This window comes from Spiribacter roseus, from assembly GCF_002813635.1.
Classification (GTDB): domain Bacteria; phylum Pseudomonadota; class Gammaproteobacteria; order Nitrococcales; family Nitrococcaceae; genus Spiribacter; species Spiribacter roseus.
In genome coordinates this window covers 619,868-848,061 of record NZ_CP016382.1, presented here as the reverse complement: position 1 = coordinate 848,061, position 228,194 = coordinate 619,868, and the positions used below count along the sequence as shown (strand labels likewise).

The 228,194-nt window shown below is 64.7% G+C and carries 215 protein-coding genes, 7 tRNA genes and 3 pseudogenes (2 of these 225 running past the window's edge); 121 read left to right on the top strand and 104 right to left on the bottom strand.

The features are described 5' to 3' along the window. The 5 genes in view from alaC to recJ are tightly spaced (at most 19 nt apart) and all read left to right on the top strand, a layout consistent with a single transcriptional unit that may run on beyond the window. On the top strand, positions 1-927 hold the 3' portion of the coding sequence (alaC, locus tag BBH56_RS04205) for an alanine transaminase (RefSeq protein ID WP_110882795.1). 264 nt of this gene lie to the left of the window's left edge; the window shows 927 of its 1,191 coding nt (coding positions 265-1,191); its start codon lies beyond the left edge, outside the window; it ends in the stop codon at positions 925-927. Positions 928-946: 19 nt separating this feature from the next. Beyond that, entirely contained in the window at positions 947-2,257 is a 1,311-nt protein-coding gene (locus BBH56_RS04200) for a homoserine dehydrogenase (protein WP_144348294.1), read from the top strand. Beyond that, positions 2,257-3,393: a threonine synthase gene (gene thrC / locus BBH56_RS04195; protein WP_148122046.1), complete on the top strand. Its 1,137-nt coding sequence runs from the start codon at positions 2,257-2,259 to the stop codon at positions 3,391-3,393. The genes BBH56_RS04200 and thrC overlap by 1 nt, the downstream gene beginning before the upstream one ends. Positions 3,394-3,396: 3 nt before the next feature. After that, positions 3,397-4,413, top strand: a complete 1,017-nt coding sequence (locus BBH56_RS04190; protein ID WP_157809088.1) for a hypothetical protein — start codon at positions 3,397-3,399, stop codon at positions 4,411-4,413. Continuing rightward, on the top strand, positions 4,410-6,155 hold the full coding sequence (gene recJ / locus BBH56_RS04185) for a single-stranded-DNA-specific exonuclease RecJ (protein WP_318262609.1): 1,746 nt from the start codon (positions 4,410-4,412) through the stop codon (positions 6,153-6,155). Before BBH56_RS04190 ends, recJ begins: the two co-directional genes overlap by 4 nt. Positions 6,156-6,161: 6 nt before the next feature. Here the strand turns inward: recJ and BBH56_RS04180 are convergent, their stop codons facing one another. Further along, positions 6,162-8,231, bottom strand: a complete 2,070-nt coding sequence (locus tag BBH56_RS04180; RefSeq protein WP_148122043.1) for a carboxy terminal-processing peptidase — start codon at positions 8,229-8,231, stop codon at positions 6,162-6,164. A gap of 107 nt (positions 8,232-8,338) precedes the next feature. Between BBH56_RS04180 and BBH56_RS04175 the strand changes: the two genes are divergently transcribed. Further along, positions 8,339-9,190, top strand: a complete 852-nt coding sequence (locus tag BBH56_RS04175) for an alpha/beta hydrolase (protein ID WP_148122042.1) — start codon at positions 8,339-8,341, stop codon at positions 9,188-9,190. A gap of 4 nt (positions 9,191-9,194) precedes the next feature. Here the strand turns inward: BBH56_RS04175 and BBH56_RS04170 are convergent, their stop codons facing one another. Then, positions 9,195-9,677 carry a DUF6231 family protein gene (locus BBH56_RS04170; RefSeq protein WP_148122041.1) on the bottom strand — a complete coding sequence of 161 codons (483 nt, stop codon included), beginning with the start codon at positions 9,675-9,677 and terminating at the stop codon, positions 9,195-9,197. After that, positions 9,674-10,441: a ParA family protein gene (locus BBH56_RS04165; RefSeq protein WP_148122040.1), complete on the bottom strand. Its 768-nt coding sequence runs from the start codon at positions 10,439-10,441 to the stop codon at positions 9,674-9,676. The genes BBH56_RS04170 and BBH56_RS04165 overlap by 4 nt, the downstream gene beginning before the upstream one ends. An 86-nt stretch (positions 10,442-10,527) precedes the next feature. Here BBH56_RS04165 and BBH56_RS04160 point away from each other — a divergent pair, with 86 nt between their 5' ends. Both BBH56_RS04160 and BBH56_RS04155 read left to right on the top strand, forming a co-directional pair. Then, a complete protein-coding gene (locus tag BBH56_RS04160) occupies positions 10,528-11,547 on the top strand; it encodes a quinone-dependent dihydroorotate dehydrogenase (RefSeq protein WP_404828060.1) in 1,020 nt (339 codons plus the stop codon). Between the two features lie 43 nt (positions 11,548-11,590). Next, a tRNA-Ser gene (locus BBH56_RS04155) sits at positions 11,591-11,680 on the top strand. A gap of 105 nt (positions 11,681-11,785) precedes the next feature. Here BBH56_RS04155 and BBH56_RS04150 read toward each other — a convergent pair. Further along, positions 11,786-12,325 carry a hypothetical protein gene (locus BBH56_RS04150; protein WP_157809087.1) on the bottom strand — a complete coding sequence of 180 codons (540 nt, stop codon included), beginning with the start codon at positions 12,323-12,325 and terminating at the stop codon, positions 11,786-11,788. A 132-nt stretch (positions 12,326-12,457) separates the two neighbouring features. Here BBH56_RS04150 and BBH56_RS04145 point away from each other — a divergent pair, with 132 nt between their 5' ends. Then, positions 12,458-13,441: a L,D-transpeptidase family protein gene (locus tag BBH56_RS04145; protein WP_318262608.1), complete on the top strand. Its 984-nt coding sequence runs from the start codon at positions 12,458-12,460 to the stop codon at positions 13,439-13,441. A 47-nt stretch (positions 13,442-13,488) separates the two neighbouring features. Here BBH56_RS04145 and BBH56_RS04140 read toward each other — a convergent pair whose 3' ends face one another. The 3 genes from BBH56_RS04140 to BBH56_RS04130 form a co-directional block, all read right to left on the bottom strand. Beyond that, complete coding sequence (locus BBH56_RS04140) at positions 13,489-13,758, bottom strand: Lpp/OprI family alanine-zipper lipoprotein (protein ID WP_157809086.1); 270 nt, start codon at positions 13,756-13,758, stop codon at positions 13,489-13,491. Positions 13,759-13,878: 120 nt separating this feature from the next. After that, positions 13,879-14,460, bottom strand: coding sequence for a L,D-transpeptidase family protein (locus BBH56_RS04135; protein ID WP_318262606.1), 582 nt, complete (start codon positions 14,458-14,460; stop codon positions 13,879-13,881). Further along, the gene (locus BBH56_RS04130; RefSeq protein ID WP_246085264.1) at positions 14,457-14,684 is read right to left on the bottom strand and encodes a glutaredoxin family protein; all 228 of its coding nucleotides are present in this window, start codon (positions 14,682-14,684) and stop codon (positions 14,457-14,459) included. The genes BBH56_RS04135 and BBH56_RS04130 overlap by 4 nt, the downstream gene beginning before the upstream one ends. Positions 14,685-14,785: 101 nt before the next feature. On the opposite strand from BBH56_RS04130, the gene dusA reads away from it, so the two are divergent. After that, positions 14,786-15,754, top strand: a complete 969-nt coding sequence (dusA, locus tag BBH56_RS04125; RefSeq protein WP_318262605.1) for a tRNA dihydrouridine(20/20a) synthase DusA — start codon at positions 14,786-14,788, stop codon at positions 15,752-15,754. Here the strand turns inward: dusA and BBH56_RS04120 are convergent. Next, positions 15,690-16,538 carry a TatD family hydrolase gene (locus BBH56_RS04120; RefSeq protein ID WP_198515260.1) on the bottom strand — a complete coding sequence of 283 codons (849 nt, stop codon included), beginning with the start codon at positions 16,536-16,538 and terminating at the stop codon, positions 15,690-15,692. The genes dusA and BBH56_RS04120 overlap by 65 nt on opposite strands. On the opposite strand from BBH56_RS04120, the gene BBH56_RS04115 reads away from it, so the two are divergent. Genes BBH56_RS04115 through fdxA form a run of 4 tightly spaced genes read left to right on the top strand, consistent with a single transcriptional unit; the run spans position 16,494 to position 19,783 of the window. Continuing rightward, entirely contained in the window at positions 16,494-18,146 is a 1,653-nt protein-coding gene (locus tag BBH56_RS04115) for a class I adenylate-forming enzyme family protein (protein WP_318262604.1), read from the top strand. The genes BBH56_RS04120 and BBH56_RS04115 overlap by 45 nt on opposite strands. Continuing rightward, positions 18,143-18,964, top strand: coding sequence for a bifunctional hydroxymethylpyrimidine kinase/phosphomethylpyrimidine kinase (gene thiD / locus BBH56_RS04110; protein WP_148122035.1), 822 nt, complete (start codon positions 18,143-18,145; stop codon positions 18,962-18,964). The genes BBH56_RS04115 and thiD overlap by 4 nt, the downstream gene beginning before the upstream one ends. Positions 18,965-18,980: 16 nt before the next feature. Beyond that, positions 18,981-19,463: an Rrf2 family transcriptional regulator gene (locus tag BBH56_RS04105; protein WP_110882827.1), complete on the top strand. Its 483-nt coding sequence runs from the start codon at positions 18,981-18,983 to the stop codon at positions 19,461-19,463. Next, complete coding sequence (gene fdxA, locus BBH56_RS04100; RefSeq protein ID WP_148122034.1) at positions 19,460-19,783, top strand: ferredoxin FdxA; 324 nt, start codon at positions 19,460-19,462, stop codon at positions 19,781-19,783. The genes BBH56_RS04105 and fdxA overlap by 4 nt, the downstream gene beginning before the upstream one ends. Before the next feature lie 14 nt (positions 19,784-19,797). On the opposite strand, the gene ispG is transcribed toward fdxA, so the two are convergent. Further along, positions 19,798-21,039, bottom strand: a complete 1,242-nt coding sequence (ispG, locus tag BBH56_RS04095; protein ID WP_144347298.1) for a flavodoxin-dependent (E)-4-hydroxy-3-methylbut-2-enyl-diphosphate synthase — start codon at positions 21,037-21,039, stop codon at positions 19,798-19,800. A gap of 27 nt (positions 21,040-21,066) precedes the next feature. On the opposite strand from ispG, the gene BBH56_RS04090 reads away from it, so the two are divergent. From BBH56_RS04090 to BBH56_RS04080, 3 genes are all read left to right on the top strand, one after another. Further along, positions 21,067-21,759 carry a glutathione binding-like protein gene (locus BBH56_RS04090; RefSeq protein ID WP_148122033.1) on the top strand — a complete coding sequence of 231 codons (693 nt, stop codon included), beginning with the start codon at positions 21,067-21,069 and terminating at the stop codon, positions 21,757-21,759. After that, on the top strand, positions 21,756-22,580 hold the full coding sequence (mazG, locus tag BBH56_RS04085; RefSeq protein WP_148122032.1) for a nucleoside triphosphate pyrophosphohydrolase: 825 nt from the start codon (positions 21,756-21,758) through the stop codon (positions 22,578-22,580). The genes BBH56_RS04090 and mazG overlap by 4 nt, the downstream gene beginning before the upstream one ends. An 84-nt stretch (positions 22,581-22,664) precedes the next feature. Continuing rightward, the gene (locus BBH56_RS04080; protein WP_110882834.1) at positions 22,665-22,997 is read left to right on the top strand and encodes a 4a-hydroxytetrahydrobiopterin dehydratase; all 333 of its coding nucleotides are present in this window, start codon (positions 22,665-22,667) and stop codon (positions 22,995-22,997) included. On the opposite strand, the gene moaC is transcribed toward BBH56_RS04080, so the two are convergent. Both moaC and gpmA read right to left on the bottom strand, forming a co-directional pair. Continuing rightward, positions 22,994-23,467 (bottom strand): cyclic pyranopterin monophosphate synthase MoaC, encoded by a 474-nt coding sequence (gene moaC / locus BBH56_RS04075; protein WP_148122031.1) that lies wholly within the window; start codon positions 23,465-23,467, stop codon positions 22,994-22,996. The genes BBH56_RS04080 and moaC overlap by 4 nt on opposite strands. Then, complete coding sequence (gpmA, locus tag BBH56_RS04070; RefSeq protein WP_148122030.1) at positions 23,464-24,162, bottom strand: 2,3-diphosphoglycerate-dependent phosphoglycerate mutase; 699 nt, start codon at positions 24,160-24,162, stop codon at positions 23,464-23,466. Before gpmA ends, moaC begins: the two co-directional genes overlap by 4 nt. 76 nt (positions 24,163-24,238) lie before the next feature. On the opposite strand from gpmA, the gene BBH56_RS04065 reads away from it, so the two are divergent. The 3 genes from BBH56_RS04065 to BBH56_RS04055 are packed head-to-tail and all read left to right on the top strand — an operon-like array spanning position 24,239 to position 26,352. Beyond that, entirely contained in the window at positions 24,239-24,724 is a 486-nt protein-coding gene (locus BBH56_RS04065; RefSeq protein ID WP_110882837.1) for a L,D-transpeptidase, read from the top strand. Continuing rightward, a complete protein-coding gene (nagZ, locus tag BBH56_RS04060; RefSeq protein ID WP_148122029.1) occupies positions 24,724-25,731 on the top strand; it encodes a beta-N-acetylhexosaminidase in 1,008 nt (335 codons plus the stop codon). The genes BBH56_RS04065 and nagZ overlap by 1 nt, the downstream gene beginning before the upstream one ends. Before the next feature lie 45 nt (positions 25,732-25,776). After that, positions 25,777-26,352: a hypoxanthine-guanine phosphoribosyltransferase gene (locus BBH56_RS04055; RefSeq protein WP_198515259.1), complete on the top strand. Its 576-nt coding sequence runs from the start codon at positions 25,777-25,779 to the stop codon at positions 26,350-26,352. Here BBH56_RS04055 and BBH56_RS04050 read toward each other — a convergent pair. Both BBH56_RS04050 and mfd read right to left on the bottom strand, forming a co-directional pair. Beyond that, positions 26,349-26,948 carry a CsiV family protein gene (locus BBH56_RS04050; protein WP_148122028.1) on the bottom strand — a complete coding sequence of 200 codons (600 nt, stop codon included), beginning with the start codon at positions 26,946-26,948 and terminating at the stop codon, positions 26,349-26,351. The genes BBH56_RS04055 and BBH56_RS04050 overlap by 4 nt on opposite strands. After that, positions 26,945-30,415, bottom strand: a complete 3,471-nt coding sequence (mfd, locus tag BBH56_RS04045; protein WP_148122738.1) for a transcription-repair coupling factor — start codon at positions 30,413-30,415, stop codon at positions 26,945-26,947. The genes BBH56_RS04050 and mfd overlap by 4 nt, the downstream gene beginning before the upstream one ends. Positions 30,416-30,514: 99 nt before the next feature. Between mfd and sfsA the strand changes: the two genes are divergently transcribed. The 10 genes from sfsA to BBH56_RS03995 are packed head-to-tail and all read left to right on the top strand — an operon-like array spanning position 30,515 to position 40,582. After that, entirely contained in the window at positions 30,515-31,216 is a 702-nt protein-coding gene (sfsA, locus tag BBH56_RS04040) for a DNA/RNA nuclease SfsA (protein WP_144347318.1), read from the top strand. After that, positions 31,213-32,460 carry a lipoprotein-releasing ABC transporter permease subunit gene (locus tag BBH56_RS04035; protein WP_148122027.1) on the top strand — a complete coding sequence of 416 codons (1,248 nt, stop codon included), beginning with the start codon at positions 31,213-31,215 and terminating at the stop codon, positions 32,458-32,460. The genes sfsA and BBH56_RS04035 overlap by 4 nt, the downstream gene beginning before the upstream one ends. Further along, positions 32,453-33,139, top strand: coding sequence for a lipoprotein-releasing ABC transporter ATP-binding protein LolD (gene lolD, locus BBH56_RS04030; protein WP_110882842.1), 687 nt, complete (start codon positions 32,453-32,455; stop codon positions 33,137-33,139). The genes BBH56_RS04035 and lolD overlap by 8 nt, the downstream gene beginning before the upstream one ends. A 46-nt stretch (positions 33,140-33,185) precedes the next feature. Further along, positions 33,186-35,546, top strand: coding sequence for a DNA internalization-related competence protein ComEC/Rec2 (locus BBH56_RS04025; RefSeq protein WP_148122026.1), 2,361 nt, complete (start codon positions 33,186-33,188; stop codon positions 35,544-35,546). Next, on the top strand, positions 35,534-36,157 hold the full coding sequence (locus BBH56_RS04020) for a MotA/TolQ/ExbB proton channel family protein (protein WP_148122025.1): 624 nt from the start codon (positions 35,534-35,536) through the stop codon (positions 36,155-36,157). The genes BBH56_RS04025 and BBH56_RS04020 overlap by 13 nt, the downstream gene beginning before the upstream one ends. Further along, the gene (locus tag BBH56_RS04015; RefSeq protein WP_148122024.1) at positions 36,154-36,576 is read left to right on the top strand and encodes an ExbD/TolR family protein; all 423 of its coding nucleotides are present in this window, start codon (positions 36,154-36,156) and stop codon (positions 36,574-36,576) included. Before BBH56_RS04020 ends, BBH56_RS04015 begins: the two co-directional genes overlap by 4 nt. After that, positions 36,573-38,357 (top strand): lipid A export permease/ATP-binding protein MsbA, encoded by a 1,785-nt coding sequence (msbA, locus tag BBH56_RS04010; RefSeq protein ID WP_148122023.1) that lies wholly within the window; start codon positions 36,573-36,575, stop codon positions 38,355-38,357. Before BBH56_RS04015 ends, msbA begins: the two co-directional genes overlap by 4 nt. Next, entirely contained in the window at positions 38,350-39,342 is a 993-nt protein-coding gene (lpxK, locus tag BBH56_RS04005) for a tetraacyldisaccharide 4'-kinase (protein ID WP_148122022.1), read from the top strand. The genes msbA and lpxK overlap by 8 nt, the downstream gene beginning before the upstream one ends. Then, complete coding sequence (gene kdsB / locus BBH56_RS04000; RefSeq protein ID WP_148122021.1) at positions 39,339-40,106, top strand: 3-deoxy-manno-octulosonate cytidylyltransferase; 768 nt, start codon at positions 39,339-39,341, stop codon at positions 40,104-40,106. Before lpxK ends, kdsB begins: the two co-directional genes overlap by 4 nt. After that, on the top strand, positions 40,103-40,582 hold the full coding sequence (locus BBH56_RS03995) for a low molecular weight protein-tyrosine-phosphatase (protein WP_148122020.1): 480 nt from the start codon (positions 40,103-40,105) through the stop codon (positions 40,580-40,582). Before kdsB ends, BBH56_RS03995 begins: the two co-directional genes overlap by 4 nt. Here the strand turns inward: BBH56_RS03995 and rne are convergent. Further along, complete coding sequence (rne, locus tag BBH56_RS03990; protein WP_318262603.1) at positions 40,579-43,194, bottom strand: ribonuclease E; 2,616 nt, start codon at positions 43,192-43,194, stop codon at positions 40,579-40,581. The genes BBH56_RS03995 and rne overlap by 4 nt on opposite strands. 369 nt (positions 43,195-43,563) lie before the next feature. On the opposite strand from rne, the gene BBH56_RS03985 reads away from it, so the two are divergent. Then, positions 43,564-44,496 (top strand): RluA family pseudouridine synthase, encoded by a 933-nt coding sequence (locus BBH56_RS03985; RefSeq protein ID WP_148122018.1) that lies wholly within the window; start codon positions 43,564-43,566, stop codon positions 44,494-44,496. Between the two features lie 35 nt (positions 44,497-44,531). Beyond that, a complete protein-coding gene (locus BBH56_RS03980) occupies positions 44,532-45,476 on the top strand; it encodes a S49 family peptidase (RefSeq protein ID WP_148122737.1) in 945 nt (314 codons plus the stop codon). Position 45,477: 1 nt separating this feature from the next. Here the strand turns inward: BBH56_RS03980 and BBH56_RS03975 are convergent, their stop codons facing one another. Beyond that, complete coding sequence (locus BBH56_RS03975) at positions 45,478-46,056, bottom strand: Maf family protein (RefSeq protein ID WP_148122017.1); 579 nt, start codon at positions 46,054-46,056, stop codon at positions 45,478-45,480. Between the two features lie 125 nt (positions 46,057-46,181). Between BBH56_RS03975 and BBH56_RS03970 the strand changes: the two genes are divergently transcribed. The 13 genes from BBH56_RS03970 to BBH56_RS03910 all read left to right on the top strand — a co-directional run bounded on the left by BBH56_RS03970 (position 46,182) and on the right by BBH56_RS03910 (position 56,533). Next, positions 46,182-46,709: a YceD family protein gene (locus tag BBH56_RS03970; protein WP_148122016.1), complete on the top strand. Its 528-nt coding sequence runs from the start codon at positions 46,182-46,184 to the stop codon at positions 46,707-46,709. A 27-nt stretch (positions 46,710-46,736) separates the two neighbouring features. Beyond that, the gene (gene rpmF / locus BBH56_RS03965; protein WP_148122015.1) at positions 46,737-46,916 is read left to right on the top strand and encodes a 50S ribosomal protein L32; all 180 of its coding nucleotides are present in this window, start codon (positions 46,737-46,739) and stop codon (positions 46,914-46,916) included. Positions 46,917-46,997: 81 nt separating this feature from the next. Then, positions 46,998-48,026 (top strand): phosphate acyltransferase PlsX, encoded by a 1,029-nt coding sequence (plsX, locus tag BBH56_RS03960; RefSeq protein WP_148122014.1) that lies wholly within the window; start codon positions 46,998-47,000, stop codon positions 48,024-48,026. Beyond that, positions 48,023-48,994 carry a beta-ketoacyl-ACP synthase III gene (locus tag BBH56_RS03955; protein ID WP_110882856.1) on the top strand — a complete coding sequence of 324 codons (972 nt, stop codon included), beginning with the start codon at positions 48,023-48,025 and terminating at the stop codon, positions 48,992-48,994. The genes plsX and BBH56_RS03955 overlap by 4 nt, the downstream gene beginning before the upstream one ends. A gap of 12 nt (positions 48,995-49,006) precedes the next feature. After that, a complete protein-coding gene (gene fabD / locus BBH56_RS03950; protein WP_148122013.1) occupies positions 49,007-49,954 on the top strand; it encodes an ACP S-malonyltransferase in 948 nt (315 codons plus the stop codon). A gap of 2 nt (positions 49,955-49,956) precedes the next feature. Then, on the top strand, positions 49,957-50,700 hold the full coding sequence (gene fabG, locus BBH56_RS03945; protein WP_148122736.1) for a 3-oxoacyl-ACP reductase FabG: 744 nt from the start codon (positions 49,957-49,959) through the stop codon (positions 50,698-50,700). Between the two features lie 91 nt (positions 50,701-50,791). Next, positions 50,792-51,031, top strand: coding sequence for an acyl carrier protein (gene acpP / locus BBH56_RS03940; protein ID WP_023366518.1), 240 nt, complete (start codon positions 50,792-50,794; stop codon positions 51,029-51,031). A 17-nt stretch (positions 51,032-51,048) separates the two neighbouring features. Beyond that, positions 51,049-52,293: a beta-ketoacyl-ACP synthase II gene (fabF, locus tag BBH56_RS03935; protein WP_148122012.1), complete on the top strand. Its 1,245-nt coding sequence runs from the start codon at positions 51,049-51,051 to the stop codon at positions 52,291-52,293. Further along, positions 52,290-53,144: an aminodeoxychorismate lyase gene (gene pabC, locus BBH56_RS03930; RefSeq protein ID WP_148122011.1), complete on the top strand. Its 855-nt coding sequence runs from the start codon at positions 52,290-52,292 to the stop codon at positions 53,142-53,144. The genes fabF and pabC overlap by 4 nt, the downstream gene beginning before the upstream one ends. Next, positions 53,141-54,160: an endolytic transglycosylase MltG gene (gene mltG / locus BBH56_RS03925; protein WP_148122010.1), complete on the top strand. Its 1,020-nt coding sequence runs from the start codon at positions 53,141-53,143 to the stop codon at positions 54,158-54,160. The genes pabC and mltG overlap by 4 nt, the downstream gene beginning before the upstream one ends. Positions 54,161-54,163: 3 nt before the next feature. Beyond that, positions 54,164-54,790 carry a dTMP kinase gene (gene tmk, locus BBH56_RS03920; RefSeq protein WP_148122009.1) on the top strand — a complete coding sequence of 209 codons (627 nt, stop codon included), beginning with the start codon at positions 54,164-54,166 and terminating at the stop codon, positions 54,788-54,790. Further along, positions 54,780-55,769 carry a DNA polymerase III subunit delta' gene (holB, locus tag BBH56_RS03915; RefSeq protein ID WP_157809085.1) on the top strand — a complete coding sequence of 330 codons (990 nt, stop codon included), beginning with the start codon at positions 54,780-54,782 and terminating at the stop codon, positions 55,767-55,769. Before tmk ends, holB begins: the two co-directional genes overlap by 11 nt. Next, on the top strand, positions 55,766-56,533 hold the full coding sequence (locus BBH56_RS03910) for a TatD family hydrolase (RefSeq protein WP_148122007.1): 768 nt from the start codon (positions 55,766-55,768) through the stop codon (positions 56,531-56,533). The genes holB and BBH56_RS03910 overlap by 4 nt, the downstream gene beginning before the upstream one ends. Here the strand turns inward: BBH56_RS03910 and BBH56_RS03905 are convergent. Next, positions 56,514-57,716: a TraB/GumN family protein gene (locus tag BBH56_RS03905; protein WP_148122735.1), complete on the bottom strand. Its 1,203-nt coding sequence runs from the start codon at positions 57,714-57,716 to the stop codon at positions 56,514-56,516. The two genes, BBH56_RS03910 and BBH56_RS03905, sit on opposite strands and share 20 nt — an antisense overlap. A 153-nt stretch (positions 57,717-57,869) precedes the next feature. Between BBH56_RS03905 and arsB the strand changes: the two genes are divergently transcribed. Both arsB and BBH56_RS03895 read left to right on the top strand, forming a co-directional pair. Continuing rightward, positions 57,870-58,967 (top strand): ACR3 family arsenite efflux transporter, encoded by a 1,098-nt coding sequence (arsB, locus tag BBH56_RS03900; protein ID WP_198515258.1) that lies wholly within the window; start codon positions 57,870-57,872, stop codon positions 58,965-58,967. 3 nt (positions 58,968-58,970) lie between these two features. Beyond that, entirely contained in the window at positions 58,971-59,300 is a 330-nt protein-coding gene (locus tag BBH56_RS03895; RefSeq protein ID WP_318262601.1) for a CC/Se motif family (seleno)protein, read from the top strand. Here BBH56_RS03895 and BBH56_RS03890 read toward each other — a convergent pair. From BBH56_RS03890 to BBH56_RS03870, 5 genes are all read right to left on the bottom strand, one after another. Continuing rightward, on the bottom strand, positions 59,288-60,664 hold the full coding sequence (locus tag BBH56_RS03890; protein WP_148122006.1) for a GTPase/DUF3482 domain-containing protein: 1,377 nt from the start codon (positions 60,662-60,664) through the stop codon (positions 59,288-59,290). The genes BBH56_RS03895 and BBH56_RS03890 overlap by 13 nt on opposite strands. Beyond that, complete coding sequence (locus tag BBH56_RS03885) at positions 60,661-61,926, bottom strand: DUF2868 domain-containing protein (protein ID WP_157809084.1); 1,266 nt, start codon at positions 61,924-61,926, stop codon at positions 60,661-60,663. The genes BBH56_RS03890 and BBH56_RS03885 overlap by 4 nt, the downstream gene beginning before the upstream one ends. A 140-nt stretch (positions 61,927-62,066) precedes the next feature. Beyond that, entirely contained in the window at positions 62,067-62,831 is a 765-nt protein-coding gene (locus tag BBH56_RS03880; RefSeq protein WP_318262600.1) for an SDR family NAD(P)-dependent oxidoreductase, read from the bottom strand. Continuing rightward, the gene (locus BBH56_RS03875) at positions 62,828-63,787 is read right to left on the bottom strand and encodes a D-2-hydroxyacid dehydrogenase (protein ID WP_148122003.1); all 960 of its coding nucleotides are present in this window, start codon (positions 63,785-63,787) and stop codon (positions 62,828-62,830) included. Before BBH56_RS03875 ends, BBH56_RS03880 begins: the two co-directional genes overlap by 4 nt. Before the next feature lie 268 nt (positions 63,788-64,055). Next, positions 64,056-64,718: a rhomboid family intramembrane serine protease gene (locus tag BBH56_RS03870; RefSeq protein WP_148122002.1), complete on the bottom strand. Its 663-nt coding sequence runs from the start codon at positions 64,716-64,718 to the stop codon at positions 64,056-64,058. Positions 64,719-64,816: 98 nt separating this feature from the next. Between BBH56_RS03870 and BBH56_RS03865 the strand changes: the two genes are divergently transcribed. From BBH56_RS03865 to BBH56_RS03855, 3 genes are read left to right on the top strand one after another with little or no spacing between them, the layout of a single operon-like run. After that, positions 64,817-66,121, top strand: a complete 1,305-nt coding sequence (locus BBH56_RS03865; protein WP_148122001.1) for a DUF3422 family protein — start codon at positions 64,817-64,819, stop codon at positions 66,119-66,121. Continuing rightward, the gene (locus BBH56_RS03860; protein ID WP_148122000.1) at positions 66,102-66,833 is read left to right on the top strand and encodes a TVP38/TMEM64 family protein; all 732 of its coding nucleotides are present in this window, start codon (positions 66,102-66,104) and stop codon (positions 66,831-66,833) included. Before BBH56_RS03865 ends, BBH56_RS03860 begins: the two co-directional genes overlap by 20 nt. A gap of 27 nt (positions 66,834-66,860) precedes the next feature. Beyond that, positions 66,861-67,886, top strand: a complete 1,026-nt coding sequence (locus BBH56_RS03855) for a class I fructose-bisphosphate aldolase (protein WP_148121999.1) — start codon at positions 66,861-66,863, stop codon at positions 67,884-67,886. A gap of 81 nt (positions 67,887-67,967) precedes the next feature. Here the strand turns inward: BBH56_RS03855 and BBH56_RS03850 are convergent, their stop codons facing one another. The 3 genes from BBH56_RS03850 to BBH56_RS03840 form a co-directional block, all read right to left on the bottom strand. Continuing rightward, positions 67,968-69,317, bottom strand: a complete 1,350-nt coding sequence (locus tag BBH56_RS03850) for a DegQ family serine endoprotease (RefSeq protein WP_148122732.1) — start codon at positions 69,315-69,317, stop codon at positions 67,968-67,970. A 64-nt stretch (positions 69,318-69,381) separates the two neighbouring features. Beyond that, complete coding sequence (locus BBH56_RS03845) at positions 69,382-70,968, bottom strand: peptide chain release factor 3 (protein WP_148121998.1); 1,587 nt, start codon at positions 70,966-70,968, stop codon at positions 69,382-69,384. Between the two features lie 81 nt (positions 70,969-71,049). Further along, the gene (locus tag BBH56_RS03840; protein ID WP_157809083.1) at positions 71,050-72,162 is read right to left on the bottom strand and encodes a hypothetical protein; all 1,113 of its coding nucleotides are present in this window, start codon (positions 72,160-72,162) and stop codon (positions 71,050-71,052) included. 158 nt (positions 72,163-72,320) lie between these two features. Here BBH56_RS03840 and BBH56_RS03835 point away from each other — a divergent pair, with 158 nt between their 5' ends. The 4 genes from BBH56_RS03835 (at position 72,321) to fabB (ending at position 76,498) form a co-directional block, all read left to right on the top strand. Further along, positions 72,321-72,770 carry a YcgN family cysteine cluster protein gene (locus BBH56_RS03835; RefSeq protein ID WP_148121997.1) on the top strand — a complete coding sequence of 150 codons (450 nt, stop codon included), beginning with the start codon at positions 72,321-72,323 and terminating at the stop codon, positions 72,768-72,770. Continuing rightward, the gene (gene dxs, locus BBH56_RS03830) at positions 72,761-74,650 is read left to right on the top strand and encodes a 1-deoxy-D-xylulose-5-phosphate synthase (RefSeq protein WP_198515255.1); all 1,890 of its coding nucleotides are present in this window, start codon (positions 72,761-72,763) and stop codon (positions 74,648-74,650) included. Before BBH56_RS03835 ends, dxs begins: the two co-directional genes overlap by 10 nt. A 90-nt stretch (positions 74,651-74,740) precedes the next feature. After that, entirely contained in the window at positions 74,741-75,259 is a 519-nt protein-coding gene (gene fabA, locus BBH56_RS03825) for a bifunctional 3-hydroxydecanoyl-ACP dehydratase/trans-2-decenoyl-ACP isomerase (protein ID WP_148121996.1), read from the top strand. Positions 75,260-75,271: 12 nt separating this feature from the next. Beyond that, complete coding sequence (gene fabB, locus BBH56_RS03820) at positions 75,272-76,498, top strand: beta-ketoacyl-ACP synthase I (protein WP_148121995.1); 1,227 nt, start codon at positions 75,272-75,274, stop codon at positions 76,496-76,498. Here the strand turns inward: fabB and prpR are convergent. Then, positions 76,493-78,400, bottom strand: a complete 1,908-nt coding sequence (gene prpR / locus BBH56_RS03815) for a propionate catabolism operon regulatory protein PrpR (protein ID WP_148121994.1) — start codon at positions 78,398-78,400, stop codon at positions 76,493-76,495. The two genes, fabB and prpR, sit on opposite strands and share 6 nt — an antisense overlap. 215 nt (positions 78,401-78,615) lie before the next feature. On the opposite strand from prpR, the gene prpB reads away from it, so the two are divergent. From prpB to BBH56_RS03795, 4 genes are read left to right on the top strand one after another with little or no spacing between them, the layout of a single operon-like run. Continuing rightward, positions 78,616-79,509: a methylisocitrate lyase gene (gene prpB, locus BBH56_RS03810; protein WP_069134431.1), complete on the top strand. Its 894-nt coding sequence runs from the start codon at positions 78,616-78,618 to the stop codon at positions 79,507-79,509. Further along, entirely contained in the window at positions 79,506-80,657 is a 1,152-nt protein-coding gene (gene prpC / locus BBH56_RS03805; RefSeq protein ID WP_148121993.1) for a bifunctional 2-methylcitrate synthase/citrate synthase, read from the top strand. The genes prpB and prpC overlap by 4 nt, the downstream gene beginning before the upstream one ends. A 24-nt stretch (positions 80,658-80,681) precedes the next feature. Next, on the top strand, positions 80,682-82,109 hold the full coding sequence (locus BBH56_RS03800; RefSeq protein WP_069134429.1) for a bifunctional 2-methylcitrate dehydratase/aconitate hydratase: 1,428 nt from the start codon (positions 80,682-80,684) through the stop codon (positions 82,107-82,109). Between the two features lie 49 nt (positions 82,110-82,158). Beyond that, positions 82,159-84,069: a propionyl-CoA synthetase gene (locus tag BBH56_RS03795; protein WP_148121992.1), complete on the top strand. Its 1,911-nt coding sequence runs from the start codon at positions 82,159-82,161 to the stop codon at positions 84,067-84,069. Between the two features lie 40 nt (positions 84,070-84,109). Here BBH56_RS03795 and folM read toward each other — a convergent pair whose 3' ends face one another. From folM to uvrC, 6 genes are all read right to left on the bottom strand, one after another. Next, on the bottom strand, positions 84,110-84,817 hold the full coding sequence (gene folM / locus BBH56_RS03790) for a dihydromonapterin reductase (RefSeq protein WP_148121991.1): 708 nt from the start codon (positions 84,815-84,817) through the stop codon (positions 84,110-84,112). 22 nt (positions 84,818-84,839) lie between these two features. Further along, positions 84,840-84,924: transfer RNA gene (locus tag BBH56_RS03785), tRNA-Leu, on the bottom strand. Between the two features lie 7 nt (positions 84,925-84,931). Continuing rightward, positions 84,932-85,005, bottom strand: a tRNA-Cys gene (locus BBH56_RS03780). Positions 85,006-85,044: 39 nt separating this feature from the next. After that, positions 85,045-85,120, bottom strand: a tRNA-Gly gene (locus BBH56_RS03775). 37 nt (positions 85,121-85,157) lie between these two features. After that, the gene (pgsA, locus tag BBH56_RS03770) at positions 85,158-85,724 is read right to left on the bottom strand and encodes a CDP-diacylglycerol--glycerol-3-phosphate 3-phosphatidyltransferase (protein WP_069134426.1); all 567 of its coding nucleotides are present in this window, start codon (positions 85,722-85,724) and stop codon (positions 85,158-85,160) included. Between the two features lie 27 nt (positions 85,725-85,751). After that, on the bottom strand, positions 85,752-87,572 hold the full coding sequence (uvrC, locus tag BBH56_RS03765; RefSeq protein WP_148121990.1) for an excinuclease ABC subunit UvrC: 1,821 nt from the start codon (positions 87,570-87,572) through the stop codon (positions 85,752-85,754). A gap of 48 nt (positions 87,573-87,620) precedes the next feature. On the opposite strand from uvrC, the gene BBH56_RS03760 reads away from it, so the two are divergent. Continuing rightward, on the top strand, positions 87,621-88,454 hold the full coding sequence (locus tag BBH56_RS03760; RefSeq protein ID WP_148121989.1) for a RibD family protein: 834 nt from the start codon (positions 87,621-87,623) through the stop codon (positions 88,452-88,454). Here the strand turns inward: BBH56_RS03760 and BBH56_RS03755 are convergent. Next, complete coding sequence (locus BBH56_RS03755; RefSeq protein ID WP_148122730.1) at positions 88,451-89,845, bottom strand: class II fumarate hydratase; 1,395 nt, start codon at positions 89,843-89,845, stop codon at positions 88,451-88,453. The genes BBH56_RS03760 and BBH56_RS03755 overlap by 4 nt on opposite strands. A gap of 56 nt (positions 89,846-89,901) precedes the next feature. Between BBH56_RS03755 and purB the strand changes: the two genes are divergently transcribed. After that, entirely contained in the window at positions 89,902-91,284 is a 1,383-nt protein-coding gene (gene purB / locus BBH56_RS03750; protein ID WP_148121988.1) for an adenylosuccinate lyase, read from the top strand. Here the strand turns inward: purB and BBH56_RS03745 are convergent. The 4 genes from BBH56_RS03745 to cysM are packed head-to-tail and all read right to left on the bottom strand — an operon-like array spanning position 91,208 to position 94,869. Beyond that, a complete protein-coding gene (locus BBH56_RS03745; RefSeq protein ID WP_148121987.1) occupies positions 91,208-91,849 on the bottom strand; it encodes an NUDIX domain-containing protein in 642 nt (213 codons plus the stop codon). The two genes, purB and BBH56_RS03745, sit on opposite strands and share 77 nt — an antisense overlap. Positions 91,850-91,871: 22 nt before the next feature. Beyond that, positions 91,872-93,203: a 23S rRNA (uracil(1939)-C(5))-methyltransferase RlmD gene (gene rlmD, locus BBH56_RS03740; protein ID WP_148122729.1), complete on the bottom strand. Its 1,332-nt coding sequence runs from the start codon at positions 93,201-93,203 to the stop codon at positions 91,872-91,874. Positions 93,204-93,208: 5 nt separating this feature from the next. Beyond that, entirely contained in the window at positions 93,209-93,979 is a 771-nt protein-coding gene (locus BBH56_RS03735; protein WP_144347424.1) for a 3'-5' exonuclease, read from the bottom strand. Continuing rightward, positions 93,976-94,869, bottom strand: a complete 894-nt coding sequence (cysM, locus tag BBH56_RS03730) for a cysteine synthase CysM (RefSeq protein ID WP_110883451.1) — start codon at positions 94,867-94,869, stop codon at positions 93,976-93,978. Before cysM ends, BBH56_RS03735 begins: the two co-directional genes overlap by 4 nt. Positions 94,870-94,899: 30 nt before the next feature. Here cysM and tsaA point away from each other — a divergent pair, with 30 nt between their 5' ends. Further along, complete coding sequence (gene tsaA, locus BBH56_RS03725; RefSeq protein WP_148121986.1) at positions 94,900-95,601, top strand: tRNA (N6-threonylcarbamoyladenosine(37)-N6)-methyltransferase TrmO; 702 nt, start codon at positions 94,900-94,902, stop codon at positions 95,599-95,601. On the opposite strand, the gene BBH56_RS03720 is transcribed toward tsaA, so the two are convergent. Together BBH56_RS03720 and BBH56_RS03715 are read right to left on the bottom strand one after the other, a co-directional pair. Further along, complete coding sequence (locus BBH56_RS03720; RefSeq protein ID WP_148121985.1) at positions 95,598-97,598, bottom strand: CocE/NonD family hydrolase; 2,001 nt, start codon at positions 97,596-97,598, stop codon at positions 95,598-95,600. The genes tsaA and BBH56_RS03720 overlap by 4 nt on opposite strands. Continuing rightward, entirely contained in the window at positions 97,595-99,514 is a 1,920-nt protein-coding gene (locus BBH56_RS03715) for a mechanosensitive ion channel domain-containing protein (RefSeq protein ID WP_148121984.1), read from the bottom strand. The genes BBH56_RS03720 and BBH56_RS03715 overlap by 4 nt, the downstream gene beginning before the upstream one ends. Positions 99,515-99,659: 145 nt before the next feature. Here BBH56_RS03715 and BBH56_RS03710 point away from each other — a divergent pair, with 145 nt between their 5' ends. From BBH56_RS03710 to BBH56_RS03700, 3 genes are all read left to right on the top strand, one after another. After that, positions 99,660-100,028 (top strand): phasin family protein, encoded by a 369-nt coding sequence (locus tag BBH56_RS03710; RefSeq protein WP_110883447.1) that lies wholly within the window; start codon positions 99,660-99,662, stop codon positions 100,026-100,028. Between the two features lie 107 nt (positions 100,029-100,135). Next, positions 100,136-101,206 (top strand): efflux RND transporter periplasmic adaptor subunit, encoded by a 1,071-nt coding sequence (locus BBH56_RS03705; protein WP_148121983.1) that lies wholly within the window; start codon positions 100,136-100,138, stop codon positions 101,204-101,206. Next, on the top strand, positions 101,203-104,346 hold the full coding sequence (locus tag BBH56_RS03700; RefSeq protein ID WP_148121982.1) for an efflux RND transporter permease subunit: 3,144 nt from the start codon (positions 101,203-101,205) through the stop codon (positions 104,344-104,346). The genes BBH56_RS03705 and BBH56_RS03700 overlap by 4 nt, the downstream gene beginning before the upstream one ends. On the opposite strand, the gene BBH56_RS03695 is transcribed toward BBH56_RS03700, so the two are convergent. Together BBH56_RS03695 and BBH56_RS03690 are read right to left on the bottom strand one after the other, a co-directional pair. Next, on the bottom strand, positions 104,295-105,197 hold the full coding sequence (locus BBH56_RS03695) for an AEC family transporter (RefSeq protein ID WP_148121981.1): 903 nt from the start codon (positions 105,195-105,197) through the stop codon (positions 104,295-104,297). The genes BBH56_RS03700 and BBH56_RS03695 overlap by 52 nt on opposite strands. 48 nt (positions 105,198-105,245) lie before the next feature. Then, positions 105,246-105,713, bottom strand: coding sequence for an FxsA family protein (locus tag BBH56_RS03690; RefSeq protein WP_186295090.1), 468 nt, complete (start codon positions 105,711-105,713; stop codon positions 105,246-105,248). Positions 105,714-105,791: 78 nt separating this feature from the next. On the opposite strand from BBH56_RS03690, the gene BBH56_RS03685 reads away from it, so the two are divergent. The 3 genes from BBH56_RS03685 to BBH56_RS03675 all read left to right on the top strand — a co-directional run bounded on the left by BBH56_RS03685 (position 105,792) and on the right by BBH56_RS03675 (position 108,174). Then, positions 105,792-107,003 carry a lytic murein transglycosylase gene (locus BBH56_RS03685; protein WP_148121979.1) on the top strand — a complete coding sequence of 404 codons (1,212 nt, stop codon included), beginning with the start codon at positions 105,792-105,794 and terminating at the stop codon, positions 107,001-107,003. A 4-nt stretch (positions 107,004-107,007) separates the two neighbouring features. After that, positions 107,008-107,361 carry a helix-hairpin-helix domain-containing protein gene (locus tag BBH56_RS03680; protein WP_157809082.1) on the top strand — a complete coding sequence of 118 codons (354 nt, stop codon included), beginning with the start codon at positions 107,008-107,010 and terminating at the stop codon, positions 107,359-107,361. 87 nt (positions 107,362-107,448) lie between these two features. Next, entirely contained in the window at positions 107,449-108,174 is a 726-nt protein-coding gene (locus tag BBH56_RS03675) for a DUF3581 family protein (protein WP_148121977.1), read from the top strand. Here BBH56_RS03675 and BBH56_RS03670 read toward each other — a convergent pair. Then, positions 108,140-108,907: an FkbM family methyltransferase gene (locus tag BBH56_RS03670; RefSeq protein ID WP_148121976.1), complete on the bottom strand. Its 768-nt coding sequence runs from the start codon at positions 108,905-108,907 to the stop codon at positions 108,140-108,142. The genes BBH56_RS03675 and BBH56_RS03670 overlap by 35 nt on opposite strands. After that, positions 108,904-110,169 (bottom strand): MgtC/SapB family protein, encoded by a 1,266-nt coding sequence (locus BBH56_RS03665; protein ID WP_148121975.1) that lies wholly within the window; start codon positions 110,167-110,169, stop codon positions 108,904-108,906. Before BBH56_RS03665 ends, BBH56_RS03670 begins: the two co-directional genes overlap by 4 nt. 40 nt (positions 110,170-110,209) lie before the next feature. Between BBH56_RS03665 and BBH56_RS03660 the strand changes: the two genes are divergently transcribed. Next, positions 110,210-110,833, top strand: coding sequence for an NYN domain-containing protein (locus tag BBH56_RS03660; protein WP_148122728.1), 624 nt, complete (start codon positions 110,210-110,212; stop codon positions 110,831-110,833). Here BBH56_RS03660 and BBH56_RS03655 read toward each other — a convergent pair. Next, the gene (locus BBH56_RS03655) at positions 110,830-112,071 is read right to left on the bottom strand and encodes a M28 family peptidase (RefSeq protein ID WP_148121974.1); all 1,242 of its coding nucleotides are present in this window, start codon (positions 112,069-112,071) and stop codon (positions 110,830-110,832) included. The two genes, BBH56_RS03660 and BBH56_RS03655, sit on opposite strands and share 4 nt — an antisense overlap. Before the next feature lie 78 nt (positions 112,072-112,149). Here BBH56_RS03655 and BBH56_RS03650 point away from each other — a divergent pair, with 78 nt between their 5' ends. Genes BBH56_RS03650 through aceK form a run of 4 tightly spaced genes read left to right on the top strand, consistent with a single transcriptional unit; the run spans position 112,150 to position 117,002 of the window. Then, on the top strand, positions 112,150-112,653 hold the full coding sequence (locus tag BBH56_RS03650; protein ID WP_198515253.1) for a methylated-DNA--[protein]-cysteine S-methyltransferase: 504 nt from the start codon (positions 112,150-112,152) through the stop codon (positions 112,651-112,653). Further along, the gene (locus BBH56_RS03645; protein WP_148121972.1) at positions 112,634-113,878 is read left to right on the top strand and encodes an FAD-binding domain-containing protein; all 1,245 of its coding nucleotides are present in this window, start codon (positions 112,634-112,636) and stop codon (positions 113,876-113,878) included. The genes BBH56_RS03650 and BBH56_RS03645 overlap by 20 nt, the downstream gene beginning before the upstream one ends. A gap of 56 nt (positions 113,879-113,934) precedes the next feature. Then, positions 113,935-115,233, top strand: coding sequence for an NADP-dependent isocitrate dehydrogenase (gene icd / locus BBH56_RS03640; protein ID WP_144347455.1), 1,299 nt, complete (start codon positions 113,935-113,937; stop codon positions 115,231-115,233). A 35-nt stretch (positions 115,234-115,268) separates the two neighbouring features. Next, the gene (aceK, locus tag BBH56_RS03635) at positions 115,269-117,002 is read left to right on the top strand and encodes a bifunctional isocitrate dehydrogenase kinase/phosphatase (RefSeq protein WP_148121971.1); all 1,734 of its coding nucleotides are present in this window, start codon (positions 115,269-115,271) and stop codon (positions 117,000-117,002) included. Here aceK and BBH56_RS03630 read toward each other — a convergent pair. After that, complete coding sequence (locus BBH56_RS03630; RefSeq protein ID WP_148121970.1) at positions 116,999-118,021, bottom strand: type IV pilus twitching motility protein PilT; 1,023 nt, start codon at positions 118,019-118,021, stop codon at positions 116,999-117,001. The genes aceK and BBH56_RS03630 overlap by 4 nt on opposite strands. An 84-nt stretch (positions 118,022-118,105) precedes the next feature. Between BBH56_RS03630 and BBH56_RS03625 the strand changes: the two genes are divergently transcribed. The 19 genes from BBH56_RS03625 (at position 118,106) to BBH56_RS09590 (ending at position 137,766) form a co-directional block, all read left to right on the top strand. Beyond that, positions 118,106-118,555: a pilus assembly FimT family protein gene (locus BBH56_RS03625; RefSeq protein WP_148121969.1), complete on the top strand. Its 450-nt coding sequence runs from the start codon at positions 118,106-118,108 to the stop codon at positions 118,553-118,555. A gap of 80 nt (positions 118,556-118,635) precedes the next feature. Beyond that, positions 118,636-120,591, top strand: a complete 1,956-nt coding sequence (locus BBH56_RS03620; RefSeq protein ID WP_148121968.1) for an O-antigen ligase family protein — start codon at positions 118,636-118,638, stop codon at positions 120,589-120,591. 152 nt (positions 120,592-120,743) lie between these two features. Next, complete coding sequence (locus BBH56_RS03615; protein ID WP_148121967.1) at positions 120,744-121,187, top strand: type II secretion system protein; 444 nt, start codon at positions 120,744-120,746, stop codon at positions 121,185-121,187. A 79-nt stretch (positions 121,188-121,266) separates the two neighbouring features. Then, positions 121,267-122,883: a hypothetical protein gene (locus BBH56_RS03610; protein WP_157809081.1), complete on the top strand. Its 1,617-nt coding sequence runs from the start codon at positions 121,267-121,269 to the stop codon at positions 122,881-122,883. A gap of 26 nt (positions 122,884-122,909) precedes the next feature. Continuing rightward, positions 122,910-123,590 (top strand): type II secretion system protein GspM, encoded by a 681-nt coding sequence (gene gspM, locus BBH56_RS03605; RefSeq protein ID WP_157809080.1) that lies wholly within the window; start codon positions 122,910-122,912, stop codon positions 123,588-123,590. Continuing rightward, complete coding sequence (locus tag BBH56_RS03600) at positions 123,556-124,029, top strand: hypothetical protein (protein ID WP_148121964.1); 474 nt, start codon at positions 123,556-123,558, stop codon at positions 124,027-124,029. The genes gspM and BBH56_RS03600 overlap by 35 nt, the downstream gene beginning before the upstream one ends. After that, positions 124,019-125,746: a pilus (MSHA type) biogenesis protein MshL gene (mshL, locus tag BBH56_RS03595; RefSeq protein ID WP_157809079.1), complete on the top strand. Its 1,728-nt coding sequence runs from the start codon at positions 124,019-124,021 to the stop codon at positions 125,744-125,746. Before BBH56_RS03600 ends, mshL begins: the two co-directional genes overlap by 11 nt. Next, entirely contained in the window at positions 125,743-126,453 is a 711-nt protein-coding gene (locus tag BBH56_RS03590) for a tetratricopeptide repeat protein (protein ID WP_148121962.1), read from the top strand. The genes mshL and BBH56_RS03590 overlap by 4 nt, the downstream gene beginning before the upstream one ends. 5 nt (positions 126,454-126,458) lie before the next feature. Next, positions 126,459-128,183, top strand: a complete 1,725-nt coding sequence (locus BBH56_RS03585; RefSeq protein WP_148121961.1) for a GspE/PulE family protein — start codon at positions 126,459-126,461, stop codon at positions 128,181-128,183. Between the two features lie 2 nt (positions 128,184-128,185). Beyond that, a complete protein-coding gene (locus BBH56_RS03580) occupies positions 128,186-129,415 on the top strand; it encodes a type II secretion system F family protein (RefSeq protein WP_148121960.1) in 1,230 nt (409 codons plus the stop codon). Further along, positions 129,415-129,816, top strand: a complete 402-nt coding sequence (locus tag BBH56_RS03575) for a pilus assembly FimT family protein (protein WP_148121959.1) — start codon at positions 129,415-129,417, stop codon at positions 129,814-129,816. Before BBH56_RS03580 ends, BBH56_RS03575 begins: the two co-directional genes overlap by 1 nt. Next, positions 129,813-130,439 carry a prepilin-type N-terminal cleavage/methylation domain-containing protein gene (locus tag BBH56_RS03570; RefSeq protein ID WP_148121958.1) on the top strand — a complete coding sequence of 209 codons (627 nt, stop codon included), beginning with the start codon at positions 129,813-129,815 and terminating at the stop codon, positions 130,437-130,439. The genes BBH56_RS03575 and BBH56_RS03570 overlap by 4 nt, the downstream gene beginning before the upstream one ends. A 78-nt stretch (positions 130,440-130,517) precedes the next feature. After that, positions 130,518-130,970, top strand: a complete 453-nt coding sequence (locus BBH56_RS03565) for a PulJ/GspJ family protein (RefSeq protein ID WP_148121957.1) — start codon at positions 130,518-130,520, stop codon at positions 130,968-130,970. Between the two features lie 6 nt (positions 130,971-130,976). Next, complete coding sequence (locus BBH56_RS03560) at positions 130,977-131,696, top strand: hypothetical protein (protein ID WP_148121956.1); 720 nt, start codon at positions 130,977-130,979, stop codon at positions 131,694-131,696. Between the two features lie 12 nt (positions 131,697-131,708). Then, positions 131,709-132,539, top strand: coding sequence for a prepilin peptidase (locus BBH56_RS03555; protein ID WP_148121955.1), 831 nt, complete (start codon positions 131,709-131,711; stop codon positions 132,537-132,539). Positions 132,540-132,770: 231 nt separating this feature from the next. Beyond that, entirely contained in the window at positions 132,771-134,522 is a 1,752-nt protein-coding gene (locus tag BBH56_RS03550; protein WP_148121954.1) for a bifunctional diguanylate cyclase/phosphodiesterase, read from the top strand. A 217-nt stretch (positions 134,523-134,739) separates the two neighbouring features. Next, entirely contained in the window at positions 134,740-135,486 is a 747-nt protein-coding gene (locus BBH56_RS09690) for a tyrosine-type recombinase/integrase (protein WP_318262596.1), read from the top strand. Beyond that, positions 135,426-135,929, top strand: coding sequence for a tyrosine-type recombinase/integrase (locus BBH56_RS09685; RefSeq protein WP_318262595.1), 504 nt, complete (start codon positions 135,426-135,428; stop codon positions 135,927-135,929). The genes BBH56_RS09690 and BBH56_RS09685 overlap by 61 nt, the downstream gene beginning before the upstream one ends. Positions 135,930-136,632: 703 nt before the next feature. Next, positions 136,633-137,766: a ligand-gated ion channel gene (locus tag BBH56_RS09590; RefSeq protein WP_157809078.1), complete on the top strand. Its 1,134-nt coding sequence runs from the start codon at positions 136,633-136,635 to the stop codon at positions 137,764-137,766. A 183-nt stretch (positions 137,767-137,949) separates the two neighbouring features. On the opposite strand, the gene BBH56_RS09585 is transcribed toward BBH56_RS09590, so the two are convergent. Then, the gene (locus BBH56_RS09585; RefSeq protein ID WP_157809077.1) at positions 137,950-138,699 is read right to left on the bottom strand and encodes a hypothetical protein; all 750 of its coding nucleotides are present in this window, start codon (positions 138,697-138,699) and stop codon (positions 137,950-137,952) included. 926 nt (positions 138,700-139,625) lie between these two features. On the opposite strand from BBH56_RS09585, the gene istA reads away from it, so the two are divergent. From istA to BBH56_RS03525, 4 genes and pseudogenes are all read left to right on the top strand, one after another. Then, on the top strand, positions 139,626-140,798 hold the full coding sequence (gene istA, locus BBH56_RS03535; RefSeq protein WP_148121952.1) for an IS21 family transposase: 1,173 nt from the start codon (positions 139,626-139,628) through the stop codon (positions 140,796-140,798). Then, complete coding sequence (istB, locus tag BBH56_RS03530) at positions 140,795-141,607, top strand: IS21-like element helper ATPase IstB (RefSeq protein ID WP_148121951.1); 813 nt, start codon at positions 140,795-140,797, stop codon at positions 141,605-141,607. The genes istA and istB overlap by 4 nt, the downstream gene beginning before the upstream one ends. Positions 141,608-142,137: 530 nt before the next feature. Beyond that, positions 142,138-142,284, top strand: coding sequence for a hypothetical protein (locus tag BBH56_RS09580; RefSeq protein WP_157809075.1), 147 nt, complete (start codon positions 142,138-142,140; stop codon positions 142,282-142,284). Between the two features lie 127 nt (positions 142,285-142,411). Beyond that, positions 142,412-143,577, top strand: a pseudogene (locus tag BBH56_RS03525) (IS3 family transposase). A 42-nt stretch (positions 143,578-143,619) separates the two neighbouring features. On the opposite strand, the gene BBH56_RS09695 reads toward BBH56_RS03525, so the two are convergent. Next, a complete protein-coding gene (locus BBH56_RS09695) occupies positions 143,620-143,808 on the bottom strand; it encodes a transposase (RefSeq protein ID WP_157809074.1) in 189 nt (62 codons plus the stop codon). Positions 143,809-144,011: 203 nt separating this feature from the next. Between BBH56_RS09695 and BBH56_RS03515 the strand changes: the two genes are divergently transcribed. After that, entirely contained in the window at positions 144,012-145,736 is a 1,725-nt protein-coding gene (locus BBH56_RS03515) for a RyR domain-containing protein (protein ID WP_148121949.1), read from the top strand. Between the two features lie 585 nt (positions 145,737-146,321). Here BBH56_RS03515 and BBH56_RS03510 read toward each other — a convergent pair. From BBH56_RS03510 to BBH56_RS09575, 7 genes are all read right to left on the bottom strand, one after another. Further along, positions 146,322-147,854, bottom strand: a complete 1,533-nt coding sequence (locus BBH56_RS03510; RefSeq protein ID WP_148121948.1) for an IS3 family transposase — start codon at positions 147,852-147,854, stop codon at positions 146,322-146,324. A 114-nt stretch (positions 147,855-147,968) separates the two neighbouring features. Further along, on the bottom strand, positions 147,969-151,418 hold the full coding sequence (locus BBH56_RS03505; RefSeq protein WP_148121947.1) for a tetratricopeptide repeat protein: 3,450 nt from the start codon (positions 151,416-151,418) through the stop codon (positions 147,969-147,971). 1,437 nt (positions 151,419-152,855) lie between these two features. Further along, positions 152,856-153,392 carry an outer membrane beta-barrel protein gene (locus BBH56_RS03500; RefSeq protein WP_157809073.1) on the bottom strand — a complete coding sequence of 179 codons (537 nt, stop codon included), beginning with the start codon at positions 153,390-153,392 and terminating at the stop codon, positions 152,856-152,858. A gap of 333 nt (positions 153,393-153,725) precedes the next feature. Beyond that, positions 153,726-155,030: a CsgG/HfaB family protein gene (locus tag BBH56_RS03495; RefSeq protein ID WP_148121945.1), complete on the bottom strand. Its 1,305-nt coding sequence runs from the start codon at positions 155,028-155,030 to the stop codon at positions 153,726-153,728. Between the two features lie 5 nt (positions 155,031-155,035). After that, the gene (locus tag BBH56_RS03490) at positions 155,036-156,445 is read right to left on the bottom strand and encodes a DUF6844 domain-containing protein (RefSeq protein ID WP_148121944.1); all 1,410 of its coding nucleotides are present in this window, start codon (positions 156,443-156,445) and stop codon (positions 155,036-155,038) included. A gap of 22 nt (positions 156,446-156,467) precedes the next feature. Continuing rightward, entirely contained in the window at positions 156,468-157,100 is a 633-nt protein-coding gene (gene lpoB / locus BBH56_RS03485) for a penicillin-binding protein activator LpoB (RefSeq protein ID WP_148122727.1), read from the bottom strand. Positions 157,101-157,514: 414 nt separating this feature from the next. After that, entirely contained in the window at positions 157,515-158,909 is a 1,395-nt protein-coding gene (locus tag BBH56_RS09575; RefSeq protein ID WP_157809072.1) for a hypothetical protein, read from the bottom strand. 449 nt (positions 158,910-159,358) lie between these two features. Between BBH56_RS09575 and BBH56_RS03480 the strand changes: the two are divergent. Beyond that, a pseudogene (locus tag BBH56_RS03480) lies at positions 159,359-160,925 on the top strand (IS3 family transposase). A 118-nt stretch (positions 160,926-161,043) separates the two neighbouring features. Next, positions 161,044-161,319: a hypothetical protein gene (locus BBH56_RS03475; RefSeq protein WP_148121943.1), complete on the top strand. Its 276-nt coding sequence runs from the start codon at positions 161,044-161,046 to the stop codon at positions 161,317-161,319. A 667-nt stretch (positions 161,320-161,986) separates the two neighbouring features. On the opposite strand, the gene BBH56_RS09570 is transcribed toward BBH56_RS03475, so the two are convergent. The 4 genes from BBH56_RS09570 to BBH56_RS03460 all read right to left on the bottom strand — a co-directional run bounded on the left by BBH56_RS09570 (position 161,987) and on the right by BBH56_RS03460 (position 165,543). Next, a complete protein-coding gene (locus BBH56_RS09570; protein ID WP_157809071.1) occupies positions 161,987-162,130 on the bottom strand; it encodes a hypothetical protein in 144 nt (47 codons plus the stop codon). Positions 162,131-162,337: 207 nt separating this feature from the next. Continuing rightward, complete coding sequence (locus BBH56_RS03470; protein WP_198515251.1) at positions 162,338-162,931, bottom strand: hypothetical protein; 594 nt, start codon at positions 162,929-162,931, stop codon at positions 162,338-162,340. 649 nt (positions 162,932-163,580) lie between these two features. After that, positions 163,581-164,195 (bottom strand): hypothetical protein, encoded by a 615-nt coding sequence (locus BBH56_RS03465; protein WP_148121941.1) that lies wholly within the window; start codon positions 164,193-164,195, stop codon positions 163,581-163,583. Positions 164,196-164,364: 169 nt separating this feature from the next. Beyond that, entirely contained in the window at positions 164,365-165,543 is a 1,179-nt protein-coding gene (locus tag BBH56_RS03460) for an AAA family ATPase (RefSeq protein WP_148121940.1), read from the bottom strand. A gap of 566 nt (positions 165,544-166,109) precedes the next feature. Here BBH56_RS03460 and BBH56_RS03455 point away from each other — a divergent pair. Beyond that, complete coding sequence (locus BBH56_RS03455) at positions 166,110-166,973, top strand: hypothetical protein (protein WP_157809070.1); 864 nt, start codon at positions 166,110-166,112, stop codon at positions 166,971-166,973. Positions 166,974-167,477: 504 nt separating this feature from the next. Here BBH56_RS03455 and BBH56_RS03450 read toward each other — a convergent pair. From BBH56_RS03450 to BBH56_RS09560, 11 genes are all read right to left on the bottom strand, one after another. Further along, positions 167,478-167,569: transfer RNA gene (locus BBH56_RS03450), tRNA-Ser, on the bottom strand. 59 nt (positions 167,570-167,628) lie between these two features. Further along, the gene (csrA, locus tag BBH56_RS03445; RefSeq protein ID WP_110883276.1) at positions 167,629-167,835 is read right to left on the bottom strand and encodes a carbon storage regulator CsrA; all 207 of its coding nucleotides are present in this window, start codon (positions 167,833-167,835) and stop codon (positions 167,629-167,631) included. A gap of 135 nt (positions 167,836-167,970) precedes the next feature. Then, positions 167,971-169,245, bottom strand: a complete 1,275-nt coding sequence (locus BBH56_RS03440; protein WP_110883277.1) for an aspartate kinase — start codon at positions 169,243-169,245, stop codon at positions 167,971-167,973. Between the two features lie 12 nt (positions 169,246-169,257). Further along, positions 169,258-171,864 (bottom strand): alanine--tRNA ligase, encoded by a 2,607-nt coding sequence (alaS, locus tag BBH56_RS03435; RefSeq protein WP_148121938.1) that lies wholly within the window; start codon positions 171,862-171,864, stop codon positions 169,258-169,260. A gap of 12 nt (positions 171,865-171,876) precedes the next feature. Next, complete coding sequence (locus BBH56_RS03430; protein WP_110883279.1) at positions 171,877-172,359, bottom strand: regulatory protein RecX; 483 nt, start codon at positions 172,357-172,359, stop codon at positions 171,877-171,879. Between the two features lie 5 nt (positions 172,360-172,364). Further along, complete coding sequence (recA, locus tag BBH56_RS03425) at positions 172,365-173,408, bottom strand: recombinase RecA (protein WP_144347487.1); 1,044 nt, start codon at positions 173,406-173,408, stop codon at positions 172,365-172,367. Between the two features lie 94 nt (positions 173,409-173,502). Continuing rightward, the gene (locus BBH56_RS03420; RefSeq protein WP_235011938.1) at positions 173,503-174,006 is read right to left on the bottom strand and encodes a CinA family protein; all 504 of its coding nucleotides are present in this window, start codon (positions 174,004-174,006) and stop codon (positions 173,503-173,505) included. A 6-nt stretch (positions 174,007-174,012) separates the two neighbouring features. Further along, positions 174,013-174,480, bottom strand: coding sequence for a universal stress protein (locus tag BBH56_RS03415; RefSeq protein ID WP_148121937.1), 468 nt, complete (start codon positions 174,478-174,480; stop codon positions 174,013-174,015). A 20-nt stretch (positions 174,481-174,500) separates the two neighbouring features. After that, positions 174,501-175,259: a VIT1/CCC1 transporter family protein gene (locus BBH56_RS03410; RefSeq protein WP_148121936.1), complete on the bottom strand. Its 759-nt coding sequence runs from the start codon at positions 175,257-175,259 to the stop codon at positions 174,501-174,503. Position 175,260: 1 nt separating this feature from the next. Next, positions 175,261-175,512, bottom strand: coding sequence for a DUF2249 domain-containing protein (locus BBH56_RS09565; protein WP_157809069.1), 252 nt, complete (start codon positions 175,510-175,512; stop codon positions 175,261-175,263). Positions 175,513-175,516: 4 nt separating this feature from the next. Next, positions 175,517-175,765: a hypothetical protein gene (locus BBH56_RS09560; RefSeq protein ID WP_157809068.1), complete on the bottom strand. Its 249-nt coding sequence runs from the start codon at positions 175,763-175,765 to the stop codon at positions 175,517-175,519. Positions 175,766-175,816: 51 nt separating this feature from the next. On the opposite strand from BBH56_RS09560, the gene BBH56_RS03400 reads away from it, so the two are divergent. Beyond that, a complete protein-coding gene (locus BBH56_RS03400) occupies positions 175,817-176,995 on the top strand; it encodes an MFS transporter (RefSeq protein WP_198515250.1) in 1,179 nt (392 codons plus the stop codon). On the opposite strand, the gene BBH56_RS03395 is transcribed toward BBH56_RS03400, so the two are convergent. Further along, positions 176,929-177,531, bottom strand: coding sequence for a class I SAM-dependent methyltransferase (locus BBH56_RS03395; protein ID WP_235012800.1), 603 nt, complete (start codon positions 177,529-177,531; stop codon positions 176,929-176,931). The genes BBH56_RS03400 and BBH56_RS03395 overlap by 67 nt on opposite strands. 59 nt (positions 177,532-177,590) lie before the next feature. On the opposite strand from BBH56_RS03395, the gene BBH56_RS03390 reads away from it, so the two are divergent. After that, positions 177,591-177,887, top strand: coding sequence for an HlyU family transcriptional regulator (locus BBH56_RS03390; protein ID WP_148121934.1), 297 nt, complete (start codon positions 177,591-177,593; stop codon positions 177,885-177,887). Positions 177,888-177,892: 5 nt separating this feature from the next. Here the strand turns inward: BBH56_RS03390 and phbB are convergent, their stop codons facing one another. Next, entirely contained in the window at positions 177,893-178,615 is a 723-nt protein-coding gene (phbB, locus tag BBH56_RS03385; RefSeq protein ID WP_144347497.1) for an acetoacetyl-CoA reductase, read from the bottom strand. Between the two features lie 146 nt (positions 178,616-178,761). On the opposite strand from phbB, the gene gshA reads away from it, so the two are divergent. From gshA to BBH56_RS03320, 14 genes are read left to right on the top strand one after another with little or no spacing between them, the layout of a single operon-like run. After that, on the top strand, positions 178,762-180,348 hold the full coding sequence (gshA, locus tag BBH56_RS03380; RefSeq protein ID WP_148121933.1) for a glutamate--cysteine ligase: 1,587 nt from the start codon (positions 178,762-178,764) through the stop codon (positions 180,346-180,348). A gap of 32 nt (positions 180,349-180,380) precedes the next feature. Beyond that, positions 180,381-181,232: a type II secretion system F family protein gene (locus tag BBH56_RS03375; RefSeq protein WP_148121932.1), complete on the top strand. Its 852-nt coding sequence runs from the start codon at positions 180,381-180,383 to the stop codon at positions 181,230-181,232. Beyond that, entirely contained in the window at positions 181,222-182,115 is an 894-nt protein-coding gene (locus BBH56_RS03370; RefSeq protein ID WP_148121931.1) for a type II secretion system F family protein, read from the top strand. Before BBH56_RS03375 ends, BBH56_RS03370 begins: the two co-directional genes overlap by 11 nt. Beyond that, on the top strand, positions 182,112-182,486 hold the full coding sequence (locus tag BBH56_RS03365; protein ID WP_198515249.1) for a DUF192 domain-containing protein: 375 nt from the start codon (positions 182,112-182,114) through the stop codon (positions 182,484-182,486). The genes BBH56_RS03370 and BBH56_RS03365 overlap by 4 nt, the downstream gene beginning before the upstream one ends. Continuing rightward, positions 182,483-182,938 carry a tetratricopeptide repeat protein gene (locus BBH56_RS03360; protein WP_148121930.1) on the top strand — a complete coding sequence of 152 codons (456 nt, stop codon included), beginning with the start codon at positions 182,483-182,485 and terminating at the stop codon, positions 182,936-182,938. Before BBH56_RS03365 ends, BBH56_RS03360 begins: the two co-directional genes overlap by 4 nt. A gap of 7 nt (positions 182,939-182,945) precedes the next feature. After that, a complete protein-coding gene (locus BBH56_RS03355) occupies positions 182,946-184,562 on the top strand; it encodes a hypothetical protein (protein ID WP_148121929.1) in 1,617 nt (538 codons plus the stop codon). A 55-nt stretch (positions 184,563-184,617) separates the two neighbouring features. Next, positions 184,618-184,911, top strand: coding sequence for a Flp family type IVb pilin (locus tag BBH56_RS03350; protein ID WP_148121928.1), 294 nt, complete (start codon positions 184,618-184,620; stop codon positions 184,909-184,911). Beyond that, positions 184,898-186,124: a hypothetical protein gene (locus tag BBH56_RS03345; RefSeq protein WP_148121927.1), complete on the top strand. Its 1,227-nt coding sequence runs from the start codon at positions 184,898-184,900 to the stop codon at positions 186,122-186,124. The genes BBH56_RS03350 and BBH56_RS03345 overlap by 14 nt, the downstream gene beginning before the upstream one ends. Continuing rightward, on the top strand, positions 186,121-186,873 hold the full coding sequence (locus BBH56_RS03340; RefSeq protein WP_157809067.1) for a hypothetical protein: 753 nt from the start codon (positions 186,121-186,123) through the stop codon (positions 186,871-186,873). Before BBH56_RS03345 ends, BBH56_RS03340 begins: the two co-directional genes overlap by 4 nt. Continuing rightward, entirely contained in the window at positions 186,818-187,588 is a 771-nt protein-coding gene (locus tag BBH56_RS03335) for a hypothetical protein (protein ID WP_157809066.1), read from the top strand. The genes BBH56_RS03340 and BBH56_RS03335 overlap by 56 nt, the downstream gene beginning before the upstream one ends. Further along, positions 187,585-187,713 (top strand): hypothetical protein, encoded by a 129-nt coding sequence (locus BBH56_RS09680; protein WP_255425104.1) that lies wholly within the window; start codon positions 187,585-187,587, stop codon positions 187,711-187,713. The genes BBH56_RS03335 and BBH56_RS09680 overlap by 4 nt, the downstream gene beginning before the upstream one ends. A 19-nt stretch (positions 187,714-187,732) precedes the next feature. Beyond that, positions 187,733-188,515 (top strand): Flp pilus assembly protein CpaB, encoded by a 783-nt coding sequence (cpaB, locus tag BBH56_RS03330; RefSeq protein WP_148121924.1) that lies wholly within the window; start codon positions 187,733-187,735, stop codon positions 188,513-188,515. 32 nt (positions 188,516-188,547) lie between these two features. Then, on the top strand, positions 188,548-189,798 hold the full coding sequence (locus BBH56_RS03325; RefSeq protein ID WP_148121923.1) for a type II and III secretion system protein family protein: 1,251 nt from the start codon (positions 188,548-188,550) through the stop codon (positions 189,796-189,798). Further along, positions 189,791-191,482 carry an ATPase, T2SS/T4P/T4SS family gene (locus tag BBH56_RS03320; RefSeq protein WP_148121922.1) on the top strand — a complete coding sequence of 564 codons (1,692 nt, stop codon included), beginning with the start codon at positions 189,791-189,793 and terminating at the stop codon, positions 191,480-191,482. The genes BBH56_RS03325 and BBH56_RS03320 overlap by 8 nt, the downstream gene beginning before the upstream one ends. Here the strand turns inward: BBH56_RS03320 and BBH56_RS03315 are convergent. The 9 genes from BBH56_RS03315 to edd form a co-directional block, all read right to left on the bottom strand. Then, positions 191,475-191,798, bottom strand: coding sequence for an SUF system Fe-S cluster assembly protein (locus tag BBH56_RS03315; protein WP_144347516.1), 324 nt, complete (start codon positions 191,796-191,798; stop codon positions 191,475-191,477). The genes BBH56_RS03320 and BBH56_RS03315 overlap by 8 nt on opposite strands. 3 nt (positions 191,799-191,801) lie before the next feature. Beyond that, on the bottom strand, positions 191,802-192,260 hold the full coding sequence (gene sufU, locus BBH56_RS03310) for a Fe-S cluster assembly sulfur transfer protein SufU (RefSeq protein WP_148121921.1): 459 nt from the start codon (positions 192,258-192,260) through the stop codon (positions 191,802-191,804). A 2-nt stretch (positions 192,261-192,262) separates the two neighbouring features. Beyond that, positions 192,263-193,498 (bottom strand): aminotransferase class V-fold PLP-dependent enzyme, encoded by a 1,236-nt coding sequence (locus BBH56_RS03305; RefSeq protein WP_148121920.1) that lies wholly within the window; start codon positions 193,496-193,498, stop codon positions 192,263-192,265. An 11-nt stretch (positions 193,499-193,509) separates the two neighbouring features. Then, entirely contained in the window at positions 193,510-194,838 is a 1,329-nt protein-coding gene (sufD, locus tag BBH56_RS03300; RefSeq protein WP_110883302.1) for a Fe-S cluster assembly protein SufD, read from the bottom strand. 20 nt (positions 194,839-194,858) lie between these two features. Beyond that, positions 194,859-195,614, bottom strand: a complete 756-nt coding sequence (gene sufC / locus BBH56_RS03295; RefSeq protein ID WP_144347519.1) for a Fe-S cluster assembly ATPase SufC — start codon at positions 195,612-195,614, stop codon at positions 194,859-194,861. Between the two features lie 62 nt (positions 195,615-195,676). Further along, the gene (sufB, locus tag BBH56_RS03290; protein WP_110883304.1) at positions 195,677-197,134 is read right to left on the bottom strand and encodes a Fe-S cluster assembly protein SufB; all 1,458 of its coding nucleotides are present in this window, start codon (positions 197,132-197,134) and stop codon (positions 195,677-195,679) included. After that, positions 197,118-197,591, bottom strand: a complete 474-nt coding sequence (locus BBH56_RS03285) for an SUF system Fe-S cluster assembly regulator (protein ID WP_144347520.1) — start codon at positions 197,589-197,591, stop codon at positions 197,118-197,120. The genes sufB and BBH56_RS03285 overlap by 17 nt, the downstream gene beginning before the upstream one ends. Positions 197,592-197,646: 55 nt before the next feature. Then, positions 197,647-198,366, bottom strand: coding sequence for a bifunctional 4-hydroxy-2-oxoglutarate aldolase/2-dehydro-3-deoxy-phosphogluconate aldolase (gene eda, locus BBH56_RS03280; protein ID WP_148121919.1), 720 nt, complete (start codon positions 198,364-198,366; stop codon positions 197,647-197,649). Further along, complete coding sequence (edd, locus tag BBH56_RS03275) at positions 198,363-200,204, bottom strand: phosphogluconate dehydratase (RefSeq protein WP_148121918.1); 1,842 nt, start codon at positions 200,202-200,204, stop codon at positions 198,363-198,365. The genes eda and edd overlap by 4 nt, the downstream gene beginning before the upstream one ends. A 129-nt stretch (positions 200,205-200,333) precedes the next feature. Here edd and zwf point away from each other — a divergent pair, with 129 nt between their 5' ends. Genes zwf through BBH56_RS03260 form a run of 3 tightly spaced genes read left to right on the top strand, consistent with a single transcriptional unit; the run spans position 200,334 to position 203,464 of the window. After that, positions 200,334-201,797, top strand: coding sequence for a glucose-6-phosphate dehydrogenase (gene zwf / locus BBH56_RS03270; RefSeq protein ID WP_148121917.1), 1,464 nt, complete (start codon positions 200,334-200,336; stop codon positions 201,795-201,797). Then, entirely contained in the window at positions 201,784-202,509 is a 726-nt protein-coding gene (gene pgl, locus BBH56_RS03265; protein WP_157809065.1) for a 6-phosphogluconolactonase, read from the top strand. Before zwf ends, pgl begins: the two co-directional genes overlap by 14 nt. After that, complete coding sequence (locus tag BBH56_RS03260) at positions 202,490-203,464, top strand: glucokinase (RefSeq protein WP_148121915.1); 975 nt, start codon at positions 202,490-202,492, stop codon at positions 203,462-203,464. The genes pgl and BBH56_RS03260 overlap by 20 nt, the downstream gene beginning before the upstream one ends. On the opposite strand, the gene BBH56_RS03255 is transcribed toward BBH56_RS03260, so the two are convergent. From BBH56_RS03255 to BBH56_RS03170, 18 genes are all read right to left on the bottom strand, one after another. Further along, complete coding sequence (locus tag BBH56_RS03255) at positions 203,461-204,174, bottom strand: type 1 glutamine amidotransferase (protein ID WP_148121914.1); 714 nt, start codon at positions 204,172-204,174, stop codon at positions 203,461-203,463. The two genes, BBH56_RS03260 and BBH56_RS03255, sit on opposite strands and share 4 nt — an antisense overlap. Before the next feature lie 43 nt (positions 204,175-204,217). Continuing rightward, positions 204,218-205,570 (bottom strand): SLC13 family permease, encoded by a 1,353-nt coding sequence (locus tag BBH56_RS03250; RefSeq protein ID WP_148121913.1) that lies wholly within the window; start codon positions 205,568-205,570, stop codon positions 204,218-204,220. Positions 205,571-205,602: 32 nt separating this feature from the next. Continuing rightward, positions 205,603-206,511 (bottom strand): histone deacetylase family protein, encoded by a 909-nt coding sequence (locus BBH56_RS03245; RefSeq protein ID WP_148121912.1) that lies wholly within the window; start codon positions 206,509-206,511, stop codon positions 205,603-205,605. Between the two features lie 16 nt (positions 206,512-206,527). Beyond that, complete coding sequence (locus BBH56_RS03240) at positions 206,528-207,886, bottom strand: diguanylate cyclase domain-containing protein (protein WP_148121911.1); 1,359 nt, start codon at positions 207,884-207,886, stop codon at positions 206,528-206,530. Between the two features lie 35 nt (positions 207,887-207,921). Continuing rightward, on the bottom strand, positions 207,922-208,968 hold the full coding sequence (locus BBH56_RS03235; protein WP_144347530.1) for a homocysteine S-methyltransferase family protein: 1,047 nt from the start codon (positions 208,966-208,968) through the stop codon (positions 207,922-207,924). Between the two features lie 72 nt (positions 208,969-209,040). Then, a tRNA-Pro gene (locus BBH56_RS03230) sits at positions 209,041-209,117 on the bottom strand. A gap of 68 nt (positions 209,118-209,185) precedes the next feature. Continuing rightward, positions 209,186-209,542, bottom strand: a complete 357-nt coding sequence (locus tag BBH56_RS03225; protein WP_110883315.1) for a MerR family transcriptional regulator — start codon at positions 209,540-209,542, stop codon at positions 209,186-209,188. Next, positions 209,523-209,822: an integration host factor subunit alpha gene (gene ihfA / locus BBH56_RS03220; protein WP_110883316.1), complete on the bottom strand. Its 300-nt coding sequence runs from the start codon at positions 209,820-209,822 to the stop codon at positions 209,523-209,525. The genes BBH56_RS03225 and ihfA overlap by 20 nt, the downstream gene beginning before the upstream one ends. Positions 209,823-209,828: 6 nt before the next feature. Further along, on the bottom strand, positions 209,829-212,207 hold the full coding sequence (gene pheT, locus BBH56_RS03215; RefSeq protein ID WP_148121910.1) for a phenylalanine--tRNA ligase subunit beta: 2,379 nt from the start codon (positions 212,205-212,207) through the stop codon (positions 209,829-209,831). A gap of 9 nt (positions 212,208-212,216) precedes the next feature. Then, positions 212,217-213,236 (bottom strand): phenylalanine--tRNA ligase subunit alpha, encoded by a 1,020-nt coding sequence (gene pheS / locus BBH56_RS03210; protein ID WP_148121909.1) that lies wholly within the window; start codon positions 213,234-213,236, stop codon positions 212,217-212,219. Positions 213,237-213,313: 77 nt separating this feature from the next. Next, positions 213,314-213,670 carry a 50S ribosomal protein L20 gene (gene rplT, locus BBH56_RS03205; RefSeq protein ID WP_110883319.1) on the bottom strand — a complete coding sequence of 119 codons (357 nt, stop codon included), beginning with the start codon at positions 213,668-213,670 and terminating at the stop codon, positions 213,314-213,316. Positions 213,671-213,699: 29 nt separating this feature from the next. Continuing rightward, on the bottom strand, positions 213,700-213,897 hold the full coding sequence (gene rpmI, locus BBH56_RS03200; protein ID WP_110883380.1) for a 50S ribosomal protein L35: 198 nt from the start codon (positions 213,895-213,897) through the stop codon (positions 213,700-213,702). 76 nt (positions 213,898-213,973) lie between these two features. Then, positions 213,974-214,471 (bottom strand): translation initiation factor IF-3, encoded by a 498-nt coding sequence (gene infC / locus BBH56_RS03195; protein WP_304625083.1) that lies wholly within the window; start codon positions 214,469-214,471, stop codon positions 213,974-213,976. Positions 214,472-214,537: 66 nt separating this feature from the next. Beyond that, entirely contained in the window at positions 214,538-216,463 is a 1,926-nt protein-coding gene (thrS, locus tag BBH56_RS03190; RefSeq protein ID WP_148121908.1) for a threonine--tRNA ligase, read from the bottom strand. A 61-nt stretch (positions 216,464-216,524) separates the two neighbouring features. Next, positions 216,525-216,601, bottom strand: a tRNA-Val gene (locus tag BBH56_RS03185). Positions 216,602-216,954: 353 nt separating this feature from the next. Next, the gene (locus tag BBH56_RS03180) at positions 216,955-217,368 is read right to left on the bottom strand and encodes a DUF6998 domain-containing protein (RefSeq protein WP_404828062.1); all 414 of its coding nucleotides are present in this window, start codon (positions 217,366-217,368) and stop codon (positions 216,955-216,957) included. 146 nt (positions 217,369-217,514) lie between these two features. Then, positions 217,515-218,078 (bottom strand): PIN domain-containing protein, encoded by a 564-nt coding sequence (locus BBH56_RS03175; protein WP_235012684.1) that lies wholly within the window; start codon positions 218,076-218,078, stop codon positions 217,515-217,517. A gap of 1 nt (position 218,079) precedes the next feature. After that, the gene (locus tag BBH56_RS03170) at positions 218,080-218,532 is read right to left on the bottom strand and encodes a helix-turn-helix domain-containing protein (RefSeq protein ID WP_144347536.1); all 453 of its coding nucleotides are present in this window, start codon (positions 218,530-218,532) and stop codon (positions 218,080-218,082) included. Between the two features lie 154 nt (positions 218,533-218,686). Here BBH56_RS03170 and BBH56_RS03165 point away from each other — a divergent pair. Beyond that, positions 218,687-219,852: pseudogene (locus BBH56_RS03165) on the top strand (IS256 family transposase). A 432-nt stretch (positions 219,853-220,284) separates the two neighbouring features. Here the strand turns inward: BBH56_RS03165 and BBH56_RS03160 are convergent. From BBH56_RS03160 to BBH56_RS03145, 4 genes are read right to left on the bottom strand one after another with little or no spacing between them, the layout of a single operon-like run. Beyond that, complete coding sequence (locus tag BBH56_RS03160; RefSeq protein ID WP_148121906.1) at positions 220,285-220,833, bottom strand: OsmC family protein; 549 nt, start codon at positions 220,831-220,833, stop codon at positions 220,285-220,287. 26 nt (positions 220,834-220,859) lie between these two features. Further along, entirely contained in the window at positions 220,860-221,663 is an 804-nt protein-coding gene (locus BBH56_RS03155) for an ABC transporter permease (protein WP_148121905.1), read from the bottom strand. Beyond that, on the bottom strand, positions 221,663-222,919 hold the full coding sequence (locus BBH56_RS03150) for an ABC transporter substrate-binding protein (RefSeq protein ID WP_148121904.1): 1,257 nt from the start codon (positions 222,917-222,919) through the stop codon (positions 221,663-221,665). The genes BBH56_RS03155 and BBH56_RS03150 overlap by 1 nt, the downstream gene beginning before the upstream one ends. Next, entirely contained in the window at positions 222,916-223,725 is an 810-nt protein-coding gene (locus tag BBH56_RS03145) for an ABC transporter ATP-binding protein (RefSeq protein WP_148121903.1), read from the bottom strand. Before BBH56_RS03145 ends, BBH56_RS03150 begins: the two co-directional genes overlap by 4 nt. A 184-nt stretch (positions 223,726-223,909) precedes the next feature. Here BBH56_RS03145 and BBH56_RS03140 point away from each other — a divergent pair, with 184 nt between their 5' ends. Next, positions 223,910-225,007, top strand: a complete 1,098-nt coding sequence (locus tag BBH56_RS03140; protein ID WP_148121902.1) for an acyl-CoA dehydrogenase family protein — start codon at positions 223,910-223,912, stop codon at positions 225,005-225,007. Positions 225,008-225,012: 5 nt separating this feature from the next. Next, positions 225,013-226,380 (top strand): FAD-dependent oxidoreductase, encoded by a 1,368-nt coding sequence (locus BBH56_RS03135; protein WP_148121901.1) that lies wholly within the window; start codon positions 225,013-225,015, stop codon positions 226,378-226,380. A 193-nt stretch (positions 226,381-226,573) separates the two neighbouring features. Here the strand turns inward: BBH56_RS03135 and BBH56_RS03130 are convergent, their stop codons facing one another. The 3 genes in view from BBH56_RS03130 to BBH56_RS03120 are tightly spaced (at most 18 nt apart) and all read right to left on the bottom strand, a layout consistent with a single transcriptional unit that may run on beyond the window. Further along, the gene (locus tag BBH56_RS03130) at positions 226,574-227,134 is read right to left on the bottom strand and encodes a TlpA family protein disulfide reductase (protein ID WP_148121900.1); all 561 of its coding nucleotides are present in this window, start codon (positions 227,132-227,134) and stop codon (positions 226,574-226,576) included. Next, positions 227,131-227,625 carry a copper chaperone PCu(A)C gene (locus tag BBH56_RS03125; RefSeq protein WP_148121899.1) on the bottom strand — a complete coding sequence of 165 codons (495 nt, stop codon included), beginning with the start codon at positions 227,623-227,625 and terminating at the stop codon, positions 227,131-227,133. The genes BBH56_RS03130 and BBH56_RS03125 overlap by 4 nt, the downstream gene beginning before the upstream one ends. 18 nt (positions 227,626-227,643) lie before the next feature. Further along, on the bottom strand, positions 227,644-228,194 hold the 3' end of the coding sequence (locus BBH56_RS03120; RefSeq protein ID WP_148121898.1) for an FtsX-like permease family protein. The gene runs 769 nt beyond the window's last position; 551 of the gene's 1,320 nt are visible here — the last part of the coding sequence; its start codon lies off the right edge, out of view — the gene reads right to left on this strand; the stop codon is at positions 227,644-227,646.

Genomic DNA, 228,194 nt, shown 5'->3' with positions numbered 1-228,194 from the left:
TCGCTCGACCCCGAGAGCGAGGCCATCGTGACCATCGGCTCCAAGGAGGGGCTGGCGCATCTGGCGCTGGCCACCCTCGGGCCGGGCGACGCGGTGCTGGTCCCGAACCCGGCCTATCCGATCCATCCCTACGGCGTGGTGATCGCGGGCGCCGACATCCGTCATGTGCCGCTGGTTGAGGACGGTGACTTTTTCACCGAGCTTGAGAAGGCCATCAAGGACACCTGGCCGAAGCCGAAGATGCTGATCCTCAACTTTCCCGCCAACCCCACGGCGCAGTGCGTCGATCTGGCGTTCTTTGAACGGGTGGTGGAGATCTGCCGCGAGCACCGGATCTGGATCGTCCACGATCTGGCCTATGCCGACCTGGTCTACGACGGCTATCAGGCGCCATCGATCCTGCAGGTGCCGGGGGCCCGCGAGGTGGCGGTGGAGTCGTTTTCACTGTCGAAGAGCTACAACATGCCCGGCTGGCGGGTCGGATTCATGTGCGGCAGCGAGAAACTGATCGCCGCACTGGCGCGGATGAAGTCCTATCTCGACTACGGCATGTTCACGCCCATCCAGGTGGCCGCCATCCATGCGCTGGAAGGGCCGCAGGACTGCGTCACGGAAATCCGCGACACCTACCAGGGGCGTCGTGACGTGCTCTGCGATGGGCTGGAGGCCGCGGGCTGGCCCATCAAGCGCCCCCAGGCGACGATGTTCGCCTGGGCGCGCATCCCCGAGCCCTATCAGTCCATGGGCTCGCTGGAGTTCGCGAAAAAGCTGATCAGCGATGCCGGCGTGGCGGTTTCACCCGGGGTCGGGTTTGGTGAATACGGCGACACGCATGTGCGCTTCGGGCTGATCGAGAATCAACACAGAACACGCCAGGCGGTACGGGGCATCAAGCAGATGTTCCGACGCGATGGGCTTGGGCAGTAACAGGAAGGGAGAAACGAACTTGGATCCGGTAAAGGTCGGAGTACTCGGGCTGGGCACGGTGGGCGGCGGAACCGTCAACCTGCTGGAGCGCAATCGTGACGAGATCACGCGACGGGCGGGGCGCCCCGTGGATGTCGTCCGGGCCGCGGCGAGGCATCCCGATCGCCCGCGGACCTGCAGCACCGAGCATATCCAGCTCGACTATGATGCGCATGCCGTCGTCGACGATCCCGAAATCGAGATCATCGTCGAGCTGATCGGTGGCGAGACACTGTCCAAGTCGCTGATCCTCCGGGCCCTGGATAACGGCAAACATGTCGTCACCGCCAATAAGGCGCTGATCGCGCTGCATGGTAACGAGATCTTTGCCCGGGCCCGGGCCAATGGCGTGACGGTGGGTTTTGAGGCCGCCGTCGCGGGAGGGATTCCCATCATCAAGGCGGTCCGCGAGGGCCTGGTCGGCAACCGCATCGAGTGGCTCGCCGGGATCATCAACGGCACCGGCAACTTCATCCTCACCGAGATGTGCTACGCCGGCCGTGAATTCGGCGACGTCCTCGCCGAAGCCCAGCGCCTGGGGTATGCCGAGGCCGACCCCACGTTTGACGTCGACGGCATCGATGCCGCCCACAAGCTGACCATTCTGGCCTCGATCGCCTTTGGCATCCCGCTGCAGTTTGACAAGGTTTATACCGAGGGCATCGGCCAGGTCAGCACCGACGATGTCAACTACGCCGCCGAGCTGGGTTTTCGGATCAAGCACCTGGGCATCTGCCGCCGAGAGGGCGACGGCATCGCGCTGCGCGTGCACCCCACGCTGCTGCCCGAGCGCCAGCTGCTGGCCAATGTCGATGGGGTCATGAACGCGGTCATGGTCAATGCCGATCCGCTGGGGCCAACGCTCTACTACGGGGCCGGTGCCGGCGCCGAGCCGACGGCATCGGCGGTGGTGGCCGATCTGGTGGATGTGGTGCGAGAGTTCACGCTCGAGCCCGAAAACCGGGTGCCCTACCTCGCGTTCCAGGCCCACTCGCTGTCCGACGAGCCGGTGCTCGGCATGCAGTCGGTGGAAACGGCCTATTACCTGCGCGTTGAAGCCCAGGATCAGCCTGGCGTGCTGGCCGATCTGACCGGCATTCTCAGTAACGCCGGCATCAGCATCGAGGCGGTCATCCAGAAACAACCCGCCCCCGGGGCCGAGACAGTGCCGGTCATCCTGTTGACGCATCGGGTGCAGGAGTTCCGCATGGATGAAGCCTGCAGCCGTATTGAGGCGATGGAGGCCATTCACGGCAAGGTGACCCGCATTCGCGTGGAGGCGCTACTGTGATGCAAGGCAATCGCTATACCGGATTGATCGGTGCCTACGGGGATCGCCTGCCGCTGACACCGGGCGCCCGGCCGATCAGCCTGGGCGAGGGGAATACGCCGCTGATCCGGCTCGAAAACCTGCCGGTCGCGCGCGACCGCGATATCGAGCTCTACGTCAAGTATGAGGGGCTCAACCCCACGGCCTCGTTCAAGGACCGCGGCATGACCGTGGCGGTCACCCAGGCCGTGGCGGAGGGCAGTGAAGCGATCATCTGTGCCTCCACCGGCAATACCTCGGCGTCGGCGGCGGCCTATGCCGCGCGTGCCGGGATCAAGGCGTTCGTGCTCATTCCCGATGGCAAGATCGCCATGGGCAAGCTCGCCCAGGCCATCATGCACGGTGCCGAGGTGCTGCAGATCCGCGGCAATTTCGACGATGGCATGCGCATCGTCAAGGAAATGGCTGAACAGGCACCGGTGAGCCTGGTCAATTCGGTCAACCCCTACCGTCTGCAGGGGCAGAAGACCGCCGCGTTCGAGATCTGCGAGGCATTGGGTGCGGCCCCGGATTATCACTGTCTGCCGGTGGGCAACGCCGGCAACATCACTGCCTACTGGATGGGTTACAGCGAGATGGTGCTGAGCCCCGGGCAGGCAGGCACCCAGGCCTGCGGATTCTGTGGCGGCGACTGCCAGTTCCATCAGGGGGCCGGGGGCAAGCGCCCTGTCATGCTGGGCTATCAGGCGAGTGGCTCGGCGCCGTTTCTGCGCGGCGGACCGGTCAGCCACCCGGAGACCCTCGCCACGGCCATCCGCATCGGCGCGCCCCAGAGCTGGGATTATGCGCTCACCGCCTCACGCGAGTCGGGCGGCTGGTTTGACGAGTTCAGCGACGAGGCCATCCTTGATGCCCAGTGGCAGCTTGCCAGTCACGAGGGGATTTTCTGCGAGCCGGCCTCGGTGGTCTCGGTGGCGGGGGCGCTGCGCGACATCGACAACGGCCAGATCCCGGCCGGCAGTCGCGTGGTCTGTACCCTCACTGGCCACGGTCTGAAAGATCCGGATGTGGCCCAGCGCCATGCCGAGTCCGCCGTCAGCACGGTGGATGCCAGCGGGGCCGCCGTCCGCGAGGCCATCCTCGGTAAGATGGGTTAGGGCGTGTCAACGACGCCCAGGATCCGTTGTCTTGCGCCCGCCTTACTCGGCCTGGTGCCGGCGACGCTGGCCGACGCGACCGCCTCAGCGGGGCCGTTTCCCGCACTGGAGTATCTGCTGGGCAAGGCCCGGCGGCGTCGCGACGGGGCGGCGGACGGCGAAGCGCTGATTCGGGGGCTCGTCACGCCGTCGCCGGCGCCCGGGGCGTTGCTGGCCCGGGCGTTCGCGGCGCCGGCAGGGCGTCGGGGCTACCGGGCGGCGCCCGTTCATCTGCGCCCCGATCGAGATCGCCTGCTGCTCTTCGCCGGCGATGCGCTGCGCCTGAGCGATGACGAGTCGTCGTCGATCTGTACCGACTTCAACCGCCTGTTCGGCGCCGATGGACTGGCGCTCGAGAGTCGGGACGGTGAATGGCTGCTGACTGCCGAACAGCCCCCCGGGCCCGAGCTGCCGGCATTGCGGGCGGTCGCTGGGCAGTATCTTGATACCGTCATCCCCGACGACGCCGCCAGCCGACCGTGGCGGCAACTGCTCAACGAAGTGCAGATGTTCCTGTTCGATCATCCCGTCAACAGTGCCCGCGAGGCGCGGGGTGACCTGTCAGTCAATGGTCTGTGGTTCTGGGGCGGTGGCCCCGGCGATGCGGCCGCGGCAGATGCCGATGTGGACTGGATCGTCACGGATGATCCGTTCGCCCGCGCGGTGGGGACAGCGCTGGGCCTCCCCGTCAGCCCCTGCGATGCGGTCACGCGTGCGGAGCTCGCGGCCGCGGGGAATGTCGTCATTGTCTGGACCGATGCCGAGCGGGCGTTGCTGGGCGGCGATGTCGAGGGCTGGTTGGCGGCGTTGCAGCGTTTCGAGGCAGGCTGGGCGCCCTGCCTGCGGGATCTCGCCCTCAGCGACGGGCGCCGGGTCGCGCTTCGCACCGGGGGCAGCGGCGAATTTGGCCTCGATCCGGGGGCGCGGCGCCGGTTCTGGCGCCGTCTACGACCACTCGGTGAATGGGTGGCACGCGAGTGACGCGGCCGCCGGGCGGGCAGATCCGCCACCGTCAGCCGGCGCCGGGTGTCGGGGCGCTACCGGATGACTGGCCCGCGCTGCTGCGAAGGCTCTATGCGGCCCGCGGTGTCACCACCGCCGAAGCGCTGGATTACCGCCTTGCGGCTCTGCCACCCCCAGCCGGCCTCGCCGGCCTCGAGCCGGCGGCGCAGGCCCTCGCCGAGGCCGTCGTCAGCAACGCCCGGGTGCTGGTCGTGGGCGATTTTGACGCCGATGGCGCGACCAGCACTGCAGTGGCGGTCAGCGCGTTACGGGCCATGGGCGCGGGGTCAGTCGACTATCTGGTGCCCAACCGGTTCGACTTTGGCTATGGCCTGTCGCCGGCGCTGGTCGAGGTGGCCCAAGAGTACACTCCCGACCTGATACTGACGGTGGACAATGGCATCAGTGCCAATGACGGTGTCGAGGCCGCCAACGCCGCCGGCATCGAGGTGGTGGTCACGGATCATCACCTGCCCGGGTCCGCGCTGCCGCCCGCCCGGGCCATCGTCAACCCGCAGGTCGACTCGCCGGCGTTCGGCGCACCGCATCTGGCCGGCGTGGGGGTCTGTTTCTATGCGATGCTCGCCACGCGGGCGGCACTCCGCGAGCGGGACTGGTTTGGCGATAAACGCCCGGAGCCGGCGCTGGTGGATCAGCTCGACCGCGTGGCACTGGGGACCATTGCCGATGTGGTCCCCCTGGATCACGTCAATCGCCTGCTGGTGGATCAGGGCCTGCGGCGTATCCGCGGCGGTCGGGCCAACCCGGGCACGCTGGCGCTGTTGGAGGCCGCGGGCCGTGATCCGGCCATCACCACGGCCACCGATCTCGGGTTCGGCGCGGCACCGCGACTCAACGCCGCGGGCCGGCTGGACGACATGAGCATCGGCATCGAGACACTGCTGGCCGCGGATGCCGCCGCGGCGCAGCGTCACGCCGGCCGGCTCGAGCAGCTCAATCGCGAACGTCGGTCCCTCGAGCAGCAGATGCGGGACACCGCGGTCGCCGATATCGAAGCCGAGGCGGCCGCGGCGGAGGGCGACATGGCGCCGATCCTGTGCCTGTTCAACCCCGACTGGCACCAGGGCGTCGTCGGGATCGTGGCCTCGCGTCTGCTGGCCCGCTTTCGCCGACCGGTCATCGCCTTCGCCCCGGGAGACGCCGATACCCTGAAAGGCTCGGCGCGGTCGGTGCCCGGTCTGCACATGCGCGACCTGCTCGATGCCGTGAACACCCGCAGCGACGGCCAGCTGGTGGACCGGTTTGGTGGCCATGCGATGGCGGCCGGGCTCACGCTGGCGCGTCGTCACTTCGAGCCGTTCAAGACACTCCTGATCGAACAGGTGCGCCTGCGGTTGGGCGATGAGCCGGTGAGCGAAGTGATCTGGACCGACGGTGCGCTGCCGGCGGATGCCTATACCCTTGAAACCGCGGCAATGCTGCGCGATGCCGGCCCCTGGGGTGCCGAGTTCCCGGAGCCGCGGTTCAATGATGCCTTTCGGGTGCTCGATCAACGTGTGGTGGGAGACCATCACCTGAAACTGGCGCTGAGCCCCGAGATCGCGCCTTCAGTGCGCATTGACGCCATTGCCTTCAATGCCGCACCGGATGTTGCCGTCGCCCCCGGCGATCGCGTTGAGGCGGTGTTCCGGTTGGAGGTCAATCGCTTTCGCGGCGTTGATCGCCCCCAGCTGGTGGTGGATCACCTGATTGCGAGCTGACCGCGGTCAGTTACCGGCAATCCGTGCCCCCTCATCGGCCCGCAATTCGGCCAGATCGGCGATGATCTCGGCGCTTTCATCGAGCAGCACGTCCGGCACGGCCTCCGGGTCAAGCTCAGAGAGATCGTCCAGCGGCTCCTGGCCGTAGGCCTTGCGCTGGGTGTTGATCGCCGTGAGGCGCGTTTGGGCCTGTCGGTCCATGGCAGCCTGTCGCTCCGCCTCATTGAGCGAGACCCGGGTCTCCTCGCGGGCAGTGCGCATCCGCTGCGCCTCGTCCGAGACGGCCCGTAAGGCGGGCGCTTCGCGCAGGCGACGTTCATGGCGCCGCTGCAGTTCACCGAGCATCCCATTGAGTCGGTTCATGCGCCGGTAGTCGGCGGTCTGGATGGTGTCCCAGGGCAAGGCATTGTCGGCTGCGCGCTCGCTCATGGCATCGTTGCCATGCGGGTAGGGCATTTCGAGATCCGGCGTGACACCCTGCATCTGCGTGCTGTTGCCGTTGATGCGGTAGAACTTGGCGATCGTCAGCTTCAGCCGACCACTGCGGGTGTCCTCATTCCCGACACCGAACCGGTCGAGATTGATGAGGGTCTGCACCGTGCCCTTGCCGAAGGTCTGATCCCCCATGATCACGCCGCGGCCGTAGTCCTGCATGGCGGCGGCGAAAATCTCCGAAGCCGACGCACTGCGACCATCCACCAGCACGCCGAGTGGGCCGTCGTAAGCCGGCGCATCGCCCGTTTCATCGTCAAGCACCCGTCGTTCGCCATTGCGCCGATGCACCTGCACGACCGGACCGTCATCGATAAACAGCCCACTCAGGCGCACCGCCTCGTCCAGTGATCCCCCGGCGTTGCCGCGCAGATCGATGATCAGCCCGTCGATGCCCTCGAGCTGCTTGCTGTCGATGAGGTCGCGCACATCACGGGTCGTGCTGCGGTAGTCGTTATCCCCGGCGTTGGCCGCGGCGATGTCGGCATAGAAGGTCGGGATCTCGATAACGCCGATGCGGCGGGTGCCGGCGTCACGCTCAACGGTGCGCACCTCTGCCTGAGCCGCCTGTTCCTCGAGCTCAATGGTGCTCCGGGTCAGGGTGATCGTATCCTGTGTGCTGCCGGCGGCCTCTGATGGCGGAAGGATCTGCAGATGGACCCGCGAATCCTTCGGCCCCCGGATCATGTCCACGACTTCGCCGAGGCGCAGGCCGACCACATCCTCAATGTCGTCAGCGCTCTGACCCACACCGACGATGCGGTCGCCAGCGCTCAACTCACCACTACGAGCGGCCGGTCCGCCGGGGATGAGCTCGACGATCTCGACAAAGTCCCCTTCGCTGCCAAGCAGCGCCCCGATGCCCTCGAGGGAGAGGCGCATGTTGATGTCAAAATTCTCGGAGCGGCGGGGCGACATGTAGCTGCTGTGCGGGTCGTACTCGCCGGCCCAGGCGCTCATGAAGGTCTGGAAGACGTCCTCGGCTTCGTACTGGTCCAGAGTGCGTGCCACCCGTTCGTAGCGACCGCGCAGCGACTCTTTGATCGCGTCCATGTCACGGCCACTGAGTTTCTGTTTGAGCGCGTCGTGGGTCACGCGGCGTTTCCAGAGGCGGTCGAGGGCCTGTTCCGAGGCCGCCCAGTCTGCCTCGGAGCGATCGGTCTGGAAGGTGGCATCGCCCTCAAAGCCAAGCCCCTGATCGAGCAGCTGCAGTGCATAGTCGCTGCGCGCCTGGACACGTTCGCGGTAGCGCTCGAAGATCGCGTAGGCGGTTTCAAGCCGGCCGGTACTGACCTCGTCGTCGAGGCGGGTGCGGCGACCCGCAAAGGCGTCGATGTCCTCGCGGGTGAAGTAATAACGCTGTGGGTCGAGGGCATCGAAGTACGCCTCGTAGGCCGCCCGGGACAGGTCATCACCGCTGGCGCGGTCGTTATAGTGGTAACGGGAAAGCAGCTGATTGACGACCTGGGCGGATTCCTGCTGGATCGCGCCCGGCTCGATTGGCTCAGCCGCCAGTAGTCCGGCGGGGGCGGCGGACAGGATCAGTCCGGCGAACACGCCTGTCAGTCGATTGGCATATCTCAATGGTTCACCTTGATCGGGTCGATGGCGATTATTGTCTGACAGGTGAGCCTGCACGAAAATTCAACGATTTCTGGTAGCGTATCGACTCCGTGACAAAGGGGGAACCGATGTACGCCGATTTTCGCTGGCCCAACTGGGCCCAGACCGCCGAACTGCAGCTCGAAGTCCTCAGCCAGCGGCCGCCCGCCGGCGTCGCTGCGCGGAAAACGCCCATCGTGTTCGCCCATGGCGCGTTCATGGGCGCCTGGTCCTGGCAGGCGCATTTCCTCGATTATTTTGCCCGTCACGGCTTTCATGCGGTCGCTCCGAGCTTCCGTGGACACGGCGGGAGTGAGGGATTCGAGCGCCTCGACAGCGCTGGTATCAATGATTACGTCAATGACCTCAGTACGGTGATTGATGGACTGGACGGCCCGCCACCCATTCTGGTCGGCCATTCCATGGGGGCCCTGGTGGCACAGCGGTACATGGAGCGTGCGCCGGTCGCGGCGGCCGTGCTGATGGCACCGGTCCCGCCCCACGGCCTGATGCCCTCGACGCTGCGCATGCTGGTGAGCGATCCGATGCTGTATCTGCAGTTCGGCATGATGCAGTTCTTCGGCCCTGACAGCATGGACACCGAGGTAGCCCAGCGCGCCGTGTTCTCCAAATCCGCCGCAGAGCAGGACCTGAGCGGCTATGCCGAGCGGGTACAGCGCGAGTCCCAGCGCGCCCTGTGGGACATGAACGTCCACGCTAGCGGTCGGCCGACGCTGTGTCGGGCGGACTGTCCGATGCATGTCATCGCCGGCGGGGAGGATGCACTGTTCAATGAGTCTGAAACCCGCGCCGTGGCCCATGTCTGGGACGCCAGCTGGGAAACCGTCCCGGGCCTTGCCCACGCCCTGATGATCGAGCCGGGCTGGCAGCGGGCGGCGGATGCCGTCATCGGCTGGCTGGATCGTCAGGCGCTGGCTTAGGCGGTTACCAGCGGTACCGGTCCCACAGCTCCGGATTGGCCCAGTGGCGGGCATTGAGCCAGTCCGGCGTGACCTTGTAATCGGCCAGGCTGAACTCGTACCAGCGCCGCCGTTCGTCGCCCTCGCCGGTGGTGGCCCAGCGCCGGAACCCCAGACCGATCAGCTGCTGGCGGCCCATCAGCGTGGGTGACTGCCGTGGGCCGATGACGAGCACCTGCACGGCCTGCACGTCACGCAGTCGGCTGATCAGCTGAACGGCACTGGCCTCGTCGGTGAAGCCCGCCTCGGCATCGACCAGCGCCAGGTCGACCTGTGGCAGGTGATCCCGGCGCTCGTCCGCCCGGCGCGCGCTCAGGACAAGCATGTCGGTGCCGGTGGCGAGCGATGCCATTGCGTCATCGTCAGTGATCACCAGTGCGCCATTGGAGAAACCGCCGTCCAACGTTGAGCGGACCTGCTCGAGGGTGGCGTCGAGGGGAGCGTTCACTGCGCCTCCAGTTGGTCGTGGAGTTCGGCGAATGCCGTCGTCAGCTTATGGCGCGGCGCCAGATCCGTCAGTGGGCGCCGGGCCTGATGGGATTCGCGCACCTTGACCGAGGCGGGCAGGAAGGGCTCGACCACTGGATAACCCTGCGCGCGTAGCTCGTCCACCAGTTCCCTCGGCAGTCGGGCCCGCGCCTGAAACTGGTTGATGATGATCGCCTCGATCGTCAGCTCCGGATTGTGGTCCATCCTCAGCTCATCCACCGTTGCCGAGAGTTCATCCAGGGCCTGCCGGGCAAACGCATCGCAGTCGAATGGCACCAGGCACCGGTCGGCGGCGATCAGCGCCGAGCGTGTATAGAAATTGAGTGCCGGCGGGGTGTCGATGTAGATGCGGTCGTAATCCGCCAATGCCGCCAGCGACTCCCGCAGCTTGTAGATCTTGTAGCGGGACTCCAGCCGACCCTGCAGGGTCTCGAGGCTGGGATGGGCGGCCACCACAGCCAGATTCTTGTAGGGAGTAGGGTGGGAAACGCTCTCAATATCGCGGGGATAGATCCGAAAGCTCAACGTATCTTCGAAATAACCGGCAATGGTGTCGTCGGCGTCTGCGGGCTGTTCGCCCAGCAGATAGTGCGTGGCATTCGCCTGGGTATCGAGATCGATCACCAGTGTCCGCAACCCGCGGCGAGCGGCCATGGCGGCGAGATTGCAGGTAATGGTCGATTTCCCGACCCCGCCTTTCTGGTTGAAGATCACCCGACGCATGCAAGCACTCCTGCTATGATTGACGCTCCGTTGTGCCAGTCTAGGCACCTCCATCACCCGGGTCGAGGGCCATTATGTTCAGTGCCGTGAGACGTCTGCTTTTCATGCTACCCCCCGAACGGGCGCATGACCTGACTTTTGGCTCACTGGATCAGCTGTTTCGTCTGGGTGGCGGGCGACTGTTTCCGGCGCGTGTCGAGGCGCCGCAGTCGCTGATGGGGCTGGAATTCGCCAATGCCGTCGGACTGTCCGCCGGGTTGGACAAAAACGGCGATCATATCCGCAGCCTTGCGGGGCTCGGATTCGGCTTCATTGAGCTGGGCACGGTGACACCGGTGGCGCAGCCCGGCAATCCGGCGCCCCGGGTGTTCCGTCTCCCGGCTCACCAGGCACTGATCAACCGGCTGGGGTTCAATAACGAGGGATTGGCCGCGCTGATCCGCCACCTCGAGGATGCGGCCCCCGAGGTCGATGTGCCGATCGGGGTAAACATCGGCAAAAACCGGGACACGCCCCTCGAGCGCGCCACCGATGACTACCTGGCCTGTCTGGAAGCGGTGCATGGCCTCGCCGACTACGTCGTCGTCAACCTGTCGTCACCCAATACGCCCGGGCTGCGATCGCTTCAGGCCGGCGAAAACCTGACCGGACTGGTTCAGATATTGCGCGAGCGCGCCGATGCCCTGAACGCCACCACTGGGCGTCGGGTGCCTCTGGTGGTCAAGATTGCCCCGGATCTGGACGACGATGCCCTGCGCTGGCTGGTTGACGCGCTGCTCGCCGCGGGGGTTGATGGGCTGACCGCCACCAACACCACCGTTGACCACAGCGCCGTTGCCGGCGCCCGGCATGCGGCGGAAACCGGTGGTCTGAGTGGCAGCCCGCTGCGGCAGCGCGCCACCGAGGTCATCGCCACCGTGCGCGCGCATGCCGGCCCGGATCTGCCGATCATCGGAGTCGGAGGGATCATGTCCGGTGAGGATGCGGTGGAGAAGATCCAGGCGGGAGCCAATCTTGTCCAGGTCTACACGGGGCTGATCTATCAGGGCCCCGCACTGATCCGGAACGCCGCCCGAGCAATCCGCGACGCGGAGCCAGGTGCTTAGGGGCTTGCCCTCGGTCGCTCGCCAATGGACAATTCGAGCCGCTGGAGAGGTGGCAGAGTGGTCGATTGCGGCGGACTTGAAATCCGCTGAGTCCTAACGGGCTCCGGGGGTTCGAATCCCTCCCTCTCCGCCAGATACGTAAGCGGGCCCGAGAGGGCCCGTTTTCGTATCTGACTGGACCTGGGGTTCGAACCCCCGGAGCCAAGCAGACGGGGTTCGACCAATCGCTGCCGCTGGATCAGAAGCGGTATTCGAGTCCCGCCGATACGCTCGGGGTGTAGCGAAGGCTCTCGAACATGCTGCCCAGTCCGGTCTGATCGGAAAGATTCCGGGGCGTGTCGCCCTCCACCGTGTCGGTGCCACGGACACTTTCAAAGGCAAGCCCCATGTCCAGCGATAATCCGAAACGCTCGTCGTCGGTGAAGTTGCTGTCCCAGCCAACCCCCAGATAAGTCTGGATGTTTTCCCGCTCGATCGCGGAGAACTGCCAGCTATCCTTTGCCGGATCCTGGTCGCCGTAGCGAGCGCCGCCGCGCATGCGCAGGCCCTCGTCGCTGAATGACCAGTCCACCAGTGCCGAGAAGGCGAACTCGTCGCTGAGGGCACCGAACCCGGATGAGGCGGGGCGCTCTGATGGCGTGCCGGAGTGGGTCACGCCAAACTGGATATCGAGTCGCTCATTGAGATGCGCAGTCAGCTCCTGACCGGCCGATGGCGCCAACTGCCAGTCGACGGGTTGCGCATAGGCTGGAGCCGCCATGGCAATGCATAGTGCCAATGCTCCGAATCCCCGCATTGTCATGGACTTGCCCGTCATGTCTCCATTATCACTCAATCGTCGGGCAAAGCGAACCCCTGTAGGCCTTCTTCCTACGGTAGACTGCCACTGAATTAACTGAGGATGACCGCAATGAGGCGTGTGCGCTCAATCGTCAAGGCAGGCTGCATGCTGGGATGCCTGGTGCTTTCCCCGGCGGTCACCGGCTTGACCTTCCCGCTGCCACCGGCCGGTACCGACGTCGTTGGACAGGTCCAGCGCATCGAAGCCGAAGCCGGCGATACGCTGCTGTCGCTTGGGCGGGAACACGGCATCGGGTATGAGGAGATGCGCCGTGCCAACCCCTCGGTGGATGTCTGGCTGCCCGGTGAGGGCACCGAGGTGGTCATCCCCAGTCGCTATATTCTTCCCCGCGGTGAGCGCGACGGGGTGGTGGTGAATGTCGCCGAGATGCGTCTCTACTACTATCCTGATGCCGAAGAGGTGGAGCAGGCGGTGGTGGAAACCTATCCCATCAGTGTCGGGCGGATGGACTGGAGCACACCGCTCGGCGAATCCCGGATCACCGAGAAAACCGAAGACCCGTACTGGTTTCCGCCGCAGTCGATTCTCACCGAGCGCCGGGAGCAGGGACGTCCTCTGCCGGATGCCGTGCCGCCAGGCCCGGATAATCCGCTGGGTCGGCACAAGATGCGCCTCGACATCCCCGGTGGCGCGTATCTCATCCATGGCACCAATGAGCCGCGCGGCATCGGCATGCGTGTGACCCATGGCTGCATTCGGATGTTTCCCGAGGACGTGGAGTCGCTGTTCAATCGACTGCCGTCGGGTGCCTCGGTGCGCATCGTCAATCAACCGGTGAAAGCGGGCTGGGCGGCCGACGGGTTGCTCATCGAGGCCCATCCGGTCCTGCCGGCGGAGGCCGAAAACGCCTACGACCCCATGAAACCCCCGCCGATGGAAAAGGCCGTGGAGGCGATTGCCCCGGTGCTCGATCGGCGGGCCGACCGCGTTGACCATCAGCGGCTGGCGCGCGCCATTGAAACGGCCGACGGAATGCCGGCACGGATTTCGCGCCGTGACGAAGTGGCTGGCTTTAATCTGAAGCGGCCATAAAAAAACCCCGCATTAGCGGGGTTTGGTTCAGTCCGTTGCAAACGGGCTTACTTGTACATCGACTCCTCGAACATGCGATCGATCTTCTCGCTGTTCTCGTCGGCCTTGCGGTTGGCGTTGGCGGCGGAGGTCTCGGCACCCTCGGCGGTCATCATAGCCGTGCTGGCCTCATCCATCGCCGTGTCGGCGAGGCCGCGGACGTCGTCGATTTCGGCCTGCAGGTCGTCAATCGAGGTCTGCGACGCACAGCCCACCAGCAGCCCCATCGATGCGGCGGCGGCACTGAGTTTGAGCATGGTCTTCAGGGTCTGGCTCATTGGAAAACTCCTTCGTTTTTGTACAGTCATCATTCCGGTCGCGACATCACCAGCGATTTCGCGCCTCGAATGTCATCCGCATGATTGCGCGCCGTTCATCGACTTTCAACCCCCGGCGATTCACTCAATGATGACGGGGGTGCCGACGCGCACCCAATCCATGAGCGTTTCGATCTGCGCATTGGTCATGGCAACGCAGCCCTGGGTCCAATTGAATGCCTGGTGCACGCGGTGATCGCCGTTACCGATTCCGTGAAAACCGATGTGCCCCCCGAGCGGCCCGTCCTGGGGGAACCGCCCCATCCGCAGACCGGCATCCAGGGTGTCCCAATAGGCCTCATCGCTGATCCTGCCCCGGGCGCGGGCCCGGTCGAGATGGCGCAGTGTCGGATAGTTGATGCCGATGAAACGGTGGAAACGGCTTTCCTGATTGAAGTGCGTGATGCGGTATTCGCCGCGGGGTGTCGTCCCATCGCCATTCAGATGCAGGTCGGATATCCCACCGCGGCCGAACGCGATCTCCTCGAGTCGCAGGATGGATTCGTCGCCGCGCCGGATCTCGGTGATCCCGTCGCGGGTATCCACGTGCACCCAGATCCCCGAATGGGGTGCGGACGAGGCACCGGCAGCGCCGCACACCACAAGACCGAAAACCAGCAACAGGGTCATGGCGCGCCGCCGCAGCCCGGGTAATGCGATCATGGGAGATACCGGTAGAGCGAGGCGGTATCGAAGGGCCACCGGAGCACACCCTCGCGGGCATCGCATGCCACCACCGGGATGGCCGTTGCGTAGGCGGCCTCGGCGGCGGGGTCGTCCATGATGTCGATGCACTCGATGCGCAGGCCACGGCGCCGGGCCACTGGATCGAGTAGCGCCAGAGCCTGGTCGCAGAGATGACAGCCGGAAGTCGTGTAAAATCGCACCAATGACATCGCGTATCCGCAATCCTGAAGTCAGTGTCGATCATAGCGCGTCGCGCCCGTCGATGCGCACTACGCCGGGTCGAGCGCTCAGTGTGGCGCCAATGATGGACTGGACTGACCCCGCCTGTCGCTACCTGCTGCGGTTGATCACGCGGCGGACGCTTCTGTACACCGAGATGGTCCCCGCCCAGGCCCTCTGGTACGGGCGTGCCGAGCGCTTTCTCAAGGGTCATCCGGCCGAGGCGCCGGTCGCGCTGCAGCTCGGTGGCAGCGATCCCGCCCAGCTCGCTTACGGCGCGGCACTGGCCAGCGAGTGGGGCTATGACGAGGTCAACCTGAACGTCGGCTGCCCGAGCGACCGCGTCCAGTCAGGGCGCTTTGGCGCCTGTCTGATGCGCGAGCCGCAGTTGGTCGGTGAGCTGGTCGCCGCCATGCGCGAGGCCACGCAGCTACCCGTGACCGTCAAATCGCGGATCGGCGTCGATGACATGGATGACTACGCGGCCCTGCAGGGGTTCGTCGCCGCGATCGTCGCGGCGGGCTGTGATGGACTCACGGTGCATGCCCGAAAGGCCTGGCTGCAGGGCCTGTCGCCCAAACAGAACCGCGAAGTGCCGCCGCTGCGCTATGCCCGGGTGAGTGCGCTCAAAGACGATTTCCCGGCGCTGCCGATTGTGCTCAACGGCGGCATCCGTGACCTGGATACGGCGGTTTCGTGGCTGGACCGGCTGGATGGGGTCATGATCGGGCGCGAGGCTTACCATAATCCCTGGCTGCTGGCGGCGGCCGATGCCCGGGTTTTCGGCGAGGCGGGGACCCCACCGCCCGAACGCGAAGCGGTGGCGCGTGCTTACCGGGACTACGTCGCCCGACATTGGCGCGACGGGGTGCCGGTCACGCGCTTCACCCGTCACCTGTCGGGGCTGTTCCAGGGGCTGCCGGGGGCGCGGATCTGGCGACGGGCGCTGAGTGAGGGGAGCGCGGTGACGGGTGCCGGCCCCGAGGTCATCGATCAGGCGCTGGCGGCGCGGCATCAGGCGGTGGGTGAGACGCCGGTGTCGGCAGGCTGAAAAACCGCCGGGCGTTGGCGCTGGCCCAGGCCGCGAGGCAGGCGGGCGACTCATCGCGAAGCGCGGCGACCGCGTCCACCACATGGGGCAGATAAGCCGGTTCATTGCGTCGTTTGACCGCCGGCTGGCGCACCGGCTTCGGCAGGAGGAAGGGCGCGTCGGTCTCGACCATCAGGCGATTGGCGGGGATCTCTGCCACCCCCTCGCGCAGGGCCGCGCCGCGTCGCTCGTCGCTGACCCAGCCGGTGATGCCGAAATGCAGATCCAGCGCGCAGCAGGCTTCGATCATGGCAACGTCACCGGTAAAGCAGTGCAGCACCGCGCCCGGCAGGGCGGCACGGTGGTCCCTGAGGATGGCGAGAAAGTCGTCCTCGGCATCGCGCTGGTGCAGAAACACCGGGCGCTGGTGATCCACCGCCAGGCGCAGCTGTGCTTCAAAGGCGGCGCGCTGATCCGTGCGGGGTGAAAAGTCGCGGTTATAATCCAGCCCGGTCTCACCGACCGCGACCGTGGACGGGGCATCCAGCAGCGTCGCCAGCGCCTGACTGCTGGCATGGGACCAGTCCCGGGCATGATGGGGGTGAACACCGGCGGTCGCGGCCATGAAGCCCGGGTGGCGGGCGGCCAGCGCCATCGCGGCGCGGGACTCATCAAGGCTGACGCCGGTGAGGACCATGCCGTTCACGCCGGCGCCGATGGCGCGCTCGATCACTGCAGCGCGATCGGTATCAAAGCGGGCGTGGGTGAGGTTGACGCCAATATCAATCAGGTCACTGTACTGCATGGCCGCATTCTGCTGGAATTTCGGGTGATGATGAACATGGATGAAGGGATGGACCATCGGCCGATGAGCTGGGTCGGCGACTGGAGTGGACGCCGCCGCGCCCTGACGCCGGAACGGACTGCGCTGATCGACCCCGGCAGTGGCCGTCGGTTGACCTATCAGCAGCTCGACGATCGCGCCCGCCTGTGGGCACGCTGGATGCGGGATGAAGCTGGGCTGGATGGCCGTGACACCATCGTGCTGATCACCCGCAATCGGCTCGAAGCCGTAGAACTGTTTCTGGCGGCGGGCAAGATCGGAGTGATCATTGCCCCGGTCAGTCATCGTCTGACCGCCGGCGAGGCCACCGCGCTGGTCGACCGGCTCGACCCGGCGTGGCTGGTGGTGGACGAGGCGCTGGCCGACTTCGCCGCTACGCTGGAAGGACGGGCCCAGCAGCGTCCCTGGCTGCGCTTTGGGGCCGCCAGCGGCCCAGCCGAGCAGGCCCTGGCCCGGCAGCGCTCGGAACCCGTCAATCGCCCCCTGGCACTGGCCGACCCCTGCCTGCGCGTGCACACCGGCGGCAGCACCGGGCTGCCGAAGATCTGCGAGGTCAGTCATCGGCAGATGGTCTGGAACGCCGTGGAACTGATGGTGGCTGCGGATGGCGCGCTGGCGCAGCGCCGCGAGCTGGTGCTGTTCCCGCTTTTCCATATTGGTGGCTGGAATACGGTTCTACCCATTCTCTATGCCGGCGGCTGCGTCGTGATGCCGGATGCCTTCGATCCGCCGGCGGTCCTGCGCGCCATCGACGAGCAGCGCATCAACCATTTCGGTGCCGTCGAGGCCATGCTCCAGGCACTCGCGGCCAGTCCCGGTTTTGCCGACCACCCGCTCACTTCGCTGGAGGCCATCACCACGGCGGGCGCCGCCTGTTCGGAATCCAGCATGACGCCGTTTCTCGAGCGTGGCATCACCGTGCGCCAGTCCTACGGCCTGACCGAGGCGGGGCCCTCCAATTTCGTCAATTCCGATGGCCGCGCCGACGAGATGACCGCCACTGACCGCGCCAGTATCGGGACCGCTTTCTTTCACACCGACTACCGCATCGTCGACCCCGAGCGTCTGACGCCGGTGGCGGTGGATACACCGGGCGAGCTGCAGTTGCGCAGTCCCCACGATTTCGATGGCTACCTCGACGACCCGGCCGCCACGGCAGCGCGCTGGACCCCGGATGGCTGGATCCGCAGCGGCGATCTGGCCCGCGAGGATGCCGCGGGGCGTGTGTTCATCGTCGGTCGGATGGACAACGTCATCGTCAGTGGCGGCGAGAACATCGCGGCCGAGGAGGTCGAGAGCACTCTGCTGCAGCACCCCGCGGTCACCGCTGCGCTGGTGTTCGGCGTGCCCGATCCGCACTGGGGCGCACGGCCGGTGGCGTGGGTGACCGGTCCCGGTCGCGTGCCCACCGATGAAGTCGGTGAATGGCTGCACGGCCGGCTTGCCCGGTTCAAGCACCCGGCCCTCATCGAGGCCGTCGGTGAGCTGCCGCGGACTGGCGCCGGCAAACTCGATCGTCAGGCCGCTCGACACCAATACGACCAGCAGACCCCGGGGGCCCTTTCATGAATCCATCGCGCATCCTGATCATCGCCGGCTCGGACGCCGGTGGAGGGGCGGGCATCCAGGCCGATATCAAGACCGTCACGGCGTTGGGCGGTTATGCGATGACCGCCGTCACGGCACTGACGGCGCAGAACACCTGCGGCGTTCAGGGTGTGGTCGGTGTCGAGCCGGCCTTCATCCGCGAGCAGATCCGCTCGGTGGTATCGGATCTGGGGGTGGATTGTGTGAAAACCGGGATGCTCCACGATGACGCCGTCATTGATGCGGTGGCCGACGAGCTGCAGCGCGGCGCGGCGCATGTCCCATGGGTCGTCGATCCGGTGATGGTGGCGCAGAGCGGTGCGCGGCTGGTGGGCGAGGGAGCCATGGCCCGTCTGCGCAGCGCGATCATGCCGCAGGCGCGGCTCATCACCCCAAATCTGCCGGAGGCGGCGGCGTTGCTGGGCAGGCCCATCGATCACGTCGGCGAGATGGAAGATGCCGCGCGGGCGCTGCTGGCGTTTGGGCCCGAGGCCGTGCTGCTCAAAGGGGGGCATCTTGGCGGCGGGCAGCTGACCGATGTGCTGGCCACCGCCGATGGCTGCGAGCGCCTCGAGCATGCCCGCATCGACACCCGCAGCGACCACGGCACCGGTTGCACGCTGGCGTCGGCCATCGCCGAAGGCCTGGGTCGGGAACTCCCGCTGGCCCATGCCGTCCATCGAGGCAGGGATTATCTACAGCGGGCCCTGGCCACTGCCCACCCGCTGGGAGCAGGGCATGGACCGGTCAACCACGCCCACACCGTGGCGGCCTTCGGGCTGACTCCAACAGGACGATAGCGGTTACCATGGCATCATGATCAGACTCTCCGCAAAAAGCCGTTATGCCGTCAGTGCCCTGTTGCACCTGGCGGTGCACAACCAGGCCGGGGCGGTTCCGCTGGCTGAGATCTCGGTCTGCCAGGGCATTTCCATGTCCTACATTGATCAGATCTTCTGGAAACTGCGCCGGGCCGGGTTGGTTCGCGGGACACCCGGGCCCGGGGGCGGTTATCGCTTGGGTCGGTCGCCCGAGTCGATCGCCATGGGCGAGGTCATCACGCTGATGGACGGGCAGGGCGGCCCCCGGCGGGCTACCTCCGCGCTCGATCAGCGTCTCTGGGCGGGACTGGCCGAGCGCATCGAGACCTTCCTCAATGGCATCACCCTGGCGGACTTTGCGGCCCGCCCGGACGTCCGTGAGGCGCTGCTTGACCAGTATGCGGGTGGCAGCTGGCGCTGTGACGTCTGCGGTGCGCTCTCCACGCGCCAGCAGCCCATCGGGGGTTCGCAGGCATGACCTACGTGGTCACCGAATCCTGTGTGCGTTGCCGCTACACCGACTGTGTCGAGGTCTGTCCGGTGGATTGCTTTCATGGCGGGCCGACGATGCTGGTCATCGACCCGCAGGAGTGTATCGACTGCGCGGTCTGTGTCGCGGAGTGCCCGGTGGATGCCATCTATCCGGATGATGAGGTACCCGCCGATCAGGAGGACTTCATCGCCCTCAATGCCCGCCTGGCCCAGCAGTGGCCGGTCATCAACCGTCGTGAGGAGGCGCCCGCCGACGCCGCAGACTGGGAGTCGGTGACCGACAAGCGCGACCAGATCGAGGAGTAGGCCGCCGGGCGGGCCTAGCGATCCTCCGTCGTCAGGCCGTAGCGCCGTTCGACGTAGTCCTCGACGATCTTCTTGAACTCATCGGCGATGGCGTCGCCCTTGAGCGTGACCGTCTTCTCGCCATCGATATAGACGGGCGCCACCGGTTTTTCGCCGGTGCCCGGCAGGCTGATACCGATGTCCGCCTGACGGCTTTCGCCGGGCCCATTCACCACGCAGCCCATCACCGCCAGGCTCATCGACTCGACGCCCGGATAGCGATCGCGCCACTCGGGCATGCGATCGCGGACATGGGTCTGGATTTCGTCGGCCAGTTCCTGGAAGTAAGTACTGGTGGTGCGGCCACAGCCGGGGCATGCCGCAACCAGCGGGGTGAAGCTGCGCAGCCCCATGGTCTGGAGGATCTCCTGGGCGACCACCACCTCCTGGGTCCGGTCGCCACCCGGCTCGGGGGTGAGCGAAATGCGGATCGTATCGCCAATGCCCTGCTGCAGGAGGACGGACAGCGCGGCGGTGGATGCGACGATGCCCTTGGAGCCCATTCCCGCTTCGGTGAGACCCAGATGCAGCGGGTAGTCGCAGCGCGCGCCCAGGTCCTGATAAACGCTGATCAGGTCCTGCACCCGACTCATCTTGCAGGAGATGATGATGGCGTCGTGGGGCAGGCCAATGGCCTCGGCCCGCTCAGCACTCTCCAGCGACGAGACCACGACTGCGTCGCGGGTGACCGTCTCCGGGGGCTTGGGCTCGGCGCGGCGGGCGTTTTCGTCCATCAGCCGCGAGAGCAGGTCCTGGTCGAGGCTGCCCCAGTTCACACCGATCCGCACCGGCCGATTCATGTCGCGCGCCAGCTCTATGATCTCTGTGAACTGCGGGTCGCGACGGCTGCCCTTGCCGACGTTGCCGGGGTTGATGCGCCACTTGCCCAGCGCTTCGCCGCAGGCGGGCACGGCGCGCAGCAGACGATGACCATTGAAGTGGAAATCGCCCACCAGGGGCACGTCGATGCCCATGTCGTCGAGCCGCTCGCGGATCCGCGGGACGGCGCGCGCGGCGTCCTCGTTGTTCACGGTGATGCGCACCAGCTCGGAACCCGCGCGTGCCAGATCCGCCACCTGGATGGCCGTACGGATCTCGTCCACCGTGTCGGTATTGGTCATGGACTGCACCACCACCGGGGCATCGCCGCCGACCGTGACGTTGCCGACCTTGACCGGCACACTGTAGCGCCTGTGATATCCGGGTATCTCGTTCATATCGCCATCATAAAGGAAGGAAACCGCATGATCGACGTCTATAGCTGGCCGACACCGAATGGTCACAAAGTCCATATCGCCCTCGAGGAGCTGGGGCTCGATTACACGGTCCACGGGATCAATATCGGTCAGGGTGACCAGTTCACCGAGGACTTCTTGGCCATCAGCCCCAACAACAAGATCCCGGCCATCGTCGACGCGCAGGGCCCGGACGGCGATCCGATCTCCGTGTTTGAGTCGGGAGCGATCCTGATGTATCTGGCCGAAAAGACCGGCATGCTTTTACCGACCGAGCCAAGAGCCCGCTATAACACACTGGAGTGGCTGATGTTTCAGATGGGCGGGCTGGGGCCGATGCTGGGCCAGGCCCATCACTTCCGGCAGTACGCACCGGAGCGGATCGATTACGGCATCAACCGGTACACCCAGGAAGCCAGCCGCCTGTACGCGGTCATGGACCGCCGTCTCGCCGACCACGAGTGGCTGGCGGCGGACACCTACACCATTGCCGATATCGCGAGCTATCCGTGGATCCGCCCGCACGACAACCAGGGCCAGTCGCTGACTGACTATCCCCACCTCAAGCGCTGGTATGACGCCATCAGCGAACGCCCGGCGGTACAGCGGGGGGTGGCGGTGCTCGCCGATTCCCGGCCTGCCCAACTGGATGATGCCGCCAAAGAGCAGCTCTTCGGCGCCAGCCAGTACCAGCGACGGTGAGGGGGATCGACGCACTGCTGGCGGTCATGGCGCAGCTGCGCGACCCGGTGGCCGGCTGCCCCTGGGATCGTGAGCAGGATCTGCGCAGCCTCGTGCCGCATACCCTGGAGGAGGCCTACGAGGTGGCCGACGCCATCGAACGGGACGATCCGGCGGCGATCCCCGATGAACTGGGGGATCTGTTGTTCCAGGTGGTGTTCTATGCCGAGATCGGCCGCGAGACGGGACGGTTCGACTTCGACTCGATTGCCCGGGGCATGACCGACAAGCTGGTCCGCCGGCACCCGCATGTCTTTGCCGGACGCGAGGAGACCACCGCCAGCGGCCAGCGTGCCACCTGGGAGGCGATCAAGGCCGATGAGCGATCCGCCCGCGCCGCGGGTGAGGCGCCTCCCGGCGCTCTGGACGATGTCCCACTGGCCCTGCCGGCGCTCACGCGCAGTCGCAAGCTCCAGTCCCGGGCGGCTCGGGTGGGCTTCGACTGGCCCGAGCCGCACCAGGTCATCGACAAGCTGCGCGAGGAGCTCGCCGAGCTGGAGGAGGCACTTGACCACCAACCCCCGGATCAGCGCCATATCCACGAGGAAATGGGTGATCTGCTCCTCGCCTGCGTCAATCTCTCGCGGCGTATCGGTGTCGATGCCGAGCAGGCCTTGCGGGATGGCAACGCCAAGTTCGAGCGCCGCTTCCGCGGGCTTGAGGCGATCCTGGCGGCGGCGGACGAGCGGCCCGAGACCGTCGGGTTTGATCGACTGGAATCGGCCTATCAGCAGGCGAAGGCGCAGGACGGGCCCGGCCCGGGTGTCGCGGACGCCGACTGAACAGGGCCCAAGCGGTTGTTGTCAGGGTTGATAGCCGGGTCGGATCCCTGATCCGCTAAACATGAGCGAAACAAAGGAGTCATCATGAGTTTGACCGAAAAACACTGCACGCCCTGCCAGGGGGGAATCGATCCCATGACCCGTGAGGCCGCCGAGCGTTATCTGGCGGATGTGCCGGGCTGGACGCTCAACGACGATGCCACCCGTATCACCCGGTTGTTCAAGACCGGTGATTTCGCCAAGGCCCAGGCGGTGGCCAATAAGGCGGGTGACGTGGCCGAGCAGGAGGACCACCACCCCGACATCCGATTCGGCTATGGCTGGTGTGAGGTCGAAATCCACACCCACGCCATCGGCGGGCTGCATGAAAACGACTTCATCTATGCCGCCAAGGTCAACGAGGCCGTCGACGGCTAACGCGACCAGTCGCCGGACCGTCCACCGCGTTTGTGGATGAGTCGGACGCCCTCGATCGTCATGCCGCGATCGAGGGCCTTGCACATGTCGTAGACCGCCAGCAGTGCGACCTGCACCGCGGTCAGTGCCTCCATTTCGACGCCGGTCGCGCCCCGCGTGGCGGTTGTGGCCTCGGCCCGGACCGCACCTGCCTCGGTGTCCACGTCGAGCGCGACTTCGACGCGCGAGAGTGACAGCGGATGGCACAGCGGAATCAGCTCCGCCGTGCGCTTGGCCGCCATGATCCCGGCGATTCGTGCGGTGGCCAGTGCATCCCCCTTGGCCAGTTCGCCCCGCTGCAGCGCGGCGAGCGCCGGAGCGGCCATCCGGATCCAACCCTCGGCGATGGCCACCCGGTCGCTGGCGGCCTTCTCGCCGATATCCACCATGTGCGCCTCACCGTGGGCGTTGAGATGAGGCAGCTCGCTCACGCCGGCGCTCTCAGCGAGTACTTGCGCGAGACGCCCAGGTCATCGTCCAGCTCGTAGACCAGCGGATCGCCGGTGGCGATTTCGACGCCGGTGATGGCCTCGTCGGAGATCCCCTCCAGGTGCTTGACCAGGGCGCGCAGGCTGTTGCCATGCGCGGCGATCAGCAGCGTCGGGTACTGCTGCAGTGCGGGTACCAGATCGCTGCGCCAGTACGGCAGCACCCGGGCGAGCGTGTCCTTGAGCGACTCGGTGGCGGGCAGTCGACTCGGATCCAGATCGGCATAGCGGGGATCGTGGCGGGGATGGCGCTCGTCGTCGGCCGCCAGTGCCGGCGGTGGCGTGGCAAAGCTGCGCCGCCAGACATGCACCTGCTCATCGCCGTACTGCTCGGCGGTCTCCGCCTTGTCGAGGCCGGTGAGCGCGCCGTAGTGGCGCTCATTGAGACGCCAGTCCTTGACCATCGGGATCCACAGCCGCCCGAGCACATCCAGGCTCATGAAGCCGGTGCGGATGGCGCGGGTGAGCACCGAGGTATACACGGCATCAGGCAGGATCCCGGCGTCGCGCATCAAGCTGCCGGCGGCGGTGGCCTCGTCGCGGCCTTTATCGCTCAGGTCGACATCATGCCAGCCGGTGAAGCGGTTCTCGAGATTCCAGACACTCTGGCCGTGGCGCAGCAGAATGAGACGTCGCATGGTCGGTTTGCCCCCGTTCGTCGTTGTCGTTGGCCGGGTAGGGTAGCATTGCAGACAGGGCAGAGAGGGATCCGCGATGCGTGAAGGGATAGCGATTTCGTTGCCGCAGCAGCAGCTCGTGGTACAGCGTGATGGCCGTACCCGACTGACGCTGCCGGTTTCCACGGCGGCGGCCGGCGCCGATGAGCGTGAGGGCAGCGGCGGCACACCGCGGGGCTGGCATCGCATCCGGGCCATGATCGGCGCCGACGCGGCCCCGGGAAGCGTATTCGTCGGGCGGCGGCCCACCGGCGAGTGTTATAGCGAGGCGCTGCGCCGCGCCCATCCCCGGCGTGACTGGATCCTGACCCGCATCCTCTGGCTGTGCGGCGAGGAGCCCGGCCGCAATCGCGGGGGCAACGTCGACACCCAGCGCCGCCTGATCTACATCCATGGCACGCCGGATTCCGAGCCCATGGGCGTGCCGCGCTCGCACGGTTGCATCCGGCTGCACAGCGCCGCCGTGATGACCCTGTTCGATCTCTGCCGGCCCGGCATGCCGGTGTGGATCGGGGCGCAGTGATGCGCGGGCCACTGATGCTCGGCGTTGAAGGCCTGGAGTTGCTCGGTGAGGAGCGCGAGCGACTCCGCCACCCGGCGGTGGGGGGCGTCCTACTGTTCAGCCGTAACTTTGATAACCCCGCTCAAGTTACTGAACTGACGCGCTCCATCCGTGCGCTCCGCAGCCCCCCGCTGGTCATCGCCGTTGATCAGGAGGGCGGTCGGGTACAGCGCTTTCGGGAGGGCTTGACGCCGTTGCCCGCCATCGGCCGCCTCGGTCGCGCCGCCGCGGACGCCCCGGCTTTGGCGCGCGAGACCGCCCGCGCCGCTGGCTGGGTGATGGCGGCCGAGCTCCGCGCGCTGGGTGTCGATTTCAGCTTTGCCCCGGTGCTCGATCTGGACCGCGGCGTCAGTCAGGTCATTGGCGACCGGGCGTTTGGCGCGGATCCGGCGACGGTGGCGGCCCTCGGGCTTGCCTGGCAGCGCGGTGTGCGCGCGGCGGGATCGGTGTGTGTGGGCAAGCACTTCCCCGGTCATGGTGGTACCGCGCCGGACTCCCACGAACAGACCGTCGATGACCCGCGCCCGCTGCCGGACCTGGTGCATGCCGACCTGCTGCCGTTTCGCCGCCTGATCGACAACGGACTGGCGGCGGTCATGATGGCGCATGTGCGGTTTCCGGCCTTCGACGCCGAGCCGGCGGGGTTTTCGGCGGCCTGGATCGATTATCTGCGGCGTTCGCTGGGTTTTCAGGGGGCCATTTTCACCGATGATCTCGAAATGGCGGCGGCAGCGGCCGTCGGCGACCGGCTCGAGCGGGCGCGGCGCGCCATGGCGGCCGGGTGTGACATGGTGATGTTCGGCAACGCCGGCCGGGCGATCGACCCGATCCTCGAGCGTCTGCCGCGCCCCGATCCGCTCACGGCCCTTCGCCTGGCGCGTCTGCAGGGGCGCGATGGCCCCGATCTGGCGGGTTTTCATGCCAGCGCCGAGTACCGTCAGGCACGATCGTTGCTGGCGGCCCTGTAGGGGGCCCGCTATACTGGCGGGTTATCAATCACTGGAGCGATGACGATGACGCAGGGCGTGGAACTGACAGCGGAACAGTTGGCCGGGGTGCTCGAGCGGGCGGAATGCCTGCATGATGCCGCCGCCATCGAGACGGCACTGGACCATCTGGGTGAGCGGATCAGTGCCGATCTGGCCGACGCCCGGCCGCTGGTGCTGGGCGTGATGACGGGCGCTATCGTGCCCATGGGGCGTCTGCTCAACCGCCTCGACTTCCCGCTGGAGATCGACTATATCCACGCGACGCGCTATCACAAGACCACCACCGGGCGGGAACTGGTCTGGCTCGCGCGGCCGCAGACGCCATTGCGCGATCGGCACGTCCTGCTGGTGGACGACATCCTCGACGAAGGTCACACCTTCCGCGGCCTGATCGACGAATGCCGCGAGCATGGCGCGGCATCGGTTCACACGGCCGTTCTCGCCGACAAACCGAACGCCGCCCGGGTGCCGGGACTGGCCGCGGATTATGTCGGACTCACCGTGCCCGAGCGCTACGTGTTCGGCTCGGGAATGGACTACAAGGGTTATCTGCGCAACGTCGACGCAATCTATGCCGCCCATCCCGAGGATGAGGATTAATCCGCTTCGATGCGCTCGACGCGGACGATCACCCCAAGCGCCGGATGATCGAAGTAGTGGGGGTTGTCGCCGCGCAAGCGCCGACTCTGGCTGAGTGTCCAGTGCGTCTCGGGGTCGGGCGTCTGACGCAGCTCAACCCGGGCATGGAGAAAGCGCTCGCGATAGACTTGGATAATGCCATCGAATCCGGGCATTGACTCTATCCGCGGCAGGGCCACCCATTGGGCCGAATCCTCGCCGACTCCGGGCTGATCCCAGCCGCCATGCCAGAGGACCTTGTAGCCCGGCGTCCCATCAATGCGCCGCGCGGCGGCGCCGAGGGTCTCATCCGCGACGGGCAGGCGTGGATACCCCAGCTGCCCGACATCGGGATCGCGCAGCGGCCACGCCATTGCCGGGGGCAGGGGCGTCGGGTCACTGGCGGGCGCCTCGACCCGCTCCCCGTCCACCGGCGGCTGACTGAATACGACGACCTCCACCGCGTAGCGTGGCGGCTCGTCAGCGGCCTCCGCCGGGGCCTGTGACTGCGCCAGCACGGTGGGACCGGGCAGCGCCAGGGCGGCTGCCAGGGTCAGTGCACGCAGTGATCGATTCATGCCGCTTCCTTCATGGCCATGGCCTCCAGCAGCCAGTCCACCAGCTCGATCCGTGCCGCGGCGGTTTCGGTTTCGCGCTTGAAGCGCAGCCGCTCCTGGCCCTCCAGCCGGTAGATGGCGGGCTGCTCCTGGACCAACCGCACCAGGGCGCCGGCATCCACCTGCGGCGCATCGCCGAACTGCACCACACCGCCGCCGGGGCCCACTTCAAAGCGGGTGATGCCCATCGCCTGTACCTGCTGGCGGATTCGGGCGATCTCCATCAGGTTGCGCGCGGGTTCGGGCAGCAGCCCGAAACGATCGATCATTTCCACCTGCAGTTCGCGCAGCGCCTCGCCGGTCTCGGCATTGGCAATGCGTTTGTACATCACCAGCCGGGTATGCACATCCGGGAGGTAGTCCTCGGGGAGCAGGGCGGGGATATGCAGCTCCACATCGGCACTCTGCTCCAGGGGGGCCTCCAGGGCCGGTTCTTTGCCGGCCTTGAGGGACTTCACGGCGCGGTCGAGCAGATCACTGTAGAGGTTGAAGCCCACCTCGTGGATCTGTCCGCTCTGGCCTTCGCCGAGCAGTTCACCGGCGCCGCGGATTTCCAGATCGTGGCTGGCGAGGGCAAAGCCGATGCCCAGGTCTTCGAGCGACGCAATCGCGTCGAGGCGCTTCACCGCATCGGCGGTCTGACTGCGTCGGGGCGGCGCGATCAGATAGGCGTAGGCCCGATGGTGGGATCGACCCACCCGGCCACGCAGCTGATGCAACTGAGCCAGACCCAGGCGATCGGCGCGATTGATGATGATGGTGTTGGCGGTGGGCACATCGATGCCGCTTTCGATGATTGTGCTGCACACCAGGATATTGAAGCGCTGGTGGTAGAAGTCGAGCATCACCCGCTCGAGGTCACGCTCGGGCATCTGTCCGTGGGCGATCGCGACGCGCGCTTCGGGCAGGAGCTCGCCGAGGGTCTCGGCCGCCCGTTGAATGCTCTCGACATCGTTGTGCAGGAAGTACACCTGCCCCCCACGATGCAGCTCGCGCAGGCAGGCCTCCCGGATCGTGGTGTCATCCCATTCGTTGACGAAGGTCTTGACCGCCAGCCGCCGCGCCGGCGGTGTCGCGATGATCGACAGATCCCGCAGCCCCGCCAACGACATGTTCAGAGTGCGGGGAATGGGCGTGGCGGTGAGGGTGAGGACGTCCACGTTGGCGCGCAGCCGCTTGAGTGCCTCCTTCTGACGCACCCCGAAGCGATGTTCCTCGTCAATGATCATCAGCCCCAGGCGCTTGAAGCGCACGGACTGCTGGAGCAGTTTATGGGTGCCAATGACCACATCGACCCGACCCTCGTTGAGCGCTTCAAGGGTCTTCGCCTGCGCCTTGGCGGACTGAAACCGCGAGAGCTGCTCGATGCGGACCGGCCAGTCCGCGAATCGATCGATGAAGTTCTGATAATGCTGCTGGCAGAGCAGCGTCGTGGGCACCAGCACGGCCACCTGGCGGCCTGACTGGATGCCCGCGAACGCCGCGCGCATGGCGACTTCAGTCTTGCCAAAGCCCACATCACCACAGACCACGCGGTCCATCGGCCGGGACTGCTGGAGATCCTGCAGGACAGCATGAATCGCGGTCTGCTGATCAGGGGTCTCTTCAAAGGGAAACTGCGCGGCGAACTGCGCGTAATCGTCCGCTGGCACGACATGCGGCTCGCCCTGCTGCGCCTCACGCCGGGCATAGATGTCGAGCAGTTCGGCGGCCACATCACGGGCCTTCTGGGCGGCGCGCCGGCGGGCCTTCTCCCACTGCCCGCTGCCGAGTCGGTGGACGGGCGCCGCCTCGTCATCCGCGCCGGTGTAGCGGCTGATCAGATGCAGCGACGCCACCGGGACATAGAGCTTGTCGCCCCCCGAGTACTCAAGGGTGAGGAATTCGGTCTGCACGCCATCCACCGCCAGTGTCTGGAGCCCTTGGTAGCGGCCAATGCCATGCTGTTCGTGGACTACCGGTGCGCCGATCGACAGATCGGTGAGGTCGCGGATGATGGCGTCGGGGTCGCGGTCCGGGGAATGCTTGCGCCGTCGGCGCTGTTCCGCACGCTCACCGAGCAGGGCGGATTCGGGGACGACGGCGAGGCCCGCATCGGGCAGGCTGAAGCCCTCATCCAGCGGCGCGACGGTCAACGCCAGGCCGGGCTGCTCGGCGACAAAGTTGGACCAGTCACCGACTTCCCGGGGCTGCAGCCCAGCGGCCTGCAGACGCTCGCGAAAGGCCTCGCGCCGGCCGGCGGTCTCGGCGGTCAGCAGCACGCCACCTTCGAACCGCTCGATGAACGCCCGCAGTGCGGCTATCCCGCTGTCATCCCCGGGCGTGCTGCGCAGATCCGGCAACGCCCGGGCCGCCAGCGCACGATCGCGGCCATGCGTGGCCGTCCGCCCGGTCTCCACCGGCAGCGCCACCTGCGCGCGGTGATTCAGCCCCTCGCGCACGGCGTCCGGGGACAGATAGAGCTCGTCCGGGGTGAGCAGCGGGCGCTCGCGATCATGCCGGCGCTGCTCGTAGCGCTCGCCAATCTGCGACCATTCCGACTCGAGCTGGTCATCCACCGAGCCCACGCGCATGGCCAGCGTGCCGGCCGGCAGGTAGTCAAACAGCGTCGCCGTCGACTCGAAGAAAAGCGGCAGGTAGGCCTCAATGCCGTTGGGGATGTGGCCGTCACTGACCGACTGGTAGATGGGACTCGCTGTCGGGTCGCCCTCGAAGCGGGCCCGATATTCGCGCCGGAAGTGCCGGATACCCGCCTCATCGGTGGGGAATTCATGGGCGGGCAGCAGCTCGACATTTTCGAGCCGGTCGATGCTGCGCTGCGTCTCCGGATCGAAGCGGCGGATTGTGTCGATTTCGTCATCGAACAGATCGACGCGATAGGGGGCTTCGGCCCCCATCGGATAGAGGTCGAGAATCGCCCCGCGAACGGCGAACTCACCATGCTCGAGCACCTCGGAGACACAGCGGTAGCCACTTGCCTGCAGCGATGTGCGCATCGCCTCGAGGTTGAGGGACTGGCCGGTGGCGAGCCGGATCACGGTCGCCTCGAGGAAGGTCGGCGGCGCGATGCGCTGCATGAGCGTCGCCGCCGGCACGATCACCACACCCTGAGTTTTGCGGGGCAGACGGTGCAGGGCCCGCAGGCGCTCGGAGGTAATGTCCTGATGGGGCGAGAAGATGTCGTAGGGGAGGACTTCCCAGTCGGGCATCAGCTCAATGTCATCGACACCGAAAAACCGCAGTCCGCGGCGCAGTTCCTCGGCCTCGACCATGCCGGGCGTGATCAGCAGCAGGGCGCTGTCATGCCGCTGGGCGGTCTCGGCGATGGCGAGTGCCCGCGCATCACCGGCCAGACCCAGCCAGTCCTGGCGGTCGCCGGCGCGCACGGGTCGGTCGTTGTGGATGAGCAGCGGATCGGTTAGGGCCATGAATATGCGGGTCACTGACGGTCGAACGCGAAGTCTACCCAATGCGGCGATCGCGGGAAACGGGATGATCGCCGGGCAGGCAGGGGTTAGACTGCCAACATGGAGTATCAAGCGCCGCTTATCGCCGGCACCCTGCAGCGTCGCTACAAGCGCTTCCTGGCGGATATCAGCCTCGACAGCGGCGAGTCGATCACCGCCCATTGTCCGAACACGGGGTCGATGCTCGGCTGCGCCGAGCCCGGCATGCGGGTGTGGGTGTCGCATACCGATCGGCGTGGCCGTAAGTACGCGCACACCTGGGAGCAGGTGGAACTGGGCGGGGGACTGCGGGTTGGCATCCACACCGGACGGACCAATCGCCTGGTGGCCGAGGCGCTGCTCGACCCGGCACTGATCCCAGAAGTGGCCGATGGCGGATCCCTACGGGCCGAGGTGAATGTGCCGGACGAGCCCATGCGCGCCGATTTCCAGCTCGAGGGCGACGGCCGGTTCATTGAAGTGAAGAACGTCACCGCCGCCGTTGAGGCCGGCGTGGCGGTGTTCCCGGATGCACCCAGCAGCCGGGGCGTGCGCCATCTCGAAGTGCTGCAACGTCTGGCTGAACGCGGCACCGGCGGCATGCTGGTGTTCTGCGCGCAGCGCAGCGATGTCAGCGAGATCCGTCCCGCCGATGCCATTGATCCGGCCTACGGCCGCGCCCTGCGATCCGCACAGCACGCCGGTGTCGCGGTCATCGGTGTCGGCGCGAGTCCCGATGCCACGGGCATTCGCGTCAACCGGCGTATTCCGGTGGTGACATGATCCGGCCGCTGCCGCTGTTCATCGGCGTTCGCTACACCCGCGCCCGGCGGCGTAACGGCTTCGTCTCGTTCATTTCGGCCAGCTCCATGCTGGGTATTGCCGTTGGGGTGATGGCCCTGATCACGGTGCTATCGGTCATGAACGGCTTCGAAAAAGAGCTGCGCGAGCGCATCCTTGGCATGGTGTCGCATGCCACCGTGCAGGGCGGCGCCGATGGTCTCGAGGACTGGCAGTCGCTGCTGCCCACGCTGGATGAGCGCCCGGCGGTGATCGGTGCGGCGCCGTTCGTCAACGGCGAGGTCATGCTCACCCGGGGCTCGGCGGTGACCGGTGCGCTGGTGCGCGGTATCGACCCAGAGCGCGAGCCGGCCGTCTCGCGGATCGCCAACAACCTGGTCAGCGGCCAGCTGAGTGATCTCACCGACGGGGCGTATCAGATCATCCTGGGCAGTCGGCTGGCGGATGAGCTGGGTGTTGGGCGCGGCGATGCCGTCAACCTGATCACCCCCGAGGTGCGGGTCTCCGCGGCGGGGATCCTGCCGCGACTGCGGCGTTTTGAGGTCGCGGGGACCTTTGAGGTCGACATGGCGCAGTACGACAGCTCGCTGGCGCTGATCCATCTGGCCGATGCGCAGCGACTCCAGCGTCTCGGCGACGCGGTCACCGGGATCCGGCTCGAGTTCGACGACCTCATGACCGCGCCCAAGCGCGTGCGCACGATCGCCGGGGAGCTGCCGGGGCGCTATCGGGTCAGCGACTGGACCATGCAGCATCGCAATTTCTTCCGCGCCGTGGCGATGGAGAAAACCGTCATGTTCATCATCCTGATGCTGATCGTCGGGGTGGCCGCATTCAATATCGTCTCGACACTGGTCATGGCGGTCCAGGACAAGCGCTCGGACATCGCGATCCTGCGCACCCTGGGCGCGCGGCCGGCGACGGTGATGGGCATTTTCATCATCCAGGGCAGCCTGCTGGGCATTGTCGGCACGCTGATCGGCACCGGCGCGGGCGTCGCCCTGGCGCTGAATGTCGAGACGATCGTCCCCGCCATCGAGCAGCTCTTCAACGTCCAGTTCCTGTCCGGCGATATCTATCTGATCAGTGATCTGCCATCGGATCTGCGCGCTGGCGATGTCTGGCGGATCAGCCTCTCGGCGATCGGGCTGAGCCTGCTTGCCACGTTGTACCCGGCCTGGCGTGCCGCGCGCACCGCGCCGGCGGAGGCGCTGCGGCATGAGTGAGCGCGAAGCGGTGCTGGAATGCCGCGCGGTCGGCAAGGGATTCCACGAAGGGGGCCTGGATGTCGAGGTATTGCGGGGCCTCGACTTCCGCGTCGCCGCCGGCGAACAGATCGCCATCCTGGGGCGTTCGGGATCGGGCAAGAGCACACTGCTGCAGCTGCTCGGTGGGCTCGAGGACCCGGATGCCGGCGAGGTACGCATCGGCGGGCAGCCCGTGCACCGGCTGCGGGCCGCGGCGCGCGGGCGGCTGCGCAATCGGATGCTGGGCTTTGTCTATCAGTTTCATCACCTGCTCGGTGAGTTCACGGCACTCGAGAACGTGGCCATGCCGCTGCTCATCCGTGGCAGCGCGCTGGGTGAAGCGCGTGATTCGGCGGCGGCCATGCTCGAGTCAGTCGGCCTTGGTCATCGTCTGGGTCATAAACCGGGCGAACTCTCCGGGGGCGAGCGTCAGCGGGTCGCCATCGCCCGGGCGCTGGTGACCCGACCGGCCTGTCTGCTTGCCGACGAGCCCACCGGCAACCTCGACAATCAGACCGCCGAGTCGGTCCTGGCGCTGTTCCAGTCCCTCAACCGCGCCCATGGCACCAGCGTCGTGCTGGTCACTCACGATCAGGACGTGGCGGCGCGGATGGATCGGCGGATGAACCTCGCCGACGGGCGGCTCCAGCAGGTCTGAGCGGCGCTGATAATCTGGCGTCTGACCCTCATCGGGAGACAGGCGCATGCCGCGCAGCGTGGGCGATGGGCTGGGAGCGCTGCTCGCGGGATTGATTCTGGCCGTGATGCTGCCGGTGGGCATTGCCCCCGCGCTGGCGATGGCGATCGTCCTGCTGCCCTGTCTGGCTTTACCGGGTCGGGGCCAGCTGCCCGGCTGGCTGGCGCTTGGCGTACTGGTGGCACTGCTCAGTCAAGCCGCAGCCCTTGAGCGCCGCCCGGCGGTGGATCGCGCCGAGACCGTGAATACGGTGGGTCGCGTCGTGAGCCTGCCGCAGGCCAGCGACGGGCGCCAGCGTTTTCTCCTGCAGCCTGAATCCATCGCCGGCGTATCCCGGGGACTGCCGCGGCGCATCCGCATCAGCCTCTACGCCGATGAGCCGGCAATCGGGGCCGGTGAGCGCTGGGAGCTGCCGCTTCGTCTGCGGCGACCCCGCGGGTTCATGAACCCGGTGCGTTTCGATTACGAACAGTGGCTCGCCAGCGAGCATATCGACGCCACCGCCTACGTGACCGAGCCGGATCAGGCGCGGCGCCTTGCTCCCGGGCGCGGACTGGTGGCCTGGCGGGCCTGGATGGCCGCGCATCTGAGCGAGCTGGCCGCCACCCCGGGGCCCGGCGGGGCGCTGCTGCGTGGGCTTGTCGTGGGCGATCGGCGCGGATTCAGCGAGACCACCTGGGATGTCCTCCAGGCGACGGGGACCAGTCACCTGATGGCCATTTCCGGCCTGCACATCGGCCTGGTGGCGGGCTTTGGCTACTGGCTGGGCCGCTGGCTCTGGGCGTTGGCCCGGCTGCCCGGCGAGCGCCGCCTCACCGCCTCGCTGATCGGGGTGGGCGCGGCCCTCGGTTATGCCGCCATGGCAGGCTTCGCCCTGCCCACCCAGCGCGCCCTGATGATGCTCGCGGTGCTGGCGCTGGCGGCACTGCTCGGCCGCCGCGTCGGCGCGGGACGGCTGCTATTGATCGCCGCCACCGGTGTGGTGCTGATGGATCCGTCGGCGTTGCTGGGCGCGGGCTTCTGGCTGTCGTTCGTGGCGGTCGCGGTGATCATCCTCGTGGTCCGGGGACGACGCACCGGGGCGGTGAGTGGGCTGTGGCGCATCCAGCTGGCGCTGCTGATCGGCCTGGCGCCCCTGTCTGGGCTTTTCTTTGGCAGCTGGAGTCCCGCCGGGCTGCTCGTCAACCTGATGGTACTGCCGCTTTTCTCGCTGCTGATCGTCCCGCTCGCACTGCCCGCGGCGGTGATCAGTATTGGACTGCCTGGTCCGGGCGGTGCTGTGCTGCACGGGCTGGCGCGACTGCTGGATGCCCTGGTCGGGGCCGGCGAGTGGCTGCTGGACGCCGGCCTCGGCCCATGGCCCCTCAATCCGGTTGATCCGCTGACCGGGCTCGGCCTGGCCACTGGCCTTGCCCTGTGGATGGTCCCCGCGGGCCGGGCGCTGCGATTGCTGGGGGCCTGCCTGATCGGGGGCTTTTTCCTTGCGGGTCCCGAGCCGCCCGCTCCGGGGGCGGTGACGGTGACCTGGCTGGAGGTGGGGCAGGGCAATGCCGCGGTAATCCACACCCGGCGCCATACCCTGGTGGTGGACACCGGACCCGCCTGGTCCGGGGGCAGCAATGCCGCGGCGTTTTCGCTGATTCCGTATCTCGAACAAAGGGGCATCGAGCGGATCGACCGGCTGATCGTCACGCATGCGGATCGCGACCACCGCGGCGGGGTCCCCGCGCTCAGACAGGCGGTGCGCATCGACCGGGTGGATGCCGGCGAGCCACTGGCCGAGTTCGCTGAGGTGCGGCGCTGCCGGCGCGGGCAGTCCTGGGCGCTCGATGGCGTGCGGTTCGAATACCTCTGGCCGGATGCGCCGCGTGATGCGAGCGGGAATGCCGCCTCCTGCGTCCTGCACATGCGCTCGGCCGGCGGCGATGTCCTGTTCACCGGCGACATCGATCAGGCCATTGAGCGGCGCATTGCGTCGCGCATCGATGCTCCGGTGGTCGCGCTCGAGGCGCCCCACCACGGCAGTCGCACCGGCAGCAGTGCGGCACTGCTCGAGCGGGCGTCGCCGCGGCTCGCGGTCCTTGCCGCCGGCTACCGCAATGCCTACGGCATGCCTCACCCGGCGGTCATCCGCCGCCTGCGCTGTCGCGGCATACCGTTGCATGATACCGGTCGCCACGGCGCATTGACGCTCGAACTGCACCCGCAGCGCGCGCCCCGCTGGCGGGCGGCGCGGGGCCCCGGGCGGCGCCTGCTTCACGACTCGCCCCGGCGGCGTCGCTTTCCGGATGACCCGTCAATCCATTACCATCCATTGCCTTATCCCTTGTTACCGATGGAGTCGCGCCAACCAACGTGTGGGAACTGATGCGTATCGGTGGTTGGGTGATGGTGCCCATCGTGGGCTGCTCCATCCTGGCCATCGCCATTATGCTCGAGCGGGCGTGGATCCTGCGCGAGCCCCGGGTCGCGCCCGCGGATCTGGTCCCCGAGGTCTGGCGGCTGGTGGTTACTGACGCGCTGGGGCCGGTCAATCTGCGTCGACTGCGCGCCGGCTCGCCCCTCGGCCGGGTCATCGCCGCGGGGCTCACGCATGCCGGGCTTTCGCGGGCCGACCGGCTGGAGCGGATCGAGGAAACCGGGCGCGTCGAGGCCCTGCAGCTCGAACGCCACCTCACCACCCTTGGCACCATCGCCGCCGTCACGCCGCTGCTCGGTCTGCTGGGTACTGTGATCGGCATGATCGACGTTTTCGCCGGCATTGACGCCGAAGGGCTGAGTGACCACCGGGCGCTTGCCGGCGGTATCGGCGAGGCCCTGATCACCACCGGGGCAGGGTTGACCGTGGCCATCCCCACGGTGGCTGCCCATCGCTATCTGCGTGGCCGCGCCAACCGCCTGATCGTCGCCATCGAGCGGGAAGCCCTCAAACTGGCCGATGTCCTCGACCGCAACCCGATGCCGGCGGGTGAGGCATGAAGCTGCCCACCCGCGAGCCCGAGGCGCCCGAGATCAACCTCACGCCATTGATTGACGTGGTTTTTCTCATGCTGGTGTTTTTCATCATCACCACCACATTCAGCGAGCGCGACGCGCTGGACGTGACGCTCCCCACTGCGGAGACCGCCGAGCCCATGGAGACCGCCCCCGTTGAGATCGTCATCGACGCCGCGGGCGCCATCCAGGTCGACGGGGAGACCGTGGCCGGCGGCGCGGCGGCACTGCGCCGGGTACTGACCGAGGCGCGCCGCGGGCGCCCCGCCGATGCCCGGCAGGTGCTGATCCGGGCCGATCATCGCGTTCCCCATGGGCAGGTGCTGACCGTGATGGACCAGGCCGGGCGGAACGGCTTTACCGAGGTGGGGATCGCCACCACCGGCACGGATGACGGGTCATGAGCGCGACAGGACCCGGCACTCATTCGGCGAGCGGTCTGCAGATTTACCGCCGGCTGATCAGTTATGTGCTCATCCACTGGCGTGTCGCGGCACTGGCCGTTGTCGGCATGCTGATTACCGGCGCCAGCGAGGCGGGTTTTGCGTGGCTGATCAAGCCCATGCTCGACTCCGGCTTCGTCGAGCGTGATCCGGCGACGCTGCGGCTGATTCCGCTGGGGGTGCTGGGCATCTTCCTCGTGCGGGGCATCAGCAGTTTTGCCGCCCAGTACGGCACCGCCTGGGTGAGTCGACGGGTCATCGCGCAGTTGCGCGGCGAGGTGTTCGCCCGGCTGCTGACCCTGCCGCGCCGGTATTTCGATGATGTGTCCTCGGGGATGCTGCTGTCGCGGCTCACCTACAACGTCGAGCAGGTGGCCCAGGCCGGGACCAATGCCATGGTGATCATCATCCGTGACACCGCCACCGTGGTGTTCCTGCTCGCCTATATGGCCTGGCTCAGCGTCTCGTTGACCCTCACGTTCATGCTGCTCGGGCCGGTGGTTATCGGGGTGGTGCTCTACGTCAGCAAGCGCTTCCGACGCCTCAGCCATACCATCCAGCAATCGGTGGGGAGCATCGCCTATGTGGCCGAGGAGGCCATCGAGGGCAGTGACGAGGTCCGCATGCACGGGGCGCAGGCGGTGGAGCGTGAGCGCTTCGAGGCGGCCAACCGCCGCAACACCGAGCAGTTCATGAAATTCGCCAGCACGCAGGCGTTGAGCACTCCGGTGGTCCAGTTCTGCGCGGCATTGGCGCTGTCCATCGTCGTCTGGCTGGCGACCCTCCAGGGCAGTGTGACCACCGTCAGTGTCGGGACATTCGTGTCCTTCATCACCGCCATGATGCTTTTGCTCCAGCCGCTCAAGCGGCTGACCCGCGTTCATGCCGAGATCCAGCGTGGCATCGCCGCCGGCGAGAGCATTTTCGAGATCATCGATGAACCCCCGGAGCCGGATACCGGCGGCTATGCGCCGGCCCGCGTTGAAGGCAGCCTGTGCTTTGACGATGTGAGCTTTCGTTATGCGAGCGGCGCTGACAGTGTCCTGGACGGCATCAACCTGGATATCCCGGCCGGTGAGACGGTGGCGATCGTCGGCCGATCGGGTAGCGGAAAGACCACGCTGGTCAATCTGCTGCCGCGTTTCTATCAGCCATCGGCCGGCGAGATCCGCCTGGATGGTGTATCCCTGAGCGATTATCGACTGGATGCGCTGCGCCGGCAGCTGGCGCTGGTCGGTCAGCAGGTGGTGCTGTTCAACACCAGTGTCGCCGAGAATATCGCCTACGGTCAGGATCCCATGCCGTCGCGCGAATCCATCATGGCGGCGGCCGAGGCGGCCAATGCGCGGACGTTCATCGAAGCACTGCCGGCGGGATTCGATACGCTGATCGGCGCCGATGGCGTACAGCTCTCCGGGGGACAGCGTCAGCGTCTGGCCATCGCCCGGGCGCTGCTCAAGGATGCCCCGGTGCTGATCCTCGACGAGGCCACCTCGGCGCTCGATTCGGAGTCGGAGCAGCATATCCAGTCGGCGCTGGAGCGCCTCATCCGTGGCCGCACCACGCTGGTGATCGCCCATCGCCTGTCGACCATCGAGCGCGCCGATCGGATCGTGGTGCTCGATGCAGGACGCGTCGTCGAGCAGGGGACCCATCGCGAGCTGATCGCCCGGGGCGGGCACTATGCCGCCCTGCATCGGCTGCAGTTCCGCCGCGAGACACCGCCGGCGGCCGATGACTAGGCAATGGCCGGCGTTCTGGTCGCGGACCGGGGGGCTGGCCACGCTGCTCCTTCCACTGGAGTGGCTGTTCCGTCAGGCGGCGGCCTGGCGGCGCCGGCGGCTGCAGCGCAACCCACCGTCCATCGCTGCGCCGGTGGTGGTGGTGGGCAACCTGATTGTGGGCGGTAGCGGCAAGACGCCGCTGGTGATCTGGCTGGTGGATCGGGCAGCGGCCCGTGGCTGGCGGCCCGGTGTGGTGATGCGCGGCTATGGGGGACACGTCAAGGGCATCGAGCGGGTCGGCCCCGAGACGGATCCCGAGCGGGTCGGGGATGAGGCCGTCCTCATCGCCCGGCGCACGAGTGTGCCGGTGATGGTGGGTCGCGATCGCCCCGCCGCCGCCCGGGCGCTGGTGAGCGGGGAGGGCGTCGATCTGGTCATCAGCGATGATGGCCTGCAGCACTACCGGCTGGTGCGCGATGCCGAAGTGGCGGTGGTGGATGTCCGACGGGGGCAGGGCAATGGGCATTGCCTGCCGGCGGGGCCCTTACGCGAACCGCTCAGCCGGCTGCGCGAGGTGGACTGTGTCATCGGCCGGGGCGGCGCGGCCGGCCCCCACGGGGACCGCTTTGACCTGCTCGCCGATCCGCTGGAGCCGCTGGGCGAGACGGCCGGTGTGGCGCCGGTTGCCGGAGATCGCGTCCATGCGGTCGCGGGGATTGGCGAGCCTGAGCGGTTTTTCGAGAGCCTGCGCGAATCGGGGCTCGAGGTGATCCCTCATGCGTTTGGCGACCACCATCACTACCGTGCCGGGGATCTGCCTGACAGTCGCGGCTATCCCCTTGTGGTCACGCAGAAGGATGCGGTGAAACTGAGCGGCCTCGCGCCGGTCGGTAGCTGGCAGCTGCCGGTGAGCGCCCGGCCCGACGCCGCCAGTGCGGAACGTCTGGAAGGCCTGCTCGAGATTGCCCGGCGCCGGTTTGAGCAACGCAGGAGAACGCCATGAACGCTTTTACGGTCGTCATTCCGGCGCGCTATTCGTCCACGCGGCTGCCCGGTAAGCCATTGCTGCCGCTGGGCGGGCGGCCGGTCATCGAGCATGTCTGGCAGCGCGCCACGGAAAGCGGTGCGCGCCGCGTGATCATCGCCACTGACCACGCCGATATCGCCGGATGTGCCCGCGCACTGGGCGCGGAGTGCTGCCTGACGGACCCCGGCCATGCCAGCGGCACTGAGCGGATTGCCGAGGTGGTGGCGACCTGCGCACTGGACCCCGCGGAGATCGTGGTCAATCTGCAGGGCGACGAGCCTTTGATGCCGCCCGCGCTGCTGGCACAGGTCGCCCACACCCTGGCAGGCAACCCGGCGGCGTCCATGGCCACACTGGCAACGGCCCTCCACGACAGCGACGAACTGCATGACCCGCATGCGGTCAAGCTCGTGGCGGATCACAGCGGGCGGGCGCTTTACTTCAGCCGGGCGGCCATTCCCTGGGACCGCGAGGGCCAGGGGGACCGGCTGCGCCGAGTGGCGCGCCGGCATCTGGGGATCTATGCCTACCGCGCGGGGTTTCTGCGCGAGTATGCCGCACTGCCGGTCAGTGCCCTGGAGGGCATTGAGCAGCTCGAACAACTGCGGGCGCTCGAGGCGGGCGTCCACATTCAGGTGGCCGACGCCGATGAGCCGCCGGGGCCGGGAATCGATACCGCCGCGGATCTGGCAATGGCCGAGGCCGTGATCGGTTCAACAGCAACAGGAGATCGCCAATGACGCGCCTGCTTTTTGTGTGCATGGGCAATATCTGCCGCTCACCGATCGCCGAGGGGATTGTCCGCGAACGCCTCCGCACGCGGGGACTGGCGGCGCACATCAGCACCGATTCCGCCGGCACCCACGACTATCACGTTGGCAGGGCACCGGACCGGCGCGCCCAGCGGCTGATGGCCGGGGAGGGGATCGACATCAGTGACTTGCGTGCCCGGCAGGTGGACGGATTCGATTTCGAGTTCTTTGACCACATCCTCGCCATGGACGAGGGCAACTACGCCTGGCTGCGGGCTGAGGCGCCCAGCGCCCATCGGGATAAGATCCAGCCAATGCTGAGCCATGCCGCGGCCCCGGGCGTGGACTGGGTGCCCGATCCCTATTATGGCGGCGAATCAGGCTTTCGCCGCGTCCATTCACTGATCGATGACGCGGCGAATGGCCTGATTGACGCGATCGCGGCGCGACCGGCCGACGACTAGTCGCCGGCGTTGTCGCCAGGCGAGGCCGCATCGGCCTCATTGGCGGGAAGCCGCGGACGCCCGGACCAGCGGCGCGGATCGTGCGTGCGCCCGGCGCCACCGGTTTCGGCAGACGCGCCATTGCTCGGAGCCGATTCAGTTTCCTGCGCTTTGGTCTTGGCCTCGCCCTTGTCGGCCTTCCTGGATCGGGAGGCCGCCTTGGCCTTGGGCGCAGGCTTCTCCCCATCGCCCGGCGCGGCGGAGTCCGCTGATTCGGTATCGGCACCATTCTCGGCGCCCGAACCCGTATCCTCAGCGGCTCCGCCGTTGCCGCCGTTACGACGCCGGCGGCGGCCGCCGCGGCGTCCCCGGCGGCTACGGGTGCTGCCACTGGCCGCCTCATTGGCGTCGCTGCCTTCCTCGCCATTGCCGTCGTTGCGCGCTTCAGTCTGCTCGGCACCGCCGGTCGCGGTGGATTCTGCCGCCGGCGTTTCATCCTTCGCGGCGGGTTTCGCCGCCGGCTTCGACGCGGACTTTTTCGCGGCCGGCTTGTCTTCGGCAGCCTTTTTCTTGCGCGTGTTGCGGGCAGGCTCCGAGGCGTCTGACTCAGTGCTTGCCGCACTTGTCCCGGCGCCGCGCGGGGTGGCGTCGTCGTCATTGCCGTTGCCCCCGCTGCGGCTGCGTCGCTGACCGCCCCGACGGTTGCCGGAGGATGACTGACCCCCGCCGCCGCTGCGACGGCGTCGGCCATTGCCACTGCGGTTACGCTGCCCCGTCCCCTCGCTGGTTTCGGTCTCGTCCGACTCCGTGCTCCGGGTGCCCGCCTCGCTCCGGTTCGAGTCGGTCATCGGTGAGTGTCGTGTGCCGTCATCATCGCCACTGACCAGGCGTTTCAGCCAGCCGATCAGTCCGGGCGCACGCGGTGTGCCGGGCTCGGGCGTGGGGGCAACGGCGGCCGGTGTCGACTCGGCCGCCGGGCTCGCCGCCGGTGATGCTTCAGCCGCGGGCTGCTGCGGGGTGGGTGCCGGCCGCCCGGCGCTGACCCCGCTGACGACGGGGCGTTCGGTGCGGGGCCGCTCGGCGGTGAGCAGCTCTTCGGCCCGGCTCGGGGCGGTGTCTTCGCTGCTCAGGTCGTAGCTGTTCTCCGCCGGCAGATCCTCGTCGGTGCGCACGCGCTGGAGTTCGTAATGCGGCGTTTCGAGCGCCCGGTTGGGAATGAGGATGACGCCGATCCCGTTGCGGGTCTCGATGGTCTCGAGGATGCCGCGCTTTTCATTGAGCAGGAAGGTCGCCACGTCCACCGGAAGCTGGGCGACCACCTTGCCCGTCTTGTCCTTCATCGCCTCTTCTTCGATGATCCGCAGCACCGACAGGGCGAGGGATTCGACGCTGCGCACGGTGCCCTGGCCGCTGCAGCGACTGCAGACCTCGAGCGCCGCCTCACCCAGCGACGAGCGCAGTCGCTGGCGCGACATTTCCAGCAGGCCAAACCGCGAAATGCGCCCCAGCTGGACGCGGGCGCGGTCCTGCTTGACCGAATCACGGACCCGGTTTTCGACCTCGCGCTGGTTGCGGTTGGGGCCCATGTCGATGAAATCGATGACGATCAGACCGCCGAGATCCCGCAGCCGCAGCTGTCGGGCGATCTCGTCGGCGGCCTCCAGATTGGTCTTGAGCGCTGTTTCCTCGATGTCCGCACCCTTCGTGGCGCGCGCCGAGTTGATGTCGATGGAGATCAGCGCCTCGGTGTGGTCGATGACGATCACGCCCCCGCTGGGCAGGCGCACCTCGCGCTGGAAGGCCGACTCGATCTGGCTTTCGATCTGATAGCGGCTGAACAGCGGCACACGGTCGTCGTAGAACTTGAGCTTCTGCAGGTTGTGGGGCATGACCTGCTCGACGAACTCGCGGGCCCGCTCGTAGACATCCCGATCGTCGATGAGGATCTCGCCGATGTCGGCGCGCAGATAGTCGCGCAGGGCACGGATGATGACGTTGCTTTCCTGATAGATCAGGAAAGGCGCCGCCCGGGTCTCCGCGGCCTTGCCCACCGCCGACCAGAGGTTACGCAGATAGTCCAGATCCCATTGCAGTTCTTCGGCGCTGCGGCCGACACCGGCGGTGCGCACGATCACCCCCATGCCGTCAGGGACTTCGAGCGCTTTCAAAGCATCCCGGATCTCGTTGCGCTCATTGCCCTCGATGCGCCGGGATACACCGCCCGCGCGGGGATTGTTGGGCATCAGGACCAGGTAGCGGCCGGCGAGGCTGACGAAGGTGGTCAGCGCGGCGCCCTTGGTGCCACGCTCCTCCTTTTCGACCTGCACCACGACTTCAAGGCCTTCGGCGATGACATCGGCGATGGAGACTTTGGCGGGATCAACGTCGCTGTCGCCAGAGAAGTACTCGCGTGCGATCTCCTTGAATGGCAGAAAGCCGTGGCGCTCGGCACCATATTGAACAAAGGCGGCCTCGAGGCTGGGCTCGACCCGGGTGATCCGGCCTTTGTAAATGTTGGCTTTTTTACGCTCCCGTGCAGGGGTCTCGATGTCGAGGTCGTAGAGGGACTGGCCGTCCACCAGCGCAACCCGCAGCTCTTCGGGCTGGGTTGCATTGACGAGCATTCTTTTCATGCGTTCTTAGTCTCCGGCGCCGGTCCGTGGCGTCCGCACACGCGTTACGCTGGCCGGCGCACCGCCAGAAAAATCTGGCGAGCGTCAACGGCAGGCAGCGGATTCGCAGGATCAAGAGACCCATCATGGGGCATCCATTATTGCGGGCGCCCGGGCAGGCGCGTTGTCAGTATTGATTGTTGGTTCCATCGGGCGCCAGTCCACGACTCGCGCCCACTCAGCATTCGTTTCCGGCTGGCGGGGAGCGCACCGATTCGCGCCTCTCTCACCCGTGTCAGCTTTCGCACTATAGCAACCGGGCGGCAGGGCGTCCAAAAACCGGCGGGATCTGTGGCAATCTTGGGGTCTTTTCCACAGCGGAGACGCGGATTGCCCGGAGCGACGATTCACACGGTGGCGGCGGAACTGGCCGGCCAGCGCATCGATAATTTCCTGCTGCGTGAGCTCAAGGGCGTCCCGCGCACCCGCGTCTACCGGCTGCTGCGGCGGGGTGAAGTGCGCGTCAACGGCGGTCGCATCCGGCCCACTTATCGGCTCGCGGAAGGCGATCGGGTGCGACTGCCCCCGGTGCGCCAGGCAGCGGCGGGCGAGGCCATGGCGCCGTCGTCCGCCGTCATGGCGCGGCTGGAGTCGGCAATCATTCATGAAGACGACCGCCTGCTGATCATCGATAAACCGTCAGGTATGGCCGTGCATGGCGGCTCGGGCATCGCCTACGGCGTGGTCGAGGCACTGCGCCTGATGCGCCCGCGGGCGCCTTTCCTGGATCTCGCCCATCGGCTTGACCGGGATACCAGTGGCTGTCTGGTCCTGGCAAAACGACGTTCCGCGCTGCGGGCCCTGCACAGCGAGTTCCGCGACAACCGCGTCGACAAGCACTACCTGGCCCTGCTGCGGGGTCCATTGTCGCCGCCGCAACAGCGCATCGACGCCCCGCTGCGGGCGGAGGCCGGCAAGGGGGGTGAACGGGTGATGCGCGTCCACCCAGCGGGTCAATCGGCGCGAACTGACGTCGCCCTGCTCGAGTCGTATGACGGGTGGAGCCTGGTTCGGGCCACGCTCCACACCGGGCGTACCCATCAGATCCGCGCCCACGCGGCCTCCATCGGTCATCCGGTGGCGATGGATGCGCGCTACGGCGACGATCGGGCCGATCGGGGGCTCCGCACCGTCGGGCTCAGGCGGCTGTTTCTACACGCCGAGCACCTGGGCTTCGAGCTGCCCGGTCATGGCCGGATCGATGTGACGGCGCCGTTACCCGACGATCTACAGGCGCTGCTATCGCGCCTCGAGCACCAATAACCGGCCGGAAGGCCGTGATGAACGGGAGTGAACCGATGAGTGATGATGAGTCCTGGGCGCGTGAAACCCTTCGCGAGGTTGCCCTTGAAAGCGTCCGGGAGCGTCGGCGTACCCGCCGCTGGGGGATCTTCCTGCGAATCGTATTCCTGTTGATCATCGGCACGGCGGTTTTCTCGACTCTGGGCCCGCTGCTGGCGCTGGGAGAGTCCCAGCCCACCGGGCCCCATACCGCCGTGGTGCAGGTCAACGGACCGATCCTGGCCAGTCGCCCGGCGAATGCCGAGCGCCTCATCGAGGGTCTGGAGCGCGCCTTCGAGGCGGAGAACGCCGAGGGCGTCCTGCTGCAGATCAACAGCCCCGGCGGCTCGCCGGTGGCCTCGAGCCGCGTCTACCAGGCCATTGAACGGCTCCGCTCGGCTCACCCGGAGACACCGGTGCATGCGGTGGCCGGCGACATCATGGCCTCCGGTGCCTACTACATCGCCGCCGCGGCGGACGAGATCCATGTCAATGGCGCGTCACTGATCGGCTCCATCGGGGTGATCAATCGAGGGTTCGGTTTCTCAGAAGCCATCAATCGGCTGGGTATCGAGCGCCGTGTCTACACCGCTGGCGACGAGAAGGCCGGGCTGGATCCGTTCATGCCACCGGACTCTGATCAGATAGAGGAAATGCAGGGCATGCTCGACGCCATTCACGAGCAGTTCATCGAGGCGGTCGAGGCCGGCCGCGGCGATCGGCTGACCGGCGACCCGTCGTCCCTCTACTCGGGACGTATCTGGACCGGCGGCGAGGGCATCGAGATCGGCCTGGCGGACGCCTATGGCAGCCCCGAGAGTGTGGCCCGCTCGGTGATCGGTGCGCCCCGACGGGTCGACTACACGCCGCGCCGGCGGCTGCTCGACCGGGCGCTTGAGCAGGTCGGCAGCGCCATGGCCACCACCCTGAATCGCATGCAGGGCCCGACGCTGCGCCCCTGAATCAGGGGCGGATGATGCCGATTCGCCCGAGCAGCTGATTCAGCGCGATCAGCGGCAGGCCGATCAGGGCGTTGGGGTCGTCGGTGCGAATTGACTCGAACAGGCTGATTCCGAGCCCTTCGGCGCGGAATGCCCCGGCGCAGTCGAGCGGCTGATCGGTGTGCACGTAGCGCTCGATGGCGGCGCGCGCCAGGCGGCGGAAGCGGACATCCGTCGTCACGGCGTCGACTTCAATATGGCCGCTGGCGGGGTCATGGACCGCGACGGCGGTGGTCAGTGTCACGGGCTGGCCGGATGCGGCCAGCAGCTGATCGATGGCCCGCTCCACCGTGCCCGGCTTGCCGAGGATCTCCCCCCGGCATTCGCTGCACTGATCCGAGCCGATGACCACGGCCCGGGGATGATCAGCAGCAACGGCCGCGGCCTTTTCCCGGGCCAGACGGCGGACGTAGGTCTCGGGGGTTTCCCCCGGGCGACGGGTCTCGTCGATATTCGGGGCAATCGTCGTGAAATCGATCTGCAGACGGCGCAGCAGCTCGGCGCGATAGGGGGAGCTTGAGGCGAGGATGATGGAGGCCATGCGCGGATCCCGGGTTGAAGGTCGATGGAATATGGTCGACGACGGCGCGGGCGGACGCAAACTGTTGTGGGCCGGTGTCAGCGCTTTTTGACAGCTTCCCCATGGCCCCCTAACATTCAACGGTTATGCACGGGAATGGCTTACCGCATCGCGTCGACATCGCCCGTCTGGGCGAGGGCGAGCACTCGTGGGCCGGGGCGCTGGCGGGCTGTCCGCTGCCACGCATGGATGCCCTGGATGCCCGGGTGGGCGATGTCAGCGCCACGCTGACGCTGACCATCGATCGCGGGCGGCCCCGGCTTCAGGGCAACTGCTCGGCCGTGGTCACACTGGTCTGCGAGCGTTGTCTGGCGCCGGTCGCGCTGGACACGGCGGGGGCGTTCGATCTGGTCGTCGTCGATCGGATTGAAGAGGCGGATGGCTACGGGGCCGATCAGCCCGTGGTGGTGGCGCCCAAGGGGCAGCTCGACATCGCCGCGCTGATCGAAGACGAGCTGATACTGGCGCTGCCGGTGATTCCGACCCATGACGATACGGACTGCGACGGCGGACAACGGCAGTTCGGACCGGCGGGCGAGGCCGCCCCCGCGCGCGACAACCCATTTCAGGCACTCGAATCACTCAAGCGGGACGATTCGGGTGAGGTACACTGACCGACTCAGCAACAGGCAGGATCAACAATGGCCGTACAGAAATCGAAAAAATCCCCTTCGCGCCGTGGCATGCGCCGCAGCCACCACGCCCTTGAACACCCCACGCTCAGTGTGGAGCCGACGACCGGGGAAACCCATCGCCGTCATCACATCTCCGCCGACGGCTACTATCGTGGACGCAAGGTGACCACCGGCAAGGACGACTAGCCGGGTGAGCAGTGAACCCATCGGCCGCGTCGGCGCTGCGCTGACGCGGCCATTTCGTTGTGGCGATGTGAAGCGGCACCCATGAGTGATACCTGTACCCTGGCCATCGACGCCATGGGCGGCGATCACGGCCCGGCGGTCACCCTGCCGGCGGCCGCCGCCATGCTGGGCCGTCACCCGTCGCTGTCGCTGATCCTGGTCGGGGATCAGGAGCGCCTTGAGTCCGCCGCCGCCTCGCTCGATCCGCCGGTCCGCCAGCGCCTGACCATCCAACCCGCCAGCCAGGTCGTCGACATGGACGAGTCGCCCTCCCAGGCACTGCGCTTCAAGCGCGACTCATCGATGCGGGTCGCCATTGATCTGGTGCGCAGCGGCGAAGCCGATGCCTGCGTCAGCGCCGGAAATACCGGCGCATTGATGGCCACCGCGCGTTATCGGCTGAAGACCCTGCCGGGCATCGACCGGCCGGCGATCTGCACGACCATTCCCTGCCGCGGGGGGCGGTTCCGGATGCTCGATCTGGGCGCCAACGTCGACTGCACCGCCGAGCACCTGTTCCAGTTCGCCGTCATGGGGTCGGTGCTTGTCGAAGCGGCCGGTGACAGCGACCATCCCCGCATCGGGTTGCTCAACCTGGGCGAGGAGGAGATCAAGGGCAATGATCAGGTCAAGCAGGCGGCCCAGCTGCTGCAGTCCAGCGGCCTCAACTACATCGGTTACGTCGAGGGCGACCGCATGTTCCACAATGTCGCCGACCTGGTGGTCTGCGACGGGTTCACCGGCAACGTGGCGCTCAAGAGCAGCGAAGGGGTGGCGGCGATGATTTCGCAGTACCTGCGCGATGAGTTCCGGCGCAACGGCTTCACCCGCCTGGCGGGGCTTGTGGCGCTCCCGGTGCTCAAGGCCCTGCGCCGGCGTCTCGACCATCGCCAGTACAATGGCGCCAGTCTCCTGGGGCTGCGCGGCGTGGTGGTCAAAAGCCACGGCAGCGCCGATGCCTGGGCGTTCGAGCAGGCCATCGAGACCGGATTCATCGAGGCCTCCGAGGCCATCCCTCAGCGCATCGACGCGCGTCTCGGTGAGATCTTCGGCGCGGGTCCGACGCAATGAGCCATTCCCGGATCAGTGGTACCGGCGGTTACCTGCCCGAGCGGGTGGTGACCAATGCCGAACTCGAGACCCTGGTTGAGACCTCCGATCGCTGGATCGTCGAGCGCACGGGCATCGCCCAGCGCCACGTCGCCGCCCCCGATCAGATCTGCTCGGACCTGGCCGAGGCGGCCGCCCTCGAGGCGCTTGCCAATGCCGGTATCGGCGCCGACGCCATCGACCTGGTGCTGGTCGCCACCTCGACGCCGGATCATGTCTTCCCCAGCACCGCCTGCCGACTGATCGAGCGCCTCGGCATCGCCCCCGGCGCCATCGCCTTCGATCTGGGGGCCGCCTGCTCCGGGTTCGTCTACGGTCTGGATGTGGCCGACCGGTTCATCCGCACAGGCGGTGCCCGTCGCGCGCTGGTGATCGGTGCCGAGGTGTTCTCGCGCATCCTCGACTGGTCCGACCGAAGCACCTGTGTGCTGTTCGGCGATGGCGCCGGAGCGGTGGTGCTCGAGGCCGGCGAGGCGCCGGGCATCCTCTCCACCCACCTGCATGCCGACGGACGGCAGACACCACTGCTCAATGTGCCCTGGGGCGTTGCCCAGGGTTACGAGTCACTGCAGGGCAGTCATGGCAAGGTCAGTATGCGCGGCAATGAGGTGTTCCGCGTGGCGGTGCGCACCCTCGGCGCGCTGGTTGATGAAACGCTTGAGGCCAACGGGCTGGCCCGTGGCGACGTCGACTGGCTGGTGCCGCACCAGGCAAACATCCGCATCATGACAGCGACGGCGCGCAAGCTCGGACTGTCCACCGACCGGATGGTGAGCACCGTCGCCGAGCAGGGCAACACATCGGCGGCGTCGATCCCGCTCGCCCTGCACACGGCGGTGAGCGATGGCCGTATCCAGCGCGGTGATCTGCTGCTGCTTGAAGCCTTCGGGGCCGGTTTCACCTGGGGCTCCGCCCTGATCCGCTACTGAACGGAAATGACTATGCCGACGCGTACCGATCTTGCCTTCGTGTTTCCCGGTCAGGGCTCCCAATCACTGGGGATGCTCGCGGACCTGGCCGAGCGCCATGCCGTGGTCCAGAAAACCTTCATCGAAGCCTCATCCGCCATGGGCGAAGACCTGTGGGCACTGGCCAGCGAGGGGCCCGAGACGCTGCTCAACCGCACCGACCATACCCAGCCGCTGATGCTCACGGCCGGCGTCGCGGTCTGGCGGGCGTGGCGTGAGGGCGGCGGGGCGCTGCCGGCGCTGATGGCCGGGCACAGCCTGGGCGAATACACCGCGCTGGTCGCCGCCGGGGCGTTGGACTTTCCCGTCGCCGTTGAACTGGTGCGCGATCGTGGCCGCTACATGCAGGACGCCGTACCGGAGGGCGAGGGGGCAATGGCGGCGGTCCTGGGACTGGATGAGTCCACCCTCGCTGAGCTGTGTGAGCAGGCGGGCGATGGGGTGGTCGAGCCGGTCAACTACAACGCCCCGGGGCAGATCGTGATAGCCGGGCACCGCGCCACGGTCGACCGCACCCTCGAGGCGGCCCGCGAGGCCGGGGCCAAACGGGCAGTGATGCTGCCGATGAGCGTGCCGGCACACTGCTCGCTGATGGCGCCCGCGGCTGAGCGACTCGCCCGGCGTCTGGCGGATGTGCCGGTCCATGCGCCGGCCATCCCGGTGGTTCACAATGTTGATCTGAGTCTGGGGACGGCGCCCGAGGCCATCCGCGAGCGCCTGGTCGAGCAGGTGCGCTCGCCGGTGCGCTGGACCGAGTGCATCGAGACGCTCGCCGGCCAGGGTATCGAGCAGGTGGTCGAGTGCGGGCCGGGACGGGTCCTCGCCGGGCTCAACCGCCGAATCGACCGCCGGATGGGCATTCAGGCGATCCACGATCCGGATTCGCTGGCCAAGGCACTGAACACACTGGAGCTGACATGAATCTGCAACTCGACGGCGAGATCGCCCTGGTGACCGGCGCCAGCCGCGGCATTGGGGCGGCGATCGCCGAACAGCTCGGCCGCAGCGGGGCGACGGTGATCGGCACCGCGACCCGCGAGGTGGGGGCCGACCGCATCAGCGCCCATCTCGAGACGTTGGGCATCGCCGGTCGCGGAGTGGCGCTTGACGTCCAGGACCGCGCGGCCATTGATGCCTGCGTGCGCGATATCGCCGCCAACGAGGGCACGCCCGGGATTCTGGTCAACAATGCCGGCATCACCCGCGACAACCTCGCCATGCGCCTGAGTGACGAGGACTGGGATCAGGTCATCGACACGAACCTCAGTGCGGTGTTCCGCGTCTCGCGGGCGGTGCTCCGCGGGATGATGAAGGCCCGCCACGGGCGCATCATCAATATCGGCTCGGTGGTGGGGCTGATGGGCAATGCCGGTCAGACCAACTACGCCGCGGCCAAGGCCGGGCTGCTGGGCATGACCCGTTCGCTGGCCCGCGAGGTCGGGGCCCGCAATATCACGGTCAACGCCATCGCCCCCGGGTTCATCGAAACCGACATGACCGACGCGCTGGACGATGATCAGCGTGCGGCGCTGACCGCGCAGACACCCCTGCAGCGGCTGGGCCACCCCGCGGATATCGCGGCGGCGGCCTGCTTTCTGGCATCCCCCGCCGGTGGCTATATCACCGGTGAAACCCTTAACGTCAACGGCGGGCTGCTGATGCCTTAGCCGGTTGCTGGCGCATTGTCACCGTATTCCATAGAATACGCCCCGGTTCGGGCCATAGCCCCACAATTGCAATCCGAGAGGTAGGAGCGAGATGAGTAGCATCGAGGAAAGAGTCAAGAAAATCGTGGTCGAGCAGCTCGGCGTCAAGGAAGACGAAGTGACCGCCGAGGCGTCGTTCGTCGACGACCTGGGCGCGGATTCGCTCGACACCGTTGAGCTGGTGATGGCGCTCGAGGAAGAGTTCGAGTGCGAGATCCCGGACGAGGAAGCCGAGAAGATCACCACGGTCCGGCACGCGTTCGACTACATCAACCGTCACCTCGAAGAGTAACGGCAGGGGGTTCGCGGGTGATCGGACGCAGGGTCGTAGTCACCGGGCTGGGTATCGTGTCGCCGGTGGGCAACACCACTGACAGCGCCTGGCAGAGCATTCGTGAGGGGCGCAGCGGCATTCAGCCGATCCAGCGCTTTGATACGACGCCGTTCGCGGTTCGCTTCGGGGGCGAGGTGCGTGACTTTGACGTCACGCAGTACCTCAGTCGCAAGGAAGCCCGCAAGATGGACCCCTTCATCCATTACGGAATCGCTGCGGCGGTGGATGCGCTGCGGGATTCCGGGCTTACAATCGACTCGGAGAACGCCGACCGGGTGGGCGTCTCCGTGGGCTCCGGCATCGGTGGCATTCACTCCATCGAGGAAGGTCACAAGACCTATCTTGAATCCGGCCCGCGCCGGATATCGCCGTTTTTCATCCCCAGTGCGATCATCAACATGGTCTCGGGCAATCTGTCGATCCTGCTCGGCGCCAAGGGGCCCAACGTCGCGACAGTGACCGCCTGCACCAGTGCCACCCACAACATCGGCCAGAGCGCGCGCATGATCGCCTACGGGGATGCCGATGCGATGATCGCCGGTGGGGCCGAGTTCTCCACCACGCCCACCGGGCTGGGCGGTTTCGCGGCGGCCCGGGCACTGTCCACCCGCAATGACGATCCCCAGGGCGCCAGTCGGCCCTGGGATCAGGGCCGGGACGGCTTTGTGCTGGGCGACGGGGCGGCGGTGCTGATTCTCGAGGAATACGAGCAGGCACGCCGGCGAGGGGCGCCCATTTATGCCGAAATCGCCGGCTTTGGGATGAGCGGGGACGCCCATCACATGACCCTGCCCGCCGAGACGGGCGAGGGGGCGCAGCGCTGCATGGACCGGGCGCTGGAAGACGCCGGCATGAACCCGGATGAGATCGACTACGTCAACGCCCACGGCACCTCCACCCAGGCCGGCGACCGCGCCGAGCTGCGGGCGGTGCAGGGCACCTTCGGCGAGCACGCGCGGCGCCTGCCGGTGAGCTCCACCAAATCGATGACCGGGCATCTGCTGGGCGCCGCGGGTGGGGTCGAGGCGGTCTTCACGCTGCTCGCCATGCGCGACGGCATCCTGCCGCCCACCATCAATCTCGAAACACCGGACGAGGATCTCGACATGGACCTTGTCCCCAATGTCGCGCGTGACCAACCGATCCAGGCCGCCCTGTCCAATTCATTCGGTTTTGGTGGCACCAACGGGACGGTGATCTTTCGCGCGCTTGACGCGTGAACGCCGCCCGCGACGCCTGTCGGGTCAACGGCGAGCCGGGCACCGTTGCCGGCATCGATGATCGCGGTCTGCGTTACGGGGATGGCGTCTTCGAGACTCTCGCCATCGTCGGGCATCAGCCACAGCTTTGGACACGGCATCTTGACCGGCTCGAGACCGGCTGCCGCCGACTCGGTCTGCCAGTTCCGTCCCGCGGGCGTTGGCAGGCCGATCTGGCAGCGCTGGCCCTGCCACGATTCGGCACGCTCCGACTGACCGTTACCCGGGGTGAAGGGGGGCGCGGCTATGCGCCGCCGACGGCGCCACAGACGACGACGATCACTCAATGCGGCGCGGTGCCCGAGCGCCCCGATGACTGGTGGCAGACGGGCGTCGCCGTGCGATTCTGTGAGACCCGGCTCGCGGTCCAGCCGGCGCTGGCCGGGATCAAGCATCTCAATCGGCTTGAGCAGGTCCTCGCGCGGGGCGAGTGGAGCGATCCGGGCACTGCCGAGGGCGTCATGGAGGCAATGGATGGACGCATCATCGAGGCGACCAGCAGCAATCTCATCATCGATCAGGGGGATCACCTCTGCGCGCCCGCTACCGATGATTGCGGCGTGGACGGTGTGATGCAGGGCTGGCTGCTCGATCGGGCGGCGGCCAGCGGCGCGTCGGTCAAGCGGACCGCCGTGCGGCGGGCGGATCTCTGGCAGGCGCGGGGCGTCATGCTGGTGAACAGCCTCATCGGCCTGTGGCCCGTACGGACACTGGCCGGTCACCCCCTCCCGCGCAGTCCCTGGGCGGATCGACTCCAGGATGAGCTGGTCCGCGCAGGCACGGCGCTGCTGCCGGCGGTGGTCAGATCATGAGCCGGCGGCGTGTGGGCTTGATCGCGGCGGCACTGATGGCGACGCTGGCGGTGGTCGTCGTGGTTGTGGTGACCAGTAGCGTTCGACACCTCGAGACCGCCCCCATGGTCCGCAGCGATGCGGCGCCGCTCACCGTTGAACGGGGCACCAGCTTTGCCCGGGTGGCCGATGAGCTGGCCGAGCGGGACCTCATCGACCATCCGCTGGCGCTGCGGCTTTACGCGCGCTGGCAGGATCTGGCCAATCGCATCCAGGCCGGGGAGTACGCCATCAGCGCCGGCCTGACCGCAGCCGGACTGGTCCAGCGCATGGTCCAGGGCAGGGTCATCGAGTACGAAATCACACTGGTTGAGGGCTGGCGCGTGGACGAAGCGCTCGCCGCCATCCGCCGCCACCCGCAGATCCGCCAGACACTGCCCGCCGGTGTCACCCATGCGGCGCTGATGAGCGCCATCGGTCGCCCCGGCGAGGCCGCGGAAGGCCGCTTCCTGCCCGAGACCTACCGCTTTCCGCGCGGCGAGACCGATGTCGAGATATTGCGACGCGCCAATCGGGATCTGGAATCGACCCTCGCATCGATCTGGGCGCAACGCGCGCAGCCAACGCCCCTGGACAGCCCCGATGAGCTGCTGACGCTTGCCTCGATCATTGAAAAGGAGACCGGACAGGCCGCGGAGCGTCGCCGCATTGCCGGTGTCTTCGTGCGTCGGCTGCGCCAGGGCATGCGCCTGCAGACGGATCCAACCGTGATCTACGGACTGGGCGAGCGATTCGACGGCGATCTCCTGCGGCGTCATCTGCGCACCGACAATCCGTATAACACCTACACCCGTCACGGTCTGCCGCCCACACCGATCGCCCTCGCCGGACGCGCGGCCATCGAGGCGGCGGCGGATCCGGCCGCCGGCGACAGCCTGTATTTCGTCAGCCGCGGCGACGGCAGCCACGTCTTCTCGGACACCCTCAAGGCGCATAATCGGGCGGTGCGCCGCTACCAGCTCGGGGAGGGCGACTGACCCATGGACACGGGCCGCCTGATCACCGTCGAGGGGACCGAAGGTGCCGGCAAGAGCTCGGCACTGGCGGTCATCCGTGATTGGGTGACCGCGCACGGGGGGGAGCCGGTGGTCACGCGGGAGCCCGGCGGGACCGCGCTGGGCGAGGAGCTGCGCGAGGTGCTGCTGGGCCATCGGGAGGCCGGGATGAGTGCCGAGGCGGAGGTGCTGTTGATGTTCGCCGCCCGTGCCGAGCATGTACGGACCATCATCCAGCCGGCTCTGCAGGCCGGGCAGTGGGTGATCTGTGATCGATTCACCGATGCCAGTCTGGCCTATCAGGGCGGCGGGCGTGGTCTGGGCATCGAGCGGGTGAGGGCGCTGGCCGACTGGCTGCTCGGCGACCTGCAACCGGGACTGACCCTGTGGCTGGACCTGCCTGTGGCGACCGGGCTGGCACGGGCGGCGGGGCGCAGCGCGCCCGACCGGTTCGAGTCCGAACGGGCGCGTTTTTTTGAGGCGGTGCGGGCGGCCTATGCCGAGCTCGCGAACGCCAATCCCGCCCGCATCGCTCGTGTGGATGCCACGCAATCGCTGGCCCGGGTGGGCGCGGCCATCGAGACCCTCCTCGACGAGCACTATGATGACTGAGCCCGCTGGCGTTGATGCCCACACAACCCGCCCCATGCCCTGGCAGCAGCGCGCCTGGGAGCGATTCGCGGCGAGCATCGAGGCCAATCGCGTGCCCCATGCCGTGCTGCTCGGTGGGCCGGCGGGGACCGGCAAACGGGCGCTGGCCGAAGCCATGGCGGCGCGGCTGCTCTGCAGTCAGCCGGTGGACACCCGCGCCTGTGATGACTGCCGGGACTGCCGGCTGCGGCGGGCCGGCAGTCATCCCGACTATCAGATTGTCGAGCCCGCCGAGGGGGGCAGCGGCATCCTCAAGATCGAAGCCACCCGGGCGCTGACCGAATTCAGTCATCACACCAGTCAGCACAACCGCCGCCGGGTGGTGGTCCTGACCCAGGCCGAGGCGATGAACCGCCACGCGGCCAACGCGCTGCTCAAGACCCTCGAGGAACCGCCGGATGGCATGGTGCTCATCCTGGTCAGCCATCAACCCGGGCGCCTGAGTGCGACCATCCGCAGCCGCTGCCAGTACGAGCGCCTCGGCATTCCGCCACAGGCAAGCGCCCGGGCGTGGCTGCAGGCGCAGGGCGTGAACGCGCCGGAGGCATTGCTCGCATTGGCGGGGGGCAGTCCGCTCACCGCCCGCCAGCTGGCGGCCGAGAAGGGCATGCAGCGCTTCGAGGCGCTGGCCGCTGCGCTGGCTGCCGTCATCCAGGGGCACCAGAGTGCGGTGGCGGCCGCCACTGACTGGCGTCCGGTGGGCGCGCTCGAGACCACACGGCTCATGCAGCAGCTCGCCATTCAATTGATGCGTGGCGCGACCGATCCCCGTCAGCGGCTGAGTGGTCACCCGGCGCTCGAGGGGCTTCAAACGCTGCTCGACAGCGCGCGTCTCGCCCGCATCCAGGGGGATCTCCTGCCACTGCGTGAAGCCGCCGAACAACCGCTCAGCCGCGAACTGTCCATCGAGGCCCTGTTCCTGACCTGGAGGCGACCATGATTGTGGATTCACATTGCCACTTCCATCTGCTCGAGCGACCGGGGAGCGCCGATGCCGCGCTGGCCGAGGCCCGGGCAGCGGGCGTGGATGCGTTCCTGAATGTGGCGGTCGCGGTGGAGGAACGCGACCGATTGACGGCCTTCAGCGAGCGCCATAATGACTTCTACACCTCGGTAGGGGTGCATCCCTGCGGCCGCGGCGAGGATCCGGATGCCCCGGCACTGGCCGCCATGGCCGATCACCCACGGGTGGTGGCGATCGGCGAGACGGGGCTCGATTATGGCGATGGCCCGGGGGACTACACCTGGCAGCAGGACCGGTTTCGCCGGCATATCGAGGCGGCGCGCCTCTCAGGCCGACCGATCATCGTCCACAGCCGCCAGGCGCCCGCGGATACGCTGGCCATTCTGCGCGAGAGCGGGGCGGAGACGGTGGGTGGCGTCATTCACTGCTTTGTCGAGGATGAAGCCACGGCCCGCGGGCTGCTTGATCTGGGGTTCTATCTCTCGCTATCGGGGATTCTGACCTTCCGGCGCGCGGAGTCGCTGCGCGCCACCGCGCGGGGATTGCCCATGGACCGACTGCTGGTGGAAACCGACTGCCCCTACCTGGCCCCGGTGCCGCACCGCGGCCAGGAGAACCGGCCCGCTTGGGTGCACTCAGTGATCGAATGCCTGGCCGAGCTCAAGGGCCTGTCGCCGGCGGCAGTGGCCGATCAGACCGCCGAGAACTTCTTCGCGTGCTTCACACGAGCTGCCCGATGATCCGAAAGCCCGCCAGATAGGTGCCCGCCGCCGAGCCGAGCGTCGCGAACAGGAACACCAGCAGCGTGCGCGCGACCCGGTTGCGCCACCAGCCGCGCCAGTCCGCCACCGCTTCGCGCAGCCCGCGAAAGTCCTCCACCCGCGGTCGGCGGCTCATCAGTTCAATCGCCGCGGCTACGAAACCCGCCCCGATGGTGGGGTTGAGCGATGTCAGCGGCGCGGCGACAAACGAGCCGATCACCGTAAACGGATGACCCCGTGCGAGGGCGGTGCCCAACGCGCAGAGGCTGCCATTGATCAGCACCCAGTCGCCGACCAGTTGCCAGCCCAGTTCGCTGCTGCGGCCAAAGCCGATGGCGAAGCCGGTGAGAATGATCGCCACCACCACCCAGGGCAGGACCTTGGGCCAGCGTGACCGGGGCGGGACCTGTTCGAGACGTCGGGATTCCGCGGCCGGATCGTCGATGCCGTCACTGAGCGCCTGCTCGAGCCCGCTCAGATGGCCCGCGCCCACCACCACCAGGACCGAGCGGGGTGTCGTCTCCGCGGCCTGGATGTTGGCCAGCAGCTGCGCGGCCATGTACCGGTCGCGCTCGCTGATCAGCGGCTCGAACAGGCGCGCCGAGCCGGCCGCGAACTCGCTGAAGGTCGACTCCAGCATGTCGCCCTGTTTGAGTCGCTCGATGTCATCCGCGCTCACCTGATCGCGCGAGAGCAGGCTGCCGATCAGACCCATGAACAGCGACGGCCGCTGCCACCAGGGGACGTTGCGGTAAACCCGCTTGAGGGTCGTCCCGATGTCGCGATCGATGCGCCAGACCGGCAGGCGGCGACGGCGGCCACCGTGAATGGCGGCCTCGAGTTCAGCGCCGGGGCGGATATCAAACTGATCGGCGAGACGCTGCTGATAGGCCCCCAACGCCAGACTCGCGATCACCATACCGGCCTTGCCGCTGCGCAGGATCTCAAACAGATCCATCTGCTCGACGGCCTGTGGGTCCATGAGGTTCTGATAGCGACTGTCGCAGAGTTCGACGGCGATCGTATCGTAGTCACCGCGGTCCACCTCGCGGCGCACATCCGCGATACTCTGTGGCGAGACATGGGCGGTCCCGAGCAGGGTGAAAGTCGTGCCGCCGATCCGGACGGTGCGGATCAGCGTGGTGTCGTCATTACTGGCCATTGGCGTCTCGGGCTGCATCGGCGGTGCATTATCGCGGGGTCGGCGGCCATTGGCCAGTCACGTCGGTCGGTCCGACGGGGTTTGCGATGACAGCGGCCCAGCGCTTAGACTTATCTGGACATACGCATACCGGCATATAAGGATACTTCCCGCATGAGTGCTGATCCGCAGGCGACGCCGTCGGCGCCGGATATCCGCGAGGGCATGGGTTTTTTCGAGCGCTACCTGTCGGTCTGGGTGGCGCTCGCGATCGCCGCGGGCGTGGCCCTCGGCCAGCTCGCACCCGCGGTGCCGGCCACGCTGTCGCAGTTCGAATACGCCCAGGTCTCGATCCCCATCGCGGTACTGATCTGGGCGATGATCTTTCCCATGATGGTGCAGATCGATTTCTCGTCGATCCTGGGCGTGCGACGCCAACCGCGCGGGTTGATCATCACCACCACCGTCAACTGGCTGATCAAACCGTTCAGCATGTTCCTGATTGCCGGTCTTTTTCTGCTGATCCTGTTCGAGCCGTTCATTGCCGCGGAGCGCGCCCGGGAGTATCTGGCGGGAGCCATCCTGCTGGGCGCCGCACCGTGTACGGCGATGGTGTTCGTCTGGAGCTACCTGACCCGCGGGGACCCGGCCTATACGCTCGTGCAGGTCTCGCTCAACGATCTGATCATGCTGGTGGCGTTCGCACCCATCGTGATGCTGCTGCTGGGCCTTTCAAGCATCGAGGTGCCCTGGGCGACGATGCTGCTCTCGGTGCTGATGTACATCGTCATCCCGCTGGCCGCCGGCTACCTGACCCGGGTGATGGTGATCCGGCGGCGGGGCCAGGCCTGGTTTGACGAGACATTCATGCGCCGGCTCGCGCCGGTCACACCCATCGGTCTGATCGCCACGCTGGTGCTGCTGTTCGCCTTCCAGGGTGAAGTCATCCTCCAGAACCCCCTGCATATCGCCCTGATCGCCGTCCCGCTGATCGTCCAGACCGTGCTGATCTTCGCCATCGCCTATCTGTGGGCGCAGCGCTGGGGTGTGCCGCATGCCATCGCCGCACCGGGGGCGATGATCGGCGCGAGCAATTTCTTTGAACTGGCGGTGGCCGCCGCCATCGGCCTGTTCGGCGTCCATTCGGGGGCGGCGCTCGCGACCGTCGTCGGGGTGCTTGTCGAGGTGCCGCTGATGCTGGCGCTGGTCAAGGTCGCCAACCGGACCCGGCCGATGTTCGAGCGCGCGGCGCCCGCCACGGCGACGTCCTAGGGAATGGACTCGGCAGGCGTTCGCATCGACCCGCGCGCCCGGCGCTGGCTGACGGGGCACGGCGGCGCCGTCACGCTCCGGTCCGCGCCGAGGCATGGTTGCTGCGGCGGCACGGCACGGCTGCCGGTGGCCGAACCCGGGCCACCGGCGTCGGCCGACGCCGACGCCTACCGCCTGAAGACGGTGGACGGGATCCATGTTTACCTCGCGGCGCCCCTTGCGGAGGGCGTGCAAACGCTGACGGTGCGCCTCGAGGGCCTGCTCGGCTGGCACCGGTTGTTCGTCGAAACACCGGATGCCGGCGGCCAACCGCCGGACGATCAATCGATGTAGAAGTCGGGCAGGCTCGCGCTGATCCGCTCGATCACCTCGTTGCGTCGCGCGGTATCGCGGAAGGCCGCATTCAGCGATGACCATTCCGGATGACGGCGCGCCTCACGCAACAGTTCCACCCGCTCGCTGTTCTCGAAAAGCGCCGACTGCGCCCCGGCGAGCGTATCGGTGGTGGCATGCCCGCGGTGGTTGAGGGCGCTGATCAGATGCAGCTGGCGGGCGGTGAGCCGCTCGAGTGTCTCATCACTCACGCAGACCGGCTGCTGACCGTAGGACCGCCGCCATAACGGCGGGCCAAGGGCCACGGCCGCGCCGACCCCGGTGCCCACCAGCAGCCCCAGCAACAGCCCGGTCCGTGTGCCCATCAGGCCGGTGGCGAGCCCCAGGGCGCCACCCAGTACCACGCCAATACCCGCGTAGATGGCGGTCTGGCGGGCGTAGCGCTTGAGCGAGTCGGCATTGAAGACATCATCCGGCCAGTAACCACTCGCCAGTGGCCAGTCCTGATCCTCATAGTCCTCGTCGGCGAACGCGTAGAGGCCCAGCAGCGTTTCGCTACAGACCTGTTCGCGGGCCCGAATGGCCTCACGGAGGGCCTCCAGCGAGGGATCCGGGCCGTTGGGGTCAGTGGGCTGGATGGCGCGCTGGGCCGCGGCGGCATCCACCAACAGGGTGGCGATGGTCTCGCGGGCGGCGGCCCGGCAATGGGCTTCCTCGCTCTCACGATGGGCGATCCAGGCCTCGATCGTCGGTTCAAAATCATTGAGTTGGCTCGCAATCTTACGGTAGAGCTGCAACTCGGTTTCGAAGCTCCGCACCCGCGCATCAAAAGCGACGACGGTGTGCAGCGTCACGCGGGCGAGGGCGTCGCGCCATTCCGACTCACGGCTGTCATCCGCCGCCACGAAGTTGAGCACGGCGATGATCGGGCGCGCGCTGGCGGCGAGGACCGCGAGCTCGTCCTTGTACTTCTCGAGCACGGGTTCGCGGACGTCAATGACATAGAGCAGGCCATCGCAGCTCAGGGTCAGCTCGAGGACCCGGGTTTCCTCGGGAAACCGGCGGGCGATATCGGCATCGTCGAGTAGCCGACGCAGGGCGGCCAGTCCGTCATGGCGCTCGGTGCTTGATTCATCGAGATGCTCGAGCAGCGCCGGCGCGTTCTCCAGACCCGGCGAATCCCACAGCCGCAGGCGGGTGGCCTCGCCATCATCCAGCGTTGCCGCCGACACCCGGCGGGTGGTGCCACCGCGATCCTCGACCTCGCCGAAATTGCGGTTACGCGTGAGCGTGCGCACCAGTGAGGTCTTGCCGGCGTTGGTGTGCCCGACGATTCCGATGTCGAGGGGGGCGGCGTCGGTCATAAGGCCTCCGCGTCATGGGTCCATTGGCGAATGGAGGCAATCGCCGCCGGATCCGGTTGATGATGATCGAATACGACACAATCGGCGCCGATGGAATCAGCGAGCCGGTGCCAGTCGGCGATACGGGCGTCGGGATCGCCGCCGCGCTCCAGAAGCGCAAGGCGGTCGTGCAGCACAAGAATGAGCGGCGCGCCGGCCGTCTCGGCCATGTCACCGAGGATCTGCGCCGTGCCGGTATCGGGCGTGCGCAGCACCGAGCAGGTGGCGAGCAGCCCGGGCGGCGGGTGCGGGCGCTCACGCAACACCGAGGCGAGGGCGCGGCGCTCGGATCGGGTATCCACCGATCCCAGCACCGCGGCGTCGAGATCGGGCACGGCGGCCTGAAGATCATCGGCGGTGCGCTCAGCGGCAAACACCCGCACTGGGCCGCTGGCGGTTTCATCGGCCTGACGCGGGGCGCGCGGCAGGGTCGCCATCGGCGCCTCGGACTGATTGGCCGGGACCGAGCCGGCATGCACCCGGTCGCGCAGCTGCAGGTAGCCCGGCAGCGTGACATCCAGTGTCATGCGCCGGCTGAGATAGCCCGCGAGAGCGGTGTAGCCCAGCATCAGGAGCAGCCGCGGCAGCGCCGCGTAGAGCGCGATCTGAGTGGTCGGTGCCAGCCCGGAGCCGGCGCTGAGTAAAGCCGCGACGGCCGCGCCCGTATAAGCGAGCCATGTCGCATGCACCGCGGCCGCCAGGCACGCCTGACCGCCACGCGTTCGCAGCAGATAGACCCCGGCACGGGTCACATCCGCCGCCAGATCACCGCGCAGCCATCGTGGACCAAGGGATTCAAGGGCGATGCGCGCAACAGCCCCCGCAAGACCGCCGTTAAGGCCCCGTAGGCGACGAACGGCCGTCACCGCAAGCCAGCCCAGCAGGGCAAGGGTGGGAAGGCCCACAAGCGCCACCTGGGCCGTCTGAGTGTCGATGCCTTCCGGCTGGAGACTGGATCGGGCAACCAGCATCCCCGCGAAGGCGGCGCCGATGATCACCAGGCTGACGGCGCCAGCGGCGCCAAGCTGCAGGCGCCGGACATCCGCGGCGGTACCCGATGCCAGCGGCAGTGTCGACGCGCGGGCCGCCAGCTGATCGGTCATTGCGCCACGGGTCGAGCGTGCCACGGCGTTGGCCGTTTCATCGTCGCGGCGGCGACCGTGCTGCTGCTCATGAAGTCGCACCGATTCGGTGAGCAACCATTCGTGAAAATTGAGCGCCATAGCAGAACAGGTTAGCAAGGTCGGGGCCGGCTCAGAAGCGAGCGGGGTTTTATCCCAACCAACCATTAGTGCGCATAATATATATTATGTTAAATGTAAGACGTCATCGTAGTACCTCAGCCCCCGTGTGACCGCCACTTTCAACCGCCCACCACCTGATCCCAGTGCTCGCGGATGTCCCACTCCTGTTCGCTGAAACGCTCGCCCGGCAGCGCCAGGACCGCCGCCATGAAGGTGGCCACCTGCGCGGGCGCCGTCAGGGCATCGTTGGCCTTGAGCGCGCGAAAGTTCTCCACCGCTGGAAAGTCATCGACGGATTGCGAGCGGATCAGCGACTGCATCGGCGTATCCACCACGCCCGGGCGCAGACTCCCGACATGCACCGCGGCGTTGCCCATCTCGGCCTTGAGCACCTGATAGGCCATATGCAGCGCGGCCTTGCTGATGCAGTACGCGCCCCAACCCGGCATGGCCCGGTGCGCGGCGCCCGATGACACGTGCAGGATGCGGCCATTGTTGGCCATTCGCCCCCGCAACGCCCGACTGAGCGCAATCGGGGCTTCCAGATTGATGGCCATATGGCTGCGGAGCGCCTCGGCCGACTGCTCGAGCAGCGGACCCACCGGCTCCAGGACCCCGGCGTTATGAACCAGTGCGCGGATCGGCTGATCGCCCAGCGCCTCGATAATTGCCGCGCGGCCGGCATCGCTGGCCACATCCGCCGGCACGGCGCGGACCAGCGGATATTCATCCGCCAATGCCTGCAGCGGCGCCTCGCGCCGGCCGATGGCAAGCACCGGCTGGGCCCTGGCCGCGTAATGTATGGCCAGCGCCCGGCCGATCCCCGTGCCGGCGCCCGTGATCACGCCAACGCCTTCGTGCATGTCGGCTCCTTTTGGGTTCATGTCACACACCTTATGGGCGCACCGGCCATCCAGGCGCGCAGGTTCTCGATACTCTGCTCGACGATCCGCTGACGGGCGCGCCGGCTGCCCCACGCACTGTGCGGCGTGATGATCAGGTTCGGCAGCCCGGGCGCGAGCAATGGATTGCCATTGACCGGTGGTTCAGCGGACAGAACGTCCAGCCCTGCCCCGCCGATCCCGCCCGTGCGCAGCGCATGCGCCAGTGCCGGCTCGTCAATCAGCCCACCGCGGGCGGTATTGATCAGAAGTGCGGTGGATTTCATGCGCCCGAGGACGCGGGCGTCGATCATCCGGTGAGTGGCGTCAGTCAGCGGACAGTGCAGCGTCAGGACATCGGCGCACTCGACCCCCGCCTCGAACGACAGCCGGCCCGGGCGCGGGTCCGCGACGCCCGGGCGTTCGGCAAGCTGGACGGTCATGCCCAGGGCTTCGGCCTTATGGGCCACCGCCGCCCCCAGATCGCCATAACCCACCACCACCAGTGTCTGCCCGGCAAGCTCGCGGATCGGGTAGTCAAGCAGGCAGAAGTCCGGCGACTGGGCCCAGCGTCCGCGCTGGACGGCCTGGTGGTAGTCCACCAGCCGGGTGGATAGCGCCAGCATGAGTGTGATCGCGTGCTGACTCACCGCTTCGATGCCATAACCGCGGCAATGGGTCACGGTGACGCCGCGGGCCCGGGCGGCCTCGACGTCGATGTTGTTCACGCCAGTCGCCACCACATTGATCAGCGCAAGCTGCGGGCAGGCATCCAACGTGGGCGCACCAATCACACACTTGTTGGTGATGGCGATGCGCGCCTCACCGATGGTCTCACTGATCGCATCGGGCGCGGTACGGCCGACCGGGCGCCAGGCGTCGCTGAGGTCCGCCAGGGCACTCAGATCGAGGTCGCCGCGATCCAGCGTATCCCGGTCGAGGAAGACCGTTTCGCTCATGACCGCCCCACCCCGCCGGCTTTTATGCACAGATCGCCGGGGCCGTCAAAGCCGATTGCAAACGGCTGGGCAAGACGGGAGGTTGCGGGATTGTGACGAGACGGATTCATCGGTTTATCCGGTAACGTACTGATATCAATGGAAAATGCAGTACTGGTGAATATTCAATCAATTTGTCGTGACACCGCATCTTACAAGGGGTTCCGACCGCTTATCGCGAAATCATCCACAGTCTTATCCACAGGTACTGTGGAAAACCGTCACGGGCTCAGCGCAGGAGCCGACGCTGCGGTTTGATGGGCAATCGCCCCCGCCAGTAGGTGATCATGAGAAAGCCGAACGCCATGCCCCCAAGGTGCGCGAAATGCGCCACACCCGACATCGATCCGGTGACGCCCGCGTAGAGTTCGAACGCCCCATAAAACAGGACAAAGTACTTCGCCTTGATGGGGATGGGCGGGAACAGCAGCATCAACTGCTGCTCCGGGAACATCATGGCAAAACCGAGGAGGATGCCGAACACCGCGCCGGATGCGCCGATGGTCGGATAGAGGTTGCCTGAGTCGGCCGCCAGCGTCGCGACCACCAGCTGAATCAGCCCCGCGCCGACCAGGCACACAAGATAGAACCCGAGGAACGGGCGCGATCCCCAGAAGCGCTCGAGGCTGGTCCCGAACATCCAAAGCGCGAACATGTTCACGAACAGATGCAGCAGACCGCCATGCAGAAAGCCATAGGTCACGAGCTGCCAGATCTGAAAGCCGGGTACGCCGCCGACGTACTGCGCACTGAGCGCCTCGGTGCCGAGCGGCCACAAGCCGAGCCCGGCGATCATTCCCGGCCCGAACAGCATGGTCGCGAGAAAACCGACGCCATTGGCGACGAGCATCGACAGTACAACCGGGTTATCATTGAAGTTTGTGGGTCCCATGGCGCAAGGATACGTCGAGCGCCGGGGCCGACGCCACTTGCTTGTGACGCCGCTCGGCGCTAGCGTGCGCGCAGCTGCAGAAAAGGCCTCCGTCCAGCATGGTCAGTCAAACCGGCATCACCACGCACACCCTTCGGGACACCCTGCTCAAAGAGGCGCATGCGCGGCCGTTCGAGAGCCTGGAGGCCCCCCTTCGCGTCTCACACCTGCTGATGCATACCGGCACCAGCGGCCGCAGCGAGGAAGTCGCCCACCTCACCGCACTCTGCGAGCGGCTGCGGGTCGATCCACCGGATGCAGAAGCGGGCCACTTCACCCTGGAAGCCCGGGGCTTTCGCCTGCGCTGGGAGCGGCACACCGAGTTTTCCACCTACACCATCTTTGTCAGCGGTGCCGAGTCCGAGCCATTCGCCGAGCCGGCGAGCACGCAGCTGCCCACCCAGTGGCTGCCGCAACTGCCCGGCGAGCTGCTGGCGGCGACCCACGTCACCCTGGTGGGCGCCAATGGGGTGTCCACGAATATCGATTCACTGGGGCGGTACTTTCAGGCGGACAGCCTTGCCGGCAGTTACTGCAGTGGCGGTGCCGCGTCGGTATGGACCGATTTCATGGCCGATCGCGACGGTTTTCTGCGCTTTCTGGTGGTCGACGAAAGCCTCAACCCCATGCAGGCCGGGCGGCTTGTCCAGCGCCTGCTCGAGCTGGAAACCTACCGTTTCATGGCGCTGCTTGGCTTTCCGCTGGCGCGGGAGCTCTCCCCGGAGATCACCGAGATGGAGACCCAGCTCGGGACGCTGATGGATCAGCTGTCCGATGTCTCGGATCTGGCGGACGAACGCGACCTGCTGTCGGCCCTGTCGGATCTCTCCGCGCGGGTCGAGCGGCTCATGGCCCGGACCAACTTCCGCTTCAGCGCGACGGCGGCCTACGGCACGCTGGTCAGACGCCGCCTGCAGGTCCTGCGCGAGCAGCGCATCGAAGGGGTCAGCACCCTCGATGAATTCATGGAGCGCCGCCTGGCGCCCGCCCTGGATACCTGTGTGCACATCGGCGATCGCCTTGAGCGCATCTCCAAGCGGGTCAGCCGCGGTGCCAATCTGCTGCGAACCCGGGTGGATGTCGCGCTGGAAGCGCAGAACCGGGATCTGCTGGAGTCAATGAACCGACGCGCCCGCCTGCAGCTGCGGCTCCAGGAGACCGTCGAGGGGCTCTCGGTGGTCATCCTCAGCTACTACACGGTGTCATTGATCAGCTACGCCTTCGACGGGCTGGCCGGGGCCGGCATTCTCGCCAACGGGCGCATCGCCACGGCCGTGGCCATCCCGATCGTGATTGCCCTGGTGGCCTTCGGGATCCGGCGCTCCCGGGGCCGTATCCTGCGCGATGATGCCGACGCGGGCTGAATGGCGGGCAGCCATCCGGCGCCGCTGGCCGCTGCTATGGCGGGCGATGGTGGCCGTCCTGATCCTGATCGGCGTGGCGGTTGCCTGGCAGGTCGGCGATCTCAGCGCCTACACCCAACTCGAACAACTGCTGCGCCTGGGCGCCGAGCTGCGCGCCCAGCCATGGGCGATCCCCGCCATCCTGCTGTTATACATCGCCGCCGGCGTCGCCTTTGTGCCGTTGACCGTCATGGTGGTCGCCACGATCGTCATCTACGGGCCCTGGGGCGGATTTTCCCTGGCAACGGCGGGCACCCTGTCGACGGCGCTTTTCAGCTACCTGCTGGGGCATCTGCTGGGCGCCGAGCCCATGCGGCGGCTGGGCGGCCGCACGCTCCGGCGCCTCAACGCGCAGGCAGGCCAGCACGGCACCATGATCGTGACCGCCCTGCGCGTACTGCCGGTGGCGCACTTCCATGCCGTCAGCCTGGTGGCCGGGGCCTCGTCCATCCGCTTCGGGGCGTATCTGAATGGGACACTGATCGGTACCGTCCCGGGCATTGCCGCCATCGCCGCGGTGGGCAATCAGACCAAGCGCTTTCTGCTCGACCCGGACCTCACCGGTCTGATCGTACTGGCGGGGCTCGGCGTGCTCACGCTGGTGATGTTTGCGATGATCCGCCGGTGGATGCGCCGCTATGCCGGAACGGGCGATACTCACGATAATCTTTAGACTTGCCCCAAAAGGAGGATTGAGACCATGGATCGAATCGGACAGATGCAACACACCATCGAGCGGTTGACCCGCCCCGGACGCGGCATTCTGGCGGCGGATGAAAGCTACCCCACCATCACCAAGCGACTGTCCGATTTCGGCATCGAGTCCACCGAAGAGACCCGACGGTTCTACCGCAGCCTGCTCGCCACCACCCCGGGCATCGGCGAGTACGTCGGCGGCATCATCTTTTTCGAGGAAACCCTCGGTCAGCGCACCGATGAGGGCCAGCTCATCCCCGCCGCCTGCGAGGCGCAGGACATCGTCCCCGGGATCAAGGTCGATAAGGGCGCGGTTGAGCTCGCCGGCAGCGATGGCGAGAAAGTGACCCAGGGCCTGGACAACCTGGGCGACCGACTGGATGGCTATGTCGAACAGGGGGCGCTTTTCACCAAGTGGCGCAACCTCTATCAGATCACGCCGGAGCTGCCGAGCCGCCAGGCCCTCGAGGCGAATGCCGAGGTGCTGGCCCGCTATGCCGCCATCGCCCAGTCGCGCGGGATGGTGCCGATCGTCGAGCCCGAGGTGCTGATGGACGGTGACCATGACCTGGCACGCTGCGCGGCGGTCACCGAGGCCGCTCAGGCCACGCTGTTCGAGGCGCTGCGCCGTCATCGCGTGCTGCTCGAAGCCATCATCCTCAAGCCCAACATGGTCCTGCCGGGCAAGGGTCAGCCACGCCCGGCGGTGGAGACCTGCGCCGAGGAGACCCTGCGGGTGCTGCGACGGACCGTGCCGGCGGCGGTGCCGAGCATCAACTTCCTCTCCGGCGGGCAGACCAGCGAAGAGGCAACCGCCCATCTCAATGCGATAAACCAGGCCGAGGGGCCCAAACCCTGGGTGATGAGTTTTTCGTTCAGCCGTGCCCTGCAGAACCCGGTCCAGGCCGCCTGGGCCGGCGTCGCGCGGAATAAGGAGGCCGCCCAGCAGGCCTTCCTGCACCGCGCCAGGCTCAATTCGCTGGCGCGGGAGGGGCGCTATTCCGCCTCCATGGAGACCGATCAGGCCTGAGGCGGGTAGCCACCCTGGGCCCACAAAAAAGGCGGGTGCCCTGCGGGGCCCCGCCTTTTTCAGTGCCGGATCGTCGCCGGCTCAGCGGATCAGGACAAAGAATGCCCCGTTATTGCGGCGGACATTGAGCAGCAGCCGCTCGCTGCCCTCGACCTGCGCGCGAAATGCCGCCATGGAATCCACGGCTTCACGATTGACCGATGTGATCACATCGCCCGGCTGCAGGTACTCCGCGGCGCGGCTGCCCTGGGCGACGTCGGTCACCAGCACGCCCTCGACCTGACCGAACAGCGGCGAGCGCTCGTCAAGCTCGCTGAACGTGGCACCGGCCAGACCCGGGTGCAGCGCATCGGCACTCACCTCCCCCAACTGGGGATCCGCCACGGTGGCCGTGGTGGTCTGCGTTTCCCCGTCGCGGACGTAGGTCATGCTGACGGCATCACCGATCCTGAGCAGCCCAATCGCGTTGGCCATGGCATTGGCATCGGGGATGCTCGTGCCATTCACCTCAATGACAATGTCGCCGGCCTGCAGGCCTGCCTCGGCCGCGGGCGAATTGGGGGTCACCTGGCTGATCAGGGCACCGTCGTTGCGGTCGATGTCAAAGGCCTCGGCCATCTCGGCGGTCAGGTCCTGGACGCGCACGCCCAGAATACCGCGCCGTACCTCGCCATATTCAATGATCTGATCCATGACCTGACGGGCCATGTTCATGGGCACCGCAAAGCCGATGCCGATATTGCCGCCGCTGCGCGAGAGAATCGCGGTATTGATGCCCACCAGCTCGCCGCGCAGATTGATCAGCGCACCGCCGGAGTTGCCCGGATTGATGGATGCATCGGTCTGGATGAAGCTCTGCAGGCGCGCCCCGTTGTTGCCCGGCAGCGTCCGGTCAAGGCCGCTTACCACACCGGTGGTCACGGTGTGATCAAGGCCGAAGGGGTTGCCGATGGCCATGGTGTAGTCGCCCACCCGCAGGCTGTCCGAGTCCGCCATGGGCAGCGCGCTCAACTCCTCCGCGTCGATCTGCAGCACGGCGATATCCGTCTCCGGATCGGAGCCGACGATTTCCGCCGACAGCTCGCGGCCGTCATTGAACGCCACGGTAATCTCATCGGCCTGGGCGATCACATGATGGTTGGTCAGCACATAGCCCTGATCGGCATTGACCACCACACCCGAGCCCAGCGACTGGACTTCGCGCTGGCGCGGCTGTTCGGGGGCGTCAAAGAACCGCCGGAAGAATGGGTCGTTGAGAAGCGGGTTGGATTCGGCCTCGACCGTGCCGGAGGTGGCGATGTTCACCACCGCCGGCGAGACCTCCTCCACCAGAGGCGCGAGGCTTGGGGTGTTGCCGTTTTCATCGACAATCTGTGTCTGGCCGGCCATTGGCAGCGCCAGCAGTAACAACATCAGCAGTGCACGTCGCATGTCGTTCTCCACGTTTTTGGTAACGCTTTAGACATGGCGGCATACCACGGCGATTTTCAAGGCCTTAGTGCTCGCGGGTGGCGCGGAACTCGATATCCGGCCAGCGTTCCTCGGTGAGCTGCAGGTTGACCCGCGATGGCGCGATGTAGGCCAGCGCCCCGGAGACATCCTCCGCCAGGTGCTCCTGCTGGCGCTCCTGAAAACGCGCAAGCTGGCGTGGATCGTCGCTGTAGACCCAGCGCGCCGTGGACACATTCACCGGCTCGAACTGGCAGTCCACGCCGTACTCCGTGCGCAGGCGATGGGCCACCACATCGAACTGCAGCGCGCCGACCGCCCCGACGATCAGGTCGTTGCCCATCAGCGGGCGGAACAGCTGTGATGCCCCCTCCTCGCAGAGCTCCACCAGTCCTTTCTGCAACGCCTTCATGCGCATGGGGTCCTTGAGCACCGCCCGGCGGAACAGCTCCGGGGCAAAGTTGGGAATGCCCTCGAACTTCAGCGACTCGCCCTGGGTGAACGTATCGCCGATGCGGATGGTGCCGTGGTTGTGCAGACCGATGATGTCCCCCGGATAGGCGGTTTCGACATGCTCGCGGTCCGAGGCCAGGAAAGTGATGGCGTTGGCGATTTTCACGTCCTTCCCGATCCGCGCATGGCGGACCTTCATGCCCCGCTCGAACGCCCCCGAGCAGACGCGCATGAACGCGATGCGATCGCGATGATTGGGGTCCATATTGGCCTGGATCTTGAAAACAAACCCGGTCAGCGGTGTTTCCTGCGGGGCCACCGTGCGGGTTTCGGCGGCACGGGGTTGCGGCGGTGGGGCATGCTCGACAAACCGGTCCAGCAGTTCCTGGAGTCCGAAGTTGTTGACCGCGGAGCCAAAGAAAACCGGGGTCAGCTCACCGGCGAGGTAGGCCTCACGATCAAATTCATTTCCCGCCTCGCGCACCAGCTCCACCTCGTCGCGAAGCTCCTCGGCCTGATCGCCCAGGGCCTCATCAAGACGCGGATTATCGATCCCCTCGATGGTCTCCCCCGCCTCGATGCCGCCGGCATGCTGAGCGCCAAACAGGTGTACGCGGTCATCGAGCAGATTGAACACGCCACGAAATCGCTTACCCATGCCGATGGGCCAGGTGACCGGCGCGCAGCGCATGCGCAGGATCCGCTCCACCTCGTCCATCAGGTCCATGGGATCGCGCCCCTCGCGGTCGAGCTTGTTCATGAACGTCATGATCGGCGTCGTGCGCAGGCGGCAGACTTCCATCAACTTGATGGTGCGCTCCTCAACGCCCTTGGCGGCGTCGATCACCATCAACGCCGAATCCACCGCGGTCAGCGTGCGGTAGGTGTCCTCGGAGAAGTCGGCATGGCCCGGCGTGTCGAGCAGATTGACCATACGATCCCGATAGGCGAACTGCATGACCGATGAGGTCACGGAAATCCCGCGTTCCTTTTCCATCTCCATCCAGTCGGAGGTCGCATGACGACTGGACTTGCGCCCTTTCACCGTCCCCGCCAGCTGAATGGCACCGCCAAACAGCAGCAGCTTTTCAGTGACCGTGGTTTTACCCGCATCGGGGTGCGAGATGATGGCAAAGGTCCGGCGGCGGGCCGCCTCGGCGGCAATGGTCTTGTCTGGCATTCGTATCCGCGTTGTCTGAATTGAAAAGGCGCACGGGGCGTGATGTCCGCCGTGCGCCTCAAAAGATCGGATTGCGTTCGGCTAGTCGAGCGAGCGGATTTCCAGATCCCCCGAGGGGGCTCGATTGACTGCTTCAACGGGGCCGACGGTGCTCGAGAGAACCGTGCCGGTATTGCCGAAGTCATCGACAACGTTGGCGCGCGCCCGGATCTGCTGACCCGCAAGCTGTCGATCAAGGGGCAGCGAGCGCGTCGCTGATTCCGCCGCCTGACGCCATGTTCGACCGTCTTCCGAGGCCTCCCAGACCAATGAGATGTCAGCGATACCGTCGCGATCGCTGATGCGACTGGTGTCGGCACGCAACGTGTCTCCGACCCGGGTGGGTCCGTCAATCAAAAGTTCGCCTTGGACCGGATCATTGACGTTTCGAATCGGGTCAGTGGCCGCGCTCTCGATGCGCTCTTCGGCGCCGAAACCGTCGACATAGCTGACGACTGCACGCAGGTACCGACCAACCTCGTCCTGGGTCAGCGTAATGGTGTCGCCCCGCCAGTCATTCCCCCGGTAGCGCTGCCACGTGCTGCCGTCGCTGGAAATTTCCCAGCGGTAATTCAGCGGACCAATCCCATCAACGTCACGGATCGCGCTGATGTCGGCGCGCAAGGTCTCATTCTGCGCCTGAATGCCCCGCAGCTGCAGTTGCCCGGTCGGCACGTCGTTCACGTTACGGACCGGTGAGGTGGGCTGGGTAGTGATCGATTCAAGCGTACCGCCGCCATCAACGTACTCGATCATGACGCGCAGGCGGCTGCCCACATGGGTTTGGCGGGGGGTGAAGGTCTGGCGCGTAGCGCCATCGATTTTCCGCCAGCTACCCCGCTCCGCATTAAAGGCCTGCCACTGGATCGATGGGGTGCCGAGCCCATCCGGGTCGCTGAGGTCGGATAGGTCAATGACCAGGGGCACATTTTGTAGAGGGCCATCAGCGCGGGAGTCCACCGAGCCACTATCGCCTGCCGCGGGCTGGGCAGTCTGCGAGGCCTCAGACGTCGTCTCCCTATCCATCCGCGTCTCGGCTGTCATCCCTGAAGACGGCTCGGCGACGTCGTCGGGGTTGCCCCCGGCGAGCGTGACGCACGCCGTTAATAATGGGACCAACGCAAATGCCCGGCCCACCGTCCTTGTCGTTCTCATAATTCCCATCCAATCGGCCAAATGCGGAATTCCACTCATAACTGCCGTTGGCTGGAGCATAATCACATTAGGATGACGCCGCCACCCCTGGGGCTGCATTGGTGCGGTGGCTGGCATCGCCGTCGCCGGGCCAGTCGCGGTACACTCAAGGAATGACAGTGTTCACGACACCGTTCTGGCAGCGCAAGTCCCTCGCCGAGATGTCCTGGCCCGAGTGGGAGGCCCTCTGCGACGGTTGCGGGCAGTGCTGCCGCCATAAGCTCGAGGATGCCGACTCGGGCGAGGTCTACCCCACCCGGGTGGCCTGTCAGTTGCTTGACTCCCACAGTTGCCAGTGCAGTGATTACGCCAATCGCCACGCAACGGTTCCGGACTGCATACAGCTGACGCTTGCCAAGGTGGCAGCCTACGAGTGGCTGCCCACGACCTGCGCCTATCGCCGGCTTTACCACGGCGAGGACCTGGACTGGTGGCATCCATTGGTCTCCGGCGACCCCGAAACCGTGCACGCTGCGGGGATATCGGTGCGCGGTCAGCTGGTCAATGAAAAAGAACTACCCACCAGTGCCGAGCTGGAAGACTATCTCGAGGAGAGCCCATGGACATGAGTGCCTACCCGCTACTGGAAGGGATTGACGAGCCGGCCCACCTGCGCGAGCTGCCCCAGACGCAGCTGCCGCGCCTGACCGAGCAGTTAAGGGATTTCCTGCTCAATAGCGTGGCGCGCTCGGGTGGTCACCTCGCCGCCGGTCTGGGGGCGGTGGAGCTCACCGTCGCCCTGCACTATGTGCTCAACACCCCCTATGACCGGCTGGTCTGGGATGTCGGGCATCAGTGTTATCCCCACAAGATCCTCACCGGCCGGCGGCAGGAGATCAGCCGGGTGCGAAAGATCGACGGGCCCGCCGGTTTTCCGGTGCGCGATGAGAGCCCCTACGACACCTTTGGTGTCGGGCATTCCAGCACCGCGATCAGCGCCGCCCTGGGCATGGCCCTTGGCAGCCGCAACCGCGATGACGGCCGCAAGACCTGTGCGGTGATCGGCGATGGCGGCCTGACCGCCGGCGAGGCGTTCGAAGCCCTCAACCATGCCGGCGACGTGCGCCCCGACCTGCTGGTGGTGCTCAATGACAATGAGATGTCCATCTCGGAGAACGTCGGCGCGCTCAACAAGACCTTCGCGCGGCTGCTCGCCGGGGGGGTGTACGGCAACATGCGCGCCGAGGCCAAGAATGTGCTCGAGCGCATGCCGGGTCCGATGCGCGACTTCGCCAAACTCGCGGAGGAGCACGTCAAAGGCATGCTGGTGCCCGGCACGTTCTTCGAAGAGCTCGGCTTTCAGTACTTCGGGCCGGTAGACGGCCATGACGTCGACGAGCTGGTTACGGTCCTCGGCCGGCTGCGCGAGATGGACGGTCCCCGCATCCTTCACTGCGTGACCCGCAAGGGCAAGGGCTATGCCAAGGCCGAGGCCAATCCCATTGCCTACCATGGCGTGAAGGCATTCGACCCGGCCGCCGGTCTCAAGGCCGCCACCGAGGCCGCGCCGCTCACCTACACCGATGTGTTCAGCCAGTGGCTCTGCGACATGGCCGAACAGGAGCCGCGGCTGTGGGGCGTGACGCCCGCCATGCGCGAGGGCTCCGGGCTGGTGGCCTTCGCCGAGCGTTTCCCCGATCGTTATCTCGACACCGCGATTGCCGAGCAGCACGCCGTGACGCTATGTGGCGGGCTGGCCTGCGAGGGCGAGAAGCCGGTGCTCGCCATCTACTCGACCTTCCTCCAGCGCGGTTATGATCAGCTGATTCACGACATCGCGCTGCAGAACCTGCCGGTGGTCTTTGCCCTGGATCGGGCCGGATTGGTGGGCGCCGACGGGGCCACCCATCACGGCATGTTCGACTTCAGCTACATGCGCTGCCTGCCCAATGTCACCGTCATGGCGCCCGCCGACGAGTGCGAGTGCCGGCAGATGCTCTCCACGGCCCTGGCCATCGAAGGCCCGGCCTCGGTGCGCTACCCGCGCGGGCGCGGCCCGGGCACGGTCCCCGAGACCACCCTCGAGACCCTGCCGGTGGGGCAGGCGCAGATCCGGCGCCGGGGTCAGGGCATCGCTCTGCTCGCCTTCGGCACGATGGTGGCCCCGGCAGAGACGGTGGCCGAAGAGCTCGATGCCACGCTGGTCAACATGCGCTTCGTCAAACCGCTGGATGAGGCGTGCATTCGCGAGATGGCCGAAACCCACGCCGCCATCGTGACCCTCGAGGAAAACATGGTGGCCGGGGGCGCCGGCTCGGCCGTCGCCGAGACGCTGGCAGAACTGGATCTCAGGCCTCGCCTGCTGCAGATCGGTCTCGCCGATCACTTCGTCGATCATGGCGAGCGTGATGAGCAGCTCGCGCTGGTGGGGCTGGACACCGACGGCATCCGTCAGCGGATTCACGATTGGCGTGATCGCACGGTTGCGAGTCCGGCCACCAGTGAGTAGTGTCAGGCGGCTGGAACAGCCCTTTCCCCAACGCCGCCGCGCTTCGACATGTCAGGGCCATGTCACCGAAGCTGCGGCTTGCGGATATTCATGAATCAGAAATCCAGTTATAGCTACGATGAACTCCTTGCCTGCGGCCACGGCGAGCTGTTTGGCCCGGGCAACCCGCAGCTGCCGGTCCCGAACATGCTCATGTTCGATGCGATCACGCACATCGATGATCACGGCGGTGGTTATGAAAAGGGCCAGGTCGAGGCCGAACTGGCCGTCAAACCCGATCTGTGGTTTTTCGGCTGCCACTTCCCCGGCGATCCGGTCATGCCGGGCTGCCTCGGCCTGGATGCGCTCTGGCAGCTGCTGGGCTTTTACCTGGGCTGGATCGGCGGCGAGGGCAAGGGTCGGGCATTGGGCTGCGGCGAGGTGAAGTTCACTGGCCAGATCCTCCCGGACAACGGGCTGGTCCACTACCGGCTTGACGTCAAGCGCATCATCCGGCGACGGCTCAACATGGGCATCGCCGATGGCTTTGTGACCGTTGATGGCGAGGAGATCTACCGCGCCATGGACCTGCGCGTCGGTCTGTTCCAGAATCCGCAGAGCAATCTCTAAGGGAGTCGAAACGTGCGGCGAGTGGTAGTCACCGGCATGGGCATCGTCTCTTGCCTGGGCAACGATGCGGCAACCGTCACCGAGGCCCTGCGAAACGGGCGCTCGGGGATCCGTTTCAGTGATGAATACGCCGAGCGTGGCCTGCGCAGCCAGATCGCGGGGCAGCCTGATATCGATCTGGAGGCGGCCATCCCACGGCGCGCGCGGCGCTTCATGGGCGATGCCGCGGGCTTCGCCTATGTCGCCATGCAGCAGGCCATCGATCAGGCCGAACTGCCCGACTCGGTGGTGTCGAACCCGCGCACCGGCCTGATCGTCGGCTCCGGCGGTGCTTCCACGGAAAACGTCGTGCGCTCGGCGGATATCCTGCGCGAGCGTGGCGTGCGCAAGATCGGCGCCTTCGCCGTGCCCAAGGTCATGGGCAGCACGACCTCCGCCTGTCTGGCGACGCCGTTCGCCATCAAGGGCATCAACTACAGCATCTCCTCGGCCTGCGCGACCAGCGCCCACTGCATCGGCGCGGCCATGGAGCAGATCCAGCTTGGCAAGCAGGACGTCATGTTCGCCGGCGGCGGCGAGGAAGAGCACTGGTCGCTGACCATGCTGTTCGATGCCATGGGCGCGCTGTCCACCGGCTACAACGACACCCCTGAGCGTGCCTCGCGGCCCTTCGACCGGGACCGCGACGGGTTCGTGATCGCCGGCGGGGGCGGCATGCTGGTGCTCGAGTCACTTGAGCATGCCGAGGCGCGCGGTGCCACGATCCTTGCCGAGCTGGTGGGCTATGCCGCCACTTCGGATGGCTATGACATGGTGGCGCCCTCCGGCGAAGGCGCCGAACGCTGCCTGGGTCAGACACTGGAGATGGCGGGCATCAATGCCGACCGGCCCGTGCATTACGTCAACGCCCACGGCACCAGCACCCCCGCCGGGGACATCACCGAGCTGCGGGCGCTGGAAGCGGTCTTCGGCGCCGAGCGCCCGCCGGTGAGCTCCACCAAGTCGCTGACCGGTCACTCTCTGGGGGCCGCCGGCGTGCAGGAGGCCATCTACTCGCTGCTGATGATGCAGGCCGGCTTCATCGCCGGGACCCTCAATGTCGAACACCTCGACGCCGAGGCCGGCGACTACCCCGTGGTCACCGAAACCCTCGAAAATCGCCGTCTCGACCGGGTGGTCAGCAACAGCTTCGGCTTTGGTGGCACCAACGCCAGTCTGGCCTTCGAGCGCTTTTCATGACGCGCCGGACAGGCGCCGCCAGAGCGTACTGCGGCTGATCCCCAGCTGACGGCAGGCGGCACTCCGATTGCCGCCGCATTGGGCAAGCACCCGATGGATCGCGTCGATGTCGTCAACGGCGGGCCGGGGCGGCGTCGCGTCGCTGAAAAGCTCCGGGACCAGGCGCTCGAGCCGCTGCTGATCCATGGGCCCGGATTCAAATCCCGGGGCAAAGATCGCCACGCGCTCGATCAGGTTTTCCAGTTCGCGGATATTGCCCGGCCAGTGATAGGCCCGGCAGTACGGCATCACCTGCTCGAGCATCGCCGGCATGGCACCGGTCCGGCCCTGGCGGGCAAGCGCCCGGCCGGCAATGCTGCGCGCCAGTGCGGGCAGATCATCAAGCCGCTCGCGCAGCGGCGGCACGTCGAGCCGCAGGATGTTGATGCGGTAGTAGAGATCCTGCCGGAAGGCCCCCTCCGCCACCGCGGCCGCCAGGTCGCGATGGGTGGCGGCAATGACGCGCACATCCACCGGTGTCGGCTGGGTGGCGCCGAGGCGGATCACCTCATGTTCCTGGAGGACCCGCAATAGCCGGGTCTGGAGCGTAAGCGGCATCTCCCCGATCTCGTCAAGAAAGATCGTGCCGGTGTGGGCCGATTCAAACAGCCCGGGTTTGCCGCCGCGCCGCGAGCCGGTGAAAGCGCCCTCCTCAAACCCGAACAGTTCGCTCTCCAGAAGGCTCTCGGGGAAGGCCCCGCAGTTGAGGGCGACAAATGCATGCCCCCGCCGGGCACTGGCGTTGTGGATGCCCTGGGCGAGCAGCTCCTTGCCGGTGCCACTCTCGCCGAGGATCAACACCGTGGTATCAGTGGCGGCATACTGGGCCGCCAGCGTGCGCGCCTCGCGCAGGGGCTGCGAGTCGCCGATGATCCCGTCGAGCTCGTAGCGGGCGGCGAACTGCCGGGGCTTGTTGGTGGAGCGCAGGCTCCGGTCCACCCGCTGGATGGTCGCTGAGTCCTGGACGGTGACCACCGCCCCGGTCTGCACACCCTGCTCGCGGATCGGGATGCGGTTGGTGACAACGGTCCGGTTGCCAATGCGCTGGACGCCCCCCAGCTCCGTCACCCCGTGCGCCAGGGTGTCATGCAGGGCCAGCTGGCTCGCCACCTGGCTCAGCCGCCGCCCCTCGACCGCGTCGGCATCCACCCCCAGCAACCGGGCCATGGCGGGATTGAGCGACTGCACCCGCTCATCCATGTCCACCGCCACCACGCCCTCCTCGAGCTGCTGGAGGATGGTATCGAGACGCTCACGGCGCGCCGCCTCGATTCGCCCGATACGGCTGATCTCAATGGCGCTGTCGAGCGCCTGCTCCACGGAGGCGCGCGAGTAAACGAAAATGCCCGCGAGGCCCGCCTGTTCGGCCAGGTCGGTGACGAGCCCCGGCCCGATGATCGCCCCCACTCCGCGGCCCGCCAGGGCACTGACCCGGCGTTCGGCATCGGCGGCCGTCTCGTAGGCGTAGTGCTCCAGTTCAAGGCCGAAATGCTGTTTGAATTCAATCAGTTCAGGGTGAGTCATGCCGTGGCTTATCAAGGCGATGCGGCGGGCCGATCGGCGCGCCGTCGCCAGTGCGTTGAGCACATCAAAGCCGGTGAGGGTCACCAGGATCACCGGCAGGGCCAGGTGCCGTCGCAGAAACGCCCCGTTCGAGCCCGCGGCCACCACCGCGTCCACGCCGCGGGTCTGTTGATAGCGGCGGATTTCGGCCAGCGCATCGTCAAAACCGCGATCGACGATATGCACATCGGCCTGCGCGGCGTAACTAGGGACGATCACCCGAAACACCTCCTTGAGGCGGCTGAAGCCCACCGCAAGGATCACCGGACGATCCTCGCCCCGCACTGATTGATCCGCCATCGCCCCTCCCCCATCGCCCGGTCCCGAGCGTTTCATTATTCGTTTCAGGGTAATTCACTGCGACAGGCAATGAAACACTGCGTGCCGGGGCCGAACCCATCCAATCGCCCCCAACGCCCGCGGAAACCGCGCGTTGCCCCCGACGTGAGCCGATTGCCGACGCGCTGGCACGCGGCTTGCAGTAAGTTTAATAACAACGAGGAGGAGACCCCGCCATGTCGACATCATCCGAGTCGCCCGGTCGGCGCTTTCGCGCCGCGGTCGAAAACGAAAACCCCCTGCAGGTCATCGGCGCCATCAATGCCTATCACGCGGTCATGGCGACCCAGGTGGGCTATAACGCCCTGTATGTCTCCGGTGGCGGTGTGGCGGCCGGGTCCATGGGCCTGCCGGATCTGGGCATCACCACGCTCGACGACGTCGTCACTGACGTCAATCGCATCACCGATGCCGTCGACACCCCGCTGTTGGTGGACGCGGATACCGGCTTTGGCGGCGCGTTCAACATCGCCCGGACGGTGCGCTCGCTGATCAAGGCGCGGGCCGCCGCCTGCCATATCGAGGACCAGGTCCAGACCAAGCGCTGCGGCCATCGACCGGGTAAGGCCATTGTCTCGAAGCAGGAGATGGTCGATCGCATCAAAGCGGCGGTGGACGCCCGGACCGATCCCGACTTCGTCATCATGGCCCGCACCGATGCCCTCGCGGTGGAGGGCCTGGACGCCGCCGTCGACCGCGCCGGCGCCTACATCGAAGCCGGTGCCGATATGCTGTTCCCCGAGGCCATCACCGAGCTCGACATGTACCGCGCCTTCAGCCAGGCGGTGGATGTGCCGGTGCTCGCCAACATCACAGAATTTGGTTCGACGCCACTGTTCGACCGCGACGCGCTGGGCGGTGCCGGCGTGGGGCTGGTGCTCTATCCGCTCTCGGCGTTTCGGGCGATGAATGCCGCCGCCCTCGATGTCTATCGCCGTGTGCGCGCCGACGGTACCCAGGCCGGTGTGGTCGATCGCATGCAGACCCGCGCGGAACTGTATGAATTTCTTGACTATCACGCCTATGAGGCGAAGCTCGATCAACTGTTCAGCATGGAGAACGGACAATGAGTGACACCCCGTCAGCCCCCAAGCCCAAGAAATCCGTTGCCCTTTCCGGCGTCACCGCCGGCAATACCGCGCTCTGCACCGTCGGCCTGACCGGCAATGACCTGCACTACCGCGGTTACGACATTCTCGATCTCGCCGAGGGCTGCGATTTCGAGGAGACCGCCTATCTGCTGGTGTACGGGCATCTGCCCAATGCCGGCGAACTGCGCCGCTACAAGGCCGATCTCAGGCGCCTGCGGGGTCTGCCGGCGCCGGTCAGGGCCGCCCTCGAGCAGCTCCCCGCCGCCACCCATCCCATGGACGTCATGCGCACCGGTGTGTCCCTGCTCGGTTGCTGCCTGCCCGAGAAAGACGACCACGCCGAGGCGGGTGCCCGCACCATCGCCGATCGACTGCTCGCCTCGCTGGGCTCGGTCCTGCTCTACTGGTATCACTTCAGTCACAACGGCCGGCGCATTGATGTGGAAACCGATGACGACTCCATCGGCGGCCATTTCCTGCACCTCCTGCATGGCGAGGCGCCGTCGGCGGCCTGGGAACGCTCGATGCATACCGCGCTCACCCTCTACGCCGAGCACGAATTCAATGCCTCGACGTTCACCGCCCGGGTGGTCGCCGGCACCGGGTCGGACATGTACTCGGCGGTGACCGGGGCGATCGGCGCACTGCGCGGGCCCAAGCATGGCGGCGCCAACGAGGCGGCGTTCGAGATCCAGCAGCGCTATCGCAGCGCCGATGAGGCCGAGGCCGACATCCGCGAGCGCATCGCCAACAAAGAGGTGGTCATCGGCTTCGGTCATCCCGTCTACACCATCAGCGACCCGCGGAACGAGGTCATCAAGCGCATCGCCCGCGATCTCACCGACCGCAATGGCAACACCCGCCTTTTCCAGGTGGCCGAGCGCATCGAGGCGGTAATGGCCGACGCCAAGAAGATGTTCCCCAACCTGGACTGGTTCTCGGCGGTGGCCTTCAACGCCATGGACGTCCCCACCGCCCTGTTCACCCCGCTGTTCGTCATCGCACGCACCAGTGGCTGGGCGGCGCATGTCATCGAGCAGCGCCAGGACAACAAGATCATCCGCCCGAGTGCCAACTACATCGGCCCCGACAATCTGAAATTCGTGCCGCTGGATGCGCGCGACTGATCCATGACCCACGGAGAACAGCCCATGAACAACGCCGATACCGTCCTCACTGACATCGTCGACTATGTCAGGGACTACCCCATCGACCGCGATGTGGCCCTTGAAACCGCCCGCAACTGCCTGATCGACACCCTCGGCTGCGGCCTTGAGGCACTGGAGTATCCGGCCTGCACCAAGCTGCTGGGCCCCGTCGTGTACGGCACCACGGTCCCCAACGGCACTCGGGTACCGGGCACCCAGTTCCAGCTCGATCCCGTCCAGGGCGCGTTCAATATCGGCGCCATCATCCGCTGGCTCGACTTCAACGACACCTGGCTGGCCGCCGAGTGGGGGCATCCTTCGGATAACCTGGGCGGCATCCTCGCCACCGCCGACTGGCTGTCGCGCACGGCCGTCGCCGAAGGCCGCGCACCGCTGACCATGCGCGAGGTGCTGATCGCCATGGTCAAGGCCCATGAGATCCAGGGCGTGATCGCGCTTGAGAACTCTTTCAACCGCGTCGGTCTGGATCATGTGGTGCTGGTCAAGGTGGCGACCACGGCGGTGGTGGCCGACATGCTGGGCCTCTCCCGCGAGGAGATTCTCAACGCCGTGTCACTGGCCTGGGTGGACGGTCAGTCGCTGCGCACCTACCGCCACTACCCCAACGCCGGCAGCCGGAAATCTTGGGCGGCCGGCGATGCCACCGCCCGCGGCGTGCGCCTGGCGTTGATGGCCAGAACCGGCGAGATGGGCTATCCCACTGCGCTGAGCGCGCCGACCTGGGGGTTCTATGACGTCCTCTTCAATGGCGAGCCGTTCTCGTTCCAGCGCGGCTATGGCAGCTATGTCATGGAAAACGTGCTCTTCAAGATCAGTTTTCCCGCGGAGTTCCACGCCCAGACCGCGGTAGAGGCGGCCGTCACGCTGCATCGCCGGCTGGCCGAAATGGGCCGCTCGGCGGCGGATATCAAGCGCATCAGCATCCGCACCCACGAGGCCTGCATCCGCATCATCGACAAGCAGGGACCGCTCAACAACCCCGCGGACCGCGATCACTGCGTGCAGTACATGGTGGCGGTGCCGTTGATCTTCGGTCATCTCACCGCCCGCGACTACGAGGACAGTGCCGCCGCCGATCCGCGCATCGACGCCCTGCGCGAGAAGATCGTCTGCGTTGAGGATGCCGGTTTCACCGCCGACTATCACGACCCGGCCAAGCGCTCGATCCCCAACGCCCTGACCGTCGAGCTCAATGACGGCACGGTGCTCGACGAGGAGGTCGTGGAATACCCCATCGGCCACAAGCGCCGGCGCGAAGAAGGCATCCCGCTGCTCGAGGACAAGTTCCGGACCAATCTGGCGCGGCGTTTCCCGGCCCGTCAGCAGCGGGCCATCCTTGATGTCTCGCTGGATCAGGCGCGTCTCGAATCAATGCCGGTGCACGAGTATGTCGATCTGTATGTGATCTGAGCGGCGCGCACACCGCGTCGCGACAATAATAATCCGGGAGGAGAGTCCCATGAATTACGCAGCGATTTATCAGCGCTCCATCGATGATCCCGCCGGTTTCTGGCGCGATCAGGCCGCCGAGCTCGACTGGTACCGGTTTCCCGAGACCATCCTCGGCCGCGACGAAGCGGGCCACGACCGCTGGTTTACCGACGGCGAGCTCAATCTGTCCCATCTGGCCCTCGACCATCACATTGAACAGGGTCGCGGCGGGCAGACGGCGGTCATCTACGACTCCCCGGTCACCGGTCAAAAACGGGCCATCAGCTATCACGAGCTGCGTGACGAAGTCGCCCGATTGGCGGGTGGGCTACGGGACCTGGGGGTCGTGAAAGGCGACCGCGTGGTCATCTACATGCCCATGGTGCCGGAGGCCGTGGTGGCCATGCTGGCCTGCGCCCGGCTGGGGGCCATCCACTCCGTGGTGTTCGGCGGTTTTCAGCCCCATGAACTGGCGGTGCGCATTGACGACGCCAGGCCACGCGTTTTGATCACCGCGAGCTGCGGTATCGAGGTCGACCGCGTATTGCCGTATAAACCGCTGGTCGAGGCCGCGCTGGATGAGACGCAGTACCCGCCCGCCACCACCGTGGTCCTGCAGCGCCCGGAATGCGCTGCCACCCTGTCGGCGGCGGGCGGCGTGACCCGCGAGGTGGACTGGCACGAGCTAATCCAAGCGGCCCCCCCGGCCGATCCGGTACCGGTCGAGGCGACTCACCCGCTGTACATCCTTTACACCTCGGGGACCACCGGCAAACCCAAGGGCGTCGTCCGCGATACCGGCGGTTATGCCGTGGCGCTCAATTTCAGCATGCAGGCGATCTATGACCTCGACCCCGGGGATGTGTTCTGGACCGCCTCGGATGTCGGCTGGGTCGTGGGGCACTCCTACATCGTCTACGCGCCGCTCATCCACGGCTGCACCACCATCGTCTACGAGGGCAAACCGGTTAAGACGCCGGATGCCGGGGCCTTCTGGCGGGTGCTCGCCGAGCACCGCGTCAAGGCCTTTTTCACCGCCCCCACCGCCTTTCGCGCCGTGCGCAAGGAAGACCCGGAGGCGGCGCTTATGGCCGGGCACGACCTCAGCGCCCTGGAGCGGATCTACCTCGCCGGCGAGCGGCTGGATCCCCCGACCTATGGCTGGATCAAATCCATCACCCAGCGCCCGGTGATCGATCACTGGTGGCAGACCGAGACGGGCTGGGCCATCGCCGCCAATCCCATGGGCATCGAACCACACCCTGAGAAAAGCGGCTCCGCGGCCCTGCCCGTGCCGGGTTATCAGGTGGAGATCCTGGATGGTGATGGCGTGGCGCAACCCCCGGGCCAGCAGGGCAGCATCGCTCTCAAACTGCCCCTGCCGCCCGGGTGTCTGCCAACGCTGTGGGCCGATGACGAGCGCTTCCGCCGCTCATACCTGCAGGCCTTACCCGGCTACTACGACACCGCCGATGGCGGCTACATCGACGAGGCGGGTTATCTGTTCGTCATGGGGCGGATGGACGATGTCATCAACGTCGCCGGCCATCGACTCTCGACCGGCGAGATGGAGGAGATGATCGGCGATCATCCAGCCGTCGCCGAATGCGCCGTCGTGGGCGTGGCGGATGCCCTGAAAGGGGAGATGCCCATGGGGTTCGTGGTGCTCAAATCAGGCGAGACCATTGATCCAGCGCGGTTGGAGAAAGAACTCATGGCAATGATCCGCACCCGGATTGGCGCCATCGCCTCGCTGCAGGCCGTCGCTGTGGTCGACAAACTGCCGAAGACCCGGTCGGGCAAGATCCTGCGCAAGTCCATCCGGCAGCTCACCCGCGACGCGGATGTTGCGGTACCGGCGACCATCGAGGATCCGACAAGCCTCGATGCAATCCGTGAGGCACTGGCGGCGGTCGGAGTCGGCACGCAAACCGATTAGACCAACGCCGGACGCTAGCACGATCGCGGGGGCGGTCGACTCAGACCAAGTTCCGCCCCCCATCAAGGCCGATGCGCCGGCCGGTGATGTACGGATTATCCAGCAGAAACTGCAGGGTCTGCACCGCCGCCGTCTCGCCCGGGGCGATTCCCAGCAGCGATTTCTTCAGGGTCTTTTCGCGGTACGCTTCGCTGTCGCCCTCGTTGAACATGATCAGCGAGGGGGCGATGCTGTTGACCTTGACCGCGGGTGACAGCAGCCGGGCAAAGGACAGGGTCAGATTGTCCAGCGCGGCTTTGCTGGCGGCATAGGCGATGTGCTTGGCACTGCCCTTTTCCACCACATAGTCGGTCATATGGACGATATCGGTGGGCGTGTCGCTGTTCTCAAGCAGATCCCGGCAGGCCAGGTTGATGCGGTAGGGCGTCGTGCTGTGGATCTGCATCATGGCCGCCATGACATCCGCCGGATCGGTATCCGGGCTCTCCGGCAGCCAGTCCGAGGCATTGTGGATGATCGCCCGCAGCGTGGGGGTCTGCGCCCTGAGGGTGTCAATGAAGGCGTCGACGCCGGCGTTACTGGCGAAATCAGCATGGAGGCACGTCGCGCCGGCCTGCACCAGGTCATCCACCGCGGGTCGATGGGTGCGGTAGGTGGCGATGACCGGGACGTCGCGTTCCAGACAGTGCTTCGCGAACGCAAGGCCGATACGCTGACTGGCACCGGTGATGAGGATGGGCGTGGTCATTGCATGCTCCGGCTGATGGAGATGGTGCCCGGAGTGGGACTCGAACCCACACGGCCAAAGCCCCGGGATTTTAAGTCCCGTGCGTCTACCAGTTCCGCCATCCGGGCGGATAGATGGAGGCTAGGGCCGGAATCGAACCGGCGTTCACGGCTTTGCAGGCCGCTGCATCACCATTCTGCCACCTAGCCATAAAAAACCCCGACCGTGACCGGTCGGGGTCGCCTGTTTGGAGCGGGAAACGAGATTCGAACTCGCGACCCCAACCTTGGCAAGGTTGTGCTCTACCAGCTGAGCTATTCCCGCGTCACAGCCCATTATTCTAGTCAGGGCGCTGTATGTGTCAACCCTGCTCGACCCGGTCGAGGGTCCGCAGCGCCGCCGACAGATAAAGCACCATGGAGTACAGCGTAAGCCCGGCGGCGGCATAGAGCATCACGAGCCCCACCGGCCAGGTGGGGATGCCCTCGATCTGATGGCGATAGAGCAGGAACACGATGGCGATCATCTGCAGCGCCGTCTTGACCTTGCCGGTCATGCCCACCGCCACACTGGCGCGCTGGCCCAGCTCGGCCATCCACTCGCGCAGTGCCGACACGGCGATCTCGCGGCCGATGATGACCGCCACGGGGATGGCCACAAGGGCGGTGGGCGACTCGACGAGCACGATGATCAGCGCGATCGCCACGATCAGCTTATCGGCCACCGGATCCAGGAACGCGCCAAACGGCGATGCCTGGTTCCAGCGCCGCGCCAGAAAGCCATCCAGCCAGTCGGTCACGCTGGCAAGGGCGAACACAAAGGCGGCCGCGCCGTTGGACCAGGGGGCCGGCAGCAGGAACAGCAGACCCAGCACCGGGATCATGACGATCCGCAGCCAGGTCAGGATATTGGGGAGCGTCATTTCCATGATTGCGAGCCTACCATCCCCTGATTGTCAGCCATTCAAATGCCCGTGGATCCGCTCCGCCAGCGCGGTGCTGATGCCCTGCACGCGACTCAGGTCCTCGACCCCCGCGCGCTTGATGCCCTTCAGCCCGCCGAACTGCTTCATCAGTGCCTGACGCCGCTTCGCGCCCAGTCCCGGGATTTCCTCCAGACTGGACTGCTGACGCGACTTGCCACGCCGGTTGCGATGCCCGGTGATGGCAAACCGATGGGCCTCGTCGCGGACCTGCTGGAGAAGATGCAGCCCCGGTGACTCGGGTGCAAGCCGGATCTCAGCCGATCGACCCGACACCAGCAGTACTTCCTCGCCGGGCTTACGGCGTGGCCCCTTGGAGATCCCCACCGCCAGGACGCCCTCGATGTCGAGCGCCTCGAGGACCGCCTCGGCCTGCCGGAGCTGGCCCAGACCACCGTCGATGAGCAGCACATCGGGCGCGGTGCCCTCGCCGTCGCGCAGGCGCTGAAAGCGACGGGTCAGCGCCTGGTGCATGGCGGCGTAGTCGTCACCGTCGGTGATGCCGTCGATGTTGAAGCGTCGATAGTCGTCCTTGATCGGCCCTTCGCGCCCCATGACCACGCACGACGCCACGGTGGCCTCGCCGCGGGTATGACTGATGTCAAAGCACTCGATGCGCTCGGGGATCGCCTCGAGCGACAGCGCCTGCTGGATATCGTCAAAGCGCCGCTCCATCAGCGCCTCGCCGCTCATGCGGGCACTCAGGGCGTGATCGGCGTTGCGCTGTGCCATCTCCATCCAGCGCCGCCGCTCGCCGCGCAGCCGGGCACTGATCCGCACCCGATGGCCGGCATCATGGCTCATCGCTTCTTGGAGCACCTCGCCGTCTTCAAGCTCATGGCTGACCAGCAGTTCCGCCGGCGGCGACTGACCCAGATAGTGCCGCGCGATGAACCCATAGAGGATTTCCTCTGGTCCCGTCTCGGGGGGTACGCGCGGAAAATACGTCTGATTACCCAGATTCTGACCGTCACGGATGACGAAGACCTGGACACAGGCCAGGTTTTCGCGCAGCCGGCAGGCGATCACGTCGACATCACCGCGCGCCCCCGAGACGTACTGGCGCTCCTGGATACGCCGCAGGCTGGTGATGCGGTCGCGCAACCGCGCCGCCTGTTCAAAATCCTGATCCTCGGCCGCCGCCTCCATGCGGCGGACCAGCTCGTCGACCACCTCGTTGCTCTGCCCCGAGAGGAACATCTCGACGTGGCGGACATCCTTCGCATAGTCCGTCTCGCTGATATAGCCCACGCAGGGCGCCGTACAGCGGCCGATCTGGTACTGCAGGCAGGGCCGCGTGCGATGCCGGTAGAAGCTGTCACGGCACTGCCGCACCGGGAAAACCTTCTGCAGATGGTTGAGCGTCTCGCGCACCGCGCCGGAGGACGGAAACGGGCCAAAATAGCGCCCCTCGCCGCGGCGCTGGCCGCGGTGGAAACCCAGACGCGGGAAGTCCTGCTGGGTCGAGAGGTAAATGAACGGATAGGTCTTGTCGTCACGCAGCAGGACGTTGTAGCGCGGCCGATGCTCCTTGATCAGGTTGTTCTCAAGGATGAGCGCCTCGGCCTCGGTGTGCGTGACGGTCACCTGAAGGTCGGCCACCTGCCCCACCAGAGCCTGGGTCTTGGCATTATGCGCGCCCTTGCGGAAGTAACTGCTCACGCGGCGCTTGAGATTGCGGGCCTTGCCCACGTAAATCACCGTCCCGGCGTCATCGAACATGCGATAGACGCCGGGCGCCGTTGGCAGGGTCTTGAGGACCGGATCCGGGTCGAAGGGCTTGGTCTGGCTCATGCCCCCATTCTAGCGCGCCTGAAGGCTTTGCCGTATCGTTCGGCGGGCATGAATGGACCCATCACTGCCTGTTACCCCGACCCCGGCGCGACGCGCCCGCTCACCGGCCTTTATCTGGACCATGCCCTGCCCGACCGCGGTCGTCATGGGCCGTTCATCTACGCCAACTACATCGCAAGCCTGGATGGGCGCATCAGCGTCCCCGCAGACACAGGCGGCCAGGGGGTGCCGGAGAGCATCGCCAATGCCCGGGACTGGCGGCTGTTCCAGGAGCTCGCCGGGCAGGCGGACCTGCTGCTGAGCTCGGGCCGATATCTGCGCGACCTCGAGGCCGGCACCGCCCAGGACAGCCTGCCCATCGGCATCGATGACGCATTCAGCGACATTCGCGCCTGGCGCGTTCGCCACGGGCTGGCTCCGCAGCCGGACGTCGCGGTACTCAGCGCCGGACTCGATTTTGCCGTTCCGAGGCGTCTGCTCGACCAGGGCCGACGGGTGATTGTGATCACCGGCGAATCCGTGCCTGACAGCCGCGTGCAGGCCCATGAGCGGGCTGGCACTGAAGTGATCGTTCTGCCAAATGTCGAGCGCCCGGGCGGCGCCGCGCTGGTCACCGCCCTCCAGGCACTGGCCTATCGGCGCATTTACACCGTGGCCGGCCCATTCGTCCTGCACACCCTGCTGGGGGCGGACGGGCTCGACACGCTTTTCCTGACCACCGTGCATCGGCTGATCGGCGGCCAGCCGTTCGCGAGCCTCTGCGAGGGCGATCTGCTGGCCGAAACCGGCGATTTCCAGTTGGCGTCGATGCATCTCGACGCCCACGGCCCCGGCGGCTGCACGCAGACGTTCAGCCGCTACGACAGGACGCCCGGCCCTTAATCCGCGCCCGGGATGCCCCCGGCGGTCAATGCCCGGGGGTCGAGCAGGCGCTCAAGCTCATCGTCGGAGAGATCCGTCATCTCCCGGGCAAGGTCCATCAGCGGCCGGCCCTCCGCATAGGCGCGCTTGGCGATCTTCGCGCCCAGTTCATAACCAATCTCGGTGTTCAGCGCCGTCACCAGGATGGGGTTGCGGCCGAGCGCCGCTTCAAGCCGCTTGCGATTGACACTGAATCCGGCCACCGCCCGATCCGCCAGCGCGGTGGACGCATTGGCCAGCAGCGAGATGCTCTCGAGCAGATTATGGGCCACCACCGGCAGCATCACATTGAGCTGGAAATTCCCCGACTGGCCGGCAACAGTGATGGTGGTGTCGTTACCGATCACCTGGGCGCAGACCTGTGCGACCGCTTCCGGGATCACCGGATTGACCTTGCCCGGCATGATGCTGCTGCCCGGCTGCAGCGCCGGCAGGGCGATCTCGCCCAGTCCCGCCAGTGGCCCGGAGTTCATCCAGCGCAGGTCGTTGCTGATCTTCATCAGGCTGACGGCCACGGTCTTGAGCTGCCCGGAGAGCTCCACGGCGGCGTCCTGGGTGCTCAGGCCCTCGAACCGGTTGGGCGTGGGGTAAAAGCTGACGCCGCTACGCTCGGTGAGCGCCGCCGCCACCGCATCGGCAAACCCCGGGCGGGCGTTGATGCCCGTGCCCACCGCCGTGCCGCCCTGGGCCAGGGCACGCACCCGTTCCATCGCCGAGCGGATCCGCACCTCACCCTGGCGGATCTGAAACGCCCAGCCGCCGATCGACTGGCCGAGTGTCACCGGCATAGCGTCCATGAGATGGGTGCGGCCGGTGGTGGTCACGTCACTGAGGTCTTCGGCGCGGCGCTCAAGGGTCGCGGCCAGATGATCCAGCGCCGGCAGCAGCTCCTCGGCACAGGCAAGGGTGGCGGCGACGTGAATGGCGGTGGGGATCACGTCATTGCTGCTCTGGCTCATGTTGACGTGATCGTTGGGGTGCACGGGCGAGCCCAGTGACTCGGTGGCGAGGCGTGCGATCACCTCGTTGGCGTTCATGTTGCTGCTGGTCCCGGAACCGGTCTGGAACACATCCACCGGGAACTGGGCGTCGTGTTCGCCCTCGGCAACGCGCTCCGCGGCCTGGGTGATGGCCCCGGCGATGGCCGCATCAAGATCCCCCAGGGACTGGTTGGCCTGCGCGGTCGAGGCCTTGACCCGCCCCAGCGCCTGGATGAACCGCCGCGGCATGGGCAGCCCGCTGATGGCGAAGTTATCGACGGCACGCTGGGTCTGGGCGCCATAAAGGGCCTCGGCGGGCACCTGCAGCTCGCCCATGCTGTCCGATTCGGTCCGAAATCCCTGCTCACTCATCATCGTCTCTCCGGTTCTTGTAAACTATGTGCTCAATTTCAAGCGCGTTGGAGCCCATGGAACTCAGTCAGCTTACCGCCATTTCCCCCATCGACGGTCGCTATGGCCGCAAGACGCAGGCCCTGCGCTCGCTGGTCAGTGAGTATGGGTTGATCCGCCATCGCGTGCTGGTCGAAGTCGAATGGCTCAAGGCGCTCGCCGCCGAGGATGCCATCGCCGAGGTGCCGCCCCTGTCGGACAGCGCGGCGCGGGCGCTGACCCGCATCGCCGCCGATTTCGACGAGGCGGATGCCGAACGGGTCAAGGCCATCGAGGCCACCACCAACCACGACGTCAAGGCCGTAGAGTACTTCATCAAGACCGCCATGGCCGGGCATGCGGAGCTGGCTCCGATCACCGAGTTCGTGCATTTCGCCTGTACATCCGAGGACATCAACAACCTGGCCTACGCGCTCATGCTGCGCCGTGCGCGCAATGATGTATTGCTGCCGGATGCGGATCAAATCATCCAGCGTCTGCGCGCGCTCGCCCACGAGCATGCCGATGTGGCGATGCTGGCCCGCACCCATGGTCAGCCCGCCTCGCCGACCACCCTCGGTAAGGAATTCGCCAACGTCGCCGCCCGCCTCCAGCGCCAGCGCGACCAGCTGGCGGCGGTGCCGATCCTCGGCAAGATCAATGGCGCGGTGGGCAACTTCAACGCCCACCTGAGCGCCTACCCGACGGTGGATTGGCCCAGTTTTTCAAAGCATTACGTCGAAAACCTGGGACTGGACTACAACGCCTACACCACCCAGATCGAACCCCACGACGGCATCGCCGAGCTGTTCGACACACTGGCGCGGTTCAACACCGTGGGCATCGATCTGGTGCGCGATCTGTGGGGCTATATCGCCTTTGGCTATTTCCGCCAGCGCACCGTCGAGGGCGAGATCGGCTCGTCGACCATGCCGCACAAGGTCAACCCCATCGACTTCGAGAACGCCGAGGGCAACTACGGCGTCGCCAACGCCCTGCTCGAGCATCTCGCCCGCAAGCTGCCGGTGTCGCGCTGGCAGCGGGACCTGACCGACTCCACGGTGCTGCGCAACGTCGGCGTGGGGCTTGCCCAGACGGGCGTCGCCAATGCCTCGCTGATCCGTGGCCTGGACAAGATCGCGGTCAACCACGCGCGCATCGCCGCCGATCTGGACGATAACTGGGAGGTCCTCGCCGAGGCGATCCAGACGGTGATGCGGCGCTACGGGATCGACGAGCCCTACGAAAAGCTCAAGGCCCTGACCCGCGGCAAGCGCGTGGACAGCGCCGCCCTACAGGCGTTCGTCGACGAGCTGGCACTGCCTGAGGCCGTGCGCGACGAGCTCAGGGCGTTGACGCCGGCCCGTTATACGGGGCTCGCGGCATCGCTTGCCAGCGATCTCGGACAACCGCGCGATTGAGCGCAAGCCACTGCAGGGCAATGATCGGCATGGCGGCGGTGAGCGCGCCGCTGTCGAGCATGGCAATCGCCTCGTCCGCCGGCACCACATGGACCCGGATGTCCTCGCCCTCGTCGGGATGGCCATGGCCTTCGCGGCGCAGATCGCGGCTGTCCACCGGCGCACAGTAGACCCGGGCCGTCTGGGAACTGCCCCCGGGGCTGACCAGATAGTGGGCGATGGGCATCAGCTCGCCCAGGGCGCAGTCCGCCTCCTCGCGCGTCTCCCGGTGGGCGACATCCTCATCCCGTTCGCCCGGCTCGATGATGCCGGCGATGGTCTCGAGCACCCAAGGGCCGAACCCGGTCTCGAGGGCGCCGACCCGGAACTGCTCGACCAGCACCACCTGATCGAGCCACGGGTCATAGGGCAGGACGGCGACGGCGTTGCCCCGTTCAAGGCGCTCACGCACCAGGAGCTCGCTCTGCCCGCCGGCGAACAGGGCATGGCGCAGGGTGAAGCGGCTCACCTGAAAGAACCCGTCATGGACGGTCTCGCGGGCGATGATTTCGTAGTCTCGGGGCATGACGATGGCTCCAGGACGGGGGTCAGCGGCTGAAAACCGCCATTGCCTCGGCGTGGCCGGTGTGCGGGAACATGTCCATCAGCCCGGCCGCCTCAAGCCGATAGCCATAGCGGTGCACCAGTTCACCGGCATCGCGGGCGAGGGTCGACGGCCCGCAGGACACATAGACGATACGCGACGGGCCGAGCGCGTCCAGGCTGGGCAGCACTTCGAGCGCGCCCGAGCGGGGCGGATCAAGCAGGGCCCGATCAATGCCCTCGCCCAGCCAGTCGGCATCCGGCGGGATGCGGGTCAGGTCGGTGGCGGCGAAGCGCGCATTATCAATGCCATTGAGGGCGGCGTTCTCACGGCCCCGCTCGACCAGCGGCTCATCGCCCTCGACACCGATCACCGCCGCGGCATGCCGGGCGATGGGCAGGGTGAAGTTGCCCAACCCGCAGAACAGATCCAGCACCCGACTGTCCGGCTCGAGGGCGAGCTGCTCGATGGCCTGCGGGACCATCTGTCGGTTGATCGCGGCGTTGATCTGCGTGAAGTCGGTGGGCGCAAAGGCGAACCGCAAATCGAATTCCGGCAGCCGGTATTCAAGCCGTGACTGATCATGCCCCAGCGGCGCCACGGTGGACTCATTGCCGGGCTGCTCAAAGATCAGCACATCGTGGGCGTTGCCAAACGCGATCAGCGCTTCGCGGTCCGCCGGGGTCAGGGCGCGCAGGTTGCGGAACACCAGCCCCACCGCCTCATCACCGGCGGCCACTTCGATCTGGGCGATACGATCGGGCATGCTCAGTGCCCGGATCAGCTGCGCCAGTGCGGGGATCAGGGGGCCGACCCGCGCATCCAGTACATGGCAGGATTCAATGTCGGCGACAAACGGGCTGAAGCGCTCCCGAAACCCCACCAGCACCCGGTCGCCCTTGCGCGGCACATACTTCACCCCCAGCCGGGCCCGCCGTCGATAGCCGGCAGTGGGTCCGGTGAGCGGTGGCAGCCAGCGCGCCGGCGACACCCGACCGGTGTGCTCGAGCAGCTCAGCGAGGGTGGATTCCTTATGCCGGACTTGGGCGGCGGGGTCCATATGCTGCAGGCTGCAGCCGCCGCAGACGCCGAAGAACTCGCACGGCGGGGTCACGCGATCGGCCGCCGGCGTGCCGACCACCGAGACGGCCTGACCTTCCTGCTGGCGGCGGCGCTGACGGCGGATATCAGCCGTGACCCGCTCGCCGGGCAGTGCGCCCTGGATGAACGCGGTCCGACCGTCGTTGACACCGATGCCGCGCCCCTCGTGGCTGATGCGATCGATATCCAGCTCGACCGGGGTCTGGGGCAAGCGTCGGCCGCGTCGTCCTCCCATGCCGGTCAGCCCGTCCACGCGTTGAGAAACTGCTCGAGATGGGGCTTGTCGGCCTCGGTGAGCGCCTCGCGGACACGGGCACACTCCCGATCGTAGTCGGTGGCGTCGAGCTCACCGCGCAGGCGCCGGAACCGCAGCCAGAGCAGGTAGGTGTTCAGCACATCGTGCTCGCAGTAATCCCGCACGGCGGCGAAGTGGCCGGCATCGATCTGGTGGCGCACATCCGCGCCGCTCATCCCGAGTTTGCCGGGCAGCCCGCAGAGCGTGGCGACCTGATCCAATGGCGCCACCGCCCGCCCGGAGTAGCCGGCCAGCACATCCATCAGATCGGTGTGCCGGTCGTGAAAGCGGTTGTGGTAGTTGTTGAAGCGAAAGTCGCGGTCGGTGGCCCCCGTCTCCCAGTAGCGCGGCGCGCTCAGGCCGTGCATCAGCGCCCGGTAGTGCAGGACCGGCAGATCGAACCCGCTGCCATTCCAGCTGATCAGACGCGGCACGTAGCGCTCGATCCCATCGAAGAACCGGTCGATCAGGCGCGCCTCGTCATCGCCGCCCTCGCCCAGCGAGAACACGGTGAACCGGTCACCGATCAGCGCCGCCACCGAGATCACCACCACACGGTGCAGCGGCAGGCGCAGAAAATCCGAACCGGTCTCTTCGCGGCGCATGGCGAGCAGCGCCTCAGCGGCATCGTGGTCATCCAGCCCGTCCAGGCCATGCAGGCGACGGCCACCGGCCACATCGGGCACGGTCTCGATATCAAAGGCGAAGACGTTCATTGATCGGGGAACACGCCGCTCGACAGATAGCGGTCACCGCGATCGCAGACGATGCTCACGATGGTCGCGTTCTCGACCTCTTGCGCGATCTGCAGCGCGGCCCACAGGGTGCCGCCGCTGGAAATCCCCGCGAAGATGCCCTCCTCGGCGGCCAGGCGGCGGGTCATCGTCTCGGCCTCGTCCTGCGCCACTTCGACCACCCGATCGACGCGGTGTGACTCGAAGATCGCCGGCAGATACGCCTCGGGCCATTTGCGGATGCCGGGGATGCTCGCCCCCTCGCGGGGCTGAGCGCCGACGATCTGTACCCCGGGGTTCTGCTCCTTGAGATACCGCGATACCCCCATGGTCGTCCCCGTCGTGCCCATGGAGGCCACGAAATGGGTCACCGCGCCGCCGGTGTCACGCCACACCTCGGGGCCGGTGCCATTGTAGTGAGCGCCCCAGTTATCGGGGTTGGAGAACTGATCAAGGACCCGGCCCTTGCCCTCGGCCTGCATGCGCAGCGCCACGTCGCGGGCGCCCTCCATGCCCTCGGCCTGGGTGACCAGCACCAGTTCGGCCCCGTAGGCACGCATCGAGGCGCGCCGCTCGACGGTCATGTTCTCGGGCATGATCAGCACCATGCGATAGCCCTTGACCGCCGCCGCCATGGCCAGCGCGATGCCGGTGTTGCCGCTGGTGGCCTCGATCAGGGTATCGCCGGGGCGGATCTCGCCCCGCCGCTCAGCCTGGGTGATCATGTTCATGGCCGGCCGGTCCTTGACCGAGCCGGCCGGGTTATTGCCCTCGAGCTTGAGCAGCACCGTGTTCGAACCGGTATCCGCAAGCCGCTGGAGGCGCACCAGCGGGGTGTTACCGACGCATTGATCAACGCTTGGATATGTCATGCCCGGATTGTAACGCAGTATCCTTGCCGCATGGATATCCACCCCATCGCCTATCTGCGCAGTGATTTCGAGGGCCGCTTCGGCACGCCGCGTCAGCCCGGTCTGGTCCCCGCCGCGCGCGCCGAGCTGCGCCTCGAGCCGCCTTACAACGACGCCAGCGCGCTGCGCGGCCTCGAGACCTGCTCGCACTGCTGGCTGGTGTTCGGCTTCCATGCCATCAGCCCGGGACCCTGGCGACCGACGGTCCGCCCTCCCCGGCTGGGCGGCAATCAACGCCTTGGGGTGTTCGCGACGCGCTCGCCGTTCCGGCCCAACGGGCTGGGTCTGTCGCTGGCGCGCATCGAGGCATTGCTGAGCCCACCCGGTCGGGGGCTCGCCCTGCGGGGCTGTGACCTGATGGACGGCACCCCGATTTTCGATATCAAGCCCTACCTGCCCGCCATCGAGTCACTGCCCGACGCCCGGCCACCGGCGGGCCTGGGTGAGACGGGCCCTGGGTTGGTGGTGGAGTGGCAGGCCGAGGCACGGGCGGCGCTGGCGAACGCCCCGGCGCACCTCGGTGCGCTGATCGAGCAGACTCTGGCGGCGGATCCGCGACCGGCCTACCACCAGCAGCGCGGGCGCAGCCGCTATGGCATGCGCCTGTCAGGCCATGAAGTGCGCTGGACGGTCACCGACGCCGGCGCGCGGGTGATCGCCGTCACGCCGCTTGAGGACAGCGGGCGCGATTAGCCGTCGCGACGCGGAATCCGCCGCTGCCAGTTGCGCGAGAACACCCGGCGGTCCGACTCCCAGGCATCCAGCTCGGCGCTCAGATAAAAGGCCTCGGCGTCGGCCTCGAGCCGGGTCCGGGTCCGCGTGGCGACCTGCCAGTCACCGCGGCCGAGCTGAAAGTCGGCCACCACCTCGCCACTGACCCGGGCCGGATCGCCTTCCACCTGGTGATAGACCTCGCGGGTCGCGTCACCCAGGGTCAGATCGACGTCCTCCAGCGTGCGCGTGCCATTGTCCTGGATCACCTCGAGGCTCGCCGCGTTGCCGCCCAGTTCGTGATGCACCCGCCAGGCCTGCGTGGGAGCGACCCGCTGGACGGCGCGCAGGGGGGCATAGTCGGGCGCCGCTGGGAACACCGGCGAATGGTCCGGGCCGGTCGGCGCCCGCACCGGCAGCTCGAGGCCCGTCGCGGCGGGATCGATCGAGAGCGGGCCGGCCTCGGGCTCGGGCCAGATGAGCGGCCAGTAGGCCGTCGACAGCGCCATCTGCAGCCGATGACCGACGGCGAACCGGTGGCCGAGGTGGTTCAGCGGCACACTCACGTCATAGTCACTGCCCGCCACCAGGTCCTGCGGCCGATCGTGGCCCTCGCGGTGACGCAGGTTGAGCACCCCATAGCTCACCCGGGTGGTTGCGCCATCCGGCGCCGTGTCACAGAGCCGCACGATGATCTGGCCGCATGGCTGTTCGGCGCGCAGGCGGATCCGCAGCCGGGGCGCGCCCAGCAGCTCCAGTGGCGCCTCCAGGGGCTCGGTCTCAAACACCAGCCCGCCGCTCATCTCCTTGCGCTGATCATCGGGTAGGTCCGGTCCATCGGCGTAGCTGCACCATTTGCCCGCGAACAGCCCCAGTCCCAGCGGCGAGTCAAGGCGCAGGCGCCCGGCGCTGTCGTTGGCGGGCGTCTGCGCCAGCGACCCGTCGCCGTGGGGGTGGAGCGTGCGGACCTGCACCGCGGGCGTCGGCCAGTGCGCCTCGGCCACCCAGCGCCCGGGGCGCTCGCCATAGGCCGTCGCCGGCGGGTCGGCATCCTGGATCCAGGCGCGCAGCCGCGGCGCCTCATCGACGCCGTTGCGCTCGCCTTTCAGCCAGCGATCCCACCAGTCCGTGACCAGCGATTGAAACCCGATCGCCGGGCCGGGCTCGCCGAGGTGCGGATAGCGATGACTCCAGGGGCCGACGATGCCCTGACACGGCACTTCGAGATTGGCCAGCAGACGGAACACGGCATTCGTATAACCATCCGCCCAGCCACTCACCGCCAGCACCGGGCAGCGGATCGCCGCATAGTCTTCGCACACCGAGCCATGCCGCCAGTAATCATCGCGCTGCGGGTGTTCGAGCCACTCCATCAGCCAGGGCGCATTGGCCTCGAGCCGTTGCTGCCAGATTGAGCGCCAGCCCTGGCCCCTCAGCTGAGGATCCGGCGGCAGGCTGTTGAACGCGAACATCACCGATGACCAGGACAGATTGTCACTCAGCAGGCACCCGCCCATGGTGTGAATGTCATCGGCGTAGCGGTCATCGGTGGCGCAGACGCTCACCACGGCCTTGAGGGCGGGCGGCTGCATGGCGGCGATCTGCAGGCCGTTGAACCCTCCCCAGGAGATGCCGATCATCCCCACCCCGCCGTCACACCAGGGTTGGGCGGCGAGCCACTCGATGAGCGCGTAGCCGTCCTCGAGCTCACGGGCCAGATACTCGTTTTCGAGCACGCCACCGGACTCGCCACTGCCACGGATGTCCACCCGCACGCTGGCATAGCCCCGTTCGGCCAGCCAGCGATGCAGCGTCTCATCACGCGGGCGGGTGTGATCGCGCTTGCGGTAGGGGATGGTCTCGAGGACCGCCGGTACGGGTTGCGCATCGGCGCTCAGCGGCCGCCAGATCCGGGCCGAGAGCGTGACCCCGTCACTCATCGGGATGAGCACATCTTCGTCGATACGGATGTCGGTCATTGCTCGCCCGCCCCGAAGTAGACCGTGCGGTGCGGATAGGGGATCTCGATGCCGGCGGCGTCGAACTGCTCTTTCACACACCGGTTGTAGGCCCGGCCCACGGCATACTGCATGCCCGCGGTGGTGCGGATGCGCACGCGGATCAGCACGGCGCTGTCCGCCAGCGCGCTGACTCCGTCGACCTCCAGCGGGCCGGTCACCTCGGCGCCGATCTCCGGCATTGCCTGGAGCCGGGCGTAGGCGCTGTGCAGCGCATCGATGGCATCGCCGACGCTCTCACGATAGGCCATCCCGTACTCACCGAGGTGATAGCCGAAGTCGCGGGTGTAGTTGGAGACGGTATCCACCGAGGAAAACGGCACTACATGCAGGACGCCTGAGAGGTCGCGCAACCCGAGCGAGCGGATGCTCAGCCGCTCCACCGTGCCGCTGATCCCCGCGGCGGTCACGAAGTCGTCCTGATGGATCGCGTCCTCGAGCTGGATGAACACGCCGGTGATGATGTCCTGGACGAGCTTCTGCGCGCCAAACCCGATGGCCAGACCGATGACACCGGCGCCGGCGAGCAGTGGGCCGATATCAATACCGACCTCTGAGAGCGCGACCATCCCCGCGAGCACCAGAATGGCAATGGCCACGGCATTGCGGAACAGCGCCAGCAGCGTCTTCTCGCGGGCACCCGGCTCGCCGGTCCCGGTATCGGGATTGAGCCGATCCTCGATCCAGCTGGCCGCGATCAGCCAGCCACTGACCGCAAGAATGCCAATGGCAAGCAGGGCGACGATGGAGTGGATCAGCGTCTGACCGCCGGGCGTGCCCAGCCAGTCACCGACCTCGACGACCCCCCAGATATCCAGCAGTGATCCCACCAGCGCGGCCACCAGAAGCCAGTGGATGACACCCACAAACCGCGGCACCCAGGCATCGATCCGCCCGGCGAGCATGGGCAGGCGCGCCCGCAGGCGCTGGGGCAGGTAGCGCCCGACCCGGCGCAGGCTCGCGAGTGACGTGCCGATGAAGCCGGCCGCCAGAATGATCAGCAGGCTCAGCCCACTGGCCTGGCTGACAAAGATCAGCGCGCTGGCGGGCCCGGTGACGATCAGCACGGCATAGGCGGTGACGAAAGCGCCGGCGAGCCCATGCCAGATGCCGGCCAACGGCCCCAGCACCGGGCCATAGAAACTGCCCGGGTGATGGGCGGCGCGACCCAGCATCCACTGCTGCACCGGCCGGCGGGCCGCCCGGATCACCTTGAGCACGCCCAGCAGGACGATCACGGTGATGATGGCCTGCGCCAGCCCGGCCAGCGCCGGGGCGACGCTGGCGAGCGTCGGTGTCACCCAGAGCAGGCCATAGATGGCGACCTGAACCAGGCGCGAGAGCTGTGCCTCCCAGCGCCGGGCCGCGGCATCGGCGACCGGCAGTAGACGCGCCGCGCTGGCCCGGGGTTCAAGAAAGGCATTCACCACCAGGCGCAGCGACTCGGCGATCACGAACGCCAGCACAAACCGCCCGGCAACGGCGGATGCCTCGGGGCCGGTGGCGATGCCCAGGACGATGGCGGCATAGCCGACGGCGGCCACCAGCGCTACTTTGATGCCATGCAGGCCGATCACCAGCGCGATCACCACCAGGCGCCGCAGCGGGCCCAGCCCCGGAGCGGCCCGCTGTTGCCAGTCCGCCAGCCGCTCAATCAGCGCCCCGCCACGATCGCGAATCAGGCGCCTGACCACCAGCATCAGAACAACGAGCAGCGCGATGCGGCCCGCCGCGATGGCGTTCTCCGGCGTCGCCGCCGCGACCATCGCGGCGGGCATCGCGGACAGCTCCGCGGCAAGCTGTACGGCCCACGCCGTCACCGCCTCCCGCGCCCCCGCGATCCAGTCCAGCAGCCCGAAACGGTTGACACTCAGCATTGATAGTTCCTTTGATGGCAATGCGCGCACGATAACAAACGTCGTTGCGAAAATTTTTGTTGCAATGCACCAAAGGCATTGCTATATTGCACTGCAACAAGGCCAGAATGCCTTGGATTGAAACGGCAACCAGAGGAACGACACCATGGCGAACGACAACTTTGACAAGATGAACGACCAGGCCGAGAAGCTTTTCATGGGCCCGACCCGTGACTACGCCAAGCTGGCCATGGACTATGCCGAGAAGATGATCGACGCGCAGATGGAAGCGGCGAAGACCTACACCGACATCGGTATGCAGCAGGCCCGCGCGGCCCTCGAGGTCAAGGACACCGAGGCGCTCAAGACCTATGCTGAAGAGCAGCAGAAGGTCGCCCGTGAGATGACCGAGCGCGCCAAAAATGATGCCGAGAAGGTGGCCGCGATGAATCAGGACTTCGTCAACGAAGCCCGCAAGCTCGTCGAGACCAACGTCAAGTCGGCGTCCGAGGCGGCCACCAAGTCGACCAAGTAAGGTCGATCGCCGTCGCAACGGATCAAAAGGCCGTCGGTGCGGAACCGGCGGCCTTTTTCTGTGTCGACGTGCCAGCAATAGCGCGTAAGACACGATACCCTCATTGAATGAACGCAATCCCCCGGATTTTCGGCCGACTGACTGTCTGCCTCATGATGCTACCCGCCGTGGCGTGGGCCCAGTCCGATGCGGCACCGGTGCGCCTGAGCGCGGTCGAGGCCGGCCAGCAGCGTGACCGCATCGAGGCGGTGGGCGAGGCGCGCGCCGCCCGCTCGGTGACGCTCTACCCTGAGAGCACCGGCATCGTGACCCGCCTCAACGTCGCCGCCGGTGAGCGGGTGGAAGCCGGTGAGACACTGGTCGAGCTCGAGTCCGCTCAGGCACGGAACGCGCTTGAGCGCGCGAGCGCCGAGCTGCGGGATGCCCGCAACCGCCTCGAGCGTTACGAATCCGGCAAGGGCGCGGGCACCTTCTCGCCGACCACCCTGGAAAACGTCCGCCGCGAGGTCGAGATCGCCCGCCTGACCCGCGAACAGGCGCAACTCGACCTGGCTGACCGCTCCCGTCAGGCGCCCTTTGCGGGGCATCTTGGCCTGACCGATCTGGAGGTGGGCCAGCGCGTCGATCCCGACACGCCCATCACCACGCTGGATGACCGCCAGACCCTGCGGGTGCGCTTCCGGCTCGCGGGCCACTACCACGGCCAGCTGGCCGTCGGCGACCGCATCACCCTGACCGCCTGGGCCCGGCCCGAGAGCCCGGTCAGCGCAACCATCCAGGCCATCGACAGCCGCATCGACCGCGATACCGGCACATTCCAGCTCGAGGCGCGACTGGATAACCGCGATGACCGCTTTCGACCGGGCATGCGCTTTCGCATCACCCGCGAGCTAGCCGGCCCGCGCCACGCCTCAATCCCGGCCACCGCCCTGCAGTGGGGGGATAACGGCGCCTACGTCTGGCGCGTCGAGGCGGGCACCGCCGAGCGCGTGAACGTGACGCTGGTCGCGCGCCAGGCCGATCAGGTACTGGTGGACGGCCCACTCGAGATCGGCGATGACGTCGTCAGCGAGGGTGCTCAGCGGATGCGCCCGGGCATCGAGGTGCGGATCATCGACCCCGCCACGCTTGATGATTATCCGCGCATCGACGCGGTCCGGGACGCCCCGGCGCAATGAGGGAATCGCCCCGCGGCCTGCCCGCCCTCGGCATCCGTCGCCCGGTGCTGGTGGCGGTAATCAACCTGATTATCGCGATTGCCGGCATCGCCGCACTGCTGGGCGTTGAGGTGCGCGAACTGCCGGATGTCGACCGCCCGCGCATCACCGTCAGCGCCCAGTACCCGGGGGCCGCGCCCGAGACCATGGACGCCGAGGTGACCCGTGAGATCGAGGGGGCCGTCGCCCGCGTCTCGGGTGTGCGCCGGATCAGCGCCTCCAGCGAGGAGAGCAGCACCCGGGTGGTGGTCGAGTTCAGCGCCGACGCCGATCTCGACAGTGCCGCCGCGGACATCCGCGAGGCCGTGAGTCGCATTGAGCGCAATCTGCCCGACAACGTCGAGCAGGTGAACGTCATTAAAGCCGATCAGGACGCCAGTCCCGTCGTGCGGGTCGCCGCGCGGGGGGACGGTCTGAGCCTCGACGCCCTCACCCGCCGGGTCGAAAACGACATCATCCCGGCGCTGATCTCGCTCCCGGGCGTGGCCGATGTGCGCCTCTACGGCGATCGCCAGCGGCAGCTGCGCGTGGCGGTGGATCCGCTGCGCCTCACCGCCCATGGCCTGACCATCGAGTCGCTGCGAACGCGCCTCGAGCAGGCCGACCTGGACATTCCCGCCGGCAGTTTCCGGGCCTCTGAGCTGGAGCTGCGGGTGCGCGCCAATGCCGTGCTCGAGACGCCGGAACGGGTCGCCGCCCTTACCCTCGCCCCGGGGCTTCGACTGGGCGATGTGGCCAACGTGTTCTTCTCGCCGGCCGACGCGCGCAGCCAGGTGCAGCTCAATGGCGAGCCGATCCTCGGGCTTGGCATCGTGCGCCAGGCCCAGTCCAATACCCTCGAGATCAGTGCCGCCGCGGACGCGGCGATCGCCGAGCTCAACCGTCGATTCGACGCGGTCGAGGTGGTCAAGACCTCGGATGACGCCGTATTCATCCGCGGGGCCATCACCGAGGTGCTCATCACGCTGGCCGCGGCCACACTGATCGTCATCGCCACGATCTGGCTTTTCATCGGCTCGCCGCGCGCCACGCTCATCCCGGCCATCACCATCCCACTGGCGCTCACCGGGACGGTCGCCGCGATCTGGCTGCTGGGCTTTTCCATCAACCTGCTCACCCTCCTGGCGCTGGTGCTGGCGACGGGGCTGGTGGTGGACGACGCCATCGTCGTGCTCGAAAACATCCAGCGCCGCCAGCGCATGGGCCTCGGCGCCGGCGCGGCCGCCCTGCTGGGCACCCATCAGGTCTTTTTTGCGGTCATCGCCACCACCGCCGTGCTGGTGGCGGTGTTTGTGCCCATCTCGCTGCTGCCGAGCACCGCCGGGCGCCTGTTCAGGGAATTCGGTGTGGTGCTGGCGGTGGCGGTCACCCTGTCATCGTTCATCGCCCTGTCACTGGTCCCGGCCCTCGCCGCGCGATTCCTGCGCCCGGACGATGGCAGCGCCGGGGCATCGGGCGGGGGCGCGGGCACCCGCCGCCTGCGCCGCCTGGGCCGCAGCATCGCTGACTTCTATGCCGCCAGTCTGGGCCGTGCCCTCGCCCACCCGTGGCTCATGGGAGCGGTGGCGCTGCTGGTGCTGGGACTGGCGATCCAGCAGTTCACCCGCATCGATCAGACCCTGCTGCCCGAAGAGGACCGCGGACTGATCTATGTGGTGGGCAATGGCCCCGACGGCGCCGGGCTCAAATACAGTCAGGACCAGGCCTGGCGCATGCAGGAGCGCCTGCAGCCGCTGCTCGAGCGCGGCGAGGTAACCCGGCTTTTCACCATTGCCGGGCGCTGGGACCCCAACCGCATCCTCATCGTCGCCCCGTTGGCGCCCTGGTCGGCGCGTGAACGCAGCGAACAGGTCATCGCCGCCGACGCCCGGGCCGCACTGGCCGATCTGCCCGGCGTCAATATCCGCGTCGGCAGCCCCAACAGCCTCGGCCTGCGCGGGGTCGGCAGCGGGCTCGAGGTCTCGCTGCTCGGCAGTGATTACGAGCGCCTCTACGCCGCGGCGCAGGCGTTCAGCCGCGCGGTCGAGGACGACGTGGACGGCCTGGGCCAGGGGCGCATCGATTACTCGCCCACCCAGCCGCAGGTGCGGGTGGACATCAACCGCGAGCGCGCCGAGTCCCTGAACGTGCCCGTTGAAGACCTTGCGGCCACGCTGGAGGCGATGATCAACGGCCTTGAGATCACCGACCTCAACATCGACGACCGCGCCATCCCGCTGCGCCTTGAATCCACCAGCGGCCGCGTCAACGAACCCGCCGATCTCGGCAATCTGCGCATCCGCTCCGAGGACGGTCACTTCGTCGCCCTGTCATCGCTCGTGAGCCTGCGCGAGGAAGGCGTTGCCGCCGAGCTCGACCGGGAGGCGCAACGGCGCGCGGTGAGTATCGATCTGGCCGTGGAGGATGGCTATCCGCTGCAGGCGGCGGTGTCCGACCTGCGCGCGCTGGCCGACGAGACGCTGCCGCCGGGCATCGGGCTGATCACCCGGGGCGAGGCCGAAACCCTCGAGGAAACCCGTCAGGAAGTCATGATCACCTACGCGCTGGCGCTGCTGATCGTGCTGCTGGTGCTGGCCGCGCAGTTCGAGAGCCTGATGAGCGCGCTGGTGGTAATGCTGACCGTCCCCTTCGGTCTCGCCGCCGCCGTGTTCGCGCTGGTGCTGAGCGGCACCTCCATCAACGTCTACTCGCAGATCGGATTGATCCTGCTGATCGGGCTGATGGCCAAAAACGGCATCCTGCTGGTGGAGTTCGCCAACCAGCTGCGGGATGAGGGCCATGGCCTGCGCGCCGCGGCACTGGAGAGCGCCCGTGTGCGCCTGCGGCCCGTGTCCATGACGATCCTCGCCACGGTGCTTGGCGGATTGCCGCTGATCCTGAGCACCGGCGCCGGCGCCGAGTCACGCGCGGCCATCGGCTGGGTGGTGTTCGGAGGGCTGGGGCTGGCGGCGCTGTTCACGCTCTACTTCACCCCGGCGCTCTATGTGCTGCTGGCCCGCTTCGCCCGCTCACGCGCCGCCGCCGAGGCCGCGCTCGAGCGCGAACTTGATCAGCCGGTGAGCGAGAGCACCAGCGCCATCGATGGTAGCGCCAGGGGATAGCTGATCACGATGGCGCCCGCCATCAGAGCGTCATCACCGTCCATTTCGCGGACCAGGACATAGGCGGCGGAAGCGGTCGGACAGGCGAGAAAAATCAGCGCGAGGCGCGTTTCCCCGGCATCCAGCCCCACCCCGAGCGCCAGCGCGGCACCGATCAGCGGGGTGATCGCGGTTTTCAGCAGCGCCGCCCCCAGCGCCCAGCGGCGATGCCCGACCAGCCGGGTGGCATGCAGCCCGCCGCCGATGCCGATCAACGCCAGCGGCAGGGCCATCTGCCCGATCGCCGACAGGGTGCGATCCACCGATACCGGCAGGGGCCAACCACTGATCGCGATCGCCATCCCGACGCCGGTCCCGATGAGGATGGGATTGCCCAGCAGGCGTCGCATCAGGCGGGCCGTGGCCGCCCCCAACCCTGCGCCCGCGCGGGGCTGCATGATGACGACCGCGACCACGTTGTAGACGATCACCAGCGGCGCGAACGCGATCAGCGCGGCGGATTCCACCGCCGCCGGGGCCTGGCTGCCGGCAAATGCGTAGATCACCACCGGCAGCCCGATGAACGTGAGATTGCCGCGGTAGGCGGCCTGCACGAAGGTGGCGAGGGACCCCGCCGGCAGCCGCCCGGCGCGCCCGATCAGCGCGCCGATCAGTACCACCGCGGCGGTCGTGCCGATCAACACCAGCAGCAGACTGCCGACCCGGTCATAGGCCGGCGTGGCCGCGCCGATCCGGCTCGCCAGCAGGGCCGGCAGGCCGACCCAGTAGGTCAGGCGGTTGAGTTCAGCGAGGGTTGGCGCGGATAGGAACCCGGTCCGGGTCAGCAGCCAGCCAAGGCCGATGACCACCACAACGGGGGCAAGGATCTGGGCGACGGCAACCAGGACGGACCTCGGCGGTCAGCGCCGCGGATCGTCGTCGCGGCGCTCGTACTCGCCTTCGATGATGTGGCGATCATCCGATCCGCCCGCCGACCCCGATCCCGACCCGGGTGGCGGTCCGGCCGGCCCGACGCGGACCGCCATGCGCGCCAGTGCCAGGCGCACCAGCCAGCGACGCGTCGGCGGAATCAGGCACAGAAAGCCGATCACGTCGGTCACCAGACCGGGGGTGAGGAGCAGCGCGCCACCGATGATCAGCGCCGCGCCCTCGAGAAGCTCCACCGCCGGCAGCGACCCCCGATCGAGGTTGTTACGCGCCCGGGCGAGTGTCTGCAGCCCCTGCTGGCGCAGCAGCGCCGCGCCCATCATCGCGGTCAGCAGACACAGGCCGATGGTTGGCAGTGCGCCGATCCAGCTGCCGACCTCGATCAGCAGAAACAGCTCGGCCAGGGGAATGGTCACGAAAAGGACAAGAACTGTGGGCACGGTCGCTCCAGACTGGGATTCCTTAGATGCAGAGGGTAACATTCCCGTTAATCGCGGTCAGATCGGGGGACAACACCGATGAACCGACTCATTCCGGGGCTCCTTGCCATCGCCCTGCTGCCGGCGCCTGCCATGGGCGCCATCCCGCCGGACGATTTCGCCGCCTGCCTGGATGGCATCCGCGATACGGCGCGGGCCCGGGATATCGCCCCTACCACCATTGATACGCTGCTGGACGGACTCACGCCCAGCGAACGGGTCATTGAGCTGGACCGACGCCAGCCCGAATTCACCACGACGCTGCATGACTACCTGAACGCCCGTGTCGATCGCGGCCGCATTCAGCGCGGCCGGCGACTGCTGCGCGAGCATGCCGATCTGCTGGCCCGTATCGAGGCCGAATACGGGGTCCCCGCCCGCTATCTGGTGGCCTTCTGGGGACTGGAGAGCAACTTCGGCCGCACCACCGGATCGATGTCCACCGTGCGCTCGCTGGCCACACTCGCCTGCGACCGACGCCGTGGCGAGTTCTTTGAATCGCAGCTGATTTTCGCCCTGCAGCTGGTCGATGACCGGACCGTCAGCGCTGATCAGCTGCGTGGCTCATGGGCCGGCGCCCTGGGTAACTTCCAGTTCCTGCCCAGTGTCTATCGCGACCATGCCGTTGATGCCGACGGCGACGGACGGATCGATCTGTGGGACAGCCTGCCGGATGCCGCCGAGTCCGCCGCCAACTTCCTGCGTGCCCGCGGCTGGGAGCCCGAGCACCGCTGGGGGCGGGAAGTCCGCCTGCCCGAGGGATTCGACTACCGGCTGGCCGAAACCGAGCAGTCGGTCGCCGACTGGGCGCGGGCCGGCCTGCGCCGGGCCAATGGCGGGGCGCTGCCAGCAGCCGATCTCGAAGCCCGGCTGATCGTACCGGCGGGGGCCGAGGGCCCGGCGTTCCTCGTCTACCGCAATTTCGACGTGATCATGCGCTGGAACCCGTCGCGGGCCTACGCCCTGTCGGTGGGCCTCCTCGCTGATCGGCTGGTGGGCGCGCCGCCGCTGGCCAACCCGCCACCGGACCGCCCGGCCCTGCCGGTTGACACCATCGAGGCCGTGCAGACAGCGTTGCGGACACGCGGCTTTGACGTGGGGCCCGTGGACGGCCGAATGGGGCCACAGACCCGTCAGGCCATACGATCGTTTCAGGGCCAGCAGGCCATGACCCGCGACGGTCATCCCGACCGTGGCCTGCTGCGCGCACTCGGCATAGAGCAATCGGAGGACTCGGACCATGTGGAATAACCTGATGCGCCGTTGGCTGGAAATGGCCACCTGGTGGCTGCCCCGCGAGGAAAACGACACGACCCACGCCCCCCGTCAGGAGACGGAGCCCGCCGACTCCCGGGCAGAGGCACCGGCGCCCGCCGAGGCACCGGCACCTGCCGAGGCCCCGGTGGCCGACACCCCGGCCAGCAATGACCTGACCGAGATCCGCGGCATTGGCCCGGCCATGCAGCGGCGTCTCACCGGGCTCGGCATCCACAGCCGCGCTGATCTGGCGGCCGCCGACCCAGAGACGCTGACCGAGCGGCTCAAGGCCGACCGGGCGGTGGTCTCGCAGGCGCAGGTGGCGGCCTGGATCGATTCGGCGGGGCACTGACCCGGCGCGGCGCGGCTCGCCTCCGCCCCGGCGGAGGCGGTAGACTGGTTGGCTTGGGATGGGTGACAAAAGGAATCGCGCAGTACCATGCCTGCGAGCACCGCGCCGGCCGCCGACTGGCTGGACGACTTCTACAACGCCGACAGCGACCAGCTGTGGGTGACCGCCGATCAAGGTAGCCGCTTCGCCAAGGAGATCGCCGGCGATCACAACCCCCTGCACGACGCGGAATCGTCACGGTTCTGTGTGCCGGGGGATCTGCTGTTCGCGCTGATCGTCCGGCGCTATGGGCTGGCGCGCCACTTTGCCCTGTCCTTCCGCGGCATGCTGCGCGCCGGCACAAGGCTGAGCTTTCCATCGCAGCCGGCACAGGCGTTCACCATCGCCGATGAAAACGACCGCGACACCGTCGAAGTCCAGTATGACCGGCCGGTAACCACTGACCCTGCCGCGCTGCTGGTCCTGATCGAGGCCTATGTCGCCTCATCCGGGGAAACCTTCCCGGACCGGCTCGGCCCCCTGCTGGCGGAAGCCGGTGTCATGTTCAACCCCCAGCGCCCGTTTCTGGTCTATGACGGCATGGCACTCGATATCCAGCGCGCCCCGGGCACGGATGTCCGCGTGACGCCGGCGGATGCCTCACTGGCGGTCAACGGCAAGCGCGCCGACGTGCAGTTCGACTACCGAATCGCTGACGGCGATGGCGCGCTGGGCGAGGCCTCGAAGCGCATGGTGGTCAGTAGCCTGCGCCCCTACGATGCCGAGGCGATGACGGCGGTCATCGCTGCCTACCACGCGCGTCGGGCCCGGTAAGTCGCGCATAGACATCGCCGGACCCGGCGGTCTGCGCCGGGCCGCCCAGCCACTCGACAAGGCCCTGCGCCGTCTGCCAGGCGGTGAACTGCAGGCGACGCTGTTCACCGACCGTGACGTTGTAGCGGTAATCTCCCAGCGCCTCGAGGCGGTCCACGCAGGCGCGGGCCCGCGCCAGGCTGCCTGCTACATACTCAAAAGAGAGCGCCGGCAGGGGCTGCTGCAAGCCATCAAGGACGGCCTCCTCGGCGCCTTCCACATCGATCTTGCAGAACCCGGGGACGCCATGGCGGGCGATCAGCGTCTCGAGGGTGATCATCGGCACGGTCACCGTCCGCTCCCAGGCGACATGGGCGAATGAGGCATTCCGCTGGCCGATCTCCGCGCGCCACTGGGCATTGACGCTGGCAAGCGTTGGATGGCGATCGCTCAGCGCCAGCGTCGCCTCGCCGGTGCGATCCCCCACCGCCTCGCCGCTTACCTGCGCCCGGGGATAGCGTCGCAGCCGCCAGGCGAGCAGCGGCCGCAGGGCCGGCTGCGGCTCGAGCGCCACCACCGGCGCACCCAGCGCGGCGAACGCCAGGCTGCGATCGCCCAGATGCGCTCCGATATCAAAGACCGGGCGATCCGGATCAATCAACGGGGCATAGAACCGCCGCAAGCCCGGCTGACGCCAGGGCGCGGCATAGATCAGCAGCGAGCGCGACAGCCCGATCACACGGCGTGGATTCATAGCCAGAATGTACTCCCCGTCCACAGGGCACCGGCGACAATCACCGCGCCCAGCCCCATGCTCACCAGTGCCCCCATGCGACCCCGGGCAATGGCCAGCGCCAGGCCGAGCTTGACCAGTGTATTCGCCAGGGCGGCCATCACCACCCCGCGTTCGGCCACGGTGGTGTCGAGCCCATCCCCCACCATGCCCGAAAGCGACAGGGTGATCGCATCGACATCGGTCAGCCCCGAGACCAGCGACAGCGCGTAGACACCGGCATCACCGGCATAGCGGCGCAGTGCTTCGCCCGCCACCATCACCGCCGCGAGCAGCAGCGCGAAGCGCAGGGCGGTGGCAAGCTCGAAGGGCCGTTGCATGGGCGGCTGCGAGGCGCCTCTGCCGCCATCCCGGGAGCGCCAGGCGAGCACCGCGGTCGCGAGCGCCCCGACGCCGGTCATCAGCGCCACCGGCGTGATCAGCCCGGCGAGCATGGCCGGCTGGATGGCGCTCACCAGCACCAGCATGCGCGGGAACATGGTGGTGCTCGCCATGACCACCGCCGCGGCGAACAGCGGCTGATAGGCCCGCTGGCTGCGCCCGGCGCGGGACAGGGTCAGGGTGAGTGCCGTCGACGAGGCCAGTCCCGCGAACAGCCCGGTCAGGAGGATGCCCCGGCGTGGCCCAGTCACCCGTACCGCAAAATGCCCGACAAAACCGATGGCACTGATCAGGACCACCATGGTCCAGAGCGTGCGCGGATTGAGCGCCTGCCAGGGCCCGTAGCCCTGGTCCGGCAGTAACGGCAGGATCACCGCGGTGATCAGCGCGAACTGCAGGATGGCACGCATTTCAACGCCGTCCACCCGGCGCAGCAGCGCATGCAGACGGGGTTTGAAGCCGAGCACCGTGGCCGTGATCACCCCACCGGCGGTGGCGAGCAGTGGCGTCGCGGCGGTGGTCATCACCCCCAGCAGAAAGGTCACCAGCGCGGCGATTTCTGTGGTGATGCCGCGATCCGCTTCGTCCTGCGAGCGGCGTCGATAGCCGATCACCAGCAGCGTTGCCAGTGCCGCCAACGCCACGCCCACCAGCAGACGCCCAGTCTGCTCGGCGAGCACCCCGGCCAGTCCGCCGGCGAAGGCGATCAGGATGAACGTGCGCAGCCCCGCCACGCGGCCGCCCTCAGCCACCTCGCGTCGCTGCCAGCCACGCTCGAGCCCGATCACCGCCCCGATGGCCAGTGCCGCGGCCAGCGACAGCCAATGCCCGCTGTCTGTCATTGCGTTAACCTGTCACGCTTTCCCACGACGGATGCCCCTGATGCGACGACTCTGGCTGATCGATGCCGGCTACATTCATGCCAACAACCTCGCGCTGCTGGGCAGCCAGCGGCGCATCGACTACCTACGGCTGCGCGAGCTCATCGAGCATGAGCTCGGCGCGCTGTGGCGCGGCTATTTCCTCAACTCCGCGCAGGATGAACCCAACGAGGGCCGGGACCGCTTTCACAATTGGCTGCAGACCGCGGTGCCCCACGGCCCCAACCTTATCGTCAAGCTCTACGGACTCAAAAGCGAGCGGGTGCGAAACGCCTGGTGCGCCGACTGTGGCACCAAGGTCGATCTGCGCTGCCCCCACGGCGATGGCCGCCATCGGCTGTTCAACCAGCGCCAGATGGGCGTTGATGTCGGCCTGGCCTCGCTGGCGCTGATCCATCGCGAACGCTATGACAGCCTCGTCCTTTCCTCCGGCGACGGCGATCTGCTGGATGCCGTGGAGCACCTCTCGGAGGCCGGCAAGCGCATCGAGCTGGCAGTGTTCAGCACCGGGGTGGCCACCGATCTGCAGGCCCGCTCGGATCGCGTGCTCTGGCTCGATGACCACCTGCCGGCACTGACCGGGGAGGACGGAGCGGCCGGCCCACCGACCGCCCCGGGCGGCTAGGCCGAGCCGGGATGGCGCTTCGGCGTCGCCTGGTCAAGCCGCGGGTGCTGGTCGCGGAAGCGCGCGGCCAGCGTGCCCGGTGCGGTTTCCTCGGCATCCAGCGCCTTCAGGGTCTCCGCCACCGCGTGGGTGCAGGCCAGCACATCCCGGGTGCAGCCGCTCTCCGAGATGGTGTGCATGTTGCGGATCGGCATCCCCACAGAGGTCGCCGCACAGTCGACGTTGCCAAGCACACCGGCCATGCCATCGGTGCCGGTATCCGGGCCCACGGCATCGCGCTGGATGGGGATGTCATGCTCGCGGGCGACGGTCTCGATGCGCTGGTTGAGCTGCTCGCTCACGATGGCACCGACACTCATGGTGAAGCCCTTGCCCATGGTCACCGGCGACATGCGCTTATCGCCGATGCCCGGCGCGGCGACGAAGTCGTGATTGACGTCGACGCCGATGATGGCATCGGGGCGCATCTCGCTGACCAGGACCCGGCTGCCGAAACGGCCGATCTCCTCGTAGGTGGCGGCGGCGAACAGCATCCGGATGTTCGACGGCCCGCCAGCCTCGGCCACCAGGCGCGCCGATTCCGCGGCGACAAAGCAGCCCAGCCCGTTATCGAGGTAGGCGCCATAGAAGGTATCCGGGCTGAACCCGCGCCGGATCGGGCGGTTCATCAGCACGCTGTCACCCGGCCGGATGCCGAGGTCCTCGACCTGTTTTTTCTTCTCATCGCCGTGGATCTGCAGCTCGATGTAGAGCTGCTCTTTTTTAACGCCCTGATCGCCGGAGCGCACCTTGGGATCGGCGAAATGGATGGCGCCCAGCGCCTCGACCGTGCCGCCGTCAAAGCGCCGGTACGACCCGGGGGCATCCGGATCCTCGCTGAAAATGCTGACCTCGTGGCCGATCAGCGTGGTGGGCAGGAATGAATCGCTGTTGATCCAGATCTTGCCGTCCTCGCCGATGCTGCGGACCTGCATGCGGATTTTGTCCGCATGGCCGATGACCATCACGGTAAAAAGGTCATCGCGGCCGGGGTGCGTATCCAGTACGACGCCGGCATGCCCCATGAAATTGCGCACCGCAGCCCCCTTGGGCGCATGCTTTTCCATGTGCGGGCGCAGCACGCCCTGGGTCATGGCCGCCTCGAGGCCGATCGGGCTGGGCGCGGCCAGAATGTCGTGGATGAACGTAAACTGCTCATCAGGCATGGACTCGGTCCACGGCTTGGCGTGATCGGCCATAGAATGGGCTCCCTGTCGTTGTTTCACGCGGATTTTTCAGGCGCTAGCATAACGTGTTCAAGCCACAAGGAGCAGCCCGTGGGCCTGCCTGCCATTGAGATCACTGCCGTCGACCGGCGCCCCGCCAGCCCGCAGCGGGCGCTGTGGCACGGCCCGTGGGGGACGCTGCTGCTGGTAGGGCATGCCCGATGGTTGACCGCGGCGGTGTTCCAGGGCCCGCCGCCCGGCCGGCCGGGTACGGCGCATCCCCTGCCGGCCCCCTGGGGCGGACGCAGGCGACTACGACTGGCCCTGCATGGCACCGCTTTTCAGATGCAGGTCTGGCGCGCGCTGGCCGAACTCCGCGCCGGCGAGCCGGTCAGTTACAGCGAGCTGGCCGCACGCATCGGCCGACCCGGCGCCGCGCGGGCCGTGGCCTCGGCGGTGGCGGCCAACCCGGTCCCGGTGCTGCTGCCCTGTCACCGGGTCATCCGACGCAATGGCCAGATCGGTCAGTACATTGGCGGCGCGTCGCGCAAGCGCGACCTGCTGGCCCACGAGCGCATCGATAGGAGCAATCCCCATGTTCGCGAACGCCCCTGAGGCCAGTCACCCGGCGGGACTCGCCCGGCTCGAGGCCTTCATCCCCCATGCCGGGGCCGACTACGCCCGCGGCCGCAACCATGACCTGGGGCCCGAGGGCGACAATGCGGTCTCCGCGCTGTCACCATGGCTGCGGCATCGCCTGCTGCTCGAGGAGACGGCCATCGACGCCGCCATCGCCGCCCATGGCCTGGATGGCGCGGAGAAGTTCATTCAGGAGGTCTGCTGGCGCACCTACTGGAAGGGCTACCTGGAGCGCCGCCCGGTGCACTGGCATGACTATCGCGCCGCCTGCGACGAGGCGCACGGGCAGGTGGCCAAGGACCGTCGGCTGGCCGCCGACCTGCAGACGGCGCTGGATGGCGACACCGACATCGACGCGTTCAACTTCTGGGTGGACGAGCTGCGCGAGACCGGTTACCTGCACAACCACGCCCGGATGTGGTTCGCGAGCATCTGGGTATTCACCCTCGAGCTACCCTGGGCGCTGGGCGCGGATTTCTTCCTCCGCCACCTGCTCGACGGCGATCCCGCCTCCAACACGCTTTCCTGGCGCTGGGTGGCCGGGCTGCACACGCCGGGCAAGCCCTACATCGCGCGCTCATCGAACATCAACAAATACACACAGGGCCGCTTCAACCCCGGCTATCGCATCAACACCCAGGTCGAGATCCCCGAGGGCGTCGAGCGCCCGCCGGTGGGGCCCTCACCGCTCGCGGTTGACTGGCAGGCCACCCCGACCACCGGGCTGCTGATCACCGAGGATGACCTGCTGCCGGAGTCGCTGTTCGGTGAGCGGGACTGGCCACTGGTCATCGCCGTGCAGAGTACGGACTGGCGCAGCAGCGGGCCGGTGGCGGCGCGGGTTCGGGATTTCGCCCATGCCGGGCTTGCCGATGCCCTGGCCCGCAATCCGGGCGCGCGGGCCATCGGCCCCATCGACCTGGCGAGCGCCGACGGGCTGACAGCGGTGCGCGAGGCCGCCACGGCGGCGGGCGTCGATCGGCTGCTGACCCCCTACGTACCCACCGGTCCGACTGCTGACGCGATGGCCGCCCTGGATCCGGTCCTCGCCGCTGACGGCATCACCCGCCAGGCTGTGCCGCGGGACTGGGACGTCCTCCATTGGCCAGCCTCGACCCACGGGTTCTTCCGTTTCTGGAAGGCCGCACGGCCGCTGATCATGGAGCGGGCCGGGGCCGGGTCTCTGTCCCACGGGGGGTGAATATGAAAGAATGCGGGCGATAACAACGACTCGCACTGTAAGAGAGAGGCCCAATCATGAGCACCTATCAGGTCCCCGCCGACGGCGCCCCGGTCACCCTGGATAACGGCGTCCTCAATGTCCCCGACAACCCCATCATCACCTACATCGAGGGGGATGGCATCGGCGTCGACATCACCCCGGTGATGCAGCGCGTGGTGGATGCCGCGGTTGAAAAGGCCTATGGCGGCAGCCGCAAGGTGCACTGGATGGAAGTGCTCGCCGGCGAGAAGGCCAACAACGAGGTCGGCGCCTGGCTGCCCGATGAGACCGTCGATGCCATCCGCAAATACCTGATCTCGATCAAAGGGCCCATGACCACCCCGGTGGGCGGCGGCATCCGCTCGCTCAACGTCGCGCTGCGCCAGGTGCTCGACCTGTATGTCTGCCAGCGCCCGGTGCGCTGGTTCAACGGCGTGCCCTCGCCGGTCAAGCACCCCGAGCAGGTCGACATGGTGATCTTCCGCGAGAACACCGAAGACATCTACGCCGGGATCGAGTTCGAGGCCGGCTCTGAGGAGAACGAGCGCTTCAAGCAGCTGCTCGCCGAGCATTTCCCCTCGGCTCACGCCAACATCCGCTTTCCCGATGACTGTGGCTTCGGCATCAAGCCCATCTCGCGCGAGGGCACCGAGCGGCTGGTGCGTGGCGCGATCCGCTATGCCATCGACAACAAGCGCCAGTCGGTGACGATTGTCCACAAGGGCAACATCATGAAATACACCGAAGGCGCCTTCCGCACCTGGGCCTACGAACTGGCCGAGCGCGAGTTCGCCAACGAGACCTACACCTGGGCGGAGTGGGAGCGCACCGTGGCCGAAAAAGGCCAGGAGGCCGCCAACGCCGAGCAGGACGCCGCCGTCGCCGCCGGCAAGATCCTGGTCAAGGATTCCATCGCCGATATCACCCTCCAGCAGGTCCTGACCCGGCCCACCGACTTTGAAGTGATCGCCACCATGAACCTGAACGGCGATTACCTCTCCGACGCGCTGGCGGCCCAGGTCGGCGGCATCGGCATCGCCCCGGGCGGCAACATCAACGAGCAGACCGGCCACGCCGTGTTCGAGGCCACCCACGGGACGGCGCCGAAGTACGCCGGTCGCGACATGGTCAACCCCGGCTCGCTGGTGCTCTCCGCCGAGATGATGCTGCGGCATCTGGGCTGGTTCGAGGCCGCGGATCTGATCCTCACCGGCATGGACTCGGCCATCGCCAGCAAGCATGTCACCTATGACTTCGCCCGGCTGATGGACGGCGCCACCAAGGTGAGCTGCTCGCAGTTCGGCGAGGCCATGATCAAGCGCATGCAGGCCTGAGCCCCGTCCGGTGAACCACGGCCGCGGAGCATCCCATGATCGATAGCCCCTCCCGCTATCAGCGGGTTGCCACCGCGGCGCGTTGCATCCATGACGGGTTTCTCGATTACAACCGCGCCTTTCGAGAGATAACCGCCCGCGCGGGACGGCGCTTCGAGGAGCGCGACTGGAAGGGTCAGATGGCGGATATCGCCGCCCGGGTCGAGCTCTACGAGCTCTGGGCCCGGCGCACCGTCGAGACCCTGCGTACCGAGCTGGGCGAGGATCTGGCCGGGCACGCCTTCTGGGCCGAGGTACGCGAGTGCTTCGGTCTGCGGGTCGAGGCCGTCCCCGATGCGGGATTTATGAAGACCTTCTTCAACTCCATCACCCGGCGGGTGTTCGGCACCCGGGGGGTGGATGCGGCGGTGGAGTTTGTCCAGCCACCGCCCGAGGAAGGCATCGAGTCACTCACCATGCGCCGCTATCCGTGCTGGAATGACCTCGATCAGGCCTGCCAGCGGGTACTCCAGGACTTTGCCTTCGAGCGCCCCTATGTGAACCGCGACGCCGATGCGCGTGACATGGCGGCGACCATCCGCGAGCAGCTCGGCGGCGGGGAGGCCGATGCCGACTGCCTGCGCTTTGAGTTCATCGACTCGCATTTCTTCCAAGGCACGCGGGCCTATCTGGTCGGGCGGATGCGCCTGGCCGACCGGGTCCGCCCCATCGTGGTGGCACTGCGCAACGACGACGAGGGCATCGCCGTCGATGCCGTCCTGCTCACCGCCGAGCAGGTGGGTGTGGTGTTCTCCTACACCCGCTCGTACTACTTTGCCGATCCCACCTCCGTGGTGGCGGCGGTGCAGTTCCTCCACGGACTGCTGCCGGACAAGCCCATCGACGAGCTCTACACGGTGCTGGGCCGCCTGCGCCAGGGCAAGACCGAGCGCTATCGCCAGCTTATGCACCACCTGGATCGCACCGATGATGCGTTCGTGCATGCCGCCGGTGACGCCGGGCTGGTGATGATCGTGTTCACCCTCCCCTCGTTCAATCTGGTGTTCAAGATCATGCGCGATGTCTTTCGGCCGCCGAAGACCACCACGCAGGAGGACGTGCACCAGAGCTATCGCCTGGTCTCGCGCCACGACCACGCCGGGCGGCTCATCGACACGCAGTTCTTCCGCAACCTCGAGCTGCCACGGGCGCGCTTTTCCGAGGCCCTGATCGACGAGCTGATGCAGGAGGCCCCCCGCACGGTGGCGGCCCATGGCGACCGGCTGGTCTTTGGCCATGCCTATGTCGAGCGCCGGGTGCGCCCGCTCAACCTGTACATCCGCGAGGTCGAGGAGGCCGAGGCCAAGCGGGTCATCCTCGATTACGGACGCTGTATCAAGGATCTGGCCGCCACCAATATCTTTGCCGGCGATCTGCTGCTGAAAAACTTCGGCGTCACCAGTTCGGGCCGGGTGGTGTTCTATGACTACGACGAGGTCATGCTGGTCAGCGACTGCCGGTTCTACGAACTGCCCGAGCCCGATGAAGACTTCCCGTTAATGGAGCATGCCACCACCCGATTCGTCGGCGCCCATGACATTTTCCCCGAGGAATTCATCCGTTTTCTGGCGATGCCGGCCTTCCTGCGCCAGACGTTTCTGAGCGAACACAGCGACCTGCTGACCGCTGAGTACTGGCGCGACGTCAAACGCCGCCGCGTGGCGGGTGAAGTGGCCGAGATCGTGCCCTACGCCCGCCAGAGCATCGCGCCCCAGCAGATCAGCCTCTAGCTGTCGGTCACCGTTTTCGCCACTTCGGGGCTGATCTCGCCCTGGCGCTGGAGCTGCTGGAGCGACTGCGCCATGGTCTGCATGCCGTGGGCCTGGCCGGTCTGAAGGGCGTTGGGGATCTGGGCGAGATTGCTCTCGCGGATCAGGTTCCGGATCGCGGGCACCGCCATCATGATCTCGAACCCGGCGACGCGGCCCCCGCCCTCGCGCTTTAGCAGCGTCTGGGAGATGACGGCGAGCAGCGACTCCGCAAGCATCGCCCGCACCTGCGCCTGCTCGTCGCCGGGGAAGGTGTTGATGATGCGATCGACACTGCTCGCGGCGGTGCGCGTATGCAGCGTGCCAAACACCAGATGCCCGGTCTCCGCCGCGGTCAGCGCTAGGCGGATGGTGTCGGGATCGCGCAGCTCGCCGACCAGAATAACGTCGGGATCCTCACGCAGGGCCGCGCGCAGCGCATGCTGCACATCGACGGTGTGATGGCCCACCTCGCGCTGGGTGATGAGCGCCTGGTTGGAGGGGTGCACAAACTCGATCGGGTCTTCGATGGTGAGGATATGCTCGGGATACTGGCGGTTGCGGTGATCGACCATGGCCGCGAGCGTGGTGGACTTGCCGGAACCGGTGGGCCCGGTGACCAGCACCAGCCCACGCGAGCGATCTGAAACCTGACGGATCACCTCGGGCGCACCCAGGTCATCCAGCGCCGGGATCTGCTGCGGGATGGCGCGCAGCACGACACCCGGGCCATTGAGCTGCTCGTAGACGTTCACACGAAATCGCCCGGCGTTTTCCACCTGCAGCGCGAAGTCCACCTCGCGGTGGTCGCGGTACTGGGCCTGCTGCGCCTCGTCCATGACCTCGAACAGCGCCTTTTCCAGCGCCTTGTGCGAAATGACCTCATCACTGAGCGTGCTCAGATCGCCATCAACCCGGATCACCGGCGGCCCGCCAGCAGCGACATGCAGGTCCGAGGCCTTGTGCTCAACGGCGCTCACGATCAGTGCTTCAAGATCCATCCAGCTGTCCTTTGTGCGTGTGGCTTCGCTTTTGACCCTGCTTTATTGTGGCACGGACGTAGCGTTGGCCCCATGCATCGACGAATGAGCACACAACGGACAGGTGGCTTCACCCTGATAGAGCTGGTGGTGGTCCTCGCGATCCTGGCCGTACTCGGCGCCATTGCGATCCCGCAGGTTCAGCAACTGCGGCACCAAGTCGAGGTTCAGGCGCTCGCTTCAGAACTCGCCAGCGCGACCGAAGATTCATTTGCCGTACAGCTCAGAGAGCCTGGCGGGTGGCCGAATCAGTGGATGGTCAACAAGACCGGCGATGATCAAATTTGTAAAAGGCTGAATGACCCCGAGAGTAGTCTGGCCAGTCCCGACGATAACCGCGGAGGCTACGGCATTGGTGAAATCCCGGCGGGGTACGAGGTCGTGCCGGCCGCTCAGGCTCCCGAGGGGTCAATTACATTCAGCGTCCCCAATGCGGAAGGTCGCAGTAAGGATAGCGGCATTACCTCTGTGACCTGTGCGCTGGTGAAGGATTGAATACGGCCAATAAAACTTATATTGATACCCATCCATAACGGCGGAGTCCTGGAATCGCTTCAATTCGAAATCACTCGTTTGTGAGACACCTGCTACCACAGCAGGGTAGCGGCGGCTGGCTCGCGCCGGCACTGGTGCTCGCCCTCTCCCTCACCGCCGCGCTCATCGATCAGGCCAATTACCAGCAGGATCTGACCTACATCGCGTTGACCGTGATCGTCGCATTGATCGCGCTTGCCGTAGCGCTGGCGCGCCGGCCTTCGGAGGGCCGCTGGCCACTCGGGCCTGCGGGGGCTTTTTTGCTGGGACTGATCGCCTGGAGCGCGCTCTCGGTCACCTGGAGCCGAGTCCCGTATCTGACCTTCGTCGATCTGGCGGCGATGGGATCAGTGGCATGCGCCTATGCGGCGTGGCGCATCGTCACGGCGCCCGCCGCTGACCGTCTCAGCCCGATTCTACCGGCCGGCCTGCTTATCGCCGGTGTTGCCATGGCGGCGTTCATGATCGGGCAATTCTTTACCGGTCATCGGCCTACGGCATTCTTCGCCAACCCCAACTCGGCGGCTACCCTCCTAAACGCGCTGTGGCCGGTGGCCGCGGTTGCCTGGCTCGCCGGGCGTGGCACGCTGCTCGGCACCCCGCGGGCGCACCATGGCCTGCTGGCGGTCATGTTCGCGCTGGTCTTCGGGGTGGGCATCGATGGCAGCCGCGCCGCATTTCTTGCCGGGGTCGGGGTACTCACCGTCGTGCTGGTCGGTGCGGGTTACACACTGGGCGCTCAACGCCGCTCGCTGGCACTGATTGGCGGGATCTTTGTGACGGCGCTGCTCAGCGCCTGGCTGGTGAACGTACTGGGCCTTGGCACCGGCCGGTTGTTGGGTGAGCGCATCGGATCGCTTGCAGCCCCCGATCAGGCGGGCGCGGTGCGGTTTCTGCAGTGGGCCGGCGCCTGGTCGTTGATCCGCGAGGCGCCGTGGCTTGGCATCGGACCCGACGTATTCTGGCTGGCCTATGCGGGCATCCGCCCGCCGGGCGATGGCAGTGCCGGCCTGTATGCCCACAATGACTATCTGCAGTTCTGGGCCGAGCGGGGCGTTGTGGGCCTGGTGCTGGTCCTGGGCATCATCGGCGCCTGCATCCATCGATTTGCCGCGACCCTGCGGGCGCGGACATCCGTGGGGGATGACGATGCGGTCCGGGCAATGAGTCTTGCGGCGTTTGCCGGGCTGACGGGGCTCAGCATCCACGGGCTTTTCAGCTATCAGCTGCAGATGCCCAGCGTGCTCATCCCCGCATTCCTTTTGATTGCCGAGCTTGAACGTTTGGCGCCTGGCGGCCCGGTGGTCAACCTGCGCCTGCCGAACTGGCGACGGCCGCTGAGCCTCATCGCGGGCATGGGTGTGTTCGCGCTTATCGCGGTGAGCATCGGACTCACGGGCGCCTCGCAGCTTTTAATGGACAAGGGCGTCGCGGCGATGAACCGGGGCCAGTTCGAGGCGGCCGAGCAGGCCTTCCAGACCGCCCAGCAGCGCTGGGGCAACGCGGACACACCGTGGCTGCATCACGCCGTGCTGTATCAGCGCCTGCTCCGCCGCGTCCCCGAGGATGAGCCCGAACTCCGGGCCTCGCTTGCCAGCGAAGCGATGCGGCTACTTGATCGGGCGGCCGAGCGCAATCCACTCCGCGCCCGCACGCCGGCCATACGTGGTCAGCTGCGCCGGGCCTGTCCGGATCTGACCGAGGGTGATCCGCGCGAAGCGTTTGAGCGGGCGCTGTCGCTTGACCCACGACAAGTCTCGGCGCGCCTTAATTACGTGGCCTGGCTGCGGGCGCAGGGTGACGAGCGCGCCGCCCGCGAGCTGCTCGAGGACGGGGTCACCCTTGACTATGGGCGTCGCACGCGCCCGATCCCCCTCTATCAGGCCACCGCTGCGGCGCGCTCATCGGCCGGTGACAATGCCGGTGCCACGGCGTTGCTCGACCGTGTCGAGCGGATTCGTGTCGATCTGCAACGCCGATTGAACGATTCCGGCTGATCCGCATCACAGGGAGCAAGGTCCTGATATTCCTTGTGTATTACTCGTGTGAAGGGTATATTTCGCACTCGGGGTTGAAGGGTGGGGCAAAAAGAACGTGTGTTGGCGAATGCCGCCAATGCTCATTTTCGTTCAATTTTGGAGACCCCCCAATGCGCTTTAGTCTTAAGTCGCTCTCAACCGCACGTCACAGCAAGACCACACGCCTCCAGCGTGGCTTTACCCTCATCGAACTCGTCATCGTGCTCGCCGTCCTCGGTGCGCTTGCAGCGATTGCCGTCCCGCAGCTGACTGGGTTGCAGGAAGAGGCGGACCTCAACGGAACAGCGGCAGTGGTTTCAAGCGAGCTTGGGAATGCTTTCGCGAGCGATCTCGCTAACGGGAATGAAGATAACGACGACACAGACCCCGGCAGTGGCGTCAATTGGGCAACGGCGGATTGCGAGACCACTTTCACAACCGCCTCGCCAGCACTTTCGGCTAGTAGCTTTACCATCGGCAGTAGTCTCGACCCGAGCGTGGACATCACGATCCCGACTTACAACAGCAGCGACAATACTGTTGGACAGGAAACATGCGATTTCGGTGTTAACTAAGGAACGAATCGTTGTCCAGCTGGAGCAGGATAGGCTCGGTTAGATCTGACTGCCCCAGAAAACGACACGGATGTCCGATATGAACATGCTTAATCGCATCCGTGCCCGCAGAATGCCGACTCCGCAGCGCCGGGTCGGCATTCATTTTGCCCAGTCCTCGATCACGCTCTCCGTTCTGGCGGTCGATCAGGGCCGGCTTGAGACCTGCATCACCCAGGCTTGTACGCGGGACGATGCCCGGCGGGTCCTCTCCCAATGGGTTAGTGAGTATGACATCAAAGGCCTGCCGGCCTACGTCACGCTCAGTCGCAATGACTACGACACCCAGTTCGTCGATCTGCCCGGCGTGGCGGAAAACGAGCTGCGGGCCGCCCTGCCCTGGCGTGTAACGCCCCCGGGCGTGCTGTCGAGCAACGAGATCGTCGCCACCGGCGTGCGGCTTAAAAACGATCGAGAGGCCGGCAACACGGAACCGACCCTTGTTCGCGCGACCATCATGTCGCGCAGCCTGCTTGATCAACTCACAGGGGCCGTCCTCGAGGCCGGCCTTGACCTCCGCGGCGTCTATCCGCGCGAGACCGCACTGATCACCCTGGCCAACCAGGATATCGATGCCTCCGACGCCAGCGCGCCGCACGCTGACGCCCCGCCGATCATGACCGCCTTCATCGGGCAGCGCAGCACCGGCGTGGCGATTGCGCGGGGGGATCATCTCTACCTCTCACGCACGGTCACGATCGACATTGATCGCGACAACGGCATCGACGATCGACAGACCGATCAGCTGGTCAGTGAGTGTGTTCGCACCGCAACCAACTTCAACAAACGCCTCTCTGACCGGCCGCTCAGCAAGGCACTGATCGGCCCGGATGCCCCGGGGATGGACGCGCTCCGCGACGCGCTGGCCGAGGCCCTCGATGTTCAGGCCGAGATCCTCGCCATTCCCCCCAACGTGACACCGGCGGATGAAACAACCCGGGCCACGGCGGCAACGCCCGAGGGCATGCTGGCCGTGGCGGGCACAATGGACGCGGCGCTGCCGGATAACGCGTCCATCTATCAGCCACCGGCCAAGGATCGGTCCCTGACCGCGCCGGATCGGCTCATGACGGCCACCGCACTGGCTGTGCTGGCGTTGGGTCTGATCAGTGCCGGCCAGGCGTTCAGAGTCCACCAGACCGAGGCGGCACTGGAAACGGCAAGGGCCGAGCGATCGGATCTACAATCGCAGGTCAGCGACTTGCAGCAGACCCTTGCGCAGAGACGCGAGGCCGAGCCATCGGCGGAGCTGGTGGCGCGCCGCGACGCCCTCCAGCAACGCTACAACGCCTACGAGCAGACCCTGAGCGCCTTTGACGATGTGGAGACCACCCTGACGGGGGGATTTGCCGATCCGCTGGTCGCACTCGGCGACGCACGGGTCGAAGCGGTCTGGCTGCGCGAGGTCTCGATCAATCCCGAGCAGATGGTGATCCGCGGCCGGACCCTTCAGCCCTTTCAGGCCGAAGCCTTCGCCGCCCGGCTTGAGCGCGAGCCCGCACTGAACGGCTGGTCCGCCCAGCGCGTGGATATCGACAATCGCACCGAAACCGCCGGGGGCCTGATCACCCACGATTTCGTGATCAGCGGCCGTGGGGCGGTTGCAAAGCCCGACACCAGTCGCGAGACTGAAACTTCCAGAGATAACAACGACTAATGGGGAGCAGTCTGCGGATGCGCTGGATGACGCGCGCGCGATCGATCACGCAGCGCGTGACCCAGGTGAACGAGTGGCTCGCGGGGAGAACGCCCCGTGAGCGTGTCCTTGTGTGTGTGGGAGCATTCATCGTGATCGCGCTGATCTGGCAGATGGCGATATTCTCAGGACAGTCGGCGAGACTCGCCGACACGGCCGCCCAGCAGAGGGCGGTGCGCTCGGAAATCACCCAGCTCGATACCACGGCCGACACGGTCCGCCAGCAGATCGCCGATCTCGAGTCGCCGGACGCGGCCGTGCGCGCCGAGATCGAGGCGCTGCAGTCCGACATCGCCAGCCTGCCCGGGGGCGGCGCGGGTGATGCCCTCGACTTCCTCGCCGCAATGCCCGTGACCAAGGCGCTGCGAGCGTTCGAGTCAACGCTCGAGGATGAGCCGGCGCTCACCGTCATCCGCTTCGACCGCCAGATGGGCGAAGGCCCCGGCACAGGCAATGACACCGATGAACCGCCGATGGATGTCGATCATCGCCAGCTGCGCCTGGTCTTTGAGGCCACCTTCGCTCAGACCGTCTCCCTGCTCTCGCGGCTCGAGGCGCTGTCGGTGCCGCTGGTCTGGCGCGTGCTCGACTATGCCGTCATCGAACACCCCACCGCGCGGGTGACGGTGCGGTTTGATCTCTACGCGCTGGGAGGTTCCGATCAATAACAGACTATCAGCCGGCGTCGGCGCCCTGCTGCTGGCGGTTGCCGCGCTATCAGTCCAGGCGCAGACCCTGAACGATCCGACCGCCCCGCCGGATGCACTGCTGCGCGCCCTTGAGCAGGCGCAGACGCAGCTCGGGGCGGACGAATCAACCGATGGGGACGCCGCATCCGAACAGACATCACCCGATCCGGCGCCGGCGTCACCCAACGCCGTCATCCAGCGCCTCAAAAAGGGTCAATGGCAGCGCGCGGCATTGATCGGGGGCAATCGCCGCGAGAAGGGCGAGCGCACCGAACGCGGTACCATCGAATCCATCACAATGGATCAGGTGCGGTTTGAAAGGGATGGAGAGCCCAGCACCGCACGGGTCTACAAGCATGACGTCGTCAAGGAACGGCCGGGCGACACGCCAAGGGAATCAAACAATAATGAACAGTAAAAAGGCCCTGCTGCCAGTGCTTGCCATTGCGCTTTTAGCGGGCTGTGCAAACCGGGGCGAGATGTCGGCGGAGGATCAGGCGCTCGCCCTGTCCGAGGCCCTCGGCGGTGAGCAGGCCGGTGCGGCCGCGGGCGCTGAGCCGCCGCCCCTGCCGGCGGCGGCCAACGCCATGCTCGAGCCACCGCCGCTCGACGGCGAGATGCCCGCCCCCGTGACTGAGCCGCGCTTCGATATCAGTGCGGATGCGGTCCCGGTGGCGAACTTCTACCACGGCCTCGTCGCCCACACCCCGTACAACGTCCTTGTGCACCCCGATGTCGAGGGCAGCATTTCGCTGGAACTGAGCGACGTATCCGTCCCGGAGGTGATGGAGATCCTGCGCGAGGGCTATGGCTATCACTACCGCCGCAGCCAGGGGGCATACATGGTCCTGCCCTCGGTGCTCGAGACCCGCGTGTTCCAGCTGCACTACATCAATGTCCAGCGCGAGGGACTCTCGGGGACCAGTATCGCCGGCGGCGAAATCGAGTCGTCCGAGGAAACGGACGAATCCAATAACAATCAGGTGAGTGGCAGCAACCTGACCACGCGAAGCAGTTCGCGGCTGTGGAGCGACGTCGAGGCGGCCATCGAGGAAATCATCACCGGTCAGGCGCAGGAGGGTGAATCGACCAATGCCGACAGCGCGCCTGCAGCCGATGCCAATGCCAATGCCGGTCAAGGCACCGCCCTGCCGCCACTCGCCGGCCTGACAAGCGGTGAACCGTCCAGTCCGGCGCCTGCAGCGGACACCGGCGACCGCGCCCGCGTAGTGACGAGCCCCGAAGCCGGCGCCGTCGTGGTCCGGGCGACGCCCGAGGCCCTCGAGCAGGTGGAGACATTCATCGATGGGCTGCAGACGACCGTCAACCGCCAGGTCATCCTGGAGGCGCGGATCGTCGAGGTGACGCTGGATGACGAGTTCGAGGCGGGCATCGACTGGGAAGTGCTCTCGCGCGACAACACCGCAGAGAACGCGGGCGCCGGTGACACCGAGGTGGACGTCTCCCTGACCTCCCCCACCGATATCGGCGGCCTGTTCGAGCTGGGGATCCTGCGCGATGGATCGTTTGATGTGACCATCGATGCCCTCGATGAACAGGGCGACGTCATGGTGCTCTCCTCGCCCCGGGTATCGACGCTGAACAATCAAAAGGCACTGATCAAGGTGGGCACCGACACGTTCTTCCAGACGGGTGTCGACCTCGACACCACCACCACCGGTGACACGGCGCAGACCACGGTTGACCCGGAGTTCCGGTCGTTTTTCTCCGGCATCTCGCTGGATGTGACTCCAAGCATCGATGGCGATGGCTCGGTCACCATGCATGTCCAGCCATCGGTAACGAACGTCACCGATGTGCCGCGCACGGTGCAGACCGCCGAGGGCGAGACCGTGACCTTTGATCTGGCGAGCAGTGATGTGCGCCAGTCCGATTCCATTGTCCGTGCCGAAGACGGTGACCTGATCATTATCGGTGGGCTCATGGAGCAGCGCGAGGAAAGTACCGATGCCTCGGTGCCGGTGCTGGGCGACTTTCCGCCGCTGGATCTGCTGTTCAGCCGCCAGCGTCAGGTCTCGCGAAAGGTCGAACTCGTGATTCTGCTGCGCCCCACCGTCATCGGCGATGACACCTGGCAACGCGCCCTCGAGCGCCAGCGGGAGGCCATGCTATGAACGCCCGCTGCTACGCAATGGCCCTGATGGCCGCCCTGACGGCCCTGGGTCTCGTCACGCCCGCGCTGGGTCAGAACGGTGACATGCAACGCTCGCCGTCCACCGTCTCCGCCGAAGCCCGGGCGCTTGAGCGCTTTCACGACGGCCAGCGGGCGCTTGAGGGCGACGAACTGCTCACCGCCGCGCGCTACTTTCGTGAAGCGCTCTCCCTCGACCCAACACTGCTCGTCGCGCGACGCGGATACGCCCGGATCCTGATCGTGACCGATCGGCTGGACCGGGCGCAGGCGGTGCTCGCCGCAGGCCTGGAGCGGGTGCCCGACGATCTGGCCACGGCGCGCATGCTGGCACGGGTGGCGCAGCAGAATGATGATCCCGCCACGGCCATTCGTGCCCTCAAGGCGATCCGCCCGCCGGCAGACGCAGCAACCACCGACATCCCCGCCAATCTGGCCGCGCTCTACCGCCAGACCGGGCAGTATTCGGAGGCCGCGGCCGTATATGCCGACCTGCGCCGTGTCGAGCCGGACAACCCCACCTGGGTCCTTGGCGAGGCCTTCTGTCTGGATCGCCTCGGGCGCACCCAGCCTGCGCGAAGCGCCTGGAGTGATCTGCTTGAATATCCCGATGTCGATCAACGCATCCTCGACTATGCCCGCAACCGGCACCAGGCGCTCCGGGACTTTGCCCTGCCCTATGGAGACTGACCGCCATGGCTACCGCCCGACCTGAACGCCCGCAACGGCTGGGGGATCAGCTCATTGAACGCGGGCTGATCTCCGAAGCGGATCTGAAAGCGGCACTCGATGAGCAGAAGCGCACCGGCCTGGCCGTGGGCGAGGCATTGGTGCAGATGGGGCGGCTCGCCGAGAGCGACCTCAATACCGTGCTCGCCGAGCATTACGGCGTGCGCACCGCCGACCCGGCGAAGTACTGGGTGGACAAAGAGGTCGCCCAGCAGCTGCCCGAGAACGCGGCGCGGCGGTTCGGGGCCCTGATCCTCGAGGAGACCGGCGAGAAGTTCGTGGTGGCCACCGACGACCCGGGCGACATCATGGCCCTCGACGAGGTGGAGCGAATCCTGCCGAAACCCGTGGAGTTCCGGCTCGCCGGCCGGCAGGAGATCATCGATACCATCAACATGGTCTACGCCCGCACGGATGAGCTCGAGAGCATTGCCGACGAGATCACCGAGGAGATCGAGAGCAGCGACGAGATCGATCTCACCAACCTCAACGTCGGCACCGGGCGTGCCAGCTCGCCCGCCGTGCGCCTGCTGAAAACACTGATGGAAGACGCCATCCAGCGGGGCGTCTCGGATATCCACATCGAGCCGGAAGAAAAGGAACTGCGGATCCGCACGCGCAAGGATGGCATCCTCCACGAGCGGCTCGTGCGACAGGGCAATATGCAGAACGCGCTTGTCTCGCTGCTCAAGCTCATGGCCGGTCTCAACATCACCGAGCGGCGTCTGCCCCAGGACGGGCGATTCCAGTCCCGCGTCCAGGGCCGGCGCATCGATGTGCGCCTGTCCACCCTGCCCCAGCAACATGGCGAGAGCGTCGTCATGCGACTGCTCGACCAGAGCGCGGCGGTTTCATCGCTCGATCAGACCGGGATGGCAGAGGACCTGCGCGCGCGCTTCCGCTCACTGATGACCATCCCCAATGGCCTGATCCTGGTCACGGGGCCCACCGGATCGGGCAAGTCCACCACGCTCTACGGCGCCCTCAGCGAGATGAACACGGCTGAGGTCAAGATCATCACCGTGGAAGATCCGGTGGAATACGCGCTGCACCGGGTCACACAGGTGCAGGTGCGCGAGCAGATCGGCCTGACTTTCTCCCGCGTGCTGCGCACCTCGCTGCGCCAGGACCCCGATATCGTCATGGTCGGTGAGATCCGCGATGGCGAGACCGCCGATATCGCCATGCGCGCGGCCATCACCGGCCACCGCGTGCTCTCGACCCTGCATACCAACGATGCCGTCTCAAGCGCCAACCGCCTGCTTGATATGGGCATCGAACCGTTCATGCTCGCCGCCGCGCTGCGGGGTGTGCTGGCTCAGCGCCTGCTCCGGCGCGTGTGTAGCCAATGTGCCGAGACGCGGCCCGCCAACGAGGAGGAAATCGCCTGGCTGACAAGGGCGGGCCACTCAGACCCCGACGGGCTGGTGATCCACGAAGGCCGCGGTTGCCCCCTCTGCGAGCAGTCGGGTTACAGTGGCCGCATCGGGCTCTTCGAGCTCGTGGAGGTGGACGCCGGCATGCGTCAGGCGCTGCGCCAGCGCGACGTGGCGGCGTTCGCTGAACGCGCCCAGTCCGCGTCCGGCTATGTCCCCCTGGTGGGCATGGCGCTTGAGTTCATCGAGCACGGTCAAACCAACGTCGCCGAGGTCGTGCGCGTGCTCGGCGAGCGCATCGGCGAGGCGGAATAACCATGCCACGCTTCAACTACCGGGCCCGCACCAGCGAGGGCCAGCTCATCCAGGGCGAGGTCGACGCCGAGGACCAGTCCCGCGCCGCCGCCTATGTCCTTGATCTGGGTGCGACACCGCTGTCGCTGCAGCAGTCGGACAGCCAGAAGCTGAGTGCGAGCACCGACGTCGGACAGCTCATTGCCCGCTATCTCAAACGACCCATTCCGCTCAATGATCTGATCATTTTCGCCCGCCACCTCCGCTCGCTCCTGCATGCCGGCGTCCCGGTGATCCGCGCTTTGCGCGGTCTGGCGGAGAACGCCCAGCAGGAGCGGCCCAAAGAGGCGCTTAACTCCGTCGCGGGCAGCCTCGAGGGCGGTACCGCACTGGCCGACAGCATGAACGAGCACAGCGATGTGTTCCCGCCGCTTTTCATTCATATGATGCGCGTCGGCGAGCAGTCCGGGCAGCTCGAGAGCGCGCTCACCCAGATGGCGGACAACCTCGAGCAGGAACGCCAGACCCGCGAGCGTATCAAGTCGGCATTGCGCTATCCCACATTTGTGCTGATCGCGATCCTCGGCGCCTTTGTGGTGGTCAATGTCTTCGTGATTCCGACCTTCGCCGATCTGTTCGAAAGCCTCGATACCCAGCTGCCGTTCGCCACCCGCGCGCTCCTCGCCACCTCGTCGTTCACTCAGCAATACGGCGTGGCGATGCTGGTGGCTGCCGCGGCCGGCGTCCTGCTACTGCGCTACTACCTGCGTGGCGACACCGGGCGCCTGCAATGGGATCGGTTCAAGCTGCGCATCCCCATTGCCGGCCCGGTCATGCGCCGGGCCCTGCTGGCGCGGTTCACCCGCACCTTCGCCATGGCGCTGCGCGCCGGCGTCCCGCTGCTCACCGCCATCGACACCGTGGCCGATGCCACGGATAACGCCTATGTCAGCCAGGGCATCCGCGGGCTGCGCAGCGGCATCGAGCGTGGCGAGAGCCTGCATACGGTCTGCGAGCGCAGCGGGCTTTTCACCCCAATGGTTTTACAAATGCTTGCCGTCGGCGAGGAGACCGGCCAGCTCGCCGACCTGATGGATCAGGTCGCGGACTTTTATGAAAGCGAAGTGGATGAGGACCTGAAGCGCCTGCCGTCTTACATTGAGCCCATCATGATCGGGTTCATCGGCCTGCTGGTGCTCGTCCTGGCGGCGGGCATATTCATGCCGATCTGGCAGATGAGCTCGGCGTTCTGATGCGCCGGCAGGCAGGACTGACGCTGATCGAGATCGTTTTCGTGATTGGTGTGCTGGGGGTGTTGGCGACGCTGGGGTTCAGGCAGTTCGGTTTTGCCGGAGACGCCCTCGCCGATCGCATTGAGGCACGGGATGCGGTCATTGCTGAACTCCGCCGTGCCCGTGCGGAGGCACTCTATCGGCTGCCGCCAGAAGATGCATCGACAGTGACCGCGGATCTAGCCTCCGCAGCCGCGCCTGTGACGGTAACTCCCGAAGAAGTGGCGTTTTCGTACCAGCAGGATGATGCTCCAGAGGCCCCCGACGACGATGCTGAAATTGAGGTGGGCGATGGCGATTCCGTCCTCATGGTCTGCGTAACATCGAAAACCCGCCGGATTTCCGAGGGCCCCTGCCCATGAAAGAGCGGTTGACGGGCCGTCGACGCCACGCGGGTGTGACGCTTATCGAAATTGTGATCACGCTTGCGCTGATCGCGCTGGGTGCCGCCGCCATCTCATCCCTGCTCGTCGGTGGGCTGAATATTAATGAAACCAACCGCGGATTCGCGGCCGATGTCCGACAGGCGACCAGCTGTTACGAGACCTTTCTCGCGATCCACGAAACACGGGGTTGGGCCACGCCGGAGGATGAGGAACCCGAGCCCTATGAGAGCTGTTCCGATAACTGGCAATCGATCCCCGACTCGAGCACGCTGGATGGTTGGTCGCCGAATGACGACATTGGAGCGCTTCTCCGTAGCGGTTGCCCGGTGGCAGAGCAGTCACCTTTCACGCTCGAGTGCCGTAATGTCGAAGTGGATGATGAACCGGCAACGCAGTTCCGGTTTACCGTCAGAGGTGAGCGGACGATCTCCGTGGTCTTACCAATGCGCGATTCGTCGGATGACAGCGACGAAGACGATGAGGATGGCGACGGAGATGAGGACGGGGACGAAGATGACGAGGATGAGGACGAGGATGACGACGAGGACGATGACGACGATGACGATGACGACGATGACGATGACGACGACGACGATTGATACTGCGGCGCTCCGTTCTATTCACCCACAACCCCGGCGCAGTGACGCGTTCCGTCGTGAATCACATACCTCATTTCGATGAAGATGAATTATGTTGCTCACTCTCGCGGGTTGACGCTCATCGAGATCGTCATCACGTTGCTGGTCCTCGGCGTTCTGAGTGCATTCATCGCGCGACCACTGATTAGCTTGATACAGGCCCGCGCGGACGTCAGCGATGCGGCTGCGCAGCACTCCGAAATCGAGCACGCACTCAGCCGAATGGCCAAGGACATCCGGCTGAGTGACGACAGCACCGAGATCAGTGGTTGTGGGGAAGGTGTATTAACCTTAAACCGGGATGGCGATGAGCGCGTGTATGAACGCAATGAGAATGGAACGCTTATGTTGGATGACAACGTTATTGCCTCGGACGTGCGTATGTTCGAGTGCGAAGCACTGGAACCCGCAGACCTCGAACGCGCAGACCTGCGCCTGTACGAACTGACTCTGAATGACTCAGAGGTTCGGGCGTTCAAAAGGGACGGCTGATGACTGATGCCTGATCGATCGCAACAGGGTCAATCCACCCAACAAGGCAGCATCCTGCTGATGGCAGTGGTGGTGATCGCCGGTATTGGCGCGGTTACCGCGGGCCTTCTGGCCATCCTGCAACAGCAGACCGTAAGTCTGACCGAGGCAGTGCAGATGGACCGCGGCATTGGCGTTGCTGACTCCTACCGACTCGCACTGATCGATGGTCGCGATTCCGAGGGCAGCAGTAAAGATCTCAAGTCACTAATTGACGAAGCTAAATTGACGGACAACGGCTCAAATAGCTATACCGCTACCGTTGATCGGGCGGATGGCCGCTGGGGATACCGATTCATTTATGATTCAAGCGGTATTTCGACCGGGAGAGATCTGGAAAAAAAGGACAACATCGCACTAAGTGGGAACGAAACAAAGTCTTACACGAATGTCGAACTCGTAAATCCGGCTGTCAGTGGTAAGGTAGTTATACTTATCACAACCGAAACGACTGTTATAATGACTAATCCGGGCCTCTCCGGGACTGTTGATTTGATTGTTGAAGACGGCGCTTACCTTGAGTTGGTTAATCCGGGTATCAGTGGCAATGTCAGATTCGATATCAAAGAGAACGCAAACGTCTGCATTAGAGGAAATCCTCAGATCAGCGGCAACGTTAGCGGCTTAAACGATACACAATGTTCGGGGTCAGGCAATGAAGTATGGACATTTCAGCTCGCCAATTGAGTCCCGGGTAGCATGCTTACTTTGATAATCGCCGCGGCGCTGGTCGGCGCCCTCATCGGCAGTTTCCTCAATGTGGTGATTGCCCGCCTGCCGGCGCAGGTCGAGCATCAGGCCCGCCAGACCGATACCGCGCCTGCCGGCGACGACCCGGCCCCGCCCGGCATCGCCTGGCCGGGGTCGCACTGCCCGGACTGCCAACACGCCATCCGCATCCGCGACAATATTCCCATCCTCAGTTGGCTGATCCTGCGCGGGCGGTGTCGGGACTGCGGCAATCCGATCTCGGCGCGTTATCCATTCACCGAGGTACTCACCGCGCTTGTCACCGCTTGGATCGTCTGGCGTTTCGGCGTCGAACCGCTCACCGGCGCGATGCTGGTCCTGAGCTGGCTGATGATCGCGATGGCCGTCATCGACTTCGAAACGCATCTGCTGCCGGACCGGCTCACGCTGGGTGGGCTATGGCTGGGGCTGCTTGTCAGCGTAGGCACCGACTTCATCCCCCCTACTCTGGCCATCTTGGGAGCGGCGTTGGGGTATTCGTCTCTCTGGATGATCAACATGGCCTATCGATGGCTGCGTGGCATCGATGGACTCGGTTATGGCGACTTCAAGCTCTTTGCGCTGATTGGTGCTTGGGGTGGCCCCGAGGCATTGGTGACGACGCTGCTGTTGGCCCCCATCGCTGCGCTGGTCGTCTTATTGATTCAGGCGCCGTTCAAGGGTATCGACGGCCAGCGCGAGATCCCCTTCGGCCCTTATCTGGCCATTGCCGGCTGGCTGGCGATCACCGCTCCCCCTGCCCTCGCCGCCTGGCTCCCGCCGTGGTCCGGTAGCATTTAACCCGGATAACTGTTCGTTACCTTAGGCTGACCTCTCGGGGTGAAATAAGATACGGTCGTCGACCATCCAATGATGGCAGCCAATCAAGGCGACACCCGAGTGCTCGATTTCCTTCGAACCTGCTGGCGTCATATCCGCCATCTGCGCTGGGTGCAGATGCTCCTGCTGGGGCTGATCCTTTTACTTGGGTTCGGCGTTACAGGCGCCTTCTAGGATAACTACCACGATTCGGTGGACACCGAGAAGCGCAACGTCCGCTCATCACTCGAGCGGACCACCCAGCTTCTCAGCGAACGGATCGGCCAGAGCGTGCTGCTGAACAATCGCAGCAGCATCGAGCAGCGGCTGCGCCTGCTGGAAACGATGCCCACCATCGGGGTCGTGGTGGTCGCCAATCACCAGGGCGATGTACTGGTCAGGGCACGCAAGCAGGATCAGACCCTCGTTTTCGCTGATCCCACAGGCCCTCAGAGCGCCAGCGGAGATACCGGCTTCAGCGGGCGCTTTCCGGCGCTGGGGTACACCAGTTCGATTGCCTTTGGGACGCGGACGGTGGGCAGCATCACCTTGCGGACCGACGCCCCCCGCGTGCAGGCCAGCACCGACACGCGCTTCCGGCAGTTCCTGCTCGAGTCGTTCGTGATGTGGTGTGTGCTCGGCATCTTCGGCGGCTATCTATTCATCCAGACCCGTTTCGAGAACCGCCTGCGCAGACAACTCCACGTCGATCCCGTGACCGGTGAACTGTCACGGTTTGGGTTCAATGAGCGATTCCGCGACCGCGATCGATTCCTCCACCAGGCCTTGTTGCTGGTCGATCTCTACGACATGAAAGCGATCAACGCCGGCCATGGCCTGGCGATCGGTGACCGAATCCTGCAGATCGTCGCCCGGACGCTGCGGGCAACGCTCGGGCCGCGCGCAGCCGTGGCACGCCTGGACGGCGACGACTTCGCCATCATGATCCCCGCGACGCAGTGGGCATCGGTCCAGCAGATCGGCCATGCCGTCACCACGGCCCTGCATGCCGTGCGCTTTGACGAGATCGATGAGCTCGAGAAGATCAAGGTGTGCGGCGGGGCTGTAATCGTCGGCCCGGAGGATTCGCTTTCGCAGCGGCTCTCCGAGGCCGATCTGGCTCTCAAGCACGCAAAGCAGCGTGATTGGGGACGCATCGTTTGCGCCGACGCCGAGTTCATCGCCCATTCGCAGAGCACCGGCGCGTTCGTGACCGATCTGCGGATCCGTCAGGGGCTTAAAACGCACGAGTTCGAGTATCACATCCAGCCCATCGTCAACGTCGGCACCGGCGAGACACTTGGTTACGAATCACTGATTCGCTGGAACTGCGAGGGCGAGATGCGTCCGCCCGCGATCTTTCTTGATCGATTCCGCGAGGTGATGAAGGATGATGAGTATTACGCCTATGTCGTGGCCATGCGGCGCGCTCTGACCCAGCAGGCCGCGCGCTCCGGCGTTGGGTTTCTCACCTTCAACATCGGGCTGGAGGATCTGAATAACCTGCAGGACCCGGATCAGTTCGCCTACGATTTCGGTGCGGATTGCCTCAATGGTCCCGAGGTGATCATCGAGGTCACCGAGCGCGGGCTGCCGCAGCATTTCGGCGATGACCTCACCGGTCTCAAGACAGCCTGGGAGGAACTGCGCAGCCGGCACACGACACTCGCGCTGGACGACTTCGGGGCACTGGAGAGCAACCTATATCGACTGCGTGAGCTCCACATCGAGTACGTCAAGATCGACAAGACCCTCATCACCGCAGTGGTTGATGATCCCAAGTCACGGGCGATCGTCCGCTCCATCGGGATGCTGTGTGAGGCGCTGGATATCCATGTCGTCGCCGAGGGGATCGAGACGGAAACGCTCAGCGAGACGGTCCTGTCACTGGGGATTCCGATTCAGCAGGGGTTTTTACTCGGAAGGCCGCAGCCGCCGGCGCACTACTTTGGAGGGGGGAATTGAGTGGGTTCGACCCCCTGTTCTATCAGACACAAAAAAGGGGCCCGCGGCCCCTGTTTTGTGTCTGGCGGAGAGGGTGTCCGCTTCGGCGCATTTGTAATTCGTTGCAGAACGTTGCATAACCTATTGGTTTCGTTTGTTTTCCCCGCTTTGACTTGTCACGGCTCGTTGCATGCAGTAGCGTCCAATAACAAATTTTTTGATGGGCGGGATGATGGCCATGCCAAAGCTTGCAACCGAACTCTCGGCGATGGCCATTCGAAAGCTTCAAAAACCCGGCCTCCACGCCGTGGGCGGTGTCGCCGGCTTGTACATTCGTGTCACCCCGACGGGTGCAAAATACTGGTTCCTGCGAGCCATGGTAAATGGTCGACGGCGCGACGTCGGCCTGGGCCCCTTTCCCGAGGTCTCGCTCGCCATGGCACGACAACAAGCCGCCGAGATCAGGGCCGCAATTCGTGACGGGCACGACCCTCTTGCCGAGCGGCGAGCCCAGCAGGCGGAGCGCGACGCGGCTGCCAGTAAACGCGTCACCTTTGATGAGTGCCTCGAGGCGTACTGGCAGCAAAAAGTCCGGGAGTTCAAGAATTCTAAGCATGCCAAACAGTGGCGCACCAGTGTTGAGACTTATATCAGTCCTGCCATAGGCGGCCTAACGGTCGACCAGATCGAGCTCGCTCACATCGTCAGCGCCCTCCGCACCATCTGGGAGAGCAAACCGGAGACGGCCAGTCGGGTTCGCGGTCGTACCGAGAAGGTTCTCGACTTCGCGATTGTCTCTGGTTATCGGCAAGGGCCCAACCCAGCGCGGTGGAAAGGCAACTCGATGCGGTGCTCCCCGCGACAACCAAGATTAAGCCGGTCCAACACCATGCGGCGATCCCTTGGCAGGATGCCCCGGCTTTCATGCGCGCCCTTCGCCAATGCAACGGCATTGCACCGCGGGCACTCACATTCCTGCTACTAACGGCCGCGCGGTCTGGGGAAGTCCGCGGTGCGACATGGGATGAGATCGATCTTGGCACAGCGATATGGACCATCCCGGCGGAGCGGATGAAAGCCGGCAAACCGCACCTTGTCCCGCTAAGTGATCAAGCTCTTGCCCTGCTCTGCTCACTCCCAAGGTTTCCAAGTTCTATATACGTATTTCCCGCACCACGGGGCGGCATCCTCTCTGATATGGCGCTTTCCAAGGTGATGAAACGCATGGATGTAGAGGCGACTCCGCACGGGTTACGCTCCACTTTTCGGGACTGGATCAGTGAGAACACCAACTACCCGCATGAAGTCGCGGAGCAGGCACTAGCACACGTGATCCAGAGCGCCGTCGAGCGCGCCTACCGGCGCGGGGACCTCCTCGAAAAGAGGCGTAGTCTTATGGCGGACTGGGCAATGTTCCTGGATCTCTAGGCGGCGAGCTGTCGCCACAAGTTCGCAAAATAGCCACGAGGCCTCATTGACCGAGGGCCTCACGGCGCTATAGCCTCGCTGTAATCTTCAACCGGCGAGCGCTCCGGGTATAAGGGCCCGTGATGACCACAAGCGCTAAGGCTCGATCAACCATCAACTCTGATGTGTCTGTAGCTAGAAACGTGCCATAGTCGATAGTGTACTACTACTGGACTAAATCCCCCTCCCGCATATCTAGGAGTTAGAATGGGTTGAGCTCTTCCGATTGCGCACGCGTCTCCTCGCGATTGTGGTTTTTGTCGAACATGACATGTATTGGTACGCTCACATTTGCCTGGCACCGAGGGCCACAGACAGTAGCCCGTCGCATGTCTCGTTTACCATGGAGCCTGACAATCACTTGCAAGCTGATCTCAACTCTGGCCGCAAGTAGGCCTATCACTAGATATTCGATGTATTTCCAAAAACACGTTCAGACAGAGACGGATTCTGGATTAGTGATAGGCGACGCAACTGTTACGGAGCGTATTGTCAGCGCAGTTCCGCCATCAACCGATTACCGTGAATATCTGGTCTTCCCAGCACAACTCGTGGACACGTCAACTCTCCAACTGACGAAACCAAATGTTCCAGCGCTCATGAGTTCCATCATCGCTACTAAAAAACTTCTCCGCCTTTTTGATCCGAGCCTATGAGGTACCCGATGAGCGAGCATCTATCGTTAAAAAAGATAGCGCTCAGCGGCGTTTTGATACTTCTCGCGCTGAGTATATCTGTACCTTCTGGTAGTGAGGCGGCCGATCAAAATGCTCGGGGTGACACTGACCTGTGCGCGGCCTCGGATACAGTATTTACGCCCAAGTTGACCCGCGACAACCGATATGAGGTGGGAATCGGTATACAACCCATACGGGTAACCAATATTTCGCCGAGCAATAACATTGCTGTCGTCGACTTCTACTTAACCATTGAATATCCGCTTTCAAGACCTCATGCCAACGTGAAATGCGTTGGACATCTTGCAGATAACGTTTGGCAAAGGTTCTACAACCCCGATATCGAAATGATGTCTATCCATGACCCTGAAACAGTACAAGGTCACCATTGGATGGTTCAAAACAACCGCTTCGCCTACATGACACGAGTCAAAGGCAGTGCGAACATCGTAGGAAATTTTCGCTATTTTCCATTCGACGAATTGGAAATACCGATAATAGTAGCTGGCGAGGACTCTTCAGCATATATGGACCTTGTTCCTTCTAAATGGTATCACGAAGCAGCGTCCATTGATAAAATTGAGATATCGCTAGGCGGTATTCATGTCCCCGGGTGGAGGATGGAAAATGCGTCTTTCACTGAAGTTGGTACTGAATGGGTATCGGAAACGGGAGAGTATTGGGACGAGCTGGGTATTACTCTGACGGTAAAGCGGGAACCGGCTACAAAAGTCGCCCGAGGGTTGCTGCCCCTACTGATTCTATTCTTTGTTACTTTTGGATCCTACACACTGAGAGAGTCAGAGGATTTGCCTTCCGGACGCGATCGGCTTGTGGATACCCGTATACATGTACAAATTGGCACCTTATTAGCACTGTTCGCTTATACACTTTACCTCATGGAACTAATTCCGGAAACCGCTTACCTCACACTGGGTGACCTGACTTGGATGAGTTTCATGGTGGCAATTGGACTTGTACTGCTCAGTGAATATCTGCCGAATGAGGTCTCAATCGCGAGCAGGCCGCTGATCATAAAAAAACTTGCACTTCGAGGGGCCTTTACGCTCGTCATTCTATTAACTGGCATATATTTCAGCTTTTATTTGCTGCATGGGTGAAGGATCCTCATTTGAGGCTGAGCCCCGCCCTTACTGCAACACAGCAGGCGTCCAAACTCCAAGATATGGCGGGCGCGCCACAGCACGGCGGACATTTATCACCCCACAGCGGACCGCGAAACCGCTCCATGGAATACCGCATCCGGATCAGATCGATTACCACAAACGATACAGTGAGGACTCTTATGCACAAGCGGCATTGACAACCTTACTGACGTCGGTGGTTATACCCTCTACTTCCACTGAATTAAGAAAGTCTTTGTTGTTCGAAAGGTTACTAATATCCGTGCATACAGCAACTGCCGATTCGTCTGATGCGTCAACATGTTTGATATACTTCTCGACGTCATAACTTATTCCCGAGTCTTCATCCTCATCGAAATTAATGCCGTAGCAAAACGCAACCTCTCTGCCATGTCTGACCTCCAGCTCCGTAACCCCTTTCAATAACGGCCAGAAACGTGACGTATACCTCTTTCGCGGCAGCTTGCCACCAATTTTCGCGAGAAACCGCGAACCTTCCCACTCCTTTACATAGTTTAGCTTATCGGCAAGCACTATTAGGTTATCAACAATAGAGACGCTCTCATCATAAGACAAAAGCCTCCAAGTAACGCCATACTCAGACGCCTCTGCCGCGGCTTCCGGATGGGCCGATGCTAGTATGGACGAACTCTCGGCCTGCCGTAGCGCGCTTTTCGGCAAGTAAAGGACGTAAACACCAATGTCTCGACAAATGTACCCAGACTTACTCCAGCTATTGGTGTCAATAGTTGGATAAACTCCTAGATCCGAGTAAGCCGCATTCCTTATTCGCCAATTTTCGTTTTCTAATTCTGCTCCAGTTTTGGCGAAGAACTTTTTTGGCCACACAAACCGAGCGTAGATAAAACCGGATGCGGCTATACCAAGTGTCAGTACTAAAAAATCCATATGAGTCCTCATTTTAGCAGGGGGGTTAGTGATGCTGCAGTCGAATTATAAAATTTTTGCCATATAATTGCGATATATTCTACATGTCGGAGGGTTTCCCTCTCTGTCGCCGGCACGCGGTTCTCCGTAACGGCCCACTGTAGTTTCTCTTTATTTGGCGTATTTTTATTAATTATAGAAAGGACGAGAGTTCCCGAGCCGGGAATGTCTAATCGCATGCTCTCTGCCAAGTACGCAGGTTTGACATCCAACTCGACGGTCATACCATATTCACCGACATGGTCTCCCATTTCGGATAGACGGTAACACCGATTCTGCACGGAGTACCACATAGCCCAGTCACTGATACTAATTGTTGTTTTAAAACCGTATCGCTCGCTCGATCCAATGGTGGGCATATGCCAGGGAGTCGAGCTTCTGCTGTCAGAAGCATCCTATCTAGAGAGGTCGGGAAGAGCGTTCCATCAGCCCACCCTGCTACCGCTTGTAGGGCGTGATGACTCCCTTGACCACGGCATACATTCTGACGGCACTGGTGTGACGCCCTGATGACCTTACCCACCCTTTGGCCGATGGCCGCATCAACGGACGGTCCACGAGTTGTATGTGCCGCAGGCTGTCTATAAGGCTGTCGCCGAGCGAGGCCTCAGCATTTGCGGTGGCACCGCTGTTTGATAATCGCTAGCAAAGGATCTCGTCGGTAGAATTCCCAACCATGACAGCAAGTTCGCCCCGCCGTTTGCGCCCTCGCCAGGCACGGCGGATATTCTTAGTCCTGCGCCGATCGTTGCGCGGAGTTACCGAAGTACAGTGATTCAACCAGGCATGTTGGCGCCGCCCAGTAGAGTCCTCTGATCGCCGGTTTGAGATGTCCCCTCGGACCAACGATCCTCGGTCTTGCAAGTTTGGCCGCTTGGAGACCGGGGATGATGACCCGAGAGGACTATTTGATGATAACCGAGAGATACAGACAGGGCGTATATATCAAGGACATTGCCGCGGAGCTCGGGGTTACCCCGAAGACCGTGAGTCGAGCGCTAAAGCGCGGCAGTGAGCCGCCGAAGCGACCAAAGCGACGGCCGCGGAAGTTGGACCCGTTCATCGATCAGATCGACGGGATGCTCCGTAAGGGGATCTGGAACGCCGAGGTGATCCTGCAAGATATCCGCAAGGCTGGGTATACCGGGGTCAGCACGCAGTTGCATGACTACATTCAGCCCAAGCGCGTACTGCGTCCGGACGCCGGCGTTGTCCGCTACGAGACGCCGCCCGGTCAGCAGATGCAGCATGACTGGTGCGAGCGGCGGTTGCTGATCGGCGATATGCGCCAGAAGGTCTATGTCGGGGTGAACGTGTTGGGGTATTCCCGTCATCTGCATGCCATGGGGATGCCCTCGCTGGATGCCAACCATACCTACGAGGTGATCATCGCTGCGCTCGAGGCCTTCGGCGGTGTCCCGAGCAGTGTACTGGTCGATAACCAGGCCTCGGCCGTGCTCGACTGGCGTGATGGCCGACCCCGCTTCAACCCGCGCTTCCGCGAACTCGGCGTCCACTACGGCTTCACGCGCCGCGCATGCCGGCCTCGACGGGCAAAGACCAAGGGTAAGGTCGAGCGGATGGTGCGTTACATCAGTGAGAACGCCCTTGCCGGTGATCCGGCGTTCGACAGCTTCGATCACCTCAACGCCTATCTCACCGCCTGGTGCCAGACGGTGGCTAACCAGCGCACGCTAAGGGAGCTGGGCGAGTCGGTCCCGGCCCGCTTCGCACGGGAGCGCGAGTCGCTCGGGCCGCTGCCGCGTAGCCGCTACGATACGGCCTACCACTACACCCGCGCGGTGAGCCTGGACGCCTACGTCTCTCTGCATGGCGTGCGCTATAGCGTGCCGGGGCAATTGGCCCAGCAGCGGGTCAGCATCCGCCAGACGTTGGATGGCGAGATCGAGATCCGTCATCTTGAGGGCCATCCTGTCGCCCACCACCGGCTTGCCACTGACGGCGAGCGCTTCGTCACGGTCGCCGAGCATCACGCTTGCCTCTGGGACCAGGTACGGGTCCAGACCCGTGACCTCGGTTACTACACGGAGGTGCTGTGATGGAGCTCGGCACACTGCTGGAGCGGTTGAAGCTCCAAGGGCTCGATGAGCAGCTCGATACGATCTGCGAACAGGCCGCCAAGCGGGATCTCGACTACCGGGCGTTCCTCACCGAAGCGCTCAAGGCCGAGTGGCAGTCCCGGAACGTCCGGGGCGTGGAGACGCGACTGCGTCAGGCACGCTTCCCGGCGATGCACACCCTGGAGGCCTTCGACTTCAGCTTCCAGCCCAGCATCGACCGGAAGGTCATCCGGGAACTGGCCTCGCTAGCCTTCGTCGAGCGCGGGAACAACGCCGTGTTCCTGGGTCCGCCCGGCGTTGGTAAGACGCATCTGGCCATCGCGCTCGGCATCAAGGCGGCACAGGCCGGTCACCGGGTGGTGTTCCTCACCCTCGATGAGCTCCTCACCAAGCTGCGCAAGGCGAGCGCTGAACAAAAGCTCGAGCGGGTGCTCAAGCAACTGACCTACCCGAAGGTCCTCATCCTCGATGAGCTGGGCTATCTGCCCATGAGCCGTGACGAGGCGAGCCTGTTCTTCCGGCTGGTTGCCCGGCGATACGAGAGGGCGAGCCTGATCCTGACCTCGAACAAGGGCTTCGCCGACCGGGGTGAGGTCTTCGGCGATCCGGTGATGGCCACTGCCATCCTGGATCGGTTGCTGCATCACGCCACCACGGTGAACATCAAAGGCGAGAGCTACCGGCTCAAGGAGAAGCGGAAAGCCGGCCTGCTCGCTAAGAGCCGCTCATCCCAGACCGCTAAGGAGGCTGCGCTCGAGGAAACCGGAGAAAACGAGACTGCACTATGATGATCAGGGGACATCTCACTCCGGCGAAAAAAGGCTCTCTGGTTCCGGCGTTGACAGGCATACAGCTTACTGAGCGAAACACCCATACCTTCGACTAAGAACTGCACATGCAGCGATCTAACGAGCCCCCTGTCTTCAAATAAGCACCGATACTTTTTCGCGTAAATATCCAAACGAGGATCTTTAAGCGCCTTTCGGTTCTCCTGCAATTCATTACCGTATTGTTCATGCAAATTTTGTGTCGAACGCGGAATTTTTTCTCCATGCTCCCCTCGGCGCCCTCGACCTAACGATCGACCTGAGCGACACTATCACACTACCAGACTCACCTTACCGAGGTGATCTTGCCTTTGAAGATATTTAACACCGTCGCTGCTTTGCGGTTGGCGGTTCAGCATTTGACGAGCAGTTCGTCACGAATGATGCACTGTCACCACGTCCTCAAAGTTGCTCTTCAATATTGAAGCATCTTGACAGTCTGCACCGATCACAGGTACTAAAGACACTCGTTCACTATTAAGGAAGATGTCATGGACCGCTATGTTGCGAAAGCAAAGCTACCTGGCAGCGCCCCGGATGCAGACGTCAGCATTGAGGCGAAAGGGTCAGCCGAAGCCAAGAAATTGCTGGAAGCCCAGTACGGGAAGGGTAACGTCAAAAACGTCCGTAAGGGATGAGCGACTCTTTGACGTGGCCTTGTTAAATCTCAAGGGGAGGCTATGCCTGCCCTTGAGCTCTAGACCATAGATAACCCTTCCCACCGGCAGTGGACACCCCAGTAAGGTAACAGACTGGCCGTGAACCATGGCAACAGAAGCCAACGACATGCCCAAGCGAAAGAGGGTTCGCTACAGCGCGGAATATCGTGCCGAAGCCCTGTCGCTCGCCGAGCGCATCGGTGTTGCAGCCGCGGCCAGTGAGCTCGGCTTGCATGCCACGCAGATCTATCAGTGGCGGGCTAAGGCAGCACACGAGAAGTCCGTCACTGGCCGCGAGCGCCAGCTCCGCGAGGAAAATGCTCGGCTTAAGCGCCAGCTCGCCGACAAGACCGAAGAGGTCACGATCCTGGAAAAAACCGCGGCGTAGTTCGCGACGAAGCTGGACTGAAGCACGCCGCCATTCACCAGCATCGATCGGTCCACAGCATCGCGCGCCAGTGCGCGGTGCTGGGCGCCTCCCGCAGTGGCTACTACGCGTGGCTGCACCGTCGGGACAGTGTTTCGTAACGCGTCGCTGAGCGGACCAAGCGGGACGCGAAAGTGGTCGAACTGTTTGAGGCAAAGAAGCGGCGCTACGGCTCGCCTCGCCTTTGCGAGGAGCTGGAGGCTGAAGGCATGGCTATGAACCGTAAGACCGTGGCTGAGAGTATGCGCCGGCAGGGGCTGCGGGCCTGCGCGGCCAAACCCTTTCGGCATACCACCGACTCGGGTCACTCGCTCGGTGTAGCGCCCAATGTCCTTACCCAAGACTTCAGCGCCAAGCGGCCTGACGAGAAGTGGGCGGGTGATATCACCTACCTGCGGACCCTTCAGGGCTGGCTCTACCTCGCGGTGATCCTGAACCTGTGCACACGCAAGGTGATCGGCTGGGCGACCAGTGCGCACATCGATGCTTTACTCGCCTGCACCGCCCTGCGAGCGGCGCTTGCCCGGCGTGGCGAGCCGAGCGGTGTGATCATGCACACGGATCGCGGGAGCGTTTACTGTGGCTGGGATGATCGCAACCTGCTCCGTCGCTACGGACTGGTCGCCAGCATGAGCGGCCGAGGTACCTGCTACGACAATGCGGTGGTGGAGAGCTTCTTCCACAGCCTAAAGGTCGAGAGCATCCATGATATGCCGCTGATGCACCCCGATGCGCTGCGCCAGGTCCTTTTCGAGTACATCGAAGTGGAGTACAACCGAACCCGTCGTCATTCTGCCCTCGAATACATTAGCCCTGAGGCATTCGAGGCCCGGATAGTGGCGTAATCGAGTGTCTACTGTTACTGGGCAAGCTCAGACCTCTTCGTCTCATGGATTGCTCTTGCCGGGATAATCCTGCTGTCCTCCGGTTTTGGATGCCCGGCACCACCGCTTGAAAACCGAGCGGCGAATACTCAGCTCATGCGCAACGTCTTTGATCGTCACGTCAGGCCGACTGGCGAGCTCCACCGCTTCCTCATTGGACTCTCGACTGAACTGCCGTCTCTTCTGTCCCATCGGACACCTCCTGCTTTCCATCATGAAGCTTTTCAGATGTGTCCGCAGCGATGGTGTACAACCAATACGCGTAAGCAACCGCTCGGGAGAGCAGGCTGCCTCCAACACCTACGATAACGGACCTCTTTATTTCACAACTGCTCAACATCCGGCATACTGAATCAACATAAAGGGATCCGACCTCGCCAGTTGACAGGTGACTCTTGGGCAATATCGAGACATTTCTGACGTGGGTAAAAAGATTCGAGTGGTGGATAGTTGGTGCGCTAGCGTTCCTCGCATCTATACTTGGGTATATTGGATTCCGGCTACATTATGCCACGCTTGGCGTAGAAGCCCCGCCACTAGACCTAATTTACGGGGTGTTTCAACTATTCAGCGTCGCTAACCCTGTCTCGGCGGAAGGGGCAACAGTGCTATCTGCACCGAATGCCTTTATTCAGATAGCCAGGTACCTTGCACCGGGAACAGTGGCATATAGCGTAATCAGGCTTGTAGCGGCCGCTGTCACTGATGCAGCAAGTAAATTATCCGTTGCCTCCCTTGAGGGGCACGCAGTTGTGTGTGGGTTGACCGATAGGGGCAAAGCGATTGCACGTAGCCTTTTAACGGAGGGTCACACTGTTGTTGTAGTCGAGAATGACACGAAAAATCCGTACCTCGGAGAATTGAAAGCCGCGGGAGTGAAAGTTATATACGGTTCTCCGCTCGATAAAATAGTGTTAAAGAGCGGGCGCGTCCAAACTGCATCCAAAATTGCCGTGATGGCAGCCGACGAACGAGAGAATTATGGCGTAGCTTCTAAATGTGTGGAGCTAATTGAAGAGCAGAGGAGAAAAAACGAACCTGGGCGAGAGACGCAAATCAGGGCGCTTGCTGGGCCTGATTTCTCGGACTTTTTCAAAGATGCCAAACCTTTCGGCACGAGCACGAGTGTAGCAGATGCAAGGTTTTTTGACCCCGATATTACCGCAGCCCGACAGATCGCAATGGATGCCAGCTTGGCAAATTTTGAGAATTTCTTCGATAATCATAGACAGCCTAAGATTCTAATCGTAGGTGAAGGGCGATTCTCGGCGTCTCTGATCAGTATGGCTATAAAGCAACTGCAGTACCCCCATTGTGGCGTGCCCACGATAGATTTTATGTCTCCAGATTTGAACCAATTTTTAGAGGAGTTCCCGCATTCTCACCCTCAGTTATCTTTAGTAAGTGCCGTCAGCTTCCACGAAAAATCTCGCGGGGCATTGCTTTCTGATGAGCTCGGTTTAGTTGATAGGACATCTGGGAGGCTGTACGACTTGGCGATAGTCGCGCTCGACGATCCATTCGCAAGCATCAAATTTGCACGGCGATTGAATCAGCAGGCACTCATCGCTGCAACCTCAGATGATAGTGCTCGGATGGACCACGTCGTTTGCATCAAGCCAAGCGTCTCTTTCCCCACTGTAAGGCCCGACCTGCCCATCTATGAGTATGGGCGATTTTTTAACGTGACAGAAATCGGATGCTCGAGCTCCTCTGTCTTTGACGAGGAGATCGATGCTGAGGCGCGAAAAGCTCACGAGTCATACTTAATGCACATAAAAAACAGGCAGTACGACCCGAGCAAACCAGCAACGGCACCGTGGCCGGAACTTAAGGAAGAGTATAAGGCTGCGAATCGCCGTACGATTGACCACGATCGTATCAAACGAGATGCGCTCGCGCGGGATAGTTCATGTGAGATGATTGAGGCGTTGGCGGAGGCAGAGCATCGAAGCTGGATGGCGGACAAAATTATTGCTGGGTGGCGATTCGGTCCGTGTCGTGACGATGTGAACAAGCTCCACCCGTCTTTGGTGGCCTACGGTGATCTGAGCGTTTCCGAGAAACAAAAGGATGTAGAAAAAGTTAATCGGCTAATAGCGCTGGAACAAAGGAATTAGCAGTAGAGATGATTCCTGCTAGCATCAGCTTTGAATCCGCCGAAGTATCGGAAGAGATCTATTCGGGCCGGTCATCTCGCCTCGGAAGCCAATCCCGCTACGTGATCGTTAGGAGGTGCTGTCTCTGGTGGCCGGAACACTGACGAGTTCCGAACCAACCGAAGCTAGAGCTCCGAAATTGCCTCAGGGAGTATCGTAACCCAACCCATATACATCCCATTCTAGTGGGATCGGATTCTAGATGATGAGGCACCTTTCAAGCTGTTTCCCGCAGCGAGGTCAGTCTTAATGGCCTTAGCCGCCAATAATGAATGGCTTGGGAGGCGCAGGGAAATTTTAAAACTAACGACTATCCGACAACAATGATGTTGGGCGGTCACGACAATTAAATTGGCCGGTTGCCATTAAGCTTGACTGCCGTAGCAAACGACTCATGAGGGACGGGCGATGGCGGTCACTAAAGCGCAGGTCAACATCTACATTTTCAAGCGATGGAAAGGCACGACTCAAACCGCCGCCGAGGCGGGTGTTAAAGGCCATCTAGGCTGACCCTCCCGGGGGTGCGGCGCTTTTCTTGGACAGTTTTCACGCGGCAATGCCGAGCTCCTGACGATACTCGATGGGGCTTTTTCCGCCCAGCGACATCTTGATTCGTGATTCGTTGTACCAGCGGATATAGGCATCGAGTTCGGCGATGAAGTGCTCCATCGTAGTGCCAGTCCATTGGCGTGCGTAGAAGAACTCGACCTTCAGCCGGCCGAAGAACGCCTCGCAGGCGGCATTATCCGGCGTGCACCCCTTGCGGGACATTGATCGTGTCAGACCAGCCGCTTCGAGGCGTTTCAGCCAGCCGGGCCACCGGTAATGGCAGCCTCGGTCGGAGTGAACGACCGGCCTTTCGCCAGGAGCAAGCGTGCTGATCGCCTCGTCCAGCATGGCATTGACCAGCTCAGCGTTGGGTGAGCCGCTGATCGACCAACTGACCGCGAGGCCGTCGAAGCAATCGGTCATGGGAGAGAGATAGACCTTGCCATCCAGCACCGGGAACTCGGTGATATCGGTCAACCATTTCTCATTGGGAGCCGATGCCTGGAAATCACGGGCGATGATGTTCTCCGGAGCCGGATTGAGCTCCCCACGATAGCTGGAGAACCGTCGCCGTTGCGTGCTGCCGACGACGAGGCCCTCTTCGCTCATAAGACGGCGCACCACCTTCTCAGAGAGCGCTGCACCATCGCGACGAAGGCTTTCACCGATCCGCCGATAGCCGTAGCAACGGTAGTTGTTCTCGAAGATTGTCGCGATCGCCTGGCGGGCCTCTGCGTACTTATCCGGACGCTGCAGGGCCTCGCGCTGGTAGTAGTACGAGCTCCGCGGCAGTTGGACGGCCTTCAATAGTTCAGAGAGACGGTAGGCACCCTTCAAGGCGTCAACCAGCAGGGTCTTCTCCCGATTGCTCAGGGTCTGCGGGTTGACGCCGCCTTCTTTTTTTACGATTTCACTCGCCTTGACCAGGATGTCGTGCTCAAGCTGTAGCTCGTGCACCCGTTTCTCCAGGGCCTTGACCTCCGCGCGGAGCGCTTCGGGGTCGCCATCGTTGGCGTTGTCGTCCTGTCGCTTCACCGATGACCTCTTCGCTTCTTTACCGAGCAATTGGTCACGCCAGTTATACAGGGCTGAGTCGGTGACGCCGTATCTTCGCGCTACGGCTGTCGCGGAGGTCTGCCGGGTGCAGAGCTCATAAACAGCCTGCCGCTTGTCGTCGATATGGCATTTCGGTGCGCCTCGACCCTGGCTCTGGGGCGTTGGACCAAGGTCTTCATTCAGCCAAATCCGCAGCGTGCCGCCGTCTGGATAACCGAGCGCGCGGATGGTGTGCGCAACACATCGACCAGTCTGCAGGTAATGATCGACTGCCGCCCGACGCTTTTCAGGTGAGTAGCTATTGCCCGGCAGAGATCTGTCAGGGGGTAGATCACCGTTTTTCATATAGTGCCGGTACCAACGCCGGAGATGCTTGACAGAGGGATAACCGAGATCCCGCACGGTTGCTGCCCCTCTCCTCCCATATTGAATATAGAGCTCGACAGCCCTCATCCGGTCTTTATAGGAATACATGAACTACCTCCAAAGTAGTCCAAGATTTCCGCCGCACCCCCCTTGACTGGAATCCACACCATGCAAAGACATTTTGATGACGCCACGGAGCAAGTGCTCGCATTACGGTAACCGTTAATTAAGGCCGTTGAGTTTTTGTATCACCTCTAAGGTTGTAGGGTGACTAGGTCCAAAGGTTCGCTGGTAGCCTCTGAGAGCTTTTTGAAAATTAACTTTAGCCGCTACGGTCTGGCCTGTTGCAAGGTTGAGGTCGCCTAGGCGGGAGTAGATTAGTGTCGTTTTAGGGTGCTCAGTACCGTGGATCTTCTTTCGAATTGTGAGAGCGTTGTTATAGGTGTCGCGAGCTTTAGGGTAAGAGGCAGTCAATTCATATAGCTTGGCGATAGCGCTAAGCGTTGAGGCAGCTTGTTCGCTCTCGGGTCCAAAATTTTGTTCGTTAATGTTCAATGCTTTTTCTAGTTCTTTCAGTGCCTTCTCATAATTTCCCATAGTCCGTAGACAAACTCCGTGATTTTGATGAGTTGCAGCAGTGTGGGCATGCGATTTGCCTAGAGTTTTTTTGTAAACGGCGATGGTTCGTTGATAGATGCGAGAAGCTTCTTCGTATTTTTTAAGCTCTTGAAGAACAACTGCCAAGCTATTTAAGCTCAGCCCGGTTTGATGATGATTATTTCCAAAGTTGGTCTTGTAAATGTGAATGGTTTTCTTTATCAAGCGCTCCGCCGACTCCAAATCACCGGTGTCACGAAGTAACGAAGCTAAGTTGCTCAAGATCATTGCGGTTTGGAAGTGCTCGGGACCGAAAGTGTTTTCTCGGATCGTAATTGCTCTTCTGTAAAGGGTTTCGGCATCCTTTAGGTTGCCACGGTCTTGCAGGAATTCAGCAAGATTGTTGAGGCTTGTGCTTGTTTCGGGGTGAGCTGGACCCAGAGTTTTTGTACGGACACTAAGCGCTTTTCTATAACAGCGTTCAGCCGCTTCGTAGTTGCCGAGGTCTTTCAGGAGAACGCCAAGGTTATTGAGATTAGTTCCAGTTTTGGGATGATGCTCTCCATAGCAGTGCTCGCTAATCGCCAAGGCTTCTGACGCCAGTCTATGAGCGTCAGTGAGCTCTCCTCGGTCTCTCAAAAGAGCAGCCAAATTATTGAGTGTTGTCGCTTTGGAGTAAAGGTGTCTTGCTTGGTTCTCTACGGCTAGCTCAAGTGCTTCTCGGTAAAGTCGTTCAGCCTCGTGAAATTCGCCCTTACGCCAGAGCAACGAGCCAAGATTATTCAGTGACATAAGATAGGCGAGGGGATTGGAGTGACGCCTATTTTCAAGTAAAGCAATTACGCGTCGTTGCGTCGACTCTGCAGAGTTGAGATCACCGCGCTCTTGTAATAGCGTGGCCAAATTGTTCAAACAAGAGACTGTCTCAAGGCTTTGCTCTCCATAACGTGAGGTAACAAGGCTTAGTGCTAGTCTAGCCATGGTTGTCGCAAACTCTGTGTAGCGGCCACCCACACTAAGGCAACGTCTTAGCCGTGTAGCAACATCGCCAGCTTCCTCTGTACTTTCATCAAGGTTCCATTTTTTCCAGGCATGCTCATAAGTCACCTCAAGCGTTTCTCTAGTATTCGCTTCGATAGCGAGCCAGTAGCTGAGTAACTCATAACCCTCCCTGTGCTCGGTATGGGCCATAAAAAGGTCAAGAGTAGCGAGGGCATCTGCAAGGCGCTCCCACTGCTTCGCCTGCTGCCACTGATAAGGGATCTCCTCAGCGGCGCGGGCGTCGGTGACAGCCCCTTGGTCATTCTGGAAGGCATTCGCCTCGAACCACTCGCCTAGCCAGATATGTGCCTGTTTTCGTAATTTTAATGCTTGCTCGCTCTGACCTTCATCTTCGAGATGATTGTTGCCGGCCATGTAGCGATCCGAGACGGCAATGCGCAGATAGTCATGAGCGAAGACGTAGCGGCCGGTTGTTTCTATGAGCGCTGGACCTAAGGCATGCCGGATGTAGGCCCACTTCATTGGAGCGAGGCCGGTGTAGGCGAGTAGCTCTTCTTCTCGCATGCCCCCGCGGGCCGCCCACAAGGCGGTCATGATGTGCCGGATGACAGCGGCTCCGTGGTCAGCCTCGACCCGGGCCAGGACCCGCTCGAACAGATCATCAACGGTCTTGCTCTCTTGATAATAGCAAAGTTGCTCGCTGAGCCGTTCATGTTCTCCGAACAGCCGGAGCTCTTCGGCGAGCGTGAGCAGGAAAAGCGGGTTCGTGACCAGAGGATGTTCCATCACCTGATCGATGAGTGGTTTGGGCAGCGTTTTGTTAAATAGGCTCAGGTAGGCGACAAAGACCTGACGGGTGGTTTTGCGGTCTAGTCGTTCAACTTGGATCCGGTGCCACTGTGCTTTGTCATCGAGGCGCTCACGCACCTCACCGGGTAGTGTGGAGACAACGCAGTGGACGCGCAGCGGCATCATGCTGGGGAACCATCGAAGCTCACGTCGGTCCGCCAACCCATTCAGCGAGTCCAGTACGATTAGAAAGCGCTTGTTGTTAAGCTCGGCCCAGGCACTTGCTCTGGCGAGCCACTCCGGTAGCGCATCGAGTAGTGTGTCTGGATCAGACGCCGGTTCCTCATCGGTGTCGGTCTCTCGCCGGATCCGTTCGATGAGCCGGCGTACAAGCGCCACCGGATCAGCAGCACTTGGATTTGCCCCAAGGAAGTGGGTGTGGATGATGAGATCATTACTGGCGCTGCTGAGTTGATCGATCCAGTTAGCGAGCAGGGCGCTTTTCCCGCTGCCAGACTCACCTTCTATCAAGATCCACTGCGTAGCACCTTTGAGCGCTTGGTTTAAGCTATCAAGATACCGCTCGCCACCGAGGTAGATGCGCCGGCGCGGTGCCGCATAGGCTTCGTGCTGAAGCAGGTCTCGAGTGAAGGCATCAGGTATGTCAGCGGCGGGGAATTCTGCATCGAGCGCTTCCCAGAGATCATGCTGTATCTGATCGGCGACCGCCTGCGGGGTCTCATAGTCCTCGACAACTGGGAAGTCGCTCTCCCGAATGCGGGCTTTCAGCGCTTGTTGTTTCGCCTCGTTCTCTGCCGATACGGGTAAGTGGCCCTCGCCTCGCGATTGTGCGTATGCAGGGCTGCGGAAGTAGAACAGCGCGCGGCCTGCCATATCGGGGTTGTTGAGCACGCCGTGTAGGATCTCCAACTCAGTAACGCTCTTACCGCCCCGATGCTCCTCAAGCCACGGCTGTGTCTCGAGCACTTCGGCAGGATAGGCGTTCGATGGAGGAATCCACCCGTACCGCTCGCCTAGAAGTCCAATGAAGAACGGCCGAGAGCGATCTATCTCGGATAGACAGATTGGTAAAACCTCGCCACGCTCCGCCTCTTCCTCAGTAATACCCCAGCGCAGATCAACATCAACCAAATCAACAAAGCGCTCGGCCAGCTTCGCCCGGAGCGCTGGGAAGACCTGGCGTACAAGCAAGTCTCTCTCTTCGGAAAAGTCCCGGAAGGTCGAAGACAGAAAGACTCTGATGCATCGCTGGGAGTGTTCCACCGTAAAACCCTCTTAACTTTGGCCGCATTAAACAGCCGGCAGTCGTGTACCGCGACGCGTTGTGTCGCACTGCGTCACCAGAGCCGTCCGCATATATCCAGCCTGAATGAAGCCTGCTTGAGACCTCTCGATAGATGATCCACGCGGGAGCGACGAGAGATTCTGAGCCCGCAGACTTGACACACTCATGAAGGAGACTTCCATGGACGGCCATTAAAGGGCGGTGCCACGAGTATCAATGTATCGATCGCAATCACCCGCGCCTCCGAAGTGCCTTCCTCAATGCCATTGAGTATCCGCGAGCGACGCCCGCGGTGCAGCACATCACTCATAAAGTCCGATAACTAGCCATGGTTGATCGACCGCCAGCATTCCGAGCGGCAAGCTTTCGCGATCTGGCCGATGCTCTCCGACCCGCCGCCACTGACTGCGGCGCATTGCCTGATATGCACGCCAGCGATCATTGTTGCCTCAGCGATGGCCCCGATTGCTTTGCGTACCGAATCGCCTCCAGAAGGGGAAGCGACAGAAGTCTTCCATCAAGCCGTTAAGTGCGCTGATTACCGAGGCATCGGGCGGGGTCCGCTTCTTAGCCGTTTCCGCGCAGTGAAACGCACTACGGGCTAGAACAGCCAGACTGAAGTCGTGCCAAGCGGACGGCGGAGACGAGCAAACGTGGTCTGCTTAGTTACAGCGCCCAACGGATGAACGCCCATCACTCGTTCTACACCGCTGAATTGCGTCGCCAAACTTGTTAGTGTTTATCGTAAGTTGAATCTTGTCACCGCCCATCATCATGCCTGACGCTTGATATCCCGCCCGATTGCCTGTGCAATTGCCGTTCACTGAGCAGCGAAAGTGGTCTGAGTCTATGTAAAAATTAATCGACGCTACACCGGCGAACATCGATCCCCGCGTTCCTTGACTGATAAAACATTGAGAAATGGATGGCTGGTCCATTGCAACATCAACATCCCCCTGTCGATTGTAGGTTTTCACTAAAGGCGCAATCAGCCCATAGAAGAACTCAACCTGGGGTTGCTGAAGGAAGGTACCGCAACGGTAATAGTCGAAGGATTCGGAGCTCGCCACGGGCCCCTGCGCGCTCCCATTTGTACTAACCACCGTGAAGACGCTCGCTATCAATGCAACCAAACACCTAATCTTTGTCATGATGGCTCTATTCTTTTTTAAAGTAAGTATCAAGGACCTCATCCGCCAGAGCACTCCTAGCAGCTAAGGTGGAAAGACCGGTGGCTCCCCCATCGGCTTTAAGATCTCGGGAATATGGCCCGATAACCTTAAGCCCGGGTTCTATTATCAAGGTCAGCCTATGGCCGCTTGAGGTTGTTACCGGAAATGTATCTACGGAACGCCCGCTTAGACACAATCAAGCTGCCTCTACACGAACGCCACCCGTGTTTCGCTGATTCCATGTCAATATCGAACAGTAAACCCGATGGATAACCCATCCAAGTCGAAATCGTTATGACTGATATAGCGGATATATTCAACGCCGAGCCCCAGTGCTTGGCTCACCCGCGCATCGAAACCAACCCCGTAGGAAAGCGACGTTTTCTCACCGTTGAGCCCCCGATTGTTAGGAACCTCGAGATCGACGATTGTTGCGCCGGCAATCGCGTATGGGTAAAGCGTCTCTGAGAAATTGCCGCGCAGCAAACCATATCCGCCGACTAAGTAATTCACGTCCACAGTGACGTCTTGTCCGCCTGATTTACGACTGTCATTTGACACACCTGTTCCAATTCGGCCTTCGAATACAAAACCCTCCGTTGCGGATGCTCCAATGCGGCCCACGATCGCTGACGGCTCGAATGTCTCATCGAGCTGGTCTTTGTTGAGTTGCGCTTGAGCGAACTGAACACCCATGTACGTATCATCAACAGCGTGGGCTCTGATCGGTGCAATGAGAATCGAAAGACCCAGAATAGCAATACATAGAATACGCTTCATGCAACCTCCAAAATCCGCTACCTGTGGCATGAGGCTATGACTAGCGGCCTCGCGTACGGCGCGAGGATCCAACCCGTCTAGATGAAAAAGCGAGCCACCTCGAGACCCCCGATTAGCCCCCCGTGATGGCAACAGCACGTGTTGGTGAGGAGACCAACATATCACCAGAGCAGCGAACGCCAACCGGACTAACACCAAGGCACTTTACGCAAGTGAGTGATATAGAAGCGTTCAACCGAGAAGGCGCAGAGTTTATCGGACAACGCCTCAGCTCCGCACCCCGAAAAGCCGATCCCCTCCTATGATAATCCACAATGTTCATAGCACATCGCGCTAGTGACCATCTTGCGGCAGGAGGACTGGATCCGCCGCATTTCCGACGAGCTCCGAAATTTCTACGGAAGCGCGATTCACAGTTTGCCCTCGGACAACATAACCGCCGGATATACTTCCCTCGCCAGGCCATTTTTCTGCATCGACCGGTGAAGCGTAGGCAACCTTGCTGGTAACACGATCAACCTTTACAGCACCAACCGGCAGCTCCTCTCGACCTAAACTCTCGCCCGTGTACGGATCCGTGACATGCTCGCCGAGCTTAAAGACATCAAGCCGATCGCCAGGTGATAAGCGGTTATCTCCCTGATTCAGGACGATCTCGCCCGCCTCCGTAACTGAGGCGATTCGAATGGGATAAATCGCGTCTACCGCACGACTGGTCAACTCAGCAGCAACGAATTGGAGCGTCGCCGTTAGCGATTGGTTCCGCTGTTCGACCTCCACTCCCAAATCTTTCAACTCCTGCGCATTGACTGCAACGGTGTCTGCCCACATGATTTGGCGCGTCGCGGTTGAAACGATTCGCATGTTAACGGCGAGCGACGCAGTAATTTCGCGCACCACTTCCGAAGTAAGCTGTAAGGTGCGACGGCTTTGCATCACTTCTAGATCGGTCACTTGCGCTGTAACTAAGTAATCCGCCCCTATTGCTTCGCCAATGCGTGCTGCCTCGCGCCGCGCCACCACAGGCTTGGTTAAAAACTCCAACTCCGTATCTAACGCCTCCGAGCGACTTCGTTCCAAAACGGCGAAGCGTCTTGTGCCAGTGAATGCCTCCACTAACCGTTGAGTGAGACGTGAGCTAACCACCGAAGCCGGCAATTTCTTGCCCAAGACGGTGTAACTCCCGGATGCGCTGACGGGGTAGACAGCAATCCTTCGTCGCGTGGTATGCGTGGCGCTGCCCGGCGCTTCAAAGCTGGCAATGTCAACTTCGAGCTGGACTTCACTCATCCCGTCAAGCGTACGGTTCTGGAGGATACGAAAGCTTTCAACGAGACCGTCAGTGGCGGTCCTCACTGAACCACTCATAGTGCGGTCAAACGCAATCTTCCGCTCACTCCCGTTTGCATCGCGAACCACTACCTCGCGAGAGCTACTGCTGCGTTTGCGCTCCGATATGACGTTGATCCCTTCCACGCGCGACACAGCCTCTACGAGCGCTGCATTGATTGCTTCCGCGCGGTTCGCGCCCCTTCCCATAGCCTCTACCGAAACTATCTCACTAGAGCCTATCGCTAATGTCGGCAAATAGAGCAGACCGCCCAGTAACAAGCTTTGAATCGAAACCTTCGGCAACATCACACCTACCAGTCTTCAGTTCCGAACGCCGGGGACTCTCGACGCTCCACCTCTACAGATCGGTCCCCCGACACCGTTGCGCTTTCCTCTGTTGGGACGCGGCCTTTGTCGGTGAAAGCAGCCTCGGTTCCAGGGGACCACATCCTCACTGCTCCGACATACAAATGCCCTGTATCAGGGTGGTTCGCTCGCCACGATCGAACGGTCGTTATCCCGGAGAGATTGATCTCGCTCGATTGGCTGATGAAGCTCTCGAGATTTTCGACGAAGCGCGCGCCATCTGTTTTAGTTAGGGTGCCATCCTCTTCTATCGTCCCGTCGCGGAACGCATCGGCATCGGCGTCAAGCTGATCGTCAACCCTTACGGACGCGCCAAGAAAGTCGGATATTGCTCCGTTCGCGCGCAACACAGCCGATTTGTCTGATGCCGTCACTGCCAGATTTATTGCTCGATCGGTATCCGCGCGGGTGACCGACGGGGATGATTGTCCAAATGACACGATGACCGGGTTGCCCTGCGAGTCACGCAGCAGACGTACACCATGCATAAAAATCAACTCCTCTGCCGTGAGATCGGAGGTGATCTTTTCAACTGCATCGGATGACACGCCATCGCCAATCGCAACGATGTCTCCCTCCGCGATTCGTCTCGCGATTTCCGCCATACCATCGTTGTGTATGACAAGCGCGCCGACAGCGTCCTCCTCCTCGAATGTCTTGAGAAGCCGCACGCCGCGGAAGCTTTCCAATGCCGTCCCCACTATCTCCCGCTGAACGCGATCTTGCGCTAACTTAACCGTTTCAGAGTAGTCGAGATCCGCATGACGGGCCGGATCTACGCCGAGATCCTCTAAAGCCTTGTCCAATTGCGCAGTTGTCAAATTCGCAACTCGGTCAATGACCGCCTGAGCGTAATTCTCGTTCGATTCGCGCTCCGCACGTTGTAACGCATTCGGGTCCTGCGAAACCGTGCGTATGGTCTCTGCGCCTCCGTCAAGTCCCCTCGAAATCGCAAAATCGCCCATCGCTTCAGCTATCGCAGCGTCCACCGCAGCGATACGCGCGCCTCCGTAATCTATGCTCTCCGGACTCGTAACGATATTAGCCGTTCCCCATCCAATATAGCTACCGCCCGGATTCTTGTCATAAATCCCTAGCGACCAACCTCTCTCTGAGAGATACTCATCTCGATCCTGGAGGATGCCTGAGCCGGCGATATCGTTGGCGGATGGGAAAATGTTTTCCGGTTTAGAAGTAGCTGCAGCCACTTCGTCTGTCTCGCCCCCGGTGCCACCAACCTCCGTTTCGGATATGTCCACCGAATCAGCTTCGACACCGGTCTGTGCTCCCGCCATTCCCACAATCAAGGTGCTAATTAAGACAAGCGCTGAGGCCGTTAAATTAAGGTAATGCATTGAATAATCCCTTGCTGTGCGGTTACCACGAGACCGTGTCACCGGATCCGCGCTTGACGACGAGCCGCTGATCTTCCCACAGAACTAAGCCGGTTTTGATATCCGTCAATGCAAGTTCGAAATAGTATTCAACCTGGTCGCTCCCGTCGTCCATCGTTATCACTCGCTGAAGGATGGATCCGGATAGCGACGAGTCAGGTGCAATCAATTGCCCCTCACCCGCGACTGTCCGCTGATCGAACTCCTCACTGTCTCGCAGCTCGCGAACGGCCATACTACTTTCATCTTCTGGACCTTGGAGACCAACGGCACTCGTCATCACCACTCTGCCTGACCGGCGCAGATCAGCACGGATAGGGCGCAGGAGTTGGTCCGTATCAATTCGCTGCATGGTGTCGTTCGTGATACGACCGACCATCAACACGCGACGCCCGCCGTCAGGATCTACAACCGCGCCAGACGTAAGCATACTCTCAACCATCTCGCCAGCGGCTTGCTGAAAATCTCTGTAGTCCAGCGCCATAACCGCTTCGCCACGATCGTCCGCCGTGTCCACATATTTCGTTCCTGTAGCCACGCAGCCTGCTAGAAAAAGCGATGCCACAGCCACGACAATTAAGTTCGATGTCAACTTGTAGAATTCCTTAGGATGCATGCTCTGCGCCTCACATATTGTCCGACTGTCGCATCCGTACATGGACTACGTCAGCCTCGTCAATCGGTGCCGTTGCTTGTAGCGAGAACGCTACGCCTGGGTTGATTGTTACTCTCCTGAACCGAGTACTAGGCCCTGCGATTTTCCGCCCGTCGCTGTGATACCACTGGGCCGACCATTCGATGGCCGTGCGTGACCGAACACCCTTGCCCTCAACGATGACCGTTGGCAGCGGCTTATCTCTCAGAACACTGAGGCTCACATCCTCAACTCGGTTGTTGATCGGATATTCTAGGTCGATTCGGTTCACGTTCTGAAGCGGGGATTCGGTGATTGTGGGTTGTGTAGCAGCGCAACCCACCATAAATGCCGCTGCTGCGGCTAATATCAGCGCTCTGACCAATCCCTCTAACGTCATTTTTCCGCCCCCTTGGCAATTACTACGCCCTCTCCAGAGGCTGCAGGGCTTCGACCGGAAAGATCCACGACTCTGACCGTCGCTGAGGCGTTCGGTCCAGTTTTCCTCACGTAAACCATCGTCATCGGCCAATCGGGTAAGGAGACGTTAATGGCAGCAGGCTGAAGACCATTGAGCGTTATGGACCCACTAGCTGGGCGTGCAAATCTGATCGTTTCCCACCGCGCCGGAAGCGCTCTCCATACACGCAAATCAGCTTGAGTAGTGGCAGCGGAGGCAATGCCAGCAGCGAGGCCACCTATTGCACCAAACTCCTCTTCAGCGGCTGCCTGTGCCGCCACTTTGACAACCGCAGATGTGAGCGATCGCACTAGAATCCCGTCGAGCCGCGCTTGAAACTCTGTATTCATAATCCTCTTCATGGAGGCTAACTCTTGCGTCCGGAACTCTCCGTTGCCCGCACGCACGGTGATTCGTGGTAGCGGCTGACCCTCGGTGATTGATGGTAATGCAATTCCTGCATAGTAGACCGACCCGTCACCGATGCCGGCCAGCGGCAAGTCGATCCTCGTCTCCTGTAACCGCGGTCCCACACCGTTGTCATAAACTACCCAAACCAACCCCTCGCGTTCGCTAGCGGAGCCGCGCCCAGCCGCCATTGCATTCGCGAGGACCACATCTTCGGCCACGGTTGCATTTGAAGAGACACCCGCAACCCTCTCGAGCAGGGATGCAGCCTGTTCATAGTCACCGCTTGTGTTAGCGGTAGCCAACCGAAATAGGCCATGCATGTAAGTCGTGAAAGGATTAACAAACCCTTTATAAACTGACCACTCGCTAGGTGCGCCATAGTTGCTACGGATAGCCCGCTGTGTGTCAGCATCCCCCAAGGAGGCGCTTACAATTCCCGCCTCGGTACTACCTGCCTCTTCCTCCAAGGCCTCACGCTGAGCTGCAATGCTTTGCCGAAAGTAATAGGCCGCCCTACGTGACCGCTCCTCTGCCCGATTGAACTCGACCCGTGCGCTCTGGGCATCACCCAGCTCGAGGAATGCGACACCTTTATACGTATTAGCTAAGACGGCCTCATATAGATAGCCGCGGTAGCTCATCACGTTATCGTTCAGTAAAACAGCAGACGCTTGGGATGCCGCCGTACTTCCGAAGTTTTCAACATCAAACCGTTTGAAGTGCTGTTCAGTAGCATCATATGCGGAGACAGCGAGTTGAGCACGTCCTTGTAGACGCGCGGCCTCAGCGACGTGCAATGTCTCGAAGAGACTTAGGCCTTGAAGATCTTTTTCAGATGCCGTCGGGAGATGTATGTCGGAAAATGAATCACCGGCATCCGTGTAGTTGCCTTGCAACCACTCACCACTGAACGATGACATTTTGCCCTCGTTTATGGTGCTCGCACATCCGGTAAGGACCATGACAAGTGCCATAAGAAGAGCGCTTGTCGCGAGGCGCCGGCGTGCTACAAATGACATCCGATCCATGGATAATGCTCCCTTTTGCATGATACCCGACGCTATCAACGCCCAACGCGGCGAGTCAAATGGCGCTTTAGTTACACACCGCATCATTGGCTCTGCGAGTGCACGAGGCGGTCCCTTTCCTCAAGGGGTGCGTCGTAGAGCAGCAATACACGACTGCCCCCTCCGCCTCCGCGCAGGCAGACGATTCGGCTCGCCGTCGACCTGGCAGTTTTTCGGATGGCTGGCATCTGGTCTCAGGATAAAGCTGATGACGAATCCCTTACCTTCCCCCACCGTCAGACTACTTGTCGCCTCTGTTTTGTATCCTTTAAGTCCAGAAGGTCTGCAGGAGACGACGAGTCATGCCTCGATACGGCGAGGAGCGCAAAGAAGCGGTGCTGGCGAAGCTACTGCCGCCTCATAACCTGACGGTGAAGCAGGTGGCTGAGCGGGAGAACATCTCCGACCCGACCATCTACAAGTGGCGTCATGAGGCCCGAGAGCAGGGTCGGTGTTTCCCGGACGCCACCACTCGAACCCGGAGGACTGGACGTCCCGGGACAAGTTCGCGGCGGTGGTTGAGACTGCCGCCATGAACGCCCAGGAGCGCTCCGAGTACTGCCGCAGCCGGGGGCTCTACACCGAGCAGTTGGAGCGCTAACGCGTCGACTGTGAGCAGGCCGCGGATCTGGCGGATAGCCGCCGCCAGACCCAGGAGCGCGAGAGCAAGACCCAGCGCAAACGCATCAAGACGCTCGAGAAGGAGCTCCACCGCAAGGAGGCGGCTCTCGCCGAGACCGCTGCCTTGCTCACCTTGTCAAAAAAAGCGCAGGCGATCTGGGGGGCGTCCGAGGACGAATGATCAGCACCCCGGATCGCCGCAAAGCCATCGAGCTGATCGACGATGCTCGCGCCAATGGCGCGCGGTTGAAGGCAGCCTGCGAGATGCTGGGCATCAGTCCCCGCACCTACCAGCGCTGGCAGTGTGAAGGCGAGGTGCCGTGCGACGGGCGGCGCACAGCGGTGCGCCCGAAGCCGGCCCACGCCCTGAGCGAGGCGGAAGAGCAGGCCGTTATCGACCTGTGCAACCGGCCTGCGTATCAGAACCTGCCGCCGGCCCAAATTGTGGCGCAGGAGGCCGATACCGGCCGCTACTGGGCGTCCGAGTCGACCCTGTACCGAGTACTGGGCAGACACAAGCAGGCGCAGCCTCGGGGCCGTGGGCGCAAGGTCGCGACACCGCCGCCACCGACCAGCCACCGGGCCGATGGCCCGAATCAGGTCTGGTCGTGGGACACCACATGGCTGCCGGGTCCCGTGGTCGGGTTGTTCTTCTACCTGACCCTCATCATCGATCTCTACAGCCGCAAGGTAGTGGGCTGGGAGGTCGAAGCCCGGGAGTCATCGGCACTGGCCGCCCAGGTCCTGGAGCAGGCGCTGCTCAAGGAGCAGTGCTTCAACCAGCCGCTGGTGCTGCACTCCGACAACGGCAGCCCGTTCAAGGGGGCGACCCTGAGAGCCCGACTGACGGCCTTGAATATCGAGCCGTCGTATAGCCGGCCACGGGTGTCCAACGACAACCCGTTCTCGGAGTCTATCTTTGCCACCTGCAAGGCGATGCCAGCCTATCCGGCCAACGGCTTCGGAAGCCTGGAAGCCCCCCGGGAATGGGTCCAGCGCTTCGTGCAATGGTACAACCACGAGCACCGGCACAGCGGCATTCAGTACATCACGCCAGTGGAGCGGCACAACGGCGAGGATGCGGCTATCCTTGCCCGACGCCAGCAGGCCTACGCCGAGGCGAAGGCCCGGAACCCGCGCCGCTGGAGCCGGGAAACTCGAGACTGGCGTACCGTCGGCGCCCTCCATGTCGACGCGGAGAGGGAACCCCGGGACTTACGATTGCCATGTTGGCCTGAAACGGTTTGACGCAACACCTTTGTTGACAGACGCCGCCTCCCATGGCCATGAAATCATCGCCCGTTCGTAAGGCAACGCGCTGGTACCCGGGCAGGCTGGCTGATTTGCTCACTGCAATAAAGTAGGCATGTTCGGCACGTGGCGCATCAACCACAGGAATCACGCCCTCGATCGTTACCTTAAAGGCGATATCTGTGGTCTCTCGCTCAAAGTCGTCAATGGCCATGTACTAATTAAGATTGCGGACAGCGTCTACCTGCGCCCGCTGCTCGTTGTCGTGCTGTCCGAGGTTGGGGAATACGGCCTCGGACTCTGCCATCACTTGAGCACCACCCGCTGCCGACTGGAGCTGCAAGACATCGAGCTCGACCTCCACCTCGTTGGCTTTACAGGCGACGAGTAAGACCATTATCCCCCGACAATGAGCGCCCGCCTGGTGTTTCAGGCTAACAAGACCTTAATGACGACTGCTCCGTCGCGGTTGTTCCGACACGAACCCAACCCGAGCCAGTAGACGAGTTATCCTTCCCGCCGCGCGTGCCAGAAAACCGCAAAGTCGGTAGTACTCAGTGGGTGCCGCGTTTTCTTGAACAGGTTTTACGCCGCAATGCCGAATCCCCTGCCGGTACTCAGGGAGGACCTCTTGAGCCGAGCGGCACCTTGATGCATTCGAGTCCCGGATCGAAATGCTCGGCATGCAGGCAACGCTCACAGGCCGCGGTTACACCACCGTTCCGGCTCGCGAGCACCGCGGCTTTGGCGCAACACTCGGCAATGTCGCGGTTTGCTTGGACTTAGACACGTCTTTATCTGCTGTTGCCAAGGTTCATCGCCAGTCTACGAACTTAGAAGCGTCCTCTGCCGGTAGGACAGGTTAAGTCCGTGACCGATGACGGCACAAACTATTCGCGCTCATCCTGGCAGCGAAAGCGCCGTCGCGATGATTGTCCACCGGGGCTTCTCCATTCGCCCGCCGATTTCGCAAATGCGGAATCCAGCACTACCCCTACCCACACTCGTTGATAACCTATTGAAAGATCCCAGCTAGCCACTTGCTGAACTGCGAAAAGTTATGCCTTCATAGGACCAGACTTGACGTTTTGCGCTCCATATTGGGCTTTGACCATTTTGTCAGCATCAGCCGCATTCGCAGCCTGGATGTTGACGTGCATTCCTTTACCGTCCAACACAACTAAAAACTTAAACGTTTTCATCTTTTAAATCCTCTTCTGAATACTGGATTGATAGAATCACGTCTTTCCTGTGAAGCCAAGGCTCGATTAGTCGTTCCTGAGTATCCGGCCGCATTGAGGTGAACCCCATCCTTCGGACAACTTATCCCGGTTAATTTGTAAAGTCCGGTGACGTCTCCATCGCCATTGCGTCTCCGGCATGTAAGCCGCAGGAGTCAGTAGCTCGCATCAGTCTGCGAGGCGAATGAAAAACCCAGCCCCAACCCGATCGAAAGGGCCATCCCTCTGGACGAGTCGGACTCGGTCTTCAAGCGGTGCGTCGTATAGCAGATACGCACGGCCGTCCACTTCCGCCGCCGGTGCAAGCAGACTACTCGATTCGCCATCGACCCGGAATTTTGTCGGATGGTGAGCATCTGGACTCAGCATGAAGCTGATCGCGGACATCTCACCTTCCATGGCCGTGAAATCATCACCCGTCTGTAAGGCAACGCGATGGTATCCGGGCAGGCTGGCCGATTCGCTCACGGCAATGAAGTAGGCATGATCGGCACGTGGGGCATCAACAACGGGGATCGCGCCCTCGATCGTGACCTCAAAGCCGGTATCTGTGGTCTCCAGCTCAAAATCGTCAATCGCCATGTACTGCTCGAGGATGTCGCGGACAGCATCGACCTGCGCCCGCTGCTCGTCGTCGAGCTCTCCGAGGTTGGAGAATACGGCCTCGAACTCTGCCATCACTTCAGCGCCATCCGCCGCCGACTGGAGCTGCTGGACATCGAGCTCGACCTCCACCTCGTCGGCCTTACAGGCGACGAGCAAGATCGCTGCACCCCCGAGAAAGAGTGCCCGCCTCACGTATCGAGCTAAAGTTGTCGTCATGGCTACTGCTCCGTTGCAGTTGTTTCGACACAGACACTACCCGGGCCAAATGACGGTGTCACCCTTTTCGCCATACATGTCAAAAAACCGCAACGCCGGCGGCACCGACTGAAGCCTCATCTCCAGAGTGCGCACGGTGACCACCGTTGCGACGATTCACGCCCATCGATCACTGACCCTCTACATGTGCTTCTCCTGCCGTTACGCGGTCGATCCAGCCAAGTCATCACAAGGTGTTGGACCTATTTTGGGCAGGTTTCCCGTGGGAATGCCGAATCCGGGCGATGCTTGGTGAGTATTCTTCCGCTCAGTGATATCTCGATGCGTTCGAGGCCCGGATCGTTGCGTAATCGCGTAGCCACTGTTACCGGGCAAGATCAGTGTACCTGCCGAGCGCACGCTCCAACGCAACCCGGGTGCGGTGGCCTGGCATGTAGGGATTGCAACTCTGGCAAGCCGACGCCCTCTCCTACCCCGACCCAATCCCGTGAAATGGGCGCTACCCAGGAAAGAATGATCTAAGACCGTCATTTCCTGCGCAGCGCCTGATGCCGCAGCCAACCCGACGACTGCCCTTTCTCAAGCGTTTTTAGGCGTTTGTCCGGCGCTGGCCGCGCCGCGCCTTGATTTTGCCCTCTACCATCGCCTTGACTGCATCGGGGGCAGAGGCGTCGTTGAGCACCGTTTCCAGGCCGTGCATCAGCGCAGGCAGGCGCTCATCGAGCAGATCGGCCATGTCCATGTAGTGCGAGAGAAAGATCTCAAAGGCGGCGGTGATCTCCTCTTCCGGAATACCTCGGCCGCGATTGACTTCACGGTGGCGCCAGTCGGCAGCACGGAAGTACGCGCCCCATAGCCCATAGCGTCTAAGTGCCCAGGAGCGGGTGGTCAGCCGCTGCGAGCTCTTATCGTTGGTCACCCGCGCCCGGATCACATGCTCGCGTGAGTCCTCGCCTTCCTCCTTGATCGGCGGATACCAAGCGACACCCACGACACCGGTACGGTTGCGTACGTTCTTGAAACGCCGCGAGGGGAGAGCCTCGTCGTCGAGAAACCCGAGGAACTGATCCCGATAGGCAATGGCTGCCTGCTTAGCCGCGCCCTCTCCGCCACAGGCGCTATCGCCGAAGAACGATTGGTAAAGCCGGCCGTTGACCCGCTTACGGACCATGTAGCCAACGTTAGTGCGTGAGATATACTTCATAACAGATTCCTTTTAATTACAGCCAAAAACCGCGTCAATCGAACCCGAGCACAGCCATCGTCGTCTGGCTACAACGTCAACTCGTCAACGCTATAAGAAGCGTAGCAAGGAATCTTCTGAGGCCAACCCCTTCAAAATCGATGCCTTCGACACATACAACAAGCCTAAACTAAGCGTGCCCCATCGCCCGGAGCTCTGCTAATCGAATCGGCCATATATGATGGATATGCCGCTCCGTTTCTTTCGTCATCGCCCATAAATTGGAAACTGCGTTGCACAGAGTCTTATCCGAGCGCGAGGGTTTCGCATTCGAAAAAATCGTTGAGGAATTATCGCAAGCCTCTCTGATTTTTCTATTGTACCTTATCTCAGTACGCATCATCCGAAGTGGTACTTTGCAATTATCCGGCCAACTCGCTTGCATCTCTGCATCTTTGACGGAGCTCTCATTAGCCAAACCAAGGATCCAATTGAAGCCGAGCCGGACACCACTCGCATGGCATGCCGCGACCCGATCGTCTAAAATCAACAACGATTGCAAAGTCTGAGCTACCCGCATACCTGCTGGAGGATGCGGCACGAGCACCGCATTCGACGTATATAATAGCGGAACGAGACTCGCGTCTTGACGTGACGCGGAGTCGATAAGGACCACGTCGTAATCTGCTGAAAGCTTATTCACCTGATCACTCACTCGTTGAGTGACGGTGCGTTCAGACACACTCGTGCTAAACATTCGGGCATCGGCGCTCAGACTGTACGACAACGGGATCAGATCAACTTGGTCGACGGCCGTCTGACGAACCAATGAAGCCAAGCTATCGCATTCCCCTGCGGGCGCGGGCGCAACCGTATCCTTGTAGCCAACATCGAGACCCGGCAGAAAATCAAACACTGCTGTCGTTGTAGCATCTGCACTTGCGTCGATGACGAGCACGCGGTAACCGTCTATTGCAAGTCCATGCGCGAGGTGCGTGCAGATACAGCTCTTACCGACCCCACCGCTTAAGTTGTATAGGTTAATGATTGCTGGTGGGTCGGCAGGATGGCGATGGGGAAAAGTCTTGAAGTGCGCGCGTAGGTGGTTAATTTGCTCTAGCGTGTAGCCGACACGGCGACCCGTTTCCTCGTCACTCTCGGGCCGCTTTACGAGGTTCTTCTTTTCAGCGCCACGGATCGATTCTGGCGTCCGCCCAACCAACCGAGCGGCTTGACCGATCGAGTAGTAAGGCTTAGCGGATTTAGCATTCAGAATCTTGGGCCTTGCATGCCATTGGGCCGCTAGTTCGTGGAGATCATCCCGAACAACAGAGCCAGCTCTATTAATCCATCCAAGATCATTATGCATTGTTTACCACCTATCGACCATAGTCTGATTAAAATGCGTATTCTTCGACGTTGACATATTGAATCAAGCGACGCAGCTAACGCTTTGTTGCTCTAGACACCTGCAACAATCCTGCACAGGCGTTCGTAGCGAGTCTATAGCCCTTTTGAAAATTGCTTACGGACAGTGCGACTTGGCGCATTTTTGTGCTTTAAGCCAATTTTTGCAAAATCTCATCCACGCCGGTCCCAGCCCCCAATGCGAGGTGTCCTGCTCCTAACGGCAGCGAAGTTAGCGACAAGATGAGAGCACTCCGTTCTCCGCAGCGCGCTCATCGCCAGTTCCGCGTTGAAGCTATTTTGCAATATCTGACTGTCAGACCTGCCAACCAAGGTGTTGGGTTCACCGCTGACCACGCCCTCTGAGATGGCTTTTATAGCCCGGGGCTCAAGTTAGTGCCGAGCGCCGTCTGGGTTGGCGGTGCGTTACACAAGCATCAGACGAATACCCGTAGCCCTTGCACGACGGCCGGTGGCAACCTCAAGGTTGGAGATATCGCCATGGCTAGCACCGGAGGGACATCCAGAATGCCTTTACCGATTCTCAAATCATCACCGGCGCTTTCCCATTCCTACGTGTTCCTTGCACTCGCCCTGCTGCTGATACTCAACGCAAACGCCTTTGCGCAAACGCCGAGTAGCTGGCCCAGCAGCCAGGCGCTCAGCGCCTTTTCGGGCGAGGTCAGCGACCTCGTCGGGATCTGGGCTGGGGACTGCTCGCAACCCAACGGTGGTGGTTATGTCGAGATTATAAATCGGACTCATATTTTGGCGGTGTCCCAGACGGACTCCGCTACCGACGTGACGTTCGACCGACTGGAGGACAGTTGGCTGAACCATTCTGAGGACAGCTATCGCGTGGATGGCGGACTTCTCTATTACCAATCTGCGGACGTGCCAGAGGAACAGGCGGTAGCTGAGAAATGCCGCGCGCTGCCGACCTCAACCAGTCTGCTGCACGGAGAAACGACTACACTGCTGCTTGCGATGCCCGCTGTGCAGGCTGCCTGCGAGCAATCAACGACCATATGTGCCAACGAACTCATTGCCGCTGGCGACATGGCTGACACCGGCGGGCTGAATGGGGCCGACCTCTCTAGACTTATCCGCATCGCGACTTACCTGGGCACAGCCGAAGGATCTGCGGATGGCGACCAAATCCTCGGCGGCCAGGCGATCTCTTTGGGCCTCGCCCCTGCAATCGCTGATTTGGTTCTGCGCAGTTTCGACTACGATGCAGACCGACAACTTTCACTTGAGGAAATCACAGCCGACGGCAGGCTACTCGGCGCTGGGTCTCTTAGCGTCACCGATAGCTCCAGCGATCAGCTTCAGGAAAGCCTGGAAGAGGGGATGCAACGCCTCGAGGGCCTGCTCCGCATGCTGCAATAACTGTCACGTCCCGGATGCGCTCGCCGGTGGGCAGCTCAGATCGTTCCACCTGTTCGATGCCCCTCTCTGGCGAATAGCTCAGGAAGATCATTGCCCCCCTCTATCCCTGCATTGAGACCCATAGCGTAACGGTTGTTGTCAGCAGGCTGTCGACCGTTCGTCGGATAGATCCGCCCGGACAGCTACGAAGACGTGAATCTCGGAACGGTCCGAGCGCCTGTCTGGACATTGCCGTTACCAGCCAGGGCAAACAAAACACAACAGTAGTGGCTCGAGAGACGAGGCGTTGGATCGACGCATGAGCGACCCGCGGCGTCGCGGCGGTCGAGGAACACACCAGGTCGCAAGGGGGGAGTAAAATTCTCGGCCACAAGCTCACCGTTTGAGCTTATAGGAGCCGTCAACCTAGCCGGGAACCCGGGCACTCAAGCGATTCTGAGATGATGGGCGCTTTGATGGGCGCCTGCGAAAATCCACTATGAGTGCTTGATTTTACAAGGTGAGTGGCGGAGAGGGTGGGATTCGAACCCACGAAGGGCGATCAAGCCCTTACTCCCTTAGCAGGGGAGCGCCTTCAGCCGCTCGGCCACCTCTCCGATTGGACGCGTAGGATACGGTAACAGGACGGCCGGCGTAAACCGGCCCGGCTCGGTGATCAGCGATCGTCGGAGCCCGCTTCGCCGCCGGCATTGCCCTCGTCTTCTTCGCGGATGCGCTCGTAGATCTCCTCACGATGGACCGTGACATCTTTCGGGGCCTTCACGCCGATGCGGACTTGATTGCCCTTCACGCCCAGCACCGTCACGGCGACGTCGTCGCCAATCATCAGGGTCTCGCCCACCCTGCGGGTCAGAATAAGCATTCCGACGACTCCTCGTTGTTATTGCGGCCACCTACGGGTCGGACTCGCAAAGCCTTGCGATGATTCCCTTCCGGTCGGACTACTTGGACCAAAGTATAATTGTATATTCTGAGGCAGGGGCTGTCTCCCCCGCATTCAGTCGGACTGGCCTTCAACCCGCACGGTCTTGCCGCTGCGGTCATCCAACTCAAAGGCCTTGTGAAGCGCCCGGGTGCCGAGCTCGAGGTATTTTTCGTCGGTGACCACCGAGATCTTGATCTCGGAGGTCGAGATCATCTGGATATTGATGCCTTCGGCCGCCAGCGCCTTGAACATCAGACTGGCCACACCGGCATGCGAGCGCATGCCGACGCCCACCAGCGAGAGCTTGACGATGCTGCTGTCACCGAACACCTCGCGTGCACCCAGCACCTCGGCCTGTCGGCGGAGAATCTCCAACGCACGGTCATATTCCGACTTGTTGACGGTGAACGTGAAGTCAGTCAGGCCATCATTGCTGATGTTCTGCACGATCATGTCCACTTCAATGTTGGCATCCGCCACCGGCCCGAGAATCTGAGTCGCGATCCCCGGCGTGTCCGGCACACCGATCATCGTCAGTTTGGCTTCATCGCGGTTGAAGGCGATGCCGGCGATCAGGGGCTCTTCCATACTGCCCTGCTGCATATTCTGTCCCTCCATCGTGATCAATGTCCCGGGGCCATCCTCAAAGGACGACAGCACCCGCAGTGGCACCTGGTACTTGCCGGCAAACTCCACCGCCCGAATCTGGAGCACCTTGGAGCCCAGACTCGCCAGTTCGAGCATCTCCTCGAAGGTGACCTGTTCAAGGCGCCGCGCGGTGGGAACCACCCGCGGATCGGTGGTGTAGACGCCGTCCACATCCGTATAGATCTGGCACTCGTCGGCCTCCAGGGCGGCGGCCAGCGCGACGGCGGTGGTATCCGAGCCGCCCCGGCCGAGGGTCGTGATCGAGCCGTTCTCGTCGACGCCCTGGAACCCCGCCACCACGACGATCCGCCCGGCGCCCAGGTCCTCACGGATCGATTCGGCATCAATGTCCTGGATCCGTGCCTTGCTGAAGGCGCTGTCGGTCAGGATCCGGACCTGCGCGCCGGTGAGACAGCGCGCCGGGGCGTTCATGCGCTCGAGCACCATGGTCAGCAGTGCAATGGTGACGGTCTCGCCGGTGGACAGCAGCAGGTCAAGTTCACGCGGGCGCGGCGTGGTGTTCTGCGCGGCCCCGTAGGCCAGTTCGTTGAGCCGATCGGTCTCGCCTTTCATGGCGGAGACCACCACGACCACGTCATGACCGGCATCGCGCGAGGCGATGGCCTTGCGGGCGACGTTTTCGATGCGCTCAATATTGGCGACCGACGAGCCCCCGAATTTCTGGACAACTAGCGACATTCCGTTCCCTTGTTATGACTGAAGCTGTGACTGCACCCAGTCGGTGACGGAATCGAGCGCAGCCGGCAGAGCCGCCGCATCACTCCCGCCCGCCTGGGCAAAATCGGGCCGCCCGCCACCGCGGCCCCCCACCTGGGTGGCGACGTGGTTGACGAGATCCCCGGCACGCACCTGCCCGGTCAGATCACTGGTGACCCCGGCCACGAGGCGGACCTTGCCGTTACCATCCTCGGCGGCGATCACGATCACGGCCCGCCCGAGCTTGTTCTTGAGCTGATCGACGGTGTCCCGCAGTGACTCGCCCGCGTTCTCCACCCGGGCGGCCAGGACCTTGACACCCTCGATGTCGGTGGCGGCATCCGCCAGCTCGTCGCCGGCCTGGCTGGCGAGCTTCTGTTTGAGCCGGCCGAGCTCGCGCTCCAACGAGCGCTGCCGATCAATGTCCTGATCCAGTCGGACCAGCAGGTTATCCGGCGAGACCTTCAGGCGCTCAGCGGCGGCGTCGAGGGTCGCAGCGTCGGCCTGGACCCGGGCCACCGCGTCGGCGCCAGTGATTGCCTCGATGCGCCGCACCCCGGCCGACACACCGCCCTCGGCGATCAGACGGAACAACCCGATGCGCCCGGTCGCCGCAACGTGGGAGCCCCCGCAGAGTTCGGTGGAGACGTCACCAAAGCGCACCACCCGCACCCGATCCCCGTACTTTTCACCAAACAGCGCCGTCGCGCCCAGGGCGATGGCCTCGTCATACCCCGTCTCGAAAATCTCGGCATCCTGGTCGCGCCGGATCCAGGCATTCACAAGGGCCTCGATCTCGCGGCGCTGCTCGGCGGTGATCGGCTCAAAGTGCGCAAAGTCGAATCGCAGCCGATCCGGCGCCACCAGCGATCCTTTCTGGTGGATATGCTCGCCGAGGACCTCACGCAGTGCCGCATGCAGAAGGTGGGTCGCGGTGTGATTGAGGGTGGTGCGATCGCGGCGCGCGCCGTCGATTCGGGCGTCCACGGCATCCCCAAGCCGCAGCTCACCGCTGATCATGCGGCCGATGTGCCCGCGCGCCTGGGCGTAGCGTTGGGTGTCGTCGACCGCAAACTCGACACCATTGGCAACAAGATGACCGCTATCCCCCACCTGGCCGCCGGCCTCGGCGTAAAAAGGCGTGCGATCGAGGATGACCATGCCGGTGTCCCCCGGGGCCAGGGCGTCCACCGCCCCACCGTCGCGGTACAGCCCGATCACCTCGGCCGCGTCCTCATAGACCGCGTGGCCACTGAACTCGGTGGTGCCGCCAAAATCGGCCGCGCCGCCGTATTCGGCACGGAACACGCTGGCCGCCCGGGCGCGTTCGCGCTGGGCCGTCATCGCCGCCTCAAACCCTTCCATGTCCAGGTGAAGCCCCTGCTCGCGGGCGACATCCGCGGTCAGGTCCACCGGAAAGCCGAAGGTGTCATAGAGCTTGAACACGGTCTCGCCGGGCACGGTGTCGCCCTCGAGATCGTTCAGATCGGTCTCAAGCAGCCGCAGCCCCTGCTCAAGGGTCTCGCGGAAACGCTCTTCCTCGAGTCGCAGGACGCGCTCCACCAGCGCCTGATGCTCGGCCAGTTCGGGATAGGCCTCGCCCATTTCACCGACCAGTGGCTCCACAAGCCGCCAGAAAAACGGATCGCTGACCCCCAGCTTGTAACCATGCCGCACCGCCCGTCGGATGATCCGCCGCAGCACATAGCCGCGGCCTTCATTGCTGGGAAGCACGCCATCGACCACCAGGAACGAGCAGGCGCGGATATGATCAGCGATGACGCGCAGCGAACTCGACGCGCGGTCATCAGTGCCGACAAGCCCGGCCGCGGCGTCCACCAGCCGGCGGAACAGATCGATGTCGTAGTTGTTGGTCACCCCCTGGGCGACGGCCGCCATGCGCTCGAGACCCATGCCGGTGTCGATGGAGGGTTTAGGCAGCGGCGACAGCGCCCCGTTGGCGCCGCGGTCGTACTGCATGAACACCAGGTTCCAGATCTCGACATAGCGATCGCCGTCTTCGTCCGGACTGCCCGGCGGGCCCCCGGGCACCTCGGGGCCGTGGTCGTAGAAGATCTCGGAGCAGGGTCCGCAGGGACCGGTATCCCCCATGGACCAGAAGTTGTCGGACGAGCTGATCCGCACGAAACGCGCCGGGTCCACGCCGATTTCATCGAGCCAGATACCGGCCGCCTCATCGTCATCGGCATAGACGGTCACCCACAGCCGCTCGGCGGGCAGCTCGAGGGTTTCGGTGAGAAACGCCCAGGCATGGCGGATGGCATCGCGCTTGAAATAGTCGCCGAAACTGAAATTGCCCAGCATCTCGAAAAAGGTGTGATGCCGGGCGGTATAGCCGACATTCTCGAGATCGTTGTGCTTGCCGCCGGCGCGCACGCAGCGCTGGGCACTGACCGCGCGGTTGTAGGGGCGCTGTTCGCGGCCAAGGAACACATCCTTGAACGGCACCATCCCCGCATTGGTGAACAGCAGGGTGGGATCGTTGGCGGGGACCAGCGAGGCGCTGGGCACGATTTCGTGACCGCGCTCGGCAAAGAACTCGTGGAAGGCCCGACGGATGGCTGCACTGCTTTTATTCATGCCGATTCGCTTTCAAGTGTCTGTGTTGTCATCGTCGCCCGCCGCCGCATCGAGAACGCGACGCACGAGTTCGCCCCCAAACCCGCGGCCGGCCAGAAACCGGGCCTGCCGGGCCCATTCGCGCCGATCCGCAGGCGCGCGTCCGAACCGCCGCTGCCAGGCGGCACGACAGTGTTCAAACCACGTATCGTCGACAAGTTCGAGTGAGCGGTCAATGTCTGCGCCAGTGACGCCGCGCGCCTGCAGATCCGCTCGGATCTTGAGCGGGCCCTGGCCATTTTCCGAACGCGTTCTCGCGAACATCTCGGCAAAGCGCTGATCGCTCAGGAGATTCTCCGCCGCAAGGGCGTCCAGCACGGGAGGGATATCGGCGCGTGGGAAGTCACGCGCCTCGAGCTTTCGTTGTAGTTCGGCCCGCGAGTGCTCGCGGCGGGCCAGAAGCCGGATGCAGCACTCGCGGATCGATTCGGCGGGGTCGCCGGCGCCGTCGCTCATGGTGCTCAGGCGTTCGCCCCGCCCTCTTCGGTGGTCGTCGACGCCGTATCATCCGAGGGGAGATCGAGGAGCTTCTGGCGCAGCGCCTGTTCGATGGAATCGGTGATCTCCGGATGCTCCTTGAGGAAGTTGCGGACGTTGTCCTTGCCCTGACCGATACGATCGCCGTTGTAGCTGTACCATGCGCCGGACTTGTCGACGATACCGTTCTTGGCGCCCAGATCGATCAGCTCGCCCTCGCGGGAGATGCCCTCGCCGTAGAGGATCTCGAACTCGGCCTGCCGGAACGGCGGCGCCATCTTGTTCTTCACCACCTTGACGCGGGTCTCGTTGCCGATCACCTCGTCGCCCTTTTTGATCGCCCCGATGCGGCGGATATCCATGCGCACCGATGAGTAGAACTTGAGCGCATTGCCGCCGGTGGTGGTCTCCGGGCTACCGAACATCACGCCGATCTTCATGCGGATCTGGTTGATGAAGATCACCGTGGTGTTGGAGCGCTTGATGTTGGCGGTGAGCTTGCGCAGTGCCTGGGACATGAGCCGCGCCTGCAGGCCGACATGCGAGTCACCCATCTCGCCTTCGATCTCGGCCTTGGGCGTGAGGGCGGCCACCGAGTCGACCACGACGACATCCACGGCACTTGAGCGCACCAGCATGTCGGCGATCTCGAGCGCCTGTTCGCCGGTGTCCGGCTGCGAGACCAGCAGCTCATCCACGTCCACGCCAAGCTTGCGGGCGTACTCCGGGTCGAGGGCATGCTCGGCGTCCACAAACGCCGCGGTGCCGCCGGCGCGCTGCGCCTCGGCGATGGCCTGCAGGGTCAGTGTGGTCTTGCCGGACGACTCCGGGCCGTAGATTTCCACCACCCGGCCGCGCGGGATGCCGCCAATGCCAAGCGCCACGTCCAGGGCCAGCGAGCCGGTGGAGATGACCGGGACGTTGCCCACGGCGCGGGCATCACCCATGCGCATGACCGCCCCTTTGCCAAACTGCTTTTCGATCTGGCCGAGGGCCGCGCCCAATGCTTTCTTGCGATCTTCGTCCATGCTCAACCCCTGGGTTTACAAGCTGTCGATAATGCGTTGATTGTCCCATAGTCCCGGCCAACCGCCCACCCCGGCCGTCGGCCAGACCGCCGCGTCAGGCGGTGGGAAAACGCATCAGCAGCCCATCGAGGGCATGCACCACACTCTGATGGCGAATGGCATCACGATCGCCTTTAAAGGTCACCGCCTCACTGACCACCTGCCCCTCGGGCAGGCCCCAGGCAAACCAGACAAGCCCCACCGGCTTGTCGGCCGTACCACCGCCCGGACCCGCGACGCCGGTGGTGGCGACGGCGACCCGCCCGGCGATACCGGCCTGCGCGCCCCGGGCCATTGCCTCGGCCGTGGCGGCACTCACCGCGCCGTGTCGGGCCAGGGTCTCAGCCGGCACCGCAAGCCGCGCCTGCTTGGCGGCATTGCTGTAGGTGACGAGTCCTTCCTCGAACCAGGCTGAGCTGCCGGGCTGATCGGTACACACCTTGGCGATCCAGCCCCCTGTGCACGACTCGGCCGTCACCAGTCGCTGGCCGGCGTCGCCAAGACCGGTGGCGAGACGCCTGACCCGTTCCGCCAGACCGTTGTCGGTTGGGACGGCCACGCCGGGTCAGCGCACCACGGTGACCGGGCAGTCGGCCTGATGCAGCACCCGCTGACTGACGCTGCCAAGGAGAAACTCCTTGAAGCCACTCAGGCCACGGCTGCCGATGACCACCTGAGGCTGATCCTCAGCGGCGGCATGGGCGACGATGGCCTCGGCGGGATGGCCCGAGACGATCTGCTCCTGGATCTCGACAGCCGTCTCCCCCAGCACCTCGCGGGTGGCGGCGAACGCCTTCTCGGCGCTCTGATCGCGCAGGCGCTCGAAGGCTTCGGGCGAGAAGTATTCCAGCTCCTCCGGGCCGGGCGCCTCGGTGGGAATGCCGAACATGTCGACCGGATCACGGGGAAAGGCGTACAGCAGGCGGACCGGCACATCCAGTGCCTGTGCCAGACCAAGCGCGTACTCGGCCGCCGCACTGGCGCCTTCCGAGCCATCCACCGGAACGATCAGGATCTTGGGTTGACGGGGCATGATGCTCTCTCCTTGTCGATTTAACCCGATATGGCCAATCCCATCTCAGTCATCATCGGCTCGAAAATGCCGCCGACGAGATAGGCGATCACGGCCGCGCCACCGCCCATGAAAAGCGTTTCGATGCCGGCACGCCAATGGCCGTCGCCCAGAATAACGCCTTTGACAAAGCCGATGCCGAAAAAGGTGATCGCCGTCAGGACGCTGCTCACGGCGAACGCGACGTCAACGCCCACCAGCGGCAGCATGAATGGCAGCAGTGGAATGGCGCCCACGATGACGAAGGCGCCGAACGTCCACAGCGCGGCGCGGAGCGGCTCCGCCCCCTCGAGGTCGAGCCCGTGCTCCTCGCGCAGCATGGTCTCCACCCAGAGTGATTCGTCGGCGGAAATGGTCTCGACGATCTCCTCGAGCACCTCGCCCTCGAAGCCCTTGCGGGCGAAGATCTGGCGGATCTCCTCGCGCTCGCCATCCGGCACCTCGCGGATGTGGCTGTTTTCCGTGGCCCGGGCCTGCTCGACGGCATCGCGATCGCTTTTCACGCCCTGATAGTTGCTCACCCCCATGCTGAAGCCATCGGCGATCAGGCTCGACAGCCCCAGGCTGAACGCGATCAGGCCGGGCAGCCCGGCGCCGGCGACGCTGGCCACCACGGCGAAGGTGGTGACGCAGCCATCGATGCCCCCCAGAATGGCGTCTCGCAGGTAGCTGGTGCGCCGGCCCGACTCCAGGCGATGGCGGATGTCCTCGGGCCGATGGCTGTGTTCGAGCTCTCGCATCTCAGGCGTCCGTGTCGAGGGGGTGGACGCGCAGGCTCCAGACTTCCGGGCCCGTGTCGACGGCGGTCACCTCGAAGCGATCCGGATACTGGGCGCGGATATAGTCGGGCAGATGCGCGGGGCGCTCGCGGAACACCAGCAGGATGTCCTCGCCCGGCTGCAGCGCGGCGAGGGTCTGCTCGACCAGCATGAGCCGGGTCTGCGGGCGATGCAGGCGCAGGTCGATGACGCCGCCGGGATAACCCCCGTCCATCGCGCTAGAACCCCAGCGGCGAGGTTTCGTTGAAGTCGGTGGAATCGGCGAGCGCGGCGACGAGCGCCGCCTCATCCATGGCGTCCAGCGCGGCCGCCGCCTCGCGCTGCGAGTCCGCGGCAATGGCCAGCTTGCGCGGCTGCCCGGAGTGCTCGCCCGGCCCGGGGCTGAACATGAGGTAATAGGTCCCGTAGGAACCGAACAGCACGTCGACACTCCACTGGATACCATTGGAATCACTCAACCACCGCATGAAAGACCTCCTTTCGGTGCTAGAGTCTAGCGTTTAATGCCCGGGGAATGCATGGACACCGACGCGTCGAAAACACCATCAACGCCCATCGTCATGCTGTTGCTCTGGTTGACCGGCCTGTATCTGCGCCTGACCGTGCTCGTCGCCCCGCCCCTCGCGCCCCGCATCGCCGATGATCTGAATCTGGGACAGGCGGCCACCGGCGCGCTCACCACCCTGCCGATCCTGATGCTCGCGGTGGCGGGGCTTGGCGCCTCGTGGCTGATCAGCCGCATCGGGGCGCGCCGCACCCTCATCACCGCCCTGCTTCTGGTGGTCCTGAGCTCATCCGCGCGGGGGCTGGGTGGCGTGCCAACGCTTTTCATCGCCACCGCCGTGATGGGCATCGCCATTGCCGGCATCCAGCCGGCGCTGCCGACGCTGCTCACCGAATGGTGGCCATCGCGGATTGCCATGGGCACCGCCATTTACATGAACGGCATGCTGATCGGCGAGGTCATCGGCTCCACCCTGACGCTGCCGGTCATGCTCCCCCTGGCCGGCGGCGACTGGCGCCTGACGCTGCTGTTCTGGTCGCTGCCCGCGCTGATCCCGGCGCTCAGCATCCGGCTGCTGAGCCGTCCCTCGCGGGCCTTTGAAAACGACACCGGGCATTGGCTGCCGGACTGGCGCCGGCCGCTGGTCTGGAAGCTGGGGATCCTGCTGGGGGCGAGTGGATCGGTGTTCTTTGGCGTCAATGCCTACATGGGCACCGTGCTCGAGGGCCGCGGCGAGGCCGAACTGCTGCCCCTCGCGCTGACGCTGTTCAACACCACGCAGATCGCGGCCTCGCTGATCATGTTCACCGTGGGCCGGCGCTGGATCGGCCACCCGAGGCCACTGCAGGTACTGATGCTCGTCAGTCTGCTGGGACTCAGCGGCTTCCTGTTCCTGGCGGGCTGGCCGGCGCTGACCGCGCTCATCCCGACGGGTCTGTCGGTCGGCCTGCTGCTGATCCTGCTGGTCGCCCTGCCGCCGCTCTATACCCGCGGCAATGCCACAGCCGCGCTGGCCGCCGGCATGTTCGCCGTCGGCGCCATCACCAACTTCTTTGTCCCGCTGCTGGGCGGTCTGGTCGGCGACTGGTTGGGGGCGGCGCGCTATTCGGTGGTGCCGATCCTGATCTACGGCGCGGTGGCGCTGCCACTGGCGCGACGCCTGCCGGCGCGCTCTGGCTTGTCCCACGAATAGAAATGCATGGGCGGCAGATTCACCCATTCGCACTCCACCAGCGGCTCGCCCATCACCCGGCGACCCTGCCGACACACGGCATCGCGGAACTGATAGGCGGTGAACCGCCCGCCCGGTGCGAGGGCGGCCCAGACCGACTCGAGTATGCCGTCCGCCACGGCCTCCGGCAGGGTCGAGAAGGGAATGCCCGAGAACACGATATCCGGCGCCGTCAGCCCGTGCTGGCGGATCAGCGTGGCCAGGTCAGCGGCACTGCCCTCAGCCACATGCAGGCGCGGGTCACGGATCCCCGCCAGTTCGCGGACGAACGCGGGGTTGGTGTCGATGGCGAGCAGCCGGGCATCCGCCGGCAGGGCTTTCAGCACGGCGCGGGTGGTCCCGCCGGTACCGGGCCCCAGTTCCACCAGCGTCCGGGCATGGGCGGCGTCAATCACGCGAAGCAGGCGCTGTTCGAGAAAGCGCGAGCTGGGCACCACCGATCCCACTTCACGGGGTCGCTGGAGAAATCCCTTCAGAAACGTCAGTCGATCCGCCATGGTCGTCATCCGCGCGTCGCTCCCTTGATCGCCACCGTTGTGATGGGCATTGTCGGGTCATGATCATACGATTTATGCGCAGCATGATGGGTCGCAACGGCGGCGACAATCCCCCCAGGGTGGTCGCCGAGACCACCTATCAGGGCTACACGATCACCGCGACGCCGCGTGAGGATCCCGGCGGCTGGCGGGTCAGCGGACAGATTTCAGTGGATCGGGACGGCACCACGCTGACGACCACGTTCGTGCGCGCGGATGTCCATGGCAGCCAGGAGATGGCCGCCGAAGTGACGCTGGAGAAGGCACGGCGCCTGATCGACGAACAGGGGCCGAGCCTTTTCAACGCCTCACACTGAGGCGATCAGGCCATCCACTGGCCGCCGTTGATGCTCAGCGTCGAGCCGGTGACGAACCCCGCCCCGTCGCTCGCCAGGTAGGCCACCGCCTGGCCGACTTCCTCGGCCTCGCCGAGGCGGTTGACCGGGATCTGGCCGACGATCTTCTCAAGGACGTTCTCCGGCACCGCCGCCACCATCTCCGTGCTGATATAGCCCGGCGAGACGACATTGGCCGTCACGCCCCGACGGGCATTCTCCTGGGCCACCGATTTGGTGAAGCCGATCAGTCCGGCCTTGGCCGCGGCATAGTTGGCCTGCCCCATCTGGCCCTTCTGGCCGTTGATCGACGCAATCGAGATGATCCGCCCGAAGCCGGCTTCGCGCATCCCATTGATGACCGCCCGGGTCATGTTGAACGCCGAGTTCAGGTTGGTGGTGATGACCGCGTTCCAGTCCGCCTCCTCCATTTTGTGCAGGGTGGCGTCCCGCGTGATGCCGGCATTGTTGACGAGCACATCGACGGAACCATAGGTCTCAACCACGTCGGCCACGCCCTGCTGACAGGCGGCGAAGTCGGAGACGTCCCACTTGCGCGCCGGGATGTCGGTATCGCGTGTGAACGCCGCCGCGGCCTCGTCATTGCCCTGATAGGTCGCGATGACCTGATGGCCCGAGTCTCGCAGCGCCCGCGCAATGGCGGCCCCAATGCCCCGGGTCCCTCCGGTTACCAGTGCCGTTCTCGTCATGCCGTGATCCTCCGGATATCGCACAGTGAATGGCTGCACGGTACCCGCCGCCCGCGCCCTATGGCGATACGCACCGCAACATGCCATTCCAAATGACGCTCGACATCGGCACAATCGCGGCTTTCGGAATCGAGTAGTCCAACACCATGAACCGTAGCGCCGAGCGTCGCGTGAAACGATTGCAGGCCCATGGCGAGCGCGGTCTGCTCGCCGGCAGCCGCCATGGCCTGGAAAAGGAAAGCCTGCGGGTGACGCCCGCCGGCCACATCGCGCAGACGCCGCATCCCGAGGGGCTCGGCTCACCGCTGTGTCATCCGGAGATCACCACCGATTACTCCGAGGCGCTGCTCGAGCTGGTCACCCCCGCCTACACCCATGGCGAGGCGGCGCTGCAGCATCTCGCCGATCTGCATCGCTACACCGTCGATCAGACCGGCGACGAGTTGCTCTGGGCCACCTCCATGCCCTGCATCGTCGGTGGCGATAAAAGCATTCCCATCGCCGATTACGGCGACTCGAACATCGGTCGCATGAAGCATGTCTACCGCCACGGCCTGGACTGGCGTTACGGGCGCACCATGCAGGCGATCGCCGGCATCCATTTCAATTACTCGTTCAGCGAGGCGTTCCTGCGCTCGGTCCAGGCGCGCGAGGACGACCGGCGCGACTTCGCCACCTTCCGCTCGGACTTCTACTTTCGGCTGATCCGCAACTTCCAGCGCTATGGCTGGCTGGTGCCGTACCTGATGGGCGCCTCACCGGCGATCTGCAAGTCGTTCACCGGCGGTCGCAACCTGGACTTCGAATCGTTCTCGGCGAACACCTTCTACACCCCGTACGCGACGTCCCTGCGCATGAGCGATATCGGCTATAAGAACAACGCCCAGGCCGCCCTCGAGATCGACTACAACAACCTCGATGCCTACGTGGCCAGCCTGCGGGCGGCGATCAGCACCCCCGATCCGGAATACGCACGCATCGGCACGCTCGTTGATGGCGTCTGGCGCCAGCTCAACACCAACGTGCTGCAGATCGAGAACGAGTACTACAGCTTCGTCCGTCCCAAGGCGGTCGCCCAGTCCGGCGAGCCGCCGACCTGCGCGCTCAACCGCGCCGGGGTCGAGTATGTCGAGATCCGTGCGCTGGATCTCAACCCGTTCAACCCGATCGGCATCGACGCCGATCAGATCGGCTTTCTCGAGACCCTGCTGGTGTTCTGCCTGCTGGAGGACAGTCCACCGATCAACGCCCTCGAGCAGCACCACATCAACGCCAATCAGGGCCTTGTCGCCCGCCACGGGCGGGACCCGAACCTGACCCTGCATCGCGGCGATGGCGAGCGGGTCGGCCTGCGGGACTGGGCGGATGAGTTACTCGGCGCGATGACCGGCCCGGCGGAACTCCTCGACGAGGTGCACCAGGACGGCCGCTACAGTCGCATCCTCGCCGATTATCGGGCGTCGGTGGCCGACGCCGGGCGGACTCCCTCCGCGCAGGTGCTCGCCGCCATGCACGCGCACAACGAGGAATTCGTCGAATTCGCCCTGCGCACCTCGGCCGAGCATGTCGAGACCATCCGCCAGTGGCCACTGGACGAATCGGTGCGCGCGCGCCTCGCCGACGAGGCGATCCGCTCACGCGCCGAGCAGGCCGACATGGAGGCCCGCGACGAGCCCCCGTTCGAGGCGTTCGTCGATCAGTATTTTGCCCAGGAATCGACCAACGGTCGTTGAACCCGCCCCGGGGCCCCGGCAGTGTCGGGGCCATGATGTCTTTCGCACTGCTCGCCCTGATCGCCGCCTGTCTGGCCGCCGGCCTTGCCCTGATGGCGCTGGTGAGTGGCCTGGTACCCGCCATTCAGCGCTATCGCTCGCATATTCAGGCGACCGCGCAGGATGATCTGCGTGCGCAGTTCATCGATCTGCCCGCCCGCCGTCTCCTGCAGATCGCCGTTGGGCTGGGGCTGGTGCTCGCCGCCCTCACTGCCATTCTCCTGCCCTGGCCGGTGGCGGTCGCCGCCGGGCTGACCGGACTGGCCCTGCCGCGCATCGGCGTGTACCGCATCCGCGAGCGCCGCCGCCGGGCAATCATCCGCCAGCTGCCCGATGCCCTGCAGACCCTTGCCAGCTCACTGCGCGCCGGGACGAACATCGGTCGGGCCATGGCCCTGGTATCGCGCCGCCAGCCCGCTCCGCTCAGCCAGGAGTTCGGCCTGATGCTGAGCCGCCAGCGCCTGGGTGAAGAGCTCGAGACGGTGCTCGGTGGGTTCGCCGAGCGCGTGCCCGCCGAGGAGACCGCGCTGTTTCGAAACGCCATCATGATCTCGCATCGCGTGGGCGGCGATCTCGCCCATACCCTCGACACGCTTTCCATCACACTGCGTGAGCGCGCCCAGGTCGAAGAACGCATCACCGCACTGACGGCCATGGGGCGGATGCAGGGCCGGGTGATGATGGTGCTGCCGTTCGGCATCGGCGGCATGCTCTACCTCCAGCAACCGGCAATGATGGCGCGGCTTTTCACCGAGCCCCTCGGCTGGGCGGTCATTGTTATCGTGGCCGTCGCCATGGCGCTGGCGATGGTCTCGATCCGCCGGGTGGTCGCCATTGATATCTGAAGCGGGCGCGCAATGGACGGCGGGCCTGCTGGGGCTCGCGGCGGCCGGCGGCGTGGCCGGCATCGCCGAGCTTGCGCGGGTACGCCGCGGCCCGGCGGTGGATCGCTGGCGGGATCCCTCGCCGCGGCTGTTCCGACTGCTGCTGCCGCTGGCGCGGCTCATTAACGCCGAGGTCGATCCCACGCGCTGGTTCCCGCCCCGGAGCCTGGCCGCGCGACTCGACCGGGCCGGCATGGGCTATGCGGTGCTGCCCGGCGAGTGGATGGTGCTGCGGGGGCTCACGGCCCTGCTCACCATGGTGGCCGCGCTGGTCCTGCAGCCGGCACTCGAGTCGCTGGACGCCGGAGGGGCCGGCTCGGTACTGGCGGGGTTGGTGCTGGGCTATGCCTATCCGGCGATCTGGCTGCGCGATCAGGGCCAGCGGCGACAGCGCCTGATCGCCCGCCAGTTCCCGGCACTGCTCGAGCTGCTCGGGCTTTCGGTCCGCGCCGGGCTGAGTTTCAGTGCGGCACTGCCGCAGTGCACCCGGCATCTCGAACCGGGTCCGCTGCGCGCGGAGATGCAGCGCATCGACCGCGATACACGCACGGGAGTGGCACGCCTCGAGGCGCTCGAGCGCATGGCCCGGCGGGTGGACCTGAGTGCCGTGCACGGCTTCGTGGCGGCCATCGCCCAGGCCGAGGAGACCGGCGCGGCGATCAGCCAGACGCTCAGTGACCAGGCCGCCCAACGCCGGCGTGAACGCTTCGCGGCCGCCGAGAAAAAGGCCAACGAGGCGCCGGTGAAAATGCTCGCCCCGTTGGTGGGGCTCCTGTTTCCGGTCACGTTTTTAATCATCGGCTTCCCGATTGTCCTTCAGTTCATGGAAGGCGGGCTGCTATGAAGCATCGCGACGCCGTGCCCACCTGCCTTTTCATGCCCCCGCCCGGCGGGCCGTGGCGCATCCGGGTCGAGGTGGCCGACCGCTTCGTGCCCCGTCTCGTCGGACTGCTCGGCCGGAGCGACGCGCCCGCCAGCGACTGCGGCCTGCTGCTGATCGCGCGGGGCGGGGTGCACACCCTTGGCATGCGCTTTGCGATCGATATTGCCCAGCTTGACCGCGAGCTCAGGGTGCTGCGGGTGACATCGCGGGTGCCGCCGGGCCGCTGGATCACGGCGCCGCGGGGCACCCGGGCCACCCTCGAAATGGCCGCCGACACACTGCCGCCCCCGCTCACGGGCCGGCGCTTTTACTGCAACAGGGATTACCCATGAGCCGCATCCGGACCTCAGTCCGCCTGTTGGCGGTCGCCGCACTGCTCCAGGGCTGTGTGGCCCTGCCCAGCAACAATGCACCATCGGTGATCGAGCGCCTTGCCCGCGCCGATGCCGCCCTGGAGCACGGCGATCCCGAACGCGCCCGGCAGGGCTATGAAGCGGTGATCGAGCGCTCCCCCGAGCTCGTGTCACCGCACTTCCAACTCGGACTGATTGCCTACGGCGCCGGTGATGCCCATAACGCCATCGAGCACTTCGAGGACGCGCTCGCCCGCGACCCGGGTCATGTCCTCGCCACTTACAACCTCGCGGTCGTCCATCTCCAGCAGGCCCGCCGGCGGCTCGGGCAGCACGAACGACTGGCCCCGGTCAGTGCCGGCCGGCCGGCGCTCGTGGACCTGCGCCGGGCGATCGACGCCCTCGGCGAGGCCCCGCCCGCACCCGAGTAACGCCGCAATGACGGGGCTACTCGCCGGCCTGCTCGCCGTGGCGGCACTGCCACCGGTGGGTTTCGCGCCCGCAGGACTGGTGTGGCTGGTTCCGTGGCTGATGGGCATGCGTCAGTCGCGACGGGCGCGGGTGCGCAACACCCTGATCGCACTGGGACTGCCAATGGGGGTGGCCCTGGGCCCCGTCGCGGGCCAGGAGCCGGCCCTCGCGATCGGAGTGATGCTCACGGTTCTCGCGGCGTTCATCGTCGTGGCCCTGGCGGCGGCGGATCGCCACGGCGTCACCCATTCCTGGCGCCTGGTGGGTGCGATGGTGGGGCTGATCGGCCTGCTTGCGGGGCTGCGGTCGGTGGGGATCCCGATCTCGCTGAGCCTTTTCCTGCCGCCATCGGTGGTACCGTTCCGCCTTGTGGACGCGGGCGGTGTGATCACTGCGGATGCGGCCCTGGGGCTGTGGCAGACCGGGCTGGCCATCGCCCTCATGACCGGCGGAATGCGCTCGCGGCCACGGGCCTGGCTGATGCCAACCTTGATCGCGCTGGGCCTCGCGCCCATGATCCTGATCCCGGTGGATCCGCCGCCCCACGCACGGTCCGACGCGCCGCGCATCGCCATTGTCCAGACGCTTGACGACGACCCGGGCACATCAACCGCCCTCGCCCACGCCGCGCTTGCCCGGATCGAGGCACGATGGGTCGTCTGGCCGGAAGCGGCGTCCCCGGTCCTGCTGCCGCCGCCCTGGCAGCGGCCACCCGGCGGCATGATCCACCTGCGGCATGGGTATCGCTACCTCGAACCTGGAAAGCTTCGCAGCGAAGTGTCGATCACCCCGGGCGTCAAGGTGCGCAACGCCCCCACCGGGCGATGGACCAAGGCCTTTCCCCTGCCGTTCGCCGAAGCGGCCCTTAGCACAACCGACCAGCCGGACCGGAACGACCTGCAAGCCCTCGAAGTGCTGATCTGCTCGGATGCCAGCCACCCCCGCGCCGTGGACCGGGCCGTCGCCCGAGGGCCGCGCCTGATCGTCAACCCGGCCCACCTGCCGACAGCGGGATTGGCGAGCCTCGGGGGACTGCATCGGCGCAGCGTGCATCTGCAGGCCGCGCGCAGCGGTGTGCCGATCCTTGTCGTCGCCCACGGCGGGCCGAGCATGGTGTTGCACCCGGACGGCCGCCGACGCCGCCTCGCCCCCGGGGGTGTGCAGGCGGTGGCCACATTGCCCCTGCCCGCGCCACCAGCGGCTGACGATGTCGTCGCCGATGTGGCCGACGGACCCATCGCCCCGGATGAGGGTGCCTCGCACCGCGCCGCCATCGCCCGACTCACCCGGGCGTACGGCCTTGGCCACAACGCCGACGCTGTCCCGGCGGCCCGTGACCGGGCGCTAGTATGGCTCTGCGAGCAGACCGGATTAATGGCGATGAACGCCTCGGTCAATGACATCCGCCCGCCGGCTTACGGCTTGCAACCCACTCCCCACGGCCTACTTGCCATCCGGTGGCTGCCCGGTGAGGCGGCGGATGCGCCCGGGATCCGCTGGCTCGCCACCGTTGATCGCCCCGAGCGCTGCCGCTCGGCCGGATCCCTGCACCCCCCGACCAGCGGTACTTCGCGCCTTCGGTGATTGTTTCTAGGCTGATCGATACACGGCCTTTTCAACGCCCAGTCAAGGAGGCGCCATGCCCATCCAACGCCCACACCCGCCGGTCCGCCCGTCCACCCGTCGCATTCATCGCCAACGCGGTCAGGGGATGTCGGAGTACATCATCATCACCGCACTCATCGCGGTGGCCGGAATCGGCATTTTCTCGGCCTTCGGCGACACCATTTCCAGCCAGGCCGCCGCCATGGCCCGGGAGATGGCCGGTCAGGATGGCAGCGACCAGGTCGACCAGGCCGACAACAACTCACAGCGCGCGGCCGACCGGGCGGGTCAGGAAGACACGCTGCAGAATTTCAATGAGCAGAACTGACCGACAGGGTGGCCAGATCCTGCCCGTGGTTCTGGCCACCCTCGCCCTCGCGGCCGCCGCGATCGTGCTCACGCACCGCTCGATCCGCGGCATCGGGCAGGAGTCGGCGGTGGTCAATGCCGCCGACGCCGCTGCTTACAGCGGTGCGAGCTGGACGGCCCGGCGCCTCAACCTGATCGCCTACACCAACCGCAGCCTGATCGCGAGTCACATCGCCGTGGGCCATCTGGTGGCCACCATGAGCTGGCTGCGCTATAGCGGTGAGGCGTCGCGCCAGATCTCCCGTTACGCCCAGTTCCTGCCCTATGTCGGCGTGGCCGCCCGCGAAGCGCAGCGCCTCATCGACGCCGCGATCAAGACCGCATCGATCGCGGCTGGCGGCTACATCGTCAGCGCCGACCGTTACATGGATCTGCTGTCGCTTGCGCAGTACGGAGCGCGCAACGGGCTCCGGCCCGGGCGGGTCGATGCGGTCATGCAGCGTGTGGTGGAGCGCTACGGGGACGATTTCCGGGTCAATGAGCGAAGCGCCATCGATGCCATCCCCCGTCCCTACGCCACGGCCATGGACGCCCGCCTCCTCAGTCGGCAGGTATCGGCCTACCTCAAACTCGAAGGCGTCACTCCGGGGCGGGACGACGGCTATTTCCAACGCGTGCTGCGATCCACAATCAACCACGACCGCCGCCTGAGCCGCTGGCTTCGGGGCCCTGCCCGGTCCGGGCGGCCGCGGTTCGGTGCCGGCGGCCGCGACTGGGACCGCTCCATTCTGCGGGTGGTGCGGTTCCGCAAACAGGGCGTGACCCAACAGCCCCCGCGTACCGATGCCGGCGGATGGCGCTCCGGCGATCGTCTGCAGGTCAGCTTTTTCGACTGGCGCAAGATGAGCTGGGAGTCATGGTCCACCCTCGCCCGCGGTCGTGCCGATGCCGATCGGCTGGCCGGGAATTACATCGGCGTCAGCCGCTACACACGTCTTCGCCAGCCGCCGCGGGACAAAAGCCTGGTCCGGATTCCCGCGCTGGTCACCGCACCGCTACCCGGCGACGCCGACGGCGAGTCGATCAACGCCCACATCAGCATCGGCGAGGTGCGCTATCGCGTCCCGGATGACTGCGGCCGGCACTGCCCCGACCGGCAACGCCCCGCCACGCTTTTCAATCCCTTCTGGGAAGCGTCGTTGACCCGCCTCGAAGCACCGGGCCTGCCATGAGCCGTCAATCGGGGAGTGCGATCACCGAGTCGCTGGTCGGCCTGATGGCGCTGATCCCGGCGTTTGTGGCGATGGACTACCTGGGCCGACTCGGCGACATGGACCGCGCCACCCATGCCGCCGCCCGCTACACCGCCTGGCAGAGCCTCGCCGGCGACACCCCCGCTGCCGAAAGCGACCTCGCCATCGAGGATCGGGTGTTTGGCAATGACCATGCCCCACTGATGGCCGTCGAGCCACTGCAGCGCCAGGGGCCGAGTCGCAATCCACTCTGGCGGGATGCCGGGGGGGCATTGCGCATCGACGATGACGCGCACCACTCGCGGCCGACCGGTCAGACGCCATCCCGCCTGCCGGTGGCAGGCCGTGCCGTGCGCAGCCTCGCCTACGGCGCGTCAACCCCGTCAATCGCCTCCTTTGTCGGACTCTCGGGGGACATGCTCGGTGTTGAGCGCACCGGCCTGCGCGGTGATCGGGTCACCCTGCGGGTCCGCCCGGTCCTCGAGTCGGGCGATGACCGCCCGCCGATCGCCCTCACGGCCATGGGCGGGCTCTCCCCCCGGGTCTGGCAGGCCGCTACGGACGATGAGTTTGAGCAGCGCCTGCAGCAGATCGTCGCCAGTGAACCGGTTGATGCGCTCTCCAGACCCGCCCAGATCCTCGGCCGATTTTTTGTTTTCAAGGAAGGACGTGATGCCAGCGCAACCGATTTCATTCCCCCGCCGGCCCGCTTGCCAACGCGTCGTTGAGCGTCGTCAGCGGTCACGCCGGCCGCGCTGGCACTGGCTCGGCATGCTGCCCGGTCTGCTGCTTGCGGCCGAGATCGATGCGCGCAACGCCTGCGCCGGCGAGCTCGACCGCCTGAGCATGACCGCCGATGCCAGCGAGGTGCTGCGGGATGCCCGCGTGATGATCGGCGGACTCCCGATGTGCACGCTCGCCTATACCACCGAGACCGGGCTCGATGCCCTAATGGCGCGATATCGTCAGGACTGGCAGGCCCATCCGGGTGTCCTGCAGGCGACCGATTCCAATGGGGACGGACGTGACGACACGGTCTGGCAGGCCAGCGACACATTCTCCCGGCGCCTCGCCGTCAGGCCGGACGGTACCGGGCATGCTGTGATGATCAGCCTGATGCCCCTCGACACCGCCGAGCCGCCCGCCCCCAGGCCCTATCTGCCCCTGCCCGCAGGGTTCGAGATCGAGTTCCAGAGTCGCAATGCCGCCGGCGCCTCGGTGCACGCCCGCACCGCCCTGGGGCCCGCGCCAGCCGCCCGGGCATTGACCCGGACGCTTGAAGCCGCCGGCTGGCGGGGATCCGATGTCGATGGCCCGGGCATTGCCGGGCGCCGGCGCATACGGCTGCATCGCGACGGAGAAGCGATCCGGGTGGAGCTGCTACGCCGCTCCGGTCAGACCCTGGTACTGGCGCAGCGGGTCACGCCAGGGGGTACACCATGAGCAGCGCCGAGTATCTGGCGGTCATCGCCGGACTGATGGGCATCTGGTCGGGCATTGATCGGTTGATCGAGGCGTTTGCCACCCACACCGACCAGGCCCTCTGGTCGCTGGCCATTCCGTTATGAACCGTCCCGGGAGAAGGCCATGATCATGACTCCCCTCAAACGCGGCATCCTGCTGGTGACCGGGGCGCTGCTGGCCGGTGGTGCCGGTGTCTGGGCCGGCGACCGCCATCTCGAGCAACGCGCTCAGGCGATCGAAGCCGAACTGCGCTCAACGCATGCCACCCGGCCGGTAATCGTCGCCCGCGACGATCTGCCCGAGGGCACCCGTCTGACCCAGGATCATGTCGCCGTGCGCGAGATGCCGGTGCGCTTTGTCCACGAACGCGCCATCGCTGACAGCGCCTGGGGGCGCATCGCCGGGCGCACCCTTACCCATGACCTGAGCGCGGGTCGGGCGATTCTGCCGGTGCACGTCGCCGACTCGGACCGCGCCCGACTGGCCGATCAGATCACCCCCGGCGATCGGGCCATTACCATTCCGGTGTCCGGCGGCGCGGAGATCGCCGGACTGCTGAGCCCCGGTGACCGGGTCGACCTGATGCTCACCCATCGCGAGGACGGCGAGCGCGCCACCCTGCCCCTGCTCGCGGACATCCCGATCCTCGCCACCGGCGCGCGGACTGCAGCCCGCGAGGACCGTGCCCGGCGCCCCGGCTATGACGACCTCACCCTCGCCGTCTCACCGGTGGAGGCCGCCCGCATCACTCAGGCCCTCGCCATTGGCAGCATTCATGTCGTCCTGCGCGCTGGCCGCGACGACGCCCCGGTGGCCGGCTATCGCATCGACACCGCAGCGATCACCCGGACCCAGTCGGGCGAAGCGACTACCGCGGTGGAACTGATCATCGGGGGTGAGCCGTGAGACCGGGGCGCATCAGGCACTGGTGCCGGGCCATGGCCACGGCCCTCGGGCTATTGGTCGCACTGCCTGCCGCCGCGGTCAGCGTGGATGTCGGGCACTCACGGCTCATTGAGGCGAGCGATGTGGTCCGCGTGGCGCTTGGTGACGGCGAGCTCGCCGAAGTCGAGGTGCTCGGCGACGGCGATGGCATCCTGTTGATGGGCCGCGCCGTCGGCCAGACGGATCTGCGCATCTGGTCCCGGGACGCGCCGCCGCGGCATCTGCCGGTCACGGTCCAAACCGCTCCGGACACCCCGCGCGACCGCCAGCTCGAGCAGCTCGCCGGGCGCATTGACGGCATCCAACTCGAGCGGATCGATGCCGCCTATTTCGTGACCGGACGCCCGGCCACCGATCGGGACGCGGCGCGTTTCGAGCGCTTGGTGGAAGCGTATCCGCAGCTCGGTGACTTCACTGATCCGGCGACCGCGGGCGACACCCCCAGCGTCCAGGTCAAGGCGCGGTTCGTGGAACTGCGCACCTCGACCCTGCGCGAAATCGGCCTTGATTGGACGACGCAGTCCCCGGCGATCAGCTTTGCCTATGCCGCCGACCTGGAGACCAACGATGTCTTTCGCGGCGCGCTGGGCGATTTTCTGCCCAACCAGTCGCTGCCGCTCGATATCGGCAAGGGCAACGGTTACCTCGGCGTGGGCCTGAGCCTGACGGCGATGATCGATCTGCTTGGCCAGGCGGGCGAGGCCCGGGTGATTGCCGAGCCCATGCTCTCGGCTCTGAGCGGTACCGCCGCCGAATTCCAGGCCGGCGGCGAAGTGCCCATCCCCATCCAGAACGGCGACGGGGATCCCACGGTGGTGTTCAAGGATTACGGGATCCTGCTCAAGGTGGCGCCGGTGGTCGGCGATGACGCCCATATCCGCACCCGCATCGAGGTGGAGGTGAGCGACGTCGATGAGTCCGTCACTGTGCTCGGTGTACCCGGCTTTTCGGTCCGCAACGCGATCACCGAAATGAGTGGACCGAGCGGCCGGACGCTGTTGATCGCCGGTCTGATCGACGAGCAGCAGTCGCGGGCGGTCAGTCGCGTGCCGGGGCTGGGGAAACTGCCGGTGATCGGTGGCCTGTTCCGCTCGGAGCGATTCCAGAACGAGCAGACCGAACTGGTGGTGCTCATCACCCCCACCCTGCAGGACGATCCGCGGGCCGACTCGCCCGTGCGGGCCGACCCAAGCCGCTCCACCTCCGTCCCACGCCTGCCCCTCCGGGAGATCCGTTATGAATAGACTCGAACTCCTCCAGCACCGCGGTCGGGAACATCCCACCCCGGTGATCCTCGATCCCGGCCGCCGATACACCATTGGTGGCGGGCGCCGCTGTGACCTGCGCATTGCCGGTGAAGGGATCGCCCGTCGGCATGCCGAGCTCCGGGTCGACACCGATGGGGTGCACATCCGTCTGCTGGCGGGACGGCGGGAAATCGACTTCAATGGCGAGCCGGTCCGGCAGGCCGGTCCGCTGGCCGTTGGTGATGCGCTGCGCCTGGGCGACACCTGCTGGCAGGTGCGCCCGGCGGACGCGGCGGACGTGGCGGGCGTAGCGGACGCGCCCGATACGCCCGGGATCACCGACACCCCCGAAACACCGGTTCCATCCGCCCCCGAGCCCGATCCACCCCCTGCAGCGACGCCAGAGCCACCGGTGACGGCCGCCACACCCCGGATTGCCCCCGAGCTGGTGCGCCGGTTTCAGGAGCGCATCAGCCAGCGCCTCGATCTCTACCGGCGCGATATCCTCCAGACCCTGTCCGCACAGCGATTACGTGACGAGGCGCGAACCACGGCCTGGCAGCTGATCGAGGAAGGCGAACTGTCCATCCCTGATGACCTGGACGGCGATACCGTAGTGGCTGCCGTCGTGGCCGAAACGGTCGGACTCGGCCCCATTGAGTCGCTCATGGCCGACGCCACGGTCAGCGAGATCATGGTCAACGGGCCCGCGAGCATCTATGTCGAGCGTCAGGGCCGACTGCAGAAGACCGCCCTGGCATTCAGTTCGGCTGCCTCCCTCGACAGTGTCCTCGACCGGATCGTCTCCCCCCTTGGTCGGCGCCTTGACGAGGGCTCGCCGCTGGTGGACGCGCGATTGCCTGACGGCTCGCGGGTCAATGCGATCATCCCGCCGCTGGCGCTGAATGGCGCCACGCTCACCATCCGGCGCTTCAGCGACACGCGGATCGGGATCGATGATCTGGTCGGGTTCGGGGCCCTGGATGCCACCATGGCCGCCTTCCTGCGCCTGTGTGTCCACCGCCGCCGCAATATCCTGATCGCCGGCGGTACGGGCACGGGCAAGACCACGGTCCTCAACGCCCTGTCAGAGGAGATCGACGAGTCCGAGCGGATCGTGACCATCGAGGATTCCGCGGAGCTGCGACTACAGCAGGATCATGTCGTGGCGCTGGAATCACGCCCGCCAAACATTGAGGGCAGCGGGGCGATCAGCATTCGTGAGCTGGTCCGCAACGCACTGCGCATGCGGCCTGATCGCATCCTGGTGGGGGAATGCCGGGGCGGCGAGGCCCTCGACATGCTTCAGGCAATGAACACCGGCCACGACGGCTCGCTGACCACCGCACATGCCAATACACCGCGCGATGCGCTCGCCCGACTCGAGGTAATGACGCTAATGGCGGGGATGGATCTGCCGGCGCGGGCGATCCGGGATCAGATCGCCGCGGCCATCGACATCATCGTCCAGCTGACCCGCTTTGGCGACGGGGCGCGGCGGATAACCGCCATCACGGAGGTCGCGGGCATGGAAGGCGAGCGCATCCTGTTGACGGATCTGTACCGCTATGACGACGGTTTCAGCGCCACCGGCCAGCGTCCGGCATTCATCGAACAGGGCCCGGCGCTCGACCCGCCAGTGGATCCCGGTCTGTTCAGGCCCGCTGCCGCGACTACATGAACCCCAGTTGCAGGCGCGCGCTCTCGGACATCCGATCCTGACTCCAGGGCGGGTCCCAGGTCAGCTCCACCTCGGCGGCCTCGACACCCTGGACCTGCTCAACCGCGGCCTTGATCATGATCGGCATCTGCCCGGCGACCGGACAGGCCGGCGAAGTCAGCGTCATCAGCACGTCGACGAAGCCATCCGCATCCACTTCGATCTCATAGATCAGACCCAGCTCGTAGACGTCCACCGGGATCTCGGGGTCGTAGACGTTGCGCAGGGCGCTCACCACGCCTTCACGCATTGTCTCAACCGGGGGCCGTTCCACCATGCGCTACTCCGAATCCGCTGAGGCAGGCGCTTCAATCGCCGCCTGCAGGGTGTGCCAGGCAAGGGTGGCGCACTTCACCCGCATGGGGTAATCACGTACGCCCGCCAGTGCCAGGAGTTTTTCGAGGTCGGGATCATCCGCCGCCGGCAACGGCGCCTCGCGATCGGTCACCAGATGCTGGAACCGCTCGCCGATCCGGCGCGCCTCATCGAGGGTGCGCCCTTTCAACACCTCGGTCATGATCGACGCCGAGGCCGTCGAGATGGCGCAGCCCTCGCCATTGAACCCGATGTCCTCAATGCAGCCCGCCGGGTCCAGGCGGAACTCGACATGCACCCAGTCACCGCAGAGCGGGTTGTTGCCGTTGGCCTCGCCGTCATGGGGCTGCACCTCATGACGATTGCGCGGAGCGCGGTTGTGGTCAAGCACCACGGCCTGGTAGAGCGCCGATAGTTCGGTCATGGTCAGCCGAGCAGCGACTTCACCTTAAGCAGGCCATCCACTAGCGCATCGACATCGGCGCGGTCATTATAGAGGCCGAACGAGGCCCGCACGGTGGCCGGCACATCAAAGCGCTCCATCAGCGGCTGGGTACAGTGATGCCCCACCCGGACGGCGACGCCCTCCATGTCGAGGATCGTCCCCATGTCATGGGGATGGATCCCATCGATCACGAACGAGATCACGCCCGCCTTGCCGGGCGCGGTCCCAATGACCCGCAGGTCATCCCACTCCGCCAGCCGCTCGTTGGCATACGCCAGCAGCGACTGCTCGTGGGCGAGAATGCGCTCGCGGCCCACCGCTTCCATATACTCAAGCCCGACGCCGGTGGCGATCACGCCGGCAATGTTCGGCGTGCCCGCCTCGAAGCGCTGCGGCGGATCGGCATATTCCGAGCCCTCGAAGCGCACCGTCCGGATCATATCGCCACCGCCCTGATAGGGCGGCATGGCCTGGAGATGGGCCAGCCGGCCCCAAAGGATGCCCGAGCCACTGGGCCCGTAGGTCTTGTGGGCCGAGAACGTGTAGAAATCCGCCCCCATGGCCTGCACGTCCACGGGCATGTGCGGCGCCGACTGCGCGCCATCGATCAACACCGGAATGCCCCGGGCGTGCGCCAGCTCGGTAATGGTCTCCACCGGGTTGATCGTGCCCAGCGTGTTCGAGACATGCACGACGCTGATGAAGCGGGTGCGCTCGCTGATCCGCGCGCGCAGCCCGTCCATGTCCAGCGAGCCGTCATCGAGCACCGGCGCCACCACCAGGTGGGCGCCGGTGGCCTCGGTGACAAGCTGCCAGGGCACGATGTTGGCATGGTGTTCCATGCCGGTGATCAGCACCTCATCGCCGGGCTGGAGCATCGGGCGCACGAACGACTGGGCGACCAGATTGATCGCCTCGGTCGCACCCCGGACGAACACCACCTCGCGCTCGTCCGGCGCGTTGATGAAGCGCTGGACGATCCCGCGGACGTTCTCGAACGCCTGGGTCGACTGCTGCGAGAGCTGATACACACCGCGATGGATATTCGCGTAGTAGCGCTCGTAGCAGTCCCGTTCGGCATCGATCACGCACTGCGGCTTCTGCGCGCTCGCCGCACTGTCCAGGAAGGCCAGCCGGCGGTCGTTCATGGGCCGCTGCAGCACCGGGAAGTCCGCCCGATACGGCGCCAGATCGGCGCCGGGCCGGGCTTCATGCATGGGATATGCGCTCAAAGAATCTCCCCAATGTCCGCGTCTTCCACGTTGAGCCGGCGCATCAGCACCCGCCGGACGTGGTCACGGACGCCGGTGACCCGAAACATATCGACGATCTCGCCGGCGAACGCCAGGGTCAGCATGCCCTTGGCGCCCTCGGCACTGATGCCACGGGTCCGCAGGTAGAAAAGCGCCTGCTCGTCGAGCTCGCCGACCGTCGAGCCATGGGTGCATTTCACGTCGTCAGCGAAAATCTCCAGGCGCGGGTTGGAATGCGCCAGGGCGCGCTTGCCCAGCACCAGGTTGCGGTTTTCCTGTACCGCGTCGGTTTTCTGCGCGCCCTCGAACACCTTCACCAGGCCATCGAACACGGTCTCGGAGCGATCCTGGAGGATGCCCTTGAAGCGCTGCCGGCTGAAGCAGTTCTCGCTGCGGTGATTGAACCAGGTGTGGAAGTCCACGAACTGCCGCTGTTCGGTCAGATAGATGCCGTTGCAGTCGATCTCGCCGCCTTCGCCTTCCAGATCGGCGATCAGATCAACCCGGCCGAGCCGTCCGCCGTCGGCGACGAAGGCACCCCGCAGCGACGCGTTGCGCTGAGCGGCCAGATTGACCGTGCCGATGTTCATCACCCCGGCCCCGTCTTCCTGCAGACGGCTGTAGTCGAGAATCGTATTCTCGCCCGCCGACAGCTCGCTGACCGGGCAGACCAGCGTGCTGGCGGCATCATCGCCGATGAAGCGCTCGACCACGCGCACCTCGGCGCCATCCTCGGCCTCGACCACCAGCCGCGGGTAAACGGCGTGCTGATCGGCCTCGGCGGTGATGATATGCGTGACGGTGATCGGCTTTTCAATCATCGCGCCGCGCGCCACATGCACATAGGCGCCATCGGCAAAGAACGCGGTGTTCAGGGCCGCGAACGGATGCCAGTCGATGTCCACCCGCCGACCGAGGGCCGCGGTCAGCCGCTCCGGCGGCTGATTGGCATACTCACTGAACGGAGTCACCGTCAGGCCTTTCGCCAGGTCGGCCAGATCGGAGAGATCCGCGGCGAGGCGGCCATCCACAAACACGAGTCGATAGCTCTCGCCCAGCTCGCCGAGGCGCTCCACCAGCTCCTTGGGTGCTGCGCCCTGGGAATCGGCGACGGGAAAATCCGTCTGGGTGACCGGGCGCAGGTTGGTCTTGCGCCACGCCTCCTCGCGCGGACCCGGAAACCCGCGGGCCTCGAACGCGTGGATGCCCCGCTCATGCAGCGGGCGGAGCCACTCGGGTCCGGTCTGCGTGAGCTGCTCGAATGCCTCGAGATAGACGCTCTTGGACTGCGCTACTGCTTCCATCACTGATGCTCCTCGCGAATTCAGGCCGCAGCTTCGTCAAAGCCTTCGTAGCCCTTGTCCTCAAGCTCCTGGGCAAGCTCCTTGCCCCCGGTCTTGACGATGCGGCCGTTCACCAGGACATGTACCACATCGGGCACGATGTGCTCGAGCAGGCGCTGATAGTGGGTGATCACCATGAACGAGCGCTCGCCATCGCGCATCGCATTGACGCCCTCGGAGACGATCCGCAGCGCATCGATGTCAAGGCCTGAGTCGGTCTCATCGAGAATCCCCAGCTTGGGCTCAAGGACCGACATGTGGAAGATCTCGTTGCGCTTTTTCTCACCGCCCGAAAAACCCTCGTTGACCGGGCGCTGAAGCAGTGACTCATCCAGCTTCACGCGCTTGGCGCGCTCGCGCACCAGCTCGAGGAACTCCATCGCGTCGATCTCACCCTCGCCGCGGTGCTTGCGCATGGCATTGACCGCCGCCTTGAGGAAGTAGGTGTTGGAAACGCCGGGAATCTCCACCGGGTACTGAAAGCCCAGGAACACGCCCTCACGGGCCCGCTCCTCGGGATCCATCTCGAGCAGGTCCTTGCCGTTGTAGAGGACTTCGCCTTCGGTGATCTCGTAGGCCTCATCGCCCACCAGCGCCTTGGCCAGGGTGCTCTTGCCCCCGCCATTGGGGCCCATGATCGCGTGCACCTTACCGGTGTCGATGGTCAGATCGACGCCCTTGAGGATCTCAGTACCCTCGACGTTGACGTGCAGATTGCGGATTTCCAGCAATGCCATTGGTTGCGACTCCTGAAACAGATTCGTTACGTGCTGTGCGTTGACAGGGGATCGGCCGGCGATCAGCCGACCGAATCCTCCAGCGTGACCTCGAGCAGCTTCTGCGCCTCGACCGCGAACTCCATCGGCAGCTCGCGGAAGACTTCCTTGCAGAAGCCGTTGACGATCAGCGATACCGCGTCCTCAGGGGAGATGCCCCGCGACGTGCAGTAGAGGATCTGATCCTCGCCGATCTTCGAGGTGGTCGCCTCATGCTCGAGCTGCGCCGTGGAGTTGTTGACGTCGAGATAGGGGAAGGTGTGCGCGCCGCACTCCGAGCCCATCAGCATCGAGTCACACTGCGAGTAGTTACGGGCGTTCTCAGCGGTCGGCGTGATCCGCACCAGCCCACGATAGACCTGCTCGCCCTCCTGGGCGGAAATGCCCTTGGAGACGATGGTGCTGCGCGTGTTCTTGCCGATGTGGGTCATCTTGGTGCCGGTATCGGCCTGCTGGCGCAGCCGCGTCACCGCCACGCTGTAGAACTCGCCCACCGAGTTGTCACCGCGCATCACGACACTGGGATACTTCCAGGTGATCGCCGAACCGGTCTCGACCTGGGTCCAGGAGATCTTGGAGTTGTCGCCGGCACACAGCCCGCGCTTGGTGACGAAGTTGTAGACGCCGCCCTTGCCTTCCTTGTCGCCGGGGTACCAGTTCTGGACCGTCGAGTACTTGATCTCGGCGTCGTCCAGCGCCACCAGCTCGACCACGGCGGCATGCAGCTGGTTTTCGTCGCGCATGGGCGCCGTGCAGCCCTCAAGGTAAGACACGTAGCTGCTGTCCTCGGCGATGATCAGCGTGCGCTCAAACTGCCCGGTGTTGGCCGCATTGATGCGGAAGTAGGTCGACAGCTCCATCGGGCAGCGCACGCCCTTGGGGATGTAGACGAACGATCCGTCGGTGAACACCGCCGAGTTCAGTCCGGCGAAGTAGTTGTCGTTGTACGGGATCACCGTCCCGAGGTACTTCTGCACCAGCTCGGGGTGGTTCTGGACCGCCTCGGACATCGAGCAGAAGATGATGCCCTGCTCCGCCAGCTTTTCCTTGTACGAGGTCGCCACCGATACCGAGTCGAACACCGCGTCCACCGCCACGTTGGCGACACCGGCCAGCTGCTCCTGCTCGTGCAGCGGAATGCCGAGCTTGTCATAGGTCGCCTTGATCTCGGGGTCGATGTCATCAAGGCTCTCCGGCCGGTCCTCGTCGCGCTTCGGCGCGGCGTAGTACGAGATCGCCTGGAAGTCGATGGGATCATAGTGGACGTACTGCCAGTCCGGCTCGCGCATGGTCAGCCAGTTGCGATAGGCCTTGAGCCGCCACTCGAGCATCCACTCAGGCTCGTTCTTTTTGGCCGAGATCTGCCGGATGACATCCTCGTTCAGGCCCGGCGGGACCCGGTCTTCCTCGACCTCGGTGACAAACCCGGCCTCGTAGCCCTTCTGGGTAAACCGTTCAATCGTCTCAGTGCTCGCGGACATGACGCACTCCGGTAAATTCAAGCGTATGAATAGGGTTTTGACCGCCGCCATTCGGCTCCGTTGCGGTCTCCGCCAACGTAATCTCAGACAGCGCCTGCAGGACCACATCGTTGATCCGGCCCCAGACGTTGCTGATGTTGCACTGGCTGCCGTACTGACAGGCGCCACGCCCGTCCTCGATGCAGTCGGTCAGTGCAATCGGCCCTTCCAGCACGGTGATGATCTCCGCCACGGAGATTTCATCGGGCGAACGGGCCAGCCCGTAGCCGCCCTTGGCGCCCCGATAGGAGACCACCAGGTCACTGCGGGCAAGGTGCTTGAGGATCTTGCTGACGATGGGCTGGGGCAGCCCCCGCACTTCCGCCAGGGACGCCGCGCTGTGGCGCGCCTGAGGGTCACTGGCCATCAGCGCCAGAATGCCCACGCCGTAATCGGTTTCGCGGTTCAGCTTGATCATGGTTGAGGATTATAACCGAAACAGGACTGCTTTGGTACATTTTAAACTGGAAAATTCACCGCAACGCCTCGTCGGCGCTGCCCGGGTCCTCCTCGCCGGCCCAGGACTGCCAGCCCTCATCCGCGGTCAACGGGCGACCGGCGGCGGTTTCCCGGCGCCGGGCCGCTACCGCATGGGCGGCCAGCGCCTCGATGTGCGCCCAGTCACCCGACTCGATGGTCTCCACCGGCGTCAGCCAGCTGCCGCCTACGCAGGGGACATTGGCGAGCTGCAGAAAATCCAGATAGTTGCCGGAGTGAACACCCCCGGTGGGACAGAACCGCAATGCCGGGAACGGGCCAGCGAACGCCTCCAGCGCGGCGATTCCCCCACTCGGCACCGCGGGGAAGAACTTCAGCTGCTTAAAGCCATCCGCCTGGGCGCGCATCAACTCCGTGGCCGTGGCCACCCCCGGCAGCAGCGGCAGCGCGGCGCGCTCGGCCGCGGCATTGACGGCGTCCGCATAGCCCGGGCTGACCAGGAACCGCGCGCCGGCATCGTGGGCCTGCTGGACCTGATCGGGGGCGGTGACGGTACCGGCCCCCACCGCCATGTCGGGGACATCGCGGGCGATCGCCGCGACCGCCTCGAGCGCAGCGGCGGTGCGCAGGGTCACCTCGATCACCGACACGCCGCCGGCGAGTAGGGCCCGCGCCAGCGCCGGTGCCCGGGACGCGGTCTCGATCCGGACCACCGGAATGACCGGCGAGCGGGCCATCAGTGATTGCATGGTCATGACGCACCCTCATTGTCCGTGGCCGGTGAAAAGCTGATGGCGCCGGTCTCGGCACTGCCGGCCATCGACCGGAAACCGGCGAACATATCCCGACCGATCCCGTGCTGAACGGTGGTATCCGGTGGTGCCGATTCCCGCGCGGCCCACTCCGCCTCGGGCACATCGACGTCAAGCCGGCCGGCATCGGCGTCCAGAGTGATCCAGTCACCCTCGCGGATGCGGCCGATCGCCCCGCCCCGCACCCATTCCGGATGCAGATGGATGGCGGCGGGCACCTTGCCCGAGGCCCCCGACATGCGCCCGTCGGTGACCAGCGCGACCCGCTGGCCGCGTGACTGCAGGACACCGAGTTCGGGCGTCAGTTTATGCAGCTCGGGCATGCCATTGGCCCGCGGACCCTGGCCGCGGACGACGCAGACGAAATCCCCTTCGAGCGCGCCGGCCCGGAACGCCGCCAGCACCGCCTGCTGGTCGTCAAACACCCGGGCCGGGCCCTCGATGCGACGATGATCCGGATGCACCGCCGAGGTCTTCATGACCGCCCGACCGAGGTTGCCGTCGAGCACCCGCAGTCCGCCGTCGGTATCGAAGGGATCGGCCACCGGCCGCACCACCTGGGCGTCACCGCTCCGGGCGGGTGCCTCGCCCCAGGCAACGCCGCCGTCCGCGAGCATCGGCTCGCGGGCATAGGCACGGAGCCCCTCGCCACTGACGGTCAGCACATCCTCGTGGAGCAGGCCGGCGTCGAGGAGTTCACGCACCAGAAACCCCATACCGCCGGCGGCATGGAAGTGATTGATGTCGGCCTGACCATTGGGGTAGATGCGCGTCAGCAGGGGCACCACCCGCGAGAGCGTATCGAAATCGCTCCAGTCGACATGCAGCCCGGCCGCCCGCGCGATCGCCACCAGATGGATGGTGTGATTGGTCGACCCGCCGGTCGCCAGCAGGCCGACGATGCCGTTGACGATGGCGCGTTCATCGATGACCCGGCCCACCGGTGTGTACTCGTCGCCGTGCGCGGTCAGCCGGGTGATGCGATGCCCCGCCGCGATCGTGAGGGCATCGCGCAGCGGGGTATTGGGATTGACGAATGCCGCGCCCGGCAGATGCAGGCCCATCACCTCCATGAGCATCTGATTGGAGTTGGCGGTACCATAGAACGTACAGGTGCCGGGGCCATGATAGGACTGCGCCTCGGATTCCAGCAGCGCGTCGCGCCCGACCCTGCCCTCGGCGTAGAGCGCGCGGATACGGGCCTTCTCGTCATTGGGCATGCCCGAGGTCATGGGACCGGCGGGCACGAAGATGAATGGCAGATGACCGAAATGCAGCGCACCGATGAGCAGTCCCGGGACTATCTTGTCGCACACGCCCAGACACAGCCCGCCGTCAAAGGTGTTGTGGGACAGCGCCACGCCGGTGGCCATGGCGATCACATCGCGACTGAACAGCGACAGCTCCATGCCGGGCTGGCCCTGGGTGACGCCATCGCACATGGCGGGCACACCGCCGGCGAACTGGGCCGTTCCGCCGGCCTCACGCACCGCCTGTTTGAGCAGCCCGGGAAAGCGCTCCAGCGGCTGGTGGGCGGAGAGCATGTCGTTGTAGGCCGAAACGATCCCCACGTTGGCCTTCTGCAGGCCCTTGAGGCGTGCCTTATCGCCATCGGGGGCCGCCGCAAATGCATGGGCCAGGTTGGTGCACGACAGGCTGGTGCGGACCGGGCCATCCTCGGCGGCCGCCTTCAGGCGTTCGAGGTAGGCGGCGCGATCGGTCTCGCTGCGCGCCCGGATGCGCTGCGTGACTGCTGCCACGGCGGAGTTGAGTGCTGACATAGAGCCTCCCTCATCAATTCGGGCGCCAGTCTATCGCACTCGCCGGGGGCGAAGGGCGGCGGCTTATGCTCAGCTCGGTGAAGGCGGTATCCTGTCCCATCATTCAAGCGTCCACATGCAGGAGGTGGGGTGAAAACAACCAACCCCTTTGACCTGGTGCTATTCGGGGCCACCGGCGACCTGGCGATGAGCAAACTGCTGCCGGCACTCTATCGCCGTGACCGCGCCGGTCAGTTACCCGCCGACGGGCGCATCATCGCCACCGCCCGGCGGGCTCTCGACCGCGAGTCGTTCATCGCCCGCATCGATGCCGCTTTCGAGCAGCATCTGGAAGCCGACGAGCGCACCGCCGCCGACTGGGACCGCTTTGTCGCCCGTCTCGAATTCGTCTCGGTGGATGCGGATACCGCAGCGGGGTTCGACGACATGGCCGCCGTGCTGCGCGGTCGCGAGGATCACAACCGGGTGTTCTACCTGGCGGTGGCGCCCGCCTATTTCGTCGGGATCTGCCAGACCCTGAAACAGCACGGACTGGTCACTGACCGCTCCCGGGTGGTGCTGGAAAAACCCCTCGGTCATGACCTGGAATCGGCCCGGGCGATCAGCGAGCAGATCGGTGCGATCTTCGCCGAGGACGCGATCTATCGAATCGATCACTACCTGGGCAAGGAAACCGTCCAGAACCTGATCGCGCTGCGCTTTGGCAATATGCTCTTCGAGCCGCTATGGCGCCGGGAATGGGTGCGCGACGTGCAGATCAGCGTCAGCGAGCAGCTGGGTGTCGGCGGTCGGGCCGACTTCTATGACCGCACCGGCGCGCTGCGCGACATGGTCCAGAACCACATGCTCCAGCTGCTGTGCATCATCGCCATGGAGCCGCCCACCGACATTGGTGCGGACGCGGTGCGCGATGAAAAGCTCAAAGTGCTGCGGGCGCTGAAGCGCCTGGAAGGACAGGATGTCCTGCGCAACACGGTCCGCGGGCAGTACCGCGCCGGCGCCATCGCCGGTCAGCCGGTGCAGGGCTATCTCGAGGAAGAAGGGGTGCCGGCGGACAGCCGCACCGAGACTTTCGTGGCCATGCGCACCGAGCTGCAGAACTGGCGCTGGGCGGGCGTGCCGTTCTATCTGCGCACCGGCAAGCGCCTGCAGGAGCGCGGCGCCGAGATTGTCGTCAATTTCCGCGATGTCCCGCATTCCATCTTTGGCGTGACCTATGGCGCGGGCCAGCCCAACCGGCTGGTGATTCAGCTGCAGCCGGACGAAGGCGTCAAGCTGCATATGATGGCCAAGTCCCCCGGCGACCGCATGCAGCTGCGGCCGGTCGCGCTCAACCTCGACTTTGCCGAGGCCTTCCGCCAGCGCCCGCCGGACGCCTACGAGCGCCTGCTCATGGACGTGCTGCGGGGGCGGCTGACGCTTTTCATGCGGCGCGACGAGCTGTACGCCGCCTGGTCATGGATTGAGCCGATCCTCGAGGCCTGGAACGACGCCGGCGATGCACCCAAGCCCTATACCGCCGGGACCTGGGGGCCCGCCGCCTCGAGTGCCCTGCTCGCCCGCGAGGATGCGACCTGGCATGAAGAGCGCTGATCAGGCCGGCCGCATACTGGCCGCCGCCCAACGCTTTCCAGCTCCCGCACGGGCCGCCTCCGCGCTGGCGGATCGGCTTACCGAGGTGATTGATCACGGCGCGCGACGCCGCGACCGCGCCAGTCTGCTGGTGCCGGGCGGCCGCACGCCGGTGGCGCTGTTCGAGGCGCTCTGCAGCCGTGACCTGCAGTGGGACCGGGTGCATGTCAGCCTGACCGATGAGCGCCGGGTGGCGGCCGATGATCCGGCCAGCAATGCCGCCATGGTGCGCGCGCACCTCATTCAGGATCGCGCGGCGGCGGCGCATTTCCACCCGCTCTACCAGGGCCATACCGGTGACCGCGGCGACGAGGCCGCCTGCAGCGCGGCGCTGGGCCTGCTGCCACGGCCCTTCGATGCCGTGGTGCTGGGCATGGGGGGCGACGGGCACATCGCCTCGATCTTTCCGGACGATCCGGCCCTGCCCCGGGCGCTCAGCACCACTACCGAGTCACGCTGCGTCGTCACCCGCGCGCCGGATCCGCCCCACGACCGGCTGTCATTGACGTTGATGACGCTGCTGCAGAGCCGCTGGATCGCCCTGCACATCAACGGGGCGGCGAAGTGGGCCACGCTTGAGCAGGCGATCGCGACGGCCGATCCCCAGCGCTATCCGGTCTACGCACTGCTCAGCCAGCGCCGCGTGCCCGTGCATGTCTACTACTCGGCCTGACAACCGCCCGGTGCTGGTCGCCGACATCGGTGGCACCCACGCCCGGGCGGGGCTGGTGACCGAGCCCGGCCGCGCGCCGGCCCGGATCTTCCGCCGCCCGACCCGGTCGTTCAATGGGCTGGCCGGCTTCCTGGCCGCGGCCCGGGATGATCTGGCCCCCCATCCGGCGCCGTTGCGGGCGGTCTGCGCGGTCGCGAGCCCACTGGATGATGATCCTGTCGAGCTCACCAACGCGGGATGGCGGTTCTCCCCCCAGGCCGTTGCAGGCGATCTGGGCCTCGCGCAGGTCGACCTGCTCAACGACTGGGTCGCACAGGGCTGGGCGGTCACCGCGCTGGAGCGGCGCGATCAACAGGTCATTCACGCGGGTGTCCCGCGCACCGATTCACCACGCCTGGCACTAGGCCCCGGCACCGGACTCGGCAGCGCGGTCATCGTCCCCTGCGGCACACGCTGGCAGGTCTTTGCCAGCGAGGGCGGGCACATCAGCTTTGCCCCGCAGACCCGCCGCCAACAGGCCATCGCCGAGCAGATCAGCCAGCGCTTTGGCCACTGCAGCGCCGAGCGACTGGCCTCGGGCATGGGGATCGAGGCGATCTACCGCGCGATCCAGGCCATCGACGGGGGCGAGCCGGTGCTGACCACGGCCGAGGCGATTGCCCGCGCCGGCATGAATGGGGACCGGGTCGGGCGCGAGGTGCTGGAGCACATGACCGATGCCTTGGGCAACGTGGCCGGTGACCTGGCCCTGGCGACCGGCGCGCTTGGCGGTGTCTATCTGGGTGGCGGTGTGATCCCGGCACTGGGCGCGGCCTTCGACTGGCAGCGGCTGCGTCGCGCCTTTCTGGCCAAGGGCCGGTTCGGTGCCTACCTCGCCCCGGTGCCGATGATCGCGATCAGTCACCCGTCCGCCGCGCTGCTGGGCCTGTCCGCGTATCTGCAGGCGAACGGCTAGCCGCGCAGCCAGTCCCGCATGGTCGCCCGCACCGCTGCGGTATGGTCATCCGCCGGCAATGCAGCGAGGGCCTGATCCACGGCCGCGTCACCCGCCTTGCCGCGCACCCGCCCCATGAGCGCCTGAAAGAACTCGCGATCAAACTCCGGATGCCCCTGGAGGGTCAGCGTGCGGCCGCGGCGCATCGCATACCAAGGGCACTGTTCGCTGGTCGCGATGCGCTCGAACCCCGGCGCCGGCTCGACCACCTGATCCTGGTGGACGGCCAGCAACGACAGTGTCTCGCCGGGCTGGCGGCCGGCGAACGCCATTTCGCAGACCACCGGATAGGCACCAAGATGCCAGCCGAGCGACGAGCGCTGCGTGCGCCCACCCAGCGCCGCCTGGATGAGCTGATGGCCAAAGCAGACCCCGATCAGCGGCTGACCGAGCGCTTCGGCGCGACGCACAAAGGCCTGCAGCTCGACCACCCAGTCGGGTGACTCGTGCACGCTCGCGCGGCTGCCGGTGATCAGCCAGGCGTCCGCGGAGGCAGGACTATCCGGCCACTCATCATCGTGCACCCGAAAGCCGCTGACCTCGATGTCGCCCTGCTCGTCGGCCAGCAGCGTCTCAAACAACGCCCGATACGAGGACCACTCCGTCTGGAGCTCTTCGTGGAGGTCGTCGCACAGCAGGACACCCACGCGCGTTCTGGTCATCGTTTCCATGGACTCGATCCTACCTCACGTTGCGTTGCAGCACAGGATAAGCTCAGCCGGCCAGTACGCCAATGATCCGCAGCCACAGATAATGCAGCGGAAAGATCAGAATGATGCTGAGCAACGCAAAACCCAGCGTAAAGCGCACCAGGGCGCGGTACGGGATCTGGCCGAGCTGGGCACCGATCAGGATCGGCGGCGCCTGATAGGGCAGAAGATAGGTCGAATAGCTCGCTGCCAGGATGATCAGCACCGATTCCACCGGCCAGCCGGTGGCCGTCGCCAGCGTATCCCCCAGCGGCACTCCGATCGCCGGCACACCGGGCATGGCAGTCAGCACCGCCAGGGCCGTCCCGCCCAGACTGACCAGCGCATAATTGCGGGCGCCCTCCCCCGGCTCGAACGGCAGCATGGGCAGGAGCTGCTTGAACGCCGCCTCGCCAATGCCGGTATACGCGAGCACTGCTCCCAGCCCGAGGATGCCGGCGAGCAGCAGCAGCGGCCCCATGTCGAGGGCGGCGAACGGCCGGGCGGGGACCAGTCGCGGGGCATTGAGCAGATACACCAGCGCCGCCGCCAGCGCCACCCACGCCGGACCGACCCCATGCACCGCATCGGAGGCCCACATCGCGAGCGCCCCCAACAGCACAAAGGCGGTCAGGCGCTGATCACGGTCAAGCGGTGGCGCACCCGCGGGGGTTTCGGTGCGCGGGCCAAGCCGATCGGGAAACGCGTACACCAGCACCACCACCAGCAGCACCGAGCGCAGTATCCCCAGCACCGGGAAATGCCAGGCCAGATACTCCATATAACCCACCTCGAGCCCATGCACCGAGGCCATGGCACCGGACCAGACCACATTGGGCGTGTTCGAAGGCAGGATCGCGAACGATCCCACATGGGTGCCGAAAATCGCCGCCAGCACCACCGCAATCCGGCCGTTGGCGGCCTCGCCAAAGCCGGCCCGATCCGCCACCGCCACGGCGATGGGAACCAGCAGCACCATCCGTCCCATGGCGCCCGGCATGAGAAACGCGAACAGCAGCCCCACCGTGACGGTCCCGGCGATGAGCGCGCTGTAGCGTCCCGGCAGTCGCGCGATCAGCCGATCCGCAATCTGCTGCCCCAGCCCGGTATGGCGGATCGACATGCCGATGATCAAGCCGCCGAAGATGATCCAGAACGCACTGGAGGAAAACCCCGAGAAGACCACATCGGCCGGGGCGATGGCGAACAGCATCGCCGCGAGAAAGAACACCAGCGAGGTCATCGCCTCGGCGATGAAGCCGGTGGCGTAGAGTCCGATGGTGATCAACGCGATGGCAGTGGTCAGCGCCGTACCCTCGGGGAGCCAGCCCGGCGGGTTGAAGACGATCAGACCGGCGGCGACAACCACAATGGCCATGACCGCAACCGGCACGTTCAGGCGCTCACGTATCAATCGGTCTCCTCGTGTATTTGGATGGCGGCACGGAACAGCTGCGCGTGCCGCCGACACAGGGCATCAAGGTCTCGGTCGTAGCCACCGCCGATCACGCCGGCAAGCGGGATCCCCCGCGAGCGCGTCGCCTCGATGACCCGGCGGTCACGCTTGTAGAGGCCTTCATCACTGAGCCTGCAATGGCCGAGTCGATCGGCCTGGTGAACATCGACACCGGCGTCGTAGATCACCAGATCAGGCGCGCACTGATCAATCAGCCGCGGCAGCACATCCGCCAGCGTCTCCAGATACGCCGTGTCGTCGAGCCCGCTCGCCAGCGGCACATCCCAGTCGCTATGTGCCTTGCGCGCCGGGAAGTTGCGGGCGACATGCATCGAAAAGGTCATCGCCGCCGGCTCGTCGGCCAGCAACCGCGCGGTGCCATCGCCCTGATGCACATCCAGATCAATGATCAGTAAGCGCCGGACTTCGCCCGTCGCGAGCAGTGTCCTTGCGGTGACGGCCAGGTCATTGAGCAGGCAATAGCCACTGGCCGAGTCGGCGTGGGCGTGGTGGGTGCCGCCCGCTACATTGAGCGCCAGCCCCTGCTCGAGCGCCAGACGGGCGGTCAGCACTGTCCCCCCGGTCTCGAGGCGGACCCGCTCCACCAGCGCTTGGGACCAGGGAAAGCCACTGCGGCGCTGCGCAGCGCGGTCGAGATGCCCGCCGGTCAGCGCATCCAGATACGCCGGCGTGTGCACACGCTCAAGCTGCGCCCGTGTCGCCCTGGAAGGCCGGTGCCAGGTAATCGCGTCGCCCCAGGTGCCCAGCTGGTCGCGCAGCACGCGGAACTTCGCCATCGGGAAAGGATGGTTGGCCGGCAGGTCGATGGTATAACCGGGATGGTGGACAGCGGCGATCGGCATGACGGTGTTCGATGCGTTACTCGGTATCCGGGCCGGAGAAAAACAGATAACAGTGCCCCCCGCGCGACTTGACGCGATAGGCCGCCTGATCCGCCTGTCGCAGGAGCTGATCGCCGTTCAGTGGTGTGGTGGGCTCAAAAAGACTGACGCCCAGACTACCGCGCACCTCAACCGTGGCCTGCGAGGCATCCAGTTCAATGGGGCCCGCCAGGGCATTGAGAATGCGATCGAAGACCACCGGGTCGCGTTTGTAGTGCCTGATCACGATGACGAACTCATCACCGCCCACCCGGGCCACGGTATCTTCCCCACGCAGGGTGTCGCCCAGACGCTCGCCCACCGCTTTGAGCACCTGATCGCCGGCTTCATGACCGAACCGGTCATTGACCGGCTTGAAGTCATCCAGATCGAGCATGCACACCGCGAACACCTCACCGGTTCGCTGCGACTGCGCAATCGCCTGATCAAGCCGATCACTCAGAAGCCGCCGGTTGGGTAGTCCGGTGAGGACATCAAAACTGGCGAGCCGCTCAAGGCGCTGCTGATAGCTCAGTCGCTCGCTGATGTCGTGCAGCACTGAGATATGGCGCACCGTCCCCATCGCCTCATTGCGGATTCTTGCTACAAAACAGTCGATGTCGATCGCGCTGCCGTCGCGTCGCTGCATCTGCACGTCGCCCTGCCAGCGACCGGCCCCGGCGTCGAGTGCATTGAGGATGTCCTGATACGCCGCATCCCGGTCGCGGGACGAATACAGCATGGCCGGCGTCTTACCGCGGAGCTCTTCACTCGAATAGCCAAGCATGCGCTCAAGGGCGGGGTTGATCCGGACGATCCGATGCGACTCGTCGGCGATAAGAATGCCCTCACGCATCACCTCGAAGACCTTGTCCGCCTGTTCGAGCCGATCCTGGGTGGCCCGCTCCTCGGTCACGTCCTCGAGATAACCATGCCAGGTGAGCGTGCCGTCATCGCTGCGCGAGGGCGTAGAGCTTGCCTCAAGCCAGCGGGTACCGTGCTTGACATGCTCGAGGCGAAAGGTGACCTCAAAGGTCTCGAGGGCTTCTTTCGAATCTTCGATCGCCTTGAAGACGGCCGCCCGGTCATCGCCATGGATGCGCGAGAAGATCACTTCGGCATCCGCCATGACGGCGCCAGCGGTGCAGCCCGTCAGGGATTCGATCCGTTCGGACACAAACGGAAACCCCATCGTGCCCTGCGGATCGATCCGGAATTGATAAAGCACGCCCGGGACGTTGCGGGCGAATTCCTCGAAGCGCGCATAGCGATCACGCTCGGTGTCGGTGAGCCTCCGGCCGTTCAGGCCGTAAATCGCCAGGGCCGCGAGAGCGACGAGGGCCAGTAACCAGACCATACCGTGATCCAACCCGCGCCCGAGGCGCTGGGTGGTCAGGCCCTGTCGCCGAGCGCGCGGATGTGGGCGGGCAGGCGTTCATGAGAGCCATACATGAAATGATTTTCCATGCGCTCGGCAAAACGCGCTGCTTCAGGTTCGCGCCCCACCGCCATCGCCACCTCCCGAATATGCATGGGTGCCGCGCCGCAGCACACTCCCAGATAGTTCACGCCCATGGCGTAGGCGCGATGGGCGAAATCACCGATTTCGTAGCGGTTGCAGTACAACGGGTCCAGCGCCGTTGGAAACGGCCGCCCATGGGGGGACGGGCAGGCGCACGTCGGCGAATCGCTCAGGTTGAAAAAGGTCGGTTCCGCCTCGCTGGTGCGATAGGTCACCGGCAGCGCGGCCACGTGGCCGGTCACCGCCGCGCGGATCCGCTCGATCCACGGCAGCATGGTATCGGGACCGCGAAAGCAGTTCATGCCCACCACACTGGCGCCGGCCTGCTCAAGTGCCACGCAGGTCTCGACGATGCCCGGGCCGTCCATCATCCGGTCCTCGGCCATCGGCGCCAGGGTGATGACCGCCGGCAGCCCGTGGGCGCGGATCGCATCGAGGGCCGCATGGGCCTCGCCGGCGTAGTAGAAGGTCTCGCCGATGATCAGATCGGCGCGTTCTTCGACCGACCAGCCGGCCATTTCGTCAAACATTGCCCGCGCCGCAGCCTGTGCCTGCGGATCATCCGGATCCCAGATATTGGTATTGGAGATATTGCCCGCCATCAGGTTGCCGGGCCGGTCATCGGCCACCCGCCGGGCGATCTGCAGTGCCGAGCGGTTGAGCGGCTCAAGCCGATCCTCGCGACCGATGACGCGCATCTTCTCGCGGTGGCCGTTGTAGGTGAACGCCTGGACGATGTCCGAACCGGCATGCTGGAAATCGCGATGCAGAGTCTCGAGGGCGTCGGGCCGAAGCAGCGCGACCTCGGGCACGAACTCGCCGGCGGACAGGTAACCCCGCCGCTCGAGTTCGAACAAAAACCCCTCCGCACAGATGAGCGGCCCCTCGTTGAGGCGCTCGACGACAACATCGCTCATGCGAGTCGTTCCTTTGCATCGCTTTAAGGTTATTAAGCCCCGGACAGACGGGTGCTGGCCGGTTGGAAGATCTGGTCGGGACGGCAGGATTTGAACCTGCGACCCTCTGCACCCCATGCAGATGCGCTACCAGGCTGCGCTACGCCCCGACGAACCGAGATGTTACAACAGCTCGCCCATCACGCCAATCATCCAACCGCATCCATGAGACTGGCGTTCAGCGCTTGAGTTCGCTCAGTAACGCCTCTAGCTCGCTGCGGATCTGTCGCACCACTTGCTGGCGCTGGGTGGAATCATCGCGGGCCGGGGCGCCGGCAAGCTGCTGGCGGGCGCCCCCGATGGTGAATCCCTGGGTGTACAGCAGGCCACGGATCTGGCGGATCAGAATGACGTCCTGGCGCTGGTAGTAGCGGCGGTTGCCGCGGCGCTTGACCGGGCTGAGCTGACTGAACTCCTGCTCCCAGTAGCGCAGGACATGGGGCTTGACGGCGCACAGCTCGCTGACCTCACCAATGGTGAAGTAGCGCTTGGCCGGGATCGGCGGCAGCGCCTCGTTACTGCTCGTGCCCGGCATAGGCCTCTACCCGGGCCTTGAGCTTCTGCCCCGGCCGGAACGTCACCACCCGCCGCGCCGAGATGGGGATCTCTTCGCCGGTTTTGGGATTGCGGCCGGGCCGCTCGCTTTTATCGCGAAGGTCAAAATTGCCAAACCCGGAGAGCTTGACCGGCGTGCCCGTCTCGAGCGCCTGACGGATCTCCTCGAAAAAGCTCTCGACAAGGTCTTTGGCCTCGCGTTTATTCAGCCCCACTTCTTCGAAAAGCCGCTCAGCCATATCGGCCTTGGTCAGCGCCATGCCGCCCTACTCCCTCAGTCCTGCGTCGAGTGTGTCACTCAGTGCGCGCATCACAGCGGTCATCACCGCTTCCACGTCCTGATCCGTCAGAGTGCGGGAATTGTCCTGCAATATCAATCCCATAGCGAGACTTTTGCACCCATCACTGACACCTTTGCCGCGATAGACGTCAAACAGCTCCACCGACTCGAGGGCCTCCCCCGCCGCCGCGGCGATCACGTCACGCACCGCATCGGCGGACACCGACTCATCGACCACGATCGCCAGATCGCGGCGAATGGAGGGGTAGCGCGACAGTGGCGCGAACGCCGGCAGGGCCCGGGCTGAGAACACCGTCTGATCGATTTCAAACACATAGACAGCGCCGTCGAGATCCAGCTGACGGGCGGTGGCCGGATGCAGCGCCCCCACCCAGCCGCAGGGAACATCGTCGCAGAGGATCCGCGCGGATTGGCCGGGATGGAGGGCCGGATGCGATGTCGACTCAAACCGACAGTCCCGATCCGCGCCCAGCATGGCCAGCAGCGCTTCGACATCCCCCTTGATGTCGAAAAAGTCCACCGGGCGCTCGGTATGGTCCCAATGCTTGGGTGCCGCCGGCCCGGTGATCACTCCGGCGATCCCCGGGGTCTGCTCGAGATCCGGCAGGGCACCGCGGAACCGCAGCCCGGTCTCGAACAGCCGTACCCGGCTCATCTGCCGATTGCGGTTATGCGCCAGGGCCCGGATCAGCCCCGGCCACAGCGACGTCCGCATGACGGCCATGTCCGCCGACAGCGGATTGGCGAGGGCGGGCGCGGTATGGTCAGGATCGAGTTGTGCGTCCAGATCGGCCGGCACAAAGCTGTAGGTGATCGCCTCATGATAGCCGCGATCCACCAGCAGCGCGCGCAGCCGCCCGAGTGCCACCCGTGACTCGGCCTCGGCCGGGATCCGGGCGGGCAGCGCCGAGCGCCGCGACGGCAACCGGTCATAGCCGTGAATGCGCGCGATCTCTTCAATCAAGTCCACCTCGCGGGCGATATCAAACCGCCAGCTGGGCGCCGTGACATGCAGAGCCTCGCCATCGACCAGCGACGGCATGCCCAGGCGGGTCAGCATCTGCTGCATGGTCTCGGCCTCGATGGCTGTGCCCAGCACCGCGTTGACCCGTGACGGGCGCACACTCACCGCCGGCGTTGTCGGCAGGTGCGCGACCTCCACCGACTCGCTGACCGGGCCGGGCTCGCCCCCGGCGTGCGCGCATAAAAGCGCCGTGGCGCGCTCGATGGCCTCGACGCAGCGCTGTGGATCGACGCCGCGCTCGAAACGGTGTGACGAATCGGTGTGCAGTCCGTACTGCCGGGCACACCCGGCCAGCGCCGACGGTGCGAAGAACGCCGACTCCAGAAAGATATCAACGGTGGTATCGCTGACCGCCGTGGCCTGCCCACCCATCACGCCGGCAATGGCGACCGGCTTATCATGATCGGCGATGACCAGCGTCCCCGCCGTCAGGTCCACCGTTTCGCCATTCAGCAGGGCCAGCGACTCCCCCTCCGCGGCGCCCCGGACCCGGATGCCACCGGAGAGCGTCGCCCGGTCGAAGGCATGCATGGGTTGGCCCAGCTCAAGCATCAGGTAATTGGTGATATCCACCGTCAGGCTTAACGGCCGGATGCCGGCCCGACGCAACCGCTCGGCGAGCCAAAGGGGCGTCGCCGCCCGCGGGTTGATGCCGTGGATAACGCGGCCGCAGTAGCGTGGGCATGCCGCGGGCTTTTCCAGCTCAATGGGCAGCGTCGATTCATGGACGGGCGCAACGGGCTCGATGGTCGGGCGTGTCACCGCCTGACCGGTCAGCACCCCGACCTCGCGGGCCACCCCCTGCATGCTCAGGCAGTCACTGCGATTGGGGGTGAGTTCGATATCAATGACCGCGTCGTCCAGATCCATCCACTCACGCAGATCCGCCCCCACGGGGGCATCCGTCGGCAGGGGCATCAGCCCGGCGCTTTCCTCGGACAGGCCCAGCTCTTTGGCCGCACAGAGCATGCCGTGGGACTTGACGCCGCGCAGCCGCGTCGCCTTGATCTTCATCCCCTCGGGCAGTCGCGCTCCCACCTGGGCGAAGGGCGCCCGCAGCCCCGTCGCGGCATTGGGCGCGCCGCAGACCACGGTCTTGGGCTCGTCGGTGCCGTCGGCAACGGTGCACACGCTCAGCCGCTCGGCATCGGGGTGTGGCGCACAGTCGATGATCTCGCCCACCACGACGCCACTGAATTCGGGGGCGGCGGACTCCACCGCATCCACCTCAAGGCCGGCCATGGTCAGCCGATCCGCCAGCTCGCGGGTCGAATCCGGCAGCCCGACCCACTCACTCAACCAATGTTCGCTGATTCTCATGCGGCGCTCCTAGCGGAACTGGCGCAAAAAGCGCAGATCGTTCTCAAAAAAGATTCTCAGGTCATTGACGCCGTAGCGCAGCATCGCCAGCCGCTCGACGCCCATACCAAAGGCATAACCGGTGTAGCGTTCGGCATCGATACCGGCGGCCTCAAACACCGCCGGGTGGACCATGCCGCAGCCCAGGATCTCGAGCCAGCCGCTGCCACTGCACACCCGGCAGCCCTCGCCGTGGCAGAACATGCACTCGACATCGACCTCCGCCGACGGCTCGGTGAACGGGAAATACGACGGCCGGAAGCGCAGCGCCAGATCGGCTTCAAAGAACCCGCGCACGAAGTCCTCGAGCACCGCTTTCAGATCCCCGAAGGTCACGCCCTCATCCACCAGCAATCCCTCGACCTGGTGGAACATGGGCGTGTGGGTGAGATCGGAGTCGCAGCGGTAGACCCGCCCCGGCGCGATCACCCGCACCGGCGCGCCGTCGGCTTCGAGCACGCGGATCTGCACCGGCGAGGTGTGCGTGCGCAGAAGATGACGGGCGTCGAAGTAGAAGGTGTCATGCATCGCCCGCGCCGGATGATCGGCGGGAATGTTGAGCGCTTCGAAATTGTGGTAGTCATCCTCGACTTCCGGGCCCTCCGCCACCGCGAAACCCACCCCACGAAACATCGATTCGATGCGCTCGAGGGTGCGCGTGATCGGGTGCACCCCGCCCGGCGGCTCGCCGCGGCCCGGCAGAGTGACATCCACCCGATCGGCTTCAAGGGCGGCGTTCAGTTCCGCCGCTTCCAGCTCGCGGCGGCGGGCTTCAAGCCGCTCACTCACCCGCTGTTTGGCGGCGTTGATGGCCTGACCCGCGGCCGGTCGCTCATCGGCCGGCAGCTGCCCAAGCGCTTTGAGCTGTTCGGTGATCTCGCCTTTCTTGCCCAGATAGGCGACACGGACCGCGTCGAGTTCAGCGACGCTGGTGGCCGCATCCACGGCCTGCTCGGCCCGCTCGGTCAATGACTGGAGCGCGTCACTCATTGGTTATTCCCGCTGGCAGACAAAAAAAAGGGGAAGACAACGGCCTTCCCCTGCTGGCCGTCCCCTTGCAGGGACGTTTACGCCAGTGCCGCTTTCGCGCGCTCGGCAATCGCGCTGAAACCGGCCGCATCGTGCACCGCCATGTCAGCGAGCACCTTGCGGTCGACCTCGATCTCGGCCTGCTTGAGGCCGTTCATGAGCCGACTGTACGACAGCCCGTTGAGCCGGGCTGCGGCATTGATGCGCTGGATCCACAGGGCGCGGAACTCGCGCTTGCGGACCCGGCGATCCCGGTAGGCGTACTGGCCGGCCTTGATGACCGCCTGGTTGGCTACCTTGAACGTCTTATGACGTGCGCCGTAGTAACCTTTCGCCTTCCCGAGGACCTTCTTGTGGCGGCGGCGCGCAGTGACGCCACGCTTGACTCTGGCCATCTTCAGAATCCTCTCTGTTCAGGTTGTGTTCAGCCGTAGGGCATGAGCCGCCGAATCGCCGGCGTATCCTGCTCTGCGACCAGTGTGGTGGCACGCAACTTGACCTTCCGTTTGGCATCCTTTTTGGTCAGGATGTGGTTGTGGAAGGCATGCGCCCGCTTATAACGACCGCTGGCGGTCTTGCGGAAGCGCTTGGCGGCGCCACGGTTCGTCTTAATCTTGGGCATGAACCGTTTCTCCGTTGCCACAAAAAAGAACACCCGGCCGACCGGGTGCTCACCCAATGGAGGCCATGAGCCTCCGCTATTTCCCCTTGCGGGGAGACATCGTCATCACCATCAACCGGCCTTCCATCTTGGGACGCTGGTCGACGGTGGCATCGTCCTCGAGATCTTTTTCGACGCGCTGCAGCAGCTCAAGTCCGAGCTCCTGATGCGCCATCTCGCGACCGCGGAATCGCAGGGTGACCTTGACCTTGTCGCCGTCCTCGAGGAATTTCCTGAGGTTGCGCAACTTGACTTCGTAGTCACCCGAGTCGGTCCCGGGCCGGAATTTCACTTCCTTGACCTGGATCTGCTTTTGTTTCTTCTTGGCCGCCTGCTGCTTTTTGGACTGCTCGAACTTCCATTTGCCGAAGTCCATGACCCGGCATACGGGCGGGTCGGCGTTGGGGTCGAGTTCAACCAGATCGAGATTGACGCCGGCGGCGCGCTCAACAGCCTCGGTCGTATCGACAATACCGACCTGCTCGCCGTTTTCATCGATCATCCGGACCCGCGGGACCTGGATGTCTTCGTTGATCCGCCGGTTTTCACCGGCGCCGGGCTGCTGGCGACGTGCCCCCGGCTTTCTGCGTATAGCGATGCTTCAATCCTCCACAAGCGTTCGGCCCAAACGGGCCACGTCACGGTCCAGCCGGTCAATCAGTGCCTCAAGAGACATCGACCCCAGGTCCTCACCGGTGCGGGTGCGGACCGCCACAGCGCCGGTATCCCGCTCCTGATCGCCGACAACGACCATATACGGTACCCGCTGAATCGTATGTTCACGGATCTTAAAGCCGATCTTCTCGTTCCTCAAGTCGGACTCGGCGCGAAAACCCCGGTCCGTCAGATGTTTCCGGATGGTCTCGGCATAATCCGCCTGGCGATCGGTGATATTGACCACCTGCACCTGGGTGGGGACGAGCCAGACGGGCCAGTCACCGCCGTAGTGCTCGGTCAGCACGCCGATGAAGCGCTCGAACGAGCCAAAGATCGCCCGGTGGAGCATCACCGGGACGGCGCGATCGCCACTCTCGGTGACATACTCGGCGTCCAGTCGACCGGGCATTGAGAAGTCGACCTGCATGGTCCCGCACTGCCAGACCCGATTCAGGCAATCGCGCATCGACAGTTCAATCTTGGGCCCATAGAACGCGCCCTCGCCCGGGTTGACCGTAAACCCCATGTCCTTGGCGTACAGGGCCTGTTCGAGGGCCGCCTCGGCACGATCCCACAACCCGTCCTCTCCCACGCGCTTGGCCGGGCGGGTGGACAGGGCCACCTGGACATCGTCAAAGCCGAAGTCGCGATAGACGCTGAAGGCCAGGTCGAGGAACGCCGACACCTCGGCCTGTAGCTGGTCTTCGGTACAGAATATGTGGGCATCGTCCTGGGTAAAATTGCGCACCCGCATCAGCCCATGGAGCGTCCCCGATGGCTCATTGCGATGACAGTTGCCGAATTCCGAAAGCCGCAGCGGCAGATCGCGGTAGCTTTTCAGGCCCTGGTTGTACACCTGCACATGGCAGGGGCAGTTCATGGGCTTGACGGCGTAATCACGATGCTCGGAGTGCGTCGTGAACATGTCCTCGCGGAACTTCTCCCAGTGCCCCGAACGCTCCCAGAGACTGCGATCCACCAGCTCGGGCGTACGGATCTCCTGATAACCATGCTCCGAGAGCCGCCCGCGCAGGTAGTCCTGCAGGGTGGTGTAGATCCGCCAGCCATTGGGGTGCCAGAACACCATCCCCGGCGCTTCTTCCTGGATATGGAAAAGATCCTGACTGCGGGCGATGCGCCGGTGGTCGCGCTTCTGCGCCTCTTCCAGAAACTTCAGATGCGCCTTGAGCGCCTTGCGATCGGCAAACGCGGTGCCGTAGATGCGCTGGAGCATCTCGTTGTTGGCATCGGCGCGCCAGTAGGCGCCAGCCAGCTTCGTGAGCTTGAATGCCTTGAGGAATCGTGTGTTGGGCACATGCGGGCCCAGGCACATGTCGACGTATTCCTGATGATGATAGAGCGCCATCGAATCGACGTCGGTGAGGTTCTCGATCAACTCGACCTTGTAATTCTCGCCGCGCTCACGGAACAGCTGCAGCGCCTCGAAGCGCGGCGTGACATGCTTGATGACGTCGTATTCTTGATCGATCAGCTCTGCCATGCGCTGTTCGATGCGCGCGAGATCCTCCGGATGAAAGCCGGCGTCGTAGCGGATGTCGTAGTAGAACCCGCCTTCCACCACCGGGCCGATCGCCATCTGCGCCTCGGGGTAGAGCTGCTTGACCGCCTGACCCAGCAGATGGCAGCAGGAATGGCGGATGATCTCGAGGCCTTCGGCGTCGCGCGGGGTGATGATCTGCAGCTCGGCGTCGTCGTCAACAAGGTCGACGGCGTCAACAAGCGTGCCATTGACGCGACCGGCAATGGTCGCCTTCGCGAGGCCCGCACCGATATCGCGGGCAATATCGAGGACGGACAGCGCCTCGGCATACTCGCGTTGGCTGCCATCAGGAAGAGTAATGAGGGGCATTCAGGACTCCACAGTGGTGACCCATACCAGAGGCCACTTGCATTGGTGAGCGGACAGGATGTGGTAGGCGCGAGTGGATTCGAACCACCGACCCCCACCATGTCAAGGTGGTGCTCTAACCTACTGAGCTACGCGCCTGTCGTCAGGGGCGAGAGTATAGCGGGATTGGGCGGCGTTGCCAAAGGGGGAAGTTAAGTTGCTGTTTTTGAGATTGAATCGAGGCCTGGTCGCGAACCTAGAGATGGGTGCAGAGCAATCGGGAGCGATCCATTTACCGTAGACCGAAGGCCCGCGTAACCAGTCATAGGCGCCTCTGTGCCTTGTATGTGCCATAGATGTGCCATGACTGGCCAAAGTTCGCTGCGCCAATGCCGAGTCCGGGAGGCGTTTTTTGAGTACCACCTGTCCAGCCTATATAGCTTAGCTGCAAGCCGACGCTCAATCTTCGAGACCTATCCAAGTCCTGATCTCTCCGGATATAGATGCAGGACTCAGTCGTTCGGATTCTCCATCGCCAGCCGACTCTCACTAGGTACTTGCTCCATCAAGACAGAGAGCCTGGATAAGGCGATGCGATACTGCCCATTGCTTGGTTTAGGCTTCCCATCGAACTCTTTCCAGACGATATCGCCGGGGCCGTTATAGACCTCCTCGAAGCCACCCAGTTGGTCCAATTTCAGGACTAGCAGGTGCTCCGGCTGGTACCGCAACCCGACCGCTTTCGCTTGGGTTGCCTTGATCTCGATCCTTAATCCTGCTTTCAGCGCATCGCCACCGATTGTAGAGGCCGGGAGCAGATCGAGACCGTAGTGGTATGCCGCCAGACATTCCCCGCGACTACCAACGAGATGGCCATCGGGTGTGAAGTGTCTGCCCGGGAACATCGCCTCTAGGTTACGTACGATCCCATACAGGTCATTAACTAGCTTCGGGAAGTTTTCTTTATCCAGTTGGCGCCCCCAATCTCGAATGCACTCCCCTCACCCTGGGGTTCTACCCCACCAACACGGACGGTTTCGTTAAGCGTCCTTTGGCGGCAAGAGTCATGAGATTAGAGGACGTCTGCGAATTGGCGCAGTCTATCGGCTGTGACGACAAACCCTTGAGCGGCGAGCGTCTCAAGGTATTCGTCAACGGATTTCGGAGGGTTGCGGAGCGCACCGCGGTGGCGTTTGGCGGTGGTCACCACCGCACCCTCATGAAGATCGAGCTTTTGCTCCACAAACGTGTCCGGATGAACAGCCTCGATCCCGTACGGCGCGAGAGACGATGCCGGAAAATCCTTGAGATTGATGGTCACGATGGACTGCGCACCAGCGCGAATTGCTGCAGCGAGAACATGCCTGTCATCCGGATCTGGCAGAGATAATCCCTCAATCAGCGGCTCGTAGCCTTCAACCAGGCAGTCGTGTACCGCGTGATCCATCAGTGAGCGGGTGCGCTCCAGCGCACCCGCTAAGTCGGGCCGCTGTGCAAGCAGGTTCCTTGTCCACTCGTCGTGAATCCGGTCGGTCCACTTCGCCGCGAAAAGCCCGGCCGTGGCAAGCCGGATCAGGAAATCCCGCATGGGTGCCGGGTAGAGGACGCACGCATCGAAAACGACGACAAAGCGCACCTCAGTACCCCATATCCAGGTCCTGTGCCTGCTCGGTCAGCGCATCCAGAGCTTCCTGGCTAGCACGATCGCACTCCGCCTTGTAGGCCAGCAGGTCTTGGTATCGGATGCGGCGATGGGTGCCCACCTTCGAGAAGGGGATCTCGCCCCGCTCCAGCAGCTTGACGAGATGGGGGCGGGAGACGTTGAGGATGTCCGCCGCTTCCTGCGTTGTCAGCTCTGCGTGCGTTGGCACGATCGTCACCGCATTGCCCTGGGCCATCTCGGCAAGCAGGTCACGCAGTAGCGCGAGCGCCTGGCGCGGCAGCACGAGATCGGTGCCGTCGAGTTGAACGCGGGCCCTATCGGATTCCGGTTGCCGGGATAGGAGCTTGCTTAGCTCTGTGGCACTGGCACGGGCGAGTGCAGTGGCCTCATGATCCGGGAGTTCGTTATCGCCACTGGGTGTTTGCATAGCTGCTCCGAGGATGCATGTGTCTACTGACTCGATACTAAGCGCAATAATCGAAAAACGCAAAAAACGAAACGGGCAGACCTGTCCAGGCAAGGGGGAGTGTAGGTAATTCTGTGTGTGAGCCATACGATAGACCCGATAGGGAGATAGACGTATGGCACGTAAGAAGCACACCGACGGTATTAACCGGGATGTTCTCGACGAGCTGATCCGCGAGCGTGGGGCTCGTCGCGCGGCGGACTTCGAGTCACTCGCCGGCGAGCTCAAAAAGGCGCTGGCCGAGCGCATGCTCAACGCCGAGATGGACGTCCATCTGGATGGCGATGATGAGCAGCACTCAGGCAACCATCGCAACGGCACAAGCCCCAAGACGGTGGATACGGGCGCTGAGCGCATCATCCTTGATATCCCACGCGACCGGCACGGGCGGTTCGATCCGGTGTTGATCGGCAAGTACCAGCGCCGCTTCCCCGGCTTCGATGACAAGATCATCGCCATGTACGCCCGGGGCATGAGCACGCGGGATATCCGCAATCACATCATCGAGATCTATGGCGTCGATATCTCGCCGGATCTGGTCTCGGCGATCACCGAGAGCGTGATCGATGAGGTCCAGAGCTGGCAGAACCGGCCGCTCGAGACGACCTATGCGATCGTCTACTTCGACGCCCTGCGGGTGAAGATCCGCGACGAGGGCATGGTCCGTAACAAGGCCGTGTTCCTCGCCATCGGGATGACCTGCGAGGGTCGCAAGGAGGTCCTCGGCCTGTGGATCGAGCAGACCGAGGGGGCAAAGTTCTGGATGCGGATCATGAACGAGCTCCGCGCCCGCGGTACCAACGATATCCTCATCGCCGTCGTCGATGGCCTCAAGGGCTTTCCCGAGGCGATCACCAGCGCCTTCCCCGACTGCGTGGTCCAGACCTGCATCGTGCATCTCATCCGCCACTCGATGCAGTTCGCTTCCTGGAAGGAGCGTAAGGCGCTGGCCCAGGCGTTGCGGCCGATCTTTGCCGCCCCCAGCGCGGACGCCGCCGAGCAGGCGCTGGCCGACTTCGAGCAAGGCCCATGGGGCGGAAGTACCCGGCGGTTGCGGCAAGCTGGCAGCGGCGCTGGTCTGAGGTCATCCCGTTCTTCGCCTTCTCGCCTGAGGTGCGCCGGGTCATCTACACCACCAATGCCATCGAGTCGCTGAACAGCCAGGTGCGAAAGGTAGTACGCAACAAGGGCCACTTCCCAAGCGATGAGGCGGCGATCAAACTGATCTACCTAGCATTGCGAAATGTGCAGGCGAAGTGGAAGCGGCCACCTGTCCAATAGCACGCTGCTAAAACCCAGCTTGCGATCCAGTTCGGTGACCGGTTCGTGCTGGAAGCCTGATCTCAATGAAGCGGCTCACACACAAAAATCTCCACAGGCCCATGACCAACGCGCCATCCCTGATCTTCCTGCGGGCAGCGCCCATGAGGAGCTCCCCTTCTCGAGCGTGAGTACCAATCATTTCATCCTTACCGGGATCAGCCCTGATGCGTTGGCGGCCCAGATAGTGGGGTAATCGAGTGTCCATTGTTAGTGGGCAAGATCAGTGCGCAGTTGCCTGAACTTGCTGACATGGCGCCGGAGCAGATCCTGACCGCCGTCTGCAGTGGCGCCTCAGACGGCGGCGACGGCTCCATGGTCACACAATTGCTCAGACTGACATCCAACCAACCGGCAAGAGGTCAGCCTCATTGCGGTTTACACATCGGGTTATCACCCTTCGAGCAAACCAATCTCAAAGTCAATCGGATTGCGCACGGTGTTACCCACCGGTGAGAAATAATTCGCCCGCTGGACAATCTCATCCAGTACTTCCCGCGACGCATCGCCGTCGATATCAACTTTGACACGGACGGCCTGGATACCCATTTCCTCAGGTGAGGCCTCATGTCCACCTGCTCCCCAGGCTGCGGGGTTGCCGATATCCCCTTCCAGATGCAGCTCTAGATTACTCAGCGCAACCTGCTTCCAGGTCGCGACCGCGATGATGCCAACCGCCAGGCACCCTCCAAGCGCAGAAAGCACGACCTCAGCGGGGGCGGGTGCGGTATCCTGGCCAAGGAGATGGAGCGGCTCATCGACAACCACTTCATGACCCCGGACATGGCTGACGGTGCGGTACTGACCCTCTACCACCGTCTGAACCTTATTGGTTCCCTGAGTGTTCGGGTTGTTACGGCCCTTTTCTGCAAAGCTCAACAATCCGTCCCGATCAATGGGACGCAGGTGTTTGCGGACGGTTCTCTCTGTGGATTCACTCATCTCATCATTCTCCTCTTACGAATCAATCAAGACTGCCAATCGAATCGACGGGCAAGTGTCACAACAAGGCCATCAAGCATGTAGCCGATCACACCAATCCACAGCACAAGCGCCGCTAACTGGTCATAGGCAAGAATGTCCCGGGCGTCGTTGATCGCGTAACCCAGCCCGCTCGTCACCCCCAGATATTCAGCCGGCACAAGCACCACCCAGGCCACGCCTAGAGCGAGGCGAATGCCCGCCATCACATCCGGCGCGATGGATGGAAGCGTCAGCCGCCACAGCCGACCCAAGGGCGATGCGCCCAGATTCCGCGCCACCCTTGAATGCAACGGGTCAATCCGTTGCACTGCGAATGCGGTTGAAAACAGCACCGGCCATACCGCTGCCATGAAAATCAGAAAGACGATGGCTCCGTTCCAAGTGGCGAAAATCATCACCGCAATCGGCATCCACGCCAATGGACTCACCATGCGGAGCAGCTGGAACGGAAACCCGGTCACACGGCGGAGCATCGCCGACGACCCGACAACGATACCCAGCGGTACGGCAATCAGGATCGCCAACACCATTCCGATGCCGATCCGGTACAGACTGGCGCTCGCAGCCTCAAGCAGCGCCCCACTGACAAGCAGCTCCCAGGCCGCCGGCAGTGCGGCCTCCGGGGCAAAGCGCGTGAACGCGAATAGCTCAGGCTGCGCCTTGATGTATTGACCCCCCGCCCACCAGAGAATCAACAGGGAGAGTGCTCCCGCGATCGGATAGGCAATCCGATCAAGCAGACCTTGAGCCCAGCGCGGCGCCGCACTGCCCGTGATCGTTGGTGACATCACAGCTTAATGCGCTCCTTACGGGTCAACTCATCCAGATAATTCGCTCCCGGGTGCTGACGCAGGGCCTCCTCCACAAACCGGTAGTCCACCAGATCATCAGCGACGAAATCCGGATCAAGCCCCTGCAGGAATGTGGTATCCCCCTCGACCAGCGTCTGGTTCATTTCCTTGACCAGTCGCTTGGTCGCCGATGGATAGGGGTAAGGGGAGAAATCGATTCGCCCGACGCGCCAGTCCGGGTGGCTCACCGCACCGCTTTCCCGGTATTCCGCCTCGTTGTAATGCGTCATGGCCCGACGGACCACCTCAGCCGGCATTGGCAGGTAACCCTGCCCGTCCCGCGAGAGCATTTCAGCGACCTTGCCTTTATTCTGCTGCGCATACTCCGAACCGCGCACCACCGCGTTGATGACCCGCTGCGTCCACTCGGGGCTGGCGTTCACCTGGTTTTCGTTCATGCACACAACACAGCATGGATGGTTCTCCCACATGTCACCGGTGAATCTCAGCAGCCGCCCCCCTGCGAGCAGTTCGCCAGCCGCATTGAACGGCTCGGCGACGATGTATCCATCGATCTGCCCCGCTGCCAGGCTTGAAGGCATCTCGGGCGGCGGAAGGATGAGGAGGTTCACCTCATCATCGGCAAGCGGATCTTCCTGGCGCTGAATGACGGGCCTGAGCCCCGCATTGCGCAGGCCCATCTGAATCAACGTGTTGTGGATGGAATACCAATAGGGAACCGCGATCTGCGTGCCACCCAGTTCGGCGAACGATTCAATCCCCGAATTTCCGCCAACGACCAGTCCTGAGCCGTTGATGTGGGCCCAGGCCATGATTTTGACGGGGAAGTCGTTGTTGTAGCGCATCCACACAGGTATCGGCTTTAACAGGTGGACGAGATTGAAGCGCCCCCGGACAAACCCTTCAACAAGACCCGACCAGCTTCGGATCAACTCCGGCGCTTCGGCCCTTACGCCCTCATCAGCGAAATACCCCATTGCGTGCGCCGTCAGCAGCGAGGTGGCATCAGTAATCGGCAAATAACCAATCCTCAGCACCGGATCCTCGGCGTCCTGTGCACTCGCTGCTCCCATCGGCAGGGTTAGCCCAGCGGCAAGCCCGCCAATCATTGCCATGCCATCCAGAACAAACCGACGCCGATCCGTCTGAATCTGGTAGTCGGCCGACAGGACTTCATCGCATCCGCACTGGGCGTGGTGATGTTGGTCCGGTGATATGTGCCTGTTGCTCATGAGTACTCGGGCTCCAGTTCGATGGGATCGGTGGGTGTGCTGCGGACTGGTGTCGACGGATTGCGCCGGGCCCGGCCGAAGGCAGCCAGAAGCTCATCCCGCATCTCGGCAAATCCGCGCATTCCGGGACGCCGGGGTCCGTTCATCTGGTTATCAACCAGGGCGTGAATCCGACCGGGGCTGCGCTCCATGACACCAATCCGATCACCCATGATGATCGCCTCGTCCAGATCATGTGTGACCTGAACGAGGCTTATTCCCTGTTCAGCGACAATGCCAAGTACTTCGTCCTGAAGATCGGTGCGGGTGAAGGTGTCAAGCGCCGAAAACGGCTCGTCCAGCAAAAGCACAGAAGGTGACATGACCAATGAGCGCGCGAGTGCGACACGCTGCTGCTGACCGCCGGAAAGATCCCGCGGCCGACTGCGCGCTTTATCCAGCAGGCCCACCCGATCGAGCATGTCCATGGCGGTGGTTCGCCTCGCCTTCCCGACGCCGGCAAATTCGAGACCCAACGCAACGTTGTCCACCACGTTCAGCCACGGATAGAGGGCTGCATGCTGGAACATGATGTTCCACTCCGGGCGCGGTCCGAGCACGCGGTTCTGACCAATATGAATGGTGCCGACGGTGGGACGGATCATCCCCGCGATCATGTTCAGCAATGTGGACTTGCCGCACCCGCTCTCACCAACCAGGGCCAGACTCTGTCCAGCCTGCACTGCCACGGAAATATCCTGCAGAACAGGCGGCTCGCTCCGATTAAACCAGTGATTGAGATTGTCGATCCGAATGGTGGCCGACATACAGGGCTCCGTGCGTTCAACTTGACGCTGAACCTTACAAGTCGGCCGATGCGCCTTGAAGAAACCTTTTTTTATATCGATATAACCAGTCAAATCTGCAATATCGATATGCCGAATCGATATTTCTCAGCGAGTCATGCTCGCAATAGGGTTGCGACATTGAGATTTCTGACAGGAGACACCCATGGCGAGCGTAGCCGAGGCGATTGCCCGACCCACCGCTGACACGAGGGACCTGGTGGCTCATGCACTCGAGCCGATCGTTGTCGATATCGACCGCGCGGGCCATTACCCTGAGTCGTTCATGCGCCGTTTTGGCGAGGGCGGGCTCTACAATCGCCATACAGCACAGAATGGCTATGACTTTGCGGGTGCCATCGATGCCATGAGCGAAGTGTCTCGGGCCTGCATGTCCACGGGGTTCTGCGTCTGGTGCCACGACGCGCTGACCTGGTACCTCGATAATGCAGAAGTACCCGAGACACGCGAGAAGTGGCTGGACCGCGTGGCGAGCGGCCAAACGCTTGGCGGCACCGGCCTTTCCAACGGTATGAAAAATGTCGCCGCCATCGAAGAGCTGAAGATTCACGTCCGCCCGACTGAGGGTGGGTATATCGCGAGCGGCACGCTGCCCTGGGTTTCAAACCTGGCCGACGGTCACGTCTTTGCAGCGGTGTTTAACAGCGCATCCACGGGGCGGCGGGTGATGGCATTGGTCGACTGCGCCGCGCCTGGCTTCGCGCTCAAGCAGTGCGCCAAGTTTGTCGCCCTGGAAGGCAGCGGGACCTATGCATGCCATTTTGATGACGTGTTCATCCCCAACGACCAGGTGATCAGCCACGATGCCGCCGGCTTCCTGCCCCGGATCCGTGCCGGGTTTGTCCTCCTGCAGATGGGCATGCCGCTTGGCGTCATCGAGGGGTGCATCGATATTATGGAGTCGATGGCGAAAACGCACGCGCACGTCAACGGCTATCTGGACGAGCAGCCCGAGGCGCTGCGCGAGGAATTGACGGACCTGCGCGCCGCAGTCAACGCGCTGGCGGATGAGGTTCATGGGAACGCCAGCGACGAGCTCTTCCGTGATGTTCTTCAGGTGCGCGAGCGGGGCTCAGCCCTTAGCCTGCGGGCCTCCCAGGCGGCCATGCTTCACGCCGGTGCCCGCGGCTACCTGGCGGATGCGCCGGCACAGAGAAAACTCCGGGAATCGTATTTCGTCGCGATCGTCACTCCAGCGATCAAACATATCCGCAAAGAGCTCGCACGGCTCGAGGCCGCCTGAACCCAATGACCGCCAATAGCGCTCCTGATTATCGGCAATACATCTGTCTTGTCTGTGGCTACATTTACGATGAGGCCAATGGCGACCCGGATGGCGGTCTCCCGCCCGGTACCCGCTATGAGGACATCCCCGATGACTGGGTATGCCCGGACTGCGGCGTCAGCAAGGCTGATTTCGTACCGCTCGAGGATGCGACACAAACACCGCCACCCATCGCCGCGAGTCAGCGGTCACGGATACTGCCCGCAGACCCATCGCAGGTCGTTATTCTTGGCGGCGGCATGGCCGGTTGGGCAGCGGCTGAATCCATCCGTCGGGCGGATCCGGACCGCGCCATTGTGCTGATCACGGCGGATGCCGGACATCACTATCCAAAACCGCGCCTCTCGAGCGCCGCGGGGGAAGGGCTGGCCCCCGATGAGATCATCATGCGAAAAGGGCCGGAGCAGGCCGCGAAGCATGGGGTTGAAATGCTGGCGCACACCCGGGCGCTCAGTATCGACCGCGATCGGCGGCGCATTATCACCGCCCGTGGCGGCGTCCCCTATGACCGCCTGGTGATCGCGATGGGCGCGGAGCAGCGCAGACTGCCGCCGCCTGGCGACGGAGATAGCCCCATCCACACCGTCAATTCGCTCGACGACTATCGAGCCGTCCGATCGAAGGTGGATGGCCGCACGGCCTCCATTTTGATCATCGGCGGCGGACTGATCGGCAGTGAATTCGCCAATGACCTCACAGTGGCCGGGCATCGCGTGACGCTCGTGGAACGCGCGGAGCACTTGCTCCCCACCCTGCTCCCTGCAGCGGCCGCCGGCTCGCTTGAGGCCCGGTTCACCGACAAGGGCATTCATGTCCATACCGGTTGTAGCGTGCAGTCATTCACCACTCAATCGAACGGGGATCTGACGGCCACACTCAGTACGGGTGAAACCTGGCAGGGTGAGCTTGTGATCTCGGCGCTCGGTCTTCAGCCCAATACCCACCTCGCGAGCCAGGCAGGACTTGAAACCCGACACGGCCTGGTGGTCGATGACCAGTTGCGCACGAGCGACGGGTGTATCTTTGCCCTAGGGGACTGCGTGGAACACCGGGGTGTCATCCGTCCTTATGTACGTGCACTCCGCCGCCAGGCGAGCGTCATCGGAACAACGCTTGCTGGAAACACCGCGGTCTACGATGGCACGCCTGACACGATCATCATCAAGACAACGCTATGCCCCGTTGCTGTCTATCCACCGTCCAGTCATGGCAAGTGGGTTGCCGCACAGGAAGGCCGCTGGAACCACTACAGCGGTGATCGCCTCAACGGTTTTGCCCTCATGGGCGGCGCCGTTGCAGACGCCAAACGTGTTGAAAAGGAATTGGTGTAGCGCCATCGTGCACTTTCCGCTATTTCCGTGAGTGATCCCACAATTCGGAAAGCTCTGAACGATACGAATACGCCATGTCGCGGTGCCACCCTAACTGTCGAGGCCAGCTCGCTAGCGTCGCCAAAAAGCTGGGCGACCTCTTCGTCTCATGGCTAGCCCTTGCCGGAGCAAAAATCCTTGCCAGCACGCTATCTCATTTCTTTATGAGGTAGCGCACCAGCTCCAACGCCTCCGGGCTTGCCCAATCGGCCGCCCCCTGAAACCGCGCAATTTCCTGACCATCGGGGTTGATGAGCACGGACACCGGCAGGGCCAGTACGCCCATCGCGCCCGACAGGTCGCCGCCCGGATCGGTATGGAGCGGCAGGTTCCGTGCGCCCACCTCCTCCAGAAAGCTCTCCATGGTACCGGCGCGATTGCCCCCCACCGCGATGGTCACGACTTCGAACGCCTCGCCACCCATTTCGGCCTGCAGGTCCGACAAGTGCGGCATCTCCTCGCGGCAGGGTGTGCACCAGTGTGCCCAGAAGTTGACCAGGACATATTTGCCCGCAAAGGCCCCGAGCGTCATCGGCGTACCGTCCGCACCATCAAAGGCAACGTCCGGCACGGACCGCGTCTGAACCTGGAGCTGAGCCATCTCGCCGACGAGCAGGTCATCCAGGCGCGCCCCCTCGTCAACCGGCTGCGCCCCGGCGGGTAGCGTGATTAGCACCAGCGCCAGAAGCGCGATCCGCCAGGCCCAACCGATCAATGCGCGTGACCGGCGTGACCGTGCTGAGTCGCGTCCGCGGCCTCAACCTCGACGGTCAACTCCGCCTCGGTCTCGGCAAAATCAAGCGTCAAGTCGAAGCGATCGCCCTCAGTCAAATCCCGCGACAGCCCGTCGAGCCGCAGCGCTACACCCTGTGGGGCCAGCACCATCTGGGTACCGGGCGCCACCGGCAGGCCCGGCAACTCGGGATAGCTGGGCTTACCGTCCGTGAGCGTGAAGCCCACCAGGGCCGCGCTCTCGGCCAGTTCCGTCGCGCCACCGCTCAGAGTGACGGGCGTGCTGCCGGTGTTCTCGATTTCGACGAATACGAGCGCATTGTCGGCTGTGGTCGCCCGAGTCCACCCGTGGAGCAGGCGCACATCGCCCGCCGTCGACAAATGGTCGTCTTCATGGCCGTCCTCAGCCGCCTGGGCAGAGGGCCCGACCAGTCCGAAAACGAGAGCAAGAGAAATCAGAAACTTCCGAGGCATCGGTAACTCCTTCTGTTATCAGCCGCGTAGGTCGCGCACGACCGGTCGGGTCATCGTCAGCCACGCCGGAATCAGCGCCAACAGAGCCGTCAGACTCACGAAGGCGCCGACCAGGTGCAGTTCAGACCAGCCCAGCGATGCGGTCACAAGGATGTCCGTCCGTTCCGTGATCACGCTCGAGATGACCCGCGTCAGCAGGCTGCCAAGCGCAAGCCCCAACGCGGCGCCCACCACAATCAGCGTGACGGCGTAGGACCAGGTCAGGGCGAAGTTGAATCGTCGTGGCGCGCCCAGTGCCCGCAGAAGCGCAAGGCGGCGCGATAGCAGCCGCGTCAGCATCATCAACCCGGCTAACACCCCCACAGTGACCAGCACCTGCGTCACCGCGGCCAGGATCGACATGACCTGCCGGATGTCGCCCATCAACGCATGCAACTGCGACAGAACCGTGCCCGGGAATAGGGCCATGGTGCGATCGGTGTTGAACTGGGCCTGCATCACATAGGCCCCGCCTAGCGTATCGGCCTTGACGATCGCTGCCGGGGTGCCGGGAAAGTAGGCGGGATCGA

Bases quoted from the DNA above. Each gene is read 5' to 3' on its own strand.
- fabA (WP_148121996.1), top strand. From the start codon at position 74,741: ATGAATCAGAAATCCAGTTATAGCTACGATGAACTCCTTGCCTGCGGC.
- BBH56_RS04080 (WP_110882834.1), top strand. From the start codon at position 22,665: ATGAGTTTGACCGAAAAACACTGCACGCCCTGCCAGGGGGGAATCGAT.
- rpmI (WP_110883380.1), bottom strand. From the start codon at position 213,897: ATGCCCAAGATTAAGACGAACCGTGGCGCCGCCAAGCGCTTCCGCAAG.
- BBH56_RS03885 (WP_157809084.1), bottom strand. From the start codon at position 61,926: ATGGCGCTCAATTTTCACGAATGGTTGCTCACCGAATCGGTGCGACTT.
- BBH56_RS09585 (WP_157809077.1), bottom strand. From the start codon at position 138,699: ATGGATTTTTTAGTACTGACACTTGGTATAGCCGCATCCGGTTTTATC.
- BBH56_RS03245 (WP_148121912.1), bottom strand. From the start codon at position 206,511: ATGCCGATCGCCGCTGTCCACCATCCCGGTTATACCATCGACCTGCCG.
- BBH56_RS03590 (WP_148121962.1), top strand. From the start codon at position 125,743: ATGAACGCCCGCTGCTACGCAATGGCCCTGATGGCCGCCCTGACGGCC.
- pheS (WP_148121909.1), bottom strand. From the start codon at position 213,236: ATGAGTGACGCGCTCCAGTCATTGACCGAGCGGGCCGAGCAGGCCGTG.
- mshL (WP_157809079.1), top strand. From the start codon at position 124,019: ATGAACAGTAAAAAGGCCCTGCTGCCAGTGCTTGCCATTGCGCTTTTA.
- BBH56_RS03375 (WP_148121932.1), top strand. From the start codon at position 180,381: ATGATGTCTTTCGCACTGCTCGCCCTGATCGCCGCCTGTCTGGCCGCC.
- BBH56_RS03465 (WP_148121941.1), bottom strand. From the start codon at position 164,195: ATGAAGTATATCTCACGCACTAACGTTGGCTACATGGTCCGTAAGCGG.
- msbA (WP_148122023.1), top strand. From the start codon at position 36,573: ATGAGCGCGACAGGACCCGGCACTCATTCGGCGAGCGGTCTGCAGATT.
- BBH56_RS09575 (WP_157809072.1), bottom strand. From the start codon at position 158,909: ATGTCATCGTTCAGTGGTGAGTGGTTGCAAGGCAACTACACGGATGCC.
- mfd (WP_148122738.1), bottom strand. From the start codon at position 30,415: ATGGCCCTAACCGATCCGCTGCTCATCCACAACGACCGACCCGTGCGC.
- cysM (WP_110883451.1), bottom strand. From the start codon at position 94,869: ATGACATATCCAAGCGTTGATCAATGCGTCGGTAACACCCCGCTGGTG.
- prpB (WP_069134431.1), top strand. From the start codon at position 78,616: ATGTCGACATCATCCGAGTCGCCCGGTCGGCGCTTTCGCGCCGCGGTC.
- BBH56_RS04055 (WP_198515259.1), top strand. From the start codon at position 25,777: ATGACGCAGGGCGTGGAACTGACAGCGGAACAGTTGGCCGGGGTGCTC.
- BBH56_RS03575 (WP_148121959.1), top strand. From the start codon at position 129,415: ATGCGCCGGCAGGCAGGACTGACGCTGATCGAGATCGTTTTCGTGATT.
- BBH56_RS04135 (WP_318262606.1), bottom strand. From the start codon at position 14,460: ATGATCGCATTACCCGGGCTGCGGCGGCGCGCCATGACCCTGTTGCTG.
- BBH56_RS03980 (WP_148122737.1), top strand. From the start codon at position 44,532: ATGAGTGATGATGAGTCCTGGGCGCGTGAAACCCTTCGCGAGGTTGCC.
- BBH56_RS03565 (WP_148121957.1), top strand. From the start codon at position 130,518: ATGAAGATGAATTATGTTGCTCACTCTCGCGGGTTGACGCTCATCGAG.
- lolD (WP_110882842.1), top strand. From the start codon at position 32,453: ATGAGTGAGCGCGAAGCGGTGCTGGAATGCCGCGCGGTCGGCAAGGGA.
- BBH56_RS03705 (WP_148121983.1), top strand. From the start codon at position 100,136: ATGAACGCAATCCCCCGGATTTTCGGCCGACTGACTGTCTGCCTCATG.
- prpC (WP_148121993.1), top strand. From the start codon at position 79,506: ATGAGTGACACCCCGTCAGCCCCCAAGCCCAAGAAATCCGTTGCCCTT.
- thrC (WP_148122046.1), top strand. From the start codon at position 2,257: ATGCAAGGCAATCGCTATACCGGATTGATCGGTGCCTACGGGGATCGC.
- lpxK (WP_148122022.1), top strand. From the start codon at position 38,350: ATGACTAGGCAATGGCCGGCGTTCTGGTCGCGGACCGGGGGGCTGGCC.
- BBH56_RS04120 (WP_198515260.1), bottom strand. From the start codon at position 16,538: ATGCAGTACAGTGACCTGATTGATATTGGCGTCAACCTCACCCACGCC.
- BBH56_RS04025 (WP_148122026.1), top strand. From the start codon at position 33,186: ATGCCGCGCAGCGTGGGCGATGGGCTGGGAGCGCTGCTCGCGGGATTG.
- BBH56_RS03140 (WP_148121902.1), top strand. From the start codon at position 223,910: ATGGCGAGCGTAGCCGAGGCGATTGCCCGACCCACCGCTGACACGAGG.
- BBH56_RS09590 (WP_157809078.1), top strand. From the start codon at position 136,633: ATGAGCGAGCATCTATCGTTAAAAAAGATAGCGCTCAGCGGCGTTTTG.
- prpR (WP_148121994.1), bottom strand. From the start codon at position 78,400: ATGGCGGATCAATCAGTGCGGGGCGAGGATCGTCCGGTGATCCTTGCG.
- aceK (WP_148121971.1), top strand. From the start codon at position 115,269: ATGATCGATAGCCCCTCCCGCTATCAGCGGGTTGCCACCGCGGCGCGT.
- BBH56_RS04165 (WP_148122040.1), bottom strand. From the start codon at position 10,441: ATGCGTCGGGTGATCTTCAACCAGAAAGGCGGGGTCGGGAAATCGACC.
- BBH56_RS09685 (WP_318262595.1), top strand. From the start codon at position 135,426: ATGCGCGCCCTTCGCCAATGCAACGGCATTGCACCGCGGGCACTCACA.
- BBH56_RS03580 (WP_148121960.1), top strand. From the start codon at position 128,186: ATGCCACGCTTCAACTACCGGGCCCGCACCAGCGAGGGCCAGCTCATC.
- BBH56_RS03135 (WP_148121901.1), top strand. From the start codon at position 225,013: ATGACCGCCAATAGCGCTCCTGATTATCGGCAATACATCTGTCTTGTC.
- BBH56_RS03340 (WP_157809067.1), top strand. From the start codon at position 186,121: ATGAGCCGTCAATCGGGGAGTGCGATCACCGAGTCGCTGGTCGGCCTG.
- BBH56_RS03305 (WP_148121920.1), bottom strand. From the start codon at position 193,498: ATGCATGAAGCCCGGCCCGGCGCCGATCTGGCGCCGTATCGGGCGGAC.
- BBH56_RS09565 (WP_157809069.1), bottom strand. From the start codon at position 175,512: ATGGACGGGGGTTATCCCGGCGGCGTCATCGACCTGCGCCTGCATCGC.
- BBH56_RS03490 (WP_148121944.1), bottom strand. From the start codon at position 156,445: ATGCATTACCTTAATTTAACGGCCTCAGCGCTTGTCTTAATTAGCACC.
- BBH56_RS03665 (WP_148121975.1), bottom strand. From the start codon at position 110,169: ATGACAGACAGCGGGCATTGGCTGTCGCTGGCCGCGGCACTGGCCATC.
- BBH56_RS03655 (WP_148121974.1), bottom strand. From the start codon at position 112,071: ATGGCCGATCACGCCAAGCCGTGGACCGAGTCCATGCCTGATGAGCAG.
- sfsA (WP_144347318.1), top strand. From the start codon at position 30,515: ATGGAGTATCAAGCGCCGCTTATCGCCGGCACCCTGCAGCGTCGCTAC.
- BBH56_RS03365 (WP_198515249.1), top strand. From the start codon at position 182,112: ATGAAGCATCGCGACGCCGTGCCCACCTGCCTTTTCATGCCCCCGCCC.
- BBH56_RS03795 (WP_148121992.1), top strand. From the start codon at position 82,159: ATGAATTACGCAGCGATTTATCAGCGCTCCATCGATGATCCCGCCGGT.
- BBH56_RS04105 (WP_110882827.1), top strand. From the start codon at position 18,981: ATGATCAGACTCTCCGCAAAAAGCCGTTATGCCGTCAGTGCCCTGTTG.
- rlmD (WP_148122729.1), bottom strand. From the start codon at position 93,203: ATGGGAGGACGACGCGGCCGACGCTTGCCCCAGACCCCGGTCGAGCTG.
- BBH56_RS03880 (WP_318262600.1), bottom strand. From the start codon at position 62,831: ATGAACCCAAAAGGAGCCGACATGCACGAAGGCGTTGGCGTGATCACG.
- lpoB (WP_148122727.1), bottom strand. From the start codon at position 157,100: ATGCATCCTAAGGAATTCTACAAGTTGACATCGAACTTAATTGTCGTG.
- BBH56_RS03400 (WP_198515250.1), top strand. From the start codon at position 175,817: ATGGACACCGACGCGTCGAAAACACCATCAACGCCCATCGTCATGCTG.
- BBH56_RS04015 (WP_148122024.1), top strand. From the start codon at position 36,154: ATGAAGCTGCCCACCCGCGAGCCCGAGGCGCCCGAGATCAACCTCACG.
- BBH56_RS03625 (WP_148121969.1), top strand. From the start codon at position 118,106: ATGAGCACACAACGGACAGGTGGCTTCACCCTGATAGAGCTGGTGGTG.
- dxs (WP_198515255.1), top strand. From the start codon at position 72,761: ATGGACATGAGTGCCTACCCGCTACTGGAAGGGATTGACGAGCCGGCC.
- BBH56_RS03315 (WP_144347516.1), bottom strand. From the start codon at position 191,798: ATGGTGGAACGGCCCCCGGTTGAGACAATGCGTGAAGGCGTGGTGAGC.
- nagZ (WP_148122029.1), top strand. From the start codon at position 24,724: ATGCGCGGGCCACTGATGCTCGGCGTTGAAGGCCTGGAGTTGCTCGGT.
- BBH56_RS03680 (WP_157809082.1), top strand. From the start codon at position 107,008: ATGCGCCGTTGGCTGGAAATGGCCACCTGGTGGCTGCCCCGCGAGGAA.
- fdxA (WP_148122034.1), top strand. From the start codon at position 19,460: ATGACCTACGTGGTCACCGAATCCTGTGTGCGTTGCCGCTACACCGAC.
- icd (WP_144347455.1), top strand. From the start codon at position 113,935: ATGAGCACCTATCAGGTCCCCGCCGACGGCGCCCCGGTCACCCTGGAT.
- BBH56_RS03905 (WP_148122735.1), bottom strand. From the start codon at position 57,716: ATGGCCAGTAATGACGACACCACGCTGATCCGCACCGTCCGGATCGGC.
- BBH56_RS03395 (WP_235012800.1), bottom strand. From the start codon at position 177,531: ATGGCGGATCGACTGACGTTTCTGAAGGGATTTCTCCAGCGACCCCGT.
- cpaB (WP_148121924.1), top strand. From the start codon at position 187,733: ATGATCATGACTCCCCTCAAACGCGGCATCCTGCTGGTGACCGGGGCG.
- pheT (WP_148121910.1), bottom strand. From the start codon at position 212,207: ATGAGAATCAGCGAACATTGGTTGAGTGAGTGGGTCGGGCTGCCGGAT.
- BBH56_RS03955 (WP_110882856.1), top strand. From the start codon at position 48,023: ATGAGCCATTCCCGGATCAGTGGTACCGGCGGTTACCTGCCCGAGCGG.
- BBH56_RS03345 (WP_148121927.1), top strand. From the start codon at position 184,898: ATGAGCAGAACTGACCGACAGGGTGGCCAGATCCTGCCCGTGGTTCTG.
- BBH56_RS03890 (WP_148122006.1), bottom strand. From the start codon at position 60,664: ATGACCGACGCCGCCCCCCTCGACATCGGAATCGTCGGGCACACCAAC.
- BBH56_RS03320 (WP_148121922.1), top strand. From the start codon at position 189,791: ATGAATAGACTCGAACTCCTCCAGCACCGCGGTCGGGAACATCCCACC.
- kdsB (WP_148122021.1), top strand. From the start codon at position 39,339: ATGAACGCTTTTACGGTCGTCATTCCGGCGCGCTATTCGTCCACGCGG.
- BBH56_RS03325 (WP_148121923.1), top strand. From the start codon at position 188,548: ATGGCCACGGCCCTCGGGCTATTGGTCGCACTGCCTGCCGCCGCGGTC.
- BBH56_RS09680 (WP_255425104.1), top strand. From the start codon at position 187,585: ATGAGCAGCGCCGAGTATCTGGCGGTCATCGCCGGACTGATGGGCATC.
- BBH56_RS03510 (WP_148121948.1), bottom strand. From the start codon at position 147,854: ATGTATTCCTATAAAGACCGGATGAGGGCTGTCGAGCTCTATATTCAA.
- acpP (WP_023366518.1), top strand. From the start codon at position 50,792: ATGAGTAGCATCGAGGAAAGAGTCAAGAAAATCGTGGTCGAGCAGCTC.
- BBH56_RS03850 (WP_148122732.1), bottom strand. From the start codon at position 69,317: ATGCGACGTGCACTGCTGATGTTGTTACTGCTGGCGCTGCCAATGGCC.
- BBH56_RS09580 (WP_157809075.1), top strand. From the start codon at position 142,138: ATGGACCGCTATGTTGCGAAAGCAAAGCTACCTGGCAGCGCCCCGGAT.
- arsB (WP_198515258.1), top strand. From the start codon at position 57,870: ATGAGTGCTGATCCGCAGGCGACGCCGTCGGCGCCGGATATCCGCGAG.
- BBH56_RS03865 (WP_148122001.1), top strand. From the start codon at position 64,817: ATGGTCAGTCAAACCGGCATCACCACGCACACCCTTCGGGACACCCTG.
- BBH56_RS03585 (WP_148121961.1), top strand. From the start codon at position 126,459: ATGGCTACCGCCCGACCTGAACGCCCGCAACGGCTGGGGGATCAGCTC.
- BBH56_RS04145 (WP_318262608.1), top strand. From the start codon at position 12,458: ATGAGGCGTGTGCGCTCAATCGTCAAGGCAGGCTGCATGCTGGGATGC.
- BBH56_RS03645 (WP_148121972.1), top strand. From the start codon at position 112,634: ATGTTCGCGAACGCCCCTGAGGCCAGTCACCCGGCGGGACTCGCCCGG.
- BBH56_RS03715 (WP_148121984.1), bottom strand. From the start codon at position 99,514: ATGCTGAGTGTCAACCGTTTCGGGCTGCTGGACTGGATCGCGGGGGCG.
- rne (WP_318262603.1), bottom strand. From the start codon at position 43,194: ATGAAAAGAATGCTCGTCAATGCAACCCAGCCCGAAGAGCTGCGGGTT.
- sufD (WP_110883302.1), bottom strand. From the start codon at position 194,838: ATGGAAGCAGTAGCGCAGTCCAAGAGCGTCTATCTCGAGGCATTCGAG.
- BBH56_RS03675 (WP_148121977.1), top strand. From the start codon at position 107,449: ATGCCTGCGAGCACCGCGCCGGCCGCCGACTGGCTGGACGACTTCTAC.
- BBH56_RS09560 (WP_157809068.1), bottom strand. From the start codon at position 175,765: ATGCGGTGGTTGAGTGATTCCAATGGTATCCAGTGGAGTGTCGACGTG.
- istA (WP_148121952.1), top strand. From the start codon at position 139,626: ATGATGACCCGAGAGGACTATTTGATGATAACCGAGAGATACAGACAG.
- BBH56_RS03250 (WP_148121913.1), bottom strand. From the start codon at position 205,570: ATGGCCATTGTGGTTGTCGCCGCCGGTCTGATCGTCTTCAACCCGCCG.
- BBH56_RS03720 (WP_148121985.1), bottom strand. From the start codon at position 97,598: ATGACCGACATCCGTATCGACGAAGATGTGCTCATCCCGATGAGTGAC.
- BBH56_RS03500 (WP_157809073.1), bottom strand. From the start codon at position 153,392: ATGAAGCGTATTCTATGTATTGCTATTCTGGGTCTTTCGATTCTCATT.
- rpmF (WP_148122015.1), top strand. From the start codon at position 46,737: ATGGCCGTACAGAAATCGAAAAAATCCCCTTCGCGCCGTGGCATGCGC.
- BBH56_RS03255 (WP_148121914.1), bottom strand. From the start codon at position 204,174: ATGGAAACGATGACCAGAACGCGCGTGGGTGTCCTGCTGTGCGACGAC.
- BBH56_RS03610 (WP_157809081.1), top strand. From the start codon at position 121,267: ATGAACATGCTTAATCGCATCCGTGCCCGCAGAATGCCGACTCCGCAG.
- thrS (WP_148121908.1), bottom strand. From the start codon at position 216,463: ATGCCCCTCATTACTCTTCCTGATGGCAGCCAACGCGAGTATGCCGAG.
- BBH56_RS03570 (WP_148121958.1), top strand. From the start codon at position 129,813: ATGAAAGAGCGGTTGACGGGCCGTCGACGCCACGCGGGTGTGACGCTT.
- BBH56_RS03760 (WP_148121989.1), top strand. From the start codon at position 87,621: ATGAATGGACCCATCACTGCCTGTTACCCCGACCCCGGCGCGACGCGC.
- BBH56_RS03285 (WP_144347520.1), bottom strand. From the start codon at position 197,591: ATGATCAAGCTGAACCGCGAAACCGATTACGGCGTGGGCATTCTGGCG.
- pgsA (WP_069134426.1), bottom strand. From the start codon at position 85,724: ATGGAAATGACGCTCCCCAATATCCTGACCTGGCTGCGGATCGTCATG.
- BBH56_RS03415 (WP_148121937.1), bottom strand. From the start codon at position 174,480: ATGCCCCGTCAACCCAAGATCCTGATCGTTCCGGTGGATGGCTCGGAA.
- recA (WP_144347487.1), bottom strand. From the start codon at position 173,408: ATGGACGAAGATCGCAAGAAAGCATTGGGCGCGGCCCTCGGCCAGATC.
- tmk (WP_148122009.1), top strand. From the start codon at position 54,164: ATGGACACGGGCCGCCTGATCACCGTCGAGGGGACCGAAGGTGCCGGC.
- BBH56_RS03145 (WP_148121903.1), bottom strand. From the start codon at position 223,725: ATGTCGGCCACCATTCGGATCGACAATCTCAATCACTGGTTTAATCGG.
- sufU (WP_148121921.1), bottom strand. From the start codon at position 192,260: ATGACCGAACTATCGGCGCTCTACCAGGCCGTGGTGCTTGACCACAAC.
- BBH56_RS04175 (WP_148122042.1), top strand. From the start codon at position 8,339: ATGTACGCCGATTTTCGCTGGCCCAACTGGGCCCAGACCGCCGAACTG.
- BBH56_RS03860 (WP_148122000.1), top strand. From the start codon at position 66,102: ATGATGCCGACGCGGGCTGAATGGCGGGCAGCCATCCGGCGCCGCTGG.
- BBH56_RS03430 (WP_110883279.1), bottom strand. From the start codon at position 172,359: ATGAGCGACGGCGCCGGCGACCCCGCCGAATCGATCCGCGAGTGCTGC.
- BBH56_RS03660 (WP_148122728.1), top strand. From the start codon at position 110,210: ATGCGACGACTCTGGCTGATCGATGCCGGCTACATTCATGCCAACAAC.
- BBH56_RS03875 (WP_148122003.1), bottom strand. From the start codon at position 63,787: ATGAGCGAAACGGTCTTCCTCGACCGGGATACGCTGGATCGCGGCGAC.
- BBH56_RS03440 (WP_110883277.1), bottom strand. From the start codon at position 169,245: ATGTCGCTAGTTGTCCAGAAATTCGGGGGCTCGTCGGTCGCCAATATT.
- eda (WP_148121919.1), bottom strand. From the start codon at position 198,366: ATGACCATGCAATCACTGATGGCCCGCTCGCCGGTCATTCCGGTGGTC.
- sufB (WP_110883304.1), bottom strand. From the start codon at position 197,134: ATGTCCGCGAGCACTGAGACGATTGAACGGTTTACCCAGAAGGGCTAC.
- BBH56_RS03855 (WP_148121999.1), top strand. From the start codon at position 66,861: ATGGATCGAATCGGACAGATGCAACACACCATCGAGCGGTTGACCCGC.
- BBH56_RS09690 (WP_318262596.1), top strand. From the start codon at position 134,740: ATGCCAAAGCTTGCAACCGAACTCTCGGCGATGGCCATTCGAAAGCTT.
- BBH56_RS03495 (WP_148121945.1), bottom strand. From the start codon at position 155,030: ATGTTGCCGAAGGTTTCGATTCAAAGCTTGTTACTGGGCGGTCTGCTC.
- BBH56_RS03630 (WP_148121970.1), bottom strand. From the start codon at position 118,021: ATGGATCTTGAAGCACTGATCGTGAGCGCCGTTGAGCACAAGGCCTCG.
- mltG (WP_148122010.1), top strand. From the start codon at position 53,141: ATGAGCCGGCGGCGTGTGGGCTTGATCGCGGCGGCACTGATGGCGACG.
- BBH56_RS03160 (WP_148121906.1), bottom strand. From the start codon at position 220,833: ATGAGTGAATCCACAGAGAGAACCGTCCGCAAACACCTGCGTCCCATT.
- fabD (WP_148122013.1), top strand. From the start codon at position 49,007: ATGCCGACGCGTACCGATCTTGCCTTCGTGTTTCCCGGTCAGGGCTCC.
- phbB (WP_144347497.1), bottom strand. From the start codon at position 178,615: ATGACGAGAACGGCACTGGTAACCGGAGGGACCCGGGGCATTGGGGCC.
- ispG (WP_144347298.1), bottom strand. From the start codon at position 21,039: ATGAACGAGATACCCGGATATCACAGGCGCTACAGTGTGCCGGTCAAG.
- BBH56_RS03910 (WP_148122007.1), top strand. From the start codon at position 55,766: ATGATTGTGGATTCACATTGCCACTTCCATCTGCTCGAGCGACCGGGG.
- BBH56_RS03745 (WP_148121987.1), bottom strand. From the start codon at position 91,849: ATGCCCCGAGACTACGAAATCATCGCCCGCGAGACCGTCCATGACGGG.
- BBH56_RS03670 (WP_148121976.1), bottom strand. From the start codon at position 108,907: ATGAATCCACGCCGTGTGATCGGGCTGTCGCGCTCGCTGCTGATCTAT.
- BBH56_RS03975 (WP_148122017.1), bottom strand. From the start codon at position 46,056: ATGGCCTCCATCATCCTCGCCTCAAGCTCCCCCTATCGCGCCGAGCTG.
- BBH56_RS03170 (WP_144347536.1), bottom strand. From the start codon at position 218,532: ATGCAAACACCCAGTGGCGATAACGAACTCCCGGATCATGAGGCCACT.
- gspM (WP_157809080.1), top strand. From the start codon at position 122,910: ATGACGCGCGCGCGATCGATCACGCAGCGCGTGACCCAGGTGAACGAG.
- gshA (WP_148121933.1), top strand. From the start codon at position 178,762: ATGAACCGTAGCGCCGAGCGTCGCGTGAAACGATTGCAGGCCCATGGC.
- BBH56_RS03475 (WP_148121943.1), top strand. From the start codon at position 161,044: ATGTTCGGCACGTGGCGCATCAACCACAGGAATCACGCCCTCGATCGT.
- BBH56_RS03455 (WP_157809070.1), top strand. From the start codon at position 166,110: ATGCCTTTACCGATTCTCAAATCATCACCGGCGCTTTCCCATTCCTAC.
- csrA (WP_110883276.1), bottom strand. From the start codon at position 167,835: ATGCTTATTCTGACCCGCAGGGTGGGCGAGACCCTGATGATTGGCGAC.
- BBH56_RS09570 (WP_157809071.1), bottom strand. From the start codon at position 162,130: ATGAAAACGTTTAAGTTTTTAGTTGTGTTGGACGGTAAAGGAATGCAC.
- BBH56_RS03895 (WP_318262601.1), top strand. From the start codon at position 58,971: ATGGACTCGGCAGGCGTTCGCATCGACCCGCGCGCCCGGCGCTGGCTG.
- ihfA (WP_110883316.1), bottom strand. From the start codon at position 209,822: ATGGCGCTGACCAAGGCCGATATGGCTGAGCGGCTTTTCGAAGAAGTG.
- BBH56_RS03460 (WP_148121940.1), bottom strand. From the start codon at position 165,543: ATGCATAATGATCTTGGATGGATTAATAGAGCTGGCTCTGTTGTTCGG.
- BBH56_RS03710 (WP_110883447.1), top strand. From the start codon at position 99,660: ATGGCGAACGACAACTTTGACAAGATGAACGACCAGGCCGAGAAGCTT.
- BBH56_RS03355 (WP_148121929.1), top strand. From the start codon at position 182,946: ATGACGGGGCTACTCGCCGGCCTGCTCGCCGTGGCGGCACTGCCACCG.
- thiD (WP_148122035.1), top strand. From the start codon at position 18,143: ATGAATCCATCGCGCATCCTGATCATCGCCGGCTCGGACGCCGGTGGA.
- BBH56_RS03125 (WP_148121899.1), bottom strand. From the start codon at position 227,625: ATGCCTCGGAAGTTTCTGATTTCTCTTGCTCTCGTTTTCGGACTGGTC.
- BBH56_RS03700 (WP_148121982.1), top strand. From the start codon at position 101,203: ATGAGGGAATCGCCCCGCGGCCTGCCCGCCCTCGGCATCCGTCGCCCG.
- BBH56_RS04050 (WP_148122028.1), bottom strand. From the start codon at position 26,948: ATGAATCGATCACTGCGTGCACTGACCCTGGCAGCCGCCCTGGCGCTG.
- BBH56_RS03845 (WP_148121998.1), bottom strand. From the start codon at position 70,968: ATGCCAGACAAGACCATTGCCGCCGAGGCGGCCCGCCGCCGGACCTTT.
- dusA (WP_318262605.1), top strand. From the start codon at position 14,786: ATGATGGACTGGACTGACCCCGCCTGTCGCTACCTGCTGCGGTTGATC.
- BBH56_RS03155 (WP_148121905.1), bottom strand. From the start codon at position 221,663: ATGTCACCAACGATCACGGGCAGTGCGGCGCCGCGCTGGGCTCAAGGT.
- gpmA (WP_148122030.1), bottom strand. From the start codon at position 24,162: ATGCGACGTCTCATTCTGCTGCGCCACGGCCAGAGTGTCTGGAATCTC.
- BBH56_RS03240 (WP_148121911.1), bottom strand. From the start codon at position 207,886: ATGGTCTGGTTACTGGCCCTCGTCGCTCTCGCGGCCCTGGCGATTTAC.
- folM (WP_148121991.1), bottom strand. From the start codon at position 84,817: ATGACCACGCCCATCCTCATCACCGGTGCCAGTCAGCGTATCGGCCTT.
- purB (WP_148121988.1), top strand. From the start codon at position 89,902: ATGGAACTCAGTCAGCTTACCGCCATTTCCCCCATCGACGGTCGCTAT.
- BBH56_RS04035 (WP_148122027.1), top strand. From the start codon at position 31,213: ATGATCCGGCCGCTGCCGCTGTTCATCGGCGTTCGCTACACCCGCGCC.
- BBH56_RS03410 (WP_148121936.1), bottom strand. From the start codon at position 175,259: ATGCGAGAGCTCGAACACAGCCATCGGCCCGAGGACATCCGCCATCGC.
- BBH56_RS03360 (WP_148121930.1), top strand. From the start codon at position 182,483: ATGAGCCGCATCCGGACCTCAGTCCGCCTGTTGGCGGTCGCCGCACTG.
- BBH56_RS03560 (WP_148121956.1), top strand. From the start codon at position 130,977: ATGCCTGATCGATCGCAACAGGGTCAATCCACCCAACAAGGCAGCATC.
- BBH56_RS03685 (WP_148121979.1), top strand. From the start codon at position 105,792: ATGAACCGACTCATTCCGGGGCTCCTTGCCATCGCCCTGCTGCCGGCG.
- BBH56_RS03755 (WP_148122730.1), bottom strand. From the start codon at position 89,845: ATGAGTGAGCAGGGATTTCGGACCGAATCGGACAGCATGGGCGAGCTG.
- alaS (WP_148121938.1), bottom strand. From the start codon at position 171,864: ATGAATAAAAGCAGTGCAGCCATCCGTCGGGCCTTCCACGAGTTCTTT.
- BBH56_RS03995 (WP_148122020.1), top strand. From the start codon at position 40,103: ATGACGCGCCTGCTTTTTGTGTGCATGGGCAATATCTGCCGCTCACCG.
- BBH56_RS03800 (WP_069134429.1), top strand. From the start codon at position 80,682: ATGAACAACGCCGATACCGTCCTCACTGACATCGTCGACTATGTCAGG.
- BBH56_RS03260 (WP_148121915.1), top strand. From the start codon at position 202,490: ATGTCTACTACTCGGCCTGACAACCGCCCGGTGCTGGTCGCCGACATC.
- plsX (WP_148122014.1), top strand. From the start codon at position 46,998: ATGAGTGATACCTGTACCCTGGCCATCGACGCCATGGGCGGCGATCAC.
- BBH56_RS04090 (WP_148122033.1), top strand. From the start codon at position 21,067: ATGATCGACGTCTATAGCTGGCCGACACCGAATGGTCACAAAGTCCAT.
- BBH56_RS03870 (WP_148122002.1), bottom strand. From the start codon at position 64,718: ATGGGACCCACAAACTTCAATGATAACCCGGTTGTACTGTCGATGCTC.
- BBH56_RS04140 (WP_157809086.1), bottom strand. From the start codon at position 13,758: ATGAGCCAGACCCTGAAGACCATGCTCAAACTCAGTGCCGCCGCCGCA.
- BBH56_RS03225 (WP_110883315.1), bottom strand. From the start codon at position 209,542: ATGCCGGGCACGAGCAGTAACGAGGCGCTGCCGCCGATCCCGGCCAAG.
- BBH56_RS03350 (WP_148121928.1), top strand. From the start codon at position 184,618: ATGCCCATCCAACGCCCACACCCGCCGGTCCGCCCGTCCACCCGTCGC.
- pgl (WP_157809065.1), top strand. From the start codon at position 201,784: ATGAAGAGCGCTGATCAGGCCGGCCGCATACTGGCCGCCGCCCAACGC.
- sufC (WP_144347519.1), bottom strand. From the start codon at position 195,614: ATGGCATTGCTGGAAATCCGCAATCTGCACGTCAACGTCGAGGGTACT.
- tsaA (WP_148121986.1), top strand. From the start codon at position 94,900: ATGGATATCCACCCCATCGCCTATCTGCGCAGTGATTTCGAGGGCCGC.
- BBH56_RS09695 (WP_157809074.1), bottom strand. From the start codon at position 143,808: ATGGGACAGAAGAGACGGCAGTTCAGTCGAGAGTCCAATGAGGAAGCG.
- BBH56_RS03840 (WP_157809083.1), bottom strand. From the start codon at position 72,162: ATGAGAACGACAAGGACGGTGGGCCGGGCATTTGCGTTGGTCCCATTA.
- BBH56_RS03555 (WP_148121955.1), top strand. From the start codon at position 131,709: ATGCTTACTTTGATAATCGCCGCGGCGCTGGTCGGCGCCCTCATCGGC.
- BBH56_RS03150 (WP_148121904.1), bottom strand. From the start codon at position 222,919: ATGAGCAACAGGCACATATCACCGGACCAACATCACCACGCCCAGTGC.
- BBH56_RS04065 (WP_110882837.1), top strand. From the start codon at position 24,239: ATGCGTGAAGGGATAGCGATTTCGTTGCCGCAGCAGCAGCTCGTGGTA.
- BBH56_RS03735 (WP_144347424.1), bottom strand. From the start codon at position 93,979: ATGAACGTCTTCGCCTTTGATATCGAGACCGTGCCCGATGTGGCCGGT.
- BBH56_RS03970 (WP_148122016.1), top strand. From the start codon at position 46,182: ATGCACGGGAATGGCTTACCGCATCGCGTCGACATCGCCCGTCTGGGC.
- BBH56_RS03235 (WP_144347530.1), bottom strand. From the start codon at position 208,968: ATGAGCGATGTTGTCGTCGAGCGCCTCAACGAGGGGCCGCTCATCTGT.
- edd (WP_148121918.1), bottom strand. From the start codon at position 200,204: ATGTCAGCACTCAACTCCGCCGTGGCAGCAGTCACGCAGCGCATCCGG.
- BBH56_RS03335 (WP_157809066.1), top strand. From the start codon at position 186,818: ATGCCAGCGCAACCGATTTCATTCCCCCGCCGGCCCGCTTGCCAACGC.
- rplT (WP_110883319.1), bottom strand. From the start codon at position 213,670: ATGGCCAGAGTCAAGCGTGGCGTCACTGCGCGCCGCCGCCACAAGAAG.
- holB (WP_157809085.1), top strand. From the start codon at position 54,780: ATGATGACTGAGCCCGCTGGCGTTGATGCCCACACAACCCGCCCCATG.
- uvrC (WP_148121990.1), bottom strand. From the start codon at position 87,572: ATGAGCCAGACCAAGCCCTTCGACCCGGATCCGGTCCTCAAGACCCTG.
- BBH56_RS03615 (WP_148121967.1), top strand. From the start codon at position 120,744: ATGCGCTTTAGTCTTAAGTCGCTCTCAACCGCACGTCACAGCAAGACC.
- BBH56_RS03390 (WP_148121934.1), top strand. From the start codon at position 177,591: ATGATCATACGATTTATGCGCAGCATGATGGGTCGCAACGGCGGCGAC.